Genomic DNA, 227,063 nt, shown 5'->3' with positions numbered 1-227,063 from the left:
AGCTCAGCACCCGGTTCGCAAACTACCTCCTGCACGAGCTCAAGCTCAAGAAGGGCGATCGCGTCGCCCTGATGATGCCGAATATCCTGCAGTACCCGATCGCCATCTTCGGCGTGCTGCGCGCGGGCCTGACGGTCGTCAACACCAATCCGATGTACACGGCGCGCGAACTGCGCCACCAGCTCACCGATTCGGGCGCCAGCGCCATCGTCGTGCTGGAGAACTTCGCCCACGTGGTCGAGGAAGTGGTGGCCGACACGCCCATCAAGCAGGTCATCGTGACCGGCGTCGGCGACATGCTCGCCTTCCCCAAGGGCGCCCTGGTCAACTTCGTGCTGCGCCACGTGAAGAAGCAGGTGCCGGAGTACAGCCTGCCCGGCCACGTGCGTTTCAACGACACCCTGGCCAAGGGTGCTGGCAAGACCCTGCCCGCCATCGAACTGCGCGGTGAGGACATCGCCTTCCTGCAGTACACCGGCGGCACCACCGGGGTCGCCAAGGGCGCCATGCTGACCCACCGCAACCTGGTGGCGAACATGCAGCAATCGTCGATCTGGATCGGCACCAACGCGACGATGGGCAAGGAAGTCATCGTCACCGCGCTGCCGCTTTACCATATCTTCGCGCTGACGGCGAACTGCCTGGTCTTCATGAAGTTCGGCGGACTCAACCACCTGATCACCAACCCGCGCGACATGCCGGGCTTCGTGAAGGAACTCAGCCGGATCCCGTTCACCGCCATCACCGGCGTCAACACCCTCTTCAACGGCCTGCTCAATACCCCGGGCTTCGACAAGATCGACTTCTCGCGCCTGCACCTCACCCTGGGCGGCGGCATGGCCGTGCAGCGCGCGGTGGCCGAACGCTGGAAGAAGGCCACCGGCATCACCCTGGTTGAAGCCTACGGCCTGACCGAAACGTCCCCGGCCGCCTGCATCAATCCGATGGACCTGCCGGAATACAACGGCTCGATCGGCCTGCCGATCCCGTCCACCGACGCCTGCATCAAGGACGACGAGGGCCGCATGCTGCCGGTCAACGAGGTGGGCGAACTGTGCATCCGCGGCCCGCAGGTGATGGCCGGTTATTGGCAGCGCCCCGAGGAAACCGCCAAGGTGATCGACGCCGATGGCTGGCTGCACACCGGCGACATGGCCAAGATGGATCCGCAGGGCTTCTTCTTCATCGTCGACCGCAAGAAGGACATGATCCTGGTCTCGGGTTTCAACGTTTACCCGAACGAGGTCGAGGACGTCATTGCGCTGATGCCGGGCGTGCTCGAGGTTGCGGCGGTGGGCGTGCCCGACGACAAGTCCGGCGAAGCGGTGAAGGCCGTCATCGTGCGCAAGGACCCCGCGCTGACCGCCGACCAGGTAAAGGCCTTCTGCAAGGAAAACCTGACCGGCTACAAGCTTCCGCGCTACGTCGAGTTCCGCGACGAGCTGCCCAAGTCCAACGTCGGCAAGATCCTGCGCCGCGAGCTCAGGGACTCGGCGGCCAAGGCCTGAGCCCCCTCTGGGTGGGGGGGCCGCCTACACCATTTCAGGGGCGGTTTACAACCCGGGCTGAATGAGGTCTAGAATCGGGCGAAGGAGCCCTAACGGTTCCTTAACTGCCGCCCGGTTCCACGTGCCATTCGGGCGGCTCCAGAGCCCCGAGCCCCGAGGACACGCCCATGAGCCCCGTAATCGAACTCCACAATCCCCGCCCCTTCTCCTATCGCACGCTGCGCACCCAGGAAGACCCGGGAACGCGCACCAGCTGGATGTACATGCACGCCGAGCGTGCCCATGACGGCAGCCGCCGCCGCCCCTGTTTCACCCTGGACCTGATGAAGGACATGCGCGACTACCTGGCCGGGGTCGGCCAGCGCAGCCAGCAGACCGCCATCGACGGCCGCGAACCGGGCCTGGACCACCTGGTGGTGACCTCCGATGCCAGCGCCTTCAACCTGGGCGGCGACCTCGAGCTTTTCGCCCGCCTCATCCGCGAGCGCGACCGCAGCTCGCTGCTCGCCTATGCCCGCATGTGCGTGGAGGGCGTCTACCACCTGCACACCCAGCTCGGAGGCCGGGTCGACACCGTGGCCCTGGTCCAGGGTGACGCCCTGGGCGGTGGCCTCGAACTGGCCCTGTCCTGCCAGACCATCGTCGCCGAGGAAGGCGTGGGCATGGGTTTCCCGGAGGTGCTGTTCGACCTGTTCCCGGGCATGGGCGCGTATTCCTTCCTGTGCCGCCGGGTCAGCCCGGCCCAGGCCGAAAAGCTCATGCTCGACGGCACCGTCTACACCAGCGAGCAGATGTACGACATGGGCATCGTCGACCTGGTAGTGCCCAAGGGTCAGGGCGTGCAGGCGGTCCAGGACCTGCTGCGCAGCCATCGCCGCGCCCCGCATGCTCGCCTGGCCATGCAGCACGTCCGCGAATACGCCCGGCCGGTGACCTTGGAGGAGCTGATGCGCATCACCGAGATCTGGGTCGATACCGCGCTGCAGCTCGGGGAAAAGTCCCTGCGCACGATGGAGCGACTGGTCCGGGCGCAGGAGCGGCGCGCCAGCGAAGCGGGCGCCGCCACGTCCCTCGCCGCCGCACTCTGACGCGCCCCGGGCCCGGGGCTCACCCTGAGGCGTCGTCCGAGCGCTGCCCTCCCGACCGGGAGGGCAGCCGGGCGAGGGCCTCCCGGGCCAGTTCGAACTGCTCGCGCAGCAGGCGTTCGCGCGCGCGCCAGTCCTTGGCCAACTGCCAGTTCGGCAGCTGCATGATTTCGTAACCCAGCGTCGCAACCCGTGACATGCCCAGGTTGCCCGCCACGCCCTTGAGCGCGTGGCAGTGGTCGCGGAACCCGTCCCAGTCGCCGGCCTGACCGGCCGATTCCAGTGAACCCAGGCAGCGCAGCGCGTCGCGCACGCACTGCTGCACGAAGTTGGCGACGAAGTCCTTGCCCAGGTTGAGCTCGGCCAGTTCGCCCAGCACGGTGCCGTCCAGCACCACCGCGTCCGCGGACGACGCATCGGTTTCCGACGCCGACGCCGCCGGCTCGCTGCCGCCCAGGGCGACGTCGGCCAGGGCCTCGAGCAGCCGCCCCGCGACGATCGGCTTGGGCAGGAACGCCCGCGCGCCCGCCTGTTCGCAGGACTGGATGGCCTCGGGCGTGACGTCGGCCGTGAGCACCAGGAATGGCGTGCGGTGCTTGCCACCCGCCTCCATCACCCGGACCTCGCGCATCACGTCCAGGCCGCTGACGCCGGGCATGTGCAGGTCGACCAGCACCGCATCAAAATCACGTTCGGTCAGCAGGTGCAGCACTTCGTCGCCGGTCTCGACTTCCTCGACGTGGTGCCCTGCTTTTTCCAGCAGGCGGCGCAGCACCATCCGGTTGGCGGCGTGGTCGTCGGCGATCAGCATGCGCAGCGGCTTGACCCGTGCGCGATGGCGCACGAACGGGTCGTCGAAGGCGATGACGTTGGCCGGCGACAGCGACCGGGCGGCTTCGGCCGATGCCAGCTCGTAGGGGAGCTCGACCCAGAAATGCGAACCTTGCCCTTCCTCGCTTTCAAACCCCAGGCGGCCGCCCATGGTTTCGGCAAGGCCCTTGGCGATGGTCGTGCCCAGGCCGGTGCCACCGTGACGGCGGGTCTTGGCGGAATCCACCTGTTCGAAGGCTTCGAAGAGCCGCTTCTGCGCTTCCAGCGGGATGCCGATGCCGGTGTCGCGCACCGAGAAACGCAGCATGATCTCCGCCGTTTCGACCCGGCCGGCTTCGGCCAGCTCGCGCCGGCGCGGTGGCGCCGGCCCCACGTCCAGGGTGACCCGGCCGACGTCGGTGAACTTGATCGCATTGTTGAGCAGGTTCACCAGGATCTGGCGCAGGTGGTCGACGTCACCTCGCAGCGTGTCGGGCAGGCGGTCCGATACCTGCACGGTGAAGCCCAGGCCCTTGGCGGCGGCCGCCGGCTGCAGCATCACCTGCACGCCACGCGTGAGCTCCCGCAGGCTGAAGTCCTCGACGTTCAGCCGCAGCTTGCCGGCTTCGATGGCGGAAATGTCCAGCACGTCTTCGACCAGGGCCAGCAGCGCCCGCGCCGACGTCTGGATGACCTCGGTGCACTCGCGCTGCTCCTTGCTCAGCCGCGTGGTGCTCAGCAGTTGGGACATGCCGACGATGCCGTTGAGCGGGGTCCGGAATTCGTGGCTCATGTTGGCCAGGAAGCGGCTCTTGGCCTCGTTGGCGCGCTTGGCCTCTTCGGTGGCGCGGGTCAGGGCGCGCAGCAGGGAAGTCAGGTAGGCCGGGATGGCGGTCAGGCCGAGCAGAAGGCCCCAGCCGAGCATCTGGTTCTGCTGCCAGTAGGGCGTCGTCAGCAGAACCCCGAGGAAACTGGCGCTGGCGATCAGGATGGCGGCGACCAGGTAACGCTCGCCAAAGCGCAGGCCATTGCCGATGGTGACCCACATGATCACCACGTAAACCGGCGACAGGGATTCGCCAAGCACGTGCATGGCGGCGCCCATCATTCCGTAGTCGAGCAACATGCCCAGCACGCGTCGCGGATGCGAGACGCCCGGACGCATCGCGATGCCGACCAGGATGCCCAGGCCGACCACGAATTCGATGGCGAAAAACGCAAAGACAAGCCGGAGCGGCTCGTTGCTGACGTCCGAGGAGGAAGTGACGCCCAGCAGGTAGACCAGGATCACCGCGGTGACCGCCACGCGGGTCAGGGCCTGGCCGTGCTCGCTGTCGCTCCGGTTACGGAAACGGGCGGCAATAACCTGCAGGGTGGATTTCACGGGGCGGCGCCTGCGGCCGGTCTGGTCAGGCGGCCGGCTGTGGCGCCAGCAGCGCGTGGATTTCCTGCACGCGCTCGCGTCGTGCCGTCAGGGCATCGACCACGGCCGGATCGAACAGGACGCCCGCCTGGCTGCGGACGAAGTCCATGGCCTCCTGGAAGGAATGTGCCGCACGCCAGGGGCGATCGGAGCTCATGGCATCGAGTACGTCCGCGGCGGCGACGATGCGCGCCGGCAGCGGGATGTCCTCGCCCGCCAGGCCGGACGGATAGCCGCTGCCGTCCCAGCGTTCCTGATGCCCCAGGGCGATGGTGGCGCCGGTCTGGACGAACTTGCTGGAACTGTCGCTGAGCAGGTCGAAGCCCAGCTGGGGGTGGCGGCGCACTTCGGCGAACTCGGCGTCGTCCAGCGGGCCGGGCTTGCGCAGGATGCCGTCGGAGATACCCAGCTTGCCGATGTCGTGCAGCGGCGCCGCCAGTTCGATCATGCGCACTTCGTCTTCGGACAGGCCCATGGCTTCGGCGATCACGCCGGCATATCGCGCCATGCGCTCGAAGCTGGCGACCGAGGTCGCGTCGCGGAACGCAGTGGCCTTGGCCAGGCGATGCAGGATTTCCCGCTCGCGTTCGTCGAGTTCGTGCATGCGCGCCAGCAGCTGGCGTTCGAGCTCATGCGCGCGGGACTTGAGGTTCTGCTGCTGCTGGCGCAGGGCCAGCAGGTTGCGGCAGCGCGAGCGCAATTCACGCGGACGCACCGGCTTGACCAGGAAATCGATGACGCCGGCTTCGAGCGCGGCATTGCGGATCGGCTCGTCGCCGACCACGGTGATCAGGATGATCGGCACGTCCCGGTGCGACAGCGGGCGGCGGAACCGGCGCGCGAACTCCAGGCCGTCGAGCTTGGGCATGCGGTAGTCCAGCAGCAGAAGGTCGGGCGAGCTTCGCTGCGACCACAGCAGGGCCTCGACCGGGTCGCCGAAGTCGGTGACCTTCACTTCCGGGCTGATGTCTTCCAGCAGGTGGCGGAACATGGTCCGCTGGGAAGGCTGGTCATCGACGATCAGGACATTCACGGCAAGTCTCCGGCGGCCCTTTGGCCACGTCGCCGCGGGGGCGGCACTGGGCCCACTCTACTCCCGTGTTTTCTGGTCCGGCAAGGGTTTAGCAATACTTCCTGAGCCCCGCCGCAGGTCACGCTGGCTTACGCTTCCGGCCGCATGTAGGGGAAAAGCAGCACGTCGCGGATCGACGCCGAGTCCGTGACCAGCATCACCAGCCGGTCGATGCCGATGCCCAGGCCACCGGTCGGCGCCATGCCGTACTCCAGGGCCCGGATGTAGTCGGCATCAAAATGCATGGCTTCGTCGTCGCCCCCCTCCTTGGCCTCGACCTGGGCCAGGAAGCGCGCCTTCTGGTCCTCGGGGTCGTTGAGCTCGGAGAACCCGTTGGCGATCTCCCGGCCGCCGACGAACAGCTCGAAGCGGTCGGTCAGGCCCGGATCGCTGTCGGAAGCCCGCGCCAGCGGACTCACTTCCACCGGGTGGTCGGTGATGAAGGTGGGCTGCACCAGCGTGTGCTCGACGGTCTTCTCGAATATCTCGAGCAGCAGCTTGCCCCAGCCATAGGCATCCTTGGTCCGGATGCCCAGGCGGGCGCAGTGCGCACGCATGGCCACGACGTCCCGCAGCTCCTCGCGGCGGATCTCCGGGTTGTGCTCGAGCACGGCTTCGGTCATCGACCAGCGGCGGAACGGCGGGCCCAGGTCGATTTCCATGCCTTCCCAGGTCAGGTGCGTGGTGTCGCGCACGCGCAGCGCCACCTCGCGGATCAGTTCCTCGGTGAGGTCCATCACCTCGTGGTAGGTGGCGTAGGCCTCGTACAACTCGAGCATGGTGAACTCGGGGTTGTGCCGGGTGGACACGCCCTCGTTGCGGAAGTTGCGGTTGATCTCGTACACCCGCTCCATGCCGCCGACCACCAGCCGCTTGAGGTAGAGCTCGGGCGCCACGCGCAGGTACAGATCCAGGCCCAGCGCGTTGTGGTGGGTGGCGAAGGGCTTGGCCGTGGCGCCGCCGGGGATGTAATGCATCATCGGCGTTTCCACTTCCAGGAAACGCCTGGCGTCGAGCCAGGCGCGCATCGCCGAGACGATGCGCGAGCGCTGCACGAACACCTCGCGCGCTTCCGGGTTCATGATCAGGTCGACGTAGCGCATGCGGTAGCGCTGCTCGACGTCGGCCAGGCCGTGGAACTTGTCCGGCAGCGGCCGCAGCGACTTGGTCATCAGGCGCAGCGACCTGGCCTTGACTGACAGTTCGCCGGTGCGGGTGCGGGTGAGACCGCCCTGCACCGCCACGATGTCGCCCACGTCCCAGCCCTTGAAGGCGTCGTAGGCCTCGCCCAGGTCCGCGGCCTGCAGGTAGAGCTGGATGCGGCCGGACATGTCCTGGATCTGCGCGAAGCTGGCCTTGCCCATCACGCGCTTGGCCATCAACCGGCCGGCGATCGAGACGCTGCGGTCCAGCGCTTCCAGGGTGTCGGCGGTCCACGCCTCCCCGTCGGCGAACTCGGCCTGCAGGTCGCCGGCGTAGTCGGCGCGCACGAAGTCGTTCGGGAAGGCGATGCCGCCGGCGTCGCGCAGCGCGGCGAGTTTGCCGCGGCGTTCGGCGATCAGGGCGTTTTCGTCGGCGGCGGGCACGGTCTGGCTGGGCTTGTCGGTCATGGTCTTGGTTTCTCAGGCGTCGGAGCGCTTGGCGCCGACTTCCAGGCCGGCCTTGAGGCTGGCTTCGATGAATTCATCCAGGTCGCCGTCGAGCACCTTCTGGGTGTCGGAGCGCTCGATGCCGGTGCGCAGGTCCTTGATGCGGCTCTGGTCGAGCACGTAGTTGCGGATCTGGCTGCCCCAGCCGATGTCGGACTTGGTGGCCTCCACCGCATCCTTCTCGGCGTTGCGTTTCTGGATCTCGAGCTCGTAGAGCTTGGCCGCCAGCATCTTCATCGCGGTATCGCGGTTGGCGTGCTGGCTGCGGCCGGTCTGGCAGGCAACCACGATGCCGGTGGGCTCGTGGGTGATGCGCACCGCCGACTCGGTCTTGTTGACGTGCTGGCCGCCGGCGCCGGACGAACGATAGACGTCGGTACGCAGGTCGGCGGGATTGATGGTGATGTCGATGTTGTCGTCGACTTCCGGCGACACGAACACCGAGGTGAAGCTGGTGTGCCGGCGGTTGTCGGAATCGAACGGCGACTTGCGCACCAGCCGGTGCACGCCGGTCTCGAGCTTGAGCCAGCCGTAGGCGTATTCGCCCTCGACCCTGAAGGTGGCCGACTTGATGCCGGCGACGTCGCCGCCGCTGACTTCCATCAGCTCGGTCTTCCAGCCGCGCGCTTCGCACCAGCGCAGGTACATGCGCAGCAGCATTTCGGCCCAGTCCTGGGCTTCGGTGCCGCCGGCGCCCGCCTGGATGTCCACGAAGGCGTTGGCCGAATCCATCTTGCCGGAGAACATGCGGCGGAATTCGAGTTGCTCGACCTCGCGCGCGGTTTTTTCGACGTCCTCGACGACCGAATCGACGGTGTCGGCGTCGTCTTCCATCTCGGCCAGATCGACCAGCTCGGCGCCACCCTCAAGGCTGGCGGTCAGCGTGCGGATGCCGTCGACGACCTTTTCCAGCGAAGCGCGTTCACGGCCCAGGGCCTGGGCGCGTTCGGGATCGTTCCAGACGTCGGGGCTTTCCAGCTCCCGGTTTACTTCTTCGAGACGTTCGACCTTGAGGTCGAAGTCAAAGATACCCCCTGAGCGAATCGAGCCGGCCAATGAGGTCGGCGATGCGCTGGCGGATGGGATTGAGTTCCATGGGATAGTCGCGACTTGGGGGACGAAAGGCCGCAAATAATAACACCCGCCCTAGGCGGGTGCGGGCTCGAGGTGGCGCACCAGCAGCTGCACGCCGCGCCGGCCGTTCCAGTCGTCGGGTTCAAGCTGGAAGGCAAGGCGCAGGCGCGACGGCGGCGCGGTGCCGGCCCAGCCGCCGAAGTGGATGGCCGACAGCTTCGCACCGCCGGCGTCGGGCGCCAGCTCGAGCTTGAGATGGCGCTCGCCGACGCGCCGCCAGGACTGCACGCGGAAACAGCCATCGAACACCGGCTCCGGAAAGCCCTGGCCCCAGGGGCCGGCCAGCCGCAGCTGGTCGGCCAGGTCGCGGCTGAAGTCGGCCACGTCCAGTTCGCCATCGCTGGCGAGCTCGGCGCGCAGCTGGGCCGGGTCGACCAGACCCGAGACCACGGTTTCCAGGGCCTGGCGGAAGGCCGCCAACTGCCCTGCCCCGAGGCTCAGGCCGGCGGCCATCGCGTGGCCGCCGAAACGTTCGATCAGGCCCGGGTGGCGCGCGTCGACCGCGGCCAGGGCATCGCGCAGGTGCAGGCCGGGGATCGATCGCGCCGACCCCTTCAGGCGATCGCTGCCGGGCTCTTCCGGCGCGAAGGCCAGCACGGGCCGATGCAGCCGGTCCTTGAGCCGCGAAGCCACCAGCCCGACCACGCCCGGGTGCCAGTCCGGTTCGTGCAGGCAAAGCACCGGCGGCAGGTCGCCCTCGTCCAGCGGCAGGTTCGCCACCAGCGCCTCGGCGGTATCGACCATCTGCTGCTGCAGGTCCTTGCGCTCGGCGTTGATGCCTTCGAGCACCTCGGCCAGTTCGCGGGCCCGGCCGGGGTCGTCGCAAAGCAGGCATTCGATGCCCAGCGCCATGTCCTCGAGACGGCCCGCGGCATTGAGCCGCGGCCCGATCGCGAATCCGATGTCCGAGGCCGTCAGGTTCGCTTCGTCCCGCTTGGCCAGCTCGATCAGTGCGCGCAGCCCGGGCTGGCCCTGGCCCTTGCGCAGGCGTCGCAAGCCAGCGGAAACCAGCAGGCGATTGTTGTAGTCCAGCGGCACCAGGTCGGCCACCGTGCCCACGGCCACCAGGTCCAGCAGCACCGACAGGTCGGGCTCGGGCCCGGAGAACGCACCGGCCTCGCGCAGGTGCCGGCGCAGGGCCAGCAGCAGGTAGAACACGACGCCGACGCCAGCCAGGGCCTTGCTGGGGAAACCGTCGCCGCCGAGGTTGGGGTCCACGATCACGTCGGCGTCGGGCAGGGTTTCACCCGGCAGGTGATGGTCGGTGACCAGCACGCGCCAGCCGCGGGCCTTGGCGGCGGCGATGCCGGCGTGGCAGGCGATGCCGCTGTCCACGGTCAGCAGCAAATCGGGCGCCATCGGCACCAGGTCTTCCACCAAGGCCGGGCTCAGACCGTAACCATGCCTGGCACGGTGCGGCACCTGGTAGGACACGCGCCGGGCGCCCAGCAGGCGCAGGCCACGCACGGCAACGGCCGTGCCGGTGGCGCCGTCGCAATCGAAGTCGCCCACGACCACCACGTGCGCGTCGCTGGCCATTGCCTGCGCCAGCATCGCGGCCGCCCGACCGACCTGGCCCAGGGCGTCCGGCGGCAGCAAGCGGGCCAGCCGGAGCTCGCCGTCCTCTGGCGTGAGCACGCCACGGGCGGCGTAGATGCGCTGCAGCACCGGCGGCACCGATTCGGGCCAGGGGCCAAACGGCGGCACCTTGCGCCGGACGATGCGCGTGGCCGGTGGCGTCATGCCAGGCTGGCCAACGCCGGGCGCAGCAGGCGCCAGCGCTGGCCCGGACGCAGCCACCAGGACGCGCCGTCGGCGAAATCAAGCACCAGGCCAGCGGCGTCCAGTCCGGCAAGGCGTTCGAGCAGAGTCGCTTCCACGGCGGACCAGTCGCGGCTGTCGCGCAGGTCCACCAGCTCGCCTTCGGCGCCTGCCGGCCAGGCTGCCGCCAGCGCCGCCAGCGAGGCCAGCTGCGCCTCGTCCGAATGCACCGTACGCAGCCGACCTTGCACCTGGTCGGGCAGTCGTCCGGCGCCCCAGAAACACAGGCTGTTGGCCGGGACCCGGCCGCTGGCCACGCGCGTGGCGTTGACCGGATGGTTGTGCAGGATCACCTGGGCTTCGTTGAGCAGGGCGCGCCAGCGCCGCCCCTCGGGACCGTCGGGCAGGTGCAGGAACAGGTCGTCGCCCAGTACCGCCTCGGGCGCGGCGAAAGCCGGCAGCCGCGCCTCGACCGGCAGCGCCAGGTACCAGCGCTCAGGATGCGGCGCCGAAATGGGAAAGCCGGTGTCGCCGAACAGCGGCCGCAGGGCGTCGGAGAGCGCCTTGGCTTCTTCCGTCGACAGGCCCAGTTCGCCGACGGCCAGCACGCGCGCGCCGGTCATGTCGGGGCGCACATAGGCCGGATCGGCGCGCAGCCAGCTGTGCAGCACGGCGTCGCCGGCGTCACGCTGGCGGGTGATGGCGGCCATCGGCCAGCCGCGCGGCAGCAGCTCGAACCAGCGCTGCAGCTGCGCGCGCTCGCCGGCCTCGCCGTCGGGCAGGCGGTCGGCGCGGCCCAGGACCCGGGCGACCGGTTTGGACAAGGGCTGGCCGGCGAAACGCCGGCGTTCGGGCAGCAGCAGGGCCTGGCGCGGGGCGCTCATCCTGGGCGGCTCAGGCCTCGTATCGCACGGCGACGATGTCGTAGTCGCGGGTGCCGGCGGGCGCCTGGATGGTGACGGTGTCGCCTTCGTGCTTGCCGATCAGTGCACGCGCCAGCGGCGAGGACACCGACACCAGGCCTTTCTTGATGTCGGCCTCGAGGTCGCCGACGATCTGGTAGGTCACTTCGTCGCCGCTGTCGCAGTCGGCCAGCTCGACCGTGGCGCCGAACACCACGCGGCTGCCGGCGTTGAGCGTGGACACGTCGATCAGCTGGGCATGCGAGAGCGTGTATTCGAGCTCCTGGATCCGGCCTTCGATGAAACCCTGCTGCTCGCGCGCGGCATGGTATTCGGCGTTTTCCTTCAGGTCGCCGTGCGCACGCGCTTCGGCGATCGCGCTGATGACCGCCGGGCGCTTGACCGACTTGAGGTGGTCGAGCTCCTCGCGCAGTCGCGCGGCGCCCTGGGTGGTCAGGGGGGCTCTCATCCGTGAAGCTCCTTGTGCAGTTCCTGCAGCGACCAGACCCGGGGGTTGTCACGGGTGTCGGTGCTGCGGATCAGGGCGCGTGCGCCCGGAATGGTGGTGGAATAGGTGACGCGGTGCTGCAGTGCCTCGCGCCGGATCGAGAACGAGTCGGAGATGGCCTGCTTGCCCTCGGTCGTATTGACGATGTAGCAGATCTCGCCGTTCTTGATCAGGTCGACGATGTGCGGCCGGCCCTCGATCACCTTGTTGACGCGGTCGCAGTCGATGCCCTGCCCGCGCAGGAAATGCGCGGTGCCTTCGGTGGCCACCAGGGTGTAACCACGCTCCACCAGCTCGCGGGCGACCGGCAGCAGGCGCTGCTTGTCGGGATCACGCACGGACAGGAAGGCCTTGCCCGGACGCGGCGCCTTGATGCTGGCGGCTTCCTCGGCACGGCCGAAGGCTTCGGCGAAGGTGCGGCCCACGCCCATCACTTCGCCGGTCGAACGCATTTCCGGGCCCAGGATCGGGTCGACGTTCTGGAACTTGGCGAAGGGGAAGATGGCTTCCTTCACCGAGTAGTAGTCGGGCACGACCTCGCGGGTGGCGCCCTGTTCGGCCAGCGACTTGCCGGCCATGCAGCGGGCGGCGATCTTGGCCAGCGGCACGCCGATGGCCTTGGAGACGAAGGGCACCGTGCGCGAGGCGCGCGGGTTCACTTCCAGCAGGTAGATGGTGTCCTTGCCCTGCTCGTCGAAGGTAATCGCGAACTGGGTGTTCATCAGGCCCACGACCTTGAGCGCGCGGGCCAGCTGGCCCACCTGTACGCGCAGCTTGTCCTGCACTTCGGCCGACAGTGAATACGGCGGCAGCGAGCAGGACGAATCGCCCGAATGCACGCCGGCTTCCTCGATGTGTTCCATGATGCCGCCGACCAGCACGTTGCCTTCGGCGTCGGCGATGATGTCCACGTCCACTTCGACGGCGTTGTCGAGGAAGCGGTCGAGCAGCACCGGCGAATCGTTCGACACCTGCACCGCCTCGCGGATGTAGCGCGACAGGTCGGCGTCGGTGTAGACGATCTCCATCGCCCGTCCACCGAGCACGTAGCTCGGGCGCACCACCAGCGGGTAACCGACCTGGTTGGCCAGGGCCACGGCCTCGTCCGGGTTGCGGGCCAGGCGGTTGGGCGGCTGCAGCAGCCCCAGGTCGTCGACCAGCTTCTGGAAACGCTCGCGGTCCTCGGCCAGGTCGATGCTGTCGGGGCTGGTGCCGATGATCGGCACGCCGGCGGCTTCCAGCGCACGCGACAGCTTGAGCGGGGTCTGGCCGCCGTACTGCACGATCACGCCCTTGGGTTTTTCGACCTCGACGATCTCCAGCACGTCCTCGAGCGTCAGCGGCTCGAAGTACAGCCGGTCGGAGGTGTCGTAGTCGGTGGACACCGTTTCCGGGTTGCAGTTGACCATGATGGTTTCGTAACCATCCTCGCGCAGCGCAAGCGCGGCGTGCACGCAGCAATAGTCGAACTCGATGCCCTGGCCGATGCGGTTGGGGCCGCCGCCGAGCACCATGATCTTTTCGCGGTCGCTCGGCGCGGCCTCGCACTCGTCTTCGTAGGTGGAATACAGGTAGGCGGTCTGGGTGGCGAACTCGGCGGCGCAGCTGTCCACGCGCTTGTACACCGGGCGCACGCCGAAGGCGCGGCGCAGGGCGCGCACCGCCGCTTCGCCGGTGCCGGTCAGCTGGGCCAGGCGGGCGTCGGAGAAACCCAGTCGCTTGAGCCGGCGCAGCGATGCCGCGTCGAGCCCGGCCAGGCCGGCGTCGGCGACGTCCTTCTCGGCGGCGACGATTTCTTCGATCTGGTCCAGGAACCAGGGATCGATGAAGCTCAGCTTGAACACGTCATCCACCGACAGGCCGGCACGGAAGGCTTCGGCCACCTGGAACAGGCGGTCGGGGCCGGGCTCCTTGAGCTCGCGGCGGATCTTGACCAGGCCTTCTTCGCCCCGGCCGGCATCGCCGGTGGGATCGAAACCGACCTTGCCGGTCTCCAGGCCACGCAGGGCCTTCTGCATCGACTCCTGGAAGCAGCGGCCGATCGCCATTACCTCGCCCACGGACTTCATCTGGGTGGTCAGGCGTGAATCGGCGGCCGGGAACTTCTCGAAGGCGAAACGCGGGATCTTGGTGACCACGTAATCGATCGTCGGTTCGAACGACGCCGGCGTGGCGCCGCCGGTGATCTCGTTGCGCAGTTCATCCAGGGTGTAACCCACCGCCAGCTTGGCGGCGATCTTGGCGATCGGGAAACCGGTGGCCTTCGACGCCAGGGCCGAGGAGCGCGACACGCGCGGATTCATCTCGATCACCACCACGCGACCGTTCTCGGCGTTGATGCCGAACTGCACGTTGGAACCGCCGGTGTCCACGCCGATCTTGCGCAGCACGGCGATAGAGGCGTCGCGCAGGCGCTGGTATTCCTTGTCGGTCAGGGTCTGGGCCGGCGCCACGGTGATCGAGTCGCCGGTGTGCACGCCCATCGGGTCGAGGTTCTCGATCGAGCACACGATGATGCAGTTGTCCGCGGTGTCACGGACGACTTCCATCTCGAATTCCTTCCAGCCCAGCACCGACTCTTCGACCAGCACTTCGTGGGTAGGCGACAGCTCGAGGCCGCGCGTGACGATCTCGACCAGTTCCTCGCGGTTGTAGGCGATGCCGCCGCCGCTGCCGCCCAGGGTGAAGCTGGGGCGGACGATGGTCGGGTAGCCCACGGTCGCCTGGATGCGGATGGCTTCGTCGAGCGACTTGGCCACTTCCGCCTTCGGGCAGTCCAGGCCGATCTCGCGCATGGCCACGCGGAACAATTCGCGGTCCTCGGCCATGCGGATCGCTTCGCGCTTGGCGCCGATCAGCTCGACGTTGTACTTGTCCAGCACGCCGGCGTCGGCCAGGTCCAGGGCGCAGTTGAGCGCGGTCTGGCCGCCCATGGTCGGCAGCAGCGCGTCGGGTTTTTCCTTGGCGATGATGCGCTCGACCGTGGCCGGGTTGATCGGCTCGATGTAGACGGCGTCGGCCATGTCCGGGTCGGTCATGATCGTCGCCGGATTCGAATTCACCAGCACCACCCGGTAGCCTTCGTCACGCAAGGCCTTGCAGGCCTGGGCCCCCGAGTAGTCGAACTCGCAGGCCTGGCCGATGACGATCGGTCCGGCGCCAATGATCAGGATGGTCTTGAGGTCGTTACGCTTGGGCATGGTGGGCTCAGTTGAACAGCACGGATGTGGGGATGTCGCAGCGGCCCATGCCGCCAAGGATGAGCCGGGTGGCGAGATCCTCGCCCACCTTCTCGCCGCGCGTGTTGTTTTCCTCGACGCTGCTGCCGGCGTCGAAGGCATCGCCAATGCCGATCACGCGGCGCAGGGCCGCATGCCCGGGATCGGTCATGAACTCCATGAAAGCCTGCAGCTCCTCCGGACGGCTGGCGCTCAGGATTTCGGCTTCGTCGACCTTGCGGCCGGTGATTTCCTGCTGCACGCCGGCCATCACCAGCGTGCCCATCGTCCGGGCCGCCCCCGATTCCATGAGGCGGATCGACCGGTCCATGGTCTCGTTGCCCTGCCCGGCGAACTCCTGCACCTTCTTGCGCATCACCCGGCGGTAACCGGCGGAACTGAGCTCGCCGCGCAGGCAGGCCAGCTGCCCGGCGTCGAGGACGTCGGGTTTTTCCTGCACCGGCCAGTGCGGGTCGCGGTCCGCGAAGTGTCCGAACACCAGGTGCATCGGCATCGCCTGCACCGCCAGGTCGGTGAGGCGGTCGACCCGCCCTGCCCCGGTCGCGGCGGCGAACGAGGGCAAGACGGCCAGCAGGGTGGCAAGCAGCAGGGAAGTCAGGCGCGGGGTCATGGGCGGCTCCTGTCGTTCAGGGGGCGTCGGCCGGGGCCTTGGCGCCCGGACGGGTGTGCTTGTCCAGGAAGGCCTCCATGGCGGTATAGAGCTCGACCTGGTTGTCGTAGTCGTAGAAGCCGTGGCCTTCCTTATCCTCGACGATCCTGACCTCGGGCGGCTTGCCCGCCTTTTCCAGCCGGTCGAGCAAGAAGTCGTACTGGGAGATCGGCACGCGCGGATCCTTGGCGCCGTGCACCAGCATCACCGCGGCCTTGATGCGGTCGACGTTGAAAGCGGGGGACTGGAGGGCGCGGCCCGACTCGGTTTCAGGGAACACGTCGCGCTGGTAATTGCGGCCGTACTCGCTCTCCGCCACGTCGCTGTCCTTCATCCACAGCGACATGCTGTACAGGCCCACGTAGCCGATGGCGCACTTGTACATGTCCGGTTCGCGGACGACGCTTTGCAGGGCCGCATAACCACCATAGGACGCGCCATAGGTGCACATCCGGTTCTTGTCGGCGATGCCCTGTCCTACCACCCAGTTCACGGCGTCGGTCATGTCGTCGATCATCGTGGTGCCCCAGTTGCGGTAACCGGCGCCCTGGAATTCGTCGCCGTAACCACCGGATCCACGGAAGTTGATCTGCAGGACCGCATAACCGCGATTGGCGAGGAACTGCACTTCGGGATTGAAGCCCCACTCGTCGCGCGGCCCGTGGGGACCACCATGCGGGTGCAGGATCAGCGGCAGGTCGCGGCCATCGGAATTCACGGGAATGGTCAGGTAACCATGCAGCTTGCGGCCGTCCCGCGCGGTGACGACGATGGGATCCATCGGCGACATCTGCTCGGGATCGATCCAGTCGCGCGAGGCAAGCAGGAACTGCGCCCGGCCGGTCTGGCGGTCGAACAGGTAATAGGCGCCGGGATCGACGTCGCTGTAGGTGCGGAACAGGACCAGGCGGCCATCGCGGCTGATGCCGTCGAAGCGCACCGCATGCTGCGGGAACGCGTTGATCAGGCCCGCATAAGTCTTCGACTCCGGGTGCTCGGGATTGATGAAGTTGTAACCCGGCAGTCCGTCGAGGTAGCTGACGGCCAGGATGTCGCGTTCATCGCTGCTGGGGAGCACGCCGTTCGGATCCACGTTGGGATTGCTCGAGAGCAGCGTTTCCTCGCCGCCCGACGGGTCGGCCAGGACCAGGCGGGTCGGCTCGCCCTTGTCGCTCTTGGCGAAGACGACCGCGGTGTTTTCGGCGTTGAAACCCAGGGGCCGGCGGATCGGGTCGCCCAGCCCGGCGCGGTTCCGGACTTCCCAGCCATCGTCCTTGCGGCGAAGGGTGACGCGGATGCCCTCTTCGTCCTGCCCGACGGCGTAACGCACCTCGCCCTCGTGGTCGAGGATGAAGGTGCCCATGCGCAGCGGCGCGCTGGCCACGGTGGTGATGCGCCCGGTGTTGACGTTGAGCTTGGAGAGGAACGCCGAGTCGACCGAACGGACAACGAGCACGTTGGACGGGTCTTCCCAGACCTTGTCCACGATGGTGTAGGTGCCACCGTTGGGGATGTCGATGCGCTTGGTGCCGTCGACATTGCTGGCGTACACGTCGGGATTGCCTACGCGGGCGTCAAAACGTCCCACCTTTCGCGAAACATAGAGGAAGAACCGCTCGTCGCTGACCCAGCTGACCCGGTCGATGTGCTTCTTTTCGCCGTAGTCCCACTTGCCCACCAGCTTCATGCCGTCGACCTCGAAGGCCGCCAGCACGGTGCGGTCGCCCTGGGGCACCGACACGGTGATGTACTTGCCGCTGGGCGACAGCGACACGGAGGTGAACTCCGGATCCTTGAAGAAGTCGCCGACCGGCAGCTGCGGCGGCTTCGCCAGCGCGAGCGCCGGCAAGGCAAGCATCGCGGTGAGCAGCAGTTTCCCGAAAATACGCATGGTTTCCTTCCCCGAAATTTAAGGTCAGCCCCTGGCTGACATCATGCTGGCGAATTTGTCGAACAGTCCGGCCACGTCGCGCGGGCCGGGACTGGCTTCCGGGTGACCCTGGAAGCTGAATGCCGGGGCGTCGGCCAGCTCGATGCCCTGGTTGGATCCGTCGAAAAGCGAACGATGGGTGATCCTGACGCCGGCCGGCAGGCTGGCCTCGTCGATCGCGAAACCATGGTTCTGGCTGGTGATCATCACCCGCTGGGAGTCGAGGTCGATGACCGGGTGGTTGGCGCCGTGGTGGCCGAACTTCATCTTCATGGTGCGGGCACCGGCGGCCAGACCGAGCAACTGGTGGCCCAGGCAGATGCCAAAGGTCGGCACCTTCGCCGCCAGCACTTCGCGGATGGCGGCGATGGCGTAGTCGCAGGGCTCCGGGTCACCGGGGCCATTGGACAGGAAGACGCCGTCGGGCTTCTCCGCCAGCACCTGGGCGGCCGGCGTCTGCGCCGGCACCACGGTGACCCGGCAGCCACGGTCGGCCAGCATGCGCAGGATGTTGCGCTTGACGCCGAAGTCGTAGGCCACGACGTGGAAACGCGGCTCGAAGCGCGCGAATTCATTGGCATCGAGGTCCAGCGAGCCTTCGGTCCAGCTGTAGCGCTCGCGGGTGCAGACTTCCTTGGCCAGGTCCATGCCCTTGAGGCCAGGGAACTTGCGGGCGGCCTCGATGGCGGCGTCGCGGTCGATGTCGCCGGCGACCAGGCAGCCGTTCTGGGCGCCACGGTCGCGCAGCAGGCGGGTCAGCCTGCGGGTGTCGATGCCGGCGATGGCCACCACGCCCCGGGCCGACAGCCATTCAGGCAACGAGGCCTGGCTGCGCCAGTTGCTGGGGCGGCGTGGCACGTCGCGCACGATCAGGCCGGACGCCCAGGGCTTTTCGGCCTCGTCGTCCTGGGCCGTGAAGCCGGTATTGCCGATGTGCGGGTAGGTCAGGGTGACCAGCTGCCGGGCATAGGACGGATCGGTGACGATCTCCTGGTAGCCGGTCATGGCGGTGTTGAACACCACTTCGCCAGTACGGCTGCCGGTGGCGCCTACGGAGATGCCCTCGAATACAGTGCCGTCTTCGAGCGCGAGGATTGCGGGTTGGTTCACGGGCTATCGCCTTGCTTGGGGGAACCCGTTCGCCGGGTGTGCGAACACCCGCGGACTGGGCAGGACCATGTCCGTACGGATGAGGGTTCAGGCGAGCCGGAAGTTTAGCGACACCGGCCCCAAAAGGGAAACGCCGCGTGCGCCGGCCTAGGTCCGACCGCCTGCCAGCAGCAGGTCACCGAAGTCGTAGCGGCCCGGACCCCGCCCGGACAGCCTCACCGCGGCCTCCAGGGCGCCGCGGGCGAAGATGTCGCGGTTGCTGGCGCGGTGCACCAGCTCCAGGCGCTCGCCGGGGCCGGTGAGCTGGACCAGGTGTTCGCCGACGATGTCGCCGCAGCGCAGGCTGGCGTAATGCGGCGGGCTGCCCCGGCCCTGCTCCACCGCCTGGCCCAGCGACAGCGCGGTGCCCGACGGCGCGTCCTTCTTCTGGGTGTGGTGGGACTCGACGATATCGGCGTCCCAGCCTGGCAGCGCGGCTGCCGCCTGGTGCACCAGGGCCCGCAGCACCGCCACGCCGACGCTGAAATTCGCCGACCACAGCACCGGCACGAGCTCCGAGGCCTCGTCCATGGCCGCCACCTGGGCGTCGGACAGCCCCGTGGTGCCGCTGACCAGGCCGGCGCCCTTGGCCCGGCAGGCCGCGACCAGCGGCCCGAAGCCTTCGGGCAGGCTGAAATCGATGGCCAGGTCGTAATCGGGCGCCTCGGCCAGTTTCCCGACCGGCAGCACCGGCACCCCGGCCGGCGCCTCCGCCAGCGGCTGGCCGCTGCGCGAAACGGCGGCGACCAGCTGCAGTTCGGGCCGTTCGGCGACCAGGCGCAGCAGCGCGCGGCCCATGCGCCCGCTGGCGCCGTGGATGAGGATGCGGATGGGGAGCGGTTCTTCCATGGCCGGACGCTAGCGGAAAGCGCCCGGCGCTGGCAAACGGCTACACTCGCGGCCATGCCTGAACGCGCCGCCGTCCCGTCGCGGACGACTTCCGCCCGCCATGTGCCCATCCGGCTGCCGCTGCTGGCCCTGGCCGTGCTGGCGCTGGTATTGCACCTCACAGGGGCCCTGGATCGCGTCGACGACCGGCTGGGCGACTGGCTGCTGGCCAAACATGCCCAGTCGCGTATTCCACCCGGCGACATCGTGGTGGTGGCGATCGACCAGAAGAGCCTGGATGAACTCCAGGAAATCGCCGGCAACTGGCCCTGGCCGCGCGCGATCCACGCCGAGCTGCTCGCCGGCCTGGCGCCGCATGCGCCCAAGGCCGTCGCCTTCGACATCATGTTCAACGAAGTCGACAAGCTGGGCATCGATAGTGACCTCGCCTTCCAGGAGGTCGTATCCAGCCAGGACAACCTGTTCTTCGCCTCGCTGCGCCTGGTCGATGGCAACCAGGCCCCATTGGCGCTGCTGCCGCCCAGCTTCGGTGCCGAAAGAACCGCCGGCGCGGACCCTGATGCCAGGGCCACGCTGCTGGTGCCCGCGGCCTTGCCGGAGGAAAACTGGCGCGGCGGGCTGATCAACTTCGAAGCCGACCGCGACGGCACCGGCCGGCACGCGCGCATCTACCAGGACATCGCCGGCTGGCACCTGCACTCGATGGCCGCCAACCTGGCCCGCTTTTCCGGCACCGCCCTGCCCGACCGGGAGCGCATCCGCCTGCACTGGTTCGGCCAGCCGCCGGCAACGGTCTCCTACCTGGACCTGTTCACGGACCTGGAACAGCGCGAGCCGCAAATCGCCCCGACCCTGGCCGGCAAGATCGTGCTGGTGGCGGCCACCGCGCCGGGCATGCATGAAAACCGGCCAACACCGCTGGGCCAGCACACGCCCGGTCCGCACATCATCGCCACCGCCGTCGCCAACCTGCGCGCCGGCGACTGGCTCAGCGACTGGCCCGCGCGCTGGCCCCTGCTGCTGGTCCTGGCCGGGGGCACGGCCCTGGCCTTCTACCGGCGCGCCAGCCCGCTGCAGTCGGGGCTGGGACTGGGGGCAGCCAGCCTGGCCGCCCTGGCCGCCGCCTGGTTCGCGTTCGACGCCAACCTGTACCTGCCGGTGGGCGCGGCGCTGGCGCTGGCCTGGGTCGGCTACGGCCTTCTCACGGTGGAATCGCAGTGGCTCGAGCGCCGCCAGCGCGAGGCCACGATCGGCATCTTCGGACGCTTCCTGGACCCGCGCGTGGTCGAGGGCCTGGTCGAAAGTGGTGAACTCGACCGCGGACGCAAGCCCGAGGCGCGCGAGATCACCATCCTGTTCTCCGACATCCGCGGCTTCACGACGCTGTCGGAGACACGCACGCCGGAACAGGTGGTGGACCTGCTCAACCGCTATTTCAGCCGCCAGGTCGAGGTGATCTTCCGGCACGGCGGCACCCTGGACAAATTCATCGGCGACGCGATCATGGCCTTCTGGAATGCTCCGACACAGACGCCGGGGCATGCGTCGAAGGCCGTGGAGGCGGCGCTCGACATGGCCCTGGCCCTGGACGAGTTCAAGCGCGAACTGGCCGCCAACGGCGAGGGCCTGGGCGACTTCGACGTCGGCATCGGCCTGCATACCGGCCCTGCCGTGGTGGGCTTCCTGGGCAGCGACACGCGCATGGAATACACCGCCATCGGCGACACCGTGAACCTGGGCAGCCGCATCGAGGGCACCACCAAGGGCGTTGCCCGGATCCTGGTTTCGGGCGCCACGAAGTCCGCTTGCGGCAACAATTCCCGTTTTAAATTCATCCACCGCGGACAATTCAAGGTCAAGGGCCGCGAAAAGCCGGTCGAGCTCTACGAGCCGGTACGCAACACCGATCAATCCCGAGCAGGAGGCACGCCGTGAGAACACAACGCAGGTACCCCACTCCCCGGCTGGCGCTGGCGCTGGCCGCCACCCTGGCCAGCGGGCTGGCCTTCGCCGAGTCCGCCACGACCCTGCGTGCCACCGAAATGCGCAGCGAACCCCTGGGCTCGGCCGACGTGGTGGCCAAGCTGGGCGCCAAGGCGCCCGTGGACATCACCGATCGCAACGGCGCCTGGGCCGGGGTCAAGAACGCCGAGGGCCAGGAGGGCTGGGTGCGGGTGCTGAACCTGCGCACCGGCACGTCCGACGGCAAGAAGGCCGGTGGCGGCAACCAGCTGGCGGCGGCCTTCCTCACCGGATCGAGCGGCAATACCGTCAGCACCGGCGTCAAGGGCCTGTCGCCGGAAAAACTTCGCAATGCCGGCTCGGCGCCTTCCGAGGTCCAAATGCTCGACCAGCTGGCCGTCGCGCCCGACGACGCCCGGCTGTTCGCGACGTCCGCCAGCCTCGAAGCCCACCAGGTCGACTACCCCAAGTCCGACCGCCGCAGCCGGAGGAAGCAGCGATGAAACCCAGACATTTCCTGGCCGCACTGGTCGCGTTGGCCCTGGCGTCTCCCGCCGCCGGCTTCGGTCGCCTCGGTGACGCGGAAAAGCTCTTCAAGTTCGGCAAGAAGGCCGCCGATGCCAGCGCACCGATCACCGACGAGGACGAAATCGAGCTCGGCCGGGGCATCGCCGCCCGCCTGCTGGCCGCCCGCCCGCTGGTGCGCGACGAGGCCATGCAGCAGTACGTGAACCGGGTCGGCCTGTGGCTGGCGCTGCAGACCGAGCGCCCGAACCTGCCCTGGCGCTTCGGCGTGATGGACAGCACCGACGTCAATGCCTTCGCCCTGCCCGGTGGCACCATCCTGATCACCCAGGGCCTGTACGACCGCCTGCGCGACGAGGCCGAACTGGCCGCCGTGCTTTCGCACGAAATCGCCCACGTGGTCGAACGCCACCAGGTGAAGGCCATCAAGAAGCAAATGGGCACCGCTTTTGCCACGGAACTGGCCGGTGAAGCGGCCGGCCGGAGCGACAGCCAGGCCGTGCGGATGTTCGGCCAGAAGGCCTTCCAGGCCGGCACCGAGATCTTCGTGCGTGGCCTGGACAAGGGCGACGAACACCAGGCCGACGTGCACGGCATGGTCATTTCGGCCCGCGGCGGCTACAACCCCTACGCGCTGGCGACCGTGCTGCACACCCTGGACGGCACCAAGGCCGACGATGTTGGCGTCGCGCTGATGTTCTCCACCCATCCGACCCCGGTAAGCCGCATCGAACACCTGGAAACGGTGGTGGGCGACAAGCTCGAGGCCTACGCGGTGAACGAGCCGCCGGCGCGCATGGTGCGGCCCGCGCAGTAAAACCCGTCAGTCCCTGAAACAACAAGGGCGCCCAGGGCGCCCTTGTTTTTTGGTGCGGGCTTGCGGCCTCAGGACGTCATGCGGTCCCAGAAGGACTTCACGCCGTCCAGGAACCCGCTCGAGCGCGGCGAATGCCGGGCGCCGTGTTCGCCATCGAAGGTGGAATCGAAGTCCTTGAGCAATTCGCGCTGGCGCGCCGTCAGGTTGACCGGGGTTTCCACCACCACCCGGCACAGCAGGTCGCCGGTGCCGTGGCTGCGCACCGATTTGACGCCCTTGCCGCGCAGGCGGAACAGTTTGCCGGTCTGGGTCCCGTGCGGAACCTTGATAAGTGCCTCGCCCTCGAGCGTGGGCACGACGATGTCGGCGCCCAGCGCCGCCTGCGAGAAACGCACCGGCACTTCGCAATACAGATCGTTGCCGTCGCGCTGGAAGATGGGGTGCTCGCGCACGCCCACCTCCACGTAAAGGTCGCCCGGCTGCGACCCGGGGGGGCCGGCCTCGCCTTCACCGGCCAGGCGGATGCGGTCGCCGGTGTCGACGCCCGCCGGGATCTTCACCTGCAGCACCTTTTCGTCCTGCACGCGGCCATTGCCGTGACAGGTCTTGCAGGGCTTGGCGATGGTCTGGCCGCGGCCACCGCAGGCCGGACAGGCCTGCTGGACGGCGAAGATGCCGCGCTGCATGCGGACCTGGCCACGACCGCGGCAGGTGCTGCAGGTCTCGACCTTGCCGTCTTCAGAGCCACTGCCATTGCAGGGCGTGCAGGCCACCAGGGTCGGCACCTCGATGCGCTTGTCGACGCCGAACACGGCTTCCTCGAGGTCGAGTTCGACCACGTAGCGCAGGTCGGCGCCGCGGCGCGGGCCACGCTGGCGCCCGCCACCAAAGATGTCGCCGAAGATGTCGCCGAAGATGTCGTTGACGTCGTGAAAACCGCCGCCCGGGTTGCCGCCGCCCATGCCGTTCTCGAACGCGGCGTGGCCATGCTGGTCGTAGATGCGGCGCTTGCCGCCGTCCGACAGCACTTCATAGGCCTCCTTGGCCTCCTTGAAGTTGGCTTCGGCGGCCTTGTCCCCGGGATTGCGATCCGGGTGGAACTTCTGCGCCGCGCGCCGGTAAGCCTTCTTCAGCTCATCCTCGGACACGCTGCGGGAAACCCCCAGCACTTCGTAGTAATCACGCTTGCTCATCGAATCCCCAGCCTGTCCCTAAAACGATCGGGACGAGCCACCTTCGTGACCCGCCCCCGCCGGCGTTGAGCCTCACGAACGTGAGGCTCCAACCGCGGCAATTATTCCGCCGTGCCGCAGGCACGGCAGGAATAATCACTTCTTGTCATCGTCCTTGACCTCGGTGAACTCGGCGTCCACCACGTCCTCGGCCTGCGCCTGCGGGCCCGCGTCGGCGCCGCCCTCGGGCGCGCCTTCCTGGCCACCGGCGGCCGCCGCGTAAAGCGACTGCGCCGCCTGCTGCAGCGACTGGGTCTTGGCCTCGATCTGGGCCTTGTCGTCACCCTTCATCGCGGTCTCGAGCTCGGACAGCGCGGTCTCGATGCCGGCCAGCTGCTCGCCGGGCACCTTGGAACCGTGCTCGGTGATGGCGGTGCGGGTGGCGTGGATCAGGCCGTCAGCGGCATTGCGCGCGGTCACCAGCTCGTGGAACTTCTTGTCCTCTTCGCGGTGCGCCTCGGCGTCGCGCACCATCTGCGCGATCTCTTCCTCGCTCAGGCCCGAACCGGCCTTGATCTCGACCTTCTGCTCCTTGCCGGTCTTCTTGTCCTTGGCCGACACGTGCAGGATGCCGTTGGCGTCGATGTCGAAGGACACCTCGACCTGCGGCATGCCACGCGGCGCGGCGTCGATACCCGAAAGGTCGAACTTTGCCAGCGACTTGTTGAAGCGGGCCTGTTCGCGCTCGCCCTGCAGCACGTGCACGGTGACGGCCGACTGGTTGTCCTCGGCGGTCGAGAACACCTGCGACGCCTTGGTCGGGATGGTGGTGTTCTTCTCGATGATCTTGGTCATCACGCCGCCCAGGGTCTCGATGCCCAGGCTCAGCGGGGTGACGTCGAGCAGCAGCACGTCCTTGACGGTGCCGGCGAGCACGCCGCCCTGGACCGCGGCGCCGATGGCGACGGCCTCGTCGGGATTGACGTCCTGGCGCGGGTCCTTGCCGAAGAACTCCGCAACCGCGGCCTTGACCTTGGGCATGCGGGTCTGGCCACCGACCAGGATGACGTCGCCGATGTCGCTGGCGCGCAGGCCGGCGTCATTGAGCGCCACGCGGCACGGTTCGATGGTCTTCTTGATCAGGTCGTCCACCAGCGCCTCGAGCTTGGCGCGGGTGAGCTTGATGTTCAGGTGCTTCGGGCCCGAGGCATCGGCCGTGACGTACGGCAGGTTCACTTCGGTCTGCTGGTTCGACGAGAGCTCGATCTTGGCGCGCTCGGCGGCGTCCTTCAGGCGCTGCAGGGCCAGCGGGTCCTTGCGCAGGTCGATGCCCTGCTCCTTGTTGAACTCGTCGACCAGGTAGTCGATGACGCGGGCGTCGAAGTCTTCGCCACCCAGGAAGGTGTCGCCGTTGGTGGCCAGCACTTCGAACTGCTTCTCGCCGTCGATTTCGGCGATCTCGATGATCGAGACGTCGAAGGTGCCGCCGCCCAGGTCGTAGACCGCGATCTTGCGGTCGCCGCCCTTCTTGTCCATGCCGTAGGCCAGCGCAGCCGCGGTCGGCTCGTTGATGATGCGCTTGACGTCCAGGCCGGCGATGCGGCCGGCGTCCTTGGTCGCCTGGCGCTGGCTGTCGTTGAAGTAGGCCGGCACGGTGATCACGGCTTCGCTGACCGTCTCGCCCAGGTAGGCTTCGGCGGTCTTCTTCATCTTCTCGAGCACCTTGGCCGAGATTTCCTGCGGCGCCATCTTCTTGCCGTCGGCGGTCTGCACCCAGGCATCGCCGTTTTCATGGGCGAGGATGCCGTAGGGCACCAGGTCGAGGTCCTTCTTGACTTCGGCGTCGGTGAACTTGCGGCCGATCAGGCGCTTGACGGCGTAGAAGGTGTTCTTGGGGTTGGTGACCGCCTGGCGCTTGGCCGAGGCGCCAACGATGACTTCGCCGTCCTTGGTGAAGGCGACGATGGAAGGCGTGGTGCGGTCGCCCTCGGAGTTTTCGATGACCTTGGCCACGCCGCCTTCCATCACGGAAACGCAGCTGTTGGTGGTGCCCAGGTCGATGCCGATGATCTTGCCCATGGTGTTACTCCCTGAAGGATCAGTATCTGTGTTGGCGGCGGCGGCCGCGGATGTTCGGTAGATGGGGCCCGCCGCGGGGTGTTCAAGGGGCGTGAAGCCCTCAGCCGGCGGCGACCACCACCAGGGCCGGTCGCAGCAAGCGTTCGTTCAGGGCGTAGCCCTTCTGGAAGACCTGCAGGACGCTGCCCGGCTCGGCCCCGGGGGACTCAAGCTGGCTGATGGCCTGGTGCCACTCGGGGTCGAAGGCCTCGCCTTCGGGATTGATCTGGGCCAGGCCGTTGTCCTCGCCCACCTTGAGCAGCTGGCGCAGGGTCAGCTCCAGGCCGTCCTTGAGCGGGCCGGTGGCGTCGCCGGCGGCCTTGAGCCCGGCTTCGAGGCTGTCGAGCACGGGCAGCAGCTGCGAGAGCAGCTTTTCGTTGGCGAAACGGCGGGCCTGGTCGACGTCGCGGGCCAGGCGCTTGCGCTGGTTGTCGAGCTCGGCGCGCTCGCGCAGGGCCTCTTCGCGAAGGTCGCCCAGGGCCGAACGCAGCTGCTCGAGCTCGTTGGCCAGGGAATCGGTGTCCAATTCGACGGCGTCGTCGGGCGCCTGCGCGTCCGGGTTCGGGTTCTGGTTTTGCATGGGATATCCGGTGGCTTCCCCGCGTCCGGCGGGGGTCGGATACCCCTATGGGGCCGGCGGCTCGGGATTCAAGGCGGCACCGAGCAGGTCGGCGGTGGCCTGGACCATCGGGATCACCCGCTCGTAGGCCATCCGGGTGGGCCCGATGACGCCCAGCACGCCCAGGACCTTGCCCTGGGCGTGGTAGGGCGCGGTGACCACGGTGCAGGCGTCGAGCTGGGCCAGGCCGGTTTCCTCGCCGATGAAAACCCGAACGCCCTGGGCCTTGAGCGTGCCCTCGAGCAGCTGCAGGATCTCGCGCTTTCGGGAAAAGGCCTCGAACAGGTCGCGCAGGCGCTCCATGTCGGACAGGTCCTGCACGCCCATCAGCCGGGTCTGGCCGGCCAGCAGCATGTCTTCGGGCATGGAACCCCCGCCCAGCGCCTGTTCCGAAAGTTCGACGGCGGCCGACAGGAGCTGCTCCATCTCGCTGCGGGTAGCGCGCAGGTCGCGCAGCAGCCGGGTCCGGATCTCGGCCAGCGGCTGGCCGGCGAAATGGCTGTTGAGGTAGTTCGCGGTCTGCTCGAGCTCGGACGGGGTGTAGGTCCGGCGCGGGCTGATGATGCGGTTCTGCACCTCGTTGTCGGTGAAGACCAGGATCACCAGGATGCGCTGGCCGTCGAGCGGCACGAAATCGATGTGGCGGAAGGCGAACTGGCTGCGCTGGGGCACGGTGACGACGCCGACGAACTGGCTCATCGCCGACAGCAGTTCGCTGGTGTTCGACAACAGGGCCTGGGTGCCGGCACCGGCCGGCAACAGGGCCCGAAGTTGCTGGACCTCGGCGTCATGCAGCGGCTTCATCGGCAACAGGCTGTCGACGAAGACCCGGTAGCCCTGGGCCGTCGGAATGCGCCCGGCGGACGTGTGCGGCGCCGACACCAGGCCGATTTCCTCCAGGTCGGACATGATGTTGCGGATGGTGGCCGGGCTGACGTCCAGGCCCGAGCGCTTGGCCAGCGTGCGCGAGCCCACGGGTTCGCCGTCGCGGATGTGCTGGGCGATCAGGGTACGCAGCAGGCGCCGGGCGCGTGGGTCGAGGTCGAAGTCCATGGCCCATAGATAAGGCCGCCGGCGCCCCGGCGCAAGGCATGGCGCCGACCGGGGCGAAGCCCTACCCACCACCGGGTGGGCCCGCGTCTTGTTCCCTGAGACAGGGGCAGCCGAAGCTCGGGCTTTCAGGCAGAATCGCCGCCAGCATGCTCAGCCACCTCACCCTCCAGGATTTTGCCGTCGTCAGCCGTGCGGAACTGGCCTTCGGGCCGGGCATGACCGTGGTCTCGGGCGAAACCGGCGCCGGCAAGTCGCTGCTGGTGGACGCTCTGATGTGGCTCACCGGTGCCCGCGCCGACGCCGGCGTGGTTCGCCATGGCGCCGAGCGCGCCGAGCTGGCGGCCGAATTCGACCTGGGCGACGCCCCGGCGGCGCTGGCCTGGCTGCGCGAGAACGAACTCGACGACGGCGATGCCTGCCAGCTGCGCCGGGTCATGCGCGCCGACGGCGGCTCGCGGGCCTGGATCAACGGCCGCCCGGCCACGCTGGGCCAGCTCTCGGCCCTGGGCGGCCTGCTGGTGGAAATCCACGGCCAGCACGAACACCAGGCCCTGCTCGACCGCGGCCAGCAGCTGGCCCTGCTCGACGCCTTCGGCCGGCACGGCCCGCTGCTCGAGGCCGTGCGCGAGACCGCCCGCCGCTGGGCCGGCATCGACCGCGAGCTGGCCGACCTGGCCCGCGCCGGCGACGTCGGCGAGCGCCTGGCCTGGCTCGAACACCAGGTCCAGGAACTGTCCGCCGAGACCCTGGACCCGGAATCACTGGAAGAACTGGCCGCCGCGCACCGCCGCCAGGCCAACGCCGCCGGCCTGCTGCAGGGCTGCGAAGTCGCCCTGGCCCGCCTGGCCGGCGACGAAGGCCTGTCCCTGCAGCGCCTGCTGCACCAGACCCAGGCCGAACTGGCCCGCCTGGCCGGCGACGAACCGCGGCTGGCCGAGGTGCTTTCCCTGCTCGAATCGGCCGGCATCCAGCTGGCCGAGGCCGCGGCCGGCATCGAAGGCCTTCACGACGACTTCGACCTCGACCCCGACCGCCTGCGTGCGCTGGAAGACCGCCTCACCCGCCTGCACGACCTCGCCCGCAAGCACCGCGTGCCGCTGGACGAGCTGGCCGAGCGCCGCGACCAGCTGCAGGCCGAACTCGACGGCCTGGCCGGGGCCGGCGAGCGTGCCGCGCGACTGGGCCGCGAGCGCGAGGCCGCCGCCCGCGAATGGAATGAAACCGCCGCCCGCCTGGGCCAGGCCCGGGCACGTGCGGCCAGCCAGTTGGGCGAGGCCGTGGCCAGCCTGATGGCCGAACTGGGCATGGGGGGCGGCGTGTTCACCGTTGCCCTGGAGCCACTGGACACCACCCGCCCGACGCCGCAGGGCGCCGAACGCTGCGAGTTCCTGGTTTCCGCCAATCCCGGCCAGCCGCCGCGGGCGCTGCGCAAGGTCGCCTCGGGCGGCGAACTGGCGCGCATCAGCCTGGCCATCGAAGTCGCGGCCCTGGGCTTCGACGCCGTGCCGACGATGGTCTTCGACGAAGTCGATACCGGCATCGGCGGTGCCGTCGCCGAGGTGGTGGGCCAGAAGCTGCGGGCCCTGGGCGGCGAGCGCCAGGTGCTGTGCGTCACCCACCTGCCCCAGGTGGCGGCCCAGGGCCACCAGCATTACCGGGTCAGCAAGGCGGTCGAAGGCGACAGCACCCACAGCCAGGTCGAAGCGCTTTCGGAACAGGCCCGCATCGAAGAGCTCGCCCGCATGCTGGGCGGCGTCGAGATCACCAAGGAAGTGCGCGCCAACGCCCGCCAGCTGCTGGCGCGGGCCAATCCCAGATAGCGTTATTTCTTCTTTCGGGCGCGGACGTAGAGCACCAGCGAGTGGTCCTCGATGTCGTAGCCGTGCTTGGCGGCGATGTCGTGCTGCAGGCGCTCGATTTCCGGGCTGGTGAACTCGATGACCTTGCCGGTGTCCACGTCCACCATGTGGTCGTGGTGCTGGCCGTGGTCGAGTTCGTATACCGCCTGGCCGCCCTCGAAGTTGTGCTTGAGCACCAGGCCGGCCGATTCGAACTGGGTGAGCACCCGGTACACCGTCGCCAGGCCGATGTCGTCGCCGTTGTCGAGCAACTGGCGGTAGATATCCTCGGCGGTCAGGTGCTTGCGCCCGGTTGACTCGAGCACGTCGAGGATGCGCATGCGCGGGTGGGTAACCTTGAGTCCGGCCTTGCGCAGGTCCTGGGATTCCATGTCGTCTCCTGAATGCCTGGCGTCGCGGTGCGTGGCCATGGCTGGCGTCGCCGGGCCGTAGTGTATCATCGGGCCCGGACAGTCCCGGATACCCACGCAATGCGCAAGGCTTTCACGCTCCTGCTCGCCACCACCCTGATCGCCGGCTGCGGCATCGTCTATCGACAGCCCGTCTTCCAGGGCAACCTGCTCGAGACCCGGAACGTCGAACAGCTGCAGGTCGGCCTGAGCCGCGGGCAGGTATTCAGCCTGCTCGGTTCACCGCCGCTGGCCGATCCGTTCAACCAGTCGCGCTGGGACTACGTCGCCACCGAACGCCGCCGCACCGGCGACACGGAAATCAAGAACCTCACGCTGTGGTTCGAAGGTGATTCGCTGGCGCGCTGGGAAGGCGAATATTTCCCCGAGGCCGACACCGAACTGGCCGCCGAGATGCGCCGCTTCGGCAACCTCGCCCGCGACAAGGACAAGCCGCGCCGTCCGCCCAGCGGCGGCTAAGCGTCGCGCGCCCGGCGCCGCCGGGCCTGCATCGGGTCGATCAGCAGCGGCCGCAGCACCTCGACGCGGTCGCCGTCGCGCAGCGCCTCGCCCGGCGTCACCGCCCGGCCGAAGATCGCCAGGCACTCCGGATCCACCACCAGCCCCGGCACCTTCGCGGGCAGGTCCGCGGCCGCCAGCGCATCGGCCACCGTGGCGCCCGGCGGCAGCTGTACCTGCAGCTGCCAGGCACGCCCGGGATGGGCACAGACCACTTCGATGCGCAGCGGCGCACTGGCCATGTCAGGCCCGGTCGGCCTCGCGGCAGAAATCGTCGACCATGCGGTCGGCCAGGCCCTGGAAGCCGACGGCCATCGCGGTGCCCAGCACCTTGCCGGCGACGTCGAACTCAAGGGTCAGGCTGACCTTGCAGGCGTCCTCGGCCAGGGTGTGGAAATGCCAGTGGCCGCTGAATCGCCGGAAGGGCCCCTCCACCAGCTCAAGGTGGATATGCGTGGGCGCTTCGAGCCGGTTGCGCGTGGTGAAGCTCGTGCGCAGGCCCGCCAGGCGCAGGTCGAGCCGCGCCAGCATGTGGCTTTCCGAGGCCTCGAAGACCTCGGAGGCCTCGCACCAGGAAAAGCGCGCCGCGTAGGACGCAACGTCATTGACCAGGTCGTACATGCGCCGCGCCGAATGCCGGACCAGGGCGTGCCGATGAATGCTTGTCATGGGCTCCTAACCGCGCCCTCCCCCAGCCGGCCCGCGATGGGCGACAATGACCGCCAAGGAAAGGACATGTCGAAGAAAAACAACGCCAAGAATACCGGAAGCGGCAAGCCCAGGCCCGAGGGCAACAAGACCATCGCCCTCAACCGCAGCGCCCGCCACGAGTTCCACCTCGAGGACCGCTTCGAGGCCGGCATCGCCCTGCAGGGCTGGGAGCTCAAGTCCATCCGCGCGGGCCGCATGAACATGGGGGATTCCTACGCCGTGGTCAAACGCGGCGAGATCTTCCTGTTCGGTGCCCAGATCACCCCGCTCAGCCAGGCCTCCACCCACGTGGTGGCGGATGATCGCCGCACCCGCAAGCTGCTGCTGCACCGGCACGAGATCGACAAGCTGGTCGGCAAGGTCGAGCGCGATGGCTACACCCTGATCCCCACCGCCGTGTACTGGAAGGGCAACAAGGTGAAGCTGGAGCTGGCCCTGGCCAAGGGCAAACAAAGCCACGACAAGCGCCAGGCGTCCAAGGATCGCGACTGGGAACGCGACAAGCAACGGGTGATGCGAAAGCACAACAAGGACGCGTAGTCGTCCGGCGTCCGCCGGCCGGCTAGCCCGTGATTCGCCGGGCGAACCGCAGGCCCCGGCTCTCCCTCGTATTCCCGCACCTCCGGCGCGCCGCCTTGACCAAGGCAGCTTGGCAAACCACAGATGAACGGGCAGCTTGTGGACTGCGCGCCCGACCCCCATACTTCGTGGGTCGGTTGAACGAATCGATTTCCGCGTATCCGGGGGTGACCTGGCTTCGACGGGGGTTGCGAAGTCGACTGGCGCATGCCGAGGGGGTAGCTTTCCTCGTTAATCCAGCTGCAAAATTTAGTTGCCAACGACGACAACTACGCTCTCGCCGCTTAAGGCGTAAGCCCCGAACCCACTTGTGCCCGTGCTCGTGGATGTAGGGTCATTATCACGGAACAGCTGCCGGCGGCGACCCGCCAACCGGTAGTGAACTTAGCGGGTGTGGACGACGGTGTGCCTCGCACGTTGTGTTGCCGTCGTACGAGAACTAACAACGAGCTAAGCATGTAGTGCCGGAGATGGAGTGCTCTCGGACGGGGGTTCAACTCCCCCCACCTCCACCAAACACGCCAACGCCGCCCATCCGGGCGGCGTTGTCGTTTGGGGCGCCGGGATCAGTCGGGCAGTTTCTGCAGCGAGAGCGCGTTGGTGCAATAGCGCAGGCCGGTCGGCGCCGGCCCGTCCGGGAACACGTGGCCCAGGTGGGCATCGCAGCTGTTGCACACGATCTCGACCCGCACCATGCCGTGGCTGTCGTCGGCCTTGTAGGCCACGGCCTCGTCGGTAAGCGGCGCGGTGAACGAAGGCCAGCCCGAACCGGACTCGAACTTGGTGCCGGCGTCGAACAAGGGCGTGCCGCAGCAGGCGCAGCCGTAGCGTCCCGGTTCGAACAGGCCGCACATTTCAGAACTGTAGGGGCGCTCGGTGCCGGCCAGGCGGGTCACCTGGAAGACATCGGGCGCCAGCAGCTCGCGCCACTGGGCCGGCGACTTTTCCACGCGCCGGGCGGGCGGCGGGTTGCCCCTCGCCGCGCGCTCGGTCACCAGGCGCCAGTCGTGCACGTTCAGGCGCCCGGCTCGTCGCCCAGGTAACGGGCCACGCTGGCGCTGGCGGCATCCACGGCCGACTTGGCGGCCAGCAGGCTGGCCTGGCCGTCGTTCATGGCTGACTCCAGGGCCCGGATTTCTTCACTGGCCCGGCGCACGGCCTCGATGGCCCGGTCGGCCGACTGCCGGTCCTGGTCAACCTGGCGGCGGGTCACCCGCCCCTTGGTGGCCTGCACCTCAGCGCGGGCCAGGCGATCGGCCGCCTGGTCACGGGCCTTCTCGGCCCGGGACAGGCTTTCGCGCGCCGCCTCGAGCTGGGCCTGGCGGGCCTTCACTTCCTGGCTGGCGACGTCCACCGCCGCGGCGGCTTCAGCCAACCGCGCTTCGACGGCACCGCGGTCGCTGCCATCCTGTGCCCACGCAGGCACGGCCAGGACGAGCGCCACGGCCAAACCCCAACCCCGTGCGGCATGAAGCCGCGAGTGTTTCGTATCCAAGCGTCACCTCCTGTTATCAGGCAGGCCGCCCCCTTCGGACCACGCCAACGCGCTGAGTCTAGCTTTTTTTTCCACGTCTGCGCCCCCCCGGGGGCTCAGGCGACATATACGGTCTGGATGTTCGTGAATTCGTGCATGCCGTGTTCGGCCAGCTCCCGGCCAAATCCCGAGGCCTTGGTGCCGCCGAAGGGCAGACGAACGTCGGACTTGACCAGTGAATTGACGAAACAGGCGCCGGCGTCGATCTGGCGCGCGAAACGCTCGCCGCGGGCGGCGTCGCGGGTCCAGACGCTGGCGCCCAGGCCATAGCGCGTGTCGTTGGCCACGCGCAGCGCCTCGGCCTCGTCGGCAACGCGCAGGATCGAGGCCACCGGGCCGAACAGCTCCTCGTCCCAGGCCGGCATGCCCGGCTTCACGCCGTCCAGGAGGGTGGCCGGGTAATGGGTTTCGCCCTGCCCCGGCTGGCCGCCCAGCAGGACGCGCGCCCCCTTGGCGACGCTGTCCTGCACCTGCCGGTGCAGTTCGTCGCGCAGGTCGTCGCGGGCCATGGGTGCCAGGGTCGTCGCGTCGTCATTGGGGTCGCCCACCACCAGCTGCGACGCCGCATTGGCGAAGGCCTGCACGAACCGGTCGGCGATGCCGGGCGTGACGATGAAACGTTTGGCGGCGATGCAGGTCTGCCCGGCATTACCGAAGCGCGAGCGCACGGCCACCTTCACCGTCGCATCCAGGTCGGCGTCGTCGAGCACCACGAAAGGATCCGAGCCGCCGAGTTCGAGCACGCACTTCTTGAGGTGTTTACCCGCCTGCGAAGCCACGGCGCGGCCTGCGCGCTCGCTGCCGGTGAGCGTGACCGCCTTGATCCGCGGGTCCGCGATGACGTCCGCGGCCTGCTCGTTATTGATGTGAAGCACGCCGAACACGCCCTCGGGCACGCCTGCCCCGGCCAGCACCTCGGCGATGGCATCGGCGCAGCTGGGCACGTTGGTGGCGTGCTTGAGCAGGGCCACGTTGCCCACCATCAGGCTGGGCGCCAGGAAGCGGAAGACCTGCCAGACCGGGAAGTTCCACGGCATGATCGCGAACACGCAGCCCAGCGGGACATAACGCACGTAGCTGCGCGCGGCTTCGGTCGCAATCGCCTGTTCGGCGAGGTAACCCGCCCCGTGCTGGGCATAGTACTCGCAGGCGTCGGCGCACTTGTCCACTTCGGCCAGGGCTTCGCGATGCAGCTTGCCCATCTCCGCGGTCATGGTCAGGGCGAGGTCGCGGCGGGCGGCCTTGAGGCCGGCGCCGACTCGCTGCAGCAACACGGCCCGCTCCTTGGCTTCGCGGCCCGACCAGGCCGGGAACGCGGCGTCGGCCGCCGCCAGCCGGGCCTCGATGGCGGCGTCGTCCATCTTGGGAAAGGGCCGGACTTCCCCGGTCCAGGGGTCTCGATTGGCGTGGCTCATGGTTTCAACCCTTCTGGAGCGCCAGCTGCGCGTCGCGCTGGCGTTTGCGTTCTTCGCGGTGCATCACCCACCAGCCGATGACGGCGGCGACGGAGACCGCGGCGATCATCAGCGTGGCGAGGGCGTTGATCTTGGGGCTCACGCCCAGGCGCACGGACGAAAACACCTTCATCGGCAAGGTCGTCGACGAAGGACCGGAGACGAAGCTGGCGATCACCAGGTCGTCCAGGCTCAGGGTAAACGCTAGCAGCCAGCCGGAGATGAGCGCCGGTGCAATGATCGGCAGGGTGATCACGAAAAACACCTTGAGCCGGTTCGCGCCCAGGTCCATCGCGGCCTCCTCCAGCGAGCGGTCGAGTTCGCCCAGGCGCGAGCTGATCACCACCGTGACGAAGGCCATGCAGAAGGTGACGTGGGCGATCCAGATGGTCAGCATGCCGCGCTGGCCGCCGATGCCGATGACCGGCCCGATCGACACGAACAACAGCAGGATGGACAGGCCGGTGATCACCTCGGGCATCACCAGCGGCGCCGTGATCAGGCCGCCGAAAAGCGTCTTGCCCGGGAACCGCCGGAACCGGGTCATCACCATGGCCGCCATGGTGCCGAGCACCACCGAGGCCCAGGCCGTCCAGAAGGCCACCTGGATGCTGACCCAGGCCGCATCCATCATCTGCTGGTCGTCGAAAAGCTCGCCGTACCACTTCACCGAAAAACCCGACCACACCGTCACCAGCCGGGATTCGTTGAACGAATACACCATCAGGCTGAGGATGGGCGCGTAAAGGAAGACGAAGCCCAGGGCCAGCATCGCCCGGGTGAAGACGGAGTTTCGCCCGGGCTGGCTCATGACAGCCTCGACTCCAGTTCCCTGGACTGGTAGCGGTGGAAGATGGTGATCGGAACGATCAGCAGCACCAGCATCACGATCGCCACCGCCGAGGCCACCGGCCAGTCACGGTTGTTGAAGAACTCCTGCCACAGCACCCGGCCGATCATCAGGGTGTCGGGGCCGCCCAGCATTTCGGGAATGACGAACTCGCCGACCACCGGGATCAGCACCAGCATCGAGCCGGCGATGATGCCGGCCTTCGACAGCGGCAGGGTGACGGTGAGGAAGGCCTTCCAGGGCGGCGCGCCGAGGTCGGTGGCGGCCTCGATGAGCCGGTGGTCGTGCTTGACCAGGTTGGCGTACAGCGGCAGCACCATGAACGGCAGGTAGGCATAGACGATGCCGATGTACACGGCCACCGGCGTATGCAGGATCGCCAGCGGTTCGTCGATGAGCCCCAGGCCGATCAGCGCGTTGTTGAGCAGACCGTTGTTCTTGAGGATGCCGACCCAGGCGTAGATGCGGATCAGGAAGGACGTCCAGCTGGGCAGGATGACCAGCATCAGGGCGACGTTGCGGGTGGCCGCGTCCATGCGCGATATCGCATAGGCGATCGGATAACCGATGAGCAGGCACAGCGCGGTCGAGATCACCGCGATCTCGAGCGAGCTCAGGTAGGCCTTCACGTAGAGGCTGTCGCGCACCAGGAACAGGTAGTTGGCGGTGTTGATGCTCAGCTCGAGCTTGTCACCCGACCAGTTGAGCAGGTCGGTGTACGGCGGCATCGCGATGACGGCGCTGGCGAAGCTGATCTTGAGCGCGATCGCGAACGGCACGGCGAAGAACAGCAGCATCCACAGGTAAGGCACCGCGATCACCAGCCAGCGCGGGCCCGGCAGGCGCCTGCGGATCGAGCGTGGCAGGTTCTTCACGTGGTCAGCACCACCCCGGCCTGGTCGTCCCAGCTCAGCCAGACCGGGTCGTTCCAGGTGAACTTCTCGCTGGCCCAGCGCTGGCTGTTGATCATGTTCGCCAGCAGCTTGGTGCCGCCCGGCAAGCGCACGTGGAACACCGAGTGGCTGCCGAAGTAGGCGATGTCCTCGATGATGCCCTGCACCTTGTTGTGCGGCTGGGAGGGCTCCTCCTTGTCCACCTGGACCTTCTCCGGGCGGATCGCCAGCGCCACCTCCTGACCCTCGAAGCCGGTGACGCCGTGGCCGACGTAGGCCGGGTGCTCCAGCGCCGGGCTCGCGATGGTGACGTAGTCGTTTTCATCCTCGAGGATGCGGCCCTCGATGAGGTTCACCGAGCCGATGAACTCGGCGGTGAAGCGGCAGCTTGGCTGCTCGTAGATTTCGTCCGGGCTGCCGACCTGGCGGATCCAGCCGGCATCCATCACGGCGATGCGGTGGGCCATGGTCATGGCCTCTTCCTGGTCGTGGGTGACCATCACGCAGGTGACGCCCAGGCGCTCGACGATGTTCACCAGTTCGAGTTGCATCTGCGAGCGCAGTTTCTTGTCGAGCGCACCCATGGGTTCGTCGAGCAGCAGCAGCTTCGGTCCCCTGGCCAGCGACCGCGCCAGCGCCACGCGCTGCTGCTGGCCGCCGGACAGCTGGTGCGGCTTGCGTTTGGCGAATTTCTCCATCTGCACGAGTGCCAGCATTTCCGCGACCTTGCTGGCGATGCCGGCCTTGGCCATGCCGTCCTGGCGCAAGCCGAAGCCGACGTTCTGCTCGACGCTCATGTGCGGGAACAGCGCATAGGACTGGAACATCATGTTCAGCGGCCGCTCGTAGGGCGGCAGCGCGGTGATGTCCTGGCCATCGAGCACGATGCGCCCCCGGGTGGGCTTCTCGAACCCGGCCAGGCAGCGAAGCAGCGTGGACTTGCCGCAGCCCGAGGCGCCCAGCAGGGCGAAGATCTCGCCCTGCCGGATCGACAGGCTGACGTCGTCAACGGCGACGAAGCCGTCGAACTCCTTGCGCACCGCCTCGATGCGCAGGTAGCCCTCGGCCCCCAGCATGTCGTTCTTGGGGGCGCCCGCCAGGGCGCCGCTCGCCGTGCTCGCCATCGTGGCCTATTGCCCCGTCTTGAGGGTGGTCCAGTGCCGCGTGAACAAGCGGTCGACCTCCGGCGGCAGCACGGCCAGGGTGAAGAGCTTGGCCTTGGTTTCTTCGGTCGGATAGATGCCCGGGTCTTCAAGCACGGCCGCGTCCACCAGCGGCAGCGCCGCCTGGTTGGCGCTGGCGTACATGACGTAGTTCTGGATGCCGGCCATCACCTCGGGGCGCAGCAGGTAGTCAAGGAACAGATAGGCGTTGTCGACATTGGGCGCATCCTTGGGAATGGCCATCATGTCGAACCACATCGGCGCGCCTTCCTTCGGGATCGAATAGGCGACCTCGACCCCCTTGCCTGCCTCTTCCGCGCGGTCCTTGGCCTGGATGATGTCGCCCGACCAGCCCACCGCGACGCAGATGTCGCCATTGGCCAGGTCGTTGATGAACTGCGAACTGTGGAAGTAGGTGATGTGCGGCCGCAGCTGCTTCAGTCGGTCGACGCCCTTCTGGATGACCGCCTCGTCGAAGCTGTTGGGGTCTTCGCCCAGGTAGTGCAGCACCGGCGGGATGATTTCCGACGGGGTATCGAGGATGGCGACACCGCAGCCCTTGAGCTTGGCCAGGTTCTCCGGCTCGAAGACCAGGGCCCAGCTGTCCACCGGCGCGTCCTCGCCCAGGGCTTCCTTCACCTTCTGCACGTTGTAGCCGATGCCGGTGGTACCCCACAGGTAGGGAACCGAATGGGTGTTGCCCGGGTCGTTGGTCGCCAGCAGCGCCATGAACGCCGGATCGAGGTTGCCGTAGTTGGTAAGCCTCGACTTGTCGATCTCCATGTACACGCCGGCCTGGACCTGGCGGGCCAGGAACGTGAGCGAGGGCACGACGATGTCGTAACCGGTGTTGCCGGTCATGACCTTGGTCTCGAGCACCTCGTTCGAATCCATCACGTCGTAGGTGACCCGGATGCCGGTCTCGGCCTCGAAGCCGGCGATGGTGTCCTCGCCGATGTAATCGGACCAGTTGTAGACGTTGAGCACCTTGTCGCGCGACGGCGCGTTCGCCGCGGCATCGCCGTCGGCCCCGGCGGGCGGATCCCCGCCGCAACCGGACAGGGCAAGGATAAGGAACAGGGCGGACATCCTGGCTTTCATCGGCACACTCCCCTCGGGGTGACTGAAGCGGTTGGACGACTCGAACATCATAACCACAGCTCAGCCCTGCGCCATGCCCAGCGCGTGGGCGGTCATGTCCAGGGCCTTCCAGGTCTTTTCGGCGAGTTCGTCGACCTGGGACCGGCTGATCACCAGCGGCGGCGAAAGCAGCATCGCGTCGTTGGTGGCACGCAGGATCAGGCCGTTTTGCAGGGCGAAATCGCGGCACAGCTGCCCCACCCTGCCCCGGTCCGGGAAATAGGCCCGGGACGGCTTGGACGGGACCAGCTCCAGGGCGCCGACCATGCCCAGGAACCGGGCTTCCCCGACCAGCGGATGCCCGACCAGGGCCTTCCACTTTTCGCCCAGGTAGGGCCCGATGTTGTTCCGGCAGGTTTCGACGATGTGCTCTTCCTGAAGGATGCGGATGTTTTCCAGCGCCACCGCCGCGCAGACCGGGTGGCCCGAGTAGGTGTAGCCGTGGGCCAGCTCACCGCCCCGGCCCGACAGCACGTCCGCGACCCGGTCGTTGAACATCACCGCGCCCAGGGGGATGTAGCCCGAGGTGATGCCCTTGGCCAGGGTCATGACATCGGGTCGGAAGTCGAAGGTCTGGCTGGCGAACCACTCGCCGGTGCGGCCGAAGCCGGTGATGACCTCGTCGGCCACCAGAAGCACGTCGTACTTGCGGCAGATGCGCTCGATCTCGCGCCAGTAGTTGCGCGGCGGGATATAGACGCCGATGGCGCCCATCACCGGTTCACCGATGAAGGCCGCGACACGCTCGGGCCCCAGCTCGAGGATCTTGTCCTCGAGCCGTTTCGCGCAGTGGCGGCCATAGTCCTCTTCGTCCATGTCGCCGCCGTCGCCAAACCAGTACGGCGGGTCGATGTGCACGATGTCGGGAATCGGCAGGCCGCCCTGCTTGTGCATGCCCTTCATGCCGCCGAGGCTGGCACCGGCCACCGTGGAGCCGTGGTAGCCGTCGTGGCGGCCGATGAAGATGCTCTTGCCCGGCTGGTCCTGCACCGCCCAGAAATGCCGGACCAGGCGCAGGATGGTGTCGTTGGCCTCGGAGCCCGAGTTGGTGAAGAAGGCATGGTTGAGGTCATGCGGCGTGAGTTCGGCCAGTTTGGCCGACAGCCGCACCGTGGGCTCGGTGGTGCACTGGAAGAAGCTGTTGTAGTAGGCCAGCTGGGTCATCTGCCGCGACGCCGCCTCGCCCAGTTCCCGCCGGCCATAGCCGATGTTCACGCACCACAGGCCGGCGAAGGCGTCGAGCAGCTGGTTGCCTTCGGCATCCCAGACGTAGCAGCCCTCGCCCCGGGTCAGGATGCGCGTACCGCGCTTGGCCAGGGCGGCGTTGTCGTTGAACGGGTGCAGGTGGTGGGCGGCGTCCAGGCGCTGCAGGGTGGCGGTGTCGATTCCGGGCATGGTGGATCCTTGGGTCAGACGTTGAGCAGCAGGAACTCACGCTCCCAGCTGCTGATCACGCGCAGGTAGGTCTGGTGTTCCTTGTCCTTGACGGCCGTGTAGGCGCGGACGAAACGCTCGCCCAGCAGCTCACGCAGCGGCTTGCAGGCGCGCAGCGCGGCGATGGCTTCCTCCAGCGAACGCGGCAGGTCGTAACCCTTGGCGTGGGCGCTGCCGGCCAGGGCCTCGGTGGGCTGCAGATTTTCCTGGATGCCCAGGTAGCCGCAGGCCAGGGTCGCGGCCAGGGCCAGGTAGGGATTGACGTCGGAACCGGCGAAACGGCTCTCGACGCGGGCGTTCTCCGGGGTGTCGAGCGGCACGCGCAGGCCGCAGGTGCGGTTGTCGTAGCCCCACTGCACGTTCTTGGGCGAGACCTCGCCGAAGGCCAGGCGGCGGTAGGAGTTCACGTTGGGGCCGAAGAAGGCCATGGCGGCCGGCACATACTTCTGCAGGCCCCCCATGTAATTGAGGAAGACCTCGGTATGCGCGCCCGACTTGCCGGCGGAGAAGACGTTCTTTCCGGTCTTCATGCTGTGCAGGCTCTGGTGGATGTGCATCGAGCTGCCCGGCTCGTTCTCCATCGGCTTGGCCAGGAAGGTGGCGTAGACGCCGTGGCGCATCGCCGCCTCGCGCATGGTGCGCTTGAACAGGAACACCTGGTCGGCGCGCGAGAGCGGATCAAGGTGCACGAAGTTCACTTCCAGCTGGGCGGCGCCGGACTCGTGCACCAGGGTGTCCACGTCCAGGTCCATCGCCTCGCAGTAGTCGTACATCAGGTCGAGGATGGGGTCGAATTCGTTGACCGCATCGATCGAGTACGACTGCCGCGCCGTCTCCGGGCGGCCGTTGCGTCCGGCCGGCGGCAGCAGCGGGAAGTCGGGGTCGGTATTTCGCTGGACCAGGTAGAACTCGAGTTCGGGGGCGATCACCGGCTGCAGGCCGATGGCTTCGTACAGGGCCAGCACCCGTCGCAGCACGTTGCGCGGCGCCAGTTCGTGCGGGCGCCCGTCCTTGGTGAAACAGTCGTGGATCACCTGCGCGGTCGGGTCGGTCGCCCAGGGCACCATGCGGATGGTGTCCGGGTCGGGCCGCAGCACCATGTCCGAGTCCGAGGGGCTGACCAGGTCGTCGTATTCGTCCGGGTAGTCGCCGGTGACGGTGGTCGCGAAGATGCCCTCGGGCAGCCGCGTGCCGTAGTCGTGCGAGAACTTGGCGGCGGGAATGATCTTGCCGCGGGCATTGCCGGTGATGTCCGGCACCAGGCATTCGACTTCGGTGATGCGCCGTTCCTTGAGCCAGCGCTTGATCGCGCTTTCCTGCTGCGCCTGTTCTTCCTGGGGACTGGTCTTTTTCCGGGCCATGGGGCTCAGCGCCTGTTTTGCGAACGGTGCCGGCAAGCGGCGGCGAATGCCTGGAAGATGCCCAGGTAGAACGGATTCTCGGTGACCCGCCACTCCGGATGCCACTGCACGGCCAGCAGGAAGGGGTCGGGGGCGTCGGGATTGCCGCGGTCCAGGCGCACGGCTTCGATCAGCCCGTCCGGCGCGGTGGCCTCGACCACCAGGCCGGGCGCCAGGTCGCGGATGCCCTGCCCGTGCAGCGAGTTCACCGACACCTCGCGCGCGCCCGCGATGCGCTCGAGCCAGCCACCGGGAGCCAGCTCGACGGGATGTGCCGGCGCGTACTGCACGCCCTGCGGATCTTCGGGGTTCTCCCGGTGGTCGGCGAACCCGATCAGTTCATGCACCTTCTGGTGCAGCGTGCCGCCGAGCGCGACGTTCACTTCCTGCATGCCGCGGCACAGGGCCAGCACGGGCAGGCCACGCACGATCGCCAGGCGCACGAGCGCCAGGGTGTTTTCGTCGCGCGCCGGGTCATGCACGTTGCCGGCGTAGCTGGCTTCGCGGCTGTAGTGACGGGGTTCGATGTTGCTGTGGGCGCCGGGCAGGACCAGGCCGTCGAGCTGGTCGAGCAGTTCGCCCAGCGCCAGCGGCGGCGACAGCGAGGGCAGCAGGACCGGCAGGCAGCCGGCGCCATCGACCACGGCCCGGATGTACTTTTCGCCCACCGCGTGAAAGGGATGGGGCCCGATCTGCTTGCGATCGGAAGGCAGGCCGACCAGCGGGCTCGAACGCATAAGGGCCTCGACGAGGGGAGATCCGAATTTAACCCCGGCGTTTGATTTTATCAACGCATCGGCCAAAGTGATGATTATTCTTTACAGTTCGGGCCGCGGTGATAAACTCCGGCGACCGCCGCGGATGCCCTGCCATGAACCAGCTCGCCCTGCCCACCGAAGACGCCGCCACCCTGGCCCAGCTGCAGGACTGCGAGCAGGTTGACCTGTTGCTGCCGGACATGAACGGCCTGCTGCGCGGCAAGCGCATCACCCGCCAGGCCCTGGAAAAGGTCTACCGCGACGGCGTCTGCCTGCCGATGTCGCTGATCGCCACCGACATCACCGGCAATACCGTCGAAGAAACCGGCCTGGGCTACGACATCGGCGACGAAGACCGGCTGTGCCGTCCGGTGCCCGGCAGCCTGCGCCCGGTCCCCTGGCTGGAGCGTCCGTCGGCGCAGTTGCTGCTGCAGATGGAAGACGGCCACGGCGGCCTGTTCGAGGCCAACCCGCGTGAGGTCCTGCGGCGCGTGCTGGCCGGCTTCCGCGAGCTCGGCCTGACGCCGGTGGTCGCGGTGGAGCTGGAGTTCTACCTGCTCGACGCCGCGCTCGACGCCCAGGGCCGGCCCCAGGTCGCGCGCAACCCGGCCACCGGCGAACGCAACCACAGCACGCAGGTCTATTACATCCAGGACCTGGACGATTACCGCGGCTTCACCGACGAAGTCAGCGCGGCCTGCCAGGCCCAGGGCATCCCGGCCGACACCGCCGTGGCCGAATACGCACCGGGTCAGTTCGAGATCAACCTGCACCATCGCGCCGACGCCCTGCAGGCCTGCGATGACGCGCTGATGCTCAAGCGCGCGATCAAGGCCATCGCGGCCAAACGTGGACTGATGGCCAGCTTCATGGCCAAACCGTTCGCCGAACAGGCCGGCAGCGGCATGCACATCCACGTCAGCCTGCTCGACGGGGATGGCAACAACATCTTCGCCTGCACGCCAGCCGCCCCGGCCGACGCACTGCGGCACGCCATCGCCGGCCTGCAGCAGGCCAGCGCCGATTGCATGCTGATGTTCGCGCCGCACGCCAACAGCTACCGGCGGTTCGTGCTCAATGCCTTCGTGCCGCTCAACGACGCCTGGGGCTTCAACAACCGCACCGTCGCCATGCGCGTGCCGCACTCGGATCCGGCCAACCTGCGCATCGAGCACCGCATCGCCGGCGCCGACGCCAACCCCTACCTGGTCACGGCCGCGGTGCTGGCCGGCATGCTGCAGGGCCTGCGCGACAAGGCGGACCCGGGCCCGCCGACGGTGGGCAACGCCTACGAACAGGGCGAACATCGCGAGTTGTTCTGGCGCGACACCCTGCGTGATTTCCTGGCCAGCGACTTCGTCGCCCGCCACTTCGGCGAAAGCTTCCGGCACATCTACGGCCAGCAGAAGCTCAAGGAGCTGCGCAGCTTCCACCGCGAAGTGACCACGCTGGAAGTGGACTGGTACCTGCGCCAGGTCTGACATGAGCCTGCGCGAACCCTCCGCGCACGCCCGCTCCTGGTACGCGCACAGCGCGGGGCCGGGTCCGGCGCACCCGTCCCTGTCGGGGCGCGAGACCGCCGACGTGGTGGTGCTGGGCGCCGGCCTGACCGGCCTGTCCGCCGCGCTGGAACTGGCCCAGGCCGGACTGGACGTCATCGTGCTCGAGGCCCGCGAGGTCGGCTGGGGTGCCAGCGGCCGCAACGGCGGCCAAGTGATCTTCGGCTACGGCTGCGACCAGGCGAAGATCGCCGGCCTGCTGGGCCTGGAGGCGTCGCGGGAGCTGTTCAAGTGGTCGGTGGAGGCGGTCGACCAGGTCCGCCGGCGCATCATTGAACACGGCATCGACGCACACTGGCGCGATGGCCACGCGCATGTCGCGATCAAGCCGCGGCACGTCGCCGAACTCAAGGCCTGGCAGGCCGACCTTGCAGAGAACTACGGCTACCCCCTGCAGTGGTGGGAGCGCGAGCCGCTGCAGGCGGTGGTGGCGAGCCCGCGCTACATCGGCGCACTTTACGACCCCTGCTCCGGCCACCTGCACCCGCTCAACTACACGCGCGGCCTGGCACGCGCGGCCACGCAGGCCGGCGTGCGCATCTTCGGACAATCACGGGTGACGTCGCTGCAGCGCGGGCCCCGTCCGCAGCTGCGCACCGACGGCGGCGAGGTGCAGGCGGACTTCGTTGTGCTCGCCGGCAATGCGCTGGTGCATGGCATCGCGCCCGAACTGGACGCGCGGGTGATGCCGGTGGGCACCTACATCGGCGCCACCGAACCGCTGGGCGCCGAACGCGCCCGTGAGCTGATCCGCAACGACATGGCCGTGGCCGACATCAACTGGGCCCTGGACTATTTCCGGCTCAGCAGCGACCACCGACTGCTGTTCGGTGGCCGCGCCAGTTATTCCACCCTGCCCCCGCCGGGCCTGGCCGGGGTGATGACCCGGCGCATGCGCCGCGTGTTCCCGCAGCTGGCCGACGTGCACTTCGAGCAGGTCTGGGGTGGGCTGATCGACATCAGCCTCAACCGCGCCCCGCACTGGGGCCGGCTGGGCGACAACGTCTATTTCGCGCAGGGGTTCAGCGGCCATGGCGTGGCCGCCACCGGGCTGGCCGGCCAGGTGATCGCCGAGGCGATCCGCGGCCAGGCCGGGCGCCTGGACGTATTCGCCCGCATCCCGCACCGCCCCTTCCCCGGCGGTCGCGCCCTGCGCACGCCGCTGCTGGTGGCGGCGATGGCCTGGTACAAGCTGCGCGACGCGCTGTGGTGAGCGCGCCGCGCCTGGCGGCCCCGGCCTTGGTCAGGTGCTTGGCAGGATGTTGGCGTTGAGCCGGAACAGGTTGCCCGGGTCGTAGCGATTCTTCACCTGGACCAGGCGGGCGTGGTTGCCCTGGTAGTTGCTGTTGACCACCTGGGCGGACTCCTTGTCCACTTCGTTCGAATACCAGCCGTCGGTGAAGGGCTCGAACTGCGTCCATTGATCCCGGATGTAGGCGACGTGCTGGTCCGGCGATTCCGCCAGCGGCCACTCGACGAAGAACAGCATGTTGGCCATGGACTTGCGCTGCGCGAACGCCGTGGCATCCGCCGGCACGCGACCGATGGCGCCGCCGGAATGCTGGAACAACAGCATGGTGCCGCGCTCGACGAAACCTTCGAAATTCTCGGCGATGACGTCGACCAGGGCCTCGGGGAATTCATTGATGAATCCCGATTTCAGGTACTCGGCGTTGTTGCGCGGGTCGGCGTTGTCGTGCGAGCGCTGGATGGCGACGTAGTCGCGCCGCGCAATGCCGTCCTGGATCGGCGTGCCGGCCTTGTACAGCGGCGCCAGCACCGCCTCGGCTTTCTCCTCCGGGCCCGAATAGCATGCATGCATCGCCACCATGCCGTCCGGGCTGCCGACCGGCGAGCGTGCGATGAGGTCCAGGTAGAGCTCGTCCGGCGCCTGCCGTGAATAGTCGGCGTAGAAGCGCACGACGTCGCGCAGCTGCGACAGCGGGAACACCAGGTCGCCGCCGACGATGGTGCGCGCCATGGGATGCAGCTGGAATTCGAAACGGGTGACGACGCCGAAATTGCCGCCGCCGCCGCGCACGCCCCAGTACAGGTCCGGGTTCTGCTCCGCATTGGCGTGCACCAGCCGGCCATCGGCGGTGACGACGTCGACCGCGGTCACGTTGTCGAGCGCCAGGCCAAATCGCCGCGCCAGGCGACCAAAGCCGCCGCCCAGGGTCAGGCCGCCCACGCCGGTATGCGACACGGTGCCGGCGGTGGTGACCAGGCCCTGCGCCATCGCCTCGCGGTCGAGGGACGCCAGCAAGCTGCCCCCGTCGACCTGGGCCCGACGGGCGTCGGCATCAACATGGGTGCCACGCAGCGTCGAGAGGTCGATCTGAAGACCCCCTTCGCAGGTGGACTTGCCCCCGTAGCTGTGTCCGCCGCACTTCACCGCCACCAGCAGTTCGCGCTCGCGGGCGAAATCCACGGCGCGCATGACGTCGGCGGCGCCGGTCGGTTGCACCACCAGCGCCGGGTGCTTGTTGATACTCGGATTGAGGACGCGCCGCGCCTCTTCGTAGCCCTCGTGGCCTGGCAGCAGCAATCGTCCCTGGAGGCTGTCGCGCAGTTCCTCCAGCTCGGCCTGTTGCAGGGTGAGCTGGCGGCCGCTGTTGCTGACGGCGTCGACGGATCCATCAACTTTCGCAAGCGACTGCACGGCCTGCGCCAGCGCGGCGGACGATGGCAGCGCGGCAACCGCCGCGGCACCCAATGCGGTCTGCATGAAACGGCGTCTTTGCATGGCGTGTTCCCCCGGGTTGGCGGGCCTGCCCGACCGCGCAGGCCAATTGATTAGCAGGATTGAAGGGCCTAATGGCCGGTGGCGCGTGGTGTCCAGGCGGGTGGCTTCTTGCCCATTTTCAGCACGTGCTTCCTGAAGACGATGGCGCTGCTGATCAGTGCGTTCGTCCTTACGAAGGCAATGGGAAGGCCAGGTTCGGCGCCCAGGATGACCTCGGCCTGGAAGCCCGCCTGCTCGAGCTGGCGAGCCGACTCGCGGGCCGATTCGTCCGGATCATCCACCACAAAGCCAAGAGCACCGCCGGGATTCCCCAAGACGCCGGCGATCCGCGGGCGCGGGCAATTGATGATCGTGCCGTTGCTGAAGACGGTACGGTCAACTTCTTCCGAATCGATGCGAAACCGTGGTCGGTGCCCATGGTTCTGCATGAGCCGTTCGAGCGCCGCGAGCGCCGAGGGCGAACTCGCCGAAAACACGTGGTAGTCCCGGTCCGGGAACGGCAGCGGGTTGCGGTCGGTGACCAGGGCCGCGAGATACGGGATCAGCACCAGGGCGCCAATTGCAACCAGGAGAATGACGACGTTCGGGACGAGCGTTGCTCCACTGAACATGGTTCCCCCTAGTCACGAATTCTCCGGATGACGACATCCGGAAACGGCCCGCCCCGGCCTTCGGCGCCCGGACAACCGGGTTCATCCCGGCCATCTCTAGTGGTGTAACGCGCGCAGGGCCCAGTCCCGGCCGCGGCCGGTGTTTGTCCCAGCCCCAGCGGCGGATCGGGCGCGTACTACCCGGTCTTGAGCAGCCTGCTTGACGCTTGCCGTCGCCGGCTATATATAACCACTTGGTTATTTACAGGGACTGCCCGCTTGGCCGACCAGCTCAGCGCCACCTTCGCCGCCCTCGCCGATCCGACCCGGCGCGCCATCCTCGCGCGGCTGATCGAAGGCGACTGCTCGGTCACCGCACTGGCGGAGCCTTTCGCCATGAGCCAGCCGGCAGTGTCCAAGCACCTGAAGGTGCTCGAACGCGCGGGCCTGGTGAGCCGCGGCCGCGAGGCACAGTGGCGCCCCTGCCGGATCGACGCCGGCCCGTTGAAGGACGCCACCGACTGGCTCGAACCCTACCGCCGGCTTTGGGAGGCCCGCTTCGACCGCCTCGACGCCTACCTGGCGGAACTGCAGGCCGAGCCCGCCCCGCCGACCAGGCCCAGATCCCGCAAGCCCCGCTGACCCCCACCCACACCAACCGGACAGGAGCCCCCGATGGCCATCACCGCGATCCACCCCTACCTCAACTTCCAGGGCAACTGCGAAGAAGCCTTCGCCCACTACGCCAAGGTGCTGGGCGCGAAGAACACCGGCATCTTCCGCTACGGCGACGCGCCGCCGGAACCGAACGAAAATTCCAAGTCGTCGCCGGAAGGCTGCAACCCCGAACTGCCACCCGGCTTCGAAGACAAGGTGATGAACACCTGCCTGGTGCTGGGTGAAATGATGCTGATGGGCAGCGACTGCCCGCCGGGCATGGCAGAGGGCGGCAGCAACTACACCGTGTCGGTCCAGGTGACCGACGATGCCGAAGCCGAGCGTCTTTTCGCCGGCCTGATGGAAGGCGACAGCACGATCCAGATGCCCATGGGCGAAACCTTCTGGGCCTCGCGCTTCGGCATGGGCGTGGACCGGTTCGGCACGCCCTGGATGGTCAACTGCAGCCGGGAGGGCTGAACGATGGCACGCACGACGCTGCAGGCCGACCTGGCCGACCGCAAGGTCATCCTGACCCGTGACTTCAACGCGCCGCGCGCGCTGGTGTGGCAGGCCTTCACCGACTCCGCGGCCCTCGCACGCTGGTGGGGACCGCACGGCTTCCAGACCGAGATCGTCGAAAACCGCGCACAGGCCGGCGGCCAGTACCACTTCGTGATGCGCGACGCCGAAGGCAATGCCTACCCGGTGCGTGGCCACTACGTCGAAGTGACGCCGCCCGAACGCCTGGTGATGACCGACGACTGCAGCTGCATGCCGCCCGAGTGGCTGCAGGAACATGCGGCCGAGGAGATGGCCCGCGGCGAGCCGGTGCTGAACACCAGCGTGACCACGTTCGAAGAGCTGGACGACGGCCGCACCCGCATGCGCATGGAAATCACCTGCCCGAACAACCGCCTGCGCGATGGCCTGGTCAAGGCCGGCATGAACGAAGGCTGGGGCGAGAGCTTCGAGAAGCTCGACGCCGTTCTGGAAAACGCCTGAGCCAACCTGGGAGCAGAGCCGATGAGCGCCACCGCCGCACCCGCCGCCCTCGAGGGAAAGGACGAACTGATCATCGTCCGGGACTTCCGCGCTCCGCGCGACCTGGTCTTCCGGGCCTGGACCGACGCGGCCATGCTGCCGCGCTGGTTCTGCCCGGAAGGCTGCGACCTGCCCTTCCAGCGTTTCGAGCCGCGGGTGGGCGGCAGTTATCGTGTCTGCCTGCGTGGCAAGGAAAGCGGCACCGAATGGTGGATGCAGGGCGAGTTCCTGGCGATCGAGCCGCACGAGCGCATCGTCTTCACCCACGTCTGGGACGACGTGGCGCGCCGCCCCGACCAGGACTCGGTGGTCACCGTCACCTTCTCCGACACCGAAGCCGGCACCCGCATGCACTTCCACCAGCAGCGCTTCGTGTCAGAGTCCGAGCGCGACGACCACCGCGGAGGATGGAACAGCTGCTTCAACCGCCTCGAAGCACTGGTCCAGCACTGAGCCGACGCCCACCCCACCTGGAACCGCCCATGCCCCACGACAGCCGCCATGACACCTCGGATGCCGTCGACGCCCTGATGGCCGGGCTCAAGCACCCTCACCACGACGGCATCCAGACCCTTCGCCGCATCGTGATGGCCGCACACCCGGCCATCAGGGAAGGCGTGAAGTGGAAGGCACCCAGCTGGCGCACGCACGAGTATTTCGCCACCACGCACCTGCGCAGCAAACAGGGCTTGGGGGTGATCCTGCACCGGGGGGCGAAGGTGAAGGCGGCGCCGGCGGGCGGGCTGGCGGTGGCCGATCCGGAGGGTTTGCTGACCTGGCTGGCGCCGGACCGGGCGCTGGTGGAATTCCGCGACCGGCAGGACCTGGAGGCCAAGGGCCCTGCCCTCCAGGGTCTGCTGCGGGCCTGGATCAGACTGCTCTAGGCGAGATGCAGATGCTCGGCCAGGTGAGAGTACACAGTCGCCACGCGCCGGAGATGGCGTGCCTGCGGGTGAGTCAGAAGCCAGAGATCACTTTGCGCCTCCTCCAGGACATCACCGATCTGAGCGACTCCCGGCATGCCGCGCGCCAGGAAAAGCGGCAGGACGCCGACACCAAGACCCAGCTGAACGAGATGCGCCACGGTGAGGATGCTGGACACCCTGTATTGAGGGGTTACACGCGGGAGCACGCGCCGACGCCACACCACGGACGGATGCTCGGGCAAGGCATTGTCCGGGGCGATCCACGACGGACCCTCGCGGGCTACGTCGTCCATGTCGCGCAAATTGAGCCCTGGACTTGCAAACAGGGCCACGCGAATAGGTCCGACTTTGCGGCCCACCAGATGGGCAGGCGGGTTCTTGGTGGCGCGCACAGCGATGTCCGCGTCGCGGCGGGTCAGGCTGGCGAGCTCGTTGCCGGTGTGAAGGTCGAATTCGAGCAGCGGATGGGCCGCGCGCAGCGCCGGTAGCGCCGGCGCGACCAGTCCGTGCAGGATCGTATCGGTAGTGGTGATGCGCACCATGCCCGACACGGCGCCCGGTTGGTGACGGGCGGCGGCGCGCGAAGCCTCCATGGCGGCCTCAATCTGCTCCCCCTGCTCGGCCAGAAGCAGTGCCAGCTCCGAAGGCGCATAGCCGGTTCGGGACCTATCAAAAAGGGGCGTCGCGAGCCCGCCTTCGATGCGCCGCAGGCTGCGGAACACCGTGGACGCATTCAGGCCCAAACGCTCACCTGCACCGGCGAGGGTGCCGGCGCGCACGAGCGCCAGGACAACGTCGAGGTCGGCCGGTGTCAGGGTATATTGCGTCCGCGCAATCCCTTTTTGCATCAATGCGTATTCCCAATGCGCCTGCGCAATCCTAGTCTTGCGCCTCCTTCACTGCAAGAGACCGCCATGACGCCTCCAATCCCCGCCTCCATCAATCACGCTGCGACCCTGCTGCGCCTGTCCCTGGGCGTCATGTACATCGCGCACGCCCTCTTGAAGCTGGTCGTTTTCACCTTGCCTGGAACCGCCCAGTTCTTTGCATCGGCCGGCTTGCCCAGCGTGTTGGCCTACCCCGTGTTCGCCGCGGAGATCGCTGGCGGGATCGCCCTGGTGCTGGGCATCTATGCCCGCCAGGCTGCCCTCGCACTGGTGCCGGTGCTGCTTGGGGCGGCCTGGGTGCATTGGCCGAACGGCTGGGTATTCAGCGCCACCGGCGGCGGCTGGGAATACCCGGCATTCCTCGCCGCCGCCTCGGTCGTGCTCTGGCTGATGGGCGACGGCAGCTGGGCCCTTCGCCGAAGCGACCGGTTCGTCCCCACGACGTAACGCCCTTCCATTCGCAAGCCGTCGCCGGGTGGCTACACCGTCATCGCCGCGCCAAACCGAGCGGCGGCGGCCCTGCGATCAGGCTGGGGACCTGACTAGCTCCCCAGGTTGATCCAGGTCGCCTTCACCTCGGTGTATTTGTCGAAGGCGTGCAGGGACTTGTCCCGGCCGTTGCCGCTTTGTTTGTAGCCGCCGAAGGGCGCGGTCATGTCGCCGCCGTCCCAGTAGTTCACCCAGACGCTGCCGGCGCGCAGCTTGCGGGCCACCCGGTGGGCGCGGCCCAGGTCGGCCGTGAACACGCCCGCGGCCAGGCCGTACTCGCTGTCGTTGGCGATCGCCAGGGCTTCTGCTTCGTCGTCGAAGGCGATGACGCTGAGCACGGGGCCGAAGATTTCCTCGCGGGCGATGGTGTGGCTGGCGGCTACGTCGTCGAAGATGGTCGGCGCCACGTAGCAGCCGCCGTCGACGGTGGCCAGGCGCTCGCCGCCGATCACGACGCGGCCGCCCTCTTCCCGGCCCTTGGCGATGTAGTCCAGCACGCGGCGGGTCTGGCCTTCGTCCACCAGCGCACCCATCGGGGCACCAGGCTCCAGCGGATGGCGGGGCTGCATGGTTTCGCCATGCCGGGCGACGCGCGCGACGAACTCGTCCTTGATGCGGCGCTCCACCAGCAGGCGCGAAGCCGCCGTGCACACCTCGCCCTGGTTGTAGAAGATGCCGCTGGCCGCGGCCTTGGCGGCCATGTCCAGGTCCGGGGCGTCGGCAAAGACCAGGTTCGGGCTCTTGCCGCCGCATTCGAGGTAAACACGTTTCATGTTCGATTCGCCGGCGCAGACCAGCAGGTGCTTGCCCACGGCGGTTGAGCCGGTGAACACCAGGCCGTCGACGCCCATGTGCCGGGCCAGCGGCTCGCCGGTGTCCTTGCCGAAGCCAGGCAGCACGTTCAGCACGCCCGGCGGCAGGCCGGCCTCCATCGCCAGTTCGGCGAAGCGGATCGCGGTCAGCGGCGATTTCTCGGAAGGCTTGAGCACCACCGAATTGCCCATCGCCAGCGCCGGCGCCAGCTTCCAGGCGGCCATCAGCAGCGGGAAGTTCCAGGGCACGATGGCGGCCACCACGCCCAGCGGTTCTCGGGTCACCAGGCCCAGTTCGTCGGGGCCGGTGCTGGCGATCTCGCCGTAGACCTTGTCGATGGCCTCGCCGGTCCAGGCCAGGCAGCGCGCGGTGGCGGCCATGTCCACGTTCAGCGCGTCGTCGATGGGCTTGCCCATGTCCAGGGTTTCCAGCAGGGCCAGTTCGTCGGCGTTCGCCCGCACCAGCTCGGCCAGGCGCACCAGCACCTTCTTGCGCCAGGCGGGCTTGGCCTGCGACCAGTCGCCGGCGTCGAAGGCCCGGCGCGCGGCGCGCACGGCACGGTCCACGTCTTCCGACGTGCAGGAAGCCACCCGGGTCAGCACGCGCCCGTCGATCGGGCTCAGGCAGTCGAAACTTTCGCCGCCGGCAGCGTCCACGTAGCGGCCGTCGATGAAGGCCTGGTTCCGGGGGGACAGGCGCTGCGCAAGCGCTTCCCAGTCGGCGCGGGTTTTGGGGTCGGTCATGGCGGGTCTCAGAAAGTGGGGGGCGTGCTGGCGCTGATGATCACGACCTCATCCTTGCCAACGTTGCGGAAGCGGTGTGGCTGGCGGCATTCGAAATAATAGGCCTCGCCCGGGCCAAGCACGCGGCGCTGCGCGCCGACGGTGATCTCCACCTGGCCCTGCACGACCACGCCGCCCTCTTCGCCTTCGTGGCTGATCATCGATTCGCCGGTGTCGCTGCCCGGCGGCATGACCTCGCGCAGCACGCACATCTGGCGGTTGCGCCGGCGATGGCCGACCAGGAAATAGTGGATGTCGTTGTTGCCGACGTCGGGCAGTTCGGCGCTGGCGTAGAAGGGGCCGTCGCCGGCGTCTTCCAGGTCCTGGGTGAAGAAGTCGGCCAGCGAGATCGGAATGCCGTCGAGCACCTTCTTGAGCGAGCTGATCGACGGGCTGACCTTGTTCTGTTCGATCAGCGAGATGGTGGAGTTGGTCACCCCCACCCGCTTGGCCAGCTCGCGCTGGCTCAGTCCCTTGCCCTTGCGCACGGCCTGGAGCCGGATACCGATATCCAATGGGTCACCTCGCCGCTGGGTTTGCTGAATATTTGACACCCTTTGTAAAGTTTATTCAACGCTGATAGCGTGGCCGGCAGCCATTCCACCTTGCCCGAGCCCTGCCATGTCCGCCTCCGAAACACCCGCTTTCGCCGACCCCCTGGCCCAGGCGACCGCGACGCCGGAACACACCGACGCGTTCTGGATGCCCTTCACCGCCAACCGCCAGTTCAAGAAGACCCCGCGCCTGCTGGCCAGCGCCGAAGGCATGTATTACCGCAGCACCGACGGCCGCGAAATCCTCGACGGCACCGCCGGCCTCTGGTGCGTCAACGCCGGCCACGGGCACCCGCACATCGTGCAGGCGATCCAGAAGCAGGCGGCGACCCTGGACTTCGCGCCCACGTTCCAGATGGGCCACCCCCTGCCCTTCGTGCTGGCCGAACGCCTGGCGGCGATCGCGCCCGACCCGCTGCGCCACGTCTTCTACACCAACTCCGGCTCGGAATCGGTGGACACCGCGCTCAAGATCGCCCTGGCCTACCACCGCGTGCGCGGCGAGGGCCAGCGCACCCGCCTGATTGGCCGTGAAAAGGGCTACCACGGCGTCGGTTTCGGCGGCATTTCGGTCGGTGGCATGGTCAACAACCGCAAGTTCTTCGGGGCCATGCTGCCGGGCGTCGACCACCTGCCGCATACGCTGGACATCGCCCGCAACGGCTTCAGCCGCGGCCTGCCGGCGCATGGCGCCGAACTGGCGGACGATCTCGAACGCATCGTCGCCCTGCACGATGCCAGCACGATCGCCGCGGTGATCATCGAACCGGTCTCGGGCAGCGCCGGCGTGGTGCTGCCGCCGGAGGGGTATCTACGGCGCATCCGCGACATCTGCAGCAAACACGGCATCCTGCTGATCTTCGACGAAGTCATCACCGGCTTCGGCCGCGTCGGCGACGCCTTTGCCGCCCAGCGTTTCGGCGTGGTGCCGGACATGATCACCACGGCCAAGGGCCTGACCAACGGCTCGGTGCCGATGGGCGCGGTCTTCGCCACGTCGGCCATCCACGACGCCTTCATGCACGGCCCGGAGGGCGCGATCGAGCTGTTCCACGGTTACACCTATTCGGGCCATCCGCTGGCCTGCGCCGCGGCGCTGGCGACCCTCGACGTGTACCAGAACGAGGGCCTGTTCCAGCGGGCGATCGAAATGGCGCCGTACTGGGAACAGGCCATCCACGCCCTCAAGGGCCTGCCCAACGTCATCGACATCCGCAATGTCGGCCTGGTCGGCGCCGTGGAGCTGGCGGCGCGGCCCGAGGGCCCCGGCCTGCGGGGCTACGAGGTCTTCAACCGGGCCTTCTTCGAGCAGAACCTGATGGTGCGCTGCACCGGGGACGTGATCGCCCTGTCCCCGCCCCTGATCCTGAACAGGGAGCACATAGACCGGATTTTCGACCGGTTGGCGGCTACCATACGCGCCACCGCCTGACCGGCGGATCGTTTCCCCACCAGATCAGACCCGCCCCGGGAGGGCAGTTTCATGCTTATCGGCGTCCCCAAGGAAATCAAGAACCACGAATACCGCATCGGCCTGACCCCGGCCGGCGTACGCGAACTGTGCTCCCACGGCCACCAGGTGATGGTGCAGCGCGACGGCGGCAAGGCCATCGGCCTCACCGACGAGATGTACGAAGCCGCCGGCGCCAGCATCGTCGACAGCGCGGCGGCGATCTTCGCCAAGGCCGAGATGATCATCAAGGTGAAGGAACCCCAGCCCGTCGAGTGCGCCATGCTGCGCCCGGGCCAGATCCTCTACACCTACCTGCACCTTGCCCCGGACCCGGACCAGACCGCGGCCCTGGTGAAGTCGGGCTGCACCGCGATCGCCTACGAAACCGTCACCGACCGCAAGGGTGGCCTGCCGCTGCTGGCGCCGATGTCGGAAGTCGCCGGCCGCATGTCCATCCAGGCCGGCGCGCATGCGCTCGAGAAGGCCCAGGGTGGCGCCGGCGTGCTGCTGGGCGGCGTGCCGGGCGTGAAGCCGGCGAACGTGGTGGTGCTGGGCGGCGGCGTCGTCGGCCTCAACGCCGCGCGCATGGCCATGGGCATGAACGCCCGGGTGACCATCCTCGACCGCTCGCTCGACCGCCTCAAGTACATCGACGAACTCTACGGCGACCGCATGACCACGCTGTATTCCACCGTCGACACCGTGGAATACCTGCTGCCCTTCACCGACCTGGTGGTCGGCGCCGTGCTGATCCCGGGCGCCGCCGCGCCCAAGCTGATCACCCGCAAGCAGCTGGCGCTGATGCGGCCCGGCTCGGTGCTGGTGGACGTGGCGATCGACCAGGGCGGCTGCTTCGAAACCTCCAAGGCCACCACCCACCAGAACCCGACCTACGAAGTGGACGGCATCATCCACTACTGCGTCGCCAACATGCCCGGCGGCGTCGCCCGCACCTCGACCTTCGCGCTGACCAACGCCACCCTGCCCTATGCGGTGAAGCTGGCGAACAAGGGCGTGCAGGCGATGCTCGACGACGAGCACCTGCTCAACGGCCTGAACGTGCACGCCGGCAAGATCACCTACGAAGCCGTCGCCCGCGACCTGGGCTACGAGTACGTGCCGGCCGCCACGGCCCTGAAGGGCTGAGCCATGGCCGACCCCCGCCGCATCCCGCACTTCATCCACGGCCAGCCGCGGGATGGAACGTCGGGGCGGTGGGGCGAGGTCTTCGACCCGGCCACCGGTGCCGTGCAGGCGCAGGTGGCCCTGGCTTCGGCCGACGAGGTGTCGGCAGCGGTGGCCGCCGCGCAGGCGGCCTTCCCGGCCTGGGCAGCCACGCCGCCGCTGGCCCGGGCCCGGGTGCTGTTCCGCTACAAGGCCCTGCTCGAGCAGCACGCCGACGAACTGGCCGCCGCCATCACCGCCGAACACGGCAAGGTGCTGGCCGACGCCCGCGGCGAAGTGACCCGCGGCATCGAAGTGGTCGAGTTCGCCTGCGGCGCGCCGCAGCTGCTCAAGGGCGAACACTCCATGGACGTCGGCCGCGACGTCGATTCCTGGTCCGAATTCGCGCCGCTGGGCGTGGTCGCCGGCATCACGCCGTTCAACTTCCCGTGCATGGTGCCGATGTGGATGTTCCCGGTGGCCCTGGCCTGCGGCAACAGCTTCGTGCTCAAGCCCAGCGAACGCGACCCGACGCCGTCGATGATCCTGGCCAGGCTGTTGAAGGAAGCCGGCCTGCCCGACGGCGTTTTCAACGTGGTGCACGGCGACAAGGCCGCGGTGGACGCCCTGCTCGATGACCCGCGGGTGCAGGCGATCAGCTTCGTCGGCTCGACGCCGATCGCCCAGTACATCTATTCGCGCGGTTCGGCGAACGGAAAACGCGTGCAGGCCCTGGGCGGCGCCAAGAACCACATGGTGCTGCTGCCCGACGCCGACCTCGACCAGGCCGCGGCGGCCCTGCTGGGCGCGGCCTACGGCTCGGCCGGCGAACGCTGCATGGCGATCTCGGTGGCGGTCTGCGTCGGTGACGCCACCGCCGATGCCTTGGTTTCCCGCCTCGGGCCCATGGTCGAAAGCCTGCGCATCGGCCCCGGGAACCAGGGCGAACCGGACATGGGTCCGCTGATCACCGCGGCCCACCGCGACAAGGTGCGCGATTACGTGGACACCGGCGTCGCCGAAGGCGCCACGCTGGTGGTGGACGGCCGCGACCTGGTGGTCGCGGGCGCGCCGGACGGCTTTTTCCTCGGTGGCTGCCTGTTCGACCGGGTCAGGCCGGCCATGCGCATCTATCGCGAGGAAATCTTCGGGCCGGTGCTTTGCGTGCTGCGGGTAGCGGACTTCGAGGCCGCGCTGGCCCTGGTCAACGAGCACGAATACGGCAACGGCACCGCGGTCTTCACCCGCGACGGCGACGCCGCCCGCCAGTTCGCGCACCGCGTGCAGGCGGGCATGGTCGGCATCAACGTGCCGATCCCGGTACCGATGGCCTTCCACAGCTTCGGCGGCTGGAAACGCAGCCTGTTCGGCCCGCTGCACGTGCACGGCCCCGATGGCGTGCGCTTCTACACGCGCCTGAAAACCATCACCGCCCGCTGGCCCACCGGTGTGCGCGACCCCGAGTTCGTGATGCCGACGATGAAGTGAAGCGACGCCCCGACGTCAGCTGGCGTCGAGAATGCCCTGCACGATGCCGACGCCCATCAGGATCGCCAGGATACCGACCACCGTGAAAAAACCCCCGACCAGCGCGGCGAGCAGCGCCCGTGCCAGGCGTGCCCAGGCGTTGCCCGGGAAATAGCCGATGCAGGTGGCGGCGTACAGGACCAGGGGCAGCAGCAGCGCGACCGGCGCCATGCCGGGGACATGCAACCACTCATCGAGCACCAGCACCACCGCTTCGATCACGAGCACGTGACCGAGCAAGTACAGGCACAGCACCCACATCTCCGCGAACCCGGGCCGATGTTTCCGGAAAGCCACGCACAGTGCACCGGCAAGGGCAGGCATGACGACCAACAGGAACAGCCACTCGATCCGTTCGAGCACTCCCCACATCGCCACCAGCGCTTCTTCATTGGCTTGCCCGGCGCCGGCGCCACGCATGAAACCGTCATGGGCGCTTTCGGCCGCACCGAAACCCTGGAACACCAGCGCCGCCAGGGCGAAGCAGACAAGGAAATAGCGCAGCGGCCTGACGATGCGCTGGTCGCGATCGACAATGTAGCCGCGGATCAGGGCGCCCGGGGCGAGGCACAGGCGGGCGAAGGTCCAGGGCAGCCCCCGCTCGAGATTGAAAACCTCGTCGCCGAAGTCGCGCCAGAAGGCTCTCATCGTCAGGCGCGGGGGCGTGGAAGGTGGCTGCAAGGGCGTCGCCATTCGGGGATGGGCAGGCCAACATAGGGCATGGCCTTCCGGCGCACCAGCCCGCGGGAGAATTCCGCATCCCATGAACGGTCTGAGCGCCTGGCCTGAGGCTCGCCCGCGCCGTCCGACGCCGCGCAGGCGCGGCTCCAGCCGCGATGCCCTTAGCCGATTTTTCCCGGGAAATAGCGCACCAGCTTCTCTACTTTCGGCATCGACACGTACTGGATGTAGGGCTGCCCGGGATTGCGCGCCGCGTAGTCGTGGTGGTGGCTTTCCGCCACGAAGAACGTGTCCATGTCCTCGATGGTGGTCGCGATCGGCGCGGCGTACACGCCCGCCTGCTCCAGCTGTGCGAGGTAGGCGCCGGCGACGTAGCGCTGGTCGGCGTCGAGCGGGAAGATCGCCGAGCGGTACTGCGGGCCGACATCGTTGCCCTGGCGGTCCTTCTGGGTCGGGTCGTGCGCCACCGCCATGAACACCTTCAGCAACTGGCCAAAACTGATGCGGGCCGGGTCGTAGCGGATGCGGATGGCTTCGGCGTGCCGGGTGCGGCCGCTGCACACGGCCTCGTAGTTGGCGGTGTCGGCGCTGCCACCGGCATAACCGGGCAGGACTTCGGTGACGCCCGCCAGCTGGCGATACACCGCCTCGGTGCACCAGAAACAACCGCCGGCCAGCACCAGCTCGCCGCGGTCGTCGGCGGCCGCGATGTCCTGGGCCGGGTCGGGCACGTCCGAGGGCGGCACGCGCAGGCCCTGGCCGGGGAGTTCGCAGGACTCATTCGCCATGCGGGGTTTCCTGCATCAGGGCTTCGGCGGCCTCGGCGCAGAACTCGCCTTCCCAGCGCGCCATCAGCGCCAGGTAGAGCAGCTTCTCGAATTCCGGGCGGAAACGACGGATCACCGAGTCCGGGTCGGGCATCAGCTTGGCGTCGGCGATGAGGCCGAAATGCACGGCACCGTTGTAGCTCAGGATGGAGATGCCCAGCCCGATCGAGCCGTTCTGCGGCACCCAGAACATCAGGTCGCGGATCTTGCTGCCACCCAGGTAAAGCGGCATCTGCGGCCCGGGCACGTTGGTGGCCACCGCCGAGGCCTTGCGGCTGAACATCTCCAGCGCGAAGGACTGGACCGCCGGCGGCGCCATGCCCACCGCCGCCAGGGCGCCGAACGTGGCCACGGCCTGCCGCGACTTGCGCAGCAGTTTCATGGACTCGGCCACGCGCTCGAGCCGGCGCATCGGGTTGGGTTCGCCCACGGGCAGCTCCAGGAACACCAGCCCGAAGTGGTTGCCCAGCTGCTTGGCGTGCTCCAGCGGCCGCAGGTTCACCGGCACGGTGGCACGGATGGTGATGCCGTCGAGCTGCTCGCCGCGTTCGATCATGTAGCTGCGCAGGGCACCCGTGGCCGAAGCCAGCAGGATGTCGTTGACCGTGCAGCGCAGGGCCCGGCTGACCGACTTGACCTCGTCGAGCGCCAGCGGCTCGGCCCAGGCCACGCGTTTGCTGACACCCAGGCGGCCCTTGAGCACGGTGTCGGGATCGTCGGAAAGCGCCAGGGCGAGGCCGATTTCCCGGGCGATGTCCACGCCCTCGCTGGCCAGCACGGCGGCCAGCGTCGGGTCGCGGTAAAAATCCATGCCCTTCTCGAGCATCTTGTTGCCCAGCTGCACGTAGCGGTCGATCGCGCCCACGCGCTTGGCCACGGGGGCGTGTTCTTCCTTTTTCAGCCAGCGCTTGGCCAGCGACTGCTTGCGTTTGTCGTCCTCGCCCATCTCGGTCAGCGACAGCAGCACCTGCACCAGGGCGATGCCGTCGGCATAACAGTGGTGGATGCGCGAGATCAGGGCCGAGCCACCGTCGTAGCGTTCGACCAGGTGGAATTGCCAGAGTGGCTTGGACTTGTCGAGCGGCGTCGAGGCCAACTGGCTGGTCAGGCGCTCGAGCTCGCGCTTGCCGCCCTTGCCCGGCAATGCGGTCAGGCGGATGTGCCAGTCGAGGTCGAAATCCGGGTCGTCCTGCCAGAACGCGCCCGTCGGCCCGTCCACGGCCTTTTGCCGGAAACGCGGATAGGCCAGGAACTTCTGCTCGATCACCTTGCGCAGGGTGCGGATGTCGAGGGGGGTCTCGAACATCATCACGCCGGTGATCATCATCAGGTTGGTGGCGCGCTCCATGCGCAGCCAGGCGGTGTCCACCCGGGACATCGGCGTCTTCTTACCCTTGCTGCGCGCCACGGCCATGTTTCCTCCCCGGTTCCGGGCAGGATGCCGGCCGCGGCGCCAGGGCGTCAACGCCGGGCGGGACCGTCGGCACGCACCGACGCGTAGGCGGCCAGCGCGGCCTCGCGGCTGGTACGCAGGTCCACCAGCGGCTGGCGCGGGTAGTCGGGTGCCTTTTCGCGCAGCAACCCGGGCTGTTCCCAGGGCGCCGCCAGCGCCGAATCGGGCAGTTTCGCCAGCTCCGGCAGCCAGCGCCGGAGATAGGCGCCGTCCGGGTCGAAGCGCTGGGTCTGCGAGATCGGGCTGAAAATGCGGAAATACGGCGCGGCATCGGCGCCGGTGCCGGCGGTCCACTGCCAGCCCTGGGTGTTGTTGGCCAGGTCGGCGTCGACCAGGGTGTCCCAGAACCAGTCGGCGCCGTGGCGCCAGTGCATGCGCAGGTTCTTGGTCAGGAAACTCGCCGCCACCATGCGCACGCGGTTGTGCATCCAGCCGGTGGACCAGAGTTCGCGCATACCCGCGTCCACCATCGGCACGCCCGTGCGACCCTGCTGCCAGGCTTCGAGCAGCGCCTGGTCGGGATCGGCCCAGGGGAACTCCCCGAATTTCGGATTGAGGTTGTCGGTGGGCGTGTCCGGGAAATGGAACAGCAGGTGGTGGCTGAATTCACGCCAGCCCAGCTCGGAAAGATAGTGGTCCAGGTCGGGCCGGATCGCCGCCGGCCAGTCGCCTGCCTGCAGCGCGGCGACGATCGTTCGAGGCGAAATCTCGCCGAAGTGCAGGTGCGGCGACAGGCGCGAGGTGCCAACCCGGCCCGGCATGTCGCGCTGGCGCTTGTAACCGTTCAGGGCGCCGTCCAGGAAGATTTCCAGCAACTCCTGCGCCCCGGCCTCGCCTGGGCTCCAGTGCTCCCAGAAGACGCTGTCCCAGGCCGGCTCGTGGGCCGGCGGCGACAGGCGCAGGTCCTCCGTGTCCAGGCCGGCCAGCGTCGCCGGCGGCTCGGGCAGGCGTTCGGGCGCGGACGCGGCGCGCACCGTTTCAAGCACCTGGCGGGCGTTTTTCCAGAATGGAGTGAATACGCGGTAGGGACCGCCCTGCCCGGTCTGCACCGCCCAGGGTTCGACCAGCAGCGCGCCGTTGTGGCTTTCGACCTCCAGGCCACGCGACTTCAGGCCCTGCTTGATGCGGGTGTCGCGGGCGATGCAGGCCGGCTCATACAGACGGTTCCAATGCAGGGCCTCGGCGCGGGTTTCCGCGATCAGCTTCTCCAGTTCGGCCAGGCTCTCGCCCCGGCGGATCACCAGGCGCGAACCCCGTGCGCGCAGGTCGGCGTCGAGCGCCCGCAGCGACCGGTGCAGCCAGGCGCGGCTGGCGGCACCGGGGGCCCAGGGCGCTTCTTCGTCGGGCGCGTGGATGTAAACGGGTACCGGCACGTGGCCGGCGTCCAGCGCCGCCTGCAGGGCCGGGTTGTCGGCCAGGCGCAGGTCGCGGCGGAACCAGACGATGGCGTGGGACATGCGTCTTCAGCCCGCCCGCACCATCGGCCGCACGGCCTGGAAACCGCCGTCCAGGGCGATCACCTGGCCGGTGATCCAGCCGGCCTCGTCCGACAGCACGAATGCAGCCAGCGCCGCAGCGTCTTCGGCTTCGCCATGCCGGCCCAGCGGGTACTGGGAGCGGATGGCCTTGGTCGACGCCTCGCTGGACAGGAGGCGGGCAGTGGCCGGCGTACGCAGCAGGCCGGGGGCGATGGCGTTGATACGCAGGCCGGCCGCGGAGTAATCCGCCGCCAGCGCCCGTACCAGGCCTTCGACGCCGCCCTTGGCGGCCGCGATCGCGGCGTGGTTGGCCACGCCCATGCCCGCGGCCACCGAACTGAAGAACAGCAGGCTGCCGCCCTGCCCTGCCTTCTGCACGCGCGGTGCGTAGGCCTGGGCAATGAAGAAAGCGCTGTCGAGGTTGGCGGCCAGGCAGTCGCGGTACATCGCTTCGGTAGTGCGCGGCAGCGAGCCCAGCACCACCGCGCCGGCACAGTGCGCCAGGGCGTTTGGCGGCGCGCCGAAGGCGCCTTCGGCGGCCGCCAGCGCATGGTCGGCGCCGGCGGCGGTGGACACGTCGGCTTCGATGACCAGGTCGGCCGGGTCGGACGACAGCTTGTCGGGCTGGCGGGTCACCAGGGCCAGGCGCCAGCCGGCGTCGCGCAGGCGGCTGGCCAGGGTGGTGGCGACGCCGCCGGAGGCGCCGGTGATCAGGCAGGTGGGCATGGTTGTTTCCGCGTCAGGAGATGCTGCACAGCCTAGCCGTCGTCCCCGTGTTCCGGCCGTGAACCGTCGGCAAGGCGGGCGCGGATCATGGCCGCCTGCGCCTGCACCGCCTCGAGTTCGGCAGCCGGCCGGCGCCCCAGGTGCGACCACTGCAGGGCGGTGCGCGGATGCCGTTCAAAACGCTCGCGGTGGCGGACCAGGAAGTCCCAGTAAAGCGTGGTGAACGGGCAGGCCGACTCGCCCGTGGATTCGTCCGGCCGGAAGCGACAGCCGCTGCAGTGGTTGGACATGCGCTGGATGTACTTGCCCGAGGCGGCGTAGGGCTTGCTGACCATGCGCCCGCCGTCGGCGTACAGGGCCATGCCCAGCACGTTGGGCAGTTCCACCCACTCCACGGCGTCCACGTACACGGCCAGGAACCAGGCGTGCACCTCCTTGGGCCGCACGCCCAGCAGCAGGGCGAACAGGCCAAGCACCATCAGGCGTTCGATATGGTGGCCGTAGCCGAGGTCGAGCGTGTGCCGCAGCGCGTCGCGCAGGCAGGCCATGCGGGTGTCGCCGGTCCAGTAGAAGGCCGGCAGCGGCTGGTCGGCGCCCAGTACGTTCTGCTCGAGGAACCCGGGCATGCGAAGCCAGTACACCCCGCGCACGAATTCGCGCCAGCCCAGCACCTGCCGGATGAAACCTTCGGCGGCTTCGATCGGCACCTGGCCGTCCCGCCAGGCGCGCTCCACCGCCGCGACGACCTCGCGCGGCCCGATCAGCTTGAGATTCATCGCCGCCGACAGCCGCGAATGGTAGAGCCAGGGTTCGCCGGCCCACATCGCGTCCTGGTAGCGCCCGAACAGCGGCAGCCGGTGCACGATGAAATCGTCCAGGGCCTCGCGGGCCTGGCCCGGGTCCAGCGGCCAGTCGAAGCCGTCGAGCTTGCCCGGATGTCCCGCGAAGCGGGTTTCGACCAGGGCCAGCACCTCGCGGGTTCGCGGATCGGGCGCGAAGGAGCGTGGCGCCGGCAGCCAACCCGGTCCGCGGCGGTCGAAGCGGCCGCGGTTGGCGGCGTCGAAGTTCCAGCGGCCGCCGGCCGGTTCGCCGTCGTCGAGCAGCACGCCTTCGCGCCGGCGCAGCCAGCGGTAGAAGTGCTCCATGCGGTATTCGCGCCGGCCCCTGGCCCAGGCGCTGAAGTCATCGCCGTCGCAGTAGAAGTGGCGGTCCGGGACCTCGACCCAGGTGATGCCGGCGGCCTTGCACACCGCCGGCAGCGACTGCGCCAGGCGCCATTCGCCGGGCCGCACGGCGACTACCTTGCGCGGACGCAGGCTGGCCAGGTCGGCCGCCAGGGCGTCGTCGAGGCCGGTGGCGTCGTGTTCGCCCAGGGCGCGGTAGTGCACGGTCCAGCCCCGCGCCCGCAGTTGATCGCGGAAGCGCCGCATCGCGGCCAGGAACAGCGCGATGCGCGGTTTGCCCGACCAGACCTGGGTCGCTTCGTGCTCGACCTCGGCCATCCACACCGCGTCCGTGGCCGGGTCGAAGTCATCAAAAACCGCGGAATCGCGGTCGAGCTGGTCACCCAGGACCAGCACCAGGTGGCGCAGGGGATCTGACATCGCCGCAGTGTCGCGCCGGCGCCGTGCAGGCGGCGGCAAGGCGGCTCAGCCGCCGCTGTATTCGCGCGGGATGCGGCCGTTGAGGCCGACCAGGATTTCGTAGGGAATGGTGCCGGCAGCCAGGGCCACGTCTTCGCAGCGGATGACCTGGTCGCCCTGGCGGCCGATCAGCACCACTTCGTCTTCGTTGTAGGCGGTGCCGGTCGGGCCGATGTCGACCATGAACTGGTCCATGCAGATGCGCCCGACGATGGGATGGCGCTGGCCACGCACCAGCACGTGGCCGCGCGAGGACAGCGCCCGCGGGAAGCCATCGCCGTAGCCGATCGGCACCGTCACCACCCGGGTGTCGGCCGCGGGTGCCCAGGTGGCGCCATAACTGACCGGATCGCCGGCCGGCACGACCTTGAAGTACACGACCTGGGATACCAGCGACAGCGCCGGCCGCAGGTCCACCGCGGGCCGGGACGCGCGGTCTGGCAGCACGCCGAACAGCGCGATGCCGGGCCGGACCATGTCCAGGTGGGTTTCCGGGAAATGCAGCACGCCGCCGGAGTTGGCCAGGTGGCGCAGGGGCATCGGCGCCCCGACCCGTTCGAAGTGGGCGCAGGCGCCGAGGAAGCGTTCGAGCTGGCGCGCCGTCACCGGCGATTCCGGGTCGTCGGCGCAGGCCAGGTGCGAATAGATGCCCTTGATGTCGCACCACGGCGAGGCCAGCGCCGCCTCGATGAAGGGCCCGGCGTGGTAGCTGTGCACGCCGATGCGTTCCATGCCGGTGTCGATCTTCAGGTGCACGGTGGCACGCCGGCCCAGGGACTCGGCCGCGGCCTCGACCTGGCGCAGCTTGTCGATCGAGGACACGGTGACTTCCAGGTCGTTGGCGATCACCGTGGCCGCCTGCGGGCCGAAGATGCCGCCCATCACCAGGATCGGCAGCCGCACCCCGGCGCGCCGCAGCGCGATGCCCTCCTCCAGAAAGGCCACGCCCAGCTGGCCCGCGCCCAAGGCCTGCAGGTGCAGGCCCACGCGCGCCAGGCCGTGGCCATAGGCGTTGGCCTTGATGATCGGCATCACCGGCACGCCGGCGTGGGCGGCCAGGGCGTGCAGGTTGTGCGAGATCGCGTCCAGGTCCACGCGGATGCGCGTGGGCCGCTGGCCGAAGATGTCGTCGCGGTGGGCGGCGGGGTCCATGTCCGGATTCTAGCCTGGGCTACTCCCGGCCCGGCACCGGCTTATTCGAAGCTGCCGACGCTGTCGCGGGCCAGGTTGTCGAAGCGGGTGTACTCGCCGAAGAACTTGAGCTTGATGGTGCCGGTGGGACCGGAACGCTGCTTGGCGATGATGACCTCGGCCAGGCCCTTGTCGCCCGAGTCCTTGTGGTAGTACTCGTCGCGGTAGATGAACATGATGATGTCGGCGTCCTGCTCGATGGCGCCCGACTCACGCAGGTCGGCCATGACCGGGCGCTTGTCGGTGCGCGATTCCAGGCCGCGGTTGAGCTGCGACAGGGCCACCACCGGCACGTTGAGCTCCTTGGCCAGGGCCTTGAGCGAACGCGAGATCTCGGAGATTTCGTTGGTGCGGTTCTCGCCGGTGCCCGGTACCTGCATCAGCTGCAGGTAGTCGACGACGATCAGGCCCAGGTCGTGTTCGCGCTTGATGCGCCGCGCCTTCGATCGAAGCACGTCGGGCGACAGCGCCGGGGTGTCGTCGATGAAGACCTTCACCTCCGAAAGCATCTTGATGGCCATGTTCACCCGCGACCAGTCCTCGTCCTCGAGCTGGCCCGTGCGCAGGCGGGTGGCGTTGATGCGGCCGATCGAGGAGATGAGGCGGAACGCCAGCTGCGAGGACGACATTTCCATCGAGTACACCGCCACCGCCTTCTTGGTCTTGAGCGCGGCGAATTCGGCGATGTTCAGGGCCAGCGTGGTCTTACCCATGGCCGGCCTGGCGGCGAGGATGATCAGGTCGGACGGCTGCAGGCCGGCGGTGAGCTCGTCCAGGTCGGCGAACCCGGTGGGCAACCCGGTGACGTTGCCCTGGTTTTCGTAGCGCTCCTGCAGGACCTGGAAGGCGTCCTTCATGGCGTCGCGCAGGGAGACGAAATCGGCGCGGCCGCGGCGGCCCTGCTCGGCGATCTTGAAGACCCGCATTTCGGCGGCCGAGAGTACTTCCTGGCTGTCGCGGCCCTCGGGCTGGAAACCGTCGTTGACGATCTCGGTGCCGGCCTCGATGAGCTGGCGCAGCACGGCCTTCTCGCGCACGATCTCGGCATAGGCCCGGATGTTGGCGGCCGACGGGGTGGTGCTGGCCAGTTCGATCAGGTAGCCGGTGCCGCCGATCTGTTCGCTGAGCGAGTTGGACTCGAACCACTCGCCCAGGGTGACGGCGTCGAAGGGTTTGTTCTTTTCGCTCAGGTCGCGGATGGCGCGGTAGATCAGCCGGTGGTCGCGCCGGTAGAAATCGTGTTCGGTAAGGAAGTCGCCGACGCGGTCGAGGGAATCGGGGGCGAGCATGAGCCCGCCCAGCACGGCCTGCTCGGCCTCGACCGACTGGGGCGGGAGGCGCAAGGCGTCGATCTTGGCGTCGGTGCGAAAGGATTCGGGACGTGCGGACATGTTCGCCTTGTTCTTGGATGCGACGTGGCGGGGCCGGCGTGGGCCGGGTCGGTCATCCTAAGGCCCCGGCCACGGGAGCGTTAGGCATAACCCTGTGCATAACCGGTGGGCATCTCTCTACACCGCCCCTGTCTCACGGGCTGCGACGGCGCGGGGGCGCTAAAAAACAACGGGCGCCCTGGGGCGCCCGTCGTGAATCGCCTGCGGCCTGGACTCAGGCTTCGGCTTCGACGACCACCTTGATGGTGGTGCCGACGTCGGCGTGCATGCGCACTTCGATGTCGAACTCGCCGGTGCGGCGCAGCGGGCCTTCGCCCAGCACCACTTCGTTCTTTTCCAGCGGGAAGCCGGCGGCGGTGAAGGCCTCGGCGATCTCGCGCGGGCCGACCGAGCCGAACAGCTTGCCCTCGGTCGAGGCATTGGCGGCGATGGTCACCGTCGCGCCCTCGAGCTTGGCCTTGCGGGCTTCGGCATCAGCCAGCTGGGCATTGGCCTTGGCTTCGTACTCGGCGCGCTTGGCTTCGAACTGGGCCACGTTGTCGGCGGTCGCCGGCACGGCCTTGCCGTAGGGGATCAGGTAGTTGCGGCCGAAACCCGGCTTGACCTTGACCTTGTCGCCCAGGCCGCCGAGGTTGACGACCTTCTGCAGGAGGATCAGTTCCATTTTTTTAACTCCGTAACGTTAGCGGGGCGCGGGGCCCCGCAACTAAGGCTGTCCGTCAGGATCAGTTCTGGTGGTTGTCGGTGTACGGGATCAGGGCCAGCTCGCGGGCGCGCTTGATCGCGGTCTGCAGCTGGCGCTGGTACTTGGCCTTGGTGCCGGTGATGCGGCTGGGAACGATCTTGCCGTTCTCGGTCAGGTACTGGCGCAGGGTGTTGAGATCCTTGTAATCGATCTCCTTGACACCTTCGGCGGTGAACTTGCAGAACTTGCGGCGGCGGAAGAACTTGCTCATGACTTTCTCCTGGCTCAGGCCGCGTCGGCGTTGGAATTGCGGTTGTCGTTGTCGCTGCTGCCGATGCCGGACTCTTCGTCCTCACGGCGCGGGCGGCGCTCGGTCTTCTCGTCCTTGCTCTTCATGATCAGGGACTGCTCGGTGACGGCTTCGTCGCGGGCGATGATCATGTGGCGCAGCACCGCGTCGTTGAAGCGGAAACCGTCGACCAGCTCGGTCAGCTCGTTCTTGCCGACTTCGATGTTCATCAGCACGTAGTGGGCCTTGACCAGGTTGTCGATGGCGTAGGCGAGCTGGCGGCGACCCCAGTCTTCAAGACGGTGGATCTTGCCCTCACCGCCCTCGATCAGCGACTTGTAGCGCTCGATCATGGCCGGCACCTGCTCGCTCTGGTCCGGATGGACCATGAAGACGACTTCGTAATGGCGCATTGTTGTTTCCTTGTGGATGCGGCCGAGGATTCGGCCTGGCAGCCCCCGGCCGGGATGGATGGCCATCCGCCGTGGAGCAAGGTCTCCCCGGAATGGGGAGCCGCGCATTATGCCAGAACCTGAGTCTCGGCCGCAAGATGCTGACCCACATAGGTTTTTGACGGCTTAGTGGTGCCTGGAAGCCACCAGCAGGGCCTTGTCACGGATCGCCTCGGCCTCTGATTCACCAGCGGCCAGCATGGCGTCGGCTTCGTCCTTGCAGGCATCGCGGCCGTCGCCGGCTGCCATACCCTCGCAAACCTGCACGGCGACCTCATGCTTGCCCTTGGCGGCCGTGTGCATCACGTCGTAGCGGGCATGGGCGACGGCCACCATCGCATCAGCCTCGGCCTCGTCCAGTTCCTGGTGGGCCTCGCCTTCGGTCTCGCTGTAGTCGATACGGGCCGCGTCGGTCTCGTAACGGGCGTCAGAGATGTCCTCGCTGGCGTCTTCGCGCGCCTCGGCGTCGGCGTCTGAGGCCTCGGCCCGGGCTTGAGCCACATCGCGATTGGTTTCGCTCGCGGTTTCCTGGCAGCCGGCGAGCAGCGCCAATGAAATGGCCAGGGCAAGTGGGATCGTGTGGCGGGTCATGGGGATTGCTCCTCGGTCTGCGGGAGGCAGCCGACCGGCAGGGGGCCGGGCTGCGTGGGAAGCGGGTTGATTGGCGCAAACCGGGCCGGTCCGGCCTCGGCGGTGGGGCCGGATGCTGCCGGCACGCCGAGCCGTATGGCGCGCTCAGCCTGGCTTTCCACCCAGTCGACTTGGCATAGCGTGGTCATGGTCAGCAACTCCTCCAAGGGGAATCCCAGCTTGGGGTCGCAACGCCAAGCCGGTCGGTGCGCTATCGAACGTTGGTACGCGTCCTTGTTCGCCCGGTATTCGTCATGCCCCGGCGTCATGCGGGCCGAGGAACTCGCGCACCTGTCGCTCGGCGGCCTCGTGGCTGATGCCATAACGCAGTTCGACCAGCGCGACGAGTTTGTGCAGATGCCCGTCGGTCGCGATCAGTTCGTCCACCCCGGCCAGGGGCCAGGTTTGCCGGGCTTCGCCCAGGCGGTTCCTCCAGCGACCGGCGGAGCCGGCGACGCGACGAAGTGAATGGGTCCCTGGTGAATCTGCCTTCGGCGCGGTCCCGGTGCTGGCCGCACGGGGCATGCCGGGCAGCGTCCGGTAACGACCTCCCTCGGCTTCGGGCAAGACCCGGGGCGGAACCACGGGCAGGCCCATTTCAGGCCAGAACAGGGACTTGAGGGACCCCAGGAATCCAGCGATCCGGCTGGGCGAATTGAAGCCGCCGCGGGAGTGCCCGCCACGACGCGATGGATATGACGTCTTGCCCATATGGATTACCCCCTGTCGCGCTCGCTCGTCAGCCAAGGGCAATCCCGCCGGGTACTCGTCCCTGGACCCGGCGGGATCTCTTGGGGGCGGCGGAGAGAGTCACCGTCCCTTGCCGAATACGGTCAGATCCTGCCCAGCAACCAGAGCACCAGCACGATTACGAGAATCACGCCGATCACGCCGCTGGGCCCGTAGCCCCAGTTGCGGCTGTGGGGCCAGGTGGGGATGGCACCAAGCAGGAACAGCACAAGCAGGATCAGGAGAATCAGGGATACGCTCATGGCGGGTGGCCTCCGGGATGGGCTGATGCAACGGCTCGAAGCGAGCCGGGCGTTGGCGCAGGTAGCCGCCGACGTTCAATCTAGCCGGCCCGCCCGCACGGCTCCGTGCGCTCGCGTACATAGCGCCGCCAAGCGTTAGAGCGCACCAACCCGGCCGTCCCCGCGGCTTGGACTGGCCCATGCCAGCCACTCGAAGAAGAGAATCCCGGACAACAACCCTGCTGCGTGACCTGCCGCGCGCGGCCAGGCAGAGGCTGCTCGCCGGCTGCGTGCAGCGGGCGGCGCTATTGATCGCGGCGAGCCAGCTCCGGGACCGCGGCGCCATCCACGACAGCCGAGGTGACGCGCACATGGACCGCCGCGAGCGCCGGGAACGGGCCGCCTTCAGGTGTCAAGGGGAGTACCGCAGCGAGGGGCGAGGGCCGCCGCGCTGAAAGGCAGTTGGCCAGCCGGCGTGGTTCAGGCGGCGCGGTCGGCCTTGGTGCTGAAGGATTCGCCGCAGCCGCAGGCGTCCTCGACGTTGGGGTTGCGGAAGACGAACTGCTGGTTCAGGCCCTGGCTGACGAAGTCGATCTCGGTGCCGTCCACCTGGGGCAGGCTGTGGGCATCGACATAAACCGCCACGCCGCCGGTTTCGAAGACCGTGTCGTCGGGGCCGGCGGCCTGGGCCATGTCCACCACGTAGGCGAAGCCGGTGCAGCCGGACTTGCGGACCCCGAAGCGCAGCCCCAGCGTGCCCGGCGTCTGGGCCTGGTAGGTGCGGATGCGTTCGACGGCGGCGGGGGTCAGCGTGATGGCCATGGCGGGGTCCGTGATTAGTCGGGGGCAAGGCAGCGTGGAGTATACCGCCGCTGCGCCGGGGCGCGCCTGCGGGTATCCTTGCGCACTTAACCAGATGGGCCCTTCGGGGCAGGGAATCAAGGCATGGCAGTGGTCAGCGTCCAGCAGGCGCTCGGCGGGGAAGTCACCCCGGGCGGGGAAGTCACGGTCCGCGGCTGGGTTCGCACCCGGCGCGACTCCAAGGCAGGACTGAGTTTCGTCAACGTCAGCGACGGTTCCTGCTTCGCACCGATCCAGGTGGTCGCGCCGGCCACGCTGGCCAACTACGAGGACGAGGTCCGCCGGCTCAGCGCGGGCTGTTCCGTGGTCGCCACCGGCACCCTGGTGCCGTCCCAGGGCCAGGGCCAGGGTTTCGAGATCCAGGCCAGCGCGATCGAGGTGCTGGGCTGGGTCGAAGACCCGGAAACCTACCCCATCCAGCCCAAGGCGCACTCGCTGGAATTCCTGCGCGAGGTCGCGCACCTGCGCCCGCGCACCAACCTGTTCGGCGCCGTCACCCGCATCCGGCACTGCCTGGCCCAGGCCGTGCACCGCTTCTTCCACGAGCAGGGTTTCTACTGGATCAGCACGCCGATCATCACCACCTCCGACGCCGAAGGCGCCGGCCAGATGTTCCGCGTCTCGACCCTGGACATGGCCAACCTGCCGCGCGACGGCAAGGGCAACGTGGACTTCACCAAGGACTTCTTCGGCAAGGAGACTTTCCTCACCGTCTCCGGCCAGCTCAACGTCGAGGCCTACTGCCTGGCGCTGAGCAAGGTCTACACCTTCGGCCCGACCTTCCGCGCCGAGAACAGCCACACCACCCGGCACCTGGCCGAGTTCTGGATGATCGAGCCGGAAATCGCCTTCGCCGACCTCACCGCCAATGCCGACCTCGCCGAGGCCTTCCTCAAGTACCTGTTCGAGGCCGTGCTGGCCGAGCGTGCCGACGACATGGCGTTCATCGCCGAACGCGTACAGAAGGACGCGGTGACCCGCCTGGAGAACTTCATCGACTCGCCCTTCGAGCGCATCGACTACACCGAGGCGGTCAAGCTGCTTCAGGATTCGGGCCACAAGTTCGACTACCCGGTCGAATGGGGCCTGGACCTGCAGACCGAACACGAACGCTGGCTCACCGAGGTGCACGTCGGCCGGCCGGTGGTGGTGATGAACTACCCCGAGCAGATCAAGGCCTTCTACATGCGCCTGAACGACGACGGCAAGACCGTCGCAGCCATGGACGTGCTGGCGCCGGGCATCGGCGAGATCATCGGCGGCAGCCAGCGCGAAGAGCGCCTGGACGTGCTGGACAAGCGCATGGCGCAGTTCGGCCTCGATGGCGAGCATTACGGCTGGTACCGCGATTTCCGCCGCTACGGCAGCGTGCCGCACGCCGGCTTCGGCCTGGGCTTCGAGCGCCTGGTGGTCTATACCTGCGGCCTGGCCAACATCCGCGACGCCATTCCCTACCCGCGCGCGCCGGGCCTGGCGACGTTCTGACGATGCAGACGGGCGCCGGCTCACTGCTGATCTTCCTGATGCTGGGCCTTGCCGGCTCGGCGGCGCCGGCGCATTTCGGCTTCCGCGTGCTGGCCTTCCGGCAGCAGCTGGACAAGGCCTACCCCTTCACGCCCGACACCAGGGACGGCGGCTGGGGCTACAGTTGGTGGCTGATGCGCTGGAAACACCGCGTGCACGCCGACCCGTCCCTGAACTTCTTCGGCGGCATCGCCGCCGGCAGCGGCTGGCTGGCCCTGGTCGGCAGCGCCGGCGTGCTGCTGCTGATCGCACTGCAATAAAAGGAATCCCCGATGAGCGATCAAACCAACCCCGACAACGACCAATGGTGGCTGGCCGCCCTACCCCGCATGCTTGTCTGGTCGCGCCTGCGCGTGCTTGAAAGCGGGGTCGCCGAGGTCTTCGACTGCGATGGCCGCATCAACATCTATGAAAGCGAAGACGTCGCCCGCTCCATGCTGATGGACGCCGAGTTCCGCGAATTCGCCGGCATGGACGAGGAAGACGCCGAAGCCTGGGGCCTGGACCTGGAAGAAATCGAACCGCCGCGGGCCGACAGCGACGACGAGCTGCGCGAGCGCATGATGCAGCCGATAAAGACCCCGCTGTCGGGACAGGATTGGTAGGGACCACGAGGAGCACCGATGCACAAGGACCTGGCCGGGCGACACGCCCTGGTATGTGGAGGCTCGGAAGGAATCGGCCTGGCGGCCGCCACCGCGCTGGCCGAACGCGGCGCCGACGTGACCGTGCTGGCCCGGCGTCCGGGCCGGCTGTCCGAAGTCGCTGCCAACCTGCCCCGCGTGCATGACTCGCAGCGCCACGGTTTCGTGGCGGCTGATGCCGGCGACACCGCGGCCCTGGCCGCGCAGGTCGCCGCGCTGTGCGAAAGCCGCCCGGTACACATCCTGCTCAACAATACCGCCGGCCCGCCTGGTGGCCCCGCGCACGCCGCCGATCCCCAGGCTTACCTCGACGTCTTCCGCCAGCACCTGGTCGCCGGCCAGGTGCTGGTGCAGGCCGTGCTGCCGGGCATGAAGGCCGCCGGCTGGGGTCGCGTCGTCAACGTCATCTCGACGTCGGTGAAGGAACCCATCGCCAACCTCGGCGTGTCCAATACCGTGCGTGGCGCGGTGGCCAGCTGGGCCAAGACCCTGGCGACCGAACTGGGCCCCTTCGGCATCACGGTCAACAATGTGCTGCCCGGATACACGCGCACCCAGCGCCTGGACCAGATCCTGGCCGAGCGGGCCAGCGCCACCGGCAAGCCCGAGGAGGACATCGCCAGGGGCATGCTCGCCACGGTGCCGGCCGGCCGGTTCGGGGAACCCGCCGAAGTCGCCGCCGCCATCGCCTTCCTCGCCTCGCCGGCCGCGGCTTACGTCAACGGCATCAACCTGCCGGTGGATGGCGGGCGCACGAAGTCGCTATGAGGTCGCGCCGGTGAACGACCATCGCTTCAACCAGCGTGTGCCCTACGCCGCCCGGGTCATGGTGGTGCGCGGCGACGATGCCTGGCTTGGCGAGGTCGTCGACCTCTCCGAAGGCGGCTGCGGCCTGTTCCGGCCCGAGGGTTGCACCCTCCAGGTGGCCGAGGTCGTGCAGCTGGTGTTTTTCGACCAGCCCGGGCCCGCCGTGCTGGTTGGTGCCCGCGTCGCCCGCGTCCAGGACAGCTTGCTGGGATTCGAGTACCACGACCCGCAGCAGGTGCCGCCGGTGTGCACCCGGGCCGCGACACAGCCTGCACGCGCCTGAGCCCAGACTCGCGGCATGCCTGAAGGTCCCGAGATCCGCCGCGCAGCCGACCGCCTCGCCGAAGCCGTGGTCGGCCGCCCCCTGGCCGCCGCCTGGTTCCACTTCCCCGAGCTCAAACGCCACCACAAGACCCTGGTGGGACGGACGATCACGGCGATCGAACCACACGGCAAGGCCCTGCTGACACATTTCGACCACGGGCTGAGCCTGTACTCGCACAACCAGCTCTATGGGGTATGGAAGGTCGCGCCCGCCGGCGAACGACCAGCCGAAGGGGCGCGGTCGCTGCGGGTGGCCCTGGAAACACACGAGCGCGCGATCCTGCTCTACTCCGCCTCCGACGTGGCAATGTGGAAAACCGCCGAGCTGCCCCGCCACCCCTTCCTGGCCAAGCTCGGTCCGGACGTGCTCGATGGTTCCCTGACCGCAGCCACCGTCGGCAAGCGCCTGCAGGACCCACGTTTTTCCGGACGCTCGCTGGTGGCGCTGCTGCTCGACCAGGGGTTCCTGGCCGGCATGGGCAACTACCTGCGCTCGGAAGTGCTGTTCACGGCCGGCATCGCGCCCGAGCGGCGGCCGTCCGGGCTCAGCGCGACCGAGCGCCGGCGCCTGGCCAAGGCCCTGCTGGACGTGCCGCGGGCCAGCTATCGCACCCGCGGCATCGAAGCAGCCTCGGGCATGAAGAGTGACTACCTCACCGACACCCCCGCGGGATTCCGCTTCCAGGTCTTCGACCGCGAGGACGAACCCTGCCCACGCTGTGGCGACGTGGTCGTTCGCCAGGAGCTGGGCAGCCGCCGCCTCTACTGGTGCAGGAACTGCCAGACCTGATCGCGGCGTTTCCCGACCTGTCCGTACGGCGGCGGGGCCGGGTAAGCTTGCCGGCATGAGCCTGCGACTGAGCCACCTGATCGGCGGTGACGCCCGGTCCGCCTCCGACGGCGGCTGGCTGGAGGTGTTCGATCCCGCCACCGGCACCCCCTATGCCCAATGTCCTGCCGGCACCGCGGCCGACGTGCAGGCCGCCGTGGCGGCCGCCCGCGAGGCCTTCCCGGGCTGGTCGGCGCTGCCGGCGGCCGAACGCGCCGCCTGGCTCAATCGCCTGGCCGACGCGCTCGAGGCCCGCCTCGACGAGTTCGCCCTCGCCGAGTCACGTGACGTCGGCAAGCCGCTTGCCCTGGCGCGTTCGCTCGACATACCGCGCGCCGCCAGCAACCTGCGCTTCTTCGCCGCCGCCGCCACCCAGTTCGCCAGCGAATCCCACGCCGGCCCCGGGGTGGTCAACTACACCCTGCGCCAGCCGCTGGGCGTGGTCGCCTGCATCAGCCCCTGGAACCTGCCGCTTTACCTGTTCACCTGGAAATTCGCCCCGGCCCTGGCCGCCGGCAACTGCGTGGTCGGCAAGCCGTCCGAGGTGACGCCGGTGACGGCCTGGATGCTCGGCGAACTGGCGCGGGAAACCGGTTTTCCGGCCGGCGTGTTCAACATCGTGCAGGGCCGCGGCGCCGAGGTCGGCCAGGCCCTTGTGGACCACCCGGACGTCAAGGCCGTCAGCTTCACCGGCAGCACCGCGGTCGGCACGCGCATCGCCCGGAGCTGCGCGGACTCGCTCAAGAAGGTATCGCTGGAACTGGGCGGCAAGAACCCGACCCTGGTCTTCGCCGACGCGCCGCGGGAAAAGCTGCTTGACACCGTGCAGCGCTCGGCCTTCCTCAATTCCGGGCAGATCTGCCTGTGCGGCTCGCGCCTGCTGGTCGAACGCAGCGTCTACGACGACGTCCGCGACGAACTGGTGGCGCGGGCGAAGGCCATGGTGGTCGGCGACCCCGCCGAGGCCGACACCCAGGTCGGACCGGTGGTGTCGAAAGCGCACTTCGACAAGGTGATGGCCTGCATCGAACTGGCCCGCGCCGAGGGCGGCCGCGTGCTCTGCGGCGGCGAGGCGGTGACACCGACCGGTCGCTGCGCCGGGGGCTGGTTCATCGCGCCGACCATCATCGAAGGCCTGGGACCGGCCTGCCGCACCAACACCGAGGAAATCTTCGGGCCGGTAATCACCCTGCAGGCTTTCGACAGCGACGAAGAAGCCTTGGCCCTGGCCAACGCGGCGCCCTATGGGCTTTCCGCCAGCCTCTGGACCTCCGACCTGCGCCGCGCCCACCGCCTGGCCGCCGCCATCGAAGCCGGCGTGGTCTGGGTGAACACCTGGATGAACCGCGACCTGCGCACGCCCTTCGGTGGCGTCAAGCAGTCGGGCATCGGCCGCGAGGGAGGCTGGGAAGCCATGCGCTTCTTCACCGAAGCCAAGAACGTCACCATCGACCTGGGATGAAGCAATGCCGCTGAAGGAACTACTGGACAAGAACAAGGAGTGGGCCGAGAAGGTGCGGGCCGAAGACCCGCAGTTCTTCAAGCGGCTTTCCGGACTGCAGGCGCCCAAGTACCTGTGGATCGGCTGTTCGGACTCGCGCGTGCCGGCCAACCAGATCACCGGCCTGATGCCCGGCGAGGTGTTCGTGCACCGCAATATCGCCAACGTGGTGGTGCATACCGACCTCAACTGCCTGAGCACCATCCAGTTCGCGGTCGACGTGCTCAAGGTCGAACACATCCTCGTGGTCGGCCACTATGGCTGCGGCGGCGTGCACGCCGCGCTGACCGGCACCCGCGTCGGTCTGGCCGACAACTGGCTGCGCCATGTCGGCGACGTCGCCCGCAAGCACGAGGCGCTGCTGGCCGAGGTCGACCTCGAGTCCCTGCGCCACGCCCGCCTGTGCGAACTGAACGTGGTCGAACAGGTGGTCAACGTCTGCGAAACCACCATCGTCATGGATGCCTGGGCCCGCGGCCAGAAAGTGAGCGTGCATGGCTGGGTCTATTCGCTGCTCGATGGCCGCGTGCGCGAACTGGGCATGGGCGTGGACGACCCGCAGGAACTGCCCGAAGCCTATGCCCTGGCCATGAAGCACATCCGCGGCCGACTCAAGGACGAAGCATGAGTGAATTCTTCCGCACCGACTCCGCGCCAAACCCGGTAGGCGCCTATCCGCACGCGCGCCGGGTCGGCCAGTTGCTGTTCCTTTCGGGCATCGGCCCGCGCACGCCCGGCAGCAACGCCATTCCCGGCAACGTCTACAACGCCGCCGGCCGGCTGATCGACTACGACATCGTCACCCAGTGCCATTCGGTCTTCGGCAATGTGCGAGCCGTCCTGGAAGCAAGCCACTGCCGCTGGGAATGGCTGGTGGACGTGACCGTCTACCTGACCGACATGAGCCGGGACTTCCAGGCCTACAACGGCGTCTGGGCCGAGTATTTTCCCGACATCAACAAGGCGCCCTGCCGAACCACGCTGGGCATCAGCGCCCTGCCCACTCCGATAGCCATCGAGCTCAAGTGCGTGGCGGCCTACCCGGAGTCGCACCGATGATCGCCAACGCCTTCAACCTGCAGCAATGGATCGACGAGCACCGGCACCTGCTCAAGCCGCCGGTGGGCAACAAGTGCATCGTGGACGGCGACTTCATCATCATGATCGTCGGCGGGCCCAACCAGCGCACCGACTACCACATCGAGGAAGGCCCGGAGTTCTTCCACCAGATCGAGGGCGAAATGGTGCTCAAGATCCAGGAGGACGGGAAGGTCCGCGACATCCCGATCAAGGCCGGCGAGGTCTTCTACCTGCCGCCGAGGGTGCCGCACTCGCCGCAGCGAATGGCCGGCGGCGTCGGCCTGGTGATCGAACGCAAGCGCCGTGCCGGCGAGAAGGACGGCCTGCTGTGGTATTGCGAACGCTGCAACCACCCGCTGTTCTCTGAATACTTCGAGCTCCAGGACATCGAGACGCAGTTCCAGGCCATCTTCGACCGCTTCTACGGTTCGGTCGAAAAGCGCACCTGCCGCGGCTGCAAGCACGTCAACCCGGCCCCCGCCAAGTACAGCGCCGGCTGACCCATGCCCTTCGACCTGGATCTTTTCACGGCCAACCTGCTTTCACCGGTCGTGCTGGCCTTCGCGCTGGGGCTGGTGGCGCGCAGCGTGCGCAGCGACCTGGACATCCCGCCGGCCATCCAGGCCTACCTGTCGATCTTCCTGCTGCTGGCCATCGGCCTCAAAGGCGGCGTGGCCCTGCGCCAGGACCCGCCCGAGGACCTGTGGCTGTTGCTGGGCGTGACCATCCTGGCCGGCCTGGCCACCGCCACCTCGGCCTATTTCCTGGCCCGCGCCTGGCTGCGGGACGTGCCGCTGCAGGCCGGTGCGATTGCCGCCCATTACGGCTCGGTGTCGGCCGTCACCTTCATCGCCGCCCAGCAGTTCGTCGAACGCACCGGCGGCCAGCCGGTCGAAGTCTTGGTGGCCCTGGTGGTGGCGCTGGAGATCCCGGCCATCCTGGTCGGCATCGGCCTGGCGCGCGGCGGCGGACGACCGAACTGGGAGCAGGTCCGCGAAGTGCTGACCGGACGGACCTCGATGCTCCTGCTGGGCGGCCTGGCCATCGGCGCCATCGCCGGCAAGGCCGGCGTGCAGGCCGTGGACGCCATGTACTTCGAGCTGTTCCAGGGCATGCTGATGCTGTTCATGCTCGACATGGGCCTGGTGGCCGCCGGCCAGCTGCGCCAGCTCGGACGTGGCTTCGGGCGCCTGCTGGTGTATGCCACCGTGCTGCCGGTCGTGCACGGCCTGGCGGGTGCGGCGATCGGGCACGCGGTCGGCCTGGGGCCGGACGGCGCCACGGTTTTCGGCGCCATGCTCGCCAGCGCCTCCTACATTGCCGCACCGGCCTCGGTGCGCGCCTCGCTGCCGGAAGCCGACGCCGGCCGCTGCATCACCGCCGCCCTGGGCCTCACCTTCCCGTTCAACCTCGCCCTGGGCATTCCGCTGTATGCGGCCTTTTCCGGCTGGCTGGCCAGCTGAGCCCGGCGCCGGGCCGGGCCGGGGCCGGCAGCAAAGCGGCTAGAATCGCGACCATGCTAAAGATCGACAGCCACGCCCATTACCTGCCCAGAACCTGGCCGAACCTGGCCGAGAAGTACGGCGACATCCGCTTCCCGGTGATCCACCACGAGGACGGCCGCGCCCGCATCTACAAGGACGGCAAGTTCTTCCGGGAAATCTGGTCCAAGACCTGGGACCCGGGCGAGCGCATCGCCGACTACGCGCGCTTCGGCGTGCAGGTGCAGGTCCTGAGCACGGTGCCGGTGATGTTCAGCTACTGGGCCAAGGCCCAGCACGCGCTGGAGCTGCACCAGGCCCTGAACGACCACATGGCCGAGGCCTGCCGCGACCATCGCCGCCACTGCGCCGGCATCGGCACGGTGCCCCTGCAGTCGCCGCGCCTGGCCGTGCAGGAACTCGAGCGCTGCATGGACCAGCTGGACCTGCAGGGCGTGCAGATCGGGTCGCACATCAACGAATGGAACCTCGACGCCGCCGAGCTGCAGCCGTTCTTCGAGGCGGCCCAGGACCTGGGTGCGGCGATCCTGGTGCATCCCTGGGACATGATGGGCACCGAGTCCATGCCCAAGTACTGGATGCCCTGGCTGGTGGGCATGCCGGCCGAACAGAGCCGCGCCGCCTGCGCGCTGATCTTCGGCGGCGTGCTCGAGCGTTTCCCGCGCCTGAAGATCTGCCTGGCCCACGGCGGCGGCAGTTTCCCCTACACCATCGGCCGCATCGAACATGGCTTCAACATGCGCCCCGACCTGGTCGCCACCGACAACCCGCACAACCCGCGCAGCTACCTGCCCAAGCTCTACTTCGACTCCTGGGTCGCCGACGACCGCGCGCTGCGTTACCTGCTCGACACCGTCGGCGTGCCGCGGGTGATGCTGGGCACCGACTATCCCTTCCCGCTGGGCGAACAGGTGCCCGGTGCCGGCATCGCCAACCTTGGCCTGAATGAAACGGACCAGGCGCGGCTTTACCACGGCACGGCGCTGGAATGGCTGGGCCTGCCGCGCACGAGGTTCGCATGAACGACCTGCACACGATCCCGGCCGAGCGCCTGGATGCCGACGATGCGCTGGCACCGTTCCGCGACCAGTTCCTGATCCCCCGCCACGGCGACGGCGAGCAGGCCTACTTCTGCGGCAATTCGCTGGGCCTGCAGCCGCGCGGCGTGCGCGAGGCCCTGCTCCAGGAGCTCGACGACTGGGCGGCGCTGGGCGTCGAGGCGCATTTCCACGGCAAGCACCCGTGGATGCCCTACCACAACGAGGTACGCGCGGGCCTGGCGCACATCGCCGGCGCCGAACCCTCGGAAGTGGTGGCGATGAATTCGCTCACCGCCAACCTGCACCTGCTGATGGTGAGTTTCTACCGGCCCACCGCGCAGCGCCCGGCCATCCTGGTCGAGGCCGGCGCGTTTCCTTCCGACCAGTACGCCGTGGCGTCGCAGGTGCGTTTCCACGGCTTCGACCCGGCCACCGACGTCATCGAAGTGCAGCCCGACGAGGCCAACGGCACGATTTCGATGGCGGCCATCGAAGCCGCGCTGGACCAGCACGGCCATCGCATCGCCCTGGTGATGTGGCCCGGCGTGCAGTACCGCACCGGCCAGGCCTTCGACCTGAAGGAAATCACCCGCCTGGCGCATGCCAAGGGCTGCATCGTCGGCTTCGACCTGGCCCATGCCGCCGGCAACCTGCCGCTGTCACTGCATGACAGTGGCGCCGACTTCGCCGCCTGGTGCAGCTACAAGTACCTCAACTCCGGTCCGGGTGCGGTCTCCGGTGCCTTCGTGCACGCGCGCCACGCCCGATCCGACCGGCCGCGCTTCGCCGGCTGGTGGGGCCACGACCAGGCCAGCCGCTTCCAGATGGGACCGCAGTTCCAGCCCACGCCCGGTGCCGACGGCTGGCAGCTGAGCAACCCGCCGATCCTGGCGCTGGCGCCGCTGCGGGTGTCCCTGGAGCTGTTCTCCCGGGCCGGCCTGCCGGCGCTGCGCGCGAAGTCGGAAAAGCTCACCGCCTACCTGGAAGCCCAGGTATTGGCGCGGCTGCCGAACGTGCTGGAAATCGTCACCCCGGCCCAACCGGAGCGCCGCGGCTGCCAGCTCTCGCTGCGCGTACGCGGCGGCCGCGACCAGGGCCGCGCGCTGTTCGATTGCCTCGTCGCCCAGGGCATCGTCGGCGACTGGCGTGAGCCCGATGTGATCCGTATCTCGCCCGTCCCCCTGTACAACCGCTTCAGCGACATCCGCCGCTTCATCGCCGCGGTGGAAACCTGGAGCACCGACCCCGGGCAGGTGGCATGAGGTTCCGGCCGCTGCGCAATGATGGTTTCGCGCAGCTCCGCGACCTGCTGCGTTGGCGCGTCGCGCTGGTTCTTTGCATCCTGATCGCCGTGCTGATGGTGGTGCTCGGCACGCTCAACACCCGACTGGGCCTGCAGGACACGGCCAACCTGGCTTGGGTCGTGCTCGGGCTGTGCCTGGTGTTCCTGACCGCGCTCCTTATGCTGCCCCGGCCGCTGGCAGGCCAGATGTTCTATTCGTTCGGCCTGTGCCTGCTGGTGGGGGTGATGGCCTTCGGCCTCTACCACGAGCGGCCCATGCACCACTGGGCCTACGTGTTCCCGCCACTGGTTGTCTTCCTGCTGGGATCGGGCTGGGGCCTGGTGGCGATGCTGGCTTTCGGCGTCTATGTCTGCTTCACGATCACTCCGCTGATCCCGGGCATCGACGTGGTTCGTTTCGCCAGCGGCTACGGGATGCTGGTGTGTTTCATGACCACCTACACGCTGTTGCACGAGCGCGCCTCGGCGATGCTGCGCTACCACTCCGACCACGACGCCCTCAGCCAGTGTTACAACCGGCGCGCCTTCAACGAGGCGCTCGAGCAGCTCGAACGGGACCCGCGCCTGCCCGGGGACTGCGCGATCCTGATGATCGACATCGACCGGTTCAAGGCCATCAACGACACCCGTGGCCACCTGGTGGGCGACCGGGTGATCGCCGGCGTGGCCCAGGCCCTCGGCGGGCCACTGCCGCCGACGCTGGCGCTGTTCCGCTTCGGCGGCGAGGAGTTCAGCGTGATGCTGCCCGGCGTCGACGGGACAGGCCCGCGCGAGCTGGCGGAGTCCCTGCGCGCCGCCGTGGCCGCCAACCCGGTCGAAGGCGAACGCGTGACGGTGAGCATTGGCATCGCCCATTGGCGGCGGGGCGAGGAGCCGGTGGCCCGCGCCCTGGACCGCGCCGACCGGGCCCTTTACGAGGCCAAGCGCGCTGGCCGGAACACCGTGCAGGAGGCCCTTTCCGCCACTGCTACCGCCTCCCTACCCCTAGGAACCGCCCCCGAGTGAACGCCTCCGTCCGCGCCCCCCTTACGATCGTCGGCGCCGGCCTGGCCGGTGCCCTGCTGGCCACCCTGCTTGCCCGTCGCGGCGTGCCGGTGGAGGTCTTCGAGAAACGACCCGACCCGCGCCGGCGCGGCTACGAGGGCGGCCGCTCCATCAACCTGGCGCTGGCCGAACGCGGCCTGCACGCCCTGCGCCAGGGCGGGCTGCAGAAGGCGGTGATGGCGCAGGCGGTAATGATGCGCGGGCGCATGGTGCACCCGCTGGGCGGCGAGACGATGCTGCAGCGTTATGGCCGCGACGACAGCGAAGTGATCTGGTCGGTGCACCGGGGCCGGCTGAACATCGCAATGCTCGAAGCCGCCGAAGCGGCCGGTGCCCGCTTCCATTTTTCGCAGCGGCTGGATGGGGTCGACTTCGACGCCCGGCGCACGCACTTCGTCGACGACCACGACAGACAGCGTCGAGACCATGACTTCAGCGTACTGCTGGGCTGCGATGGCGCCGGCTCCGGCCTGCGTGCGGCGATGGCGCCGCTCGTGGAACTGGGCGAACGCTTCGAGCCACTGGGCCACGGCTACAAGGAGCTTGAAATACCGCCCGCGGCCGACGGCGGTTTCCGCATCGAGCCCAATGCCCTGCATATCTGGCCGCGCGGTGGCTACATGTGCATCGCCCTGCCAAACACCGAAAAAACCTTCACGGTGACGCTGTTCCTGCCCAACGAAGGTGAGCCCAGCTTCGCCACCCTGCCCGACCTGGCCAGCGCCCGGGCCTTCTTCGCCCGCGACTTTGGCGATGCCTTGCCGCTGGTGCCGGCGTTCGACGCCGACTGGACCAACAACCCGGTCGGAGGCCTGGGCACCTTGCGTCTGGACAACTGGCGCCTGGATGGCCGCGCGGTGCTCCTGGGCGACGCCGCGCACGCGATGGTGCCCTTCCACGGCCAGGGCATGAACTGCGCCTTCGAGGACTGCGTGGCACTGGACGCCCACCTGGCGGCGGAGCCGGATTTCGAGGCGGCATTCGCTGCCTTCGAAGCCGAACGCCGGCCCAATGCCGAGGCCATCCAGGCGATGGCGCTGGAAAACTACGTCGAAATGCGCGACCGCGTCGACGACGCCGACTACCTGCTGCAACGACAGCTGGAAGTAACCCTGGCCGATCGCCACCCGGGACGTTTCGTGCCGCGTTATTCGATGGTCAGCTTCGGCTTGGTGCCGTATGCCGTCGCGCTGGAGCGCGGCAAGGTCCAGCGCGCGATCCTGGTCGCGGCCACGCAGGGCCTGGAACGCCTGGACCAGGTGGACCTGGCCGCCGCCGACGCGGCCGTGGAGGCCCGCCTGGCCCCGCTGGCATGACCGCCAGCTTCCTCTGGTACGACCTGGAAACCTTCGGCCGCGATCCGCGGCGCACCCGCATCGCCCAGTTCGCCGCCCAGCGCACGGACGCGGAACTCAATCCGGTCGGCGAGCCGATCAGCCTGTTCTGCCAGCCGGCGGACGACCTGCTGCCGTCGCCCGAAGCCACGATGATCACCGGCATCACGCCGCAGCAGGCCCTGGCCGAAGGCCTGCGGGAAGCCGAATTCATGGCCCGCCTGCACGAGGAGTTCGCCCAGCCGGGCACCTGCGCGGTGGGCTACAACTCGATCCGCTTCGACGACGAATTCGTGCGCTTCGGCCTGTACCGCAACTTCCACGACCCCTACGAACGCGAGTGGCGCAACGGCAATTCGCGCTGGGACCTGCTGGACGTATTGCGCCTGGCCGAAGCCCTGCGCCCGGAGGGCCTGGAGTGGCCACTGCGCGAGGACGGCGCGCCCAGCTTCAAGCTCGAACACCTGGCGTTGGCCAACGGCGTGCGCGAGGGCGACGCCCACGAGGCCCTGAGCGACGTGCGCGCGCTGATCGGCCTGGCCCGCCGCTTCAAGGCCGCGCAGCCACGGCTGTGGGACTACGCGTTTCCACTGCGCAACAAACGCCAGGTCGGCGGCCTGCTGGACGTGGCCACCATGACGCCGCTGCTGCACATTTCCTCACGCTACCCGGCCAGCCGGCACTGTGCGGCGCTGGTGGTGCCGATCGCCCGGCACCCGCGCATCGAGTCGCGGGTGATCGTGGCCAGCCTCGAGCAGGACCCTGCCCGCTGGCTGGCGATGTCGCCCGAGGACATCGCCGAGCGCCTGTTCGTGCGCGAGGCCGACCTGCCCGAGGGCGAACACCGCATCCCGCTCAAGGAAGTGCACACCAACAAGTGTCCGGTGCTGCTGCCGCTGGCGCACCTGCGCGAGGCCGACTTCGAACGCCTGGGCATCGACCGGGCCGCCAGCCTGGCCCACGCCGACACCCTGCGCGCCACGCCGGGCCTGGGCGAACGCGTACGCCGGGCATTCGCGGTGGAAGCCGCGCGTGAACCCGCCGATGCCGATGCGGCGCTTTACGACGGCTTCCCGGCCGAGGGCGACAAACGCCTGTTCCCCCGGGTGCGCAGCACGCCACCGGCGGGCCTGGCCGCGCTTGCCGGGAGTTTCACCGACCCGCGCTACGGCGAACTGCTGTTCCGGTACCGCGCACGCAACTGGCCCGACAGCCTCGATGCCGGGGAGCGCGAGCGCTGGAACCTCTACCGACGGACGCGGCTCGGCGGCGGCGACGCGCTGAGCGAATACGATTTCACTTCCTATTACGCCGCCATCGCGAAACTCAGGGCGGACAACCCGCCCGGCCCGAAGCAGGCCTGGCTCGACGCCCTGGAAACCTGGGGCCACGACATCCAGCGATCCCTGGCATGAGCACTTATTTCAGCGACAAGACCTTCAAGTTCCTGCGGTCCCTGGCGCGCAACAACAGCCGACCCTGGTTCGAGGACCACCGCAAGGACTACGAGGCCCACCTCAAGGGCCCGTTCCAGCAGCTTATCGGCGACCTCGAACCCGACCTGCTGGCGATCAGCCCGCACTACCGCGCCGACCCGCGCGGCAACGGCGGCTCGCTGTTCCGGATCCATCGCGACACCCGCTTTTCCAACGACAAGACGCCGTACAAGACCTGGGGCGGCGCGCGTTTCTTCCATGCCCGCAGCAAGCAGGTGCCGGCGCCTTCGTTCTACCTGCACGTCCAGCCCGGCAACAGCTTCCTGGGCGGCGGCATCTGGCACCCGGAGCCGGACGTACAGCGCAGGATCCGCGAGTTCATCGTGGACAACCCCGCCGGCTGGACCCAGGCCGTGCGCAGCCCGGCCTTCCGCCGCCGCTATGACATGTGGGGCGACTCCCTGGTGCGGCCACCGCGCGGCTTCCCGGCCGACCACCCGCTGGTCGACGACCTCAAGCGCAAGGACTTCACCGCCGGATATGCCCTGGACGACGAGGTCGTGCTGGGCCCGCGCCTGCGCCAGGCGGTGGTTTCGGGCTTCAAGGGCGTCGTGCCGCTGGTCGATTACCTTTGCGCGGCGCTCGAACTGGAGTTCTGACAGCGCAAAGCTACCGGTTTCCATACGGGGTAAGCGGTGCTGTACGTGGGGCGCCCCCAAGCGCCATACGCTGCCGCACTGCAGCATCGAAATGTGTTGACCGTCACGGATATGACCGTAGGGTGGGCCTCCATACGCCGGCGCAGGGGAGCACCGGAATCCACCGGACGCGGTTACGCAAGGACGGGGACACCACGTTTCGCATCGAATTCCTGGGGAGGGATCGTGCGCTATCTAATCTTCGCCGCCTTGGCGGCACTTTCGAGCGTGTGCAACGCAAATACCGGCGTCGCCTTCGTGCATGGCACGGGCAAACAAACCAACGCCACCGCCGATTACTGGACCTCCACCTTCGTCAACAACGTGCGCGGCGGCCTGCCCAACTCCGCCAACTACGTGGTGATCAACTGCGATTTCACCAAGTACATGTGGGACAGCGCGGCCGCCGGCTGCCTGGCGGGCCAGCTCGACAGTTTCATCAAGAACCGCGGCATCACCCGGCTGATCGTCATCACCCACAGCAACGGCGGCAACGTCATGCGCTGGATCCTGTCCAACCCGACCTGGGACAGCCGCTACCCGAACATCATCAGCAAGACCGTGCGCGTGAACGCCCTGGCACCGTCCTCGGCCGGTACGCCGCTGGCCAATGCGGTGATCAACGGCAACATCTTCGAAGGGGCACTGGGCTGGCTGCTTGGCTTCCAGAACGATGCCGTGCGCATGCAGCAGACCAGCTGGATGGCCAGCTACAACAGCAGCTGGCTGTACGGCACCAGCGGCCGCCCGGCCCTGCCCAAGACCTTCCGCAGCGTGGTGGGCACCGACGTGGACTCGGCCATCTGGGACCCGGACAGCTATTGCGGTGGCTACACCGAGAACGTCGGCCTGGAAACCACGCAGAACTGGCTTAGCTCGTGTTCCGACGGCTTCCTGGAGTGTTCGAGCCAGTCGGCCGCCGGCAGCGTCTGGTTCCAGGACAAGGCGCGCATGCGCGGCAGCGAACCGCTTTCGCACAATCAAAGCCGCCGGGCCTGTTTCGGGCTCGATTCCATCCTGCGTTCGGACATGGGGGCCTGAGCCATGAAAAAGACCCTTATCGCCTGCCTTGCCAGCCTTGCCTTTTCCTCGGCCCAGGCCGGCACCCTGCTGCCGCCCGGCGCCGCCGACCAGCAGCCGTCCCGCCTCGTCGCCGCGCCGCTGCCCAAGGGCGACTTCGAACGCCAGCCGGTGGCCGTGGCCTGGGCCATGGACCCGGCCGCCAGCCTCGCCAACAACCCGCCCCACCTGGCGCAAAGCCGGGAGTACTGGGCGGCGGTGGACGCCAGCCAGCTCCGGTCCGGTTTTGCGCTGACCACCACGGCACCCGGCGCGCTGGTGCGCATCAGCCCGCAGCTGGGCGCCAAGTCCGCGGCCGTGGACCCGGGTGAAGTGCGCCTGCTGCGCAATGGCCGGCCGCTGCCGGCCACGGCCTTCAAGCGCCTGGCCACCACGGACCAGCTGAGGAAGGCGGGCATGGACGTGTCCGACGGCACCGCGATCGTGCAGCTCGACCCGTCGACGGGCCAGGGCCGTTTCGATCTGCAGTTGGGCAAGGCCTCCGGCCGCTACCTCGTGCACGTCTTCGAACCCAACAGCGACCTCGTCCTGGTGGCCCAGTCCGAACGCAGCCGCCTGCTCGCGGGCGACAGCGTCGAGGTGGCGGCCACCCTGCAGCGCGGCAAGTCGGCCCTGGCCGGCAGCGTCGTGCAGGCCCAGCTGGTATCGCCCTCCGGCCAGTCCTGGCCGCTGAAGGTGAGCAACGGCAAGGCCACGGGGCAACTGCCCCTGGACGCCGATCCGACGCCGGGGCTCTGGGAAGTGCAGCTGTTCGCCGGTGCGGCCAGCAAGGACGGCCCGCTGCAGCGCGACGTCCGCACCGCGATCGAGGTCAGCCGTCCCACGGCCAGGCTGGGCGGCGGCTACGCCTTCGATCCGGGCGCGGTGACCTTCAGCCTGCCGGTGCAGGTGGCGGCCGAAGGGCGCTACGAGCTTCGCGGCGTGCTGTATGCGACCGGACCCCGGGGCGTGATGCAGCCCGTGGCGCAGGCCCACTCGGCCAACTGGCTCCAGGCCGGCCAGCGCAAGCTGGACCTGGCGTTCGGCCCGGGCAACGTGCCGATGGGCTACGGCGCGCCGTTTGAACTGCGCTTCCTCGAGCTCAAGGACCAGACCCGCCTGGGCACGCTGGAAACCCGCGAACTGGCCCTGCGCGAAGGCGTGCGTCGGCCGCGCCCGGTGATCGCCGGGCCGCGCGAGCGGTAGTTCTGGGAAGTAGTTCCGCGGCTGCGCGGAAACAGCGATGATGTTGCGGCCGGGCCTTCGGGCCCGGCCTTTCTTTTTACTGCCCGTCCAACATGCCCCGCTCACTCTGGCGATTCGCCGCCTTCTATTTCTGGTACTACGCCGCACTGGGCGCCTACACGCCCTACGTGGGCCGCTGGGTTGACGCGCTGGGCCACGGGGGCTTCGTGATCGGCGCGATGCTGGGGCTGTGGTACGGCACGCGCATCTTCGCGCCGCCGGCCTGGGCGGCACTGGCCGGACGCAGCGCACGGCCAGGCGAATGGTTCGTCGCCGGCTGCGTGGTGACGGCGCTGTGTTTCGCCGGTTTCCTGGTCACACGCGAGGCCTGGGCCCTGCTGGGCGTGATGGCGGTCTTCGGTTTGTTCTACAACGCCGTGATGCCCCAGTTCGAGGCCATGACCCTGACCGCACTCGGTCCCAGCCCGGATCTTTATGGCCGCCTTCGGGTCTGGGGCTCGATCGGGTTCCTGCTGGTGGCGTCGAGTTATGGCGCGCTGATGGACCGCTTCGGTGCCGAAAACTTCCCCTGGCTCACCCTGCCCCTGTTCGTGGCCATGGCGGTGTCGGCCTGGCCGCACCGGCACGACCGTCCGCCCGAAGCCGCCGGCCCGGAGATCGTCGAAGCCGGGCACCTGTTCAAGCGTCCGGGCGTGCGCCGCTTCCTGCTGGTGGCGATGCTGATGCAGCTGGGTTTCGGGCCGTTCTACGTGTTCTACACCCTGCACCTGCAGGCGGCCGGCCACTCCGGGGCCGCGATCGGCGCGCTCTGGGCCATCGGGGTGCTGATCGAGATCGCCATGTTCTGGCAGGCCCCTCGTCTGATCGCGCGCTTCGGCGCCGGGCGGCTGCTCAGTGTCTGCCTGGCCGTGACGGTGTTGCGCTGGTCGCTGGTGGCGGCCTTCGCCGACCTGTTCTGGGTCATGGCGCTGGCGCAGACCACGCACGCCCTGAGCTTCGCCACGTTCCACGCCTGCTGCATGCGGCTGATCACCGACTACTTTCCCGGCCGGCGCGCGGTGGCGGGGCAAAGCCTGCTCTACGGATTCAGCTCGGGCGTGGGCGGCGTGCTGGGCGCCGGCCTGGCCGCCCTGATGTGGGAGCGCGTGGGCGCCGGACCTGCGGCATTCGCGGCCGGTGCCGTGGTGGCGACGATCGCCTGGGGCATCCACGCGCTGCGCCGGTCCACGCCCACGACGGCATCCGCCTAGGACTCGTTGGTGACCCCGTAGGGCACGTGGCCGGTGGCGACGTGCCGGCGCGCGTTGTCGACGTTGTGCTGGGAGTCGTCGAAAAAGATGTCCGCGCCGAAGGTTTCCAGGAACGGGCCCTTGTCGCGCCCGCCCAGGAACATGGCCTCGTCTAGGCGAACGCCCCACTCCCGCAGCGTGAGGATGACGCGCTCGTGCGCCGGCGCCGAACGCGCCGTCACCAGGGCCGTTCGGATGGGCGAGGCCTCCCCGGCCGGGAAGGCTTCCTGCAGCCTGTGCAGCGCCGCCAGGAACCCCTTGAACGGCCCGCCCGACAGGGCTTCGCCGACGCGGTTGGTCTCGTTGTCGTGGAAAGCCGCCAACCCGGACTGGCGCGAGACCCGTTCGGACTCGTCGCCGAAGATGACGGCGTCGCCGTCGAAGGCGATGCGCAATTGGTCGTGGGTGCGTTCGGGCGGCTTGGACGGCAGGATGGTGGCCGCGGCGACGCCGTGCTCAAGCGCGCTGCGGACCGAATCCGGATTGGCCGACAGGAACAGCTGGGCACCGAATGGCCGGATGTAGGGCCAGACCTCGGCGCCGCTGGTGAAGACCGCGCGCACGATGCCCAGGCCGTAATGGCGGATCGAGTTGAAGATGCGCAGGCCGGTGTCGGAGGAGTTGCGCGACAGCAGCACCACCTCGACCCGCGGGGTCTCGGGCGGGCAGCCTTCGTTGAGCGCCAGCAGCTTCTGCACCAGCGTGAAGGCGATGCCCGGCGGCAGGACCTCCTTTTCCCGGCTTCGCTGGAACCGGGCGTAGGCCTCCAGGCCGCTGGCCTGGAACAGGGCGTGGCTGTCCTCGAGGTCGAACAGGGCCCGCGCCGTGATGGCGACGACCAGGCGGTCGGAGGCTTGTTCTGGAGGGAGGGAATTCGGGGCCATGGGGCATTGTCGCCGGGGGCTGTCTCAGCAGCCGCGACGACTCAGGTGATGAACTGCTCGTTGAGGATACGTTCCTCGAGGTTGTGCTCGGGGTCGAAGAGCAGCGTCACCGTGCGTTCGAGCGATTCGCGCACGGTCACCTCGGTGACGTCGCGCACCTCGTGGGAATCGGCGGTGGCGCTGACCGGGCGCTTGTGGCCGTCGAGCACCTCGATGTGCAGGACGGTGTCCGAACGCAGCAGCGCCCCGCGCCAGCGCCGGGGCCGGAAGGCCGCGATGGGCGTCAGCGCTATCACCTGCGAACCCAGCGGCAGGATCGGCCCATGCGCCGAGAAGTTGTAGGCCGTGCTGCCGGCCGGGGTCGCCACCAGGGCGCCGTCGCAGACCAGTTCGTCCAGCCGCACCTGGCCGTTGAGCGAAATGCGCAGGTGCGCGGTCTGGCGGGTCTGCCGAAGCATGGACACTTCGTTGTAGGCCAGCAGCGACACTGTGGCCCCGGACTCGGAGGTCGCCGTCATTTCCAGCGGTCGCAGCACCGTGGCGTGCGCGGCCTGCAGGCGCTCGAGCAGGTGCTCGGGCCGGTACTGGTTCATCAGGAACCCGACGGTACCGAGCTTCATGCCGTACACCGGCTTTGCCAGCGCGCCGTGTCGGTGCAGGGTGTGCAACATGAAACCGTCGCCGCCCAGCACGCACAGCACGTCGGCCTCTTCCGGCGCCACCTGGCCGAAGCGCTCGGTGAAATGCTCGCGAGCCGCCTGGGCCTCGGGCGTGGAACTGGCGAGGAAGGCGATCCGGGGCTGGGCGGGCAGGCTCGTCATGGGCCCGAGGATACCGTAGCCCGGGCGCCCCGGGTTCAGGCCGCGCCGGAAGCGACGACCTGGGCCAGGCGCCGCACCGCCACCGACAAGGTCGGATAGTCGAGGTCGCGCAGGTCGCGCATGTCCGCGAACATCGCCATCGTGTAGCGCAGTGCCGTGTCGTCTCGATCAAGCCAGCGCTCGACGCGCTGCCCGGCCGGCAGGCCGGCGCCGGTCATCAGCACCTGGCCAACCAGGGCCCGCTGCTGGGCCTGCAGTTCGTCGCGCAGCACGCCGCGGGCCTGGGCATGCCAGCGGCCGCCCACCGGCAGCGCCTCGACCGCGTCCATGAGCCACTTGGTGTGCAGGGCGTCGGAAAGACAGAAGTAGCTTGCCGCCACCTCGGCGACGGGCAGCGAGCGCTCGATCGCCACTTCGACGATGTCCAGCGCATAGGCCAGGAACGGCAGGCTGGCGAAGGCGCGGGCCATGTCCTCCGGGAAGCCATGGCCCTGCCAGCGGGCAAGGTCCTCGGCCAGTTCCTCGCGCGCGGCCTCGGGCAGGACCCGATCGAGCGAAGCGCGCAGCTCGGCCACGCCGCCAGCGTAACGGTCCACCTTCTCGGCGATGTTGAGCACTTCGCCCGGGCGGTTGAGCAGCCAGCGGGTGAGGTTGCGCTGCAGCTGCCAGATGCTGGTCAGGGCCTCGAGCTGGGCGGCCTCGCTGACCTTCAGGTCCAGGGCGTCGATGCCGGCCCAGAGTTCGCGGGCCTCGAGCACTTCACGGCTGATGGTGAAGGCCTTGGCGATCTGCGCCGGCGACTGGCCGGTGTCCTCCTGCATGCGCAGCAGGAAGGTCGCGCCCATGCGGTTGACGGTGGAGTTGGTGACCGCCGTGGCGATGATCTCGCGGCGCAGGCGGTGGTTCTCCATGTCCTGCGCGAAACGTTCCTGCAGGGCGTTGGGGAAATAGCGCACCAGCTCCTTGGACAGGTAGGGGTCCTCGGGCACGTCGGAGTCGAGCATCTGGTTGAACACGACGATCTTGTCGTAGCTCAGCAGCACGCTCAGCTCGGGCCGGGTCAGGCCCTGGCCACGCGCCTTGCGGTCGCCCAGCTCGGCTTCGGACGGCAGGAACTCGATGGCGCGGTCGAGCAGGCCCTGGCCTTCGAGCACGCGGATGAAGTGGCCGAACGAACCCAGCCGGGCCGCGCTCATGCGCTCCATCAGGCTGATCGCCTGGTTCTGCCGGTAGTTGTCGTTGAGCACCAGCTCGGCGACTTCGTCGGTCATGCTGGCCAGCAGTTCATTGCGCTGCGGCAGGCTCAGCTCCTCGCGCTGCACCGGCGCCGCCAGCAGGATCTTGATGTTGACCTCGTGGTCGGAGGTGTCGACGCCGGCGGAGTTGTCGATGAAGTCGGTGTTCACCAGCACGCCGTTCATGGCGGCCTCGATGCGGCCGCGCTGGGTCAGGCCCAGGTTGCCGCCCTCGCCCACCGCCCGGCAGCGCAGCTCGTTGCCGTTCACGCGCAGGCCGTTGTTGGCGCGGTCGCCGGCGTCGGCATGGCTTTCGCTGCTGGCCTTGACGTAGGTACCGATGCCGCCATTCCACAGCAGGTCCACCGGCGCCTTGAGGATGGCGTTCATCAGCGCCATCGGGCTGAGCTGTTCGACGTCGTCGGCCAGGTCCAGGGCCTTGCGCACCTGCGGGCTGACCGGAATGGACTTGAGCGAACGCGGATAGATGCCGCCGCCCTCGGAAATCAGCGCGGTGTCGTAGTCTTCCCAGCTCGAGCGCGGCAGCGCGAACATGCGCTCGCGTTCGGCATAACTGTGCGCCGAATCCGGATCGGGGTCGAGGAAGATGTGCCGGTGGTCGAAGGCCGCCACCAGGCGGATGTGCCGCGAAAGCAGCATGCCGTTGCCGAACACGTCGCCCGACATGTCGCCGATGCCGACGCAGGTGAAGTCCTGGGACTGGCTGTCGATGCCGAGCGCGCGGAAGTGGCGCTTGACCGACTCCCAGGCGCCGCGGGCGGTGATGCCCATGCCCTTGTGGTCGTAGCCGACCGATCCGCCGGAAGCAAACGCATCGCCCAGCCAGTAGCCGTGCTCGGCCGAAATGCCGTTGGCGATGTCCGAGAACGTGGCCGTGCCCTTGTCGGCCGCGACCACCAGGTAGGGATCGTCGCCGTCGTGGCGCACCACGTCCTGCGGGTGCACCAGCTCGCCGTCCACCAGGTTGTCGGTGATGTCGAGCAGGCCGTTGATGAAACGTTTGTAGCAGGCGATGCCCTCGGCCAGCTGGGCGTCGCGGTCGCCGCCGACCGGCGGCCGTTTGACCACGAAGCCGCCCTTGGAACCGACCGGCACGATGACCGTGTTCTTGACCATCTGCGCCTTCACCAGGCCCAGAACCTCGGTGCGGAAATCCTCGCGGCGGTCGGACCAGCGCAGGCCACCGCGCGCAACCGGACCGAAGCGCAGGTGCACGCCCTCGACCCAGGGCGAGTACACGAAGATCTCGCGGTAGGGCCGCGGCTTGGGCAGGTCGGGGACCAGCGCCGGATCGAACTTGAAGGCGATGTAGTCGCGGAAGGCGCCGTCCCTGCGCTGGTAGAAGTTGGTGCGAAGGGTGGCGTTTATCAGGGACTGGTAGCCGCGCAGGATGCGGTCGTCGTCGATGCTCTGCACCGCGCTGTCGAGCAGTATCTCCAGCGCGTCGGTGACCGCGTCGATCTGTGCGGCGCGGTCGAGGACGCGGGCCGCGGCGATTTCCTGCGGAATGGTGTCCAGCGCCTTGCGCCGGTCACCGGGCAGCAGCCAGGCGATCTGGTCGTGCAGGGCCTGGCGGCCGGCGGCGTCGAGCGCCACCTCGCGGCCCGGCTCGAAGCGCGCCGCGAACAGCTCCCACAGCAGGCGGGCAATGACCGGGTAGCGCTGCAGGGTTTCTTCCATGTACGGCTGCGAGAAAGGCACCCCGGTCTGCAGCGCGTACTTGGTGTAGGCGCGCAACATGGCGATGTCACGCCATTCCAGCCGGGCGCTGGGCAGCAACTGGTTGAATCCGTCGTTTTCGGCCTCGCCGCTCCAGACGGCGGTGAAGGCCTCCTCGAAAGGCTGTCGGGCAGCGTCCACGTCGATCTCGCCGTGGCGGGCCTGCACCTCGAAGTCCTGGATCGAGATGCGTTCGCCCTCGACCGCCATTTCGTAGGGGTGTTCAGTGAGCACGCGCAGGCCGAGGTTTTCCATCACCGGCAACACGTCCGACAGCGCGATGTCGCCGCTGCGACGCACCAGCTTCAGGCGCAGGTCGTCGCCGTGGCGATAGAAGGAAATACGCTGGTCGCCGGGGCCGGCCAGGCGCGAGGCCTGCAGCACGTCGGCGGCGGCCACCTGCGGCGACACGGCTTCGACGTAACCGGCCGGAAGCGCGCGGCCGTAGGTCTGCGCGAGCTTGAGGCCCTGCTCCTCGCCCGCCTCGCGCACGAGGATCTCGCGCAGCTCGTCGTGCCAGTCGCGCACGATGCGCGCCAGTTCGGCTTCCAGCTGGTCCTGGTCGAAGTCGACCCGGCAACCGGCCTTGGGCCGGATGACCAGGTGCAGCTGGGCCAGCGGCGACTCGCCGATCTGCACGCTGTGGTCGAGGCGCTCGCCGCCAAGTTCGCGCATCAGCACCGCTTCGATGCGATGTCGGATGCTGGTGTTGAAGCGGTCACGCGGGATGTAGACCAGCGCCGAGAAGAAGCGGCCGTAGCGGTCACGACGCAGGAACAACCGGGTGCGGGCGCGTTCCTGCAGGCCCAGGATGCCCATCGCCGTGCGCTGCAGCTCGTCGGCGTTGGACTGGAACAGTTCTTCGCGCGGCAGGGTTTCCAGGATGTGGCGCAGGGCCTTGCCACTGTGGCTGGTCGGGGCCAGCCCCGAAGCCGCCATGACGTGTTCGTGGCGCAGGCGCACCATCGGGATTTCCCAGGGCCGGCGGTTGTAGGCGCTGGAGGTGTAGAGGCCCAGGAAGCGCTGCTCGCGGACGGCGCGGCCGTCCTTGTCGAAGGCCAGCACGCCGATGTAGTCCATGTAACCGGGCCGGTGCACGGTGGCGCGGGCATTTGTCTTGGTCAGGATGAGCACGTCGAGCGAGGTGCCCGGCGGCAGGTCCGCCGCGGCCAGGCCGGTGATCGGGCGCGACTGCGCCTGCTGGTCCTTGCCGCGCAGCAGTCCCAGGCCCGTGCCCGGCACGGCGCGCAGCTCGCGGTCCACGACTTCGTATTCGCGGTAGCCCAGGAAAGTGAAGTGGTTGTCGGCGGCCCAGCGCAGGAAGGCTTCGGTTTCGGCGCGGCAGGCAGGTTCCACCGGCATCGGGCGGGTTTCGATCTCGCCGGCGATCTGCAGCATCTTCTCGCGCATCTGCGACCAGTCGGCGACCGCCGAACGCACGTCGCCCAGCGCCTCGCGGATCGCTTCCTCGATGGCAGCCAGCGCCTCGGCGTCGGCCTGGCGGTCGATCTCCAGGTACATCAGCGATTCGGCGTCGCCCTCGCCCACCGCCTGCAACCGGCCCGCGGCATCACGGCGCACCGTCATCACCGGATGGGCGATCTGGTGCAGGGTGATGTCGAACTTCGACAGCGCCATGCGCACCGAGTCGACCAGGAAGGGCATGTCGTCGTTGACGATGCGCACGACCGTGTGGGTGCTTTCATACCCATCGCTGGCCAGGGACGGGCTGCCGATGGATACCGACACGGTGCCCGGCGCCCGCTCGCGCGCGAAGGCCAGGAAGCTGCGCGCGATCGAGGCCCACTCGCCAGCCGCCCGGCTGCGCAGCTCGTCGTCGGGCACCCGCACGTAGAAGCTTCGGGTGAAGGCCTCAAGCAGGTCCCCGTCGGGCTGGGACGCCGGGCCGGCCAGGGCGGCGGCAATGGCGTCAAGGGACTCGGCGGAGGCCAGGGCGTGGGCGTTCATCAGCTGCTTTCTCGCAGGGGCGTGGTTAAAGCGTGAATTGTAGTCGCGGGGGGCAACGCCCGGCCAGCGCAATCGGCCTAAAAAAAGCCCCGCTTCAGCGGGGCTTCGGATACGCCGGGGTATGGGCTGGTGGTCAGCGCAGGCCGGTTTCGTTGCGGGCGATGACCAGGCGCTGGATTTCGCTGGTGCCCTCGTAGATCTCGGTGATCTTGGCGTCCCGGAAATAACGCTCGAGCGCCATCTCCTTGGAGTAGCCCATGCCGCCATGGATCTGCACGGCCTGGTGGGTGATCCACATGGCCGCTTCCGAGGCCGTGAGCTTGGCCACGGAGGCCTCGGTGGTGAATCGCTGGTCCTGGCCCTTGAGCCAGGCGGCCCGCAGGGTCAGCAGCAGCGACGCATCAAGCTTGCACTTCATGTCGGCGATCTTGGCCTGGGTCATCTGGAACGCGCCGATCGGCTGGCCGAAGGCCTTGCGCTCACGCACGTATTCCAGCGTCGCCTCGTAGGCGGCACGGGCCAGGCCGATGGCCTGGGACGCGATGCCGATCCGGCCGGCGTCGAGAACGCCCATGGCGATCTTGAAGCCCTGGCCTTCGTCGCCCAGCACTTCGTCCGGGGCCACGACGTAATCCTGGAACTCGATCTCGCAGGTGGCCGAGGCGCGGATGCCGAGCTTGGGTTCGGTCTTGCCGCGGTGGAAACCCGGCTTGCTGGTGTCGACCAGGAAGGCCGTGATGCCCTTGGCGCCCTTGTCCGGGTCGGTCATGGCGAACAGCACGATGTACTTGGCGACCGGGCCCGAGGTGATCCAGCTCTTCTTGCCGTTGACGACGTAGCTGCCGTCGTCCTGGCGCACGGCCTTGCAGCGCATGGCGGTGGCGTCGGAGCCCGACTGCGGCTCGGTCAGCGCGAAAGCGCCGATTTCCTTGCCTTCGGCGATGGCGCGCACGTACTTCTGCTTCTGCTCTTCGCTGCCGAACTTGAGGATGCCGTTGCAGAACAGCGAGTTGTTCACCGACACGATGGTGGAATGGGCGCAGTCGGCGGCCGCGATCTCGACCATGGCCAGCACGTAGCTGATCGGGTCCATGCCGGCGCCGCCGTATTCGGCCGGCACCTCGATGCCCATCAGGCCGTTTTCGCCGAGGGTGCGGATGTTTTCCAGCGGGAACTCGCCGGTATGGTCGTGGTGTTCGGCGCTGGGGGCGATCTTCTCCCGGGAGATGCGCCGGGCGACGTCCTGGATCATCAGCTGTTCTTCGGTGAATCGGAAATCCACGGGGCACCCTCGGTTCAAGTTCGGACAAGACCGCGATTGTAGCGGCTGCCGCCGTCGTCGGCAGGTCCACACCGCGTGAAGCGCGCGCGGATGCGGCTTGACGCCCCCCGGGGGGCCGGCCTAACCTCCCAATATCTTTGAATCCGGATGAAAGGATAAACCATGGACCTGGACGCCTGGTCGGCCTGCCTGAAGGTCCTTTCCGACCCTACCCGGGTCCGCCTGCTGGCCCTGCTCGAAGGCGAGGAACTGACGGTGGCCGAACTCGCCGCCATCACGCGCCTGGCCCAGCCGCGCGTGTCCACCCACCTGGCCCGGCTCAAGGAGGCCGACCTGGTGCGCGACCGCCGCGCCGGCGTGTCGGCCTACTACCGCTTCAACGGCGACACCCTCGACCCCGGCGAAGCGCGCCTTTGGGAGGCCCTTCGCGACAGCACCGACGACCCGCTGCTGCGCCAGGACGCCGAGCGCCTGCCCGCGGTCCTGGCGAACCGCGCCGCCGACCAGAACTGGGCCGACTCGGTGGCCGGCGACATGGAGCGCCATTATTCCCCGGGCCGCACCTGGGAAGCCCTGGCCCGCTCCACCCTGCCCCTGCTCGAACCCGGCGACGTGCTCGACGTCGCTTCGGGCGACGGCGTGCTGGGCGAGCTGCTGGCGCCGCACGCGCGCCGCTACGTCTGCGTGGATTCGAGCATCCGCGTCGTCAACGCGGCGCGCGAACGCCTGCGCAAGTACCCGCACGTGGACGTGCTCGAAGGCGACATGCAGGCGCTGGACTTCCCGGCCGCGCAGTTCGACCTGGTGCTGCTGATGCATGCGCTCACCTACGCCGACCGCCCGGCCCAGGCCATCGCCGAAGCCGGCCGGGTCCTGCGCAGGGGCGGCCGCCTGGTCGCGACCTGCCTGGGCAAGCACGAACACCGCGCCGCGGTCACGCCCTACGGCCACGTCAACCTGGGTTTCACCGTGAAGGAACTGCGCCGGCACGCGGAAAAGGCCGGCCTTGAAGTGACCGTCTGCGAGGCGGTCACCCGCGAAAAGCGCCCGCCCCACTTCGAAGTGCTGACCCTGCTGGCCCGCAAGCCATGAGCAGCCTGCCCTGGCACGACCCCAGCCGCACCGGGCAACTGCTGCAGGCACTGGGCGAACGCATCCTGGTGCTCGACGGCGCCATGGGCACGCTGATCCAGCGCCACGAACTGGGCGAAGCCGACTACCGCGGGCAACGGTTCGCGGACTCGCCGCGCGACCTCAAGGGCAACAACGACCTGCTGACGCTGGTTCGCCCGGACATCATCGCCGGCATCCACCAGGCCTACCTGGACGCCGGCGCCGACATCATCGAGACCAATACCTTCAATTCGACGGCGGTGTCGCAGTCGGACTACGGCCTCGAGCCGCTGGTGCCCGAACTCAACCGCGAGGCCGCGCGCCTGGGCCGCGAATGCGCCGCCCGGGCCGAAGCCGCCGACCCCACCCGGCCGCGCTGGGTGGCCGGCGTGCTGGGCCCGACCAGCCGCACCGCATCGATCAGCCCCAAGGTCGAGGACGCCGGTTACCGCAACACCAGCTTCGACGCGCTGGTGGCCGACTACACCGTCGCCGCGCGCGGCCTGGTCGAGGGCGGCGCCGACATCCTGATGGTCGAGACGGTGTTCGACACGCTCAACGCCAAGGCGGCGCTGTATGCGATCGACGTGCTGTTCGAATCCCTGGGCGCCCGCCTGCCGGTGATGGTCTCGGGCACCATCACCGACCGCAGTGGCCGCACGCTGTCGGGACAGACCGCGGAAGCCTTCTGGTATTCGCTGCGCCACGCCCGGCCGCTCTCCGTGGGCCTGAACTGCGCGCTCGGCGCCCGCGACCTGCGCCCGCACGTGGACGTGCTGTCCCAGATTGCCGATACCCACGTCAGCTGCCATCCCAACGCCGGCCTGCCCAATGCCTTCGGCGGCTACGACGAAGGCCCTGAGGAAACCGCCGGAATCCTGCGCGAGTTCGCCGAATCAGGCCTGCTCAACCTGGTCGGCGGCTGCTGCGGCACCACGCCGGAACACATTGCCGCGATTGCCGGCGCGGTGCAGGGACTGCCACCGCGCAAGCTCCCCACCCTGCCCGCATTCACGCGGCTGGCCGGGCTGGAGCCTTTCGTCATCACGCCCGAGACGAACTTCGTCAACGTCGGCGAGCGCACCAACGTCACCGGCTCGATCCAGTTCAAGAAGCTGATCCTGGAAAACCGCTACGACGACGCCCTGGCCGTCGCCCGCCAGCAGGTCGAGAACGGCGCCCAGGTGATCGACGTCAACATGGACGAGGGCATGCTCGACGCCGAGGCGGCGATGACCCGGTTCCTGAACCTGGTCGCCGCCGAACCCGACATCGCCAGGGTGCCGGTGATGATCGACAGCTCCAAGTGGAGCGTGATCGAAGCCGGCCTCAAGTGCGTGCAGGGCAAGGCCATCGTCAACTCGATCTCGATGAAGGAAGGCGAAGCGGCCTTCCTGGCGCAGGCACGCGAGGCCCGACGGCACGGCGCCGCGGTGGTGGTGATGGCCTTCGACGAACAGGGCCAGGCCGATACCTTCGAGCGCAAGGTCGCCATCTGCAGCCGCGCGTTCGCCCTGCTGGTCGGCGAAGCCGGGCTGGCGCCCGAGGACATCATCTTCGACCCCAACATCTTCGCCATCGCCACCGGCATCGAGGAACACGACGACTATGCCGTGGCCTTCATCGAGGCGACGCGGGAGCTGAAGCGGCGCTTCCCGGACAGCCACGTATCGGGCGGCGTCTCGAATGTCTCGTTCTCCTTCCGCGGCAACAACGCCGTGCGCGAGGCGATCCACAGTGTTTTCCTCTACCACGCGATCGGCGCGGGCATGGACATGGGCATCGTCAACGCCGGCGCCCTGGCCCTTTACGACGACCTGGACCCGGCGCTGCGCGAAGCGGTCGAGGACGTGGTGCTCAACCGCCGCAGCGATGGCACCGAACGCCTGCTGACCGAAGCAGAGAAACACAAGTCCAGGAAGGGCGAGGTCCGCACCGAGGACCTGGCCTGGCGGGACTGGCCGGTGGACCGCCGCATCAGCCACGCCCTGGTGCATGGCATCGACCGGTTCATCGAAGAGGATGCCGAGCTGGCCAGGCAACAATCCACGCGCCCGCTGGACGTCATCGAAGGCCCGCTGATGGCGGGCATGAACGTGGTCGGCGACCTGTTCGGCGCCGGCAAGATGTTCCTGCCGCAGGTGGTGAAGTCGGCCCGCGTGATGAAACGCGCCGTCGCCCACCTGATCCCCTACATCGAAGCCGAGAAAGCCCGCAGCGGCGACGCCGGCAAGCCGCGCGGCAAGGTGCTGATGGCCACGGTGAAGGGCGATGTGCACGACATCGGCAAGAATATCGTCGGCGTGGTCCTGGCCTGCAACAACTTCGAGGTCGTGGACCTGGGCGTGATGGTGCCGGCCCAGGTCATCCTGGACCGCGCCCGCGAGGAGAAGGTCGATGCGATCGGCCTGTCGGGCCTGATCACGCCTTCGCTGGAGGAAATGAGCCACGTCGCCCGCGAAATGAAGCGACAGGGGTTCAGCGTGCCGCTGCTGATCGGCGGCGCCACCACGTCGCGCGCGCACACGGCGCTCAAGATCGACCCGCACTACGATTCGCCGGTGGTCTGGGTGAAGGACGCCTCGCGCGCGGTCGGCGTCACCCAGTCCCTGCTCAGCGCCGAACTGCGCGAGCCCTTCGTCGCCGCCAACGCGGCGGACTACGCCGAAGTGCGCAAGCGCCACGCCAACCGCGGCGACGCCAAGCCGCTGGCTTCGCTCACCCGCGCCCGCGCCAACCGTTTCGACGGCGGCTGGGCCGACTACGTTCCGCCGGTGCCGCGCCAGCCCGGGCTGACGGTGTTCGACGACTTCCCGCTCGGGGACCTGCGCGACTTCATCGACTGGACGCCCTTTTTCCAGACCTGGGAATTGTCCGGCCGCTACCCGGCGATCCTGAAGGACCCGGTGGTGGGGGCGCAGGCCACCGAGCTGTTTGCCGACGCCCGGGCCATGCTCGACCGGATCATTGGCGAAAAATGGCTGCGGGCGAAGGCCGTCGCCGGCCTGTGGCCGGCCCGTTCGGTCGGCGACGACATCCAGGTGCTCGACGAAACCGGCCACCTGCGCGCCAGCCTCCACTGCCTGCGCCAGCAGGCGGAGAAGCCCGATGACCGGCCGAACCTCTGCCTGGCCGACTTCGTGGCGCCGCGCGACAGCGGCCGCCAGGACTGGGTGGGCGCCTTCGCCGTCACTGCGGGCCTGGGCATCGAACCGCACCTGGCGCGCTTCGAGGCCCAACACGACGACTACAACGCGATCTTGCTCAAGTCTCTGGCCGATCGCCTGGCGGAGGCCCTGGCCGAGGCCCTGCACCAGCGCGTGCGCACGCAGCTATGGGCTTACGCGCCGGACGAATCACTGGACAACGAGGCCCTGGTGCGCGAGCAGTACCGCGGCATCCGCCCGGCCCCGGGTTACCCGGCCTGCCCGGAACACAGTGAAAAGACCACGATCTTCGCGCTGCTCGAAGCCGAGAAGCACACCGGCATGAGGCTGACCGAAAGTTTCGCGATGACGCCGGCAGCCGCCGTCAGCGGCCTGTATTTCTCGCACCCGGGCAGCCAGTATTTCGTGGTCGGACGGCTTTCGCGCGAACAGGTCGCCGACTACGCACGCCGCAAGGGCGTGTCGCTGCAGCAGGCGGAACGCTGGCTGGCACCCAACCTCGACTACGACCCCGAGTAGGCGCTACCAGACCAGGTCGTCGGGCACCTGGTAACGCGGGTCGGCGTAGGGGTCGTCCGTGGCCGGGGCGTTCGGGTCCACCTTCAGCGCCAGCAGGCTCGGCAGCAGGGCGGCGACCTCGTCGGCCAGCGCGGCGGGCACCAGCTGGTAGCGGCCGTCGAGCTGCACCACGGCGAGCTCGCCGGCGTTGAGCGACTTGAGCTGCTCCGGCGTCACGTAGATGCGCTTGATCTTGCCGCCGTATTCGAAATGGCGCACCAGCTCGGCGTCGGCGACGTTGAGCGCCTTGTCCTTGAGCAGGTCGGCCACCTGCGCCTTGGCGGCGCGGCGACGCGCGGCTTCTTCCTGCTTCAGGCGTTCGGCTTCGATGCGTTCCTGCTTTTCCTTCTGCGCGCGGATCGCATAGGCCTTGGCCAGGTCGATCTCTTCCTGGCTGCGTGGCGGCCGGCCGCCCGCGCGGGCTTTGCCGGGGCGTGCCGCAGGCTTGCCCTCGGACGGACGCCCGCCCATGCCCGGCGCACGATCACCCCGGTTGCCGGGTGCGCGCTCGGCGCGCTTGCCGGGACCTCGCTCACCGCCCTTGCCCGCAGGCTTGCCGCTACGGTCGGGGCGCTCGCGCCGGGGCTCTGGTTCCGGGGCCTTGAAGCCCAGGCCCAGCAGTTTTTCACGCAGGGAATTGCTCATCGGGGGGATTGCTTCAGTAATGCGGCGGCGGGGGTTCGCTGCCGGGGTCGGCGTACAGGAGGGTACGCAGCTGCTTGAGTTCGTCCATGACCCGCACCAGGGTCTGGGCGTTGCGGGCCGACTCCAGGCGGGTTTCCGCCAGGGCGTCGCTGAGCTCGGTAAGTGTGTGTTCCTGGAAAGCCAGCCGCGTTTCGAGTTCGGCCAGGCGCTGCTCGACGTCAGTGGCCATGCCTGCCTCCCGACCCGGCCTGCAGGCTGCGCCCGCGGCCAATGCCGTAATACGCCAGTCCGGCGGCTTCCACCTGCGACGGCTCCCAGACGTTGCGGCCGTCGAACACCACGCGCGCGCGCAAGGTGGCGGCCAGGGCCGGGAAATCCGGGCTCCAGAACGCCTTCCACTCGGTGACCAGCACCAGCGCGTCGGCGCCTTCGAGCGATTCGGCCGGATCCTGGCAGAGCACGAGGTCGTCGCGATCGCCGAAGATGCGCCTGGTTTCGGCCATCGCCTCCGGATCGTAGGCACGCACCCTGGCACCGGCCTGCCAGAGGTCGGCCAGCAGGCTGCGGCTGGCGGCTTCGCGCATGTCGTCGGTGTTGGGCTTGAACGCCAGGCCCCACACCGCGAAGGTCTTGCCGGCGATGTCGCCACCGAAGTGTCGCAGGACCAGCTCCGCAAGCTTGTGCTTCTGCCTGTTGTTCACGGCTTCCACCGCCTGCAGAAGGCCGGCATCGAAGCCGTGCTGGCGCGCGGTGCGCTCCAGCGCCTGCACGTCCTTGGGAAAGCACGAGCCCCCGTAGCCCGCGCCCGGGTAGATGAAGTGGTAGCCGATGCGCGGGTCCGAGCCGATGCCCTGCCGGACCTGTTCGATGTCGGCGCCCACGCGCTCGGCGATGTTCGCCATCTCGTTCATGAAGCTGATCTTGGTCGCGAGCATGGCGTTCGCGGCGTATTTGGTCAGCTCGGCGGAACGTTCGTCCATGACCACGAAACGCTCGTGGCTGCGGGTGAACGGCGCATACAGGCGCTTCATGGTTTCGACCGCGGTGGCGCTGCGCGCGCCCAGCACGATGCGGTCCGGGCGCATGCAGTCGTTGACCGCGGCGCCTTCCTTCAGGAACTCGGGGTTGGACACCACGTCGAAGCGCACGTCAACGCCGCGCGCGGACAGTTCGGCCGCGATCGCGTCACGCACCTTGTCGGCGGTGCCCACCGGCACGGTGGACTTGTTCACCACCACCGCGGGTTCCGCCAGGTTGCGGCCGATGGTGCGGGCCACCGCCAGCACGTACTGCAGGTCGGCGCTGCCGTCCTCGTCCGGGGGCGTGCCGACGGCGATGAAGATCACCTCGGCGGCGTTGATGGCGGCCGCCGCGTCGGTGGTGAAATCCAGCCGGCCGGCGCCGTGGTTGGCCAGCACCATGGGTTCCAGGCCGGGTTCGAAGATCGGCACGACGCCGTTCCGAAGCCCGGCCACCTTGGCCTCGTCCACGTCCACGCAGGTCACCTGGTGGCCGACCTCGGCCAGGCAGGTGCCCGTGACGAGGCCGACGTAACCGGTGCCGAAGACCGTCGCGCGCATCGCTTACTCGACGATTTCGAGCAGTTCGACTTCGAAGGTCAGCATGGTGTGCGGCGGGATCACGCCGCCGCCGCCGGTTTCACCGTAGGCCAGGTCGGACGGGATCCAGAAGGTGTACTTGCTGCCGACCTTCATCAGCTGCACGCCTTCGGACCAGCCCGGGATGACCTGGCCCAGGCCGAACTCGGCCGGCTGGCCGCGATCGTAGGAGCTGTCGAACACGTCGCCGTTGGGCAGCGTGCCCTTGTAGTGCACGCGCACCACATCCTCCACCTTCGGAGTGGCGCCGTTGCCGGCGCGCTCGACGCGGTACTGCAGGCCACTTTCAGTGACCTCGACGCCGGGCTTGTCCTTGTTGGCGGCCAGGAACGCCGCGCCTTCGGCCTTGGCGGCGACGGCAGCGGCCTCCATTTCGGCCTGCTTGCGCGCCTGCAGGCGCACGGTGAAGGCCTCCTGGATTTCCTTCATCTGCTCGTCGGTGATCTTGGGCTCGCGCTCTTCGAACGCGTCCTCCATGGCCTGGCGAACGACTTCCAGATCAAGGTCCTGCTTGACCACCGACATCGAGCGACCGATGTCCAGGCCGATCATGTAGCTCACCTGGGCGCGCTCGGTTTCCAGGCCTTCGATGCCTTCGATGATCGGCGCGCCCGGCTCGGCGGCCGGTTCGGCGGTTGCGGCGGCATCGGCGGAAGCCTCGGCTTCACCGTCGGGGGTTTCGGACTTGCAGGCACCAAGGCTGAGCACCAGGCTGGCAAGCACCAGCGGCGCGGCGAAACGCAGGGCGGGATTCATTGGGACAAAACTCCTGAGGGGGGCGGACCGGAAAGGCACGTCGCCCGCTATTGTCGCGATGCACCGCCGCCACGGCAATCACATCCGTGGCGGCGGTTCAGGCACAGGGCCGGGTCAACCGGCCTTGGCTGCCTTGGCCGCAGGCGCCGGCCGGGCAATCTGCTTCTCGATTTCCGCCACCAGCTTGGGGTCGTCCGGGGTCGTCCGGCTGCCGAAACTGGCCACCACCCGGCCCTCGCGATCAATCAGGTACTTGTGGAAGTTCCAGCCCGGTGCTTCGCCCGTGGCCGCGGCCAGGTCCTGGTAGAGCGGGGTCGCGTCGGCACCGCGCACCTGCACCTTCTCGAACATCGGGAACTTGACGCCATAGGTAAGCGTGCAGAACTCCGCGATATCTTCCTCGCTGCCCGGCTCCTGGCCCATGAAGTCATTTGACGGGAAACCCAGCACCGCGAAACCCTGGTCCTTGTACTTGGCGTACATGGCTTCCAGGCCTTCGTACTGCGGCGTGAAACCACACTTGCTGGCGGTGTTCACCACCAGCAGCACCTGGCCGCCGTAGGCCTGCTCCAGGTTCACCGTCTCCTCGCCGGCCAGTTTCCGGAATTCCCGGTCCAGCAGCTTTTCCCCGGCAAATGCCGGCGCCATGGCCATCACGCCAGCCAGTAAAACAAGCCATTTCCTGCCCATCGTCCGTCCTCCGGCGCGGAACATCCGCGCCTATGCCATCAGTTTGGCCCCCCAAGTGTGCAAAAGGTGTTGACAGCCGGTTTTTGGGTGTTATAGTTCGCTACAACACCTGTCCAATACCTCACCAACGAGGGAGGCCGCACATGACCCCCAAGATCAAGACCAACCTGATGGCCCTGGCCGTTTCGCTCAGCGTCCTGGTTGCCGGCTACGGCCTCGGCGAGCCGCCGAGCCAGCCTGTCTCACTGTCGTCTGCGACGGACTTCGTCGCGGTCGAGACGGAAGAGCAGGACGCCCCGGACGCCGAAGCCCTGATCCGGGCGCACCAGATCAGCCGCGGCGCCCTCAAGCGCCAGATCGCCATGCCCTATGTGTCCATGGCCGCCCTCATGCCCCGCCGGGAGTCCTGAAATGACCATCGCATGGAATGACAGCGCGCCGATCTACCGGCAGCTCAAGGACAAGGTAGTGGCGATGATGCTCGACGGCATCCTCCTGCCCGGCGAGGCCCTGCCCTCGGTCCGGCAGATCGCCGCCGAATACCAGCTCAATCCGATCACCGTCTCCCGCGCCTACCAGGAGCTGGCGGACGAAGGACTTGTGGAAAAACGAAGGGGACTTGGCATGTACGTGACTGAAGGGGCCCGCGAAAACCTGCTGGCATCCGAGCGGGACCGCTTCCTGAAGGAAGAATGGCCGCTGGTGGTCGAGCGCATCCAGCGCCTCGGCCTGGACATCGGGAAACTCATGGCCCAGGCGAAGGAGACCAACTGATGAGCGCCGTTATTTCCGCCCGCAATCTCTCCAAGAGCTACGGCAAGGGCGTGCGCGCCGTTGATTCGATCAGCTTCGACATCCCTGCCGGCCGCATCGTCGGTCTGATCGGCCCCAACGGGTCGGGCAAGACCACCACCCTCAAGGCCGCCCTGGGCCTGGTGCCCTTCGAGGGCGAACTCAAGGTGCTGGGCAAGAACCCGCGTACCCAGCGCGACGACGTCATGCAGGACGTGTGCTTCATCGCCGACGTGGCCGTGCTGCCGCGCTGGCTCAAGGTGAAGGACGCCGTGGACTTCGTGGCCGGCGTGCACCCGCGCTTCGACCGCAAGAAGGCCGAGGCCTACCTGGCGCACACCAAGCTGCACCCGGACATGAAGGTCAAGCAGATGTCCAAGGGCATGATCGTTCAGTTGCACCTCGCGATCGTGATGGCCATCGACGCCAAACTCCTGGTGCTCGACGAGCCGACGCTCGGCCTGGACATCCTCTACCGCAAGCAGTTCTACCAGAACCTGCTCGAGGACTACTTCGACGAGAACAAGACCATCGTGGTCACCACCCACCAGGTCGAGGAGATCGAACACATCCTCACCGACCTGATGTTCATCCGCGAGGGCAAGATCGTGCTCTCGGCGACGATGGACGAAGTGGGCGAACGTTTCACCGAGGTGATGGTGCCCGCCGACAAGGCCGAGGCCGCCCGCGCCCTCAAGCCCATCGATGAACGCACCGTTTTCGGCAAGTCCGTGATGCTGTTCGACGGCGTACCCCGGTCTCAGGTCGCCACCCTTGGCGAGGTCCGCAACCCCGGCATCGCCGACCTGTTCGTCGCCACCATGAAAGGAACCTACGCATGAACACCTTCAAATGGCTTCTCAAGCGCGAATACTGGGAACACCGTGGCGGGTTCCTGTGGGCGCCGCTGATCGCCGGCGGCGTGTTCCTGGTGATCAGTGCCCTGGCCGTGATCGCCGGCGAGAGCATGCGCCGCAGCGCCGAGCAGGGCGAGCTGGAAATGAACGGCGTCGAGCTGCGCCGGCTCACCGAAACCCTTAGCCCCAAGGAGATGGCGGAACTGGGCGGCGGCCTCGACCTGGGCACGCTGATGGCCGGCTCCTGGCCCCTGGTCGTGCTCGCCTTCGTGGTGTTCTTCTACTGCCTGAGCGCGCTGTACGACGAGCGCAAGGACCGCAGCATCCTGTTCTGGAAGTCGCTGCCGCTGTCCGATGGCCAGACCGTGCTTTCGAAGGTCACCAGTGCACTGGTCGTGGCCCCGCTGTTCGCGATGGTCGCGGCGATCATCACGTCGATCGGATTCCTCGTGCTGCTCAGTGCCTACGTGCTGCTGCATGGCGGCAACCCCGTCTCGCTGATCTGGGGTCCGGCCAGCCCGCTCACGATTTCCTTCCACATGCTGGCCTCCCTGCCCGTCTACGCGGCCTGGGCCCTGCCGACCGTCGGCTGGCTGATGCTGGTCTCGGCCTGGGCGCGCACCAAGCCCTTCCTCTGGGCGCTGCTGGTACCTGTGTTCTCCGGCATCCTGGTGACCTGGTTCGACGTGATGGAAATGTTCGGCTCCAGCGCCGCCTGGTTCTGGCAGCACGTGGTCGGGCGCCTGCTGCTGGGCACCGTCCCGGGCATGGACATGGTCTACCGCGGCGCGAGTGACCCGCAGCTGGTCAACTTCAACCCGGACGGCCCGCAGGACATCGTCGCCCTGTTCTCGGCCCAGAACGCCTGGGGTGCCTTTGCCACCCTCGACCTCTGGATCGGCGTGGCCGTCGGCGCCGCCCTGATCTTCGGTGCCATGCACTACCGCCGCAGCCGCGACGAAGGCTGAATCCCCCGGCGGGGCGGGCCTGGATGGCCGCCCCGCTGTTTTTTTTCGCACCCCATCCAAACGATCGAGGTTTCCCATGTCCCGACTTCCCCTGCTCCTGTTCGTCCCGGTACTGGCCCTGGCGGGCTGCGGCGGCAACGACGACGGCAGCGATCTTTCGCTGGCGGAAACGGTGGCCCGGGAAGTGCGCGAGGAAATGGCCCGGGAAAACCTGGACCTGGGCCGCAGCGACGGCCTGCCCCGCGCCGAGCTGACCCCGGAAGGCGAGATGCTGATCGACGGCAAGCCCGTGGGCCTGGACCCGGCCCAGCGTGAACTGGCCCTGGCATACCGCGGCAACGTCGCCGCCATCGCCGAAGCCGGCGCCGGCATCGGCATGCAGAGCGCCGAGCTGGCCAAGGAAAGCATCGGCATCGCCATCAACGGCCTGCTCAGCGGAGAGGGAACCGCCGCCGTCGAGGAAAACGCCAAGAAAAAGGCCAAGGAGATCGAAACGGTCGCCATGGCCCTCTGCGATCGCCTGCCGGCACTCTACGAGAGCCAGCAGGCCCTGGCCGAGGCCGTGCCCGAATTCGAACCCTATGCCGACATGGATCCGTCCGACATCGACGACTGCCAGGTCAACGTCAACTGAGCCCGGAGAACCGACGCATGAAATCCCCTGCCCTAGCGCTGCCCCTGCTCCTGTTGCCCGGCCTTGCCGCGGCCGGCGACTGCAAGCACGAAGAAAGCCGCCAGCTGGCGCTCGACCTGGACGGCATCAGCCAGGTGCGTTTCGAAGTCCACGCGCACGACCTGCGCGTGGAAGGCGTCGCAGCCGACGCCGTCGTCCCGCTGCGCATCCGCGCCTGCGCTTCCGATCCGGACTACCTGCCGCAGCTGGTGGTCGAGTCCAGCCGCAGCGGTGACACCCTGGTGGTCCGCATCGAGCGCAAGGGCCGCAGTTCCGGCATCTTCTTCAGCGCCACCTACGCCTATCTCGACGTCGAGGCACGCTTGCCGGCGGGCCTGGCGTACGAGATTGACCTCGGTTCGGGCGATGCCGAAGTAAATAACGTCGCCAGCCTTTCCGCCGACGTCGGCTCCGGCGACCTGGATGCCCGCGCCATCGCCGGCGCGGTTACCGCCAAGGTCGGGTCGGGCGACATCGAGCTCGACGACATCGGCAGCCTCGACCTGCGCTCGGTCGGCTCCGGCGACCTCGACGCCAGCCGCATCCGCGGCGACGTGGAAGTCGGCTCCCTGGGCTCGGGCGACATCACGCTCGACGGCGTCGCGGGCAGCGTGCGCGTCGGCCGCATCGGCTCGGGCGACCTCGACGTCGACGACGTCGCCGGCGACCTGGTGGTCGACCAGTTGGGCAGCGGCGACGTTGACCACGGCCGCGTCCGCGGCAAGATCAGCGTCCCGAAGGACTGAACCCGCGCGGGGCGGTCAGCCGCCGCCCCCGCCCGGCGCTCCGTGGATGCCACCTTCGGCCAGCGCGGCCGGGTCGAGCAGCTTGCGCAGCACCTTTTCCTCCAGCCCGGTGCGTTCCATCGCCACCGCCAGGACCGGCCTGCCCTCGCGGTAGGCCTGTTTGGCAATGGCGGCGGCGTTTTCATAGCCGATCACCGGGTTGAGCGCCGTCACCAGGATCGGGTTGCGCGCCAGCGCCTGCTCCAGGCGATCGTGGCGCACGCTGAAGCCGGCGATGGCGCCGTCGGCCAGCACCCGCATCGCGTTCGCAAGCAGGTCGACCGACTGCAGCAGGTTATGCGCGATGACCGGAAGCATCACGTTCAGCTGGAAGTTGCCGCTGGCGCCGGCCACGGTGACGGTGACGTGGTTGCCCATGACCTGGGCGCAGACCATGCACAGCGCCTCGGGCAGCACCGGGTTGACCTTGCCCGGCATGATCGAACTGCCTGGCTGCAGCGCCGGCAGCTCGATTTCACCCAGGCCGGCCAGGGGACCGGAGTTCATCCAGCGCAGGTCGTTGCCGATCTTCATCAGCGCCGTCGCCAGGGTATTGAGCTGGCCGGACAGCTCGACCGCACCGTCCTGGGCGGCGATGCCTTCGAACAGGTTGTCGGCCTGGGCAAAACGCTGGCCGGAGAGTTTGGCCAGATCCTTGGCCACCCTTCGGCCAAAGCGCGGGTCGGCGTTGATGCCGGTACCCACTGCGGTGCCCCCGATGGGCAGGCGGACCAGGCGGCCCAGGCTGTCGTCGATCCTCGCCGCTGCCGAGGCCAACTGCGCCGACCAGGCGCCCATTTCCTGGCCCAGGGTCAGCGGCATCGCGTCCATCAGGTGGGTGCGGCCGGTCTTGACGGCCTTGCCGACCCGGCGTGCCTTGCGGTCGATGGCCAGGCGCAGGTACTTGGTGGCCGGCAGCAGGCGCTCCCGGCAGGCCAGCACCGCGGCGACCTGGATGGCCGTGGGCACGACGTCGTTCGAACTCTGGCCCATGTTGACGTGGTCGTTGGCATGCACCGGCGCCTTGCGGCCCTTGGACGCCAGCCGGGCAATCACCTCGTTGGCGTTCATGTTGCTCGACGTGCCCGAGCCGGTCTGGAACACGTCCACCGGGAACTGGCCGTCCAGGTCGCCCGCGGCCACCTGCAGGGCGGCATCGCGAATGCTTTCGGCCACGTCCTCGGGCAGGTGGCCCAGCGAGGCATTGGCCCCGGCCGCCGCGGCCTTGACCAGGCCCAGGGCCCGGATGAAGTCACGCGGCATGCGCAGGCCGGAAATCGGGAAGTTCTGCACGGCGCGCTGGGTCTGGGCGCCATAAAGCGCCTCGGCGGGGACCTGCAGCTCGCCCAGGCTGTCTGATTCGGTGCGGGTCTTGCTGGCCATGGTCGGACTCCGGTGGGGCGTGCGATCAGCATAACGCCCCGCGCCGGCGCACCTTGGGGCGTGAATCCCTCGCCTTTGGCCCTGGCGGGAAGGCGATTCGGGCTTCATGGGGGCTCCCACGGGGATGGGGCCCGGCGGCGAATGGGTAGAATATGGCCCTTCCCCGCCTTTCCCGAGCCCGACCGATGTCCGACGCCGCCCTCACCGCCCTGTCCCCCATCGACGGCCGCTATGCCGGCAAGGCCGAGGCGCTGAGGCCGATCTTTTCCGAGTACGGGCTGGTCCGGGCCCGCGTGCGGGTAGAGGTGGAGTGGCTGCTGGCCCTGGCCGCCGAACCCGGCATCGTCGAGCTGGCGCCGTTCACCGACGCCGGCGCATCGCGCCTGCGCGCCCTGGCCGACGGCTTCAGCGTCGCCGACGCGGCCCGGGTGAAGGAGATCGAGCGCACTACCAACCACGACGTCAAGGCCGTCGAATATTTCATCAAGGAACGCCTCAAGGACGACGCCGAACTCGGCCCGGCCCTGGAGTTCGTGCATTTCGCCTGCACCAGCGAGGACATCAACAACCTCAGCTACGCCCTGATGCTGCAGGAGGCCTACACCCGGGTCATCGCTCCCAGGACCGCCGAGGTGATGGACACGCTGCGTTCGATGGCGCACGAGCACGCGGCCCTGCCGATGCTCTCGCGCACCCACGGCCAGACGGCCTCGCCCACCACCGTCGGCAAGGAAATCGCCAACGTCGTCGCGCGCCTGCAGCGCCAGGTCGCGGTGATGCACGGCGTCGAGTTCCCCGGCAAGATCAACGGTGCCGTCGGCAACTACAACGCCCACGTCATCGCCTACCCGGACGTCGACTGGCCGGCGCTGGCCCAGCGTTTCGTCGAATCACTGGGCCTGGACTTCAATCCCTACACCACCCAGATCGAACCGCACGACGGCATCGCCGAACTCTGCGATGCCCAGCGCCGCATCAACACCGTGCTGGTGGACCTGTGCCGCGACGTCTGGGGCTACATCTCGCTGGGTTATTTCAAGCAGGCCGTGAAGGCCGGCGAAGTCGGCAGTTCGACCATGCCGCACAAGGTCAACCCGATCGATTTCGAGAACGCCGAGGGCAATTTCGGCGTCGCCAACGCCCTGCTGGGCCATTTCTCCGAAAAGTTGCCGATCAGCCGCTGGCAGCGCGACCTCACCGACTCCACCGTACTTCGCGCGCTGGGCACGGCCTTCGGCCACTCGCTGGTCGCGCTCGATGCGTTGCAGCGTGGCCTGGGCAAGCTGAGCGTCAACCCCGAACGACTGGCCGCCGACCTCGACGCCGCCTGGGAAGTGTTGGCCGAGCCCGTGCAGACGGTGATGCGCCGCCACGGCCTGGCCAACCCCTACGAACAGCTCAAGGCCCTGACCCGCGGCCAGGGCATCACCGAAGCCTCGATGCGCGACTTCATCAACGGCCTCGACCTGCCCGCCGACGCCAAGGCCCGCCTGCTCGCCCTCAGCCCCGCCACCTACGTCGGCCACGCCGCCGCCCTGGCGCGCTCGGTCTGAGCCCGCCCCGCATGAAGAGGCCGCCCATCGAGGTCACCGGTTCGCACAGGCAGCCGCTGGGCATGCCGGCGGCGGCCTTCCTGCGGGACTACTGGCAGAAGCGGCCGCTGCTCATACGACAGGCGTTTCCGGGCTTCGAGTCGCCGATTTCACCCGAGGACCTCGCCGGCCTGGCCTGCGAAGAAGCGGCGCTGTCGCGCATCGTGCTGCACGATCGTGGGCGCGACCGCTGGGAACTGCGTACCGGCCCCTTCGACGAAGCCATGTTCCCGGACATGCCCCGCCGGGACTGGACCCTGCTGGTGCAGGACGTGGACAAGTGGGACATGGACATCCGTGCCCTGCTCGACGCGTTCCGTTTCCTGCCGGCCTGGCGACTCGACGACATCATGGTCAGCTTCGCCGCGCCCGGGGGCTCGGTGGGCGCGCACGTGGACCAGTACGACGTTTTCCTGCTGCAGGCGCAGGGTCATCGCCGCTGGCAGGTCGACAGCCGCCCCGGTGCCCCGCAGGACTTCCGCGACGACGTCGAACTGAAACTGCTCGCGCGTTTTGATCCCGACCATGACTGGGTGCTGGCGCCCGGCGACATGCTGTACCTGCCGCCCGGCGTGCCGCACCACGGTGTCGCCGAGGACGCCTGCCTGACCTTTTCGGTGGGGATGCGTGCACCGTCGCAGGCCGAACTGATGGTGGACCTGGCCGAGGAACTGGCCGCGGCGCTGCCCGACGAGGCCCGCTATGCCGACCCCGACCTGACGCCGCCGCGCGACGCCTGGGAAATCGACGGCGCTGCCTTCGGACGCCTGCGGGAGGCGTTGGCCGACCTGCAGTCGCTGGACGAAGACCGCCTGCGCGCCTGGTTCGGCCGCTTCATCACCCAATACCGCGCCGGCGGTGAAATCGAGGCGCCGGCCCGCGCACCGGATGCCAACGCCGTGGCCAGGGCCCTGGACCAGGGCGGTATCCTGTTGAGGCACCCGCATTCCCGGGTCGCCTGGGCGCGGCATGGCCGCGGCGCCAGGCTGTTCGCCAACGGCCTGGGCCTGTCACTGGGCATCGCCGACGCGCGCCGCCTCGCCGCCGCCGAACGCGTGGATGCCGCCGGACTGGCCGCGCTCGGCGCCGGGGGCCGTGAAATACTGCAAACCCTGGTGGCCGCCGGCCACTACCAGCTGGTCAAGCCAAGACGCCGACGGTGACGCCATGATCCCGACTGATTTCCGCATCGAACCCGCCGACTACGCCACCGACCTGGCCGACCTGCGCAAGGTCCGGGAAACGGTGTTCATCCTCGAACAGAAGGTTCCCGAGGAAGAAGAATGGGACGACCTGGACCCGCGCAGCCAGCACGTGCTGGCCCGCGACGCCGGGGGCCAGCCGATCGGCACCGGGCGGCTGACGCCCGAGCACAAGATCGGCCGCATGGCCGTGCTGCGCGAATGGCGTGGCCGAGGCGTCGGCGACGGCCTGCTGGTGGCGCTGATGGACCGCGCCCGGACCCTGGGCTGGACCGAAGTCAAGCTCAATGCCCAGGTGTCGGCGCTGGCGTTCTACGCGCGCCACGGGTTCGAGCCCTATGGCGAGCGTTTCATGGAGGCCGGCATCGAACACCAGGCCATGCGCCGCGCGATCGAGCCCCTCGCCGGCCCCGAACGTCCGCCTGCGCAGCCCCGCGGCCCCTCGGAGGCGGCCAGGGAATTCGACAGCCTGTCCGCCGCCACCGAGGCGAGCATCCGCCTGGTGGACGACGCGCGGCGCGAACTGTTCGTCTTCAGCCGCGACCTTGATCCGGTGATGTATTCACAGCCGGCCGTCATGGACGCCTTCCGGCGCTTCGCGACCGCCGGCCGCGGCGGCGTGGTGCAACTGATCGTGCTCGACCCGGCCGCCGTGCAGGGCCAGGGTCATCCGCTGCTGGGGCTGGCCCAGCGGCTGACGTCGGTCTTCCAGTTCCGCACGCCGATCGAGGACGTGGACCTGCAATACCCTTCGGCCTTCCTGGCCAACGACCGCGACGGCTACCTGTTCCGGCAGCTGGGAAGCCGCTGGGACGGCGACTGGAGCCCGGCCCACCCGGCGCGCACCCGCCAGCTGGTGGAACACTTCGGCCGGGTCTGGGAGCGTTCACGCGCCTGCACCGAATTCCGGGCCCTGGGCATTTGAGCATCCCGGCCCCGGGCCGCCGGCCGGCGGCCTGCAAGCGCTTTCCGGGACCCGCTTCGGGTTCTAAAGCCTGGCCGTGCGGGCTATAATCCCGGGCCTTGTCGTCGCCATCGCGCGATGCCCCGACATCCCATTCCATCAATCACTTACCCGTCGTCGAGACGGGCCAGGCCAGGGTCGTGGACAGTCTGATCAAGAAGTTTAAACAGACCTCTCAGCTCGCCGGCGGCAATGCCGCCTATATCGAAGACCTGTACGAACAGTACCTGGTCGATCCCGATGCGGTCCCCGCCGCCTGGAAAACCTACTTCGATGGTTTCAAGGGCCGCGAGGCGGGCGACGTGCCCCACTCCGTGGTCATGGCCCAGGTGCAGGCCGCCGCGCGCGCCCCGCGTTCGGGTGGCGTCGACGACGAGACCGCCCGCAAGCAGGCCGCCGTCGGCAAGCTGGTCACCGCCTACCGCTCGCGTGGCCACCTGGGCGCCCAGCTCGACCCGCTGGGCATGATGGCGCGCCCCGAGGCCCCGGACCTGGGCCTGGCCCACCACGGCCTGGCCGAGTCCGACCTCGACCGCGAATTCACCGTCGATACCTGGTTTGGTGCCCCCAAGTACAAGCTGCGCGACCTGCTGGCCAAGCTGCGTGCGTCCTACTCGGGCAGCATCGGCGCCGAATTCATGCACATCTCCGACGTGCAGCAGCGCCGCTGGATGCAGCAGCGCCTGGAAGGCGCCACCGCCGGCTACGGCCTGGACAAGGACGGCCGCCTGCGCCTGCTCGAACGCCTGACCGCGGCCGAAGGCCTGGAGCGCTACCTGCACACCGCCTTCGTGGGTCAGAAGCGTTTTTCGCTCGAGGGCGGCGATTCGCTGATCCCGCTGATGGACACGCTGGTCCGCCACGGCGGCAGCGCCGGCATCAAGGACGTGGTCATCGGCATGGCCCATCGCGGCCGCCTGAACACGCTCATCAATACGATGGGCAAGCCGCCGCACAAGCTCTTCGACGAGTTCCGCGGCCAGTTCGAGCACAACGACGACCCGGCCTATTCGGGCGACGTGAAGTACCACATGGGTTATTCCTCCGACGTCGCCACCCCCGGCGGCCCGGTGCACCTGGCCCTGGCCTTCAACCCCTCGCATCTTGAAATCGTCGATCCGGTCGTCGCCGGCTCGGTGCGTGCGCGCCAGATGCGCCGCGGCGACAGCGAGCGCGAACAGGTGCTGCCGATCCTGATCCACGGCGACGCCGCCTTCGCCGGCCAGGGCGTGGTGATGGAGCTGTTCCAGATGTCGCAGGCCCGCGGTTTCGCGGTCGGCGGCACCATCCACGTGGTCATCAACAACCAGGTCGGCTTCACCATCAGCCGCCCGGACGACTCGCGATCCACGCTCTACAGCACCGACCCGGCCAAGATCATCGGCGCGCCCGTGCTGCACGTGAACGGCGACGACCCGGAGGCCGTGGCCTTCTGCGCCCGCATGGCCTTCGACTTCCGCCGCGAATTCGGCCGCGACGTCGTCATCGACCTGGTCTGCTACCGCAAGCACGGCCACAACGAGGCCGACGAGCCGGCGGCCACGCAGCCGCTGATGTACAAGAACATCCGCGCCCGCAAGTCCACCCGCGAGCTCTACGCCGACAAGCTGGCCGCCGAGGGCGTCATCGACGCCGACGGCGCCAAGGCCCTGGTCGACGGCTACCGCGAAAAGCTCGACAAGGGCGAGGTCACCACCGAACTGGTCAAGGTCGAGGCCGATCCGTTCGCGGTGGACTGGTCGCCCTGGCTGGACGGCACCCTGGCCGACGAGGTCAAGACCGCGGTCAAGCGCTCCGACCTCGACAAGCTGGCCACGCAGATCAACGCCCCACGCGAAGGCCTGAAGCTGCACGCCCGCGTTGCCAAGATCTACGACGACCGCCGGAAGATGGCTGCCGGCGAGCTGCCCATGGACTGGGGTTTCGCCGAAAACCTGGCCTACGCGACCCTGCTGTCGGAAGGTTACAAGCTGCGCATCGTTGGCCAGGATTCCGGCCGCGGCACCTTCTTCCACCGCCACGCCGTGCTGCACGACCAGGCCACGGGCGAAGCGGTGATGCCGCTGCGCGAGCTGGTGGACAACCCCGAACACGCCATGATCATCGACTCGCTGCTCAGCGAAGAAGCGGTGATGGCCTTCGAGTACGGCTATTCCACCGCCGAGCCGAGCACGCTCAACATCTGGGAAGGCCAGTTCGGCGATTTCGCCAACGGCGCCCAGGTGGTGATCGACCAGTTCATCACCTCGGGTGAGTCCAAGTGGGACCGCCTGTGCGGCCTGGTGCTGTTCCTGCCGCACGGTTACGAAGGCCAGGGCCCCGAGCACAGCTCGGCCCGCCTGGAGCGTTTCCTGCAGCTGTGCGCCCTGGACAACATCCAGGTCTGCACGCCGACCACGCCCGCGCAGATGTTCCACATGCTGCGCCGGCAAATGCTGCGCGCCACCCGCAAGCCGCTGGTGGTGATGACCCCGAAGTCCATGCTGCGCCACAAGCTGTCGGTGTCGGGCCTGGACGATCTGGCCAAGGGCGGGTTCCAGAACCTCATTCCCGACAGCACCTGCAAGGACCCGAAGAAGGCGCGCCGGGTCGTGGTCTGCGGCGGCAAGGTCTATTACGACCTGGTCGAAGCCGCGGCCGCGAAGAAGGTCAAGGACGTCGCCATCGTGCGCGTCGAGCAGCTGTATCCGTTCCCGCGGGCGCTGCTTGCCGCCGAGCTCAAGCGCTTCGGTGCCGCCAAGGAAGTGGTGTGGTGCCAGGAAGAGCCCCTCAACCAGGGCGCCTGGTACCAGATCCGCCACCACCTGGATTTCTGCCTCGCCAAGGGCCAGTCGCTGAGCTACGCCGGGCGTTCGCGCTCGGCCTCGCCGGCCGCCGGCCACCTGAACACGCACAACGCCGAACAGGCGCAGCTGATCGAAGACGCCCTGGTCAGCGCGCCCAACACCCATACCGCCGAATAAGCCCCCACTCCACGCCAGCAGGACCTTGTCCATGAGCATCGAAGTCAAAGTCCCGGTCCTTCCGGAATCCGTGTCCGACGCCACCATCGCCACCTGGCACAAGAAGGCCGGTGATTCCGTCCGTCGCGACGAGAACCTGCTCGACCTCGAGACCGACAAGGTCGTGCTCGAAGTGCCCTCGCCGGTCGACGGCGTGCTCAAGGAGCTCAAGTTCAAGGAAGGCGACACGGTGAACAGCCAGCAGGTCGTGGCGATCATCGAGGAAGGCGCCGTTGCCGACGCGCCCAAGGAAGAAAAGAAAGCCGACGCGCCCAAGTCCGACGGCAAGCCGGCTGCGAAGGCCGAGGCCGCCAAGGCACCCGCCAGGTCTTCCGGCGGCGCCGAGCTGCCCCCGGGTGCCGCGGCCCACGCCGCCCGCAACGACGTCAACCCGGCCGATGTCGCCGGCACCGGCCGCGGCGGTCGCGTGACCAAGGAAGACGTGGTCAACCACATCAAGGTCGGCGGCGGCGCCCGCCCCGAGCAGCGCGTGCCGATGACCCGCATCCGCCAGCGCATCGCCGAGCGCATGATGGAGTCCAAGAACTCCATCGCCATGCTCACCTCCTTCAACGAGGTGAACCTGGGCAAGGTGATGGCCATGCGCAAGGAGCTGGGCGAAGGCTTCGAGAAGACCCACGGCATCAAGCTGGGCTTCATGGGCTTCTTCGCCAAGGCCGCGGCCAACGCGCTGCAGAAGTTCCCGGCGGTCAACGCGTCCGTGGACGGCACCGAGATCATCTACCACGGCTACGCCGACATCTCGATCGCGGTGGCCACCGAAAAGGGCCTGGTCACGCCGGTGCTGCGCAACGTCGAGAACATGAGCTTCGCCGACGTCGAATCCTCGATCGCCGGTTACGCCAAGGCGGCCCGCGAGGGTGGCCTGAAGCTCGAGGACCTGCAGGGCGGCACTTTCACCATCACCAACGGCGGCACCTTCGGTTCGCTGATGTCCACGCCGATCGTCAACCCGCCGCAGTCGGCGATCCTGGGCATGCATGCCATCAAGGAGCGCCCGATCGCCGAGAACGGCCAGGTCGTGGTGGCGCCGATGATGTACATCGCACTCAGCTACGACCACCGCATCATCGACGGCAAGGACGCGGTGCTGTTCCTGGTGGATATCAAGAACCAGCTCGAGAATCCCCACCGGATGCTGCTGGGTCTGTAATTTGAGAGGGCGCTGCCCCTACCTTGCCCTCCCCCGCGCTGCGCGGGAGGGAAAATCGAAGAGGTTTATCCATGTCTGAGCAATACGACGTCGTCGTCATCGGTGCCGGCCCCGCCGGTTACCACGCCGCCATCCGCGCGGCCCAGCTAGGCCTGAAGACCGCCTGCATCGACGCGGCCCTGGGCAAGGACGGCAAGCCGGCGCTGGGGGGCACCTGCCTGCGCGTGGGCTGCATCCCGTCGAAGGCGCTGCTCGACAGCTCGCGGCAGTTCCACAACCTGCAGCACCTGTTCGGCGAGCACGGCATCAGCGCCAAGGACCCGAAGATCGACGTCAAGACGATGGTTGGCCGCAAGGACAAGATCGTCAAGCAGTTCACCGGCGGCATCGCCCAGTTGTTCAAGGCCAACAAGATCACCACCTACTACGGCTTCGGCACCCTGCACGCCGGCAAGAAGGTCGTGGTGAAGCAGCACGACGGCAAGGACGTCGAGCTGGTCGGCAAGCATGTCGTCATCGCCGCGGGCTCGGATTCGATCGAACTGCCCTTCGCGAAGTTCGACGGCAAGCACATCGTCGACAACGTCGGCGCGCTCGACTTCGAAACCGTGCCCAAGCGGCTCGGCGTCATCGGCGCCGGCGTCATCGGCCTGGAGCTGGGCAGCGTCTGGAAGCGCCTGGGCGCCGAGGTCACCGTGCTCGAGGCCCTGCCCGACTTCCTCGCCGCGGCCGACGCCGAGGCCGCCCGGGTCGCGCTCAAGGAGTTCAAGAAGCAGGGCCTGGACATCAAGCTCGGCGCCAAGGTCAGCAAGGCGGAAATCAAGAAGAACGAAGTCCACCTGACCTACAACGACGGCAAGGCCGACCACGCCCTGGTCGTGGACAAGCTGCTGGTCGCCGTGGGCCGCAAGGCCGCCACCAAGGGCCTGCTGGCCGACGACAGCGGCGTGAAGCTCAACGAGCGCGGCCAGGTCGAGGTCGACGAACACTGCAAGACCAGCGTCGACGGCGTCTGGGCCGTGGGCGACTGCGTGCGCGGCCCGATGCTGGCGCACAAGGGCTTCGAGGAAGGCATCGCGGTGGCCGAACTCATTGCCGGCCTGCCCGGCCACGTCAACCTCGACACCATTCCCTGGGTCATCTACACCGAGCCGGAAATCGCCTGGGTCGGCAAGACCGAAAAGCAGCTCAAGGACGAGGGCATCCCGTTCAAGACCGGCAGCTTCCCGTTCGCGGCCGTCGGCCGCGCGGTGGCCATGGGCGAACCGGCTGGTTTCGTGAAGGTGATCGCGCACGAGGAAACCGACCGCATCCTGGGCATGCACCTGGTCGGCGTGAACGTTTCCGAGCTGGTGCATGAAGGCGTGCTGGCCATGGAGTTCCACGGCTCGGCCGAGGACCTGGCGCGCATCTGCCACGCCCACCCGACGCTGTCGGAAGCCATCCACGACGCCGCCATGGCGGTCGACAAGCGCGCCATCCACAAGGCCAACTGAGCCATGGCCGTGCCCGCCAGCTTCCGCGCCTTCCGAATCCACGGCGACGGCGGCCATCGTGCCGGCATCGAGCAGATCGGGCTCGACGACCTGTCGCCGGGCGAGGTGGTGGTGCGGGCCGAGTGGTCCAGCGTCAACTACAAGGACGCCCTGGCCGGCACCGGCGAGGGCAAGATCCTGCGGCGGTTCCCGCTGGTCGGCGGCATCGATGTCGCCGGCCACGTGGTGGCTTCCAGCGACCCGCGTTTCCGCGAGGGCGATCCGGTGCTGTGCACGGGCTCGGGCCTGTCCGAGACCCGCGACGGTGGATATTCCGAATACGTGCGGCTGCCGGCGGAGTGGACGATCCCGCTGCCGGCGGGCCTGGGCCTGCGCGAGGCGATGGTCCTGGGCACGGCGGGTTTCACCGCCGGCCTGTCGCTGCTCCGCATGGAGGCCAACGGCCAGACCCCGGCCATGGGCCCGGTGGTGGTCACCGGCGCCACCGGCGGCGTCAGCATGCTGGCCATCGACATCCTCACCCGCGCCGGCTACGAAGCACACGCGATCACCGGCAAGTTCGACCAGCTCGACTTCCTCACCCGCCTCGGCGCCAGGCAGGTCATTGACCGCAAGGACATGCACTGGGGCCAGCGGCCGATGGAAACCGCGATCTGGGCCGGCGCCATCGACAGCGTCGGTGGCGACACCCTGGCGGGCCTGAGCCGCGTCATCCACCCCTACGGAAACATCGCCGCCTGCGGCCTGGCCGGTGGCCATACGCTCAATACGACGGTGATGCCCTTCATCATCCGGGGCGTCTCGATCCTCGGTATCGCCTCGGCCGGCACGCCCCGGCCACAGCGCGAGCAGGTCTGGGAACGGCTGGCCGGCGCCTGGAAACCCGCGCATCTGGATGCGATCTGCACGCGGGAAGCCACGCTGGACACGCTTTCCGACGTTTTCCCGACCATGCTGGCCGGTGGCTCCTTCGGACGAACGGTCGTCCGGATCTGACCCGGGTTGCACCCTGACCGCCGCCCCGGCATACAATCCCCCTACTTGTTGGAGGCCCATTCATGGCACGCATCCTGATCGTCGATGATTCCCCGTCCCAGCTGATGGGCATGAAGCGCATTGTTGAAAAGCTGGGCCACGAAGCCCTCACCGCCGAGGACGGCGCGGCTGGCGTCGAAGCCGCCAAGGCCAACGTCCCCGACCTGATCCTGATGGACGTGGTCATGCCGAACCTCAACGGTTTCCAGGCGACCCGCGCGATTTCCAAGGAATCGAGCACCGCGCACATCCCGATCGTGCTGGTCACCACCAAGGACCAGGAGACCGACAAGGTCTGGGGCATGCGCCAGGGCGCGAAGGCTTACATCACCAAGCCCTTCAACGAAGCCCAGCTGATCGAAGTCATCAACAGCCTGCTCGCGGGCGGCTGATCCCGCCACGCGGGAACGAAAAAGGGCCCCAGCGGGGCCCTTTTTTTTCAGGCTCGCCGCGGGTCGAAGTCGAAGGCTTCGGCCATTTTTTCGTACAGGGCCTTCTGCGCGTCGGTGGTGGCCCTGGGCGCGCGCACCTCGATTTCGACGATCTGGTCGCCGGCCGCCGGCTTGCCCGGCAGGCCGCGGCCACGCAGGCGCAGCTTGCGGCCGGTGTCGGAGTCGGCGGGCACGCGCAGTTCGACCGTTCCACCCAGGGTAGGCACGCTCACCATCGTGCCCAGGGCCGCCTGCCAGGGCGCCAGCGCCAGGGTGTAGAGCACGTTGCGGCCGTCCACCTCGAATTCGGCGTGCGGGCGGTAATCCACCTCGAGCTTGAGGTCGGCGCCATGGCGGCCCTGCCCGGCCAGCCGAATCACCTGGCCGGGCCTGATGCCGGCCGGAATGCCGACCTCGAGCTTGCGCCCATCCACTTCGATGCGCTGCTTGCCCCCGGTATAGGCCAGCTCCAGCGGGATCGCCAGCTTGGCCCGGGTATCGCCCGGCGGCTCGGGCCGGCCGCGCGGACGCGCACCGCCCCCGAACAGGGACTCGAAGAAATCGCTGAAACCGCCGCTGCCGAAGTCCTGCTCGAAGCGGAAGCCCTGGCCGCCAAACCCGCCCGCGCCAAAGTCCGGCGGCGGCCGGAACTCCTCGCCCGGGCGATAACCCTGCGACTTGAGCTGGTCGTAGGCCGCGCGCTTTTCCTTGTCGCGCAGCACTTCATAGGCCTCGTTGATGGCCTTGAAACGCTCCTCGGCACCGGCTTCCTTGCTGACATCCGGGTGGTACTTGCGCGCCAGCCGGCGGTAGGCGGTCTTGATCTCCGCCTCGCCCGCCGTCGACTCGACGCCGAGGGTGTCGTAGTAGTCCTTGAACTGCATGCTCTGGCCTTGGAAAAGAAGGGACCCGCGGGGGCCGCGGGTCCAGTTTACTCAGGCTGGGGCGCCGGAACCCACGCCCTTCGACGGGCGCGGCGATCAGGACACCTGGATGCGCCGCGGGGTGGTCTCGGGACGCTTGGGAATCGCGATCTCGAGCACGCCGTGTTTGCCCGTGGCGGTGACACCCTCGGGGTTGGCGCTGTCGGGCAGCGCGAAACGCCGGTAGAACACGCCGTGGGCGCGCTCGACGCGCGAATAACGCTCGGATTCGGCAACCGCCTCGGTCTTGCGCTCGCCCTTGATCGACAGGATGCCCTTGTCCATCTGCACCTCGATCTCACCCGGGTCCACGCCCGGCAGGTCGGCCAGAATCACGAAGCGGTCGGATTCTTCCTTGATGTCCACGCGTGGCATCCACTGGCTGGTCACAACGCTCGAGGCATCATCGGCCTCGCCGTTGAAGAACTTGTCGAACACCTGCTTGATCTCGTCCTGCAGGGCCCGCGGCTGGTTGGCGGAATAGCGGATCAGGCTCATGGTTTGTCTCCGTGTTGGCAGCGGCACGGGGCCGCCATGCCCCCGAAATAGGGCCGGCCAAGCCGGCTTCAAGTCCCCCTTGCACCCGGGGGTTAACCACCCATTTGCTTTCAGCCGCCCATCCGATATAACCGAACGTTGAGCGACTTTCCGCCCCACCCCACTCCGGAGCCCCCCCTATGACCATCCAGGTCGGCGACAAGATTCCCCAGGCCACCCTCAACGTGCTTCGCGACGGCGTCCAGGCCGTCGACACCCGCGAACTGTTCGGCGGCAAGAAGCTGGTTCTGTTCGCCGTGCCGGGCGCGTTCACCCCGACCTGTTCGGCCAAACACATGCCCGGCTACGTCGAGAACATGGCCGCCTTCCGCGACCGCGGCGTTGAAGTGGCCTGCCTGTCGGTGAACGACGCCTTCGTGATGGGGGCATGGGCCAAGGACCAGGACGTGCCCGCGGACCTGCACATGCTGGCCGACGGCAATGGCGCCTTCACCCAGGCCCTGGGCCTGGAGCTCGACGCCACCGCCTTCGGCATGGGCCTGCGCGCGAAACGTTTCGCCCTGTACGCCGAGGACGGCGTGGTGAAGCAGCTGCACGTGGAGGCACCCGGCGAGTTCAAGGTGTCGGCGGCCGACTACGTGCTCTCGCAGCTGCCCGCCGCCTAGTCCAGCACGCGAAGCCGCAGTTCGGCCCAGGCCCCGGTGTCCGCCAGCGCGGTGACGTGCTGGGGGCCCGGCTGGTCGAAGCGCACCGTCCAGTTGCCCTGGCCGCGGGTTTCCCCGGCCAGCCGCCCGTTCACCAGCCACTGCACGCGCGTCGCGGTGCCCAACGCACGCAGGCGCAGTGTCGGCGGCCGCTTGCTTCCCGGCGGCGCGGCCAGCGCGCTGCCCTCGGCCGGACCCTCGATGCGCAGGTTCTCCAGCCCGGCCAGCGCGTCGGCCGCGCAGTCGGGCGAAAGCGGCGGGATGGCGGCGGCCTTGCGTTCGCTCGCCGGCAGCCAGGGCATGGCCAGGCTGGGCCAGCGCGCGATTTCACGCCGGCTTCGTCTTGGGTTTCCCCGGCAGCTGGCCGATAGCCGCTGGCCACTGCGCGCATCCACGTCGATCACCAGGCGACCGGCGCCCCAGGTGCGCGCGTCGCGCTCGGGCAGGGTCGGCGGCATCTGGCCGGCCAGCACCCAGGCCTCGCGCCGGCGGTGGCAAAGCCCGGGCGCCTGCGGGTCCGGCGGCAGGCCCAGCGGCCAGCAGATCTCGCGTTTTTCCACGCTGGCCGGCATCGGCGGGCGCTGGCCGTCGCGCGGATCGCGCGGCAGGCCGTCGATCACCTCGAACAGCAGGGGCAAGGCGGTGATCGCCCCGTACTGACCCGGGAGCGGCGTGCCGTCGGGCCGGCCCACCCAGACCCCGACTGTATAACGCACCGTGCTGCCGATCGCCCAGGCATCGCGGAAGCCATAGCTGGTGCCGGTCTTCCAGGCCACGCGCTGGCGCCGCGAGGCATCCACCACCCCGTCGCGGAGACCGGGGCGGCCATGCTGTTCCAGGATTTCGCGCACGATCCAGGCCGAACCTTCGGACAGCAGGCGGCGCTCACGCAGCGGTGCGTCCGGGGTGTAACGCACCTCGCCCGCCAGGCCGGCTCGGTTGAAGGCGGCATAGGCACCGACCAGTTCCTCCAGGCGGGTGCCGGTGCCACCCAGGATGATCGACAGGTTCGGCTGGGCGCCGCGCGGCAGGCGCAGACCGACACCGCCGTGCGCCAGGCGCGCGGTGAAACGCGCCGGCCCGACCCGGTCGAGCAGGTCCACCGCCGGCACGTTCAGGGAAAGCCGCAGTGCCTCGGCGACCGACACCGGGCCATTGAAGGTCGGGTCGAAGTTGTCCGGGCGGTAGTTGCCGAAGGATTGCGGCGCATCGATCAGCAGGCTTTCCGAATGGACCAGTCCGTCGTCCATGGCCAGGCCATACAGGAATGGCTTGAGCGTCGAACCGGGCGAGCGAACGGCCCGCACCATGTCGACGTGGCCCAGGCGATCGGCGTCGCCGAAATCGAGTGAACCGACGTATGCGCGGGCTTCCAGGGTGGCGTTGTCCACGACCAGCAGGGCCGCCGAACTGCGCTCGGGCAGCGGCGCGAAGTAGGCGGCAAGCCGCGCTTCCAGACTGCGCTGCAGGTCGGCGTCGAGCGTGCTGCGGATGCGGCCTTCGCCGGGAAAGGCGGCGTGCAGGCGCCGGGCCAGCAGCGCGGCGTGCATCGGCGGCCGCAGCCGGCGCGACACCACCGCTTCGATGCGGGCGGCGTCCACGTCGGCCGGGGCCCAGTCGCCCTGCCGGGCCAGGCGGTCGAGCACCTTGTCGCGCGCCAGCCGCGCCCGTTCCGGGTGACGGTCGGGCCGCAGCCGGCTGGGTGCCTGCGGCAACACGGCCAACAACGCCGCTTCGGCGCGGGAGAGGTCACGGGACGACTTGCCCAGGTAGGCCCAGCTGGCGGCCTCCACGCCTTCCACGGTGCCGCCGAACGGTGCGTGGTTGAGGTAGAGCGCCAGGATCTGTTCCTTGTCCAGCCGCCACTCCAGCTGCAGCGCGCGCAGCGCCTGTCGCAGCTTGCCGCCGAAGGTACGCGGATGCGGTTCGAGGATGCGTGCGACCTGCATGCTCAGGGTCGAACCACCGGACACCACGCGGCCATGCCGGAGCCGCTGCCAGGTCGCGCGAGCCAGGGCCAGCGGATTGACGCCGCTGTGCTGGTGGAACCAGCGGTCCTCGTAGCCCAGCAGCGCCTGCAGGTAATACGGTGACACCTCGTCGGGCGCCACCGGGTACCGCCAGGTGCCCTCGCGGTCGGGAAAGGCGCGCAGCGGCGTGCCGTCCGCCGCCAGCACCACGGTGGCGCCGCCGGCGGCAGGCAGCGGCGGCGGGAACAGCCGGTCCAGCCCCCACCAGCCGCCGAGCCACAGGACCAGCGCCGGCAAGATCCAGCGTCGGCCCCGCGCCCCGCTGGTCCGCCGGGAGCCGGGAGCGCCCATTCAGGGCGTTCCGACGGTCACCGTGGCCGGGCTGGCGCGGCCGGTGCCACGAAGCGCCGGCCGGTACATGTCCTCTGCCTGCGGCGGTGGCACCGCGTAGGTGCCCGGGGTCACCGCCCGCACCAGGTAGAACAGGTGCGCGGCCTGGCCGGGATAGAGCTTGAGCGCCGCCACGTAGCGGTCGTCGCGGTATTCCTCGTGCGCCAGGTCGGCGGCGAAGTTGCGCTCGGACAGCGTGATGCCGTTGATCGTCACCCCACTCCACTGCTCCGGGTCGCTGAGGTTGAGGTTTTCGATCTCCAACCCGGCGGCCAGGCGGTCGACCACCAGTGCGTCGGGCATGGCCTCGCGCGCCTCGATGCGCAGGGCAGCCACCAGCACCTGGCCTTCGCGCAGCGGTCCCGGTTTCCAGGGGCTGCCGTCGGGGTTGTGCCAGCTGCGCACGACGCTGATCGCGCTGTCGTCGAATTCGGGCGCACGCCGCGGGATGCCGGCGACGTCGAGGATGCTGAACACCGGCGCCTCCGACGCCGCCGTGAAGCGCACGCCCGCGGCAAGTTCGCCGTGGCCGAAGCTGCGCACGTGCATGCGGTCGGGCGTGAGCTCGCTGCTTTCACCGCCGGCCACCAGGGTGCCTGCGAAGGTGCGCCCGCCATCCAGCGCCAGCTGGCGCCCCAGGCGTGCCAGGGCGATCTGCTCACGCGTGCTGTACCAGGTGCCACGCGCCTGCAGGTCGCGTGACAGGGCCAGCAAGCGCTCATCCTGGCCAGCGGTATCGCGCCCGTGTTCGCGCAGCAGGGCCAGGACGAGGGCCTGGTCGCTCAGGTCGCTGCCATAGTCGCCCAGCCAGCGCGGCCGTTTCGAGGCCTTGGCCAGGCCTTCGGCGATCGCCGCCTCGCCGCGGGCGGTGTCGCCCTGGAGCGCCAGCGCCAGGCCCAGTTGCACCAGCGGCAAGCCGGTCAGCGCGTTTTCCCGCTGGTTGTCGTGCAGTGCACGCAGCGTGCCCAGCGGCGCCCGGTTCAGGCTGGCCAGCACCAGGCCGGCCTGGGCCTGGTAGGCAAATCGCAGGTGGTCGGACTGGTCGTAGGCGTAGAACGGCAGGCCACCCGAGAGCAGGTCCTCGTTGAGCCGCTCGAGGGTCTTTTGCAGCATCGCTTCGGGCACCGCGAAGCCGGCGTCGCGCGCGGCCAGCAGGAACTCGGCGATCGCCGGCGTCAGGATCGGCGAGGTGTCGCTGCCGCCCCACATCGAGAAATGCCCGCTGTCGGCCTGCAGCGCCGCCAGGCGGCTGATGCTGGTCTCGAGCCGGCGCCGGCGTTCGTCCCCGGCCAGGCCCGCCAGGTCGAGGCTGGCGGCCGTCTCCTGGTCGAGCAGCAGCGCGGCATGGCCGCGACTGAGCGTCTGCTCGGCGCAGCCGTAGGGGTAGTCGAGCAGGTTGCGCAGGGCCTGCGCGAACGGCACCGGCGGCTGCGCGGCCAGCGTGAGCCGCGCCGAAACGGTGGCCGGCATCAGGCCCTCCGTCAGGCGCGCATCCAGGGCCAGCGTGTCGCCCGGCGCCACCGCCTGCGCCTGTGAACGTGCCAGCGAACCCCAGGCCGGGCGCACCGGCAGGTCGAACTCGCGGTTGACCGAATGCCCGCCGCCTTCGACCTGCAGTTTCAGCAATCCCAGGCCCACGCCTTCGGTGGCCGTGAGCGCGAAACTGAGGGTTTCGCGCGCCTCCGGCGCCAGTGTCACCCTGCGGGCGCCACCGGTGACCGCCAGGGGCCCGTCGGTCGCCAGGCGCAGCTTGAATTCCCCGGCCTTGCCGGTGAAGTTCTGCAGGTCCACCGTGACCGTGCTGCGGTCACCCGGCGCCAGCACGCGCGGCGCGCTGAGTTCGGCCAGCACCGGCGCGCGCAGCACGCTTTCCGTGCTGGCCTGGCCATATCGCTCGTCGCCGAAGACGAGGGCCGACACCCGCAGCGTGCCGTTGAAGTCCGGTACCGGCAGGGCCACCGTCGCGCGGCCCTTGGCGTCGAGCTTTACCGGCCCGGAGAAAAGGTCGACGGTCTTGACCCGCGCCGTCGGACGCCGCGCCTGCGGCAGCGCCGCCAGCGCCATGTCACCGCCAAACCGCAGGCGGGCCGCTTCGCCGTCGAAACTTTCGATCACGCGCCCGTAGATGTCGTGCGCTTCGACGCCCAGGCGGCGCTGCGCGAAAAAATGCGCAGCGGCATCGGGCACCGGGAAGCGGGTGATGTTGATGATGCCCAGGTCCACCGCCGATACCGTCGCCCAGGCAGTCTGCCCCGCCAGTGCCGGCGCCGACACGGTCACCGGCAGATCGGCTTCGGGTTCGGCCAGCTTGGGCACCTCGATGCCGACCTCGATGCGGCGGTCGCCGCGGTCCATGGGCACGTGGGCCACGCCGACCGCACGCGCGGGCGTGACCTTTTCCAGCGCCGACCCGCCGCGCAACACCAGCGCGGTGATGTAGACGTCATGGCGTTCCCAGTCCTCGGTGACCTCGAGTTCGTAGCTGGCGCCAGGCTTGGCCTCCAGCGGCTGCACGTGCAGCAAGTGGTCGGACTCGACCAGCAGCAGGCCCGGTCCGGGCTGCGGCGGCGTCACCGTCACCACCAGGCGGTCGCCGGCGCGGTAGTGGGTCTTGTCCAGCGCCAGTTTCACCTTGTCGGGGCGGGCGTCCAGGCCACGATTCTGGTTGTCCCAGCTCCAGCCGGCCACGAAGGGCAGGCGCGTCACCAGGCCGGTGGCCGGGTCGCGGACCTCGAGCCGGTACTCGCCCCACTGCACCGGGAAATCGATGCGGGTGCCGCCGCTTCCGCGCGCCGCCAGCTCGCGGGTTTCCACGATTTCGTGGCGGGCGGTGTAGTCAAAGGCCCAGCCGCTGTCGTCGCGGCGCCAGTGGTAATCACGGTGTTCACGCACGAGGCTCACCTCCAGCGAGCCCTCGGCCAGTTCGCCGGCGGCATTGCTTCGCAGCACCTCGAAACCAGCGTTGCCGTTCGCCGGCGCACCCTCTTCGACGTCGAACAGCGGCCGCACGCCTACCAGCACCGGTGCCGGCCACAGGCCGCGGGAGAGCGTGCGGGTCACCGGACGACCGCCACTTTCGTACACGCTGCCCGCCACCAGAACCGACACCGGGCCGCCCGGCCCGGCGACCTCCTCGGGCAGCGCAATGTCCTGGGTGAGCTTGCCGCTGGCGTCGAGCTTGGCGTCAACCACGTCGCGCGGCTCGCGTGGCATCGGCAGGCCGGGATCGCCGAAGTGGTGGTCAGGCAAGGATTCGACCGGATGCAGCGCTGGCGACAGCGAAAGCCGTGCCGTGAACCGGTTGCCCGCCGCCGGCGCGCCGTAGAGATAGGCCGCGTCGACGGCCAGGGCCAGGGGCTGGCCGGGCGCCAGGGTTTCCGGGGCATCGAGCTCGAGCCGCATGCGCTCGGGCAGGAATTCCTCGATGCGCAGCGACAGCCCCTGCACGACTTCCTTGGCGCCGGGTGCGGTGCGGAATTCAACCCGCCAGCGCCCGGTCGGCGCCTCCGGCGGCAGGGCTTGCTGCCAGTCGTAATAGCCGCCCTCGCCCGGCACCAGCCGGGTTTCGAGATACAGCTTGCCGTCGGGCTGGCGCAGCGCCAGGAACAACGGCTGTGGCTTGACCGCCTTGCCGTCGTGGTCGCGCATCAGCGCTGAAATGTGCAGGGTTTCACCCGGCCGATACAGGTCGCGGCCCGACCAGGCGAACACGTCGAACCAGGCCTGGGCACGCCCGGCCACCGCGAACTCGGAGAGGTCCAGCGCCGGCTGGTTGAACGGCAGGACCGACACGTCGTTGCCGCTGCGGGCGACCAGCACGTGGCCGGCATCGAGTGCATAGGCCACGCGGGCGTTGCCGGCGGCGTTGGTCCGTGCGGCGACCACCACGCTGCCGTCGCGGCCCAGCACTTCGAGCGTCACGTCGCCGGCCGGGTCACCGGACCTGAGCGAGGCCGTATGCACGAACACTTCCTCGCCGTAGGCGCGCAGGTGCAGTCCGAGGTCGCTGACGAAGAAGATCGCGGTCTCGTACTCCTCGTCGTAGGCACCCACCCGGCGCATCAACGCGAAGTACACGCCGGGCTTCTGCAGCTCGGCGATGTTCTGCACCGGCAGGTAGGACACGCGGCGTTCGTTCTGCGCGCCGCCGAGCACGAAACGGTTGAGGTAAACCGGTTCGGCGACCCGGGTTATGGCAACGCGGTCCTGCCACTGGCTTTCGGACAGGTCCCAGCCACCACGCCGCCCGCCGCGCTGGTAGCTGACGAAGAAGTTGGCGACCTCGGACTCGCGCACGCGCAGGAATTCAACGTCGACCTCGGGGACGTTCACCGACACCACCGGCAGGCCGCGGGTATCGCGGGCCGGCAGCACGTTGCCCTGCGAAGCAAACCCCACCGCAGGATCCACCGGCGCGGTATCGAGCTCGCGCTCGACATCGCTGCCCAGGGTGCTGCCGTCGGCGGCGGCCAGGGCGGCACGCAGGCGCACGCGATACTTGCGGCTGGCTTCGACGTAGGGAAAACGCAGGACCATGGCGCTGTCGTCGAGCACCCAGCTGCCCTTCACCACCTCGCCGTCGGGGCCGGTGACCGCGATGCGTTCGTCGAAAGCCTGGCCGGCGGCCAGCGGCCGCGTGAAACGCAGTTCGATGGCGGTGGCGCCGTCGTGCCGACCGTGGCCGGCACCCTCGAGCCCGAATCCATCCGGTGTGGCGCGGGTATCCACCGGGGCGCCGCCCTGGAGTTCCGGCACCTGGCCGGGATCGCGTTGGCAACCCGAGGCCAGCAGCAAGGCACTGGCGACGAGGACGATCGCCGCGGCGCGGCGAAGCACGAATTCAACGGGCATGGCCTGGCTCCCCGGGGGACCCAATCAGTATAGGCCGCCACGCAGACGACAAAAGCCGCCCTGGCTTATTCGCCGGCGATCGGCAGGATCGCGGCCTGCGCGGTGGCGGCGGCGACCTTCTCCACCGGGATCATGCGCAGCACCATGTCGGCCATGTCCATGCCGATGCCGGTGTTGCGCGAACGCATCAGCTGGGCCAGATCCACGTCCACGTAGCCCATGGGCAGGCCATCGTGCGAAAAGGCCAGGCCAGGCACGCCGTCCACCAGCAGGCGGAAGGTCGGCGTCTGGGTTTCCCCCAGCACCAGGCCGGGGCGGAACACGGCGACGCCGCCGTATTCGTCCGAGGTGCGCAGCACGGAGAAGAACGCCATGCCCGGCCGGGCCGGCGCGCCGCGCGAAAGGTCGATGAAGGGCAGTTCACCCTGCGGGTCGCGCAGGCGCAGCCAGGCCAGCCCCAGGGCACTGTCGCGCGTCACCAGGTCGGCCGGGCGCCACTCGTCGCTGCCGGCCAGGCGTACCCGGAAGTCGCTGGACTTGGCCACGGGCGCGCCCTGCGAGCCGTCCTGGAAGCTGGAGAAATCCAGGCTGATCGTGCGCTCGGGCACCAGCAGCAGGCCGTCGGCACTGACCAGCACGGCCTGGGTCCGGTCCTCGACGCGCTGTTCGTTGCCGGAGTTGGTCACCGACATCACGAACTTCACCGTCACCACGGCATCGGCATGGCGTTCGCCGAGCAGGGTGAATATCTCGCGATAGTCGTCGAATTCCTTGTCCGCGGTCGCGGCCTGGAGTGGCATCGCGCCCAGCAGCAGGGCCAGGGTAAGCAGGCGGACGAGGGTCATGGGGTCTCCGTGAGCCAGTAGCGTTCAAGGTAGAGGATGCGGGTTTCCGCGCCGCGCAGCACCTGCACGGGGATGACGCGGCCGTTGCCGTTCTCCAGGGCCGCGTCGAGCGCCGTGCGCAGGCCGGCCAGGTCGTTCACCGCCTGGTTGCCCAGGCGCACGATGATGTCGCCGCGCTGCAGGTGGGCCAGGCCGGCCGGGCCACCACCCTCGACGCCATCCACCATCACGCCCTGCTGGCTGGCCGGCAGGTCGCGGGCGGCGCGGTCGAAGAAGCCCAGTTCGCGGGTCTGCGCGCGCAGCCGGGTCAGGGCCAGGGTCCGCAGTGACGCGGTATTGGCCGGCGCGGCGCGCAGCGCGACCTCCAGCGCCAGGTCCCGGCTGCCGCGGCTGGCCTGCATGGTGACCTGCTGGCCGACCGCCAGGTCGCGCACGCGCTGGTGGAAAGGCAGGTCCGAGGTTTCGTTGGCCGCGCGCAGCGCAACGCCGTCTATCGCGGTCAGCAGGTCGCCGATCTTTGCGCCCGCCTCGCCCAGCGGGCTGCCCGGGTAGACGCGGGTGATGCGGAAGCCCGGGCCAGGCAGCCCGAGTTCACGCGCCAGGGACGTGGTGATCGGCTGCACTTCGACGCCAGACCAGGCCTTGTCCAGCTCCGGCAGCGGCACCCGTACCTGGTCGCCATGCTTGGGCACCAGCAGCGCGATGCGTCGCTCCGGACCGCGCCGGTATTCAAGCACCAGTGCGCGGCCTTCCGGCGGCGGCGCGCCGGCGACGGCTTCCAGCGCCGCCAGGTCCGGCACCGGCTTGCCGTCCACCTTGAGCAGCAGATCGCCGGCCTCCAGTGCCGGCCGCGCGATGGCCGCCGGGCCCCCGGGGCGCAGGCCGGTGACCAGCAGGCCACGTTCGCCTTCGAGGTTGCGGCGACGGCCCATGGCCGCGGTCAGTTCGGCCAGCGATGCTCCGAACGGTGCGAAGGCACGCTCTTCGCCGCTGTCCTCGGGCTGGGCGCGGGTGGTGAGCGTGAGTTCGCGGCGCTTGTCGCCCTGGGCGATGCCCAGCCGGACCTCGGCGCCGATCGGCAGCTCGGCGATGCGACGCTGCAGCGCGGGTACGTCCACGGGCTGCAGCGCGGTCACGGCCGCCCCGTTGACCGCCACGATGCGGTCGCCGGCACGCAGCCCCGCCTTTTCGGCCGCCGAGCTGCGCTCGACCGAATTGACCAGCACGCCCTGTGATTCGCCGGTGCCCTTGAGCGAGCGCAGGCGGAAACCCAGGTGCGAGCGCTTGATCTCCCCGCGTTCGATCAGTGCATCCACGACGTCACTGGCATCGGGGCCGGGGATCGCGAACGCCAGGTCGCCACCGAAGATCATGCCGCGGGTATTGACCCCCACGATGCGGCCGGAGAGATCCACCAGCGGGCCACCGGAGTTGCCGGGCGCGATCGCGGCATCGTGCTGGATCCAGGCGTAGTAGCGGCCAGTGGGTTCGTCGGCCCCGAGGCGGTCTTCGTAGTCGGCTTCGTCGTCAAACAGGGAAACCAGCAGGCGGCGCGGATTGTTGACCACGCCGGCGCTCATAGAATTGGAGAGTCCCCAGGGTGCGCCCATCGCCAGCACCGTGTCGCCGGGCGACAGGTCCAGGGTGTCGGCGAACCGGGCGTGGGCAAAGGTTTCCGGCTTTGGCGGCTGCACCTGCAGCACGGCCAGGTCCGACAGCGTGTCGGTGCCCACCAGGCGCGCGGGCAGCTCACGGCCATCGGCGAACACAACGCGGAAGCTGCGGCCCTTCTGGGTGACGTGGGCATTGGTGGCGACGTGGCCCTGGGGCGTGACCACCGTGCCGCTGCCCGAGGACACGGTCAGCACCGGCTCGCCCTGCTTGAAGTCCTCGCGCACCGTCAGGATGCTCACCACCATCGGCAGCACCGTGTCGCGGGCCGCGGCGATGGTCCGGGCGTTGGGTGCCACCACGGACGGGGACGATGCGGGATCGGCCGCTCCCACGCTCGGGGCGACGGCCAGGCAGGCGGCCAGCAGGGCCGCGGCGGGACGGGTCAGGATCATCGGGCGCTCCATGGGATTCCGGGCTTAGGGTACAGGTCGCGCGGAGAGTTCCGCGCGACCCGCCCCTTCACGGGCCCCTGCCCGGCTCAGGCGCCGGGCTGGTCACCCTCGGCGGCGGTTTCGCCGGCCGGGCCGGCGTCGAGGCCACCTTCGTCGCCATCGACGTCGGCGTCGACTTCAAGCACGTCCACGCGCTCGACCGCGATCAGCTTCTCGTCCTTGCCCACCCGCATCAGGGTGACGCCCTGGGTGTTCCGGCCGACCTGGCTGACTTCGGCGGCACGCGTGCGGACCAGGGTGCCCTGGTCGGAGATGAGCAGGATCTCGTGCTTTTCGGTCAGCTGGATCGCGCCCACCAGGGTGCCGTTTCGATCGGAAACCTGCATGGCGATCACGCCCTGGGTGCCGCGGCCCTTGCGCGGGAACTCCGACACCGGCGTGCGCTTGCCGTAACCGTTGGCGCTGGCGGTGAGGATGTCGCCCTCGCCGTCCACGACGATCATGCTGACCACCTTGGCGGCATGGCCCTCGCTGTCGTCCTTCAGGCGCATGCCGCGCACGCCGGTGGCGGTGCGGCCCATCGGCCGGACCTCGCCTTCGTCGAAGCGAACGACCTTGCCGTTGCTGGCGAAAAGCATGACGTTGCATTCGCCGTCGGTGAGCTGCACGTCCACCAGGCCGTCGCCGTCGTCGAGGTTGATGGCCCAGATGCCGGTAGAGCGCGGGCGCGAATAGTCGGACAGCGGCGTTTTCTTGACCGTGCCGTCGCGGGTGGCGAAGAACACGTAGCGCTGTTCGTCGAACTCACGCACCGGCAGGACTGCCTGCACCTTTTCGCCTTCCTGCAGCGGGATCCAGTTGATGATCGGCCGGCCGCGGGCGTTCGGACCAGCGTCGGGCAGTTGGTAGACCTTGAGCCAGAACACCCGGCCGGTGCTGGTGAAGGTGAGCAGCGTGTCGTGCGTATTGACCACCCACAGGCGGTCGATGAAGTCTTCTTCCTTCATCGCCGTGGCCGAACGGCCCTTGCCGCCGCGCTTCTGCGCGCGGTAGGTGGTGAGCGGCTGGCGCTTCGCGTAACCGGCGTGCGAAAGCGTGACCACCACGTCCTCGGACGCGATCAGGTCGAGCACGTCCAGGTCTTCTTCGCTGGGGCGGATTTCGGTGCGGCGATCGTCGGCGTATTCCGCGCGCAGCGACTGCAGTTCGTCGCGGATGACCTGGAGCAGGCGCTCCGGGTTCTCGAGGATCTCGATCAGCGCGCGGATGGCCTCGAGCAGCTGCTTGTATTCCTCGGTGAGCTTTTCCTGCTCCAGCCCGGTGAGGCGGTGCAGGCGCATCTCGAGGATCTGCTGGGCCTGGGTTTCGGTGAGCTGGTAGCCCGAGGCCTGCATGCCGACACCCTCGGGCAGGTCTTCGGGACGCGAGGCATCGGCGCCGGCGGCGGCCAGCAGCGCGCCGACCAGGCCGGGCGGCCAGGTGCGCGCCAGCATGCGCTCCTTGGCCACGGCCGGGTTCTCCGAGGTCTTGATCAGTTCGATCATCTCGTCGATGTTGGCCAGCGCGACCGTCAGGCCCTCGAGGATGTGGGCGCGGGCACGCGCCTTGCGCAGTTCGAAGATGGTGCGACGGGTGACCACTTCGCGGCGGTGGCGCACGAAGGCCTCGAGCATCTGCTTGAGGTTGAGGATCTGCGGCCGGCCGTCCACCAGCGCCACCATGTTGATGCCGAACACCGATTCCATCGGCGTCTGCAGGTACAGGTTGTTAAGCACGACCTCGGCCGACTCGCCGCGCTTGACCTCGATGTAGATGCGCATGCCGTCCTTGTCGGACTCGTCGCGCAGCTCCGAGATGCCTTCGATCTTCTTTTCCTTCACCAGCTCGGCGATCTTTTCGATCAGGCGGGCCTTGTTGACCTGGTACGGAATCTCGGTGACGACGATGGCCTCGCGGCCGTTGTCCTCGTTGACCTCGATGTCGGCCTTGGCGCGGATGCGCACGCGGCCGCGTCCCGTGTGGTAGGCGGCATGGATGCCGGCCGCGCCGTTGATGATGCCGGCGGTCGGGAAATCGGGCCCCGGCACGTACTGCATCAGGTCGGAGATGCTCGCTTCCGGGTCTTCGATCAGGGCGATGACCGCGTCGATCACCTCGCCCAGGTTGTGCGGCGGGATGTTGGTGGCCATGCCGACCGCGATGCCGGCCGAGCCGTTGACCAGCAGGTTCGGGAACCGTGCCGGCATGACCGTCGGCTCGAGTTCCTTCTCATCGTAGTTGGGCTGGAAATCGACGGTTTCCTTGTCGATGTCGGCCATCAGCTCGTGGGTGAGCCGGGACATGCGCGCCTCGGTGTAACGCATGGCGGCGGCGGAGTCGCCGTCCACGGAGCCGAAGTTGCCCTGGCCATCCACCAGCAGGTAACGCAGCGAGAATGGCTGCGCCATGCGCACCAGGGTGTCGTACACCGACTGGTCGCCGTGCGGGTGGTATTTACCGATGACGTCACCGACGATTCGCGCCGATTTGTAATAAGGCTTGTTGCTGTGCGCGCCGAGTTCGTTCATCGCGAACAGGACGCGGCGGTGGACCGGCTTGAGGCCGTCGCGGACATCCGGGAGGGCGCGGCCGACGATCACGCTCATGGCGTAATCGAGGTAACTCCTGCGCATCTCGTCTTCGAGGTTGACCGGGATGATTTCCTTCGCGAGGTCTGCCATTCGTGATTCCGTTCCAGAGCCTGTGGGCAAGCGTTTCAGTAGCCCGGAATCATACCAGAAACCGCCCTTTGGCGGGGCGGTTTAGGCCGGCAAAAACAAGCACTTAGGCGGCGGATTGCGCACCGAAGAGGGCCGCCATGCGGTTCGCGTCCGGCTGGTGCACCACGCCACGCTCGGTGACGATGGCATCCACCAGCGCGGCGGGGGTGACGTCGAACACCGGGTTCCAGGCCTGCACGCCCTCGGCGACCATGCGCACGCCGCCCACGGACAGCAGTTCGGCGGGGTCGCGCATCTCGATTTCGATGTCCTCGCCCGAGGCCGTGGCCATGTCCACGGTGGACGAGGGCGCCACCACCATCAGGCGGGCGCCGTGATGGCGGGCGACGATGGCGTGCGAATAGGTACCAATCTTGTTGGCCACGTCGCCGTTGGCGCAGATGCGGTCGGCGCCGACGACCACCCACTGCACCTGCCCGCCCTTGATCAGGTGGGCGACGGCCCCGTCGGCCACCAGGGTGGCCGGGATGCCGTCCTGCAGCAGCTCCCAGACGGTGAGGCGGGCGCCCTGCAGCCAGGGCCGGGTTTCGCTGGCGAACACCCGGGCGATGCGGCCCTCGGCCACGCCGGCACGGATGACGCCCAGCGCCGTACCGAAACCCGCCGTGGCCAGCGAGCCGGTGTTGCAGTGGGTCAGCACGCCGCTGCCCGGTTCGATCAGGGCCGCGCCCAGGGCGCCCATGTAACGGTTGGCGGCCAGGTCCTCGGACTCGATGGCGCGGGCTTCGCACTCGAGCACCTCGCGCCAGTTCCCGCCGGCCACCCGCAGCGCCTGGCGCACGCGTGCCAGGGCCCACATCAGGTTTACCGCGGTCGGGCGGGCGGCCTGCAGCCGGTCCAGGGCCGGCGCCAGCTTCGCCAGCGCCCCGGCGCCGTCGCCGGCCTGGATGCTCCGGCCGGCCAGCACTGCGCCCCAGGCCGCGGAAATGCCGATCGCCGGGGCACCGCGCACCACCAGGTCGCGGATGGCGGCCGCCACCGCGTCGCTGTCGGCGCAGGCCACGTCCTCGACCACGAAGGGCAGCTTGCGCTGGTCCAGCAGCGCCAGGTGGTCGCCCATCCAGCGGATCGGGCGGATGCGGTCGTAGCGGTCGAAGTCCATGGCGGCTGCCGTAACGGGTGTGAACACGCAGTTTACCAAGCCACGCCGGCCGGCCATCGCGTTATCCTGCGGCCATGGCAAGCCGTCCCAGCCGCCGGACCGCCGGCACCGCCCTCCCCGACTCGGGCATCGAGACCCTGTTGCATGGCGCCTGCGTGCGCGCCGGCGCCGGCGCCGCCATGCAGGTGGTGCTCGATCGCCTGCCGCTGCTGCGGCCGCTGCTACCGTCGGGCCTTCGTTTCGTCGGCAGCCGCGAATCGGCGCAGGCCACCCAGCGCGCGGTCGTCGAGGAAATTTATCGCCGTTACCGGCTCAAACCGGCCGCCTGGGAAGTCGAAGGCGTGCTGGCCGTGGCCCAGACCCAGGCCGTGCTGAGCCCGCTGGCCACGCGCGAAAGCCTGCGCGGCCTGCTGCGCGGCTGGCTGCCCGATGCGCTGAGCGCGCCGCTGATGCGCTACACCCCGCTTGAACCCCTGGTGACGGCCACCGTGCACGCCGTCGCCGAAACCTGGGCCGCCGGGCGATACGCCGACAGCGTCTGTCGCCTGCGCAAGGCCGGCGCCGACTGGTTGCCCAAACCCCTGGCCAGCGCCCTGAACATGGCGCCATCAACGCTCAAGTCCTGGAGCGCGGAAGCCCTGTCGCTGGCGATGCCCCCGCTCAAGCTGGCGACCACGCTGGGCCGGCAGCTCACCGGCCTTGCCATGCCGAGCACGGCGGTCAGCGCCGGCACCCGGAAGACAGCCAGCAAAAAGGCGCCCGCCAGGAAGCGGGCGCCTTCGAAAACCGCCGCGAAGCCTCAGAAGACGACGAAGTCGGCGCGACAGCCGCGGTCGACCCAGACACCGTCCCGGCGGAAGCCCCAGGAATAGCCGTAGTTGCAGCCCGCCTTGCTGAGGCGGCGCTCGATATTGGCTTCGCGCAGGCCGCCGGGCACGCGGCAGAAGTTGGGACGGTTGTCGTGCGACTCGCAGCGCAGCACGCGCGCCGGGGCCTGGCCATAACCGTAGCCGTAACCTCGGTCGTCGCGCCCCCGGTACCGCGGGTCGTAACGGCCATCGTGGGGACCGCGCGCATAGGCGCGGCCACCGACCTCGAAGCGTGCACGGCAGCCGCGGGTCACCCAGACGCCACCGCGGTCGTAACCCCAGGTGCGGCCAAGCACGCAGTCGGCGCGCGATTCCTGGCGCACGATGCGCACGCCGCCGCGCGTGTCGACCGGACAATAACGGTCGCGCTGCTTGATCGATTCGCAGCGGATCACCTGCGGGCCGTGACGGTAGTCGTCGTAGCGGTGGTCGTCGTAGCGGTCGCGCGCCTGGGCCGCGCCTGGCAGCGCCACGGCGGCCAGCAGCAGGGATACGAGAAGTCGGGTCATGGGCTTCCTCCGTCACGCCGGACCGGGCGCCGACGTGGCCCAATTTAGGTTCGCTGGACTGAATACCGGGTCAATCCGGGGTAATTCACCGAGCCGCGCTCAGAAAACGTTCATGCTCGCTCGAACGGGAAGGCCAGCACGTCGGCGATCTTCTCGGTGCCCAGCAAGGCCATCAGCAGGCGATCGACGCCAAGCGCCACGCCGGCGCAGTCGGGCAGCTTGGGCAGCGCGGCGAGCAGGCGTTCGTCGATGGCCGTCTCGGCCGCATTGCGGGCGCGCCGGCGGGCCAGGTCCAGTTCGAACCGCGCACGCTGCTCGTCCGCGTCGGTCAGCTCGTGGTAGCCATTGGCCAGCTCGAGCGGACCCAGGTAGGCCTCGAACCGTTCCGCGACCGCCGGCTTGCCCGGGCGGATCCGGGCCAGGGCGCACTGGCTGACCGGGTAGTCGTAGACCAGCAGGATGCGGCTGGCCGGGATCGACGGCTGGATCAGATGGGTCATCAGCAGGTCCAGCCAATCGTCGCGGGTCAGGCCGGTCGGGTCGATGTCGTAAACCCCCAGCGGCGAGCGCAGCTCGTCCTCGGGTGCGGACAGCGGGTCGAAGCCGAACTTGTCCAGGTACAGCTGGCGGAAACTGGTGTCGCGCACCGTCGCCCGGCGACCGGCCAGGGCCAGCGCGGCCTTGAGCAGTTCGGCGGTCTCGTCCATCAGCCGGTGGTGGTCCCAGCCCACCCGGTACCACTCGAGCATGGTGAATTCGGGATTGTGGCGTACGCCGGCTTCGCCGTTGCGGAAGACCCGGCCCAGTTCGTAGCAGTCGCCTACGCCCGCGGCCAGCAGGCGCTTGAGCGGAAACTCGGGCGAGGTGCGCAGCCAGCGGGTGCTGGCACCGGCGGAACGTGGACCGGTGAATTCAAGCTGGAAGCTTTCGATGTTCGGGTCGGTGTTGCCGGCCATCGAAAGCATCGGGGTCTCGACCTCGAGCACGCCGCGTTCCGCGAAAAACCGCCGGATCAGCGCGTACAGGTCGGCCCGCAGGCGCAGGGCCCGGGCATGGGCGGTGGGCTTGCTGTTTTTCATGCCCCTTACTTTACGCCGCGGCCGTGACCCGGGACGTGATGGCAGTCATCGCGCTTCGTGCTCGTTCAGGAAGGCCTGCAGGCGCGCCTCGTCCCAGACGTCCACGCCCAGGGCGGTGGCCTTCTCAAGCTTGGAGCCGGCCGCTTCGCCCGCGACCAGGAAGCTGGTCTTCTTCGACACGCTCGACGCCACCTTCGCGCCCAGGGCCTGCAGGCGGTTCCCGGCCTCGTCGCGGCTCATCGCCGACAGGGCGCCGGTCAGCACCACCGTCTGCCCGGCCAGCGGACCCTGTGCGGCCCGCTGGGGCTGCGTTTCGGGCCAGCTGACGCCGGCGGTGCGCAAGGCGGCGATGACCTCGCGGTTATGGGGTTCGGCGAAGAAGCCGACGATGCGCTCGGCCACCACCGGCCCGATGTCCGGAATCTCGACCAGCACGTCCAGGCCGGCGGCCATCACCGGCTCGAGCGCGCCGAACCAGCGCGCCAGCGTACGCGCGGTGGACTCGCCGACGTCGCGGATGCCCAGGGCGAACAACAGGCGTTCAAGCGTGGTGGTCTTGCTGGCGGCGATCGCCGCCACCAGGTTTTCCGCCCAGCGCGTTGCGACCTTGCCGGCCTTGACGGTTTCAGGAATGGTGCCGTCGCGCTCGTCGGCGCGGCGCTTCATTTCCAGGAAATCCTTCAGGCCCAGCGCGTACAGGTCGGCGACCGTCCTGACGTAGCCAAAATCCACCAGCGCCTCGATGAAACGTTCGCCCAGGCCGTCGATGTCCATGGCCTTGCGCGAGGCGAAGTGCACCAGCGCCTGCTTGCGCTGCGCCGGGCAGACCAGGCCACCGGTGCAGATCAGCGTGGCGCCTTCGGCGTATTCGACGCCGGCCTTGGTTTGGCGCAGGACCTTGCGGACGGCCTCGATGTGCGAGCCGCAGGCCGGGCATTGGGAGGGGAACGGCCAGGGCGCATGCAGCGGCCGGCCCAGATCGTCCACCGGGCGTCGGTCTTCGACCACGCGCACGACTTCCGGGATGACGTCGCCGGCGCGGCGCACGATGACCGTATCGCCCTCGCGTACATCCAGGCGGGCGATCTGGTCTGCGTTGTGCAAGGTGGCGTTGGTGACCGTGACGCCGGCCACCTGCACCGGCGCCAGCCGCGCCACCGGCGTCAGCGCGCCGGTGCGGCCCACCTGCACCTCGATCGCTTCGACCGTGGTGGTCTGTTCCTGGGCCGGGAACTTGTGCGCGATGGCCCAGCGCGGCGCGCGCGAGACGAAGCCCATGGCTTTCTGCTGGTCCTGGCGGTCGAGCTTGTAGACGACGCCGTCGATGTCGTACGGCAGGCTGTCGCGCAGGGCGCCGATGCCCTCGTAGTAGGCCAGCAGCCCATCGGCGCCGCGCGCCACCGAGACTTCCGGCGACACCGGGAACCCGAAGGACCGGAGCGCACGCAGCAATTCCGAGTGGCACGGCGGCGGCGGCCAGTCGCCCGTGGCACCCAGGCCGTAGGCGTAGAACGCCAGCGGCCGTGCCGCCGCCAGTTTCGGATCGAGCTGGCGCAGCGAACCGGCCGCGCCGTTGCGCGGGTTGGCCAGCACCTTGCCGCCGGTTTCGCGCATCCGGGCGTTGTAGGCCTCGAAGCCGGCACGCGGCATGTAGACCTCGCCGCGCACCTCGAGCACGTCGGGCAGGTCGTGGCCACGCAGCTTCAGCGGGATGGCGCGGATGGTGCGCAGGTTCTGGGTGACATCCTCGCCGGTGGCGCCGTCGCCGCGGGTGGCGCCGCGCACGAAATGGCCATTTTCGTAGCGCAGGCTGATCGCCAGGCCGTCGAGCTTTGGCTCGACCGAAAATGCCGGCTCCGGCTCGCCCAGTTCCTTGGTGATGCGCGCCACGAACTCGCGCACCTCCTCTTCGCTGAAGGCGTTGTTGAGCGAGAGCATGGGCACCTCGTGCTCCACGGTCTCGAAGCCCGGCAGGACGCCCGCGCCGACCCGCTGGGTCGGGGAGTCGGGCGTGCGCAGCGCCGGATTGGCTTCTTCCAGCGCCTGCAGCTCACGCAGCATCGTGTCGTACTCGGCATCCGGGATCGCCGGGTCGTCGAGCACGTGATAGCGGTGGTTGGCGTCCTCGAGCGCGAGGCGCAGGGCGGCGATGCGCTTGGCCGCGTCGGTCATGGTGCCGTTCTCAGCGAGTGGTGCGCAGGTCCCACTTGGTCTGCTTGCGGTCGTAGTTGCGCAGGTCTTCGCGGATGTGCGCGATGCGCTGGCGGCCCAGGGCATTACGCTCCTCGTCGAGCAACACGCCGTCGAGCAGTTCGGCCATGCGCTGCGCCGTGGGCAGCATCGCGTCCCAGGCATCCAGCGCCGGCAGCGGGCCCGGCAGCGCCATGAAGAAGCTGATGCCCGGCGTGCGCAGGTCCTGGATGCCGGCCATTTCGAACGAGCCGGGCTTGACCAGGTTGGCCACCGAAAAAACCGGCCCCTGTTCGGGATGGTTGTCGACCAGGCGGTGGAAGATGTTCATGTGGCCATAGACCAGGCCGGCCTTTTCCGCGGCCACGACCAGGTCCGGGCCATGGAAGGCCTGGCCGGCACGGGCAGCCAGGTACAGGCTGACGACCTTGTCGAAATTTTCGTCCGGGCGCGCACCCGGCGCCGGCGGGCCAGCCGGCGTGCGGTCGGGCACCGGCTCGCCGGCCAGGGTTTTCTCCAGCAGGTCGAGTTCGGACTGCTCCACCCCGGCGGCGTCGCCACCGGTCTGGGCGTCGGCTTCCATGATTTCGCGCAGCGTCGGTTCCTGGCGGCCGGCCTTGCCCGGCTCACGCGCCGGTGGCGCCGCACGGCGGCCCTGCCCCGGCCTGCGGCGGCTGCTGAAGATGATCACGGCAAACAGGAGCAGGGCCGCGACGCCAATGGCGATGCGCAGCAGCGCGGTGTCGCTGAGTCCTTCGAACATGGTCCCCTCCCTGTTTCCTTGTCCGTGGGCGGCAAGCGCCGCCCTGCGGAATGATGCCCGAATTCCCGGCGGCGGTCAGGCCGCGCCGACCAGGCGCGCCGCTTCGGCCAGGTCCACCGACACCAGGCGACTGACGCCGGGCTCGCGCATGGTGACGCCCGAGAGCTGTTTCGCGGCTTCCATCGTCGCCTTGTTGTGGGTGACGAACAGGAACTGCACCTTTTCGCTCATCTCGGTGACCATGGACGAGAAGCGACCGACGTTGGCCTCGTCCAGCGGCGCATCCACCTCGTCGAGCAGGCAGAACGGCGCCGGGTTGAGCCGGAAGATCGCGAACACCAGGGCCACGGCGGTGAGTGCCTTCTCGCCGCCGGAAAGCAGCGAGATGTTCGACACGCGCTTGCCCGGCGGGCGCGCCATGATCGAGACGCCGGTGTCGAGCAGGTCTTCGCCGGTCAGCTCGAGGTAGGCGTGGCCACCGCCGAACAGGCGCGGGTAGAGCTCCTGCACGCCGGTGTTGACCCGGTCGAAGGTTTCCTTGAAACGGCCGCGGGTCTCGCGGTCGATCTTGCGGATGGCTTCTTCCAGGGTTTCCAGCGCCGACGTGAGGTCGGCGTCCTGGGCATCGAGGTAGGTCTTGCGCTCGCTCTGCTCGCCGTATTCCTGGATGGCGGCGAGGTTGACCGGCTCGAGCCGGCGCATCTTGGCGTCGATGTCGGCCAGCGCCTTGCGCCAGGCCTCGACCTCGGCCTCTTCGGGAAGCGCAGCCACCACTTCATCCAGCGACAGGCCGGCTTCGGCCACGGCCTCCGAAAGTTGGCTGGCGCGCAGCTGCAGGGCCTGGTGCTCGAGCTTCTTCTGCGAAATGGCTTCGCGCTGGGCCAGTGACTGCTGGTCGCGCTGCTGGCGCACCTGCTCGTACTTGCGCATCTCGGCTTCGATACCGTCCAGGGCCGAGCGCGCCGCACCCAGGGCCTTGTCGGCCACCACGCGCTGGTCCAAGGCGGCCTGGCGCTGGCCTTCAAGCGCCACGACCGGGGCGTCGCCCTCGGCAAGCTGGGACTGCAATTCGTTCAGGCGCACCTCGAGCTGCGCCTTCTGGCTACCCATACGCGCCAGCGACTGGCTGAGCGCGACCACGCGGGCACGCTGGGATTCCAGGGTCAGGGCCAGCTGGTGCGCGGCCTCGCGGGCTTCGCGGGCACTGTTGCGGGCCAGGTCGCGCTGCTCGCCCAGGCTGCGGCGCTGGCCGTCGAGCGCCTGGCGTTCGGTTTCCAGGTCGCCCATCTTGGCCACGGCCTGTTCCAGGCGCGCACGCGCTTCGCGGGCATTGGCCTGGGATTCTTCAAGCGTGGTCGCCAGGGTCGCCAGTTCGGCGTCGATGCGGGCCACGCGGGCCTGGGCCGATTCAAGGCGGCCCTGCTGGCCCTGCAGCTGGCCCGCGAGTTCGGACACACCGCGGTGCGCCATGTACAGCGCGCGCTGGGCGTCCTCGCGGTGCTGTTCGGCTTCCAGCAGCTTGTCGCGCAGGGAGGTCAGGCCGTCGTTGAGCGCCTGCTCCTTTTTCCCCAGCGCGTCGATGTCGGCGCGCAACGTCTGGATCTCGCGTTCGCGGGCCAGTGCACCCTGCTGGGCTTCGCCGCTGCGCAGCACGCGCAGCCAGCCCTGGCCCAGCCATTCGCCGGCGCGGGTGATCGCGGAGTTGCTCATGCCCAGCTCAAGCCCGGCCGCGGCCTGTGCATCGTCCACGGCCAGCACGTCGGCCAGCAGGCGGCGCACGGTGTCGGGGCCCTGCACCTTCGCGGCCAGCGAACCCGCCGGTGCCTGGAAGCTGCCGGACTCGCCGGAAACCAGCGCCACGCGGCCCTGGGATAGCTGGGTGATGGCGTCGAGCCACTCGCGCGGCGCGTCCACGGTGACCGCCTCGAGCAGGCTGCCGAGCACGGTTTCGACGGCGGTTTCCCAGCCCGGTTCAACCTGCAGGGATTCGCCAAGGCGCGCCTGGCCGTCGAGGCCCTGGGCCTTGAGCCAGTCGAGCGCGACGTTCTTTTCCTGGCCGAGCGCCGCGTGCTGCAGCGCTTCGAGCGAGGACAGGCGACCGCGCGCGGCCTGCGCCTGCTTGCGCACGTCGGCCAGTTCGGATTGCTGCTGGCGCTGCTGGTCCTGCAGGCCGGACAGGGCCGCCTTGCGCTGCTCGAGCTGCTCGCCCAGGCCGTCGAGGCCCGCCTTCTGCTGGTCGTGGTCGGCGCTCAGCTGGGCCAGGCTGGAGGAAATGGCGCTGGTGTCCAGGCCGCTGCGCTCGCCGGACAGGGTTTCGCGGCGGCGGCCGGCGTCCAGGGCCTGCTTTTCCAGGTATTCGATCTTGGTGCGCTCGACCTCGGCCCAGCGCGCGGCTTCCGACTGCGCCTTGGCGTAGGTGTCCCAGCGCTGCTGCCAATCGTGCAGGGCGGCTTCGGCGGCCTTGAGCGCGTCCTGCCGTCCCTCGTCGTCGGCGCGCAGCGTGGCGAGCCGGGGTTCCGCGGCGGCGATGGCGTTGTGCAGTTCGGCCAGCTGGCGTTCGTCGCCGCTGATGTGTTCGCCGACCTGCGCAAAGGCGGCGTCGGCCTCGGTGCGGGCGGTTTCCAGGCGCTGGCGCAGTTCCTTCTGGTGCTGGATCTGCTGTTCGATGCGGGCCAGTTCGCCGCCGATGCGGTAGACCTCGGCCTGGGCCTTGCCCAGGGCGTCGCTGGCTTCACTCTGCTGGCTGCGGCAGGCCTCGATCTGCGCTTCGGCCTGGCGCAGGTCGGCCAGCAAGGCCTGCAGCTTGATCTCGTCCTGGGTCAGCGCTTCGTTGAGCGCCTTGAGGTCGCCGTCGAAACGGCGGAATTCGAGCGCCTTGAGCTGGGCGTCCTTGTTCAGGCGTTCCGCCTGAAGGGCCTGGTACTGCTCGGCGGCGCGGGCCTGGCGCTTGAGGTGCTCGAGCTGCTTGTCCACTTCCTCGCGCAGGTCGCTCAGGCGGTCGAGGTTTTCCCGGGTGCCCTTGATGCGCGATTCGGTTTCCTTGCGGCGCTCCTTGTACTTGGAGATGCCGGCGGCTTCCTCCAGGTACACGCGCAGGTCCTCGGGCTTGGCCTCGATGATCTGGCTGATCATGCCCTGCTCGATGATCGAGTAGCTGCGTGGTCCCAGGCCGGTGCCCAGGAACAGGTCGGTGATGTCGCGGCGACGGCAGCGCGCGCCGTTGAGGTAGTAGTTGGACTGGCCGTCGCGGCTGACCAGTCGCTTGACCGAGATTTCGGCGTAGCGCGCGAATTCACCGCCGATGGTGCCTTCGGTGTTGTCGAAGATCAGTTCGACCTGCGCCTGGCTCACCGGCTTGCGCGATGACGAGCCCGAGAAGATGACGTCGGTGAGCGAATCACCGCGCAGGCGGCTGGCCGAGCTTTCGCCCATGACCCAGCGCACGGCGTCGATGATGTTGGACTTGCCGCAACCGTTGGGACCGACCACGCCGGTCATGTTGGTCGGCAGGTGCAGCACCGTGGGGTCAACGAAGGACTTGAAGCCGGACAGCTTTATCGTGGAAAGGCGCATTGATCGGGGTTCTCAGTCGACCGGACGAACCGGCCGGCCGCGGGGCTGGCAAGCCGCCCCGCCGCAGGGTCCAGGGGAAGTCCACGAACCGGTCCGCCGCCCACGCCAAGATGTTGATTTCATTGGCAGAGCGCGGTCCCCGGTGCGCGGCCGAGGGGCAGTATAACAGCGGCCCGGCAGGGCCCGGCGATCTCCGGGCCTCAGGCTTCGTCGGGCGTGCGGGCCTGGATGGACAGGGCGTGGATGTCGCTGTGCATCAGGGGCCCCAGCGCGGCGTAGACCTTGCGGTGCCGCGCCAGCGGGGCCAGTCCGGCAAAGGCGCGGCTGACGATGCTGACCTTGAAGTGGCCACGGCCGTCGCGGGCGCCGGCGTGGCCGGCGTGGCGGTGGCTGTCGTCAACCACTTCCAGCGATTCCGGGGCCAGCGCCGACTCGAGCATGGCGCGGATGGCGGCCGGGCGTTCCTCGCGGGGCAGGCTCATGGCAGCACCGGGCGGAAGGGCCAGACGTCGACCTGGCTGTAGACGCCCGCTTCAAGGTAGGGGTCGGCGTCGGCCCAGGCGCGGGCGGCGGCAAGATCGGCGAATTCGGCCACCACCAGGCTGCCGGTGAAACCGGCGGGACCGGGGTCTTCCGCGTCGATGGCCGGCAGCGGCCCGGCCAGCTTGAGCCGGCCTTCGGCCGCCAGGGCCTGCAGCCTGGCAAGATGTGCGGGCCGCGCCTGCTGGCGCGCCGCAAGGGCGTTGGCCCGGTCAGTGCCTTTGATGGCGTACCACATCGGACCCCCCGGTTCCGACCCTGTTGGCCGGCATTATGTCCGAATTGCGTTGCGCGGCGCGAACTGCCGCCGAAGAGGCGACAATGACCGCAGCCTCCGACCGGACCCGGCCCTTCGTGCTTGAAGACTTCCTCCTGCTGGACGAGATCGACGACCCCGCGCCGATCGCCCCGCTCTACCGCCGCGTCTGGGGCGGGGAGCCGCCGGATTTCGAGTTCCACGCCCTGGCCTGGCACCGGCGCGCCGACGGCAGCCTGCACCCGCTTTCCTATCTGCACCTGTGGCTGCGCGAGGACACCTGCCTGCTTGGCGGCGCCTGCACCGACGGCCCGGCGATCGCCGCGATGCCCGCCGACCAGCGCGAACGCCTGCGCGCCGCCGGCGGCGCGATGCTGCAGGTCACCCGATTCGCGATCGCCCGCTATGGCGACCGCTGCGACGGGTTTTTCGGTCACTGCGGCGACAACCGGTCCTGGGCGGTGCTCGCACGCGCCGGATTCGAACCCACCGCGTTCCCCAACCGCATCGTGCACTGGCACCGGCCGCTGCCGCCGTCGCGCAAGCAGGAACTGGTGCAACGGGTGCTCGGTTTCGGGACCTTCTGAGCCCTCAGGCCAGGCCGGCCAGCAGGGCTTCGAACTGCGCGGGCGACGACCAGTGCAGGCCGCAGACATAACGGGGAAGGTGCCAGGGGTCGCTGTCCGGCCGCACCGCCCCGCCCTGCGTGCCGAAGGCCGCCTGCAGGCCCAGCGCGCTGCCCTGGCGCGGGAACCAGTCGCGCACCAGGAAGTCGGGCGCGTGGCCGTAGGGATACGCGAACAGCGGGCAGGCGCCCTGCCCCAGCCGCGCGGAAAGATAGTCGGCGGCCTGGCTGATCTCGAAGCCGGCGCGTTGATCGCTGTCGACGACGTGGAAGTCGCCGCGTGGCATTCCGCCCGGGCCGGCCTCATGCATCACGACGTGGTTATGGTCCCAGCTATGGTTGCCGATGCCGACCCGGCCACCGGCCAACGCCGGGGCCCACCACTCTTCGCCCATCCAGTCCAGGCCGTGCAGGCAGTCGCGGTCCATGCGCGCCCGCGCCTCGGGCGAGGCGATCACGAAGCAGGTGAGGTGCCGGTCGGGCTGCCCGCCCTCGGCCTCGAGCAGGCTGAGGAAAGACGGCTGCAGTCCCTGGCCGGGATAGTCCACGTCGCGAACGTCCAGCACCGTGCCGTCGTCGCAGCTCAGGGCCAGGCAGCGGCGCAGGTCGCGACGGGCCAGTCCCAGGCGCTGCTCGACCACCCACTGCAAGGGCACGATGCGCCAGCCAAGGCGCGTGGCGGTGGCCAGGTCGCTGGCGAAGGCGACGTGGTCGTTGCCGGCGTAGTCGGGCCCGCCGACGGTGCTGGCGTGGTAGGTCAGCACCGGCACCTGCCAGTCGCGCCCCGTCATGGCAGGTGCATGCCCTTGTAGCGGGTGTTGTGTGGCTCCCGGCGCTCGGATTCCGGGCGCGTCGTCGTGTAGTAGTACATCGCGATCGACCGGCGCCAGACACCCTCGGGCGTGGCCAGCGGGGCCGGGTGGCCATGGAAGGTGTCGCTGCGCGTGTTGAAGATGACCGCGCGGTTGAACAGCGGTGCGATTGTCTTTTCGCATCGCGCCGCATCGGTCGACCACAGTTCGAGATCCCCGCCCCAGGCCGGATTCCAGTCGTCGTTCAAGTACAGCAGCAGGTTGATGCGCCGGTGCGCCTGCAGGCCGGGGTGCCAGTTGAAGTCGGCGTGCACGCCAAGGTGGCCGCCGCGCCCGACCAGGTGCACGCCGCCGCCGAGCAGGTGGGGATCGGGCAAAAGGTGTTCGATGCCCGTCAGCGCCTCGAGGAAACGCAGCATCGGTCCGGCATTGAGTTCATGCAGGGCGCGGCAGACGGTTTCTGGCAACACGTCCTCGCGCGAACTGGCCAGCTTCATTTCGAAGCCCTCGGCCGCGTAACGGTCCCAGGGCAGGCCGCTGTCGGCGGCCGGGATGGCGTCGGCAAGCGCGCGCGCCGCCTCCGGCCTCAGGAAACCGTCAACGACAAGGTGCGGGAACGGTCGCGCGTCCTGGTAGGCCGCCTGCTCACGGTCCGCGAGCGCCTGCAGGCGCTGGCTGTCGAAGATGAACTGCATGGTCGGGTGACGGGCTGTCGTTCTTGGCGGAGGCGGCAGTATCGCCGATGTGCAGCTCCAGGAAAGCCAGGAGCCGCTGGGCCCAGTCGAGGCGGTTTTCCGTGAGGAAGTTGCCGTGCTCCTCGCGCAGGTAGATCTTTTCCTCCACCGGCACGCCGGCTTCGCGCAGCGCCTTGGCCATCCAGCGGGTTTGCTCCGGCGGTGCCACCCGGTCGCGGTCGCCGGCGCCGAGCAGCACGGGGACTCGGATGTCGCCGGCAAGTTTCACCGGCGATATCGAATCCGGCTCCACGCCCTCCATCACTTCGGCGTAAAAAGCCTTGCCGCTGCGGCTACCGAGACTGTCATAGGCGATCATGCGGCGGATGTCGTAAACGCCGACATTGCCGACGCCGCAGGCGAACAGATCGGGATTGCCGGCCAGCAACATCATCGCGGCGTAAGCGCCATAGCTGGCGCCATAGGCGCAGATCCGGCCTTGCTCGGTCACGCCCTGGGCAAGAGCCCAGCGGGTGGCGTCCTCGAGGTCGTTGATCATGCCGCGGCCGTATTCACCATTGCCGCGCTCACGGAAGGATTTGCCCCGGTTGCCCGAGCCGCGGAAGTTCACCTGCAGAACGGCGAATCCGCGGCTGGCCAGCATTTGCACTTCCGGGTCGAAGCCCCAGGCGTCGTGAACGCCGATCGGCCCGCCATGCGGAAGCACCACCAGCGGCGCGGGCCTGCCCTTGGCCGAGACCGGCCGCGTCAGCAGGCCATCGAGTTCCAGCCCGTCGCGGGCCGTAAGTCGGATCGGCTCGGTCGGCGACATCAGGGCCGGCGGCAGCTGCCGCGACAGCGCCACCACAAAACGTGCCTGCCCGCTGGCATGGTCGACGTGGAAATACTGGCCGGGGTCGGTGTCGGAGCTGACCAGGTAGATGCCCTGTTTGCCGTCGCGTGTGTAGGACGTCGGCAGCACCAGCGAGTCTGGAAATGCCCTCTGGATGCTGCGCAGTTGCACGAGCGGTGCCGCGTCGGGCTGCAGTTCCCACAGCTTCGGACGGCCGTCGAGGAAGCGGACGGCCAGCAGCGATCCATCGATCGCCGATACCAGGCTTCCCGCGGGATCCACGCGGGGATCGCGATGCGCGAGCCTGAGTTCGCCGCTGGACAGGTCCAGCGAGTAGATGCCATCAGGCCCCTCGTTTTCCTCGACAACGACGTAGGCGGTGCCGCCGTCGGCGCTGAAACCCAGCACGCCGACGCCTCGGCGGGTTTCATTGGCCGAATGCACGAGCAGCCATTCACCTTCGTCGCTGCGGCGGTACAGGCCCGGGAACATCTCGTTGTTGCGGTAGCCCACGGCCAGTCGCAGCCGTCCGGCCGGGTCGGTGTAGTAGTCGGGGCCCGCGATGGGCGGCCCGCCGACCTTGTTGATCTCGACCCGCCCGTTGCGCAGGTCCATGCGCGATACGCCGGGAGCGCCGGCGACGCCGAAGTGGCCCACCAGCACGTGGTCGTCCGAATCGCGAAGGGTGTCGTGCAGCCAGACCATCTGCTTGGTCGCCGCGCGGACCTTGCCGCCTTCCGCTTCGGTCAGGTAGAGCGTGTTGTTCACCCGGGGCTGGGCCAGCCGGCCTCTTTGGGTCGCCACGACGAACACCAGCTGCTGGTCGTTGACCCAGCGATGCCCGGTGACGTGCGCCTCCTCGTCGAATTTCACGTGGCCGGCCCGCTGCAGGTCGGCCGCGTGCAGCATCAGCAGCACGGTCTCCTTTTCCTGAGGCACCGACACCGCGTAATAGCTGCCTCCCGGCGAGATGCGCAGGTTGTTGAACTCAGCGCCCGCGACGAAAGCCGAGAGCGGAATGTCGGCGGGGCGCGCCGGCGGCTGCGCCTGGGCTGCCGTGGCGACCAGGGCGCAAACCAGCATGGCGGCGCGGCAGCAGCGAATCGGGAACACGCTCATCGTCATTGGAAATCCGGACCCTTGTGTTGAAATCAGTTCGGCTCAGGCTGGCCCTGGCCACGGCCCCGCCCGATGGTCCGGTCCAGCATGTTCAGCACCCGGTTGGCCCAGTCGAGCTGGTTGGCCTTGTCGAAGTAGCCATGGCCTTCTTCACCATAGATTTTCATTTCGACCGGCACGCCGGCACTGTGCAGGGCCCGGCGCATGCTGCGGGTGTGGTGTGGCGGCGCGGTGCGGTCGTCGCCGCCGGCGCCGAGCAGCACCGGCACGCGAATCGCGCGCGCCAGGCTGGGCGGCGAGATGCTGGCGAGGTCGCTGCTGCCCAGGACCTCATCCATGTAGCTGCGTGAGAATCGGCTGCCGACGGATTCTTCCCGGTAGAGCTGGGGCATGTCGTAGACCCCGACGTTGCCAATCCCGCAGGCGTAGAGCTCAGGTTCGCGGATCAGGCCCATCATCGACGCATAGGCGCCATAGCTGGAGCCGTAGAGGCAGATCCGGCCCGGGGCAGCGATTCCTTCGGCGATGGTCCATCGCGTGGCATCGGTGAGGTCGTCCTGCATCTTGCCGCCCCACTGGCGGTGGCCCGCTTCGCGGAATGCCTTTCCGTAATTGCCCGAGCCCCGGAAGTTGACCTTGAGCACGGCATAACCGCGACTGGCCAGCAGCTGCACCTCGGAATCGAAGCCCCAGCGGTCGAAAACGCCGATCGGGCCGCCATGGGGCATCACCACCAGGGCGCCGGGCGTGCCGGCCGGCCGGTCCTTGGGCACGGTGAGGAAACCTTCGATCTCCATGCCGTCCCGCGCCTTGAAGCGCACGACCTGCGTCGGCGACATCTGCCGGGGGTCCAGGCGCTCGCTGCGCGCGGCCAGGAAGTGCGCCTTGCCGTTGGCGTGGTCGACGAGGTAGTACTCACCCGGATCGAGGTCGGAGGACACCTGGTAAACACCCAGCTCGCCGTCGAGGGCGTAGGACGTGGGGTAGACGTAGGCGTTCGGGAAAGCCCTGGCCAGCTTCTTCAGTTCGACGGCATGACGATCCTCGGGCGCCACGTATTCCAGCCTGGGCTTTCCGTCCAGGTACACCACGGCGATGATGCCGCCATGCACCGGCGAGCTGAGCGTATTGAAGGCGTCGACCCGCGGGTTGCGCAGCAGCGGCCGCGTCTTGAGCGTCGCCAGGTCCATCTCCAGGAACTCATCGGTGCCGGTGCGGCGTTCGGCCATCAGGTAGGCACGGGAATTGTCGGCGGAGAAGCCGACGATGTACTGGGCATCGTCACCGGCGTTTTCGTTGTTGGTCTCCTGCCACTCGCCGGCGCCGTCCATCACCCACAGCCGCGGATACATCTCGTTGTTCATGTAACCGCGCACGCCCCGCACCTGCGCAGCGTTGTCGAGGTAGTAGGTCGAATTGGCGTGCGCCGGCCAACTGACCTTCTGGGCCTTGATCTTGCCCGTGCGCAGGTCGACCCGACCCACGCCGTAGCGGCGCGAAGATCCGAGCGACACCAGGACATGGTGTTCGTCGTCCTTGAGCCGGTCGACGAGCCACATCGGCTCGTTCTTGTTGACGGGGCGCGGGTTGCCGTCGACGTCGACCATATAGAGGTAGGGATTGGACACCGGGTGGTCGAGCGGGCCGTGGCGGGTGGCGACCTTGTAAAGCAGCTGCCGGTCATTGGCCCACCAGAACCCGCTGACGATGCCGTTCTTCTCGATGTTCACCGCCGCGGTCTGCTTCATGTCCTCCCGCCGCAGCACCACCAGCACCACGCGGTCGTCGTGGGGCACCGTCGCCGCGATATGCCTGCCATCCGGCGATATCTTCAGGGTGCCAAAGGCTTCGAGGTCGAGGAAATGCTCAACCGGGATGCTGGAAGCGGGGCCAGGCGTCGCGTCCGCCGGCGGACTCGTGGAAAGCAGGGCTGAAAGGCAGGCGAACAGAAGCAGGAATCGGTACATCGGCGGGGACCCCGGCGGGAATTCCCGCAGACTTTAGCCGGCCGCGGCCTTGCGCGGGAGGAGAAACATTCGCGCAATCGCCCGCAACCCGGGCACAATCGGGCATGGCAGAAAGATTGATGGTGCACCCGGTCAACCCGCAGCAGCGGCTCGTGGACAAGGCCGTGGCCGTGATCCGCGACGGCGGGCTGGCCCTGGTGCCGACCGATGCCGGTTATTCGCTGGCCTGGGGCCTGGAGGCCCGGGACGCCGAGGAAAGGGTCCAGCGCCTGCGCGAACTGGACAGCCGGCACCCTTTCACCTTACTCTGTCGGCAATTGAGTGAGGCTGGCCGCCTGGCCCGGCTCGACGATCCAGCCTTCAGGCTGCTCAGATCGCTGACCCCGGGGCCATGCACGTTCATCCTGCCAGCCTCCCCGGACCTGCCCAAGCGCATCAAGAACGCCGGCCGCAGCAAGCGCCGCGACATCGGCATCCGCCTGCCCGACCATGGCGTGATCCGGATGCTGCTGGAGTCCGTAGGTGAACCCCTGCTGTCCACCAGCCTGGTGCTGCCGGACGAAGAACATCCGAACAGCCACGAGGCCGAGCAGGTCGCAGAACGTTGGTTGCGCTGGGTCGATGTAATGCTGGATGCCGAGGACTGCGAACCCGGCCCCACCAGCATCGTCGACTGCACGGGCGATCAGCCCGAAGTCATCCGCCAGGGTTTCCATCCCGTGGCGCTGTAACACCCGAACACCCGGGCCGGAGGGGCCCCCGCTCGATGAGAGCCCACGAACATTGCATGAGCCGCCGATGAGCGAACCGATCGCGCAGGACGCCGCGCGCGCCCCGCACCCCCAGCAGCAGGAAATGCCGCTGGCGTTGGTGAAGGGCCAGCCGGTGCTGCAGATGCCGCAGGACCTGTACATCCCGCCGGATGCACTCGAGGTGTTCCTCGAGGCCTTCGAAGGGCCGCTGGACCTGCTTCTGTACCTGATCCGCCGCCAGAACCTGGACATCCTGGACATCCCCGTCGCCGAAATCACCCGGCAGTACGTGGACTACATCGGGGTGATGCAGGACATGCGCTTCGAACTGGCCGCCGAATACCTGGTGATGGCCGCGATCCTGGCCGAGATCAAGTCGCGCATGCTGCTGCCGCGCCCGCCGGCCGAGGAAGGCCACGAGGCCGACCCGCGCGCCGAGCTGGTGCGACGCCTGCAGGAATACGAGCGCTACAAGAAGGCCGCCGAGGACATCGACCAGCTCGACCGGCTCGATCGCGACACCGCCCTGGCCTCGGTGCACGTGCCCGACCGCAGCGCGGTGAAGGCGCCGCCGCCGGTGGACCTGACCGAAATGCTGCTGGCCCTGCGCGACGTATTGAAGCGCGCCGACCTGTACACCCACCACGCGATCCGCCGCGAGGCGCTGAGCGTTCGCCAGCGCATGGGCGAGGTGCTCAGCCGGCTCGCGGACCACCAGTTCCACGCTTTCCAGACCCTGTTCACCGTCGAGGAAGGCCGGCTGGGCGTGGTGGTGACCTTCCTGTCCATCCTGGAACTGGCCAAGGAGCAACTGCTCGAAATCGTGCAGGAAGCCCCGCTGGCGCCGATCTACGTGAAATCCCTGGCCGCCAGCGACGACGACGTCGAAGCCGCCCTGCCCGACCCGACCTCCGACGACACCGGCGCCGACGCGCCGAACGACTGACCCGAGACAGCCGAACCCCATGGACCAGACCCTGATCCGACAGATCGTCGAGGCCGCCCTGCTGGCGGCCCCGCAACCGCTCACCCTGGCCCAGCTGGCCGGCCTGTTCCCAGAGGACGAGCCCGCGCCCAACGGCAGCCTGCAGCAGGCGCTGGACGAATTGCGCGAGGCCTGCGCCGACCGCGGCGTCGAACTGGTCGAGGTGGCCTCGGGCTTCCGCTTCCAGGTGAAGGCCCAGGTGCACCCCTGGGTCGCGCGCCTCTGGACCGAACGCCAGGCCAAGTACACCCGCGCCACGCTCGAAACCCTGGCCCTGATCGCCTACCGCCAGCCGATCACCCGCGGCGAGATCGAACAGATCCGCGGCGTGGCCGTCAGCACCAACACCGTCAAGCTGCTCGAGGAGCGTGAGTGGGTGCGCGTGGTCGGCCACCGCGACGTACCGGGCAAGCCGGCGTTGTTCGGCACCACCAAGGCCTTCCTCGACTACTTCGGGCTCAAGAGCCTCGACGAGCTGCCGCCGCTGGCGGAGCTCAAGGACATTTCCGAACTCGAGCCGCAGCTGCCCTTCGACATGCCCGCCGGCGTTGCCGCCGCGGCCGTGGCCCAGGACATCTCGGCCACTCCCCCACCTTCTGAAGAGGCCGGCGAAGACGCCGCGCCGGAGCAATCGTCATGAGCAACACCCCGAAGAAAGTCCTATCCCTCAAGGAGAAGGGCAGCCAGCCCGCCGCCGCCAAGGCCGAGGAGCGCCTGCACAAGGTGCTGGCCCAGGCCGGCCTGGGCTCCCGCCGCGCCCTCGAAGACCGCATCGCCCAGGGCCTGGTGAAGGTCAACGGCGAAGTCGCCCGCACCGGCCAGTCGGTCTGCAGCGGCGACCGCGTCGAACTCGATGGCAAGGTTTTCGTGGCCACCGCCCTGACCGAACCGGCGCGCGTGATGCTGTACAACAAGCCCGAAGGCGAAGTGACCACGCGCGACGACCCCGAGGGCCGTCCGACCGTCTTTGAATCCCTGCCGCGCCTGAAGGGCTCGCGCTGGATCGCGGTTGGCCGACTGGATATCAACACCACCGGCCTGCTGCTGCTCACCACCGATGGCGAGCTTGCCAATGCGCTGATGCATCCCTCGTCCAACATCCAGCGCGAGTATGTCTGCCGCATCCACGGCGAGGTCGCCGAAGAGGTCGTGCAGCGCCTGGCCAAGGGCGTCGAGCTCGAGGACGGGCTGGCCAAGTTCGATTCGATCGAACGCATCGGCAGCTCCGATTCGCATGCCTGGTTCAACGTGGTGCTCAGCGAAGGTCGCAACCGCGAAGTGCGCCGCCTGTGGGAATCGCAGGGCTTCCAGGTCAGCCGCCTCAAGCGCGTGCGTTATGGCTCGACCCCGCTGCCGCGGCCGCTCAAGCGCGGCCACAGCGAAGAGCTGGCGCCGGAGCAGGTGGAAAAGCTGCGTGCCCAGTTCAAGCTCGAGGACAAGCCGGCGGTGCTGACGCTGCAGCCGGTCATTGGCCAGCGCAAGTCGCGCCCCACCGAAATCCAGGTCGGCAAGGACCGCAAGCAGACGTCCTACGTCAACGGCGCCATCGACGAAGAATCGCGCGAGCTGCGCCGCTTCGACCATGTTCGCGAGGAACCGCGTGGACGCGGCCGGGGTCGCCCCGGCGGCGGCGCCGGTGCCGGCAAGGGCAAGCGTGGTCCCGGCCGCGGTGGCGCCCGTGACGACAACTTCGGCAACCGCATCGGCGGTCCCGGCCAGGGCCCGGCCGGCGCCAAGCGCGGCAAGCCACGCGGCCCGCGCGGCGATGCGCAGCCGACCCACCACGGTGGCCACGACGCCAACCCGGCGGCCTTCCGCAGCTGGTACGTGCCCGAAGGCGTGGAAACCGGCTCCAAGGTCGCGCCGCCGCGCAGCGCGCGGCCCGGCAAGCCGGCCAGCCCCTACGGCGCCCGTCCGGCCGCTGGCCGGCCTGGCCCGGGCAAACCCGCCGGCGCTGGCCGGCCGGGCGGTGGCGGCCGTCCCGGCGGAAACGCCGGCGCCAGCCCCTATGGCGGCCCGAAGAAGCCCGGTGGCCCGCGTCGCCCCGGTGGCGGCGGCGGCGGTGGCCAGAAAGCCGGCGGTGGTCCGCGTGGCTTCAAGCCCAAGCGCCCTGAAGGCCTGCCCTCGGACGACTGACCGATGACCGACATCGAGGCCCGCTGCCTGGCCCGCGAGTGGTTCTATCCGTTCCGCCTGGCATCCGGCCAGGTGGTACCGACCTACCCGCCGCCCGACGTGGCGCCGGTGCACACGACGCGGGCGGCGATGCTGGGCGAGGCCGTGCAGTCGCACTTCGGCGAGCAGCCGCGGGAAACGCTGGACGCGATCGACCTCGCCTGCCACGAGGGCTGGTTCGCCCACCAGCTGCTGGACCTGGGCTTCGGCAGGGTGCGCGGCTTCGACGCCCGTGCCGACCATGTCGAACACGCGCGCCTGGCAGCCGCCGGCTGCGGGCGGGACCTGCAGTTCGACCAGGCCGACGTGCATTCACTGGATGCCGCCGCCACCGGTCGCGCCGACCTGGTGCTGTGCCTGGGCCTGATCTACCACCTGGAAAATCCGGTCGGCGCCCTGCGCACCGCGTTCGATCTGACCGCCGATGGCGGCCTGTGCCTGGTTGAAACCCAGGTGGCGCCGAACCTGTCGGGTCCGCTTGATTACGGCCACCACACCTTCGTCAAGCCAATGATGGGCAACTTCGCCATCGTGGATGAAACCGAGGAAACCCACGGCCCCGAAACCTCGACCACCGGCATCTGCCTGGTGCCCAGCCTCGAAGCCCTGCTTTGGGTGCTGCGCAAGGTCGGTTTCCGCGACGTCCGCCTGCTGCCGGTGCCGGCCGACGGCTACGAACAGCTGCGTTACGGCAAACGCGTGATGGTCGCCGCCAGCCGCTGAATCAGTCGAGCAGGCTGAACCGGTCGGCGTCGAGCTGGGCCGGGAACCGTTCGCGATGTTCCGCCAGTCGCGCTGCCGACAGCACGGCGGTTGCCACCTGCGGCTGGTCGCCCAGCTCCACCTGGGGCATGCCAAGGAAGTCGTGCACGGCGCTGTCGCCGGCATAGGCGATTCCATTGCCGTCGCTGCCGACGCGATTGACCGCCGCCACGCAGGCCAGGTTCTCGATCGCCCGCGCCATCAGCAGCGTGCGCCAGGCGTGGCGGCGCGGCGCCGGCCAGTTGGCCACGAACAGCAGCAGGTCGTAGTCGAAGCGCCCGGGCGCCTCGACGTCGAAACGATTGCGAATGAACACCGGGAAACGCAGGTCGTAACAGACCAGCGGCCGCACCCGCCAGCCCTTGAGCTCCACCGTGACCGGCCGGCGACCGGCGGCATAACGCTCGTGTTCGCGGGCCATGCGGAACAGGTGGCGCTTGTCGTAATGCTGCAGGTCGCCGTCCGGCGTGGCCCACAGCATGCGGTTGTAGACACCCTCGCCGTCACGCACCTGCACGCTGCCGGTGACCACCGCATCGAGCACCCGCGCCTGGTCGCGCAGCCAGGCCACGGTGGGGCCGTCCATGGTTTCGGCGTCCGCCAACGCCTCGTTGCTGAAGCCGGACGTGAAGGTTTCCGGCAGCAGCACCAGGTCGGTCTGGCCCGCCAGCGGCGCCATCATGTCGGCGTACATGGCCCGGTTGCCGGCCGGGTCGTGCCAGAGCGTATCGCCCTGGACCAGCGATATCCGCAGGTCCTGCATGCTCAGAGCGCCTCGAGTCTTTCGATGGCGGCATTCAGTGTCGCCGCTTCCTTGGCGAAGCACAGTCGCGCCAGGCGCTGGCCGTCGGGCGGCCGGGCGTAGAACGGTGAGAGCGGGATCGCCGCCACGCCCTTCTCGATGGTCAGCCAGCGGCAGAACTCGGCGTCGGGCAGGTCGCTGACCGCCGAATAGTCCACCAGCTGGAAATACCCGCCCGGCACCGGCAAGGGCCGCAGCTTCGTCGCCTGCAGCTGTTCGCGGAAGCGGTCACGCTTGGTTTCGTAGAACGCGCCCAGCTCCTCGTAGTGCGAGGGCTCGAGTTCGAGCATCTCGGCAAAGGCGAACTGGGCCGGGGCGAAGGTGCAGAAGGTGTTGTACTGGTGCACCTTGCGGAATTCCGCGGTCAGCGCCGGCGGCGCCACCGCGTAGCCGACCTTCCAGCCGGTGCAGTGGTAGGTCTTGCCGAAGCTCGACACCACGAAGGCACGCCCGGCCAGTTCGGGATGGCGCAATACGCTTTCGTGGCGGGCGCCGTCGAAGACGATGTGCTCATACACCTCGTCCGACAGCAGCACGATGGACGTGTCGCGCAAGACGCTGGCCAACTCGCGCATGTCACCCTCGGTGAGCATCGCGCCAGACGGATTGTGCGGGCTGTTGATCATCAGCATGCGCGTGCGCGGCGTGATCGCCTCGCGCACCCGCTGCCAGTCAACGGTGAAGTCCTGGGGGTCCAGCGGCACGTGCACCGCCACGCCACCGGCCAGCTCGATCGCTGGCTCGTAGCAGTCGTAACAGGGGTCGAGCACCACGACTTCCTCGCCCGGCCGCACCACCGCCAGCACCGCGTCGAAGATGGCCTCGCTGGCGCCGCTGGTGACCGTGACCTCGGCGTCCGGGTCGACCTCGCGGCCATAACAGCGCGCCGTCTTGGCGGCGATCGCCTGGCGAAGCGCCGGGATGCCGTGCATCGGCGCGTACTGGTTGCGGCCTTCGGCCATCGCCCGCGACAGTGCGTCCACCAGCCGCTGCGGCACGGCGAAGTCCGGGAAGCCCTGCCCCAGGTTCACCGCCTTGTGTTCCAGCGCCAGCTGGGACATGACGGTGAAGATGGTCGTTCCGACCTTGGGCAGCTTGGTTTCCAGTCGCATCGTTGCTTCCAATTCGGGGGACAGGACGATCATACGAAAGAAGCGGCCCGAAGGCCGCTTCCCGTGTTGCCAGCCTGGCGGCCGCTGATCAGGGCGCGCAGCCCTGCGTATCGCCCAGCGACACCACCGCATCGTTGACGTTCCAGCCACCCGACACGCCGTTACCGAAGGTGGCGGCCACGTTGATGCCGGACAGGGCATTGGCGGTGAACTGCCGGCTGAGCGTACCGACCGGCGAACGCACCGGCGCCGAATGGGCCCCGAGCGGCGCGAAACCCTGCAGCTGGTCGAGCTGGATGGCGCCGGCGCCGGCGTTGAAGGCGCCGCCACGTTCGGCCGCCAGGAAGCGCGGCACGCCGATGTCGTCGTAGATGAACGCGGCGAAGAACTCATAGTTGGTCGCCAGCTGCACGCTGTAGCCGCTGCCCGCGCGCGCCGGGTCGAACCAGTTGCCGCTGGCGTCCACCGGCTGCCCGCTGATCGTCGGGCAGCCCGTGAGGAAGGCGTCCATCGACTCGACGCCGGTGAATCCGTCGAGGTTGTAGGCGAAGCTGAACTGGCTGTCCGTGGTGGCCGTCATGACCGCCTCGCCGACTTCCACCAGATGGTTGCTTGAACCATTCCAGGCCGCGCGGTAGATCGGCGTGGTCCAGCTGCCGTTGTTGCCCGGCTGAGGTGCCTGCATGTAGTACCAGGTCGGCGTGCCGTCCTGGAAGTAGGTGTACCAGAGCACTGCCTGCTCGGTGCCCGCGGGATACATGAAGATACCGTGGCCACCGCGGCCCGGCGGGTAATAGGAGCCGCCCTTGACCTTCAGCGTGCCGGTGCTGGCGGTGATCGTCGCGCTGACGTTCACCGACGTGGTGCTGGCACCGGTGTTGACCGGCGTCACGTACCAGCGGCCCGGCTTGAGGTTGGCGCCGGTGACCGTGATGGTCTGGTTGGCGCCTGCGGCAGTGGCGGAGAGCACCCCGGCGGCGCCGCGCGCGGGTGCCGGCGCGATGACCGGCCCGGTCGGGCTGGGCACGTGCGCGGCGTACAGCGAAACCGACCCGGTGCCCTGGGTCTGGAAGCTCACGGTCGTGGCGTTGGCCGGCACGTCGAAGACCAGGGTCTCATGCGCGGCGCCCGCGGCCAGCCGCACCTCGCGCGCCTGGCCGGTGGACAGGGCGAAGGGCGACGGCGTGCTGCCGGTACGCTTGATGCGCACCGGGACTTCCAGGATCGTCGCACCCGGCTGGTTCTGGATGGCGATGAGGCCGACACGTTCCGCGCCCTGGCCCATGCCCGGATCGTCGTAACCCACGCGCACCGTGAAGGGCTGGTTGACCTCGGTGTTGCCCGGCCCGGTCGCCACCAGTTGCTCGCCGGAACCCGCGGAGGTGGGCACGACGGCCCGGCTGATGCTCACGTTCTGCCCGGCACCATCCCAGTTCTGGACCATGAACCAGAAGGTTTGCGGGTCGCCTACGCCAGCGATATCGAAGCTGCACAGTTCGTTGGATTCGGACGTCGTCGAACTGCAAAGCTGCTCGCTTTCATCCGGCAGGCCGTTGGCATTGGTGTCGCGGCCGACGAACAGGTCGATGTCGGGCTGCGCTGCCTCGGTGGAGACACGGATGCGGAAGGTTTCGCCCGAGCCGGCCGGCACCTGGAAGGTTTCGCTGTAGTTCTGCGAAACATCGTCGAACGCGTCGTTGCGGGTCGGGTCGACGGGAATGTTGCGCACCTGCACGCTGGCTTCGCCCAGCTCGGTGGCGACGAAGCGCGCGTCCGGAAGCTCAAGCAGCGAGTGCAGGTCGACGTCGACGAACCCACGTTCGTGGTCGGTCTCGATGAGGATTTCGGCCGGCACGCCCGATTCGTCCGACAGCGGCGTGAAGTACACGGCCAGCGGCAGTCGCAGGTCGGGACGACCGTTGCCGCTGGTATTGGTCAGCACGACCTCGCCATAGAGCCACTGGCCTACCAGCGAGGCGTCCTGCGCGGAAATGGTGAAATTCACCGAGGTGCCGCCCGTGCTGGCGGCGAAGCTGGTCACGCTGGGCGTGATGGTGGCCCCGGCGCCCAGGCTGGCCTGCACGCTGTAGGTGGTGCCGCCAGCGCCCGGCATCGCCTTGAAGCTGCGCGTCAGCGTGCAGCTCTGGAAGCAGGCCGCGTGCGCCATGGTGGGCAGGTTCAGGTTTTCGGCGCCGCCGGTGAATACGCTCGATCGCGCGGCGCGGAAGGCACCGGCGGGCACTTCAAGGTACAGACCGGCCCGCGCGGCCTTGGCCACGTCGACCATGCCCGAGCCCTGTTCATGCGGCGTGGCCGGCGGCAGCGGCGCGGCACGGCGCACCGACGGCCGGGCAGTAAGGTGCAGGGCCGACATCACCTGGTCGGCGCTGAGCGCGAGGTTGGTGGACTTCACCAATGCGGCCGCACCGGCGACGTGTGGCGCCGCCATCGAGGTACCGCTCAGCTGGGCGATCGAGGTCGAGCCGGAAATGCCCGCCGAAATGATGGAAACGCCGGGCGCGGTGATGTCGGGCTTGATTACGCTCAGGGGCACCACCGGACCCCGGCCGCTGAAGGCGGCCAGCAGGTCGGCGTTCTGGACGCCATTGCGGTCGTGCGTGGCCGCGGCCACGCCGAAGGTCCACGGCGAAGCGGCAGGGCTGCCCACGGTGCCGGCATCCGGGCCGTCGTTGCCCGCCGCCACGGAGGCGATGATGCCGGCTTCGCGTACCGCCAGGAACGCCTCGGAGGCGTTGTTGGTGGGCACGTCGAAAAACAGCCAGGGGTCCGAAGGGTCGCTGCCCAGCGAGTAGTTGATGACGTCGACGCCGTCGGCAACCGCCTGGTCGATCGCCCGGATGGTGGCGCTGGAAAGGCAGCCGTCCTCGCAGGCGCGGTAGGCGATGAGGTTCGCGCGGGGGGCGACGCCGGTGAAGTCGGCGGCTCCGAACGGATTGCCCACGGCCGTGGCCGCGACGTGGGTGCCGTGGCCGTCGGCATCGACAGGGTCGGCGTTGCCGGTGTTGTTGACGGTGAAGTCGTAAAGGCCGATCAGCTTGTTGTTGCAGGCCGACGGGGTGCTGATGCAATAGCCGCGGAAGCTGCCCAGGGGGTTGGTGTGGCCGGCGCCGCTGAAGGCGACATGGGTGCGGTTGATGCCCGAGTCGATGACGCCGACCACCACGCCCTCGCCGCGTCGCGGCGTACCGGTGACGGCGCCGCTCCAGATCTCGTCGGCATTGATCCATTCCGGGCCGTTCGAGGTGTTCAGGGGAATCTTGTAGTCGCGGGTGACGCTGGCAACGCCGGACAGGCCGCGCAGCTGTTGCGCCTCGGCGTCCGTCAGCTTCAGGGCCACGCCGTTGGTGGCGTGCGCGTAGGTATAGGTCGGTTCCAGCTGGCGGCCCAGGCGCGCCGAGAAGTCGGACAGGCGCAAGTCCCGCAGTTCGCCCAGGTAATCCACGTAGTCGCGGGCAGCGGCACTGCGCGAATCGTACTTGATCGCGCCGGTGGCCGCGGGGCTGGTGGCGGCCAGCTTCGGCCGCTGGCTGTCGCCGGGCTTGAAGCCGCGGAAGCTGGCCGCGGGCGCTTCTTCGAACACCACGATCCAGGTGTCCTGGGTGCCGGCCTTCGCCTTCACCGGGGCCGTCGAGCGCGCACCGGCGTCCTGGGCGGCCAGGGGAAGACCAAGGCTCAGGGCGATGGCAAGCATGAGGGGGCTGGCACGCATGAAGACGATCCTGCAAGTGGACGAACGTCCGATTCTCCCGCACGAGGGCCGTAATATCAAAAGGAGACACGGACAGCGTTTTTCACCTGCCTGAACCAGGCCTTGCGCGCAGGCCTGCATTGCATCGCCGACTGGCATTGATCCCCGTCATGGCGCGGCCGCGGGCGAGCCGGTAGCATGCCGCCGCGATGACTCCTTCCCCGGCCGCCGACGTCCCGCTGCTGCAAGCCCGCGGGCTGTGTTTCGCACGCAACGACGAACCGGTGTTCGGCCCGCTCGATTTCGTGCTGCCGGCCGGCGAAGCGCTGCTGGTGCTGGGCGGCAATGGCGCGGGCAAGACCACCCTGCTGCGCGTGCTGGCCGGTCTGCTGCCGGCCGACGCCGGCGAAGTGCGGCTGGCGGGCCGCATCGTCGACCGCGACCACCTCGCCCGCGGCAGCGCCTACCTGGGCCACCTCCCCGGCCACAAGGCCGAGCTGGCGACCCTGGAGAACCTCGAGTTCGCCCGCGCGCTGGCCGGCGCTCCCGGCCACCTGGACCTGGAGCAGGCCCTGGCCGACGTCGGCCTGGCCGGTTACGAGGACAGCCCGGCGCGGCGCCTGTCGGCCGGCCAGAACAAACGCCTGGGCCTGGCCCGCCTGCGCCTGCAGTCGGCACCGCTGTGGCTGCTCGACGAGCCCTACGCCAATCTCGACCTGGACGGCATCGCCCTCGTGAACCGACTCATCCAGGCCCACCTGGCCACGGGCGGCGCCGTGCTGCTGACCACCCACGGCGCCTATGCGGCACCCCCGGTCCCGGTGCGCACGCTTGAACTCGCCGCGCCGCGGAGCCCGGCATGAACGCGATGCCGTCCCTGCTGGCCGTGGCGCGCGCCCAGGCCCGGCGCGACCTGCGCCTGGTCTGGCGCCGGCGCGGCGACGCCGCCCAGCCCGTGTTGTTCGCGGTGATGGTGGTGGCGCTGTTCCCGCTGGCGCTGGGCGCCGATCCGCAGCAGCTGGCGCGTATCGCGCCCGGCGTGCTGTGGGTGGCGGTGCTGCTGGCCGGCCTGCTGGCGCTCGATTCGCTCTACCGCGGCGACCTCGAGGACGGCAGCCTTGAACAGATGCTGCTGGCGCCGGTGCCTCTGGCCTGGCTGATCGCCGTGCGGGTGGCCGTGCACTGGGTCACCACGGCCCTGCCCCTGGTACTGCTGACGCCCGTGCTGGCCGAGCTGCTCTACCTGCCCGGGGAACTCCTGCCGGTGCTGCTGGTCTCGCTGTTGCTGGGCACGCCGCTGTTGAGTTTGCTGGGTGCGGTGGTGGCGGCGTTGACCGTCGGGATCAGGCGCTCTGGTATGCTTCTGGCCCTGCTGGCGCTGCCTCTTTTCCTGCCTGTGCTGGTCTTCGGGGCAGGCAGCGTGATGGCCGCCGCGCAAGGCCTGCCCTGGGCTGGCGCCCTGCTGCTGATGGCCGCCGGCCTGGTCCTTGCCATCGTGCTCGCCCCGCTCGTCGCCGCCGCGGCGATCCGTATCGCCCTGACCTGAAAACACCGCCGTGAATCCCGTCCTGCTCTGGTTCCACCAACTTGGTTCGCCCCCGACCTTCGACCGCTTCGCCGCGCGCTGGACGCCGTGGGGATTCGGCCTGGGCCTGGTCGGCATGGCCATCGGTCTTTACGGCGCCCTGCTCGTGGTGCCGGCCGACTACCAGCAAGGCGACAGCTTCCGCATCCTCTACATCCACGTACCGGCGGCGTGGATGAGCCTGTTCGTGTACGGGCTGATGGCCGTGTACGCAGGCATCGCGCTCATCTGGCGCATCAAGCTGGCCGAGATCCTGGCCATGGCCTGCGCCCCGGTCGGCGCGCTGTTCACCGCGGTGACGCTGGCCACCGGTTCGATCTGGGGCAAGCCCATGTGGGGCACCTGGTGGGACTGGGACCCGCGCCTGACCTCCGAGCTGGTGCTGCTCTTCATGTACCTGGGCGTCATCGGCCTGTACTCGGCCATCGAGGATCGCCGCGCGGCGGCGCGCGCCGCCAGTTTCCTGGCCCTCGTCGGCGTGGCCCTGCTGCCGGTCATCCGCTATTCGGTGGAGTGGTGGAACTCCCTGCACCAGGGCGCGACGATCAAACTTTTCGGCGAGTCGACGATGGATGCGTCCATGGCCTGGCCGCTCTGGGTGATGGTGTTCGCCACCAAGTTCTGGTTCGTCGGTTCGCTGCTGCAGCGCGCGCGCGCCGACAACCTCGAGCGCGAGGCCGGCAAGGACTGGGCCCGCGCCAGCCTGGAGAAGGGCCCGTGAGCTACCTCGAGTACGTGGTCGGCGCCTACGCCGTCTTCGCCCTTTACCTGGCCTGGGACTTCGTGGTGCCGCGCTGGCGCATCAACCGGACCCGCCGCGCCATCGCCACGCGCGCCCGCCGCGAATCGGCGCGCCAAGGAAGCCCCAGCCCATGATGCATCCCACCCGCAAGCGCCGCCTCTGGCTGGTCCTGGGCCTGGTTGCCGCCTCGGCGGTCGCCGCCGGCCTGGTCACCCTGGCCCTGCGCGAAAACATCACCTACCTGTACACGCCCAGCCAGGTCTATGCCGGCGAAGCCGCCGACCAGGCCGTGTTCCGCCTCGGCGGCATGGTCGCCAAGGACAGCCTCAAGCGCGAGGACGGCACGCTCAAGGTCAGCTTCGGTGTCACCGACGGCGACGCGGTGATGACCGCCCGCTTCGAAGGCATCCTTCCCGACCTGTTCCGCGAGAACCAGGCAGTCATCGCCACCGGCCGCCGGGTCGGCGACGAATTCCACGCCACCCAGGTGCTGGCCAAGCACGACGAGCAATACATGCCGCGCGAAGTCGCCGAAGCCATGGGCAAGGCGCACGAAAAGCACAAAGTGGAAGACGACAAGGGCGAACAAGCCGCGCCGGGAGGCTACTGAGTGTTGCCCGAACTCGGCCTGGTCAGCCTGGCGCTGGCCTTGATGCTGTCGCTGGCGCTGTCGGTGCTGCCGCTGCTGGGGGCCCACCGCGGCCACGCGGCCTGGATGGCTAGCGCACGCCCCCTGGCCTATGCCCTGCTGGCGGCCGTTGCCGTGTCCTACGGGCTGCTGACCTGGGCCTTCCTGGTGCACGACTTCTCGGTGGCCTACGTCGCCCAGAACTCCAATTCGCTGCTGCCGCGCGCCTACCAGTACACGGCCGTGTGGAGCGCGCACGAAGGTTCGCTGCTGCTTTGGCTTCTGTTCCTGGTGTTCTGGACCGCGCTGGTCGCGCGTTTTTCGCGCCGGCTGCCGGCGCCGGTGGTAGCGCGCGTGCTGGCGGTGATGGGCATGGTGGCGCTGGGTTTCCTGGCCTTCACCCTGTTCACGTCCAATCCGTTCGAACGCCTGCTGCCGGGCGCGATGGAAGGCCGCGACATGAACCCGCTGCTGCAGGACCCGGGCATGATCTTCCACCCGCCCCTGCTCTACATGGGTTACGTCGGGTTCGCGGTGGCCTTCGCCTTCGCAGTGGCGGCGCTTATCGACGGCAAGGTGGACGCGCAGTGGGTGCGCTGGAGCCGGCCCTGGACCAACGTCGCCTGGGCTTTCCTGACCCTGGGCATCGCCCTGGGCAGCTTCTGGGCCTATTACGAACTCGGCTGGGGCGGCTGGTGGTTCTGGGATCCGGTTGAGAACGCCAGCTTCATGCCCTGGCTGGTCGGCGCCGCGCTGCTGCATTCGCAGGCGGTCACGGAAAAGCGCGGCAGTTTCCGCGGCTGGACCCTGCTGCTGGCGATCGCGGCGTTCTCGCTGTCGCTGCTGGGCACCTTCCTGGTGCGCTCGGGCGTGCTGACCAGCGTGCATGCCTTCGCCTCGGACCCGGAACGCGGCATGTTCATCCTGGCTTTCCTGGTCATCGTGATCGGCGGTTCGCTGCTGCTGTACGCACTGCGCGCGCCGAAACTGGAGACCGGCAAACCTTTCGCCGCGTCCTCGCGCGAAACCTTCCTGCTGGCCAACAACCTGCTGCTGACCGCCGCCGCGGCCATGATCCTGCTCGGCACGCTGTATCCGCTGCTGGCCGAGGCGCTGGACCTGGGCAAGATTTCGGTCGGCCCGCCCTACTTCGGCCTGCTGTTCATCCTGCTGATGGCGCCGCTGGTGGCGCTGGTGCCCTTCGGCCCGCTGGTGCGCTGGCAGCGCGAAGACCTGTCGCAGCCCGTGCGCTGGCTGGCGCCCTGGGCGGCGCTGGCGGTGCTGGTCGGCATCGTCGTGTTTTTCGCCTGGCCCAACGGCACCGCCAAGACCGCCGTCGGCCTGCTCGGCGCGGCGTGGATCCTGGCCGGCACCGCGCGTTTCGCCTGGCAGCGCCTGCGCTCGACCAGCCAGGGCGCGCGCTTCACCGCCGAGATGACCGGCATGTTGCTGGCGCACGCCGGCATCGGCATCTTCGTGGCCGGCGTCTTCATCACCGAATCGACCAGCATCGAACGCGACGTTGCCGCGCGCCCGGGCCAGGTCTTTGAACTGCGCGGCTACGACTTCGCGTTCGAAGGCGTGGAGAAGGTGAACGGACCGAACTACCTCGCCGACCGCGGCACCGTCGTGGTGTCGCGCGACGGCCGCGAGATCGCGGTGATGCACCCGGAAAAGCGCGCCTACGCCGCCGGTGGCCAGGTGATGACCGAAGCCGCGCTCGACGGTGGCCTGCGCCGCGACCTTTACGTCGCACTGGGCGAGCCACTGGACCAGAGCGGTGGCTGGGCCCTTCGCCTGTACGTCAAACCCTGGATCCGGCTGATCTGGCTGGGTTCGCTGTTCATGGCCGCGGGTGGTTTCGTGGTGGTGCTTGACCGGCGCTTCCGCCGCCCGGCCACGCCGGGAGCGCCCGCATGATGAAGCGACTGCTGCCCCTGCTGGCCTTTGCCGCGCTCGCCCTGCTGCTGGGGGTGGGCGTGATGATGAACTCGGGCAAGGACACCAGCGCGATCCCCTCGCCGCTGATCGGCAAGCCGGCGCCGGCGTTCGCACTGCCGGTGCTCGACGAGCCCGACCGCATCGTCACCCGCGACGACCTGCTCGGCGAGCCCTACCTGCTCAACGTCTGGGGGAGCTGGTGCCCCGCCTGTCGCGACGAACACCCGGTGATCACCGAGCTCGCCGAGTCCGGCCGCCTGCGCGTCATCGGCTACGACTACAAGGACGAGGCCGACGACGCGCGCCGCTGGCTGCAGCAGTTCGGAAACCCGTACGCGCTGGTGATCGCCGACGTCGAAGGCCGCGCCGCGCTCGACTGGGGCATCTACGGTGCGCCCGAATCCTTCCTGGTTGATGCCGACGGCATCATCCGCTGGAAGTTCGTCGGCCCGCTGACCCCCGAGGTGGTGGAGACGCAGCTGCTTCCGCTCCTGGAGTCCTTCCAGTGAGGCGCTGGCTGCTCGGCCTGCTGCTGGCGCTGTCGTTCGGCGCCGTCGCATTCGAACCGATAGAGTTCCGCGACGCCGCGGAAGAAGCCCGCTTCCGCGACCTGTCGGCCGAGCTGCGCTGCGTGATGTGCCAGAACCAGTCGCTGGCCGATTCCAACGCACAGATCGCCCACGACCTGCGCCTGCAGGTGCTGGAACTGATGCGCGAGGGCAAGTCCGACGATCAGATCAAGGACTACCTGGTCGCGCGCTACAGCGAGTTCGTGCTCTACGACCCGCCGGTGCGCCCGGCCACCTGGCTGCTCTGGTTCGGTCCCGCCGCGCTGCTGCTGGGCGGCGCCATCGTGGTGGTCGTGGTGGTGAAGCGCCGCTCGCGCCAGGCGCCCGCGGACACATCCCCCGACGACGGGCAGGAGTGGTGACGATGACGGCTTTCGTGCTGGCCTCGCTGGCCATCGTAGGGGTGCTGACGGCCTTCGCCCTGCGTCCGCTCTGGCGCGGCGCCCACCGCAGCGCCCTGGCGCTCGCCCTGGCCCTGGGCGTGGGCACCGCCGGGCTGTACCTGCTGCTGGGCACGCCCGATGCGCTGGATCCGACCCAGGTGAAGGCACCCGAAACCCTGGAAGAAGCCATCGCGCAGCTCGAGCGCCGCCTGGCCGATGAACCGGGCAGTGTCGAAGGCTGGGTGCTGCTGGGCCGCAGCCACGCCGCGCAGGGTAACTGGGCCGGCGCCGCCGACGCGTTCGGCAAGGCCCAGGCCCTGCTTCCGGAAGAACCCGACCTGATGGTCGAGCTGGCCGATGCCCGCATGCGCGCCGCGCCCGACGGCCGCTTTCCGGCCGATGCCGTGGCCTTGCTCGAACGCGCGGTAGCGCTGCGGCCGGACCACCAGCGCGCCCTGTTCTACCTGGGTGCCCAGCAGTTGCAGGCCGGCCGCCCCGCCGATGCCGCGGCCACCTGGGGCATCCTGCTGCCGCTGGTGGACGCAAACACCGCCAAGGCCCTGCGCCCGCAGCTGGACATGGCGCGCGAACAGGCGGGCCTGCCGCCGCTCGAGCCGGCACCGGAAGCCACGGCCGGACCGAGCCTGGCGGTCACCGTCGATATCGACCCGGCCCTGGGCGACCGGCTGGCGCCGGGCGACACCCTGTACGTGTTCGCGCGCACGCTCGAAGGTGGCCTGCCGGTGGCGGTGAAACGCCTGCCGGCCGAATCGTTCCCGGTCACGGTGTCGCTTTCCGACGCCGACGGCCTGATGCCGGCGCAAAAACTCTCCGGCCAGGCCCGGGTGCTGCTGATGGCGCGGATCTCGCGCTCCGGCGACGCCGGGGCCAGCCCGGGCGACCTGGAAGCCATGGCCGTGGAGCTGGACGTGGCCGACGGCGCCAACGCGACGCTGGTGATTGCTAAAGTGGTGCAATGAGCGAATCGATCCCGCCGGCCACCCGTTTTGTCGAACTACCCGGACCCTTCCCCTTCAAACGCGGCGGCGCGCTTGAAGGCGCGAAGTTGGCCTACGAAACCTGGGGCGAGCTTTCCCCTTCCCGCGACAACGCCATCCTGATCCTGCCCGGCCTGTCGCCCAACGCGCACGCGGCTGCGCACGCGGGCAATCCGGAACCCGGCTGGTGGGAAGCCATGCTTGGCCCGGGCAAGCCGATCGACACGAACCGCTGGTACGTCATCTGCGTCAACCCGCTGGGCAGTTGCAAGGGCAGCACCGGTGCGGCCTCGATCAACCCCGGCACCGGCCAGCCCTATCGCCTGGATTTCCCCGACCTGTCGATCGAAGACGGCGCGCGCGCCGCCCGGCACCTGCTGCAGGCGCTGGGCATTCACTGCCTGGCCAGCGTCATCGGCAATTCCATGGGTGGCATGAGCGCGCTGGCGCTGCTTCTGCAGTTCCCCGGCATCGCGCGTTCGCACATCAACGTGTCCGGCAGTGCCCGCGCACTGCCCTTTTCGATCGCCATCCGTTCGCTGCAGCGCGAAGCCATCCGCCTGGACCCGAACTGGAACCAGGGCCACTACGATGACCACGCCTACCCCGAAAACGGCATGCGCATCGCGCGCAAGCTGGGCGTGGTCACCTACCGGTCGGCGATGGAATGGGACGGCCGCTTCGGCCGCGTGCGCCTGGACAGCGAGTGCCGGGAGGACGATCCCTTCGGCCTGGAATTCGAGGTCGAGCGTTACCTCGAAGGCCACGCGCTCCGGTTCGTGCGCACCTTCGACCCGAACTGCTACCTGTACCTGAGCCGCTCGATGGACTGGTTCGACGCGGCCGAATACGGCGGCGGCGACGTCATGAAGGCGTTGGCCGGCATCCGGCTTGAGCGCGCGCTGGCGATCGGCGTGCACACCGACATCCTGTTCCCGCTGCAGCAGCAGGAGCAGGTCGCCGACGGCCTGCGCGCCGGCGGCGCCGACGCGGAGTTCCTGGCCCTGGAATCCCCGCAGGGCCACGATGCTTTCCTGGTCGACATCGACCGGTTCGGCCCCGCCATCAGCGGGTTCCTCGCGAAACTCTAGAAAAGAAAAAAGGCGTGGAGGACTCCACGCCTTCGGTCTGAGCAGCGCCGGACCATGCCACGCCTGCGCCTGCTCCTGGTACCGGTGATAGGACTCGAACCTACACGCCATCGCTGGCAAGGGATTTTGAGTCCCCCGCGTCTACCATTCCGCCACACCGGCACGTGGGCGGCGCGATTATAGCCCAGCGCAGGCGCGCTAGGCGGCTTCGTCCAGGCCCAGGGGCCGCGGCGCCTTGCGGTACCAGCCATCACCTTCGGGCTGGAACATCGAACAACAGGTCAGCGCCTGCTTGTAGATGTGCAGCGAGATCGCCACTGCGTCGGCGCTGGGGTTGCGGATGGCGTGGTACTCGTGCGGCGGGATCAGGCTGCCAGCCGAACCCACGCCCGCGATCTGGGTGCCCACGGCTTCGAAGCGCACGCGGTCGCCATCCTGGTCGCGCAGGGCGTACTGGGTGATCTCGAGTTGCCCCTGCCAGACGCCTTCCACGCACCACACGCCGGAATGATCGTGAACGGGCGTGCCCTGCCCCGGTCCCCAGGTCATGGCGACGACGCTGTAGCCGGACTTTTCGCAGCGGTAGAGTTCGCGGCGGGCGTAGTGGTCGGTCACCGGCTCCTGCACGCAGGCCGGCAGCGTCACCGCGCGGGTGCGGATCAGTTCGGCCAGGCCGTTGCGGATGCAGTCGGTGGTCTGGTGCTGGCAATCGCTGGACACCGCGCGATCGATCATCGCGATCAGTTGGTCGCAGCCGGGAAAATCGAGGGCCTGCATGGCGGCACCGGGTGATGTGGACGTGAAACCAGTTTAACAGCGCCCGCCGCGGTGGGTTTGCGCCCGGTCAAACCACCGCCGGCCGGGGCCAGGGCCACCAGCCGCGGCCCGTGAGCGCATAGCGGTCGGCGGCCAGTTCGAAGCGGTTACGGTGGCTGATGCCCCCACACGCCAGGTACAGCGGCAGGAACAGCGGCCCCAGCACCATGGCCTGGTAGACATGGGCCCGTTCATGGTCGCCCAGCCGGACCCGGGGGCCGGCCTGGCCGGCCGCGACGGCGGCATAGGTGCGTACCTCCGTATCCAGGCTCTGGCCGGTGTGCAGCACCACGTTGCCCAGGGCCAGGGCCCCGCCGGGCCCCCAGGGAAACCGCTCGAACACCAGCGCCCCGTCCGATACCCGCGGCCGGGCGCCGAACGGCAGCGCCAGCAGGCCAGCGACCAGCGCCAGCAGGCTCATCGGACTGGCCCAGGCCGCTCCGGCCAGCCACACCAGCACGTTGCCGACCGCGCGCACCGCTTCAGCCCTCCCCACCCCAGATCAGGCGCGAAAGCACTTCGCGGCTTTCAGGGTCGAGCTGGGTGGAGGTGTGGGTCAGCGAATTGACCGCCCAGCATGCGTCTTCGTCGCTGGCCCGCGACGGATTACTGAGCACGCCCTGCAGCCGCTGTCCGAACGTGCCGGGATAAGCGTCACCCAGGTGGCCCAGGGCCCGCCGACGGGCCTCGGGGTCGACGGGCAGGCGCGGGAGGCCGTGGGCTTCCGCCTTCAGTGCCTGCAGGTAGAACTCCAGGAACTCACGGTGCCGGCGTGGCGGCAGGCGCTCGAAAGCGGCGCGCACGTCCCGGCCCAGGGCCTCGTCGAAATCGTTCCTCGGTCGCATCAGCTTCGCGCAGCTCTGCTCGGGAAGGCGCGGGATCACCGCGGCCATCGCGCGGGTGGCGCCGACCACGGTGGCCGCATCCAGCGATTGCGCACCACGCGCCATCGCCAGCTGCAGCTCCGCGTACAGGCCCCTGCTGTCCAGCGTCCGGGCAAACCGTTCGCGCAGTTTCGGGTCGGCGTTGGCGCGGTCCACGAACGACTGGTGCTGGTCGTACAGGGCCGAACCCGGGGGATAGGGATTGCTGAACTCCCGCGCCCCCAGCGGCAACCAGGCCCGTTCGGCGAAAAACGCCTTGTGGGCGCCCACGCCCAAGGCCAACAGCAGCAAGATCCAAACCAACCTCGACACGCGCAATTCTCCTCGGCCCCCTGGCCGGCGCCGCGATGCTAGCACTGTCAGCTTGTCGCCCTGCGGGGCGTCTGACAGGCTAACAAGTCCTTTTTCGCAGCCCAGCCCATGTCGACCCCCGATACCGATCCCAGCGCCCGCCTCACCCTGCCCCGCCGCACCACGCCCACCTGGGAGGTCGAGCTGCTGCTTTCGGGCGCCACGGTGTTCACGCTGGTGCAGCTGGCGACCTGGCTGCCGGGTTGGGTCAGCCACATCTCGCCGCGCCTGTCCGACTTCTGGCGGGGGGTCGCGGACATGACGCTGGTGTACCTGATGTGCGGCGTCGTCGTGCTTTCGGTCGCCTTCGTGCTGCACCTGTTGCTGCGCGCCTACTGGGTGGCGCTGGTGGGCATGGACTCGGTGTTCCCGGGCGGTCTGAAGCCGGAAAAGCTGCGCGACGGCCCGATCACCCGCGACTGGATCATGGGCCGCTGGAAGCCCATGCCCACCCAGATCGAGCAGGCCGACAACCAGGCGACGATCGTGTTCGGCCTGGGCATCGGCCTGGCGCGCATGATGGGAACCATCACCGTGGTGGCGTCGCTGCTGATGCTGGTGGTGCTCTTGCTGGCCGCGGCGACCGGAACCGCCGAACACGCCGAGCGCTGGGTGCTGGCCGCGCTCGGCGTGCTGATGCTGCCCTGGCTGGTGGTGGTTTGGGTGGACCGGCAATTTGGCGACCGCCTGCCGCGCGGGCACTGGTTGCGACGCGTCATGGAATCGATCCTGGCCCTGTATTCGCGCGGCGGTGTCGGCCGGGAGTCGGCGACGCTGGTGACGCTCTACACCACCAGCGTCGGCGACCGGCGCGGCAACTGGATCGTCGGATGCATCACCACCGCCGCCATCCTCGCCAGCATGGCCGCCCTGGCCATGCTCAAGGACGACCTCGGCTGGGGGCAGTACGGGCGGTTCCCCCTGCTCGAAGCCAACCAGGCCCAAAGCGTGAGCCACGTGCATTACGCCAGCCTGCACGAGCCCGCACAGTCACCGCGCCTGCCCTACATCCCGGACCCGCAGGCGCAGGGGCGATACCTGCCGCTGGTGCTGCCCTTCGTACCGCAGCTGCACGAACAGATGCTCGACGCCTGCCCCGAATCCAAGGACCTGCCGCGCGGCTACGCCGGCCGGCAGCAACGCAGCCAGGCCACGCTGGCCTGCCTCGCGACGGGTTTCGCGGTGACGCTCGACGGCCAGCCGCTGGCGCTGGCGCCCGAACTCTACAGCGACGCCACGCGGGACCTGCGCGGACTGGTCTACATGATCCCCCTGGCAGGCCAATCCCGCGGCCGGCATGAACTGGTGGTGGCGCTGGAAGCGCAGCCGGACCCGACGCCGGACGACCGCAAGCCGCCGCCGGTCTGGCGCATTCCCTACTGGTACTGATCAGGCCTCGCGTGCCGGATCGGCCAGCGCCAGGCTGCCCAGCAGCACGCCGGCCTGGGTGCGGTTGCGCACCCCGAGTTTTTCGAAGATGGCACTCATGTGCGCCTTCACCGTGCGTTCCTGGATACCCAGCTCGTCGGCGATCTGTTTGTTGAGCCGGCCCTCGGCGACACGCGTGAGCACCCGGAATTGCTGCGGGCTCAGGGTGGCGAGCCTGGCGGCGGTTTCGCGGTCGCCGGGTTCGGACGGCGCCTTGGCCACCGCGTCGCGCAGCGCCGGCGGCAGCCATTGTTCGCAATTGAGCACCGCGCGCAGGCCCGCCTGCAATTCGGCCAGGTCGGCGCGTTTGGTCAGGTAACCGGCGGCGCCGTAGGCCAGCGCGCGGCGAATGGTCGCGGGGTCTTCGTGCGCCGAGATCATCGCCACCGCCACGCCCGGGTGTTCGGCGCGCAGCGAGGCCAGGCCGACCAGCCCATGGCTGCCGGGCATGTGCAGGTCGAGCATCACCAGGTCGATGTCGGGGAACGCGGCAAGCGCTGCCTGCACGCCCGGCAAATCCTCGGCCTCGTGGATGGTCGCATCGGGAAGCACGCCGCGCACCGCCTGGGTCAGCGCCAGGCGGTAGAGCGGATGGTCGTCGGCGACTAGGAGGCGGGTCACTGCGCCGATTCTATCGCCAGCGCCCGGCCAATTACTGCGAAGTCCAGCCACCATCCACCGGGATGGCGGTGCCGGTGATGTTGTGCGCTTCGCGGCGGCACAGGAACAGCACCGTCGCGGCGATGTCCCCGGGCAGGGACATGCGGCCGCTGGGCTGCTTCTCGCTGAGCAGGGCGCGGATGCCGGCATCGCGATCGCCCGCACCGGCGCGCGCGGCGATCTGCGGTTCGATCAAGGGCGTTTCCACCCATCCCGGGCAGACGCAATTGACGGTGACGCCGCCACTGTCGCGACTGCCGGCACCGGCCACCTCCAGCGCGGCGACCTTGCTCAGGCCGACCAGGCCGAACTTGCTGGCGACATACGGCGACTTGTTCACCGACGCCACCAGGCCGTGCACCGAGGCAATGTTGACGACGCGGCCGAAACCACGCCCGACCATGCCCGGCAGCGCCAGCCGCATCGTGTGGAAGGCGGCGCTGAGGTTGATCGCGATCAGCTTGTCCCAGGTCGCGGCCGGCATTTCGCCTATCGGCGCGGTGTGCTGCACGCCGGCGCAGTTGACCACGACGTCGGCCGGGCCCCAGTCACCAAGCGCCTGCATCATCGTTTCGACCGCCGCGGCATCGGCGAGATCGGCGCCAAGGAAGGTCGCGTCGGGTGCACCGGCCTGGCAAACCGAGGCAACCGCGGCTTCGATCTGCTCGTGGCTGCCCAGGCCGTTCACGGCCACGCGCGCACCGGCCGCGGCAAGCGCCTGGGCGATGGCCAGGCCGATCCCGGAAGTGGCGCCGGTGACCAGGGCGGTTCGGCCCTGAAGAAAACGTTCGCCCATGGAGATCCCTTGCCGGTTGAGCCTTGGTCAACCCTAGCAGCGCCTCCCGCGCCGGCGCGTCGTACCAAGGTACGATGCCGGCACACGACCCCCTTGCTAAGGTCTGGCCATGAAGAGCCCCCGCCTGCTGCGTTTCCTTCCGCTGGCCGGCCTCGCGCTGGCCCTGTCCGCCTGCACCAGCCTCGGCGGCGGTCCGTCACCGATGGACCTAGACGCCGGCATCGACCTGCGCACCTACCGTGACGGCGACGACCTGCTGACGGCGGGGCTGGGCGCGGCGGGGCTGCGCAATCCGACGCCGCCGGCCTTCGCCGACCCGGCCGCGCCGACGCCCGGCGAACTTCGCCGGCGTGCGGTCTGGACCAACTGGCGTGGCATCGCCGATCTCGCGCCTGGCGGCGGTTACGGCGAATTCTATGGCTCGCTGGCACCGGTCACGGGCCGCGAATACCAGGCACTGGTGACCCTGCCCGGCCGCAGGCAGCCACACCGCGTGCTGGTTCAGCTGCCCGACGATTTTGATGCCGATGCGCGCTGCATCGTGGTCACCGCGTCCTCGGGTTCGCGGGGCATCTACGGCGCCATCGCCCTGGCCGGTGCCTGGGGCCTGCCGCGCGGCTGCGCGGTGGCCTACACCGACAAGGGCGCGGGAACTGGGTACGTGGACACCGCCGACGGCTACGGCTTCGCGCTCGATGGCCAGCTCGCGGACGCGGGCGAAGCCGTGGAGTTCGCGGTCCCGGCGCGCGCCGGCGGCGATGGCGTCGCGCCCATCGCGGTCAAACACGCGCACTCGGGCGACAATCCCGAAGCCGACTGGGGCCGCCACGTGGCCCAGGCCGCGCGCTTCTCGCTGCAGGTACTGTCGCTGGCGCATCCCGAGGATGGCCCGTGGACGTTCGCGAACACGCGCATGATCGCCGTCGGTGTTTCCAACGGCGGCGCCGCCGTGCTGCGCGCCGCGGAACTGCCCGACACCGGCATCGACGCGGTCGTGGCGATATCGCCCAACGTGCTGCCGGGTGACGGTGGTCGCGCGCTTTACGACTATTCGACCGACGCTGCGCTGTGGATGCCGTGCGCGCTCAATGCCACGACCTTCGACGACGTGGCGCTGGCCCGCGCCAAGGGTGAAAAATCCGCGGCCGGCATGACGCGCTGCGGCATGCTCAAGGCCCGCGGCCTGATCGACGCCAGCGACCCGCAGGACCAGGCCGAACAGGCTCGCCGTCACCTGCTCGACGGCGGCTGGACCGACGCCGGCATCGCCGCCGGCGTGCTCAGCAGCAATTTCGACCTGTGGCGCGCGGCGAACGCGACCTATGCCTCTGCCTATGCGCGCACGGGTCCGCATGACATGCCCTGCGGCTTTTCCTTCGCCGCGCTGGGCGCCGATGGCCTGCCACGCGCCCCGACGGCGGCCGAACGCGCGGCCTGGTGGTCCGACACCAGCGGCATTCCGCCGGGCGCGGGCGTGCACCTGGTCGGCGGGCTGACGGCCACCGCCGACCCCACGCTGGAAGGCAACCAATGCCTGCGTGAACTTTGGAACGACGCGGCCGGCCCGGTGCGCGCCGGCATCGAACAGACCCGCGCTGCTGCCCCGCGCAAGGACCTGCCGATCATCCTGCTGCACGGCGCCGACGACGGCCTGATTCCCGAGCCCTTCAGCGGCGGCGCCTATGCGCGCTGGGCCCGGGCCCAGGGCGCCGACCTGCGTTTCTGGCGCATTGGCAACGCGCAGCACTTCGACGCCTTCCTCGGCCTGCCGGTGCTGGGCAGTCGCTACGTACCCTTGATGCCCTATGGCTACCGCGCGCTGGACGCCGCCTGGCTGCACCTGGCCGCCGGCAAGCCGCTGCCGGGGGATGCCGATATCCGGACGACGCCGCGTAGGTCGAGCGACGGCAAGCTGGCGCCGCTGACCCGGGAAAACCTGGGCGCTATCCCCTGACCTGCGCCTTCAGGAGCGCCTGAAGGCGCGCCTACAAATTCGCCGGGCCCAGCAGGCGCGACATCATCGATTTCAAGGCCAATGGCTTGAGCGGCTTGTGCAGCAGCTGGCAGCCAGCGGCGGCGACGGCGTCGCGCACATCGGGGCCGTGGTCGGCAGTGATCACCACGCAGGGACGTTCCGGCATCAGGCCGGCCAGGCGCTCGCGCAGCATCAGGCCGGTCTGGCCACCGTCGAGGTGGAAATCGAGCAACAGCAGGTCGGGCACGCCTGCTTCGGCCAGGCGTGTCATCGCTTCGTCGCCGTCGCGTGCCGCCAGCACCTCGCAGCCCCAGCCGCCAAGAAGCGCCTGCATGCCACGCAGCACGTCCGCGTCGTTGTCCACGACCAGCACGCGGCTGCGCGGTGGCTCCGGCGTGGCTTCGGGAATCGCGACGGCATCGGCCGGTTCCGGCGTCGCGCGCGGCACCTCGATGGAAAACACCGTGCCCTGCCCGGGCCAGGAGCGCAGCTTCAGCGGCAGCCCCAGCAGGCGAGCCACGCGTTCGGCAATCGCCAGGCCGATGCCGAGGCCCTGCCCGCCTTTGTCCAGGCGACGGAACTCTTCGAAGATCACCTTCTGGTCGGCTTCGGCAATGCCCGGGCCGGTGTCCCATACCTCGATGGCCAGGGTGTCGCCGCGACGCCGGCAGCCGATCAGGATGCGGCCACGCACCGTGTAGCGCACGGCATTGCCCAGGAAGTTCTGCAGCACGCGGCGCAGAAGCTGCGGGTCGGTGGAGACCCAGGCGCCGGTCGGCACCCGTTCCAGCACCAGTCCCTTCTGCGCGGCCAGCACGCCGAATTCGGCGGCCAGGTGGCCCAGCAGGTCGTCGAGCGCAAACGCCTGCGGTTTGGGCTCCATGCCGCCGGCGTCGAGCCGCGAGATGTCCAGCAGACCCGCCAGCAGGCCTTCGGCGGACGCCAGCGCGCCGTCGATATTCGCCAGCGCTTCGCGGTGCGGGCCATGTTCGAGCCGCGGTGCCAGCGCATGCACGAACAGGTGCGCCGCGTTCAGCGGCTGGGCCAGGTCGTGGCTGACCGCGGCCAGGAAACGTGACTTCCCGCGGTTGGCGCGCTCGGCCTCGGCCTTGGCGCCGGCCAGCTGCGCGGTGCGTTCGACCACGCGCTGCTCCAGGGTTTCGGCGACCGACTTGAGTTCGGCTTCGTTGCGCCGGAAATCGGTCACGTCGGTGAAGGTCGCCACGAAACCACCCCCCGGCATCGGGTTGCCGCGGATTTCCACGACCATGTCGCCGATACGGCGTTCGGCGACGTAGGGTGTGCCCACGCGCATGTGCCGCAGGCGCTTGGCGACCTCGCGTTCGGGCGGGCCGTCGCCGGCCAGGCCGCGGCCGACGTTGTGCGCCACCAGGTCGGCCACCGGCACGCCGACCTGCAGCAGCGGCGCCGGGTAGTCGAACAGTTCGGCGTAGCGCCGGTTCCAGGCGACCAGGCGCAGCTCGGAGTCCACCACCGAAATGCCCTGGCTCATGTTCTCCAGGGCGGCTTCCAGCACGCGCTGGTTGAAGCGCAGCGCCTGCGAGGCCTCACCGACGATGGTGGCCACGGTGTCGAGGTCGGTGCCCTGGGCGCGCCGCGCTGCATCGAGCAGCAGCCGCGCCGAGGCCGCGCCCAGCACCGCCGCCAGTTCGCGCTCGATGCGTTGCTGCAGTTCGCCCGGCACCGCCTGCCCGGCCGCCGCGCCGGCCAGCACTGCGTCCACGCGCGTCACCGGCAGGAAGCGAACGGCCACTTCGCGCAGCGCCTCGCGCGACAGGGCGCCGCCGCGGTCGGGCCTGGCGACGTCCAGACGTGATGCCAGCATCCAGGGCACCAGCGCGCCGGCCGCGAGGCTCAGCAGGGTGGCGCGGCCGATGCCACTCCAGTCGCCCAGGCCGAACATGCGTTCCGGCGCCAGCCAGGTCCAGCCCCATGGCCCTTGCTGCAGCCAGGCCGGCGCCTGCCCGCTGGCTTCCGCCAGCGCCGGCACCAGCAGCACCCAGCACCAAAGCGCCACCGCCACGCCCAGGCCCGCCAGCACCGCGCGCGCCGGCGTCTGCGGCCGCCAGACGGCGAAGGCAACGGCGGGTGCAAGCGTCGCCAGCGCCGAAAACGACAGCGCGCCGATATCGGCCAGCGCATCCGATCCGGCGATCAGCCGGCTATAGCCCCAGGCCAGCAAGACCACCGCCAGGATGCCGACGCGGCGCTGGGTGAGCACCGCCCCGCGCAGGTCGGCGCCCTCCCCGCCGCCGCCCGACCACCGGCCGCGCACGAGCAGCGGTGCCAGCCAGTGGTTGCCGATCATCACGCTCAGCGCCAGCGTCGCCAGGATCACCATGCCGGTGGCGGCGCTGAGTCCGCCCAGGAAGGCCAGCAGCGCCAGCGCCTCGTGGCCCTGCGCCAATGGCAAGGCGAGCACGTACAGGTCCGACGGCACGCCGATCGGGGCCAGCAGGGCATCGCCGGCGCGCGCCAGCGGCAGGATCGGCAGTGCGATCAGCAGCATGTAAAGCGGGAACAGCCAGCGCGCCGTTCGCAGCTCGTTTTCCTGCCGGCATTCGACGATGCCGACGTGGAACTGGTGAGGCAGGGTGAACATGGCCAATGCGCCCAGCAGCACGAGGGCCGGGAAGCCGCTGGCACCGTCGGCCGGCGGCGGCGGCACGTCCACGTCGGGCAGGTCCAGCCCGAAGACCACGAACGCGCCCAGCGCCAGCATCGCGCCCAGCTTGAGCAGGGACTCCACCGCCATGGCCAGCACCAGGCCGCGGTTGTGTTCGGCGGCGGACACGCGCCGCGTGCCGAACAGCATCGCGAACAGGCCCATTGCCAGCGCCACGTACAGCGCGCTGTCCTGCCAGGGTGGCGGCGCCAGTTCCGAGGCACGCGTGAGCAGGCCGTAGCTCATCGCCACCGCTTTGAGCTGCAGCGCGATGTAGGGAACGATGCCCAGCACCGCCACGAAGGTGACTGCCGCCGCCAACCAGGAGCTGCGGCCCAGGCGCGTGGCGATCAGGTCGGCCAACGAGGTCGAGTTGTGCTCGCGCGCGAGACGAAGCAGTTTGAGCAGGAAGCCAAAGCCCAGCAGGTACAGCAGGATCGTGCCCAGGAAGGTCGGCGGGATCGCCCAGCCCGAACGCTGGGCCTGGGTCACCGTGCCGTAGAAGGTCCAGGACGTGCAGTACACCGCCAGGGACAGGCTGTAGACCGCGGGCCATCGTTTGGCCAGCAGGCCCGGGCGGCGTTCGGCCAGGAGCGCCGTACCAAAGAGCAGGCCCAGCCAGAGCAGGCCGGCACCAATGACCAGCGAATCGGTCAGCACGGCCGAGTCCGTATCACGGCATCGGGACGCCCAGCGCCGTCAGGGCCGCAGCCAGCCAGCGCAGCTGCGCGCCGTCGCGGGTGTCGTAGGCCTCGCCCGTGTAACCCCACCAGTCCCAGCATGCCTTTGGATTCAACGGCAGGTAGCTTGATCGCACCTGAGGATACAGCACGACCACGCCATGCACGTCGGCCCAGCGGTTGAAGCCGGCGTCGCGCACGAAGGCCTCGCCGATCTTTTCCGCGTTCTGCTGGCAGCCGTGGAAAGCCACCAGGACGCCGCAGGCGGCACCCGCCGCGCAGTCCGGGGGCAGGTAGAGATACCCACTTTCGGCCATGCCCGGGTCGGCGCCGGCCGGCGCGAACGGCGCCTGGTCGAAGCGGCGCAGTTCCCCCGCGGCCTGCGCGGCAGCCGCGCCGACGGGCTCGCCAAACAGCCTGGCCATCATCGTGCCGGCGGCATCGAAGCCGCAGCGCCCGAGCCACGGCTTGCCGCCCAGGGTGCAATCCACGCCACGATCAAGGGTCGGCAGCAGGTGCGGGAAGGCGCGACCGGTGTCTTTCTCCACGTGCAGCCCGCCGGCTTCATCGGACAGGGCCTCGTAAAGGCCGGCCACCGAATTCGCCAGCGCCGGCGCCACGATGGTGTCGTCGCGCCCGTGCAGGACGTAGACCACGTCGCCGGCCAGGCCGGACAGCGGCGCCAGCTGGCCGGCCGCGGCCCGCTCACGCACGCGCGCGGCCAGGCGTGCCGGGTCCGGCAGGTAAGGCCTGGCTTCGATACACGGCCCCAACGCCGTTTCCAGAGACCCCCCGGCGCAGCCGTAAGGCGGTCCGGCGAGCAGCGCGGCGCCGCGCAGCCGGTCGGACCAGGCGAAGTGCGCCTGCCCCGCCATGATCGCGCCCGAGGACATGCCGGCGACCGCGACCCGGTCCGGGGCGACCGTGATCGCCGGCAGCGGCGGCGGCAGTTCGGCGCTGCAGGCGGCCAGGCCGGCCAGCAGCGCCATCGCAATAAAAACGCGGGCCGCTTGCGCGGCCCGTTGGGAAAATTCCCGGGGAAACAGTGCCATCAGAACGCGTAGCGCGCCGACAGGCTGAACTGGCGCGGCGGACCGTAGAAGCCGGTCAGGACACCCAGCGCAGCGTTGATGTTGTAACCGGTGGTGCGGTATTCCTTGTCCGTGAGGTTGCTGCCCTGCAGCGAGAACGACCAGGGGCCACCGGTGTCCCAGATCACGCCGGCGTTGAGCAGGCCGTAGCCGTCCTGGGTGATCGGCACGGCGCCGGTCCGCACGATTTCGGTGGTCGCCACCACGTCGTCCTGGTAGCTGTAGCCCACGCGGGCGGACAGGTTGCCGCCCCGGGCCAGCTCGGTGCGGTACTCGACGTTGATCGCGCCGGAGAACTCCGGGGCATTGGTGAATTCCTGCTCGTCGGCGATGTTCAGGCCGGCGTAGATGAACTCGTCGTACTTGGCGTCCAGGAAGGCCAGGTTGCCGCTGATCAGCCAGTTGCGGGTCGGCAGCCACTGGTACTCGACCTCGACGCCGTTCACGGTGCCGGAGCCGGCGTTGGTGAAGTCGCCGAAGAAGGCGTCGTTGGTGCCGTCGTTGTTGCTGTCGTAGCTGGTGAACACCGACAGCTGGATGTCCTCGTACTTGTTGTGGAAGGCCGAGAGATTCAGGAACAGGCGCTGGTCGAGGAAGGCCATCTTGGCGCCGACCTCGAAGCTGTCGACCACTTCGTCGTCGAAGGGTTCCGCCGAACGCGGCACCGCCGTTGCCTGGGCGCGGATGTTGTAACCGCCGGACTTGAAGCCACGGGTGGCCAGGCCATAGACCAGGATATCGTCGGTGACCTGGTAACCCAGCGAGACCTTCGGCGAGAGGTTGGTGAAATTGATGGTCTTGTCGAAGTCGGCGACCACTGAGACCGGCGTGGTGTAGGTGCCGTCGCTGTAGCCGCGGTTGAGCACGTCGGCGCGCTTGTCCTCGTCGGTCCAGCGGGCACCCAGGTCCAGGTGCAGGCGTTCGTTGATGTCGAAGGTCCAGTCCGCGTAGACGGCCACGGACTCGGTGTAGACCTTGCCCTGGGTATCGCCGAAGAGCAGGCCGAAGAAGTTGTTGAGCACCTGGCCACCGGCTTCGCCGTCGAACAGGTACAGGCCCATGACGCCGCGCGACCGGCCGCCGGCATCGTAGTTGAGCTGCAACTCGTGGCTGACCTGCTCGTCGCTGTAGAAAGCCTTGACGTCGGCGATGGGCACCTGGGTGGTGTCGAAGTCAATATTGGTCTCGGTATCCGACTCGCGCTTGGCGGTGACGTACTTGAAGCCCCAGTCGTCGTTGATGCGCCAGTTGGCGGTGGCCGAAATGCCCTGCAGCGACGTGTCGTTGATGTTCGGCATGCCGTTGCGCACGTCGTAGCGGTCGGACATCGGCGGCGCCGTAGGCACGAAGCGGTTGGGAGCCAGCATCTGGGCGCCGCGCACGCCGGACTGGTCATCAAGCCAGTCGAAGGCGAACTGCAGGTTGAAGTCCTCGGTGACGTAGGCGCCGAGCTGGCCGCGCAGTGCCAAGATCTCCTTGTCGCTGACGTCCTGGTTGGTGACGGTGTTCTCGCCGAATCCATCGCGGCTCAGGCTGGCAACGGACAGGCGGCCGCGAAGCGCGTCGTTGCCGCCGAAGGAACCACCAATGGCCGCCTTCACGTCCATCTGGTTGAAGCTGCCCACGGTGATCGAGGCGGTGCCTTCGGTTTCCGCCGACAGCCCGCGGGAGATGTACTTGATGGCGCCACCGATGGTGTTCTTGCCGTACAGCGTGCCTTGCGGACCGCGCAGCACTTCCACGCGGTCGACGTCGAAGACGTCCAGCAGCGCGCCCTGCGGGCGGGCGATGTAAACGTCGTCGAGATAGATGCCAACGCCCGGATCGACGCCCCAGAGGGGATCGGACTGGCCAACGCCGCGGATATAGGCAGTGACCGTGCTGCTGGAGCCACGCGCGGCGTAGATGGTCAGGTTCGGCACCTGCGCATCGAGGTCGCCGATGTCGCGGATGTTGAGCTTGTCGATGGTCTCCGGCGTGAAGGCGGTGACCGCGACCGGCACTTCCTGCAGCGTTTCCTCGCGCTTGCGGGCGGTCACCTGGATGGCGTCGAGCGTGACCGCCTCGTCTTCGGTCGGGACAGCCGACGGGGCTTGCTGGGCCTGCGCCTGCAGCGCGGCCAGAGAAAGGGTGAGGCCGATGGCCAGGCTCAGTTGCTTGCGCTTCATGGGTTCCCCTTGAACTTCCGTGGCGGACGGCCGATCGGCCGGTTGCACGGGAGACTACGGCCGCGCCACCTCAGCGACACCTGTACCTTGGTACAAGTGGCCCCCGACGCCCTCCCTGCGGACACTCGAGCCCTGTGTTTTGGCGGGGGTTTCGGGGCATGTCCTTCCTGATCGTGCTGGCGGCGCTGTGTTTCCTGATGTTCGTGGCCTACCGTGGCTACAGCGTCATCCTGTTCGCGCCGGTGGCGGCCCTGGGCGCGGTGCTGCTGACCGACCCGAGCCTGGTGGCGCCGATGTTCACCGGGCTGTTCATGGACAAGATGGTGGGCTTCCTGAAGCTGTATTTCCCGGTGTTCCTGCTGGGCGCCATCTTCGGAAAGCTGATCGAGATCTCGGGCTTCTCCAAGTCCATCGTGGCGGCGACGATCCGGCTGTTCGGCCCCGAACGGGCCATGCTTTCGATCGTCGCGGTCTGCGCCATCCTGACCTATGGCGGCGTATCGCTGTTCGTGGTCGTGTTCGCGGTGTATCCGTTCGCCGCCGAACTGTTCCGCCAGGCCGACATTCCCAAGCGCCTGATACCGGGCACGATCGCCCTGGGCGCCTTCACCTTCACCATGGACGCCCTGCCCGGCACGCCGCAGATCCAGAACATCATCCCCACCGGCTTCTTCGGCACCGACACCTGGGCGGCGCCGGTGCTGGGCACGCTCGGCGGCCTGTTCATCCTGGCCCTGGGCATGAGTTACCTGGAGTGGCGCCGGCGCGTGGCGCGGCGCGCCGGCGAGGGATACGGCACCGACCTCAAGAACGAGCCGGCTCCGTATGCCGGCGACAAGCTCGCCAACCCATGGATCGCCCTGCTGCCGCTGGTGCTGGTGGGCGTGGGCAACAAGATCTACACGATGCTGATCCCGCGGTACTACGGCGATAGCCACAGCTTCGAACCCTCGGTGATAGGCAATGCCGCGCCGGTGGTGCAGGAGGTGTCCCGGGTGGCCGCCATCTGGGCGGTCGAGGCCGCCCTGCTGACCGGCATCATCGCGGTGGTGGTGCTTGCCTGGAAAGCCGTGAGCACGCACTTCGCCGAGAGCACCCAGCCGGCGATCGGCGGCGCCCTGCTGGCGTCGATGAATACGGCGTCCGAATATGGGTTTGGCGCGGTCATCGCCGCCCTGCCCGGCTTCCTGATGGTCGCCGGTGCACTGGGCTCGATCCCCAACCCGCTGATCAACGAGGCGATCACCGTCACCGCGCTGGCCGGCATCACCGGTTCCGCCTCGGGTGGCATGTCGATCGCGCTGGCGGCGATGTCGGAAACCTTCATCGCCAACGCCAATGCCGCCAACATCCCGATGGACGTGCTGCACCGCGTGGCCTCGATGGCCAGCGGCGGCATGGACACCCTGCCCCACAACGGCGCGGTGATCACCCTGCTGGCAGTCACCGGCCTCACACACCGGCAGGCCTACAAGGACATCTTCGCGATCACGATCATCAAGACGCTGGCGGTGTTCTTCATCATCGGCGTGTTCTACGCCACCGGCTGGGTGTGACACCGGGCGGCATCAGCGCGGCGACGCCAGGCTCAGCCGCACCCGTTCCAAGGCTTCCGTCCGCGAAAGCGTCCAGCCAAAGCGTGCCAGCAGCCGCTTCGACAGCAACAGGCCAAGACCGAAGCCGGACGGGCCGGAATCGGGCGCCCGCGGGTTCTCCATCGACAGCCCGGTCGTCGTAGCTTCAATCCTGATCAGCCCGGGGCCACCATGCTGGATGGCGTTGAGCAAACCGTTGGCGACTACGGTCTCGGCGACTTCCTCGGGCAGGGCCCACTGCAGTCCTTCCGGGACGACCACGGACAGTGTTTGCCCGCGTGCCTGCGCGAGCGTCGTGAACTCGTCGACCAGGCCAGCCAGCAGCGGACCGGCGGCGCAACATGCATCCGCAGGCGGCTCCGCGTCGCTGCCGAGCCAAAGCACGCTGTGGCTCGCCCGCAGCAGCCGGTTCTGGGCGCGCTGCAGCCTTCTCCAGGCTTCTTCGTTGTCGCGGTCGTCCTGGAGCAGTGCCAGGCTGGTGCGGGCAGATTGCAGTGGCGTGCGCAGTTCATGCCCGAGGAAGGCCAGGGTTTCCCGCTCGATGGCGAGTGAATGCAGGCGCGCCCTCCAGGAGTCGGCCGCCCAAAGGGCCAACTGACTGAACTCAGAAATCTTCTCGCTTTCGGCAAAAGCCTGCAGGGACTCCGGATCCGGACTGCCACCGATACGTTCGATCAGGCCTCGCGCGCGCCGCGCGATGCGCGCAACAAACCAGCGGGAAAGCAGCCAGGCCAGAAAGGCAAGTGCCAACGCCATGGCCAGCAGCCAGGGCCATGCATCCGCCAGGGCCTGGTTCACCCGCAGCTGGTCGCTGACGTCGTAGACCAGCAGGAAGTCCTCGCCACCCGGACTGCGGCCGACCAGCACATGCACATACCGACCATCGGCGAGCCGGAACTCGGCAATGGCGCCGGGCTCCCGGTCCTGCATGGGTTGCGCCAGCCCGGTCGGGGCCTGCCGCAGCGCATGCAATTCGAAGCGTTCCGGCAGGCGCGCGGACTCCAGGCTCACGATGCCACTGGCGACGCTACCGAGCCGCTCGTCGATGAATTCGTCCTCAAGGATAAAAAGAAGCAGCAACGCCATCACTGCGAAGGCCGTCTCCAGCGCAAGCGCGAAGGCGATCCACTGCCGCGCCAGCACCTGCTGCAGGCTGCGCTTGCCGTTCACGGATCCACCCCGAAGCGATAGCCGATGCCGCGCACGGTACTGATGGGCGCTTCGCCAAAGCGCTCAAGCATCGACTGGCGCAACTGGTAGACGTGGGCGCGCAATGGATCACTCTCCGGCGCTTCGTCGCCCCACAGCCCCTCCCGCAGCGCCTGTTTGCCGACACTGCGCGGATACGCCTGCATCAACCTGCGCAGGATGGCCAGGCCGGCAGCGTGCAGCTGCATGTTCCGGCCCGCATTGCTCAGCAGCCCGCTGTGTAGGTCCAGCACGTAGCCATCGGCCTCCAGCGACAGCCCGGACGGGCTTGCGACGTACGCACAGATCGCATGTATCCGCGCGAGCAGTTCGGCTGGCGCGAACGGCTTGACCATATAGTCCACCGCACCCGCGGCGAATCCATCCAGTTTGTCCTGAAGCCCACCTCGGGCGGTGAGGAAGATGGCCGGGGTCGCCAGCCCTTGCGCCTGTTTCAGTTCACGGCACAAGGTGATGCCATCCTGTCCCGGCAGATTGACGTCGAGCACCAGGATGTCGAAGAGCGTCCGGGTGACCTGCGTGCGGGCCTCGGAGGCGTTGCCGGCGTAATCCACGAGCAGCCCCTTGGCCTCCAGGTAGTCGCCGATGCCGGCGGCCACGTCCAGGTCGTCTTCAACCAGCAACACCCGAATTGGCCCCGACGACACCATGGTGGGCTCCTCTGTCCGCACCGCAATGATCTCCTAAATCCTGGCCAGACGCTGAAGTTCCCAGGCCTCGTGCAGGTGCCCTTGCATTGCCGCGACGAGGGCGTGCATCAACAACAGCAGTTTGTCGGCCCGGGGACCGGCGCGCTTCATGGCCAGGGCCGTTTCCAGCCCCGCCGCATGGTAGGTCGCCAGCAGCTCCACGCTCACCTCTTCGGCCGTGATGTCGCGGGCCACCGGCTCATGGCCCAGGGCGCGCACCATCGCCTCGGCCACCGACCAGGTGGACCAGGGATTCTGGCCGGTGACCAGGCGGCCATCGACCACCGTGTTGTCCAGGTACATCGGCCCTTCCACGAAGGCGGCAGACTGCCGCGCCAGGGACTCCTGGAGGAGGAAGGGAAAAACGGTGCGGGCTTCCTTGATCAGGAACTCTTCCTCGGCCGTGGTGAAGCCGGTAACGCGCCGACCCCGCAGCAGCGGGCGGCCGTCGGCGAGCGTGATGTCCAGCAGCGCCGCGGGCCCGTGGCAGACGGCGCCGACAACGCCACGCGGTGCAATGTCGCGCACGATCCGGGCGATATCGGCATTGCCGGGGAAATCGAACATCGCTCCCTTGCCGCCGACGAAATAGACCGCGTCATAGTCCGAGGGGTCCACCTCGGCCAGCGGGATCGTATCGGCCAGCTTGGCCTGGGCGGCCGGATCGTTGAGGAAGGCGTAGTCGGCATCGACCAGGCCATCATCCAGTGTTTGCGGCGGCGTTCCACCCCGTGGGCTGGCCAGGTCCACCTCATAGCCGTTGGCCGTGAATACCCAATAGGCGCGCGAAATTTCCGTGAGCTCGTAGCCGCCCTTGCGCCGGTCCTGGTCATAGCGCGCCGTGCTGCTGAGCACGGCCAGCACGCGGCCGCGTTGTTGGCGGACACCGTCGCGAACGAAGGCCAGGTCCGTCGCGGTGGCGGCCAGGTTGCCCCGCGGCTCCGCCTCCAGGTCGAGGCTTTCGACGTAAGCCCAGCCCGAGAGACCCACCGCCAGTAAAAGGCCGAACACTATGCCGGCCGTCCAGCCAATGATTTTCCACATGGTCCCACTCCTGTTTCATGCCACCGGGGTGGCTGACGGAATGCACCATGCCGCTCATTGGTAAAACCAGGGTCAAACCATGGCCCGGGCCGTCCGGCTGGCGCCGGCTGGCCCGGACCTGTGGCACGCGGCGGCGAGCGGGCCGACCTATTGCGTCTGCACGCAGGGCCCCTGCCACCCGCGTTTGGATGCGCGGTGCGTCCCCGTGGCCTCGGCCACGGGGACGGCTCTCGTCAGTCGCTTATCTCGGTACCCTGCGAATTCCACACCTGCCAGCGCCCGCCGCGCTTGATCCAGTTGTCGATGTAGCGCACCTTGCGGTTGAAAGCCTTGCCCTTGTCGTCCGTGCCGGCGTAGTGGTAGATGCCGCTGACGCGCGCCACGTCGCCCTCGACCTGCACCATGACGTCGGTGCTGTCGGCCTGCGTCACCTTGTACTTGCCGACGTCGGCCACGGCCTCTTTTTTGCCCTGCATGGCGCCGTTGCGGCTGCCGATGCCGATGTAGTCCAAGGCCAGGTTGCGCTCGAACCAGGCCTTGTCGCCGGCCACGTCAGCCAGGTTCCACTCCAGGTCCAGGTAGGTCACGACGCCCGCTTCGTCCAGCGGGTGGCCGGCATTGGCCAGCACGCGCCACTTGCCACCTTCGCGCACCAGGTGGTGGATGCTGCGGGCGTACCAGGTGCCTGATTCGCCGTCGCCTTCCCAGGTCCCGGAGTTGCGATGGCTGATGATCGCGGTGTCGCCCTCGCAGTGGATGGCGTAGAAATCGTGCTTGACCGGCGGCTGGTCGGGACGTGCCGCGGACGTCGACGCGATGGCGGCCTGCTTGTCCTGCGGGGCACCCGGCGTGAGATCGTGGTAGTGATCGCTGTAGATGTCGGCGAGCGCCTTCTTGTCGCCCTTGCGCGCGACTTCGCTCCAGTTCCTGTCCAGGGCCTCGAGCTCGGCCTTTTGCGCCGCCGTGCAGGCGGCCTGTGCTTGCCCTGCGAAGGCCAGTGCAAGGCTGGCCATGATGATGCGCTTGTTCATGAATCCCCCTCCCTGCGGGAACGGAATGCCCCGCTGGGAGTCACGCTACGCTCGCACTGCAGCAGCCACAACGCCACTGTCCGCGCCCCCGGATGAAACGCGGAAACCGCTTACAATCGGACTTTCATCGGCAACCCCGGTGTGTTCAACGTGAAATCCGGATTCAAAGGCAACAAAAAATCGCTGCCCAGCAAACCCTGCGCGCGCTGCGGACGCCCGATGACGTGGCGCAAGGCATGGGAAAAGAACTGGGAAGCCGTGCGCTACTGTTCCGATGCCTGCCGCTCCAGGAGAGGCGAACGGCCGGCATCGCGCAGCCCGGCTGGCGGGGCCGGCTAGTCTTTTGTACGTGTGCGCGACACCGCAGACATGATGCCGATGCCCAGCACGATAAGGCAGATGATAACCACGTACACCATGGCAACGCCCAGGGTGATGAGCCCCCAGGCGATGCCGGCGACGACCAGGGCCAGGCCCAACAGGAAAAGCGCAAATGACATGGTTCGTTCCTTCAATTGGGGCGGACTGCGGCGCGAGATCGCGCCCACTCGAATCAACGTTGCAGAGAAGACGCTTGCCGCGACGGCCCCGCCAGCAGCGGATAAGGGTTGATCGCCTCCCCTTGCCACCAGCGCTTTTCCGGACCGAGCACGAAGATGGCGAAATGCAGGTGCGGTGCGGCCGGATCGGCGTTCCCGGTATGGCCCACGTAGCCGAGCACGTCGCCCTGGCTAAGCGCTTTCCCCTCTTGCACGCCATCGGCGTAACGCTGCATGTGCGCGTAATAGAAGGCGACCTGTCCGGTTTGGTCGAACTGGTAGAGCGTGATGCCGCCCGGCACCGAGTCGAACAGCTTAACGACCGGCCCGTCGGCGACCGCAAGCACCGGCGTACCCTCCGCGGCCATGATGTCCAGGGCATCGTGCACGCGGTCCTGCCCGCGGGCGTCGGCGAAACTGTCGACCAGGTCCTTGGCCGCGATGCCTTCGACCGGGATGCGCAGCGGCGGCAACAGGGACGTGGGCAAGGCCGTAGCCGCAGGCGCTGGCGCGGCATCGGCGACCGCCACAGGCGCCGGCGTGCTGGCGATGGCTTCGTCGGCAGCGACCTCGGCCGCCGCGGCAATGCCGTCTCCAAAGTCCGCCTGCAGCCCGGCCTCATTTACGTCGGGCATCCGCGGCGGGGCGAGCACCGCAGGCGACGAAGCCGTTGCCGCCGGCATGGCCGGCGCGTCGGCGACGACGACGGCCTGCGGCGACTCCGCCGGCACTTCGGCCACCAGCCAGGCCACGGCCAGGCCACCCACCAGCAATCCCGCCAGGAATTCCAGACCGGCACGCATCACCATCTACTCCTGCAGCCGCACGGCCGTGCCGGGCGAAACGGCCCCGGCGACGCGCACGACATCCCAGTTGGTCAGGCGGATGCAGCCGTTGGACTGCGTCTTGCTGATGTTCGAAGGCTCCGGGGTGCCGTGGATGCCGTAGTGCGGCTTGCTCAGGTCGATCCAGGCCACGCCAACCGGGTTATTGGGACCCGCCTGGAGCGTAACCTTCGAATGCGCCGGGTCGGCGGCATGGAACAGGCTGGGGTCGTAGTTGAACACGGGATTGCTGGCCACGCCGTTGATGGTCCAGTCGCCGATCGGCAGCGGATCATTTTCGCTGCCCGAGGTGGCCGGGAACCAGGCAATCACTTTCTCGTCGGCATCGAGCAGCCACAGGGCGCCGTCGGATTCGTCGACCACAACGGTGGTCGCCGCCGGCAGCTCGAGCTCACGCTCGATGTTCGGCACCTTGATGGTTTCGCCGGCTTCGAACCGGGCCTGCGGGTTCAGCTCGCGAAGTAGTGCCGGGCTGGCGTGGAAGATTTCACCCAGCTTCTCGACCGCGTCCGTGAAACCCATGGTCTCGAGTTCCGCCTTGGCCATCATGTCGGCGGGGATTTCCGCGAAGGGACCGGCGACGTCCTCCGCGGTCAGGACCACCTCCACGACGGAGGGTGCCGCGCTGGCATCGAGCGACATCCAGGTGACTTCGTCCAGGGCGCCGCTGGCCTCCAGGCCCTTCTGGCGCTGGAATGCCCGCAGCGCCCCGGCCTGGTTCGAGCCCGCCACGCCGTCGATTTCGCCTGGCGAAAAGCCGGCCCGGTCCAGCAGGACCTGGACGCGAAGGTCATTGCGCCCGTCGGTTGCGGCCACTTGCAGCTCGGTCGAAACAGGCGCGGTCTCCGACGACTGGTTCGGCGGTTCGTCTTGCGTCGTGCGTGTTGAATGGGCCCACGCGGCTGTGCTCGTCGCAAGCATGGCGGCAGCGGCCAGGGACATCCGGGAATAAGCACGTGGCATGGAGGACTCCTCGATAGGGTCCCGAGTGTCCCCCGCCACGCATTAATCCCACCTAAGCCCGGTCCCCACGCCGTTGCCGGCCTCCCGGGTCAGGGCTTCGGGATGCGCACCGTCTTGCTGATCATCAGCGAACCCGACACCGCGAACAGCAGCACCAGCGGATGCAACTGCCAGCCCAGCAGGTCGATGCGGCCGAACCACAGGCGTTCGCCGATGCTGCCTTGCCAGGCAGCCACGGCCAGCAGCCCGACCAGCACGACGCTGGTGGGAATGGGCGTGCCCTCGAAGAAGCGCACCTTGGCAGCACCTTCCGACAGGGCTTCAGCGGTGACGTTGAAGCGCGCCAGCCGGCTGACGCCGCAGCCGACGAAATACGACAGCACCAGCCAGTCCCAACCACCCTGCATGCCGCAGGCATAGGCCAGCGCCGCCGGCGCCACGCCGAAGGAAATCACGTCCGACAGCGAATCGAGCTCGCGGCCCAGCAGCGAAGCGCCGTGCCGCTGGCGCGCCACCCAGCCGTCAAGCGCATCGAACACGAAGGCCAGGGGCACCAGCGCCATGCCCCACAGCAGGTCGCCGACGCGGCCGTCCTGCAGGAAGCGCATGGCCGCGAAGATCGCGCCGGTGCCGCAAAAGGCGTTGGCCAGCGTGAACCAGTCGGCCAGGTGGAAGTCGCGGATCATGGAGAAGTGGCGTTTCATTCTTCCGGGTCCTTCCCGACGCGCTGTTCGAAACAATGCCGTCCCGCGCCGTGCCACCAGGGCGCGGCCATCCGGAAGGTTTCCTCGGCAGTGTCGTGTGCGAAGCTGGCGCAGACGCGGTAGCGTCGCGCGCCCACGATTTCATAATCGTAGGCCGTGCCGGTAACCGGATCGCTGGTGGACAGGCGGCTTCCCGGAGCCGCCGCCAGGGCGTCCAGGTCGGGCGGAAGAGCCCGATGGAGCTCGTAGTGACGGCCGATGGCGGCCACGATGCCCTGCAGGTCGGTCACGCGTCGCTCGTCCAGGCGAAACTCGCGCTGCGTGCCCGGCGAACCCGAGGCCCACAGCCCCATGGCCAGCGCCGCGACCACCACCACGATGGCGGCCAGAGCCAGCCCCCTGCCGGCGCTCACGATTCCCTCTCCTCGTTGCGCAGGTCCCACAGGTACCAGCCGAAGATGCCGCCGGTGATCATCGCCACCACACCCACCTTGAGCGCAAAGCGCAGCGTGAGTTCACCCGACAGCAGGGCATGCACCAGGGTGATCAGGTCGCCCACCAGCACGCAGGCGGCGATGAAAAGCGTCAGGTAAGTCAGCCAGCGCCGCACCGCCGACAGGCGCTTTTCGGGGCTGCGCGCCATCGCCTGCGACAGGTGGTTGGCGAGGAACAGGTAGACCGGGAACGCCACCAGGATCGAAGCCATCGCCCACCGCATCGACGTTGCCTGGCGCGCGACCTGCCAGGCCTGGTCGGCCGGATCAGGCCAGGCGCGGTTGATCAGGTCGAACAGCAGGCTGCCTAGCTGGAAGGCGGAAATGTAGAGCGTGGCGAACAGCGTCAGGTAAAGGAACGCCTCGCGCGCCGACAGGTAGGGCCGCGGCCGGGGCACGGGCACCGGGAACGGCACGTCGGCATAGGCCGCCAGCGCATCCGCCACCAGGGCATCCGGCCAGCCTGCCGCGGCCAGCGCCCTGGCGATCGACTCGCGGTCCTGGCCGCTGGCCAGGGCATCGCGCACGAACTGCGCCAGCTCTTGTGTACCTGTATTGGCCATGGTCATTCCGTGACGGGGGATGAGGCAATCTAGCAACCGCGGCCCGCATGTCAAAGCCGTCTGCCCCCACAACGAAAAAGCGGGCCGAAGCCCGCTTTTCCGTTCAGCTTTCGATGGCTGGCGGGGCTTAGCCCTCGCCCTCCTCGATGGCCTTGATGGACAGGCGGATACGGCCCTGCTTGTCCACTTCCAGCACCTTCACCTTGACCAGGTCGCCTTCCTTGAGCTTGTCGGAAACCTTCTCGACGCGCTCGTTGGAGATCTGCGACACGTGCACCAGGCCGTCCTTGCCCGGGGCGATGGTGACGAACGCACCGAAGTCCATGATCTTGGCGACCTTGCCTTCGTAGATGCGGCCCGGCTCGACGTCCGAGGTGATCTGCTCGATGCGCGCCTTCGCGGCCTGGGCGGCGGCGGCGTTGACCGAAGCGATGACGATGGTACCGTCGTCCTGGATGTCGATCTGGGTGCCGGTTTCCTTGGTGATGCCCTGGATGGTGGCACCGCCCTTGCCGATCACTTCGCGGATCTTGTCCGGGTGGATCTTGATGGTCAGCAGGCGCGGCGCGTACTCGGACAGCTCCGAACGCGGCGAGGTGATGGACTTGGCCATCTCGCCCAGGATGTGCAGGCGACCCTGCTTGGCCTGGCCCAGCGCGACCTTCATGATCTCTTCGGTGATACCGTCGATCTTGATGTCCATCTGCAGCGCAGAGATACCGCCTTCGGTGCCGGCGACCTTGAAGTCCATGTCGCCCAGGTGGTCTTCGTCACCCAGGATGTCCGACAGCACGACGTAGTCGCTGCCTTCCTTGACCAGGCCCATGGCGATACCAGCCACCGGCGCCTTGATCGGCACGCCGGCGTCCATGAGGGCCAGCGAGGAACCGCAGACCGAGGCCATCGACGAGGAGCCGTTGGACTCGGTGATCTCGGACACCACGCGGATGGTGTACGGGAACGATTCCATGGACGGCATCACGGCCTGGACGCCGCGGCGGGCAAGGCGGCCGTGGCCGATCTCGCGACGCTTCGGGCCCATCATGCGGCCGGCTTCACCGACCGAGTACGGCGGGAAGTTGTAGTGGAACAGGAAGTGGTCCTTGGACTCGCCTTCGACCGCGTCGATGATCTGGCCGTCGCGGGCGGTGCCCAGGGTGGCGACCACGATGGCCTGGGTCTCGCCGCGGGTGAACAGCGCCGAACCATGGGTGCGCGGCAGCACGCCGGTGCGCACCGAGATCGGGCGCACGGTGTCGAGCTGGCGGCCGTCGATGCGGACCTTGGTCTTGAGCACCGACTCACGCATGGTGCTGTATTCGAACTCGCCGAATTCCTTGGCCAGGTCGGCCATGTTCCAGCCATTGGCTTCGGCCTGCGGCTTCAGCGATTCCAGCACGTCCTTCTTGACGGCCGAGATGGCTTCCTTGCGCTCGAGCTTGTCGCGCACCTGGAAAGCGGCCTCGAGGCGGTTGCCGATGGCGGCCTTGATGGCGTCGATCGGGGCCTGCGCCTTTTCCGGCGCCTTCCAGTCCCAATGCTTGACGCCGACTTCGGCGACCAGCTCGTTGATGGCGTTGATGGCGACCTGCATCTGCTGGTGGCCGAACATCACGGCGCCCAGCATCACGTCTTCGCTCAGTTCCTTGGCTTCGGACTCGACCATCAGCACGGCGTTGGCGGTACCGGCGACCACGAGTTCCAGGTCCGAGGTCTTGAGCTCGGTGATGGTCGGGTTCAGCAGGTACTTGCCGTCGGCGTAACCAACCTTGGCGGCACCGATCGGGCCAGCGAACGGGATGCCCGACAGCGCCAGCGCGGCGGACGCGCCGATCAGGGCCGGGATGTCACCGTGCACTTCGGGGTTCATCGACATCACGGTGGCGATGACCTGCACTTCGTTGCGGAAGTGTTCCGGGAACAGCGGGCGGATCGGACGGTCGATCAGGCGGGAGACCAGGGTCTCACGCTCGGTCTGGCGGCCTTCACGCTTGAAGAAACCACCCGGGATGCGGCCGCCGGCGTAGAACTTCTCGATGTAGTCGACGGTGAGCGGGAAGAAGTCCATGCCTTCGCGCGCATTCTTGTTGCCAACCGCCGTCACCAGCACGACCGTGTCGCCGAACTTGACGATGACCGAACCACCCGCCTGGCGGGCGACTTCGCCCGTCTCGAGGGTGACTTCGTGCTGACCGTACTGGAACGTCTTGGTTACTTTCGCCACGTTTATCGCTTCCTTTGTCTCTGGATTCATCCCCACGAGGCACCCTGCCCCGCGGTTGTTGCATTTCCGACCCCGGATTTTTCCGTTCCCCGAAAATGCACACGGCGCATTTCTGCGCCGTGTGTTTTGAAACTGGGTTTAGCGGCGCAGGCCCAAGCGCTCGATCAGCGTCTGGTAGCGAGCGACGTCCTTCTTCTTGAGGTAGCCGAGCAGGCTGCGGCGCTGGTTGACCATCTTGAGCAGGCCGCGGCGGGAGTGGTGGTCCTGCTTGTGGGCCTTGAAGTGGTCCGACAGCATGTCGATGCGGGCGGAGAGCAGCGCGACCTGGACTTCCGGCGAACCGGTGTCGTTCGGGGTGCGCTTGAACTCTTCGATGACCTTGGCGGAATCAATGGACATTGTCTTTTCTCTTTGTGATGCGCAGCCTGCAGGAACGTCGCCACTGGCGACGCACCGCGATGGCCCGCCGGTTGGGGGAATTGCTTCGGTAAAAGCCGCAAAAGTTTAACGGACAAGGGCTTGCCGGACAAGGCGGAATTTGTGAAGACGGCCACGGGGCGGCCGCCCGGCGCCTCGATTCAGCAGGCGCTGGCCCAGCGGAACAGGCGTTTTGGCCAGACCTGCCCGTCTTCGTCGCGACGGCCCAGGCCCAGCGTCCGGCCATCGGGGCCCACCAGGTTCAGGTTTGTCGCAACCTCGCCTGCGACGGGCACCGGCTGGCCGTGGCCCAGGCGCCGGGCCTGGTCGGCGTCGAAATGGACCGCTTCGAAATGCACCAGGCCCGCCTCCACCGGCAGCAACAGGGCATCCAGCGCCGCCTCGCCTCCCTGCGCGGCCACCGCTTCCAGGGCTTCGATGGTGAACATGCGCGGCTGCAGGAAGGGTTCGACCCAGGTGCGGCGCAGCGCGGTGACATGGGCCCCGCAGCCAAGGGCTTCGCCCAGGTCGCGGGCCAGGCTGCGGATGTAGGTGCCGGACCCGCAGGTCACGGCCAGGCGCAGGGTGGCCCCGTCGAGCTCCAGCAGCTCGATCGTGTCCACCTCGACCTCGCGCTCGGGCACCTCGATGACCTCGCCGCGCCGGGCCTTGGCGTACAGGGGCTCGCCGCCCTGCTTGAGCGCGGAGAAGATCGGCGGGCGCTGGCGGATGCGCCCGGTCAGCGGCACCAGCGCCGCTTCGACCCGGGCACGGTCGAGCGCCGGCACCGGACGCTCGCGCAGGACCTCGCCATCGGCGTCGTCGGTATCGGTGGTGCGACCCAGCACCACGCCGGCCTCGTAGGCCTTTCGGCCACCCAGCAGCAGGCCGGCGATCTTGGTCGCTTCGCCAAAACACAGGGGCAGCAGGCCGGTGGCCAGGGGGTCGAGCGCGCCGGTATGGCCGCCCTTCTCGGCGCGGAACAGCAGGCGGGCCCGCTGCAGGGCCTGGTTCGAGCTCAGGCCGGCCGGCTTGTCGAGCAGCAGCAGGCCGTCGAGCGGCCGGAATACGGTGCGGCCCATCCGGCGGGCCGTCAGTCTTCGGCAGGCGGAACGGGGTTCTCGCGCAGCAACTGCTCGATGCGCTCGCCCTTGTCCACCGAATCGTCGTAATGGAAGTGCAGCTCAGGCACGTGGCGCATGCGAACGGCCTGGGCCAGGCGATGGCGCAGCTCGGGCGCCAGCTCCTTGAGGGCCGACACGGCCGTCGGGCCCTGGTCGGCCAGCAGCGCGGTCACGAACACCTTGGCGTGGGCCAGGTCGCGGGTCACCTCGACGTCGGAAACCGACACCGAGGGCAGCCCGAATTCGCGGACCGCCTGGTGGACTATCTGGCCCAGGTCCCGGCGCAGCTGCGCCGAAACCCGGTCGGTACGATGGAAGCTCTTGGTCGCCATGGCAGGTGCCTCCCTTACAGGGTGCGCTGTACCTCGATGCGTTCGAAGCACTCGATCTGGTCACCCGGCTTGACGTCGTTGTAGGCCTTGACCGCGATGCCGCACTCGACGCCCGACTTGACCTCTTCGACGTTGTCCTTGAAGCGGCGCAGCGACTCGAGCTCGCCTTCGAAGACCACCACGCTGTCTCGCAGCACGCGGATCGGCTTGCTCTTCTTGACCACGCCCTCGACCACCAGCGAACCGGCGACCGCGCCGAACTTGGAGCTGCGGAACACGTCGCGGACCTCGGCGATACCGATGATTTCCTCGCGGATCTCCATGCCCAGCAGGCCGGAAGCCACCTGCTTCACCTGGTCGATGACGTCGTAGATGATCGAGAAGTAGCGCAGGTCCAGGCCGCTGGTCTCGATGACCTTGCGGGCGCTGGCGTCGGCGCGGACGTTGAAGCCGATGATCACGGCCTTGGACGTCGCGGCCAGCGTGGCGTCGGACTCGGTGATGCCGCCGACGCCCGAGCTGATCACGTTGATCTTGATCATGTCGTTCGACAGCGCCACCAGTGCCTGGCGCAGTGCTTCCACGGAACCCTGCACGTCGGCCTTGACCAGGAGGTTCAGGGTGGCCTGGTCCTTGTCCTGGCCCATCTGGGCCATGATGTCTTCCATTCGGCTGCCGGCGGCGGCCACCAGGCGCGATTCACGGCGCTTGGCGTCACGTTCCTGGGCCACTTCCTTGGCCAGGCGCTCGTCGGCCACGACCACGAAGTCGTCGCCGGCGTCGGGCACGCCCGACAGGCCAAGCACCTGCACCGGGATCGAGGGCTGGGCCGAATCGACCTGCTTGCCGGCCTCGTCGAACAGCGCGCGCACGCGGCCGTAATGGGTACCGCACACCAGGTAGTCGCCCTTCTTCAGGGTGCCCTGCTGCACCAGCACCGTCGCCACCGGGCCGCGGCCCTTGTCGAGCGCCGATTCGATGACCACGCCGGTGGCGCGGGCGTCGTAGACGGCCGTCAGTTCCATCACCTCGGCCTGCAGCGAGATCGCCTCGAGCAGCGCGTCCACGCCTTCGCCGGTCTTGGCCGAGACGTTGACGAACTGCACGTCGCCACCCCACTCCTCGGGCACGACTTCAAGCTTGACCAGGCCCTGCTTGACGTTGTCCGGGTTGGCTTCGGGCTTGTCGATCTTGTTGACCGCGATGAGCAGCGGCACGTTGGCGGCGCGGGCATGCTGCACGGCCTCGACGGTCTGCGGCATCACGCCGTCGTCCGCCGCGACCACCAGCACCACGATGTCAGTGAGCTTGGCGCCGCGGGCGCGCATCGACGTGAACGCCGAGTGGCCCGGGGTATCGAGGAAGCTGATGACGCCCTTGTCGGTTTCCACGTGGTAGGCGCCGATATGCTGGGTGATGCCGCCGGCTTCGCCGGTGGCCACCTTGGTACGGCGGATGTAATCGAGCAGCGAAGTCTTGCCGTGGTCGACATGACCCATGATCGTGACCACCGGCGGGCGCGTCTGCTTCTCGCCCTGGACCTCTTCCTGCAGCGCCGCGACCAGCGTGGTCTCGGCGTTGTCCTCTTCGGACTTGCTGGCGCGGTGGCCAAGCTCTTCGACCACCAGCACCGCGGTGTCGTGGTCGAGCACCTGGTTGATGGTGGCCATCACGCCCATCTTGAACAGCGCGCGCACCACTTCGCCGCCCTTCATGGCCAGCTTCTGGGCCAGCTCGGTAACGGCAATGGAGTCACCGATGAACACCTCGCGCACGATCGGCGCGGTCGGGCGGGAGAAGCCATGCTGGCCACCGCCGCTGCGCGACGGCTCGGGACCGCGGGCGCGGGACTTCTTGCGGTTGCCGGCGGCACCACGACGGGCGCGTTCGGACTCGGAAAGGTGCAGCTGGCCGGCGGCGAAACGCGTGGCCTGGCCACCGTCGCCTTCGTTGTCGACCATGGCGTGCGAACCACGCACGGGCTTGTTCTTGCCGGCGGCCTTGCCCGCGGGCGTGGCGGCCTTGGGGCTGGGCGGCGGCGGCGCGGCCGGCTTCGGGCGCGGCTTGCGCTCGTGGATGACGATGGCGCCGGGCGCCAGCGGCGCGACTTCGGGCGCGGCCGGGGCTGCGGGTTCGTCGTCCTCGATCGCCGGCGGTGCCTTGGCCGCTTCGGCGGCCGCGGCCTTGGCGGCCTCCTCGTTGCGGCGCGCGGCCTCGTCGGCCTCGCGCTCGAGCTGGCGCTTGCGGTCGGACTCGGCGATCGCGGCCAGTTCGGCCTCGTTGCGGACCTTGGACTCCTCGAGCTTGCGCAGGGCGTCCGTGCGCTCGTCGGTGACGGGTGCCGCATCCACTTCGTCGCGCTTGACGTAGGTGCGCTTCTGGCGCACCTCGACGGTGACGGTGGACTTGGACTTGCCGGCGCTGACGGTCAGCTCTTCCTGCTTTCGCCGCTGCAGCGTGATCTTGCGCGGTGCGGCGCCTTCGGCCGGCTTGTCGTCCTTGCCGTGCGTGCGGCGCAGGAAGCCAAGCAGCTTCATCTTCTCGGTGCTGCTGACCACCTGATCCGGCCCGCTGAAAGACATGCCTGCGCCGGCCAGCTGCTCGAGCAGCTTCTCGACGGGCATTCCCAGCACTTTGGCCAGTGAACCAACGGTGACTTCAGACATTTGGTGGCGATTCCTTCGTTTCCTGCGCGCGAGGCGCGCAATGGTGACTCTCGGGGCTAGCGGGGCGGAGCGGTCTTATTCGAACCAGTGCGCGCGGGCGGCCATGATCAGCTTGCCGGCGCGTTCCTCGTCCATGTCCTCGATGTCGGTGATCTCGTCCGTGGCCAGTTCGGCCAGGTCGTCGCGGCTGACCACGCCGCGCGCGGCCAGGGCGTAGGCCGTGGCCTCGTCCATGCCGTCGAGCGAAAGCAGGTCGTCGGCCGGCTTGTGCTCCTCGATGTCCTCTTCGACCAGCAGGGCCTCGGTGAGCAGGGCGTCACGGGCGCGGGCGCGCAGTTCCTCGACGATGTCCTCGTCGAAGCCTTCCACCGCCAGCAGCTCGGCGGCCGGCACGTAGGCGATTTCCTCGACCGTGCTGAAGCCTTCGGTGACCAGGATGCCGGCGATTTCCTCGTCGACCTCCAGCTTGTCCATGAACAGCTGGCGCGCGGCCGCCTGTTCGGACTCTGACTTGGCGGTCACCTGGTCCTGGGTCATGACGTTGAGCTGCCAGCCACTGAGGCGGCTGGCCAGGCGCACGTTCTGGCCGCCCTTGCCGATCGCCTGGGCCAGCTTGTCCTCGGCCACGGCCAGGTCCATCGAACGCTTTTCCTCGTCGACGATGATCGACTGCACCTCGGCCGGGGCCATGGCGTTGATGACGAACTGGGCCGGGTTATCCGACCACAGCACGATGTCGATGCGTTCGCCGTTGAGTTCGTTGCTGACGGCCTGCACGCGCGAGCCGCGCATGCCGATGCAGGCGCCGATGGGATCGGTGCGGTGGTCGTGGGCAAGCACGGCGATCTTGGCGCGGTCGCCCGGGTCGCGGGCGGCGGCCTTGATCTCGACCAGGCCCTGGCCGACTTCCGGCACCTCGAGCTTGAACAGCTCGATCATGAACTCCGGCGCCGTGCGGCTGATGAACAGCTGCGGGCCGCGGGCCTCGGAGCGCACGTCCAGCAGGTAACCGCGAACGCGGTCGCCCGGGCGCAGCACGTCGCGCGGGATGGCCTTGTCCTTCGGGATCAGGGCTTCGGCATTGCCGCCGAGGTCGACGTAGACATTGCCGCGCTCGACGCGCTTGACGATGCCGTTGATCAGTTCGCCGACGCGATCCTTCCAGGCATCCACCACCTGCGCACGCTCGGCCTCGCGCACGCGCTGCACGATGACCTGCTTCGCGGCCTGGGCGGCGATGCGGCCGAATTCGGCGTTCTCGACCTGTTCCTCGACGTAGTCGCCGACCTGGGCGCCTTCCTTCTCGTCGACGGCGTCCATCAGGCGGATCTGGCGATCCGGCGATTCCATGACCACGTCGTCAGCGACCACTTCCCAGCGACGGAAGGTTTCGTAGCTGCCGTCGACCGGATTGATGGCGACACGCATGGCGACGTCCTGCTCGTGGTAGCGCTTCTTGGCGGCGGACGCCAGCGCGGCCTCCATGGCCTCGATGATCACGCCACGCGGCACGCCCTTTTCATTGGCTACCGCTTCCATCACCAGCAACAGTTCCTTGCTCATCTCTTCCAGCTCCGTGAAAGGCGTCGAACGCCTCAGGGGTTATCAGATTCATTACCGGTCTTGCGCTTGCCGCGCGGACCAGTGGGTTTGGGCTGGGCCGCCAGACCCAGGGCGACCAGGTCGGGGACCAGGCGCGCCTTTTCGATGTTCTGGTGGGCGACCGCCATTTCGCGGCCGTCGAAAACCAGCACGATGGTGTCGCCGTCCACGCGCTCGATGCGCGCCTGGAAGCGGCGCCGGCCGTCGACGGGCAGCCGCAGGTTCACCTTGGCCTGCTCGCCGATGAAACGGGCGAACTGCGCCGGCGTGAACAGCGGGCGGTCGATGCCGGGCGAGGACACTTCCAGCGTGTACTGCGAAGTGATCGGATCCTCGAGGTCGAGCACCGCCGAGATCTCGCGGCTTACCGCCTCGCAGTCCTCGATGGCGACATGGCGACCCGGGGCGTCGATGAACAGGCGCAACAGCGCGCTGTTGCCGGTCGGCGCGAATTCAACGCCCAGCAGTTCAAGGCCCAGTCCTTCGACGGTGGGCGCAAGCAGTTCGCTGATTTCGGTCGCCTTTCCGGTCATTCGTCGGTCCCGCGCCTCGTTCGCGTTTGTCAAATTTCGAAAACAAAAAAGGGCCGTGAGGCCCTTTTCCGGTACATCCAGGTTCCGGCTTCCCCGGGATCGGCTGGCAGCCAACCCGGGGAAAAAGCCTGTGCGATGAAACCCTTTCGGAGTCCAACGCCAGAAACTGGTAGCGGGGGCAGGATTTGAACCTGCGACCTTCGGGTTATGAGCCCGACGAGCTGCCAGACTGCTCCACCCCGCAGCAGTGAGCGCGCATTATAGGGGGCTAGGCTTTCGCGACGCAAGCCCGGCGTTTCGCCGCGACCCGCCGGGGCGTCAGACCGGGAACGCCAGCCCCACCCAGTGCAGGATGGTGTCGGCGAACAGGCCAAGCGCCAGCAGGGCTACGGCGTTCACCGCGAACAGCACGCGCAGGTGGCTGTCGTGATGCAGCCTGGGGCCCTCGCCTTCGGGTTCGTCGAAGAACATCGCCTTCATCACCCGCAGGTAGTAGAAGGCACCGATCACCGCGCACACCACGCCGACCACGGCCAGCCACAGCAGGCCGGCATCCAGGGCCGCGCGCAGGACTTCGAGCTTGGCCCAGAAGCCCAGGAACGGCGGCACGCCGGCCAGCGAGGCCATGACGAACATCACCAGCAGTGCCTGGAACGGATTGCGCGACCACAGCCCGCGGAAGTCGGCGATTTCCTCGGCTTCGTGCCCCTTGCGCGAGAGCAGGATGATGGCGCCGAAGGCCGCCGCCGACATCAGCGAATAGGAAATGGCGTAGAACATCGCCGCGCCGTGGCCCAGCGGACCACCGTGGGCCAGGCCCATGAACAGGAAGCCCACGTGCGAAATGGTCGAGTAGGCCAGCATGCGCTTGATGTTGGACTGCGCCAGCGCCACCAGGTTGCCCACGACCAGCGACAGCGCGGCCAACCAGGCGACCATGTCCTGCCACTGGGCGTCGAGCGGGCCAACACCGTCCTCGAGCAAGCGGTAGGCCATGCCGAAAGCGGCCAGCTTGGGTGCCGAGCCAATGAACAGCGTGATCGCGGTCGGGGCACCGTGGTAGGTGTCGGGCAGCCACATGTGGAAGGGCACGGCACCGAACTTGAATGCGATGCCGACCAGCATGAACACCACGCCGAACAGCAGCAGCGTGCGGTCGCCTGTGGAGGCTGCCACGGCGTGGATCTCGCCCAGCTGCAGGCTGCCGGTGGCGCCGTAGACCATGGACATGCCATACAGCAGCAGGCCCGAGGCAAGCGAACCGAGCACGAAATACTTCATCGCCGCTTCGGAGCTGCGCGGGTTGTCGCGGTCCATCGCGACCAGGCCGTAGGAGCTCAGCGCCAGCAGCTCCAGGCCGAGGTAGAGAACCAGCATGCTGCCGGCCGAAACCATCAGCATCATGCCCAGCACCGAGAACAGGCCCAGCACGTAGAACTCGCCCTTGAACAGGCCACGGTCCTGCAGGTAGGGCTTGGCGTAGACGAAGGATCCGGCGGCCACCAGGTAGATGGTGATCTTGAGCACGTCGCCGATGGTGTCGCGCACGAACAGGTTGGCGAAGCCCCAGGTGGTCTCGGCGCCGATTTCGCGCGCGGTCAGCACGGCGGCGGCGGCCAGGATGAACAGGGCCAGGAAATGCGTCAGGCCGCGACGCGCGTCCGAGAGGAACAGGTCGACCATCAGCAGGGCGAAGGCTGCGCCGCAGACGAAGATCTCCGGCCCCAGGGGCTGGAGGTCGGCAAGTGTGGGCATCGGCAGGGCCATCGGGGCTTCCTTACAGCTTGGTGGCGGCGAGCTGGGTCAGCAGCTGCGCGATCGGTGCTTCCATGAGGTCGGTCAGCGGCTTGGGGTACACGCCCAGCGCCAGGGTGCCCAGGGCGAACACGCCCAGCACCAGGACTTCGCGGCCGTTGATGTCGGTCAGTTCGGCGACATGGTGGTTGGTGACATCGCCGAAGACCACGCGCTTGACCATCCACAGGGTGTAGGCCGCGCCGAGGATGAGCGTGAAGCCGGCGCCGAACGCGACCCAGGCGTTGTACTGGAACGCGGCCAGGATGACCATGAATTCGCCGACGAAGCCCGAGGTGCCCGGCAGGCCGGCATTGGCCATCGCGAAGAACACGAAGAAGGCGGCGAACCAGGGCATGGTGTTCACCACGCCGCCGTAGTCGCGGATCATGCGGCTGTGCATGCGGTCATAAACGACGCCAACGCAGGAGAACATGGCGCCGGAAATGAAGCCGTGCGAAATCATCTGCACCATCGCGCCCTGCACGCCCAGCTGGGCCGCGTCGGTATTGCCAAGCTCGCGCACCAGCGCGAAGGCGATGAAGGTGCCCAGCGTGACGAAGCCCATGTGCGCGATCGACGAATACGCGATCAGCTTCTTCATGTCCTCCTGCACCAGCGCCACCAGGCCGATGTAGATCACCGCCGCCAGCGACAGCGCGATGACCAGCCAGGCCCACTCCTGCCCCGCGTCGGGCACGATCGGCAAGGTGAAACGCAGGAAACCGTAGCCGCCGATCTTGAGCATGATCGCCGCCAGGATGACCGAACCTCCCGTGGGCGCCTCGACGTGGGCGTCGGGCAACCAGGTGTGCACCGGGAACATCGGCACCTTCACCGCGAACGCGGCCAGGAAGGCGAAGAACAGCCACATCTGCTCCTGCGCGGTCAGCTTGAGCTGGTAGAGGTCGGCCAGCTGGAAGCTGGCGCCGCCCTCCAGGCGTTCGCCGGAGACGATGTACAGGTACACCAGGCCGACCAGCATGAACACCGAGCCCAGGAAGGTGTACAGGAAGAACTTGATCGAGGCATATACGCGCCGCGGCCCGCCCCAGACACCGATGATGATGAACATCGGGATCAGCATCGCCTCGAAGAACACGTAGAACAGGATCGCGTCGAGTGCGCAGAAGACGCCGATCATCATGCCTTCGAGGATCAGGAAAGCGGCGAAATACTGGTGTGCCCGGCGCTCGACCGAACCCCAGGCGCCCACCAGCACCAAGGCGGTGGTGAGCGTGGTCAGCGCGATCAGCGCGATCGAAAGTCCGTCCACGCCCAGGTGGTAGCGGATGTCGAAGCTGGGGATCCAGCTGCGATCCTCGACGAAACGCATGGCGGCCGAACCGGCGTCGTGCCCCGCGAAGAGGAACACGCTCAGGACCAGGGTGGCGACCGCGACCAGCAGCGCGAACCACTTGGCCTGGGTCTGGCGGGCATCGCCGAAAGCCAGCGTCAGGATGCCGCCGAGGATGGGCAGCCAGACCAGGACGCTCAGCAGGGGCCAGGAGGATTGCATCGGGTCTTCCTTGTCAGTCTCAGGCGCCGGTCATCTTGACCAGCACCGCCAGCAGGACGATGAGGCCAATGATCATGGCGAAGGCGTAGTTGTAGAGGCGACCGGTCTGCACGTGGCGCACCAGGCCGGCAACGCGGTCGACCAGCGTGGCCGTGCCGTTGACCAGCAGCCCGTCGATCAGGCCGGCGTCACCGCGCTTCCAGGAGAACTTGCCAAGCTTGATGCCACCGCCGGCGAAGCCCTTGATCCACAGGTCGTCGAAGCCGTACTTGTTCTCGAGCAGTCGCACGACCGGCGCGAACAGCTTCGCGAAACGGTCGGCCAGGGCCGTGTTGAACAGGTAGATGTAGGTGGCCAGGGCGAAACCCGCGAAAGCCAGCCAGAACACGATGCTGGCGTAGAAGTGGGTGCCGAAACCGACCGCGGCCCAGAACCAGCCGTGCTGGTCGTGCCAGAGCACCTTGCCGGCCATGGCGACGGTGTCGTGCGCCGGCATCACCTCGATCGCGCCACGGAAGTAGTCGCCGAACAGCATCGGACCGACGGTGAAGAAGCCGATCAGGATCGACGGGATCGCCAGCAGGACCAGCGGCACGGTGACCACCCACGGCGACTCGTGCGGCTCGACCGGGCCATGGTGGCCATGGTGGTCGTCGGCATGTTCGTCGTGGTGCGCGTCGGCGTGCACCTCCGCGTCCGGCTCGTGGTGGGCCACGTCGCGGAAACGCTCCTTGCCGTGGAAGGTCATGTACAGCAGGCGGAAGCTGTAGAAGGCGGTGACGAACACGCCCAGCAGCACCGCGTAATAACCGTACTGCTGCACCCAACCACCCTGCTCCGCCGCCTTCTGCGCGGCGACGATGATGGTGTCCTTGGAGAAATAACCCGACAGGAACGGCGTGCCGACCAGCGCCAGCGTGCCGATCAGGCTGGTCCAGTAGGTGATGGGCATGTACTTCTTCAGGCCGCCCATCTTCCGCATGTCCTGCTCGTGGTGCATGCCGATGATTACCGAGCCGGCCGCCAGGAACAGCAGCGCCTTGAAGAAGGCGTGGGTCATCAGGTGGAACACCGCGGCCGAGTAGGCCGAGACGCCCAGCGCGACGGTCATGTAACCGAGCTGCGAGAGCGTGGAATACGCGACGACCCGCTTGATGTCGTTCTGCACGATGCCGATCAGGCCGGTGAAGAAGGCCGTGGTGGCGCCGATGAACAGCACGAAGGCCAGCGCCGTTTCACTCTGCTCGAACAGCGGCGACATGCGCGCCACCATGAAGATGCCGGCGGTGACCATGGTCGCGGCGTGGATGAGCGCCGAGATCGGGGTCGGGCCTTCCATCGAGTCCGGCAGCCAGACGTGCAGCGGCACCTGGGCCGACTTGCCCATGGCGCCGATGAACAGGCAGATGCAGATGAAGGTCATGATCTCGACCTGCACCGGACCGGACAGCACGTCCATGCTCCAGCCGCCCATGCCGATCTTGCCCGACCACAGGGTGAAGGTGCCCTGCAGTTCGCTGTTGTAGGCATGCGCGAAAACGGTGGCGTAGTCGAGCGTTCCCACCCAGGCCAGCACGCCGGCGATGCCGAGCAGGAAGCCGAAGTCACCGACGCGGTTGACCAGGAAGGCCTTGAGGTTGGCGAAGATGGCGGTCGGGCGCTTGTACCAGAAGCCGATCAGCAGGTAGGACACCAGGCCCACCGCTTCCCAGCCGAAGAACAGCTGCAGGAAGTTGTTGCTCATCACCAGCATCAGCATGCTGAAGGTGAACAGGGAGATGTAGCTGAAGAACCGCTGGTAGCCCGGGTCTTCCTCCATGTAGCCGATGGTGTAGATGTGCACCAGCAGCGACACGAAGGTGACCACCACCATCATCATGGCGGTCAGGGTGTCGACCATGAAGCCGACGTGGGCCGAATAACCGCCCACCTGGAAGAAGGTGTAGACGTTCTGGTTGAACGGCGCCGCCTCCATGCCCAGGAACTGCCAGAGCACGTGCAGTGAAAGCGCGCAGCTGACCGCCACGCCCAGGATGGTGACCCAGTGCGCGCCGGCGCGACCCACCTGCTTGCCGAAAAGGCCGGCGATGACCGAACCGAGCAGGGGCGCGAGCGCGATGACCAGCAGGATGTTCATTGAAATCATCGCGCGATCAACCCTTCAGCGAATCGAGTTCGGCGACATTGATGGTCCGCCGGTTGCGGAACAGCGTCACCAGGATGGCCAGGCCGATGGCGGCCTCGGAAGCCGCCACGGTAAGAATGAAGAACACGAAGATCTGGCCGTCGACGTCGCCCAGGAAGCGCGAGAAGGCCACGAAGTTGATGTTCACCGCCAGCAGCATCAGCTCGATGCACATCAACAGCACGATGACGTTCTTGCGGTTGATGAAGATGCCGGCGACCGAGATGCAGAACAGCACCGCGGCGAGCGCGAGGTAATGGCCGAGGCTGATCACGGGTTGCCCTCCTGGCGGGGTTCGGACGCCACCTTGACCAGGCGCACGCGGTCTTCGCGGCGCACGGCGACCTGGCGGGCCGGATCCTGGTGCTTGGTGCCGGGACGGCGGCGCAGGGTCAGCATCACCGCGACCACCAGGGCCACGGTGAGGATCACGGCCGCGGTTTCGAACGGCAGGATGTACTTGCTGAACAGGGTTTCACCGATCCACTGCAGGTTGGTCTTGCCGGCGGCGGCGGCGGGATCGGTGGCCGACAGCCCCACCTCGAATCGCTGCAGGCCGATCAGCATCACCATCTCGGCGGCCATCACCACCACCACCGCGCCGGTCAGCGGCAGGTAGCGCACGAAACCCTCGCGCAACGGCGTGGTGTTGATGTCGAGCATCATCACCACGAACAGGAACAGCACCATCACCGCGCCGATGTAGACCAGCACCAGCACGACGCCGAGGAACTCGGCCTGCAGCAGCAGCCACAGGCAGGCGACCGAGAAGAAGGTCAGCACCAGGCTGAGCACCGCGTGCACCGGATTGCGGGCCAGGATGACGCCCAGCGCGGCCAATACGGCGACCGTGGCGAAGACGAAGAAGGCGGCGAGTTCGTATGTCATGTCTGTCCTTTGTCCCCTGCCCTCACCGGAAGGCCGAGTCGGCGGCGCGACGCTCGGCGATCTCGTCCTCGAGGCGGTCGCCCAGGGCCAGGAGCTGGGCCTTGTTGACGATGTTCTCGCCGCGCTTCTCGAAGTGGTATTCGTGCACGTGGGTTTCGACGATCGAATCCACCGGGCAGCTTTCTTCGCAGAAGCCGCAGTAGATGCACTTGAACAGGTCGATGTCGTAACGGGTGGTCCGGCGCGAGCCGTCGGCGCGGCGCTCGGAATCGATGGTGATGGCCAGCGCCGGGCACACGGCCTCGCACAGCTTGCAGGCGATGCAGCGCTCTTCGCCGTTCGGGTAGCGGCGCAGCGCGTGCAGGCCGCGGAAGCGCACCGACTGCGGCGTCTTCTCGAACGGGTAGTTGAGCGTGTACTTGGGCTTGAACATGTAGCCCAGGGTCAGCTTCATGCCGGAAAGCAGCTCCAGCAGCATGAGGCTCTTGAGGTAGTTTGCGATGCGGTTCATGGCTTCCTCAGGCGCCCAGGGTGAACCATTCGTTGTAGGCCATGATGGCCGTCACGAAGATCCACACGATGGTGATCGGGATGAAAACCTTCCAGCCCAGGCGCATGATCTGGTCGTAGCGATAGCGCGGGAAGGTGGCGCGGAACCACAGGAAGCAGAAGGCGAAGAACAGGAACTTCAGGATCAGCCACCACCAGCCGGCTTCGCCCAGCAAGCCCCAGGACGCCGGGAACGGCGACAGCCAGCCACCCAGGAACAGCACGGCGGTCAGGAAGGCCACCAGCATCATGTTGGCGTATTCGGCCAGGAAGAAGATGGCGAAGGCCGACCCGGAGTATTCGACGTGGAAACCGGCGACGATCTCCGACTCGCCCTCGGCGACGTCGAAGGGCGCGCGGTTGGTTTCGGCCACGCCGGAGATGAAGTAGATGACGAACAGCGGGAACAGCGGGAACCAGAACCACTCGAACAGGCCGGCATTGCCGGCCTGGGCCATGACGATCTCGCTGAGGTTCATCGTGCCGGCGGCGACCAGCACGCCGACCAGGGCGAAACCCATGGCGATTTCATAGCTGATGACCTGCGCCGCCGAACGCAGCGCGCCCAGCACGGCGTACTTCGAGTTCGAGGCCCAGCCGCCGATGATGATGCCGTAAACGCCCATGGACGTGAGCGCCAGCAGCACCAGCAGGCCGGCGTTGACATTGGCCAGCACCACGCCGTCGTCGAAGGGAATGACCGCCCAGGCCGCCAGTGCCGGCGCCAGCGCCAGCAGCGGCGCCAGCCGGTACAGCAGGCCGCTGGCATTGGTCGGGACCACCAGCTCCTTGAACAGCATCTTGAACACGTCGGCGAAGGCCTGGATGAAGCCAATGCCCAGGAAGCCGCCGATGAACTGCGGCCCGTGGCGCACGTGCATCCAGCCGATGACCTTGCGCTCGGCCAGGGTGTAGAAGGCCACGCCCACGACCACCGGCAGCGTGATCGCCAGGATCTTCACCAGCGTCCAGACCACGAGGCCCAGGTCGCCGAAGGAAAGGAAGAACTCACGCATCGGATCGAACATGCTCAGGCCCCCACCACGGCGAGCCGCGCCGCCGGCGCGAGCGGCGCGGTGGCCTCGTAGTCGGATTCGATCCAGGCGGCGCCCCTGGCAACACGCTTGTTCACCTGCACCGGCAGCACGGCGTTGCCGTTGCCGTCGCCGAGCTTGGCCATGGCGCCATCGGAGAGACCGCGCGCCAGCGCGTCTTCCGGGTTGAGCACGACGCGCGCCCCCACCGTCAGCGGGTGCGCATTGAGCGCGACCGCGCGGCGAAGCACCGCGTCACCGCGGTAGATCGGGGTGCTGGTGATGCGCTCGAGACCGTTGTCGCCCTGGGCCGGCGCTTCGGCCAGCCCCTCGCCGGCAGCCGGCGCCTGCGGCGACAGGCCGGCGCGCAGGCCGTTGAGATCGGTGTAGTCGAAGCCCGGCAGGCCAAGCTGGCCACCCAGGGCGCGCAGCACGCGCCAGCCCGGTCGGGCCTCGCCCGGCAGCTTGCCTCCGGCCAGGCTCAGCTGGTCGGTGCCGTCGAGATTGGTGAGGCTGCCGTCGATTTCAGGCAGCAGGCCGATCGGCAGGATCACCTGTGCGAGTTTCTTCAGGTCATCGCTGGCATAAGCCGAGAAGGCGACCACCTTGGCGCCGGCCAGCGCCTTGAGCGCCTGGGTAGCGTGGGCGAAATCGTATTGCGGCTCGACGCCGTACAGCAGGTAGGCCGGCAGCGGCTTGGCCAGCATGGCAGCGGCGTCATGGCCGCCCTGCCCCGGACGCAGGCCGTGGCGGGCCAGGCCGATGGCGTTGGCGCCCTGCGGGATGCGATTGAGGCTGGCGCCCGAAGCCGAAGCCAGGGCGCGTGCGGCGGCGCGCAGCCAGGACGCCCGGGCGTGGTTCTCGGCCATTTCACCGAGCACGATGACGGCCTTGCCAGCCTTGGAGAGGGCTTCGGCGATGGCCTTGGCGCCTTCGTGCCCGTCGCCCTGGATTCCCGCGGGCAGCGATGCCCCGGCGGCCTTGGCGACCGCGGCCAGCGCGGCCGGCAGCGCCGACGGCGCGACGATGCGCTTGCCTGCCACCGGGAAGGTGAATTCGAAGTCCACCGGGTTGATGCAGAAGACCTTGGCGCCGAGCTTGCCGGCCTTGTGCAGGCGCTGGTGCAGCAACGGCAGTTCGTGGCGCAGGTTGCAGCCGACCAGCAGCACGGTGTCGGCCAGCTCGAGTTCGGCGGCCGGCAACTGGAAGGGTTCGGCGAAGGCGGCGTCGGCGAAGTCCAGCGCCTTCAGGCGATGGTCGGCGTGGACGGTGCCCAGGCCCTGGGCCAGGGTCGCCAGCTGGGCGCCCTCTTCGTTGCTGGTGGCCGGGTGCGCCAGCACGCCCAGCGAGGGGCCGGCTTCCTTGAGCAGCTTGGCCGCCTGGGCGAGGGCTTCGTCCCAGGATGCTTCGCGCCAGCCGTCACCTTCGCGCAGCAGCGGACGGGTGGCGCGGTCGGCGGAATACAGGCCTTCGTGCGAATAGCGGTCGCGGTCGGACAGCCAGCACTCGTTCACGGCTTCGTTGTCGCGCGGCACGGTGCGCAGCACTTCGCCGCGACGGGTGTGCAGGAACAGGTTCGAGCCAAGCGCGTCGTGGTAACCCAGCGATTCACGCGCGATCAGCTCCCAGGCGCGGGCCCGGAAGCGGAACACCTTGTTGGTGAGCGCGCCGACCGGGCAGACGTCGATGACGTTGCCCGAGAGTTCGGTCATCAACGGCTTGCCGTCGTAGGTGCCGATCTGCAGGCGCTCGCCGCGGTACATGCCGCCCAGCTCGAAGGTGCCGGCGACGTCCGCGGTGAAGCGGATGCAGCGGGTGCACTGGATGCAGCGGGTCATGTCGGTGGCGACCAGCGAGCCCATGTCCTCGTCCGGCACAACGCGCTTGCGCTCGACGAAACGCGAGACCGAACGGCCGTAACCCATGGCCAGGTCCTGCAGCTCGCACTCGCCGCCCTGGTCGCAGATCGGGCAGTCCAGCGGGTGGTTGATGAGCAGGAATTCCATGACGTTGCGCTGCGCATCGAGCGCGCGCTTGGTCTGGGTGGTGACCTTCATGCCCTCCATCACCGGCGTGGCGCAGGCCGGGGCGGGCTTGGGCATCTTCTCCACGTCCACCAGGCACATGCGGCAGTTGGCGGCGATCGGCAGCTTCTCGTGGTAGCAGAAACGCGGGATCGCGACGCCGGCCTTGTCGGCGGCGTGGATGATCATCGACCCCTTCGGCGCCTGCATCGGCTTGCCGTCGATCTCGATGTTCACCAGGTCCGGCGCGGTGGTGTTGGTCGGCTGGGCGCTCATGCGGCCTGCTCCGTGGTGGCGAGCTGGCCCTTGGCCAGGTCGTCGACATAAAAACGCTTGTTGACGATGGCGTATTCGAACTCGTGCCAGTAGTGGCGCAGGAAACCCTGCACCGGCCAGGCAGCGGCCTCGCCGAATGCGCAGATGGTGTGGCCTTCGATCTGGCCGGCGGCGGCCTTGAGCATGTCCAGGTCTTCGAGCGCCGCCTTGCCTTCGGCGATGCGGGTCAGCATGCGGTACATCCAGCCGGTGCCTTCGCGGCACGGCGTGCACTGGCCGCAGGACTCGGCGTAGTAGAAACGCGCGATGCGCTGGCAGGCGCGGACCATGCAGGTGGTTTCGTCCATGACGATCACCGCACCCGAACCCAGGCCTGAACCGGCCTTCTGGATCGAGTCGTAGTCCATCGTGCAGCCCATCATGATCTCCGCCGGCAGCACCGGCATCGAGCTGCCGCCCGGAATGACGGCCTTGAGCTTGCGGCCACCCTTCACGCCACCGGCCATTTCAAGCAGTTCGCTGAACGGCGTGCCCAGGCGGACCTCGAAGTTGCCGGGGTTGTTGACGTGGCCCGACACCGAAAACACCTTCGGGCCGCCGTTGTTGGGCTTGCCGAGGTTGAGGAACCACTCGGCGCCGTTGCGGATGATCGCCGGCACCGACGCGTAGGTTTCGGTGTTGTTGATCGTGGTGGGCTTGCCGAACAGGCCGAAGTTGGCCGGGAACGGCGGCTTGTAGCGCGGCTGGCCCTTCTTGCCTTCCAGCGATTCCATCATCGCGGTCTCTTCGCCGCAGATGTAGGCGCCAGCGCCGAGCGCGCCGTGGATGTCCACGTCCACACCCGATCCCTGGATGTCCTTGCCCAGCCAGCCGTTGGCGTAGGCTTCCTTGAGCGCCGATTCGAAGTGTTCGAAGGGCTCGTGGTGGAATTCGCCGCGCAGGTAGTTGTAGCCCACGGTGCAGCCGGTCGCGTAGCAGGCGATGGCCATGCCCTCGATCACCGAATGCGGGTTGTAGCGCAGGATGTCGCGGTCCTTGCAGGTACCCGGCTCGGACTCGTCCGAATTGCAGAGGATGTACTTCTGGCCCGGCGCCTGGCGCGGCATGAAGCTCCACTTCAGGCCGGTCGGGAAACCCGCGCCGCCGCGGCCGCGCAGGCCCGACTGCTTGACCATTTCGATGACGGCTGCCGGATCCATCTTTTCAGCCAGGATCTTGCGCCAGGCGGAATACCCGCCGGTCTTGAGGTAGTTCTCGTAGGACCAGGGCTTGTCGAAGTGCAGCGTCGTGTAGACGACGTTGTGCTCCTGCGGGGCCGGGCCAACCGGGCCGTAGCCCTCGGAATAGTGGGAATGGTGTGCCATGTCCTCAGATCACTCCAGTCCGTCGAGCAGCGTGTCCACCTGCTCGGTGGTCAGCTTCTCGTGGTAGTGGCCGTCCACGACCATCATCGGCGCGCCGGCGCAGGCGGCCAGGCACTCCTCCTCGATCTTCAGGAAGATGCGGCCGTCCGGGGTCGACTCGCCGTGCTTGATGCCCAACTTGCCTTCGCAGTGGCGCACGATGTCCTCAGCGCCGTTGAGCCAGCAGCTGATGTTGGTGCAGATCGCGACCTTGTGCCGGCCGACCGGCTGCAGGTCGAACATCGAGTAGAAACTCGCGACCTCGTAGGCCCAGACCGGCGGGATGTCCAGGTACTTGGCGGTGGCGGCGATCAGCTCGTCGCTGAGCCAGCCGCCGTTCTGTTCCTGCGTGGCCATCAGGCCCTGGATCACGGCCGAGCGCTTGCGGTCGGGCGGGAACTTGGCGACCCAGTGGTCGATGTGCGCGCGCGTGGCGTCGGACAGGGCGACCATGGGGTCGACATCCTGGCAGGCGGCGAAATTTCCGGTGGCTTTCATCGGTCAGGCAGTCCTTAGCGATCGATCTCGCCGAACACGACGTCGTAGGTGCCGATCATGGCGACCACGTCGGGCAGCATGTGGCCGCGCACGATCGCGTCCATGGACGAGAGATGGGCGAATCCCGGCGCGCGCAGCTTCAGGCGGAAAGGTTTGTTGGCGCCGTCGGAGACGATGTAGGCGCCAAACTCGCCCTTCGGGGCTTCCACCGCGGCGTAGGCTTCGCCGGCCGGCACGGAATAGCCTTCCGTGAAGAGCTTGAAGTGGTGGATCAGCGCTTCCATGTCGTCCTTCATCTCGGCGCGGCGCGGTGGCGCGACCTTGAAGTTGCGCACCATCACCGGGCCCGGGTTGGCCCGCAGCCACTGCACGCACTGCTTGATGATGCGGTTGGACTGGCGCATTTCTTCCATGCGCACCAGGTAGCGGTCGTAGCAGTCGCCCTGCACGCCGACCGGGATGTCGAAATCAACCTTGTCGTAGGCCGCGTAGGGCTGCTTCTTGCGCAGGTCCCAGGCCAGGCCGGAGCCACGCAGCATCGGACCGGTCATGCCCCAGGCCAGGGCCTTCTCGACCGGCACCACGCCGATGCCGACGGTGCGCTGCTTCCAGATGCGGTTGTCGGTGAGCAGGGTTTCGTACTCATCCACCCGGCGCGGGAAGTCGTCGGTGAACGCGTCGAGGAAATCGAGCATCGACCCCTCGCGCCACTCGTTGACGCGCTTGAGCTCGCTGCCCTTGCGCCACGGCGATTCGCGGTACTTGGGCATGGCGTCGGGCAGGTCGCGGGCGACGCCGCCAGGGCGGTAGTAGGTGGCGTGCATGCGCGCGCCCGACACCGCCTCGTAGCAGTCCATCAGCTCTTCGCGCTCGCGGAAGGCGTACAGGAACACCGCCATCGCGCCCAGGTCGAGGCCGTTGGAGCCGACCCACATCAGGTGGTTCAGGATGCGGGTGATCTCGTCGAACATGGTGCGGATGTATTCCGCGCGCTGCGGCACCTCGATGCCCATCAGCTTTTCGATGGCGCGCACGTAGGCGTGCTCGTTGCACATCATCGAAACGTAATCGAGCCGGTCCATGTAACCAATGGACTGGTTGTAGGGTTTGGACTCAGCCAGCTTCTCGGTGCCGCGATGCAGCAGGCCCACGTGCGGGTCGGCGCGCTGCACGACTTCGCCGTCCATCTCGAGCACCAGGCGCAGCACGCCGTGCGCGGCCGGATGCTGGGGACCGAAGTTGAGGGTGTAGTTGCGGATTTCCTGGGTCATGGCCGGTCAGTCCTTGCTCGGCTGCTCGGAAGCGGCCTGCTGCCAGCGCGAGTCCTCGCGCACCACGCGCGGCACGAGCACGCGCGGCTCGATCGAAACGGGTTCGTAGACCACGCGCTTGCGCTCGGCGTCGTAGCGGACCTCGACGTTGCCGATCAGCGGGAAGTCCTTCCGGAACGGATGGCCGACGAAACCGTAGTCGGTGAGGATGCGGCGCAGGTCCGGGTGACCTTCGAAGATGATTCCGAACAGGTCGAAGCACTCACGCTCGAACCAGTTCGCGACCGGCCAGACCTCGACCAGCGAGGGCACCACCGGCAGGCTGTTGTCGGCGGCGAAGCAGCGCATGCGCAGGCGGCGGTTGTGGCGCACCGACTGCAGGTGCACGACCGTCGCGAAGCGGCGTTCGGGACCGTTGCCGCGCGGGCGGTGCTCCCAGTCGAAACGGCCCGGGCCGGCGGCGCCTTCGACGCCACGCGAGAACCCTTCGGAGGACACGTCGTCGGTGTCCCACTCATCGTCGCCGTAACCCAGGTAGTCGACGCCGCACAGGTCGATCAGCTGTTCGAAGCCCATGTCCGGGTCGTCGCGCAGGATGCGCGCGGCGGTGTCCCAGGCTTCGGGCACGATTTCGACCGTCGTTTCGCCCAGCGCCTCGTGCACGGACACAAGCTTGTCCTGCAGGCGCGCCTTGAGGCGCTCGATGAAGCTCGTGTTCGGTTCGACCATGGCGTCGGCTGGGTCCTTAGCGGGCGATGGTGTTGGTTCGGCGGATCTTCTTCTGCAGCTGCAGGATGCCGTAGATCAGCGCTTCCGCAGTCGGCGGGCAGCCCGGCACGTAGATGTCCACCGGCACCACGCGGTCGCAGCCGCGCACCACCGAATACGAATAGTGGTAGTAGCCGCCGCCGTTGGCGCAGCTGCCCATGGAGATGACCCACTTGGGCTCGGGCATCTGGTCGTAGACCTTGCGCAGCGCCGGGGCCATCTTGTTGACCAGGGTGCCGGCGACGATCATGACGTCGGACTGGCGCGGCGACGGGCGGAAGATGACGCCGTAGCGGTCGAGGTCCAGGCGGGAGGCACCGGCGTGCATCATCTCGACCGCGCAGCAGGCCAGGCCAAAGGTCATCGGCCACATCGAGCCGGTGCGCGCCCAGTTGACCAACGTGTCCACGGACGTGGTGACGAAACCACGCTCGAGCAGAGGATTGTCGCCTTCGGGGCGCAGGATGTCGTCCACCCGCCCTTCCGGGATCGGGTTGTGCATCACGTTCGAAACGGACTGGATCACTCCCATTCGAGCGCTCCCTTCTTCCAGACGTAAACGAAGCCAAGCACCAGCAGGCCGATGAAGATGCCCATCTCGGTGAGGCCGACGATGCCGAGGTTGCGGAAGTTGACCGCCCACGGGAATACGAACGCGATTTCCAGGTCGAAGATGATGAACTGGATGGCGATCAGGTAATAACGCACGTCGAACTGCATGCGTGCGTCTTCGAAGGCTTCGAAGCCGCACTCGTACGGCGACAGCTTTTCGGCGTCCGGGCGCTTGGGGCCCAGGGCCCAGCCCGCGATCAGCAGGACGATGCCCAGGCCGGTCGAGACGAAGAGGAACAGAAGGATCGGCAGATATTCGCCCAACACGCGCGCTTCCTCACCTTGGCGCCCTTGGGCGCGTCAGGGCCGCCGCTCCAGTCATGTGCCGGGCGGCAGCCCGTTGATTCATTTGGTGCCCAAGAGGGGACTCGAACCCCTACGACTCTCGTCGCTACCACCTCAAGGTAGTGCGTCTACCAATTCCGCCACCTGGGCAGGTGTGCCTTCGCTCCGGTGACCGGATCGAAGGCCGAAGATTGTACCAGCGGATCAGTCGCCGCGGGTGTTTTCCGCGTCATCGCCGGCCGCCGGCGCGGCGTCGGCGGCGGTCGGAACGTCGGCGGCCGCCGGGGCGGCGTCGCTGGCCGCCGGCACCGAGCCGTCGGACGGCAGGTCGCTGGCCGGCACGTCGCTGGCCGGCAGCTCACCCGCGGGGGCCGGCGCGGCCGGAACCTCGGACATGGCACCGATGTCTTCCATCGGTTCCGCCGTCGGGCGACCACCGTGGGTGGCGTACCACGCCATGCCCAGGCTCATGCCGAAAAAGACCACGGCCAGCCATTTGGTGGCGGTGGACAGGAAATTGGCCGATCCGCGCGCACCGAAGACGGTGGCCGAAGCGCCCGCGCCGAAGCCCGAGCCTGCGGCGGCGCCGGAGCCGCGCTGCATGAGGATGAGCACGATCATGGCGATCGCGACCAGCACGTAAATGACACTGACGATGGTGAGCAGCATGTTCTTCCGTTACCTCGCCGCCGCGGCGGCGATTGCCAGGAAATCCTGGGCCACGAGGGACGCGCCCCCGATCAGGCCACCATCGACGTCGGGCTGCGAGAACAGCTCGGCGGCGTTGGCGGGCTTTACGCTGCCGCCATACAGGATGGGCAGCGAGCCCGCGATTCTAGCATCGTGGGCGGCCAGTTCGCCACGGATGAAGGCGTGGACCTCCTGGGCCTGTTCCTTGGAGGCCGTGCGGCCGGTGCCGATGGCCCAGACGGGCTCGTAGGCCAGCACGGCGCCCTCGAAGGCGGCGATGCCGGCCAGTTCGACCACCGGTCCCAGCTGCTTTTCCAGCGCGTATTCAGTGTGCCCGGCCTCGCGCTGGCTCAGGGTTTCCCCCACGCACAGCACCGGCACCAGACCAGCCTTGAGGGCGGCGACGAACTTTTCGGCCACGTCGTGCGGGTCTTCGCCGTGGTACTGGCGGCGCTCGGAGTGGCCGACCAGCACGTAGCGGGCGCCGACGTCGCGCAGCATGGCGCCGGAGATCTCGCCCGTGTAGGCGCCCTGCTCGTTCACGCCCAGGTCCTGGGCGCCGAAAACCAGGCCGGTGCCGGCGTATTGCCTTGCCAGCTCGCCCAGATAGGGCACGGGCGGCATCACCACCAGCTCGACGCCGGGGGCCCGCGGCGCGGCCACCACCGCGTCCAGCAGCTCCGTGGCGAAGCTGCGGCTGCCGTTTAACTTCCAGTTGCCGGCGACGATCCTGGGGCGCATGCGCTCTCTCCTGCGGACAAGACCGCAAGTTTAGCGCGCCCGGTCAGGGGCTGACGATGTCCGCATGCATGGGCGCCAGCCTGGCCAGCAGCCGGTTCTGGGCGGAACGCGGGATACCGCGGGCCTCCATCGCCTCCACCAGGTCCTCGACCAGGGCATTGAAGTCCGCCTCGGTGATGCCCAGCCCGGCATGGGATTGCGCCATGTCGCGGCCGGTGTAGGTGCAGGGACCGCCAAGTTCGACGCAGAACTGCTCGACCAGGCGATCGTTGAGGTTCACCAGGTCCGTGTCGGCGAACTGGGCGTTGATGCGCTCGTCCTCGAGCAGGCGCACCAGGAACTCCTCGACCAGGGCCTCGACCCCTGCCTGGCCGCCGAACTGCGCGTACAGCCCGGCCCGCGGCGGGCTCGTGGCGCAGGCCGCCAGCAGCGCGGCAAGGGCCAGGGCGGTCAACAGCTTCGGTCGCAGGGCCATCGTTCGCACCTCAGTAGCTCAGCTGCAGGGAGAGATAGGCGCCGCGCTGGTCGTCCAGCGTGGCGATGCCGCCCAGGTCGGCCCAGGCGGCGACCACGGCAACGCGCTTGTTCGGGAACCAGGCCACGAACGCATCCATCCAGGCGTCCTCGCCGGCGAATCCCAGGTTGTCGGGCTTGTGCCGGTACTCCAGGCCCACGACCCAGCTCGGGTCGAGCACCAGCGCCGCACTGCCTTCGAAAACCAGCGAACGGCCGGCGTCGCGGTCTCCGCCGTGGCCCAGCAGGCCCATCTGGTTGGCGCGGGTCGAGCGCAGCGTGCCGTTGAGCAGGAGCTGGCGCCCGCCCGGCCCGGCCAGGAAAAGCTTGCTGGCGCTCAGGTAGACGTCGGTGCCGCGGTCGTCTCGGGCGCCGACGGCCAGCGGCAGGGCGCCGTCGCGCAGCCGCTTGTGCTGCACGCCCAGGCTGAGCTGCGGCCAGGCCGTATAGACCAGGTCGCCGCCCAGGCGCAGCTTGGCGCCGAAGATGTCCTGCTCAAGCGTGTCCCAGGGCAGCGAGAGCCGGCGCTGCAGCTCGCCCAGGTCCAGGCGCTGGCGGGCCAGCGACAGTTCCAGGCGATTGCCGAAGGTGTACGCCACGCCGAAGGCGTCGAGCGCGTAATCACCGGTATCGACGCGGGTGTAGAACGCCGTGCCGCCGTCCTGGTCCCGGGTGCCATAACCGGCCAGAACGGCCCAGGGCACGATGCCTCCGCCGGCCGCGCCCTCGACCTGGCTGGCGCCGCCGGTGGCCAGCAGGCGGCCGTCGCCGGCCAGGACGGCACCCGGCGCGGCCAGGGCCAGGACAAGCGCCAGTCCGGCCAGGCGCCAGCTCATGCGTGGGCCTGCGAATAATGCCGGCACCACGCCAGCAGGGCTTCCGCGTCCAGCGGCGCGCTGAAGAAGTAGCCCTGCACCATGTCGCAGCGATAGCGCTGGAGCAGGTCCAGGCTGACGCCCGTTTCCACGCCCTCGGCGATCACCTTCAGGCCCATGTTGTGGCCCAGTTCGATGGTCGAACGAACGATCACCGCGTCGTCGCTCTCCTCGGTCATCTGCATCACGAAACTCTTGTCGATCTTGAGTTCGTCCACCGGCATGCGCTTGAGCTGCGCCAGCGAGGAATAACCGGTGCCGAAATCGTCGATCGACAGCCGCACCCCACTCGCCCGCAGGCGATGCAGCATGCGGACCGCGTATTCGACGTCGCGCATCAGCGCGCCCTCGGTGACTTCCAGGATCAGCCGCGGCGGCGGCACTTGGTGCTGGCGCAGGCAGCTGTGCACGAAATCCGGCAGGTCGGCGTCCATCAGGTCCATGGCCGAAAGGTTCACCGCCACGCCGAGGTCCACGCCCTGGGCGCGCCAGCGGGCGTTCTGCGCCAGGGCCGTGTCGAGCACGAACCGGGTGATCTCGTGCACGAAGCCCGAGCGTTCGGCCAGCGGGATGAACTCCTCGGGCGACACCTGGCCCAGGCTGTGGTGCTGCCAGCGCAACAGGGCCTCGACGTGCGCGACCTGGCGCGTGGCCAGGTCCACCTTGGGCTGGAAGCGCAGGCTCAGCTGCTCGCGGGCGATCGACTGCCGCAGGTCGCCCACCAGCGCCAGCTGGCGCAGGTGCACCTCGTCCCTGCCCTCGCGATAGACGGCCACGCCGCTGCGGGTCTGCTTGGCGTCGTAGAGCGCGATGTCGGCCCGGCGGAGCAAGGTCTGGGAGTCGTCGCCGTGCTCGGGATGCAGGGCCAGGCCCAGGCTGGCGTCGAGGTTGATGCGGGTGCTGGGCAGGTCCAGCGGCTTGCGCAACTGCTCGAGCAGCAGGCGCGCGCGCGACTCCGCCAGCTCCGCGTCGACGTCGTGCATCAGCACCATGAATTCGTCACCGCCCAGGCGCGCCACCATGTCGCTGGCACGCACGGCCTGGCGCAGGCGCTTGCCCACCTCTTCCAGCACCTGGTCGCCGAAGCCATGGCCCAGGGTGTCGTTGATCTCCTTGAACCGGTCCAGGTCGAGCATCAGCACCGCGGCCCGGCCCGAACCCAAGGCCTCGTCCAGCCGCTCGCGGGCGAGGCTCCGGTTGGGCAGGCCCGTCAGCCCGTCGTGGTGGGCCTGGTGCAGGATGCGCTGCTCGCGCGCGGCGATGCCCTGCTGCATGTGGCCGAAGGCCGAGGCCAGCCGGCCGATTTCATCCTGGCCGTGCACCATGATCGGCTGGCTGTAGTCACCATCCTGGACACGCTGGGCGGCTTCGGCCAGCTCTACCACCGGCCGGCTGATGCCGCGGCCCAGGAAACCCGCGACGACCAGTGCCAGCGCGGCGGCAAGGCCCGACAGCCAGAGGATGCGGGTCTTGAGCGTCGCATACGGAGCCATCGCCTGGTCCAGCGAACCCTGCAGCAGCACGCGCACGGGAGGTTCGCCACTGCCCGCCATCGACAGCGGCAGCACGAACCAGTGTTCGTCGCCCAGGGCCACGTCGCGCACCGCTTCGCCGGTAGGAAGCTGGCCGGCCGGCAATCCGGCCAGGGCCGCCAGCGCCGGCCCGGGCAGGCTGCTGGCGTAGACGTCCAGCCCCCCTGCGGCGGCGCGCGCGAAGCTGGCGTCCAGGCCGGTCAGGGCCCGGAAGTCGCTGGCGTAGTTCGAATCAACGGCCGTGCCGATGCCGACCCAACCGATCCGGTTCGGTGCCATCACCGGGATCAGGGCCAGTTGGTACAGGCGACCGTCCACGGGCAGCACCGACAAGGAAAAACCTTCCACCTCGGCGCGTGCAACGGCGGCCGCAAGCGACTGGCCGCGCCAGCCCGGCGAGTCGCCCTGCAGGCCGGCGAGCCAGCGGCCATCGGGTCCCAGCATCACCGCCGCGTCGGCGCCGACGCGGCTGGCGTGGTTGCGCAGGGCCGACTCAACCGTGGCCGGGTCGCCGCTGGCCACGGCGGCCTTCAAGCCGAAATCGTCGGCCAGCACCAGCGCCGTTTCCAGCAGCTGTTCGCCGCGGGCTTCGTGGAAGCGGCGCCAGACGCGTTCGCCCACCGCCAGTTCGTCGGAAAGCTGGACGCGCACGCTGCGGTCGGTGGCCAGGTGCACGACGGCGAACGTCGCCAGCTGCGCGGCCAGGACCAGGCCAATCAGCAGGGCGACGATGCGGCCATGCAGGCGCTGCTTCATCAGTCGTCCTTGCGCAGGCTGCGCAGGCGGTCCTGGAGCGCGCGCAGGCGGTCGCTGCCCCGGCGTTCGGGCGGCGGCGGGCCCAGCTCAAGGCTCAGCGAAAGCGCCGCGCCGGGCACGGCCACCGGCTGCGGCACCGGTTCGCCCGCCAGTCGCGGGTGCCAGGCCTGCAGCCGGTAGTCGCCGTCGGGAACCTGCAGGCGCGCCAGGCCGTCGGCCCCGCTGCGGGCGTGGTGCGGCGTGTCGAGAACGACGATCCAGCCGATCATCCAGTCGTGGATGTTGCAGCCGACCACCACGACGCCCGGCCGGGCGAACACGACCGGATCGGGCGGCGTGCCCGAATAGAGCGGCAACTCGAAGGGCCTGGCCGGCGAAAAGGAATACACCTGGTGGCGCACCACGTCGCTGTTCGGGAAGCTGACCGCGGTGCCGGCCTCGATGACCAGCACTCCCGGCTCGAAGACGCTGTTGCGCTGGTCCATCACGGCCTGGCCCGCCACGGGAGCGGCGTTGCCATGCAGGCTCACCACGGCGCCTTCCAGCGGCTTGCCGCCGGCCAGCACGCGCACCTGCAACTCGCCCGCAGGCGCCTGCCCCGCCGCCACCATGGCTGCGGCGCACACGGCGGCGGCCAGACGTACGCGCCCCGGCTTGCCAATGATCATGCGGCCCCCTGTGGCCTGTCGCCTCTGGCGTATGCCGGCGATTAGCGCGCAGGCGGGGTGATAATGATGCGAAGCCATCCGGAGCCAGCCCCATGCCAACGTCCCTGCCTCACGCCCTGGTCACGGGCGCCTCCAGCGGCATCGGTGCCGACATCGCACGCGAATACGCCCGCCGCGGCAAGCCGCTGGTGCTGACGGCACGGCGGGTGGAGCGGCTGGAGGCCCTGGCGGCGGAGCTGTCGGCGCAGGTGCCCTGCGTGGTGCTGGCCGCCGACCTGGCCGAACCGGGCGCGCCCGAAGCGCTGTTCGCCCAGACCCAGGCCCGCGGGATCTTCGTGGACACGCTGGTCAACAACGCGGGCTTTGGCGTGCCGGGACGGTTCCTGAGCGTGGACTGGAAAACCCACGCCGATTCGATCCAGGTGCTGATGACGGCGGTGGCGCACCTGACCCACCTGTACCTGCCGGCGATGGAAGCCGCCGGGCGTGGCCGGATCCTCAACGTGGCGTCACTGGCCGGCCTGGTGCCATCGTCGGCCGGGCATACGCTCTACGGTGCCAGCAAGGCCTGGCTGATCCGCTTCTCGGAAACGCTGGACCAGGAATCGCGCAGCCGCGGGGTGTACGTGACCGCACTGTGCCCGGGCATGACCTACACCGAGTTCCACGACGTCAACGGCATGCGCGAGAAGGTTTCCAAGCTACCCAAGGGTATCTGGCTGGCCAGCGCCGAAGTCGCCCGTCTGGGCGTGGACGCGGTGGAATCCGGCCGCACCCGGCTGGTGACCGGCCGATCCAACAAGCTCATCGCCGGCCTTTCCAAATACCTGCCCGACCGCCTTGCCCGTGCCCTGCTCGCCGCCAAGGCCAAGGATTTCCGCGACGCGGACTGAGTTCCACTCAGACCAGACTGACTTCCACTCAGAGACGCTGACTGAGGCAGGAGCCCCCTTGGTAAGGGGGCGCGCCGAAGGCGCGGGGATCGGAAGAACACTCACGGGGCCCGCGATTTGCGAAGCAAAACGTGGGAGTTGGTCTGAGTTTCACTCAGACCAACTTGATCTCGCGCAGCCGCTCCATCAGGTAGTCGTGGCCGGTGATCGGCTCCGGGTAGCGGTCCGGGTTGTCGGCGCTGATGCACTGGGGCAGCGTCTTGATCAGGAAGTCCGGATTCGGATGCAGGAAGTACGGCGTCGAATACCGCGGCTTGCGCGCCTCGTCACCCGGCGGGTTCACCACCCGGTGGGTCGTGGACGGGTAAACATGATTGGTCAGGCGCTGCAGCATGTCGCCGATGTTCACGACGATGGTGTCCTGGTCGGCCGTGAACGGCACCCATTCGC

Annotated in this window: 203 protein-coding genes, 3 tRNA genes, 1 other RNA gene and 2 pseudogenes (2 of these 209 cut by a window edge); 79 read left to right on the top strand and 130 right to left on the bottom strand. The window is 68.5% G+C overall.

Annotated features, from left to right (window positions below):
• Window positions 1-1,508: the 3' portion of a long-chain fatty acid--CoA ligase gene (locus tag ACYVJH_RS02655; RefSeq protein ID WP_460453107.1), read on the top strand. The gene continues 172 nt to the left of window position 1, outside the view; the window shows 1,508 of its 1,680 coding nt (coding positions 173-1,680); the start codon falls outside the window, past its left edge; the stop codon is at window positions 1,506-1,508.
• 167 nt (window positions 1,509-1,675) lie between these two features.
• Complete coding sequence (locus ACYVJH_RS02650; protein WP_460453106.1) at window positions 1,676-2,596, top strand: crotonase/enoyl-CoA hydratase family protein; 921 nt, start codon at window positions 1,676-1,678, stop codon at window positions 2,594-2,596.
• Window positions 2,597-2,615: 19 nt separating this feature from the next.
• Here ACYVJH_RS02650 and ACYVJH_RS02645 read toward each other — a convergent pair whose 3' ends face one another.
• From ACYVJH_RS02645 to dapB, 12 genes are all read right to left on the bottom strand, one after another.
• On the bottom strand, window positions 2,616-4,787 hold the full coding sequence (locus ACYVJH_RS02645; protein WP_460453105.1) for an ATP-binding protein: 2,172 nt from the start codon (window positions 4,785-4,787) through the stop codon (window positions 2,616-2,618).
• Window positions 4,788-4,812: 25 nt separating this feature from the next.
• The gene (locus ACYVJH_RS02640) at window positions 4,813-5,859 is read right to left on the bottom strand and encodes an HD domain-containing phosphohydrolase (RefSeq protein ID WP_460453104.1); all 1,047 of its coding nucleotides are present in this window, start codon (window positions 5,857-5,859) and stop codon (window positions 4,813-4,815) included.
• A gap of 128 nt (window positions 5,860-5,987) precedes the next feature.
• Window positions 5,988-7,508, bottom strand: a complete 1,521-nt coding sequence (gene lysS, locus ACYVJH_RS02635) for a lysine--tRNA ligase (RefSeq protein ID WP_460453103.1) — start codon at window positions 7,506-7,508, stop codon at window positions 5,988-5,990.
• Between the two features lie 12 nt (window positions 7,509-7,520).
• Window positions 7,521-8,643 (bottom strand): peptide chain release factor 2 gene (prfB, locus tag ACYVJH_RS02630; protein ID WP_460453102.1). Its coding sequence is split into 2 segments (ribosomal slippage): window positions 7,521-8,570 and window positions 8,572-8,643, totalling 1,122 coding nucleotides; the frame shifts between segments, so codons are not numbered across the junction.
• 50 nt (window positions 8,644-8,693) lie between these two features.
• Window positions 8,694-10,424: a single-stranded-DNA-specific exonuclease RecJ gene (recJ, locus tag ACYVJH_RS02625; RefSeq protein WP_460453101.1), complete on the bottom strand. Its 1,731-nt coding sequence runs from the start codon at window positions 10,422-10,424 to the stop codon at window positions 8,694-8,696.
• On the bottom strand, window positions 10,421-11,326 hold the full coding sequence (locus ACYVJH_RS02620; protein WP_460453100.1) for a phosphoglycerate mutase: 906 nt from the start codon (window positions 11,324-11,326) through the stop codon (window positions 10,421-10,423). Before ACYVJH_RS02620 ends, recJ begins: the two co-directional genes overlap by 4 nt.
• A gap of 10 nt (window positions 11,327-11,336) precedes the next feature.
• Window positions 11,337-11,813, bottom strand: coding sequence for a transcription elongation factor GreA (greA, locus tag ACYVJH_RS02615; RefSeq protein ID WP_460453099.1), 477 nt, complete (start codon window positions 11,811-11,813; stop codon window positions 11,337-11,339).
• A complete protein-coding gene (gene carB / locus ACYVJH_RS02610; RefSeq protein ID WP_460453098.1) occupies window positions 11,810-15,052 on the bottom strand; it encodes a carbamoyl-phosphate synthase large subunit in 3,243 nt (1,080 codons plus the stop codon). The genes greA and carB overlap by 4 nt, the downstream gene beginning before the upstream one ends.
• Window positions 15,053-15,059: 7 nt before the next feature.
• On the bottom strand, window positions 15,060-15,701 hold the full coding sequence (locus ACYVJH_RS02605; RefSeq protein ID WP_460453097.1) for a hypothetical protein: 642 nt from the start codon (window positions 15,699-15,701) through the stop codon (window positions 15,060-15,062).
• A 16-nt stretch (window positions 15,702-15,717) separates the two neighbouring features.
• Window positions 15,718-17,631, bottom strand: coding sequence for a S9 family peptidase (locus ACYVJH_RS02600; protein WP_460453096.1), 1,914 nt, complete (start codon window positions 17,629-17,631; stop codon window positions 15,718-15,720).
• Window positions 17,632-17,655: 24 nt separating this feature from the next.
• Window positions 17,656-18,780, bottom strand: a complete 1,125-nt coding sequence (carA, locus tag ACYVJH_RS02595) for a glutamine-hydrolyzing carbamoyl-phosphate synthase small subunit (RefSeq protein ID WP_460453095.1) — start codon at window positions 18,778-18,780, stop codon at window positions 17,656-17,658.
• Window positions 18,781-18,927: 147 nt separating this feature from the next.
• A complete protein-coding gene (dapB, locus tag ACYVJH_RS02590; protein ID WP_460453094.1) occupies window positions 18,928-19,668 on the bottom strand; it encodes a 4-hydroxy-tetrahydrodipicolinate reductase in 741 nt (246 codons plus the stop codon).
• A gap of 54 nt (window positions 19,669-19,722) precedes the next feature.
• On the opposite strand from dapB, the gene ACYVJH_RS02585 reads away from it, so the two are divergent.
• The 3 genes from ACYVJH_RS02585 to ACYVJH_RS02575 are packed head-to-tail and all read left to right on the top strand — an operon-like array spanning window position 19,723 to window position 22,972.
• Complete coding sequence (locus tag ACYVJH_RS02585; protein WP_460453093.1) at window positions 19,723-21,603, top strand: CHASE2 domain-containing protein; 1,881 nt, start codon at window positions 19,723-19,725, stop codon at window positions 21,601-21,603.
• Window positions 21,600-22,133, top strand: coding sequence for an SH3 domain-containing protein (locus ACYVJH_RS02580; RefSeq protein WP_460453092.1), 534 nt, complete (start codon window positions 21,600-21,602; stop codon window positions 22,131-22,133). The genes ACYVJH_RS02585 and ACYVJH_RS02580 overlap by 4 nt, the downstream gene beginning before the upstream one ends.
• Window positions 22,130-22,972 carry a M48 family metalloprotease gene (locus ACYVJH_RS02575; RefSeq protein ID WP_460453091.1) on the top strand — a complete coding sequence of 281 codons (843 nt, stop codon included), beginning with the start codon at window positions 22,130-22,132 and terminating at the stop codon, window positions 22,970-22,972. Before ACYVJH_RS02580 ends, ACYVJH_RS02575 begins: the two co-directional genes overlap by 4 nt.
• 68 nt (window positions 22,973-23,040) lie before the next feature.
• On the opposite strand, the gene dnaJ is transcribed toward ACYVJH_RS02575, so the two are convergent.
• The 4 genes from dnaJ to hrcA form a co-directional block, all read right to left on the bottom strand.
• Window positions 23,041-24,165 carry a molecular chaperone DnaJ gene (dnaJ, locus tag ACYVJH_RS02570; RefSeq protein ID WP_460453090.1) on the bottom strand — a complete coding sequence of 375 codons (1,125 nt, stop codon included), beginning with the start codon at window positions 24,163-24,165 and terminating at the stop codon, window positions 23,041-23,043.
• Between the two features lie 135 nt (window positions 24,166-24,300).
• Entirely contained in the window at window positions 24,301-26,223 is a 1,923-nt protein-coding gene (gene dnaK, locus ACYVJH_RS02565) for a molecular chaperone DnaK (protein WP_460453089.1), read from the bottom strand.
• Between the two features lie 100 nt (window positions 26,224-26,323).
• On the bottom strand, window positions 26,324-26,842 hold the full coding sequence (gene grpE, locus ACYVJH_RS02560) for a nucleotide exchange factor GrpE (RefSeq protein WP_460453088.1): 519 nt from the start codon (window positions 26,840-26,842) through the stop codon (window positions 26,324-26,326).
• Window positions 26,843-26,887: 45 nt separating this feature from the next.
• Window positions 26,888-27,934: a heat-inducible transcriptional repressor HrcA gene (gene hrcA, locus ACYVJH_RS02555; protein ID WP_460453087.1), complete on the bottom strand. Its 1,047-nt coding sequence runs from the start codon at window positions 27,932-27,934 to the stop codon at window positions 26,888-26,890.
• Window positions 27,935-28,080: 146 nt separating this feature from the next.
• Here hrcA and recN point away from each other — a divergent pair, with 146 nt between their 5' ends.
• Window positions 28,081-29,754, top strand: a complete 1,674-nt coding sequence (recN, locus tag ACYVJH_RS02550; protein WP_460453086.1) for a DNA repair protein RecN — start codon at window positions 28,081-28,083, stop codon at window positions 29,752-29,754.
• Window positions 29,755-29,756: 2 nt separating this feature from the next.
• On the opposite strand, the gene fur is transcribed toward recN, so the two are convergent.
• Window positions 29,757-30,164 (bottom strand): ferric iron uptake transcriptional regulator, encoded by a 408-nt coding sequence (gene fur, locus ACYVJH_RS02545; protein WP_460453085.1) that lies wholly within the window; start codon window positions 30,162-30,164, stop codon window positions 29,757-29,759.
• 99 nt (window positions 30,165-30,263) lie between these two features.
• Between fur and ACYVJH_RS02540 the strand changes: the two genes are divergently transcribed.
• The gene (locus tag ACYVJH_RS02540) at window positions 30,264-30,662 is read left to right on the top strand and encodes an outer membrane protein assembly factor BamE (protein WP_460453084.1); all 399 of its coding nucleotides are present in this window, start codon (window positions 30,264-30,266) and stop codon (window positions 30,660-30,662) included.
• Here ACYVJH_RS02540 and ACYVJH_RS02535 read toward each other — a convergent pair.
• The gene (locus ACYVJH_RS02535) at window positions 30,659-30,943 is read right to left on the bottom strand and encodes an RnfH family protein (RefSeq protein WP_460453083.1); all 285 of its coding nucleotides are present in this window, start codon (window positions 30,941-30,943) and stop codon (window positions 30,659-30,661) included. The genes ACYVJH_RS02540 and ACYVJH_RS02535 overlap by 4 nt on opposite strands.
• Before the next feature lies 1 nt (window position 30,944).
• Entirely contained in the window at window positions 30,945-31,370 is a 426-nt protein-coding gene (locus ACYVJH_RS02530) for a type II toxin-antitoxin system RatA family toxin (protein ID WP_460453082.1), read from the bottom strand.
• A gap of 66 nt (window positions 31,371-31,436) precedes the next feature.
• On the opposite strand from ACYVJH_RS02530, the gene smpB reads away from it, so the two are divergent.
• Complete coding sequence (smpB, locus tag ACYVJH_RS02525; protein WP_460453081.1) at window positions 31,437-31,952, top strand: SsrA-binding protein SmpB; 516 nt, start codon at window positions 31,437-31,439, stop codon at window positions 31,950-31,952.
• Window positions 31,953-32,154: 202 nt separating this feature from the next.
• Window positions 32,155-32,506, top strand: a transfer-messenger RNA (tmRNA) gene (gene ssrA, locus ACYVJH_RS02520).
• Window positions 32,507-32,557: 51 nt separating this feature from the next.
• Here ssrA and msrB read toward each other — a convergent pair.
• From msrB to ACYVJH_RS02470, 10 genes are all read right to left on the bottom strand, one after another.
• Window positions 32,558-33,004 (bottom strand): peptide-methionine (R)-S-oxide reductase MsrB, encoded by a 447-nt coding sequence (gene msrB / locus ACYVJH_RS02515; RefSeq protein WP_460453080.1) that lies wholly within the window; start codon window positions 33,002-33,004, stop codon window positions 32,558-32,560.
• Window positions 33,005-33,006: 2 nt separating this feature from the next.
• Entirely contained in the window at window positions 33,007-33,435 is a 429-nt protein-coding gene (locus ACYVJH_RS02510; protein WP_460453079.1) for a hypothetical protein, read from the bottom strand.
• 146 nt (window positions 33,436-33,581) lie between these two features.
• Window positions 33,582-34,940 carry an NAD-dependent succinate-semialdehyde dehydrogenase gene (locus tag ACYVJH_RS02505; RefSeq protein ID WP_460453078.1) on the bottom strand — a complete coding sequence of 453 codons (1,359 nt, stop codon included), beginning with the start codon at window positions 34,938-34,940 and terminating at the stop codon, window positions 33,582-33,584.
• 4 nt (window positions 34,941-34,944) lie between these two features.
• Window positions 34,945-35,790, bottom strand: coding sequence for an ABC transporter permease subunit (locus ACYVJH_RS02500; RefSeq protein ID WP_460453077.1), 846 nt, complete (start codon window positions 35,788-35,790; stop codon window positions 34,945-34,947).
• A complete protein-coding gene (locus tag ACYVJH_RS02495) occupies window positions 35,787-36,695 on the bottom strand; it encodes an ABC transporter permease subunit (RefSeq protein ID WP_460454256.1) in 909 nt (302 codons plus the stop codon). Before ACYVJH_RS02495 ends, ACYVJH_RS02500 begins: the two co-directional genes overlap by 4 nt.
• 5 nt (window positions 36,696-36,700) lie before the next feature.
• The gene (locus ACYVJH_RS02490) at window positions 36,701-37,798 is read right to left on the bottom strand and encodes an ABC transporter ATP-binding protein (RefSeq protein WP_460454255.1); all 1,098 of its coding nucleotides are present in this window, start codon (window positions 37,796-37,798) and stop codon (window positions 36,701-36,703) included.
• A gap of 54 nt (window positions 37,799-37,852) precedes the next feature.
• The gene (locus ACYVJH_RS02485) at window positions 37,853-38,986 is read right to left on the bottom strand and encodes an extracellular solute-binding protein (protein WP_460453076.1); all 1,134 of its coding nucleotides are present in this window, start codon (window positions 38,984-38,986) and stop codon (window positions 37,853-37,855) included.
• A 60-nt stretch (window positions 38,987-39,046) separates the two neighbouring features.
• Window positions 39,047-40,420: an aspartate aminotransferase family protein gene (locus tag ACYVJH_RS02480; RefSeq protein ID WP_460453075.1), complete on the bottom strand. Its 1,374-nt coding sequence runs from the start codon at window positions 40,418-40,420 to the stop codon at window positions 39,047-39,049.
• A 14-nt stretch (window positions 40,421-40,434) separates the two neighbouring features.
• Window positions 40,435-41,820, bottom strand: a complete 1,386-nt coding sequence (locus ACYVJH_RS02475) for a glutamine synthetase family protein (RefSeq protein ID WP_460453074.1) — start codon at window positions 41,818-41,820, stop codon at window positions 40,435-40,437.
• A 5-nt stretch (window positions 41,821-41,825) separates the two neighbouring features.
• Window positions 41,826-42,596 carry a gamma-glutamyl-gamma-aminobutyrate hydrolase family protein gene (locus tag ACYVJH_RS02470; protein WP_460453073.1) on the bottom strand — a complete coding sequence of 257 codons (771 nt, stop codon included), beginning with the start codon at window positions 42,594-42,596 and terminating at the stop codon, window positions 41,826-41,828.
• Window positions 42,597-42,730: 134 nt separating this feature from the next.
• Between ACYVJH_RS02470 and ACYVJH_RS02465 the strand changes: the two genes are divergently transcribed.
• Complete coding sequence (locus ACYVJH_RS02465) at window positions 42,731-44,098, top strand: glutamine synthetase family protein (protein WP_460453072.1); 1,368 nt, start codon at window positions 42,731-42,733, stop codon at window positions 44,096-44,098.
• Between the two features lies 1 nt (window position 44,099).
• Window positions 44,100-45,389, top strand: a complete 1,290-nt coding sequence (locus ACYVJH_RS02460; protein WP_460453071.1) for an NAD(P)/FAD-dependent oxidoreductase — start codon at window positions 44,100-44,102, stop codon at window positions 45,387-45,389.
• Between the two features lie 30 nt (window positions 45,390-45,419).
• Here ACYVJH_RS02460 and ACYVJH_RS02455 read toward each other — a convergent pair whose 3' ends face one another.
• Complete coding sequence (locus tag ACYVJH_RS02455) at window positions 45,420-46,922, bottom strand: FAD-dependent oxidoreductase (RefSeq protein ID WP_460453070.1); 1,503 nt, start codon at window positions 46,920-46,922, stop codon at window positions 45,420-45,422.
• Between the two features lie 68 nt (window positions 46,923-46,990).
• Window positions 46,991-47,533 carry a hypothetical protein gene (locus tag ACYVJH_RS02450; RefSeq protein WP_460453069.1) on the bottom strand — a complete coding sequence of 181 codons (543 nt, stop codon included), beginning with the start codon at window positions 47,531-47,533 and terminating at the stop codon, window positions 46,991-46,993.
• A 258-nt stretch (window positions 47,534-47,791) separates the two neighbouring features.
• Here ACYVJH_RS02450 and ACYVJH_RS02445 point away from each other — a divergent pair, with 258 nt between their 5' ends.
• The 5 genes from ACYVJH_RS02445 to ACYVJH_RS02425 are packed head-to-tail and all read left to right on the top strand — an operon-like array spanning window position 47,792 to window position 50,097.
• Entirely contained in the window at window positions 47,792-48,154 is a 363-nt protein-coding gene (locus ACYVJH_RS02445; protein ID WP_460453068.1) for an ArsR/SmtB family transcription factor, read from the top strand.
• A 33-nt stretch (window positions 48,155-48,187) separates the two neighbouring features.
• Complete coding sequence (locus ACYVJH_RS02440; protein WP_460453067.1) at window positions 48,188-48,649, top strand: VOC family protein; 462 nt, start codon at window positions 48,188-48,190, stop codon at window positions 48,647-48,649.
• A 3-nt stretch (window positions 48,650-48,652) separates the two neighbouring features.
• The gene (locus ACYVJH_RS02435) at window positions 48,653-49,174 is read left to right on the top strand and encodes an SRPBCC domain-containing protein (protein WP_460453066.1); all 522 of its coding nucleotides are present in this window, start codon (window positions 48,653-48,655) and stop codon (window positions 49,172-49,174) included.
• A 21-nt stretch (window positions 49,175-49,195) separates the two neighbouring features.
• The gene (locus tag ACYVJH_RS02430) at window positions 49,196-49,666 is read left to right on the top strand and encodes an SRPBCC family protein (RefSeq protein ID WP_460453065.1); all 471 of its coding nucleotides are present in this window, start codon (window positions 49,196-49,198) and stop codon (window positions 49,664-49,666) included.
• Between the two features lie 29 nt (window positions 49,667-49,695).
• Window positions 49,696-50,097, top strand: a complete 402-nt coding sequence (locus ACYVJH_RS02425; RefSeq protein WP_460453064.1) for a DUF1801 domain-containing protein — start codon at window positions 49,696-49,698, stop codon at window positions 50,095-50,097.
• On the opposite strand, the gene ACYVJH_RS02420 is transcribed toward ACYVJH_RS02425, so the two are convergent.
• Complete coding sequence (locus ACYVJH_RS02420; protein ID WP_460453063.1) at window positions 50,094-50,987, bottom strand: LysR family transcriptional regulator; 894 nt, start codon at window positions 50,985-50,987, stop codon at window positions 50,094-50,096. The two genes, ACYVJH_RS02425 and ACYVJH_RS02420, sit on opposite strands and share 4 nt — an antisense overlap.
• Window positions 50,988-51,053: 66 nt before the next feature.
• Between ACYVJH_RS02420 and ACYVJH_RS02415 the strand changes: the two genes are divergently transcribed.
• Entirely contained in the window at window positions 51,054-51,473 is a 420-nt protein-coding gene (locus ACYVJH_RS02415) for a DoxX family protein (protein WP_460453062.1), read from the top strand.
• A 95-nt stretch (window positions 51,474-51,568) separates the two neighbouring features.
• On the opposite strand, the gene ACYVJH_RS02410 is transcribed toward ACYVJH_RS02415, so the two are convergent.
• Together ACYVJH_RS02410 and ACYVJH_RS02405 are read right to left on the bottom strand one after the other, a co-directional pair.
• Window positions 51,569-53,071, bottom strand: coding sequence for an aldehyde dehydrogenase (locus tag ACYVJH_RS02410; protein ID WP_460453061.1), 1,503 nt, complete (start codon window positions 53,069-53,071; stop codon window positions 51,569-51,571).
• A gap of 8 nt (window positions 53,072-53,079) precedes the next feature.
• Window positions 53,080-53,625: a cupin domain-containing protein gene (locus tag ACYVJH_RS02405; protein WP_460453060.1), complete on the bottom strand. Its 546-nt coding sequence runs from the start codon at window positions 53,623-53,625 to the stop codon at window positions 53,080-53,082.
• 106 nt (window positions 53,626-53,731) lie between these two features.
• Here ACYVJH_RS02405 and aptA point away from each other — a divergent pair, with 106 nt between their 5' ends.
• The 3 genes from aptA to ACYVJH_RS02390 are packed head-to-tail and all read left to right on the top strand — an operon-like array spanning window position 53,732 to window position 57,769.
• The gene (aptA, locus tag ACYVJH_RS02400) at window positions 53,732-55,096 is read left to right on the top strand and encodes an omega-aminotransferase AptA (RefSeq protein ID WP_460453059.1); all 1,365 of its coding nucleotides are present in this window, start codon (window positions 53,732-53,734) and stop codon (window positions 55,094-55,096) included.
• Between the two features lie 51 nt (window positions 55,097-55,147).
• Window positions 55,148-56,263 carry an alanine dehydrogenase gene (ald, locus tag ACYVJH_RS02395; RefSeq protein WP_460453058.1) on the top strand — a complete coding sequence of 372 codons (1,116 nt, stop codon included), beginning with the start codon at window positions 55,148-55,150 and terminating at the stop codon, window positions 56,261-56,263.
• 3 nt (window positions 56,264-56,266) lie between these two features.
• Window positions 56,267-57,769: a CoA-acylating methylmalonate-semialdehyde dehydrogenase gene (locus ACYVJH_RS02390; RefSeq protein ID WP_460453057.1), complete on the top strand. Its 1,503-nt coding sequence runs from the start codon at window positions 56,267-56,269 to the stop codon at window positions 57,767-57,769.
• A 15-nt stretch (window positions 57,770-57,784) separates the two neighbouring features.
• On the opposite strand, the gene ACYVJH_RS02385 is transcribed toward ACYVJH_RS02390, so the two are convergent.
• The 15 genes from ACYVJH_RS02385 to ACYVJH_RS02315 form a co-directional block, all read right to left on the bottom strand.
• Window positions 57,785-58,456: a DUF3667 domain-containing protein gene (locus ACYVJH_RS02385; RefSeq protein WP_460453056.1), complete on the bottom strand. Its 672-nt coding sequence runs from the start codon at window positions 58,454-58,456 to the stop codon at window positions 57,785-57,787.
• Between the two features lie 194 nt (window positions 58,457-58,650).
• The gene (gene msrA / locus ACYVJH_RS02380; RefSeq protein ID WP_460453055.1) at window positions 58,651-59,277 is read right to left on the bottom strand and encodes a peptide-methionine (S)-S-oxide reductase MsrA; all 627 of its coding nucleotides are present in this window, start codon (window positions 59,275-59,277) and stop codon (window positions 58,651-58,653) included.
• Window positions 59,267-60,730 carry a WS/DGAT/MGAT family O-acyltransferase gene (locus ACYVJH_RS02375; RefSeq protein ID WP_460453054.1) on the bottom strand — a complete coding sequence of 488 codons (1,464 nt, stop codon included), beginning with the start codon at window positions 60,728-60,730 and terminating at the stop codon, window positions 59,267-59,269. Before ACYVJH_RS02375 ends, msrA begins: the two co-directional genes overlap by 11 nt.
• A gap of 47 nt (window positions 60,731-60,777) precedes the next feature.
• The gene (locus ACYVJH_RS02370) at window positions 60,778-62,226 is read right to left on the bottom strand and encodes a cryptochrome/photolyase family protein (RefSeq protein ID WP_460453053.1); all 1,449 of its coding nucleotides are present in this window, start codon (window positions 62,224-62,226) and stop codon (window positions 60,778-60,780) included.
• 6 nt (window positions 62,227-62,232) lie between these two features.
• Window positions 62,233-62,973 carry an SDR family NAD(P)-dependent oxidoreductase gene (locus ACYVJH_RS02365; RefSeq protein ID WP_460453052.1) on the bottom strand — a complete coding sequence of 247 codons (741 nt, stop codon included), beginning with the start codon at window positions 62,971-62,973 and terminating at the stop codon, window positions 62,233-62,235.
• A 32-nt stretch (window positions 62,974-63,005) separates the two neighbouring features.
• Window positions 63,006-64,577 carry a cryptochrome/photolyase family protein gene (locus tag ACYVJH_RS02360; RefSeq protein WP_460453051.1) on the bottom strand — a complete coding sequence of 524 codons (1,572 nt, stop codon included), beginning with the start codon at window positions 64,575-64,577 and terminating at the stop codon, window positions 63,006-63,008.
• Window positions 64,578-64,622: 45 nt separating this feature from the next.
• Window positions 64,623-65,768 (bottom strand): alanine racemase, encoded by a 1,146-nt coding sequence (alr, locus tag ACYVJH_RS02355; protein ID WP_460453050.1) that lies wholly within the window; start codon window positions 65,766-65,768, stop codon window positions 64,623-64,625.
• A gap of 41 nt (window positions 65,769-65,809) precedes the next feature.
• The gene (locus ACYVJH_RS02350) at window positions 65,810-67,198 is read right to left on the bottom strand and encodes a replicative DNA helicase (protein WP_460453049.1); all 1,389 of its coding nucleotides are present in this window, start codon (window positions 67,196-67,198) and stop codon (window positions 65,810-65,812) included.
• Window positions 67,199-67,412: 214 nt separating this feature from the next.
• Window positions 67,413-67,862: a 50S ribosomal protein L9 gene (gene rplI, locus ACYVJH_RS02345; RefSeq protein WP_460453048.1), complete on the bottom strand. Its 450-nt coding sequence runs from the start codon at window positions 67,860-67,862 to the stop codon at window positions 67,413-67,415.
• A gap of 61 nt (window positions 67,863-67,923) precedes the next feature.
• On the bottom strand, window positions 67,924-68,154 hold the full coding sequence (gene rpsR / locus ACYVJH_RS02340) for a 30S ribosomal protein S18 (RefSeq protein WP_034220475.1): 231 nt from the start codon (window positions 68,152-68,154) through the stop codon (window positions 67,924-67,926).
• Between the two features lie 14 nt (window positions 68,155-68,168).
• The gene (gene rpsF / locus ACYVJH_RS02335) at window positions 68,169-68,585 is read right to left on the bottom strand and encodes a 30S ribosomal protein S6 (protein ID WP_188662379.1); all 417 of its coding nucleotides are present in this window, start codon (window positions 68,583-68,585) and stop codon (window positions 68,169-68,171) included.
• A gap of 165 nt (window positions 68,586-68,750) precedes the next feature.
• Window positions 68,751-69,215: a hypothetical protein gene (locus ACYVJH_RS02330; RefSeq protein WP_460453047.1), complete on the bottom strand. Its 465-nt coding sequence runs from the start codon at window positions 69,213-69,215 to the stop codon at window positions 68,751-68,753.
• Between the two features lie 291 nt (window positions 69,216-69,506).
• Window positions 69,507-69,965, bottom strand: coding sequence for a CsbD family protein (locus tag ACYVJH_RS02325; protein ID WP_460453046.1), 459 nt, complete (start codon window positions 69,963-69,965; stop codon window positions 69,507-69,509).
• A 122-nt stretch (window positions 69,966-70,087) separates the two neighbouring features.
• The gene (locus ACYVJH_RS02320) at window positions 70,088-70,246 is read right to left on the bottom strand and encodes a DUF3309 family protein (RefSeq protein ID WP_460453045.1); all 159 of its coding nucleotides are present in this window, start codon (window positions 70,244-70,246) and stop codon (window positions 70,088-70,090) included.
• Between the two features lie 459 nt (window positions 70,247-70,705).
• A complete protein-coding gene (locus ACYVJH_RS02315; protein WP_460453044.1) occupies window positions 70,706-71,047 on the bottom strand; it encodes a HesB/IscA family protein in 342 nt (113 codons plus the stop codon).
• 123 nt (window positions 71,048-71,170) lie between these two features.
• Between ACYVJH_RS02315 and asnS the strand changes: the two genes are divergently transcribed.
• The 20 genes from asnS (at window position 71,171) to ACYVJH_RS02215 (ending at window position 89,667) form a co-directional block, all read left to right on the top strand.
• Complete coding sequence (gene asnS / locus ACYVJH_RS02310) at window positions 71,171-72,571, top strand: asparagine--tRNA ligase (protein ID WP_460453043.1); 1,401 nt, start codon at window positions 71,171-71,173, stop codon at window positions 72,569-72,571.
• Between the two features lie 2 nt (window positions 72,572-72,573).
• The gene (locus tag ACYVJH_RS02305) at window positions 72,574-72,870 is read left to right on the top strand and encodes a hypothetical protein (RefSeq protein WP_460453042.1); all 297 of its coding nucleotides are present in this window, start codon (window positions 72,574-72,576) and stop codon (window positions 72,868-72,870) included.
• 12 nt (window positions 72,871-72,882) lie between these two features.
• Window positions 72,883-73,215 carry a hypothetical protein gene (locus tag ACYVJH_RS02300; RefSeq protein WP_460453041.1) on the top strand — a complete coding sequence of 111 codons (333 nt, stop codon included), beginning with the start codon at window positions 72,883-72,885 and terminating at the stop codon, window positions 73,213-73,215.
• 18 nt (window positions 73,216-73,233) lie between these two features.
• Window positions 73,234-74,022: an SDR family oxidoreductase gene (locus ACYVJH_RS02295; protein WP_460453040.1), complete on the top strand. Its 789-nt coding sequence runs from the start codon at window positions 73,234-73,236 to the stop codon at window positions 74,020-74,022.
• Window positions 74,023-74,032: 10 nt separating this feature from the next.
• Window positions 74,033-74,344 carry a PilZ domain-containing protein gene (locus tag ACYVJH_RS02290; protein WP_460453039.1) on the top strand — a complete coding sequence of 104 codons (312 nt, stop codon included), beginning with the start codon at window positions 74,033-74,035 and terminating at the stop codon, window positions 74,342-74,344.
• 15 nt (window positions 74,345-74,359) lie between these two features.
• Window positions 74,360-75,175, top strand: coding sequence for an endonuclease VIII (nei, locus tag ACYVJH_RS02285; protein ID WP_460453038.1), 816 nt, complete (start codon window positions 74,360-74,362; stop codon window positions 75,173-75,175).
• A 55-nt stretch (window positions 75,176-75,230) separates the two neighbouring features.
• The gene (locus ACYVJH_RS02280; protein ID WP_460453037.1) at window positions 75,231-76,676 is read left to right on the top strand and encodes an aldehyde dehydrogenase; all 1,446 of its coding nucleotides are present in this window, start codon (window positions 75,231-75,233) and stop codon (window positions 76,674-76,676) included.
• Window positions 76,677-76,680: 4 nt separating this feature from the next.
• On the top strand, window positions 76,681-77,343 hold the full coding sequence (gene can, locus ACYVJH_RS02275) for a carbonate dehydratase (protein WP_460453036.1): 663 nt from the start codon (window positions 76,681-76,683) through the stop codon (window positions 77,341-77,343).
• Entirely contained in the window at window positions 77,340-77,774 is a 435-nt protein-coding gene (locus tag ACYVJH_RS02270; RefSeq protein ID WP_460453035.1) for a RidA family protein, read from the top strand. The genes can and ACYVJH_RS02270 overlap by 4 nt, the downstream gene beginning before the upstream one ends.
• Window positions 77,771-78,295, top strand: coding sequence for a 3-hydroxyanthranilate 3,4-dioxygenase (locus ACYVJH_RS02265; RefSeq protein WP_460453034.1), 525 nt, complete (start codon window positions 77,771-77,773; stop codon window positions 78,293-78,295). Before ACYVJH_RS02270 ends, ACYVJH_RS02265 begins: the two co-directional genes overlap by 4 nt.
• A 3-nt stretch (window positions 78,296-78,298) precedes the next feature.
• Window positions 78,299-79,258: a sodium-dependent bicarbonate transport family permease gene (locus ACYVJH_RS02260; RefSeq protein ID WP_460453033.1), complete on the top strand. Its 960-nt coding sequence runs from the start codon at window positions 78,299-78,301 to the stop codon at window positions 79,256-79,258.
• Window positions 79,259-79,311: 53 nt separating this feature from the next.
• Window positions 79,312-80,319, top strand: a complete 1,008-nt coding sequence (locus tag ACYVJH_RS02255) for an amidohydrolase family protein (protein WP_460453032.1) — start codon at window positions 79,312-79,314, stop codon at window positions 80,317-80,319.
• Complete coding sequence (kynU, locus tag ACYVJH_RS02250) at window positions 80,316-81,599, top strand: kynureninase (protein WP_460453031.1); 1,284 nt, start codon at window positions 80,316-80,318, stop codon at window positions 81,597-81,599. The genes ACYVJH_RS02255 and kynU overlap by 4 nt, the downstream gene beginning before the upstream one ends.
• Window positions 81,596-82,645 carry a GGDEF domain-containing protein gene (locus ACYVJH_RS02245; protein WP_460453030.1) on the top strand — a complete coding sequence of 350 codons (1,050 nt, stop codon included), beginning with the start codon at window positions 81,596-81,598 and terminating at the stop codon, window positions 82,643-82,645. Before kynU ends, ACYVJH_RS02245 begins: the two co-directional genes overlap by 4 nt.
• On the top strand, window positions 82,642-84,000 hold the full coding sequence (locus ACYVJH_RS02240; RefSeq protein WP_460453029.1) for an FAD-dependent oxidoreductase: 1,359 nt from the start codon (window positions 82,642-82,644) through the stop codon (window positions 83,998-84,000). Before ACYVJH_RS02245 ends, ACYVJH_RS02240 begins: the two co-directional genes overlap by 4 nt.
• Window positions 83,997-85,433, top strand: a complete 1,437-nt coding sequence (gene sbcB / locus ACYVJH_RS02235; RefSeq protein ID WP_460453028.1) for an exodeoxyribonuclease I — start codon at window positions 83,997-83,999, stop codon at window positions 85,431-85,433. Before ACYVJH_RS02240 ends, sbcB begins: the two co-directional genes overlap by 4 nt.
• Entirely contained in the window at window positions 85,430-86,113 is a 684-nt protein-coding gene (locus tag ACYVJH_RS02230; protein ID WP_460453027.1) for a DUF2461 domain-containing protein, read from the top strand. The genes sbcB and ACYVJH_RS02230 overlap by 4 nt, the downstream gene beginning before the upstream one ends.
• A gap of 225 nt (window positions 86,114-86,338) precedes the next feature.
• A complete protein-coding gene (locus ACYVJH_RS02225; protein ID WP_460453026.1) occupies window positions 86,339-87,193 on the top strand; it encodes a hypothetical protein in 855 nt (284 codons plus the stop codon).
• Between the two features lie 3 nt (window positions 87,194-87,196).
• Window positions 87,197-88,417, top strand: coding sequence for a DUF4785 domain-containing protein (locus ACYVJH_RS02220; RefSeq protein ID WP_460453025.1), 1,221 nt, complete (start codon window positions 87,197-87,199; stop codon window positions 88,415-88,417).
• A 92-nt stretch (window positions 88,418-88,509) separates the two neighbouring features.
• Window positions 88,510-89,667, top strand: a complete 1,158-nt coding sequence (locus ACYVJH_RS02215; RefSeq protein WP_460453024.1) for an MFS transporter — start codon at window positions 88,510-88,512, stop codon at window positions 89,665-89,667.
• Here ACYVJH_RS02215 and ACYVJH_RS02210 read toward each other — a convergent pair.
• The 4 genes from ACYVJH_RS02210 to ACYVJH_RS02195 all read right to left on the bottom strand — a co-directional run bounded on the left by ACYVJH_RS02210 (window position 89,664) and on the right by ACYVJH_RS02195 (window position 97,654).
• Window positions 89,664-90,590 (bottom strand): 5'-nucleotidase, encoded by a 927-nt coding sequence (locus tag ACYVJH_RS02210; RefSeq protein WP_460453023.1) that lies wholly within the window; start codon window positions 90,588-90,590, stop codon window positions 89,664-89,666. The genes ACYVJH_RS02215 and ACYVJH_RS02210 overlap by 4 nt on opposite strands.
• 41 nt (window positions 90,591-90,631) lie before the next feature.
• Window positions 90,632-91,402 (bottom strand): NAD kinase, encoded by a 771-nt coding sequence (locus ACYVJH_RS02205; RefSeq protein WP_460454254.1) that lies wholly within the window; start codon window positions 91,400-91,402, stop codon window positions 90,632-90,634.
• 44 nt (window positions 91,403-91,446) lie between these two features.
• On the bottom strand, window positions 91,447-96,354 hold the full coding sequence (locus ACYVJH_RS02200; protein ID WP_460453022.1) for an NAD-glutamate dehydrogenase: 4,908 nt from the start codon (window positions 96,352-96,354) through the stop codon (window positions 91,447-91,449).
• A 133-nt stretch (window positions 96,355-96,487) separates the two neighbouring features.
• Window positions 96,488-97,654, bottom strand: a complete 1,167-nt coding sequence (locus tag ACYVJH_RS02195) for an acyl-CoA dehydrogenase family protein (RefSeq protein WP_460453021.1) — start codon at window positions 97,652-97,654, stop codon at window positions 96,488-96,490.
• A gap of 144 nt (window positions 97,655-97,798) precedes the next feature.
• Here ACYVJH_RS02195 and ACYVJH_RS02190 point away from each other — a divergent pair.
• A pseudogene (locus ACYVJH_RS02190) lies at window positions 97,799-98,725 on the top strand (ArsR/SmtB family transcription factor); the annotation flags it as partial.
• On the top strand, window positions 98,725-102,435 hold the full coding sequence (metH, locus tag ACYVJH_RS02185; RefSeq protein WP_460453020.1) for a methionine synthase: 3,711 nt from the start codon (window positions 98,725-98,727) through the stop codon (window positions 102,433-102,435). The pseudogene ACYVJH_RS02190 and the gene metH, both read left to right, overlap by 1 nt.
• A gap of 3 nt (window positions 102,436-102,438) precedes the next feature.
• Here the strand turns inward: metH and ACYVJH_RS02180 are convergent, their stop codons facing one another.
• The 5 genes from ACYVJH_RS02180 to ACYVJH_RS02160 all read right to left on the bottom strand — a co-directional run bounded on the left by ACYVJH_RS02180 (window position 102,439) and on the right by ACYVJH_RS02160 (window position 106,184).
• The gene (locus tag ACYVJH_RS02180) at window positions 102,439-103,119 is read right to left on the bottom strand and encodes a DUF2058 domain-containing protein (protein WP_460453019.1); all 681 of its coding nucleotides are present in this window, start codon (window positions 103,117-103,119) and stop codon (window positions 102,439-102,441) included.
• Window positions 103,120-103,132: 13 nt separating this feature from the next.
• Window positions 103,133-103,348 carry a SlyX family protein gene (locus ACYVJH_RS02175; RefSeq protein ID WP_460453018.1) on the bottom strand — a complete coding sequence of 72 codons (216 nt, stop codon included), beginning with the start codon at window positions 103,346-103,348 and terminating at the stop codon, window positions 103,133-103,135.
• Window positions 103,338-104,699: a UDP-glucose dehydrogenase family protein gene (locus ACYVJH_RS02170; protein WP_460453017.1), complete on the bottom strand. Its 1,362-nt coding sequence runs from the start codon at window positions 104,697-104,699 to the stop codon at window positions 103,338-103,340. Before ACYVJH_RS02170 ends, ACYVJH_RS02175 begins: the two co-directional genes overlap by 11 nt.
• Window positions 104,700-104,702: 3 nt before the next feature.
• Window positions 104,703-105,494, bottom strand: a complete 792-nt coding sequence (locus tag ACYVJH_RS02165) for an FKBP-type peptidyl-prolyl cis-trans isomerase (RefSeq protein WP_460453016.1) — start codon at window positions 105,492-105,494, stop codon at window positions 104,703-104,705.
• A gap of 114 nt (window positions 105,495-105,608) precedes the next feature.
• A complete protein-coding gene (locus ACYVJH_RS02160) occupies window positions 105,609-106,184 on the bottom strand; it encodes a glutathione peroxidase (RefSeq protein ID WP_460453015.1) in 576 nt (191 codons plus the stop codon).
• 143 nt (window positions 106,185-106,327) lie between these two features.
• Between ACYVJH_RS02160 and ACYVJH_RS02155 the strand changes: the two genes are divergently transcribed.
• The 6 genes from ACYVJH_RS02155 to ACYVJH_RS02130 all read left to right on the top strand — a co-directional run bounded on the left by ACYVJH_RS02155 (window position 106,328) and on the right by ACYVJH_RS02130 (window position 110,220).
• On the top strand, window positions 106,328-106,594 hold the full coding sequence (locus tag ACYVJH_RS02155; protein ID WP_460453014.1) for a hypothetical protein: 267 nt from the start codon (window positions 106,328-106,330) through the stop codon (window positions 106,592-106,594).
• Between the two features lies 1 nt (window position 106,595).
• Entirely contained in the window at window positions 106,596-106,958 is a 363-nt protein-coding gene (locus tag ACYVJH_RS02150; protein WP_460453013.1) for a GntR family transcriptional regulator, read from the top strand.
• Complete coding sequence (locus ACYVJH_RS02145) at window positions 106,958-107,818, top strand: ABC transporter ATP-binding protein (RefSeq protein WP_460453012.1); 861 nt, start codon at window positions 106,958-106,960, stop codon at window positions 107,816-107,818. Before ACYVJH_RS02150 ends, ACYVJH_RS02145 begins: the two co-directional genes overlap by 1 nt.
• Window positions 107,815-108,801 carry a hypothetical protein gene (locus tag ACYVJH_RS02140; RefSeq protein WP_460453011.1) on the top strand — a complete coding sequence of 329 codons (987 nt, stop codon included), beginning with the start codon at window positions 107,815-107,817 and terminating at the stop codon, window positions 108,799-108,801. Before ACYVJH_RS02145 ends, ACYVJH_RS02140 begins: the two co-directional genes overlap by 4 nt.
• A gap of 76 nt (window positions 108,802-108,877) precedes the next feature.
• On the top strand, window positions 108,878-109,435 hold the full coding sequence (locus ACYVJH_RS02135) for a hypothetical protein (RefSeq protein WP_460453010.1): 558 nt from the start codon (window positions 108,878-108,880) through the stop codon (window positions 109,433-109,435).
• A gap of 17 nt (window positions 109,436-109,452) precedes the next feature.
• The gene (locus ACYVJH_RS02130; RefSeq protein WP_460453009.1) at window positions 109,453-110,220 is read left to right on the top strand and encodes a GIN domain-containing protein; all 768 of its coding nucleotides are present in this window, start codon (window positions 109,453-109,455) and stop codon (window positions 110,218-110,220) included.
• Window positions 110,221-110,235: 15 nt separating this feature from the next.
• On the opposite strand, the gene ACYVJH_RS02125 is transcribed toward ACYVJH_RS02130, so the two are convergent.
• Window positions 110,236-111,642, bottom strand: a complete 1,407-nt coding sequence (locus ACYVJH_RS02125) for a class II fumarate hydratase (RefSeq protein ID WP_460453008.1) — start codon at window positions 111,640-111,642, stop codon at window positions 110,236-110,238.
• Window positions 111,643-111,827: 185 nt separating this feature from the next.
• Between ACYVJH_RS02125 and purB the strand changes: the two genes are divergently transcribed.
• The 8 genes from purB to ACYVJH_RS02085 all read left to right on the top strand — a co-directional run bounded on the left by purB (window position 111,828) and on the right by ACYVJH_RS02085 (window position 122,499).
• On the top strand, window positions 111,828-113,195 hold the full coding sequence (purB, locus tag ACYVJH_RS02120; protein ID WP_460453007.1) for an adenylosuccinate lyase: 1,368 nt from the start codon (window positions 111,828-111,830) through the stop codon (window positions 113,193-113,195).
• Window positions 113,196-113,206: 11 nt separating this feature from the next.
• Window positions 113,207-114,397, top strand: a complete 1,191-nt coding sequence (locus tag ACYVJH_RS02115; protein WP_460453006.1) for a ribosomal protein uL16 3-hydroxylase — start codon at window positions 113,207-113,209, stop codon at window positions 114,395-114,397.
• 4 nt (window positions 114,398-114,401) lie between these two features.
• Window positions 114,402-115,361, top strand: a complete 960-nt coding sequence (locus tag ACYVJH_RS02110) for a GNAT family N-acetyltransferase (protein WP_460453005.1) — start codon at window positions 114,402-114,404, stop codon at window positions 115,359-115,361.
• A 179-nt stretch (window positions 115,362-115,540) separates the two neighbouring features.
• Complete coding sequence (locus ACYVJH_RS02105; protein WP_460453004.1) at window positions 115,541-118,363, top strand: 2-oxoglutarate dehydrogenase E1 component; 2,823 nt, start codon at window positions 115,541-115,543, stop codon at window positions 118,361-118,363.
• Between the two features lie 31 nt (window positions 118,364-118,394).
• Complete coding sequence (gene odhB, locus ACYVJH_RS02100; RefSeq protein WP_460453003.1) at window positions 118,395-119,576, top strand: 2-oxoglutarate dehydrogenase complex dihydrolipoyllysine-residue succinyltransferase; 1,182 nt, start codon at window positions 118,395-118,397, stop codon at window positions 119,574-119,576.
• Between the two features lie 71 nt (window positions 119,577-119,647).
• Entirely contained in the window at window positions 119,648-121,072 is a 1,425-nt protein-coding gene (gene lpdA, locus ACYVJH_RS02095) for a dihydrolipoyl dehydrogenase (protein WP_460453002.1), read from the top strand.
• A 3-nt stretch (window positions 121,073-121,075) separates the two neighbouring features.
• Window positions 121,076-122,068 (top strand): oxidoreductase, encoded by a 993-nt coding sequence (locus ACYVJH_RS02090; protein ID WP_460453001.1) that lies wholly within the window; start codon window positions 121,076-121,078, stop codon window positions 122,066-122,068.
• A gap of 62 nt (window positions 122,069-122,130) precedes the next feature.
• Complete coding sequence (locus ACYVJH_RS02085; RefSeq protein WP_460453000.1) at window positions 122,131-122,499, top strand: response regulator; 369 nt, start codon at window positions 122,131-122,133, stop codon at window positions 122,497-122,499.
• Between the two features lie 47 nt (window positions 122,500-122,546).
• Here ACYVJH_RS02085 and ACYVJH_RS02080 read toward each other — a convergent pair whose 3' ends face one another.
• Both ACYVJH_RS02080 and ACYVJH_RS02075 read right to left on the bottom strand, forming a co-directional pair.
• Window positions 122,547-123,422: a DnaJ C-terminal domain-containing protein gene (locus tag ACYVJH_RS02080; protein ID WP_460452999.1), complete on the bottom strand. Its 876-nt coding sequence runs from the start codon at window positions 123,420-123,422 to the stop codon at window positions 122,547-122,549.
• A gap of 96 nt (window positions 123,423-123,518) precedes the next feature.
• Entirely contained in the window at window positions 123,519-123,959 is a 441-nt protein-coding gene (locus tag ACYVJH_RS02075; protein WP_460452998.1) for an Hsp20/alpha crystallin family protein, read from the bottom strand.
• A gap of 179 nt (window positions 123,960-124,138) precedes the next feature.
• Here ACYVJH_RS02075 and ACYVJH_RS02070 point away from each other — a divergent pair, with 179 nt between their 5' ends.
• On the top strand, window positions 124,139-124,624 hold the full coding sequence (locus ACYVJH_RS02070) for a redoxin family protein (protein ID WP_460452997.1): 486 nt from the start codon (window positions 124,139-124,141) through the stop codon (window positions 124,622-124,624).
• Here the strand turns inward: ACYVJH_RS02070 and pbpC are convergent.
• From pbpC to mtnA, 6 genes are all read right to left on the bottom strand, one after another.
• Window positions 124,621-126,984, bottom strand: a complete 2,364-nt coding sequence (gene pbpC, locus ACYVJH_RS02065; RefSeq protein WP_460452996.1) for a penicillin-binding protein 1C — start codon at window positions 126,982-126,984, stop codon at window positions 124,621-124,623. The two genes, ACYVJH_RS02070 and pbpC, sit on opposite strands and share 4 nt — an antisense overlap.
• The gene (locus ACYVJH_RS02060) at window positions 126,985-131,874 is read right to left on the bottom strand and encodes an alpha-2-macroglobulin family protein (protein WP_460452995.1); all 4,890 of its coding nucleotides are present in this window, start codon (window positions 131,872-131,874) and stop codon (window positions 126,985-126,987) included.
• Between the two features lie 65 nt (window positions 131,875-131,939).
• Window positions 131,940-132,719 carry a hypothetical protein gene (locus ACYVJH_RS02055; RefSeq protein WP_460452994.1) on the bottom strand — a complete coding sequence of 260 codons (780 nt, stop codon included), beginning with the start codon at window positions 132,717-132,719 and terminating at the stop codon, window positions 131,940-131,942.
• Entirely contained in the window at window positions 132,716-134,785 is a 2,070-nt protein-coding gene (locus ACYVJH_RS02050; protein ID WP_460452993.1) for a PDZ domain-containing protein, read from the bottom strand. Before ACYVJH_RS02050 ends, ACYVJH_RS02055 begins: the two co-directional genes overlap by 4 nt.
• Before the next feature lie 86 nt (window positions 134,786-134,871).
• A complete protein-coding gene (gene gyrA / locus ACYVJH_RS02045) occupies window positions 134,872-137,505 on the bottom strand; it encodes a DNA gyrase subunit A (protein WP_460452992.1) in 2,634 nt (877 codons plus the stop codon).
• 103 nt (window positions 137,506-137,608) lie between these two features.
• Window positions 137,609-138,667, bottom strand: a complete 1,059-nt coding sequence (mtnA, locus tag ACYVJH_RS02040; RefSeq protein ID WP_460454253.1) for an S-methyl-5-thioribose-1-phosphate isomerase — start codon at window positions 138,665-138,667, stop codon at window positions 137,609-137,611.
• A gap of 74 nt (window positions 138,668-138,741) precedes the next feature.
• Here mtnA and ACYVJH_RS02035 point away from each other — a divergent pair, with 74 nt between their 5' ends.
• A complete protein-coding gene (locus ACYVJH_RS02035) occupies window positions 138,742-139,539 on the top strand; it encodes a hypothetical protein (protein WP_460452991.1) in 798 nt (265 codons plus the stop codon).
• On the opposite strand, the gene ACYVJH_RS02030 is transcribed toward ACYVJH_RS02035, so the two are convergent.
• From ACYVJH_RS02030 to ACYVJH_RS02000, 7 genes are all read right to left on the bottom strand, one after another.
• Window positions 139,467-140,045, bottom strand: coding sequence for a DUF3011 domain-containing protein (locus ACYVJH_RS02030; RefSeq protein ID WP_460452990.1), 579 nt, complete (start codon window positions 140,043-140,045; stop codon window positions 139,467-139,469). The genes ACYVJH_RS02035 and ACYVJH_RS02030 overlap by 73 nt on opposite strands.
• Window positions 140,046-140,155: 110 nt before the next feature.
• The gene (epmA, locus tag ACYVJH_RS02025) at window positions 140,156-141,124 is read right to left on the bottom strand and encodes an EF-P lysine aminoacylase EpmA (RefSeq protein ID WP_460452989.1); all 969 of its coding nucleotides are present in this window, start codon (window positions 141,122-141,124) and stop codon (window positions 140,156-140,158) included.
• Between the two features lie 45 nt (window positions 141,125-141,169).
• Window positions 141,170-143,296: an NAD-dependent DNA ligase LigA gene (ligA, locus tag ACYVJH_RS02020; RefSeq protein WP_460452988.1), complete on the bottom strand. Its 2,127-nt coding sequence runs from the start codon at window positions 143,294-143,296 to the stop codon at window positions 141,170-141,172.
• Window positions 143,297-143,306: 10 nt separating this feature from the next.
• On the bottom strand, window positions 143,307-144,077 hold the full coding sequence (zipA, locus tag ACYVJH_RS02015; protein ID WP_460452987.1) for a cell division protein ZipA: 771 nt from the start codon (window positions 144,075-144,077) through the stop codon (window positions 143,307-143,309).
• Between the two features lie 75 nt (window positions 144,078-144,152).
• Window positions 144,153-147,650 carry a chromosome segregation protein SMC gene (gene smc, locus ACYVJH_RS02010; RefSeq protein ID WP_460452986.1) on the bottom strand — a complete coding sequence of 1,166 codons (3,498 nt, stop codon included), beginning with the start codon at window positions 147,648-147,650 and terminating at the stop codon, window positions 144,153-144,155.
• A gap of 200 nt (window positions 147,651-147,850) precedes the next feature.
• A complete protein-coding gene (locus ACYVJH_RS02005) occupies window positions 147,851-148,132 on the bottom strand; it encodes a BolA family protein (protein ID WP_460452985.1) in 282 nt (93 codons plus the stop codon).
• A complete protein-coding gene (locus tag ACYVJH_RS02000; RefSeq protein WP_460452984.1) occupies window positions 148,129-148,428 on the bottom strand; it encodes a YciI family protein in 300 nt (99 codons plus the stop codon). The genes ACYVJH_RS02005 and ACYVJH_RS02000 overlap by 4 nt, the downstream gene beginning before the upstream one ends.
• Before the next feature lie 83 nt (window positions 148,429-148,511).
• Between ACYVJH_RS02000 and ACYVJH_RS01995 the strand changes: the two genes are divergently transcribed.
• A complete protein-coding gene (locus ACYVJH_RS01995; RefSeq protein ID WP_460452983.1) occupies window positions 148,512-149,033 on the top strand; it encodes a hypothetical protein in 522 nt (173 codons plus the stop codon).
• A gap of 4 nt (window positions 149,034-149,037) precedes the next feature.
• On the opposite strand, the gene ACYVJH_RS01990 is transcribed toward ACYVJH_RS01995, so the two are convergent.
• Genes ACYVJH_RS01990 through ACYVJH_RS01975 form a run of 4 tightly spaced genes read right to left on the bottom strand, consistent with a single transcriptional unit; the run spans window position 149,038 to window position 154,496 of the window.
• Window positions 149,038-149,862, bottom strand: coding sequence for a polysaccharide deacetylase family protein (locus ACYVJH_RS01990; protein ID WP_460452982.1), 825 nt, complete (start codon window positions 149,860-149,862; stop codon window positions 149,038-149,040).
• Window positions 149,859-150,578 (bottom strand): 2OG-Fe(II) oxygenase, encoded by a 720-nt coding sequence (locus ACYVJH_RS01985; RefSeq protein ID WP_460452981.1) that lies wholly within the window; start codon window positions 150,576-150,578, stop codon window positions 149,859-149,861. Before ACYVJH_RS01985 ends, ACYVJH_RS01990 begins: the two co-directional genes overlap by 4 nt.
• Window positions 150,529-152,529, bottom strand: coding sequence for a S9 family peptidase (locus ACYVJH_RS01980; protein ID WP_460452980.1), 2,001 nt, complete (start codon window positions 152,527-152,529; stop codon window positions 150,529-150,531). Before ACYVJH_RS01980 ends, ACYVJH_RS01985 begins: the two co-directional genes overlap by 50 nt.
• A gap of 32 nt (window positions 152,530-152,561) precedes the next feature.
• The gene (locus ACYVJH_RS01975; RefSeq protein WP_460452979.1) at window positions 152,562-154,496 is read right to left on the bottom strand and encodes a S9 family peptidase; all 1,935 of its coding nucleotides are present in this window, start codon (window positions 154,494-154,496) and stop codon (window positions 152,562-152,564) included.
• 104 nt (window positions 154,497-154,600) lie between these two features.
• On the opposite strand from ACYVJH_RS01975, the gene ACYVJH_RS01970 reads away from it, so the two are divergent.
• From ACYVJH_RS01970 to ACYVJH_RS01950, 5 genes and pseudogenes are all read left to right on the top strand, one after another.
• On the top strand, window positions 154,601-155,227 hold the full coding sequence (locus tag ACYVJH_RS01970; RefSeq protein WP_460452978.1) for an L-threonylcarbamoyladenylate synthase: 627 nt from the start codon (window positions 154,601-154,603) through the stop codon (window positions 155,225-155,227).
• A gap of 67 nt (window positions 155,228-155,294) precedes the next feature.
• Window positions 155,295-156,194 carry a segregation and condensation protein A gene (locus ACYVJH_RS01965; protein ID WP_460452977.1) on the top strand — a complete coding sequence of 300 codons (900 nt, stop codon included), beginning with the start codon at window positions 155,295-155,297 and terminating at the stop codon, window positions 156,192-156,194.
• Window positions 156,195-156,213: 19 nt separating this feature from the next.
• Window positions 156,214-156,769 (top strand): annotated as a pseudogene (scpB, locus tag ACYVJH_RS01960) (SMC-Scp complex subunit ScpB); the annotation flags it as partial.
• 100 nt (window positions 156,770-156,869) lie between these two features.
• Window positions 156,870-158,369, top strand: a complete 1,500-nt coding sequence (gene rluB / locus ACYVJH_RS01955) for a 23S rRNA pseudouridine(2605) synthase RluB (protein WP_460452976.1) — start codon at window positions 156,870-156,872, stop codon at window positions 158,367-158,369.
• A gap of 3 nt (window positions 158,370-158,372) precedes the next feature.
• A complete protein-coding gene (locus ACYVJH_RS01950) occupies window positions 158,373-159,131 on the top strand; it encodes a class I SAM-dependent methyltransferase (RefSeq protein ID WP_460452975.1) in 759 nt (252 codons plus the stop codon).
• Between the two features lies 1 nt (window position 159,132).
• Here the strand turns inward: ACYVJH_RS01950 and ACYVJH_RS01945 are convergent, their stop codons facing one another.
• The 3 genes from ACYVJH_RS01945 to ACYVJH_RS01935 form a co-directional block, all read right to left on the bottom strand.
• Complete coding sequence (locus ACYVJH_RS01945; protein ID WP_460452974.1) at window positions 159,133-159,933, bottom strand: amidohydrolase; 801 nt, start codon at window positions 159,931-159,933, stop codon at window positions 159,133-159,135.
• A 2-nt stretch (window positions 159,934-159,935) separates the two neighbouring features.
• Window positions 159,936-161,084, bottom strand: coding sequence for a pyridoxal phosphate-dependent aminotransferase (locus tag ACYVJH_RS01940; protein ID WP_460452973.1), 1,149 nt, complete (start codon window positions 161,082-161,084; stop codon window positions 159,936-159,938).
• Between the two features lie 88 nt (window positions 161,085-161,172).
• Window positions 161,173-164,814: a S8 family serine peptidase gene (locus tag ACYVJH_RS01935; RefSeq protein ID WP_460452972.1), complete on the bottom strand. Its 3,642-nt coding sequence runs from the start codon at window positions 164,812-164,814 to the stop codon at window positions 161,173-161,175.
• 188 nt (window positions 164,815-165,002) lie between these two features.
• On the opposite strand from ACYVJH_RS01935, the gene ccmA reads away from it, so the two are divergent.
• From ccmA to metX, 10 genes are read left to right on the top strand one after another with little or no spacing between them, the layout of a single operon-like run.
• On the top strand, window positions 165,003-165,656 hold the full coding sequence (gene ccmA, locus ACYVJH_RS01930) for a heme ABC exporter ATP-binding protein CcmA (protein WP_460452971.1): 654 nt from the start codon (window positions 165,003-165,005) through the stop codon (window positions 165,654-165,656).
• Window positions 165,653-166,339: a heme exporter protein CcmB gene (gene ccmB / locus ACYVJH_RS01925; protein ID WP_460452970.1), complete on the top strand. Its 687-nt coding sequence runs from the start codon at window positions 165,653-165,655 to the stop codon at window positions 166,337-166,339. The genes ccmA and ccmB overlap by 4 nt, the downstream gene beginning before the upstream one ends.
• A gap of 10 nt (window positions 166,340-166,349) precedes the next feature.
• A complete protein-coding gene (locus ACYVJH_RS01920) occupies window positions 166,350-167,099 on the top strand; it encodes a heme ABC transporter permease (protein WP_460452969.1) in 750 nt (249 codons plus the stop codon).
• The gene (gene ccmD, locus ACYVJH_RS01915; RefSeq protein WP_460452968.1) at window positions 167,096-167,254 is read left to right on the top strand and encodes a heme exporter protein CcmD; all 159 of its coding nucleotides are present in this window, start codon (window positions 167,096-167,098) and stop codon (window positions 167,252-167,254) included. Before ACYVJH_RS01920 ends, ccmD begins: the two co-directional genes overlap by 4 nt.
• Window positions 167,254-167,730 carry a cytochrome c maturation protein CcmE gene (gene ccmE, locus ACYVJH_RS01910; RefSeq protein ID WP_460454252.1) on the top strand — a complete coding sequence of 159 codons (477 nt, stop codon included), beginning with the start codon at window positions 167,254-167,256 and terminating at the stop codon, window positions 167,728-167,730. Before ccmD ends, ccmE begins: the two co-directional genes overlap by 1 nt.
• Complete coding sequence (locus ACYVJH_RS01905; RefSeq protein WP_460452967.1) at window positions 167,731-169,668, top strand: heme lyase CcmF/NrfE family subunit; 1,938 nt, start codon at window positions 167,731-167,733, stop codon at window positions 169,666-169,668.
• The gene (locus ACYVJH_RS01900; RefSeq protein WP_460454251.1) at window positions 169,668-170,198 is read left to right on the top strand and encodes a DsbE family thiol:disulfide interchange protein; all 531 of its coding nucleotides are present in this window, start codon (window positions 169,668-169,670) and stop codon (window positions 170,196-170,198) included. Before ACYVJH_RS01905 ends, ACYVJH_RS01900 begins: the two co-directional genes overlap by 1 nt.
• Window positions 170,195-170,620: a cytochrome c-type biogenesis protein gene (locus ACYVJH_RS01895; RefSeq protein ID WP_460452966.1), complete on the top strand. Its 426-nt coding sequence runs from the start codon at window positions 170,195-170,197 to the stop codon at window positions 170,618-170,620. Before ACYVJH_RS01900 ends, ACYVJH_RS01895 begins: the two co-directional genes overlap by 4 nt.
• A 2-nt stretch (window positions 170,621-170,622) precedes the next feature.
• Entirely contained in the window at window positions 170,623-171,621 is a 999-nt protein-coding gene (locus tag ACYVJH_RS01890; protein WP_460452965.1) for a tetratricopeptide repeat protein, read from the top strand.
• Window positions 171,618-172,730: a homoserine O-acetyltransferase MetX gene (metX, locus tag ACYVJH_RS01885; RefSeq protein ID WP_460452964.1), complete on the top strand. Its 1,113-nt coding sequence runs from the start codon at window positions 171,618-171,620 to the stop codon at window positions 172,728-172,730. The genes ACYVJH_RS01890 and metX overlap by 4 nt, the downstream gene beginning before the upstream one ends.
• A gap of 76 nt (window positions 172,731-172,806) precedes the next feature.
• Here the strand turns inward: metX and ACYVJH_RS01880 are convergent.
• From ACYVJH_RS01880 to ACYVJH_RS01865, 4 genes are all read right to left on the bottom strand, one after another.
• Window positions 172,807-172,892 (bottom strand) — tRNA-Leu (locus tag ACYVJH_RS01880).
• Window positions 172,893-172,928: 36 nt separating this feature from the next.
• Complete coding sequence (locus ACYVJH_RS01875; RefSeq protein WP_460452963.1) at window positions 172,929-173,507, bottom strand: cysteine dioxygenase family protein; 579 nt, start codon at window positions 173,505-173,507, stop codon at window positions 172,929-172,931.
• A gap of 67 nt (window positions 173,508-173,574) precedes the next feature.
• Entirely contained in the window at window positions 173,575-173,967 is a 393-nt protein-coding gene (locus ACYVJH_RS01870) for a hypothetical protein (protein WP_460454250.1), read from the bottom strand.
• Between the two features lie 61 nt (window positions 173,968-174,028).
• Window positions 174,029-174,742 carry a hypothetical protein gene (locus ACYVJH_RS01865; protein ID WP_460452962.1) on the bottom strand — a complete coding sequence of 238 codons (714 nt, stop codon included), beginning with the start codon at window positions 174,740-174,742 and terminating at the stop codon, window positions 174,029-174,031.
• 108 nt (window positions 174,743-174,850) lie between these two features.
• Here ACYVJH_RS01865 and ACYVJH_RS01860 point away from each other — a divergent pair, with 108 nt between their 5' ends.
• Window positions 174,851-176,170 (top strand): hypothetical protein, encoded by a 1,320-nt coding sequence (locus ACYVJH_RS01860; protein ID WP_460452961.1) that lies wholly within the window; start codon window positions 174,851-174,853, stop codon window positions 176,168-176,170.
• On the opposite strand, the gene ACYVJH_RS01855 is transcribed toward ACYVJH_RS01860, so the two are convergent.
• Both ACYVJH_RS01855 and ACYVJH_RS01850 read right to left on the bottom strand, forming a co-directional pair.
• Window positions 176,171-176,830 carry a response regulator gene (locus ACYVJH_RS01855; protein ID WP_460452960.1) on the bottom strand — a complete coding sequence of 220 codons (660 nt, stop codon included), beginning with the start codon at window positions 176,828-176,830 and terminating at the stop codon, window positions 176,171-176,173.
• 31 nt (window positions 176,831-176,861) lie between these two features.
• Window positions 176,862-177,665 (bottom strand): 3-hydroxybutyrate dehydrogenase, encoded by an 804-nt coding sequence (locus ACYVJH_RS01850; protein WP_460452959.1) that lies wholly within the window; start codon window positions 177,663-177,665, stop codon window positions 176,862-176,864.
• Window positions 177,666-177,774: 109 nt separating this feature from the next.
• Here ACYVJH_RS01850 and ACYVJH_RS01845 point away from each other — a divergent pair, with 109 nt between their 5' ends.
• Entirely contained in the window at window positions 177,775-179,619 is a 1,845-nt protein-coding gene (locus ACYVJH_RS01845) for a 3-hydroxybutyrate oligomer hydrolase family protein (protein ID WP_460452958.1), read from the top strand.
• Between the two features lie 31 nt (window positions 179,620-179,650).
• Here ACYVJH_RS01845 and ACYVJH_RS01840 read toward each other — a convergent pair whose 3' ends face one another.
• From ACYVJH_RS01840 to ACYVJH_RS01830, 3 genes are read right to left on the bottom strand one after another with little or no spacing between them, the layout of a single operon-like run.
• Complete coding sequence (locus ACYVJH_RS01840; protein ID WP_460452957.1) at window positions 179,651-182,986, bottom strand: hybrid sensor histidine kinase/response regulator; 3,336 nt, start codon at window positions 182,984-182,986, stop codon at window positions 179,651-179,653.
• Between the two features lie 13 nt (window positions 182,987-182,999).
• The gene (locus tag ACYVJH_RS01835; RefSeq protein ID WP_460452956.1) at window positions 183,000-184,058 is read right to left on the bottom strand and encodes an extracellular catalytic domain type 2 short-chain-length polyhydroxyalkanoate depolymerase; all 1,059 of its coding nucleotides are present in this window, start codon (window positions 184,056-184,058) and stop codon (window positions 183,000-183,002) included.
• Complete coding sequence (locus ACYVJH_RS01830) at window positions 184,058-186,265, bottom strand: TonB-dependent receptor (RefSeq protein WP_460452955.1); 2,208 nt, start codon at window positions 186,263-186,265, stop codon at window positions 184,058-184,060. Before ACYVJH_RS01830 ends, ACYVJH_RS01835 begins: the two co-directional genes overlap by 1 nt.
• A gap of 158 nt (window positions 186,266-186,423) precedes the next feature.
• On the opposite strand from ACYVJH_RS01830, the gene ACYVJH_RS01825 reads away from it, so the two are divergent.
• The gene (locus ACYVJH_RS01825; RefSeq protein ID WP_460452954.1) at window positions 186,424-187,821 is read left to right on the top strand and encodes a GntP family permease; all 1,398 of its coding nucleotides are present in this window, start codon (window positions 186,424-186,426) and stop codon (window positions 187,819-187,821) included.
• A 12-nt stretch (window positions 187,822-187,833) separates the two neighbouring features.
• Here the strand turns inward: ACYVJH_RS01825 and ACYVJH_RS01820 are convergent, their stop codons facing one another.
• The 4 genes from ACYVJH_RS01820 to ACYVJH_RS01805 form a co-directional block, all read right to left on the bottom strand.
• The gene (locus ACYVJH_RS01820; RefSeq protein ID WP_460452953.1) at window positions 187,834-189,030 is read right to left on the bottom strand and encodes a sensor histidine kinase; all 1,197 of its coding nucleotides are present in this window, start codon (window positions 189,028-189,030) and stop codon (window positions 187,834-187,836) included.
• Window positions 189,027-189,719, bottom strand: coding sequence for a response regulator transcription factor (locus ACYVJH_RS01815; RefSeq protein ID WP_460452952.1), 693 nt, complete (start codon window positions 189,717-189,719; stop codon window positions 189,027-189,029). Before ACYVJH_RS01815 ends, ACYVJH_RS01820 begins: the two co-directional genes overlap by 4 nt.
• A 33-nt stretch (window positions 189,720-189,752) precedes the next feature.
• Window positions 189,753-190,802, bottom strand: coding sequence for a type 1 glutamine amidotransferase domain-containing protein (locus ACYVJH_RS01810; RefSeq protein WP_460452951.1), 1,050 nt, complete (start codon window positions 190,800-190,802; stop codon window positions 189,753-189,755).
• 233 nt (window positions 190,803-191,035) lie between these two features.
• Window positions 191,036-191,833 (bottom strand): nuclear transport factor 2 family protein, encoded by a 798-nt coding sequence (locus ACYVJH_RS01805; RefSeq protein WP_460452950.1) that lies wholly within the window; start codon window positions 191,831-191,833, stop codon window positions 191,036-191,038.
• A 141-nt stretch (window positions 191,834-191,974) separates the two neighbouring features.
• Here ACYVJH_RS01805 and ACYVJH_RS01800 point away from each other — a divergent pair, with 141 nt between their 5' ends.
• Window positions 191,975-192,172 (top strand): DUF2256 domain-containing protein, encoded by a 198-nt coding sequence (locus ACYVJH_RS01800; RefSeq protein WP_460452949.1) that lies wholly within the window; start codon window positions 191,975-191,977, stop codon window positions 192,170-192,172.
• On the opposite strand, the gene ACYVJH_RS01795 is transcribed toward ACYVJH_RS01800, so the two are convergent.
• From ACYVJH_RS01795 to ACYVJH_RS01625, 35 genes are all read right to left on the bottom strand, one after another.
• Complete coding sequence (locus tag ACYVJH_RS01795; protein ID WP_460452948.1) at window positions 192,169-192,333, bottom strand: hypothetical protein; 165 nt, start codon at window positions 192,331-192,333, stop codon at window positions 192,169-192,171. The genes ACYVJH_RS01800 and ACYVJH_RS01795 overlap by 4 nt on opposite strands.
• Before the next feature lie 53 nt (window positions 192,334-192,386).
• Entirely contained in the window at window positions 192,387-193,175 is a 789-nt protein-coding gene (locus ACYVJH_RS01790) for a M23 family metallopeptidase (protein ID WP_460452947.1), read from the bottom strand.
• A gap of 6 nt (window positions 193,176-193,181) precedes the next feature.
• Window positions 193,182-194,180 carry a L,D-transpeptidase family protein gene (locus tag ACYVJH_RS01785; RefSeq protein ID WP_460452946.1) on the bottom strand — a complete coding sequence of 333 codons (999 nt, stop codon included), beginning with the start codon at window positions 194,178-194,180 and terminating at the stop codon, window positions 193,182-193,184.
• Between the two features lie 89 nt (window positions 194,181-194,269).
• On the bottom strand, window positions 194,270-194,884 hold the full coding sequence (locus ACYVJH_RS01780) for a CDP-alcohol phosphatidyltransferase family protein (protein WP_460452945.1): 615 nt from the start codon (window positions 194,882-194,884) through the stop codon (window positions 194,270-194,272).
• A complete protein-coding gene (locus ACYVJH_RS01775) occupies window positions 194,881-195,297 on the bottom strand; it encodes a hypothetical protein (protein ID WP_460452944.1) in 417 nt (138 codons plus the stop codon). The genes ACYVJH_RS01780 and ACYVJH_RS01775 overlap by 4 nt, the downstream gene beginning before the upstream one ends.
• Complete coding sequence (locus ACYVJH_RS01770) at window positions 195,294-195,941, bottom strand: DUF5671 domain-containing protein (RefSeq protein WP_460452943.1); 648 nt, start codon at window positions 195,939-195,941, stop codon at window positions 195,294-195,296. The genes ACYVJH_RS01775 and ACYVJH_RS01770 overlap by 4 nt, the downstream gene beginning before the upstream one ends.
• A 127-nt stretch (window positions 195,942-196,068) precedes the next feature.
• Window positions 196,069-198,165, bottom strand: a complete 2,097-nt coding sequence (gene pnp, locus ACYVJH_RS01765) for a polyribonucleotide nucleotidyltransferase (protein WP_460452942.1) — start codon at window positions 198,163-198,165, stop codon at window positions 196,069-196,071.
• Window positions 198,166-198,303: 138 nt separating this feature from the next.
• Complete coding sequence (gene rpsO / locus ACYVJH_RS01760) at window positions 198,304-198,564, bottom strand: 30S ribosomal protein S15 (protein ID WP_188662567.1); 261 nt, start codon at window positions 198,562-198,564, stop codon at window positions 198,304-198,306.
• 179 nt (window positions 198,565-198,743) lie between these two features.
• Complete coding sequence (truB, locus tag ACYVJH_RS01755) at window positions 198,744-199,664, bottom strand: tRNA pseudouridine(55) synthase TruB (protein ID WP_460452941.1); 921 nt, start codon at window positions 199,662-199,664, stop codon at window positions 198,744-198,746.
• 11 nt (window positions 199,665-199,675) lie between these two features.
• Window positions 199,676-200,038: a 30S ribosome-binding factor RbfA gene (gene rbfA, locus ACYVJH_RS01750; protein ID WP_460452940.1), complete on the bottom strand. Its 363-nt coding sequence runs from the start codon at window positions 200,036-200,038 to the stop codon at window positions 199,676-199,678.
• A 14-nt stretch (window positions 200,039-200,052) separates the two neighbouring features.
• Window positions 200,053-202,704, bottom strand: a complete 2,652-nt coding sequence (infB, locus tag ACYVJH_RS01745; RefSeq protein ID WP_460452939.1) for a translation initiation factor IF-2 — start codon at window positions 202,702-202,704, stop codon at window positions 200,053-200,055.
• A gap of 75 nt (window positions 202,705-202,779) precedes the next feature.
• Window positions 202,780-204,267 carry a transcription termination factor NusA gene (gene nusA / locus ACYVJH_RS01740; protein ID WP_460452938.1) on the bottom strand — a complete coding sequence of 496 codons (1,488 nt, stop codon included), beginning with the start codon at window positions 204,265-204,267 and terminating at the stop codon, window positions 202,780-202,782.
• A 32-nt stretch (window positions 204,268-204,299) separates the two neighbouring features.
• Window positions 204,300-204,839 (bottom strand): ribosome maturation factor RimP, encoded by a 540-nt coding sequence (gene rimP / locus ACYVJH_RS01735; RefSeq protein ID WP_460452937.1) that lies wholly within the window; start codon window positions 204,837-204,839, stop codon window positions 204,300-204,302.
• Window positions 204,840-205,006: 167 nt separating this feature from the next.
• A tRNA-Met gene (locus ACYVJH_RS01730) sits at window positions 205,007-205,083 on the bottom strand.
• A 74-nt stretch (window positions 205,084-205,157) separates the two neighbouring features.
• A complete protein-coding gene (nuoN, locus tag ACYVJH_RS01725; protein ID WP_460452936.1) occupies window positions 205,158-206,606 on the bottom strand; it encodes an NADH-quinone oxidoreductase subunit NuoN in 1,449 nt (482 codons plus the stop codon).
• Window positions 206,607-206,616: 10 nt separating this feature from the next.
• Window positions 206,617-208,152, bottom strand: coding sequence for an NADH-quinone oxidoreductase subunit M (locus ACYVJH_RS01720; protein WP_460452935.1), 1,536 nt, complete (start codon window positions 208,150-208,152; stop codon window positions 206,617-206,619).
• A gap of 19 nt (window positions 208,153-208,171) precedes the next feature.
• Window positions 208,172-210,298 carry an NADH-quinone oxidoreductase subunit L gene (nuoL, locus tag ACYVJH_RS01715; protein ID WP_460452934.1) on the bottom strand — a complete coding sequence of 709 codons (2,127 nt, stop codon included), beginning with the start codon at window positions 210,296-210,298 and terminating at the stop codon, window positions 208,172-208,174.
• Between the two features lie 7 nt (window positions 210,299-210,305).
• Window positions 210,306-210,611 (bottom strand): NADH-quinone oxidoreductase subunit NuoK, encoded by a 306-nt coding sequence (gene nuoK, locus ACYVJH_RS01710; protein WP_188662585.1) that lies wholly within the window; start codon window positions 210,609-210,611, stop codon window positions 210,306-210,308.
• Window positions 210,608-211,225 carry an NADH-quinone oxidoreductase subunit J gene (locus tag ACYVJH_RS01705; protein ID WP_460452933.1) on the bottom strand — a complete coding sequence of 206 codons (618 nt, stop codon included), beginning with the start codon at window positions 211,223-211,225 and terminating at the stop codon, window positions 210,608-210,610. Before ACYVJH_RS01705 ends, nuoK begins: the two co-directional genes overlap by 4 nt.
• Window positions 211,226-211,247: 22 nt before the next feature.
• Window positions 211,248-211,736 carry an NADH-quinone oxidoreductase subunit NuoI gene (gene nuoI / locus ACYVJH_RS01700; protein WP_460452932.1) on the bottom strand — a complete coding sequence of 163 codons (489 nt, stop codon included), beginning with the start codon at window positions 211,734-211,736 and terminating at the stop codon, window positions 211,248-211,250.
• 7 nt (window positions 211,737-211,743) lie between these two features.
• A complete protein-coding gene (nuoH, locus tag ACYVJH_RS01695; protein WP_460452931.1) occupies window positions 211,744-212,802 on the bottom strand; it encodes an NADH-quinone oxidoreductase subunit NuoH in 1,059 nt (352 codons plus the stop codon).
• A gap of 2 nt (window positions 212,803-212,804) precedes the next feature.
• On the bottom strand, window positions 212,805-215,108 hold the full coding sequence (nuoG, locus tag ACYVJH_RS01690; RefSeq protein WP_460452930.1) for an NADH-quinone oxidoreductase subunit NuoG: 2,304 nt from the start codon (window positions 215,106-215,108) through the stop codon (window positions 212,805-212,807).
• Window positions 215,105-216,472, bottom strand: coding sequence for an NADH-quinone oxidoreductase subunit NuoF (gene nuoF, locus ACYVJH_RS01685; RefSeq protein ID WP_460452929.1), 1,368 nt, complete (start codon window positions 216,470-216,472; stop codon window positions 215,105-215,107). The genes nuoG and nuoF overlap by 4 nt, the downstream gene beginning before the upstream one ends.
• A 9-nt stretch (window positions 216,473-216,481) precedes the next feature.
• Window positions 216,482-217,009: an NADH-quinone oxidoreductase subunit NuoE gene (nuoE, locus tag ACYVJH_RS01680; protein ID WP_460452928.1), complete on the bottom strand. Its 528-nt coding sequence runs from the start codon at window positions 217,007-217,009 to the stop codon at window positions 216,482-216,484.
• A 14-nt stretch (window positions 217,010-217,023) separates the two neighbouring features.
• Window positions 217,024-218,280, bottom strand: coding sequence for an NADH-quinone oxidoreductase subunit D (locus ACYVJH_RS01675; RefSeq protein WP_460452927.1), 1,257 nt, complete (start codon window positions 218,278-218,280; stop codon window positions 217,024-217,026).
• A gap of 6 nt (window positions 218,281-218,286) precedes the next feature.
• Window positions 218,287-219,009, bottom strand: coding sequence for an NADH-quinone oxidoreductase subunit C (locus ACYVJH_RS01670; RefSeq protein WP_460452926.1), 723 nt, complete (start codon window positions 219,007-219,009; stop codon window positions 218,287-218,289).
• Window positions 219,010-219,025: 16 nt separating this feature from the next.
• Window positions 219,026-219,580, bottom strand: coding sequence for a NuoB/complex I 20 kDa subunit family protein (locus ACYVJH_RS01665; protein ID WP_460452925.1), 555 nt, complete (start codon window positions 219,578-219,580; stop codon window positions 219,026-219,028).
• Complete coding sequence (locus tag ACYVJH_RS01660; RefSeq protein WP_339828318.1) at window positions 219,571-219,927, bottom strand: NADH-quinone oxidoreductase subunit A; 357 nt, start codon at window positions 219,925-219,927, stop codon at window positions 219,571-219,573. Before ACYVJH_RS01660 ends, ACYVJH_RS01665 begins: the two co-directional genes overlap by 10 nt.
• Before the next feature lie 83 nt (window positions 219,928-220,010).
• Window positions 220,011-220,095: transfer RNA gene (locus tag ACYVJH_RS01655), tRNA-Leu, on the bottom strand.
• A gap of 54 nt (window positions 220,096-220,149) precedes the next feature.
• Window positions 220,150-220,614 (bottom strand): preprotein translocase subunit SecG, encoded by a 465-nt coding sequence (secG, locus tag ACYVJH_RS01650; RefSeq protein WP_460452924.1) that lies wholly within the window; start codon window positions 220,612-220,614, stop codon window positions 220,150-220,152.
• Between the two features lie 9 nt (window positions 220,615-220,623).
• A complete protein-coding gene (tpiA, locus tag ACYVJH_RS01645) occupies window positions 220,624-221,376 on the bottom strand; it encodes a triose-phosphate isomerase (RefSeq protein WP_460452923.1) in 753 nt (250 codons plus the stop codon).
• A 43-nt stretch (window positions 221,377-221,419) separates the two neighbouring features.
• Window positions 221,420-221,851, bottom strand: coding sequence for a group I truncated hemoglobin (locus ACYVJH_RS01640; protein WP_460452922.1), 432 nt, complete (start codon window positions 221,849-221,851; stop codon window positions 221,420-221,422).
• Window positions 221,852-221,861: 10 nt separating this feature from the next.
• Complete coding sequence (locus ACYVJH_RS01635) at window positions 221,862-222,725, bottom strand: DUF3034 family protein (RefSeq protein ID WP_460452921.1); 864 nt, start codon at window positions 222,723-222,725, stop codon at window positions 221,862-221,864.
• The gene (locus ACYVJH_RS01630; protein ID WP_460454249.1) at window positions 222,722-225,055 is read right to left on the bottom strand and encodes a putative bifunctional diguanylate cyclase/phosphodiesterase; all 2,334 of its coding nucleotides are present in this window, start codon (window positions 225,053-225,055) and stop codon (window positions 222,722-222,724) included. Before ACYVJH_RS01630 ends, ACYVJH_RS01635 begins: the two co-directional genes overlap by 4 nt.
• A complete protein-coding gene (locus ACYVJH_RS01625; protein WP_460452920.1) occupies window positions 225,052-225,720 on the bottom strand; it encodes a methylamine utilization protein in 669 nt (222 codons plus the stop codon). The genes ACYVJH_RS01630 and ACYVJH_RS01625 overlap by 4 nt, the downstream gene beginning before the upstream one ends.
• A gap of 92 nt (window positions 225,721-225,812) precedes the next feature.
• On the opposite strand from ACYVJH_RS01625, the gene ACYVJH_RS01620 reads away from it, so the two are divergent.
• Window positions 225,813-226,613 (top strand): SDR family NAD(P)-dependent oxidoreductase, encoded by an 801-nt coding sequence (locus ACYVJH_RS01620; RefSeq protein WP_460452919.1) that lies wholly within the window; start codon window positions 225,813-225,815, stop codon window positions 226,611-226,613.
• 154 nt (window positions 226,614-226,767) lie between these two features.
• Here ACYVJH_RS01620 and ACYVJH_RS01615 read toward each other — a convergent pair whose 3' ends face one another.
• On the bottom strand, window positions 226,768-227,063 hold the 3' end of the coding sequence (locus tag ACYVJH_RS01615; RefSeq protein ID WP_460452918.1) for an isopenicillin N synthase family dioxygenase. It continues 643 nt past the right edge of the window; only the last 296 of its 939 coding nucleotides appear in the window; its start codon lies beyond the right edge, outside the window — the gene reads right to left on this strand; the stop codon is at window positions 226,768-226,770.

This window comes from Arenimonas aestuarii (genome assembly GCF_054781715.1).
Note: the sequence above shows the minus strand (reverse complement) of the source record. Positions and strands in the feature narration are given on the sequence as shown.

Bases quoted from the DNA above. Each gene is read 5' to 3' on its own strand.
- ACYVJH_RS02460 (WP_460453071.1), top strand. From the start codon at position 44,100: ATGAGCCTGCGCGAACCCTCCGCGCACGCCCGCTCCTGGTACGCGCAC.
- pbpC (WP_460452996.1), bottom strand. From the start codon at position 126,984: ATGGGCGCTCCCGGCTCCCGGCGGACCAGCGGGGCGCGGGGCCGACGC.
- ACYVJH_RS02350 (WP_460453049.1), bottom strand. From the start codon at position 67,198: ATGTCCGCACGTCCCGAATCCTTTCGCACCGACGCCAAGATCGACGCC.
- ACYVJH_RS02050 (WP_460452993.1), bottom strand. From the start codon at position 134,785: ATGATCCTGACCCGTCCCGCCGCGGCCCTGCTGGCCGCCTGCCTGGCC.
- kynU (WP_460453031.1), top strand. From the start codon at position 80,316: ATGAACGACCTGCACACGATCCCGGCCGAGCGCCTGGATGCCGACGAT.
- ACYVJH_RS01620 (WP_460452919.1), top strand. From the start codon at position 225,813: ATGCCAACGTCCCTGCCTCACGCCCTGGTCACGGGCGCCTCCAGCGGC.
- ACYVJH_RS02620 (WP_460453100.1), bottom strand. From the start codon at position 11,326: ATGAGCGCCCCGCGCCAGGCCCTGCTGCTGCCCGAACGCCGGCGTTTC.
- ACYVJH_RS01900 (WP_460454251.1), top strand. From the start codon at position 169,668: ATGAAGCGACTGCTGCCCCTGCTGGCCTTTGCCGCGCTCGCCCTGCTG.
- ACYVJH_RS02165 (WP_460453016.1), bottom strand. From the start codon at position 105,494: ATGAATCCCGCCCTGCGTTTCGCCGCGCCGCTGGTGCTTGCCAGCCTG.
- ACYVJH_RS02260 (WP_460453033.1), top strand. From the start codon at position 78,299: ATGCCCTTCGACCTGGATCTTTTCACGGCCAACCTGCTTTCACCGGTC.
- ACYVJH_RS02540 (WP_460453084.1), top strand. From the start codon at position 30,264: ATGCGCAAGGCTTTCACGCTCCTGCTCGCCACCACCCTGATCGCCGGC.
- ACYVJH_RS01790 (WP_460452947.1), bottom strand. From the start codon at position 193,175: ATGCGTGCCGGTCTGGAATTCCTGGCGGGATTGCTGGTGGGTGGCCTG.
- ACYVJH_RS02085 (WP_460453000.1), top strand. From the start codon at position 122,131: ATGGCACGCATCCTGATCGTCGATGATTCCCCGTCCCAGCTGATGGGC.
- ACYVJH_RS01795 (WP_460452948.1), bottom strand. From the start codon at position 192,333: ATGTCATTTGCGCTTTTCCTGTTGGGCCTGGCCCTGGTCGTCGCCGGC.
- metX (WP_460452964.1), top strand. From the start codon at position 171,618: ATGAGCGAATCGATCCCGCCGGCCACCCGTTTTGTCGAACTACCCGGA.
- ACYVJH_RS02155 (WP_460453014.1), top strand. From the start codon at position 106,328: ATGACCCCCAAGATCAAGACCAACCTGATGGCCCTGGCCGTTTCGCTC.
- ACYVJH_RS01670 (WP_460452926.1), bottom strand. From the start codon at position 219,009: ATGGTCGAACCGAACACGAGCTTCATCGAGCGCCTCAAGGCGCGCCTG.
- dnaK (WP_460453089.1), bottom strand. From the start codon at position 26,223: ATGGGCAAGATCATCGGCATCGACCTGGGCACCACCAACAGCTGCGTT.
- ACYVJH_RS02485 (WP_460453076.1), bottom strand. From the start codon at position 38,986: ATGAAAGCCAGGATGTCCGCCCTGTTCCTTATCCTTGCCCTGTCCGGT.
- rpsF (WP_188662379.1), bottom strand. From the start codon at position 68,585: ATGCGCCATTACGAAGTCGTCTTCATGGTCCATCCGGACCAGAGCGAG.
- fur (WP_460453085.1), bottom strand. From the start codon at position 30,164: ATGGAATCCCAGGACCTGCGCAAGGCCGGACTCAAGGTTACCCACCCG.
- ACYVJH_RS01845 (WP_460452958.1), top strand. From the start codon at position 177,775: ATGAAGAGCCCCCGCCTGCTGCGTTTCCTTCCGCTGGCCGGCCTCGCG.
- ACYVJH_RS02480 (WP_460453075.1), bottom strand. From the start codon at position 40,420: ATGCCCGGAATCGACACCGCCACCCTGCAGCGCCTGGACGCCGCCCAC.
- ccmB (WP_460452970.1), top strand. From the start codon at position 165,653: ATGAACGCGATGCCGTCCCTGCTGGCCGTGGCGCGCGCCCAGGCCCGG.
- ACYVJH_RS01995 (WP_460452983.1), top strand. From the start codon at position 148,512: ATGACCGCAGCCTCCGACCGGACCCGGCCCTTCGTGCTTGAAGACTTC.
- ACYVJH_RS02110 (WP_460453005.1), top strand. From the start codon at position 114,402: ATGATCCCGACTGATTTCCGCATCGAACCCGCCGACTACGCCACCGAC.
- ACYVJH_RS02385 (WP_460453056.1), bottom strand. From the start codon at position 58,456: ATGAGAGCCTTCTGGCGCGACTTCGGCGACGAGGTTTTCAATCTCGAG.
- ACYVJH_RS02535 (WP_460453083.1), bottom strand. From the start codon at position 30,943: ATGGCCAGTGCGCCGCTGCGCATCGAAGTGGTCTGTGCCCATCCCGGG.
- ACYVJH_RS02265 (WP_460453034.1), top strand. From the start codon at position 77,771: ATGATCGCCAACGCCTTCAACCTGCAGCAATGGATCGACGAGCACCGG.
- rluB (WP_460452976.1), top strand. From the start codon at position 156,870: ATGAGCAACACCCCGAAGAAAGTCCTATCCCTCAAGGAGAAGGGCAGC.
- ACYVJH_RS02605 (WP_460453097.1), bottom strand. From the start codon at position 15,701: ATGACCCCGCGCCTGACTTCCCTGCTGCTTGCCACCCTGCTGGCCGTC.
- dapB (WP_460453094.1), bottom strand. From the start codon at position 19,668: ATGGAAGAACCGCTCCCCATCCGCATCCTCATCCACGGCGCCAGCGGG.
- asnS (WP_460453043.1), top strand. From the start codon at position 71,171: ATGGCAGTGGTCAGCGTCCAGCAGGCGCTCGGCGGGGAAGTCACCCCG.
- ACYVJH_RS02365 (WP_460453052.1), bottom strand. From the start codon at position 62,973: ATGCCCACCTGCCTGATCACCGGCGCCTCCGGCGGCGTCGCCACCACC.
- ACYVJH_RS02200 (WP_460453022.1), bottom strand. From the start codon at position 96,354: ATGAACGCCCACGCCCTGGCCTCCGCCGAGTCCCTTGACGCCATTGCC.
- ACYVJH_RS01640 (WP_460452922.1), bottom strand. From the start codon at position 221,851: ATGGCCCTGCGACCGAAGCTGTTGACCGCCCTGGCCCTTGCCGCGCTG.
- ACYVJH_RS02140 (WP_460453011.1), top strand. From the start codon at position 107,815: ATGAACACCTTCAAATGGCTTCTCAAGCGCGAATACTGGGAACACCGT.
- ccmA (WP_460452971.1), top strand. From the start codon at position 165,003: ATGACTCCTTCCCCGGCCGCCGACGTCCCGCTGCTGCAAGCCCGCGGG.
- ACYVJH_RS02325 (WP_460453046.1), bottom strand. From the start codon at position 69,965: ATGGGCAAGACGTCATATCCATCGCGTCGTGGCGGGCACTCCCGCGGC.
- nuoF (WP_460452929.1), bottom strand. From the start codon at position 216,472: ATGGCACACCATTCCCACTATTCCGAGGGCTACGGCCCGGTTGGCCCG.
- ACYVJH_RS01950 (WP_460452975.1), top strand. From the start codon at position 158,373: ATGACCGACATCGAGGCCCGCTGCCTGGCCCGCGAGTGGTTCTATCCG.
- rbfA (WP_460452940.1), bottom strand. From the start codon at position 200,038: ATGGCGACCAAGAGCTTCCATCGTACCGACCGGGTTTCGGCGCAGCTG.
- ACYVJH_RS02600 (WP_460453096.1), bottom strand. From the start codon at position 17,631: ATGCGTATTTTCGGGAAACTGCTGCTCACCGCGATGCTTGCCTTGCCG.
- nuoG (WP_460452930.1), bottom strand. From the start codon at position 215,108: ATGAGCGCCCAGCCGACCAACACCACCGCGCCGGACCTGGTGAACATC.
- ACYVJH_RS02440 (WP_460453067.1), top strand. From the start codon at position 48,188: ATGGCCATCACCGCGATCCACCCCTACCTCAACTTCCAGGGCAACTGC.
- ACYVJH_RS02130 (WP_460453009.1), top strand. From the start codon at position 109,453: ATGAAATCCCCTGCCCTAGCGCTGCCCCTGCTCCTGTTGCCCGGCCTT.
- ACYVJH_RS02180 (WP_460453019.1), bottom strand. From the start codon at position 103,119: ATGAGCAATTCCCTGCGTGAAAAACTGCTGGGCCTGGGCTTCAAGGCC.
- zipA (WP_460452987.1), bottom strand. From the start codon at position 144,077: ATGTTCGAAGGACTCAGCGACACCGCGCTGCTGCGCATCGCCATTGGC.
- ACYVJH_RS02170 (WP_460453017.1), bottom strand. From the start codon at position 104,699: ATGCGCGCGACGGTCTTCGGCACCGGTTACGTCGGCCTCGTCACGGGC.
- ACYVJH_RS01835 (WP_460452956.1), bottom strand. From the start codon at position 184,058: ATGGCACTGTTTCCCCGGGAATTTTCCCAACGGGCCGCGCAAGCGGCC.
- ccmE (WP_460454252.1), top strand. From the start codon at position 167,254: ATGCATCCCACCCGCAAGCGCCGCCTCTGGCTGGTCCTGGGCCTGGTT.
- ACYVJH_RS02650 (WP_460453106.1), top strand. From the start codon at position 1,676: ATGAGCCCCGTAATCGAACTCCACAATCCCCGCCCCTTCTCCTATCGC.
- ACYVJH_RS02320 (WP_460453045.1), bottom strand. From the start codon at position 70,246: ATGAGCGTATCCCTGATTCTCCTGATCCTGCTTGTGCTGTTCCTGCTT.
- ACYVJH_RS02080 (WP_460452999.1), bottom strand. From the start codon at position 123,422: ATGCAGTTCAAGGACTACTACGACACCCTCGGCGTCGAGTCGACGGCG.
- ACYVJH_RS02435 (WP_460453066.1), top strand. From the start codon at position 48,653: ATGGCACGCACGACGCTGCAGGCCGACCTGGCCGACCGCAAGGTCATC.
- ACYVJH_RS02500 (WP_460453077.1), bottom strand. From the start codon at position 35,790: ATGAGCCAGCCCGGGCGAAACTCCGTCTTCACCCGGGCGATGCTGGCC.
- ACYVJH_RS01815 (WP_460452952.1), bottom strand. From the start codon at position 189,719: ATGGTGTCGTCGGGGCCAATTCGGGTGTTGCTGGTTGAAGACGACCTG.
- ACYVJH_RS01980 (WP_460452980.1), bottom strand. From the start codon at position 152,529: ATGAGCGTGTTCCCGATTCGCTGCTGCCGCGCCGCCATGCTGGTTTGC.
- lpdA (WP_460453002.1), top strand. From the start codon at position 119,648: ATGTCTGAGCAATACGACGTCGTCGTCATCGGTGCCGGCCCCGCCGGT.
- ligA (WP_460452988.1), bottom strand. From the start codon at position 143,296: ATGACCGACGCGGCCAAGCGCATCGCCGCCCTGCGCCTCGCGCTCGAG.
- ACYVJH_RS02135 (WP_460453010.1), top strand. From the start codon at position 108,878: ATGTCCCGACTTCCCCTGCTCCTGTTCGTCCCGGTACTGGCCCTGGCG.
- ald (WP_460453058.1), top strand. From the start codon at position 55,148: ATGCTTATCGGCGTCCCCAAGGAAATCAAGAACCACGAATACCGCATC.
- ACYVJH_RS01870 (WP_460454250.1), bottom strand. From the start codon at position 173,967: ATGAGCCTGCTGGCGCTGGTCGCTGGCCTGCTGGCGCTGCCGTTCGGC.
- dnaJ (WP_460453090.1), bottom strand. From the start codon at position 24,165: ATGAGCAAGCGTGATTACTACGAAGTGCTGGGGGTTTCCCGCAGCGTG.
- can (WP_460453036.1), top strand. From the start codon at position 76,681: ATGCCGCTGAAGGAACTACTGGACAAGAACAAGGAGTGGGCCGAGAAG.
- ACYVJH_RS02455 (WP_460453070.1), bottom strand. From the start codon at position 46,922: ATGCAAAGACGCCGTTTCATGCAGACCGCATTGGGTGCCGCGGCGGTT.
- purB (WP_460453007.1), top strand. From the start codon at position 111,828: ATGTCCGACGCCGCCCTCACCGCCCTGTCCCCCATCGACGGCCGCTAT.
- ACYVJH_RS01780 (WP_460452945.1), bottom strand. From the start codon at position 194,884: ATGAAACGCCACTTCTCCATGATCCGCGACTTCCACCTGGCCGACTGG.
- ACYVJH_RS02470 (WP_460453073.1), bottom strand. From the start codon at position 42,596: ATGCGTTCGAGCCCGCTGGTCGGCCTGCCTTCCGATCGCAAGCAGATC.
- ACYVJH_RS01675 (WP_460452927.1), bottom strand. From the start codon at position 218,280: ATGACCCAGGAAATCCGCAACTACACCCTCAACTTCGGTCCCCAGCAT.
- ACYVJH_RS01785 (WP_460452946.1), bottom strand. From the start codon at position 194,180: ATGCCACGTGCTTATTCCCGGATGTCCCTGGCCGCTGCCGCCATGCTT.
- ACYVJH_RS01635 (WP_460452921.1), bottom strand. From the start codon at position 222,725: ATGAGCTGGCGCCTGGCCGGACTGGCGCTTGTCCTGGCCCTGGCCGCG.
- mtnA (WP_460454253.1), bottom strand. From the start codon at position 138,667: ATGGACTTCGACCGCTACGACCGCATCCGCCCGATCCGCTGGATGGGC.
- rplI (WP_460453048.1), bottom strand. From the start codon at position 67,862: ATGGAACTGATCCTCCTGCAGAAGGTCGTCAACCTCGGCGGCCTGGGC.
- ACYVJH_RS02420 (WP_460453063.1), bottom strand. From the start codon at position 50,987: ATGCAAAAAGGGATTGCGCGGACGCAATATACCCTGACACCGGCCGAC.
- tpiA (WP_460452923.1), bottom strand. From the start codon at position 221,376: ATGCGCCCCAGGATCGTCGCCGGCAACTGGAAGTTAAACGGCAGCCGC.
- ACYVJH_RS02000 (WP_460452984.1), bottom strand. From the start codon at position 148,428: ATGTGGTACGCCATCAAAGGCACTGACCGGGCCAACGCCCTTGCGGCG.
- ACYVJH_RS02030 (WP_460452990.1), bottom strand. From the start codon at position 140,045: ATGACCCGACTTCTCGTATCCCTGCTGCTGGCCGCCGTGGCGCTGCCA.
- ACYVJH_RS02270 (WP_460453035.1), top strand. From the start codon at position 77,340: ATGAGTGAATTCTTCCGCACCGACTCCGCGCCAAACCCGGTAGGCGCC.
- ACYVJH_RS01805 (WP_460452950.1), bottom strand. From the start codon at position 191,833: ATGAACAAGCGCATCATCATGGCCAGCCTTGCACTGGCCTTCGCAGGG.
- ACYVJH_RS02245 (WP_460453030.1), top strand. From the start codon at position 81,596: ATGAGGTTCCGGCCGCTGCGCAATGATGGTTTCGCGCAGCTCCGCGAC.
- nuoE (WP_460452928.1), bottom strand. From the start codon at position 217,009: ATGAAAGCCACCGGAAATTTCGCCGCCTGCCAGGATGTCGACCCCATG.
- carB (WP_460453098.1), bottom strand. From the start codon at position 15,052: ATGCCCAAGCGTAACGACCTCAAGACCATCCTGATCATTGGCGCCGGA.
- lysS (WP_460453103.1), bottom strand. From the start codon at position 7,508: ATGACCGACAAGCCCAGCCAGACCGTGCCCGCCGCCGACGAAAACGCC.
- hrcA (WP_460453087.1), bottom strand. From the start codon at position 27,934: ATGGACTTCGACCTCGACCCACGCGCCCGGCGCCTGCTGCGTACCCTG.
- ACYVJH_RS02315 (WP_460453044.1), bottom strand. From the start codon at position 71,047: ATGGCCATCACGCTGACCCCCGCCGCCGTCGAACGCATCCGCACCTAC.
- smc (WP_460452986.1), bottom strand. From the start codon at position 147,650: ATGCGCCTTTCCACGATAAAGCTGTCCGGCTTCAAGTCCTTCGTTGAC.
- nuoN (WP_460452936.1), bottom strand. From the start codon at position 206,606: ATGGCCCTGCCGATGCCCACACTTGCCGACCTCCAGCCCCTGGGGCCG.
- nei (WP_460453038.1), top strand. From the start codon at position 74,360: ATGCCTGAAGGTCCCGAGATCCGCCGCGCAGCCGACCGCCTCGCCGAA.
- ACYVJH_RS01830 (WP_460452955.1), bottom strand. From the start codon at position 186,265: ATGAAGCGCAAGCAACTGAGCCTGGCCATCGGCCTCACCCTTTCTCTG.
- ACYVJH_RS02070 (WP_460452997.1), top strand. From the start codon at position 124,139: ATGACCATCCAGGTCGGCGACAAGATTCCCCAGGCCACCCTCAACGTG.
- ACYVJH_RS01945 (WP_460452974.1), bottom strand. From the start codon at position 159,933: ATGCAGGACCTGCGGATATCGCTGGTCCAGGGCGATACGCTCTGGCAC.
- ACYVJH_RS02115 (WP_460453006.1), top strand. From the start codon at position 113,207: ATGAAGAGGCCGCCCATCGAGGTCACCGGTTCGCACAGGCAGCCGCTG.
- ACYVJH_RS02375 (WP_460453054.1), bottom strand. From the start codon at position 60,730: ATGGCCGTGGCGCGCAGCAAGGGTAAGAAGACGCCGATGTCCCGGGTG.
- ACYVJH_RS02330 (WP_460453047.1), bottom strand. From the start codon at position 69,215: ATGACCCGCCACACGATCCCACTTGCCCTGGCCATTTCATTGGCGCTG.
- rpsO (WP_188662567.1), bottom strand. From the start codon at position 198,564: ATGTCCATTGATTCCGCCAAGGTCATCGAAGAGTTCAAGCGCACCCCG.
- ACYVJH_RS02255 (WP_460453032.1), top strand. From the start codon at position 79,312: ATGCTAAAGATCGACAGCCACGCCCATTACCTGCCCAGAACCTGGCCG.
- ACYVJH_RS02370 (WP_460453053.1), bottom strand. From the start codon at position 62,226: ATGTCCCACGCCATCGTCTGGTTCCGCCGCGACCTGCGCCTGGCCGAC.
- ACYVJH_RS01665 (WP_460452925.1), bottom strand. From the start codon at position 219,580: ATGGGAGTGATCCAGTCCGTTTCGAACGTGATGCACAACCCGATCCCG.
- ACYVJH_RS02060 (WP_460452995.1), bottom strand. From the start codon at position 131,874: ATGCCCGTTGAATTCGTGCTTCGCCGCGCCGCGGCGATCGTCCTCGTC.
- rpsR (WP_034220475.1), bottom strand. From the start codon at position 68,154: ATGAGCAAGTTCTTCCGCCGCCGCAAGTTCTGCAAGTTCACCGCCGAA.
- ACYVJH_RS02490 (WP_460454255.1), bottom strand. From the start codon at position 37,798: ATGCTGGGGGCCGAGGGCTACCTGCGCATCGAGGCGGTGCGCAAGGAG.
- nusA (WP_460452938.1), bottom strand. From the start codon at position 204,267: ATGAGCAAGGAACTGTTGCTGGTGATGGAAGCGGTAGCCAATGAAAAG.
- ACYVJH_RS01810 (WP_460452951.1), bottom strand. From the start codon at position 190,802: ATGTGGAAAATCATTGGCTGGACGGCCGGCATAGTGTTCGGCCTTTTA.
- ACYVJH_RS02125 (WP_460453008.1), bottom strand. From the start codon at position 111,642: ATGGCCAGCAAGACCCGCACCGAATCAGACAGCCTGGGCGAGCTGCAG.
- nuoL (WP_460452934.1), bottom strand. From the start codon at position 210,298: ATGATTTCAATGAACATCCTGCTGGTCATCGCGCTCGCGCCCCTGCTC.
- truB (WP_460452941.1), bottom strand. From the start codon at position 199,664: ATGGGCCGCACCGTATTCCGGCCGCTCGACGGCCTGCTGCTGCTCGAC.
- alr (WP_460453050.1), bottom strand. From the start codon at position 65,768: ATGGACCCCGCCGCCCACCGCGACGACATCTTCGGCCAGCGGCCCACG.
- nuoH (WP_460452931.1), bottom strand. From the start codon at position 212,802: ATGTTCGATCCGATGCGTGAGTTCTTCCTTTCCTTCGGCGACCTGGGC.
- ACYVJH_RS02090 (WP_460453001.1), top strand. From the start codon at position 121,076: ATGGCCGTGCCCGCCAGCTTCCGCGCCTTCCGAATCCACGGCGACGGC.
- ACYVJH_RS02035 (WP_460452991.1), top strand. From the start codon at position 138,742: ATGGCAAGCCGTCCCAGCCGCCGGACCGCCGGCACCGCCCTCCCCGAC.
- ACYVJH_RS02430 (WP_460453065.1), top strand. From the start codon at position 49,196: ATGAGCGCCACCGCCGCACCCGCCGCCCTCGAGGGAAAGGACGAACTG.
- ACYVJH_RS02305 (WP_460453042.1), top strand. From the start codon at position 72,574: ATGCAGACGGGCGCCGGCTCACTGCTGATCTTCCTGATGCTGGGCCTT.
- greA (WP_460453099.1), bottom strand. From the start codon at position 11,813: ATGAGAGCCCCCCTGACCACCCAGGGCGCCGCGCGACTGCGCGAGGAG.
- ACYVJH_RS02585 (WP_460453093.1), top strand. From the start codon at position 19,723: ATGCCTGAACGCGCCGCCGTCCCGTCGCGGACGACTTCCGCCCGCCAT.
- epmA (WP_460452989.1), bottom strand. From the start codon at position 141,124: ATGAAAAACAGCAAGCCCACCGCCCATGCCCGGGCCCTGCGCCTGCGG.
- ACYVJH_RS02220 (WP_460453025.1), top strand. From the start codon at position 87,197: ATGAAAAAGACCCTTATCGCCTGCCTTGCCAGCCTTGCCTTTTCCTCG.
- recN (WP_460453086.1), top strand. From the start codon at position 28,081: ATGCTCAGCCACCTCACCCTCCAGGATTTTGCCGTCGTCAGCCGTGCG.
- ACYVJH_RS02575 (WP_460453091.1), top strand. From the start codon at position 22,130: ATGAAACCCAGACATTTCCTGGCCGCACTGGTCGCGTTGGCCCTGGCG.
- ACYVJH_RS02465 (WP_460453072.1), top strand. From the start codon at position 42,731: ATGAACCAGCTCGCCCTGCCCACCGAAGACGCCGCCACCCTGGCCCAG.
- ACYVJH_RS02410 (WP_460453061.1), bottom strand. From the start codon at position 53,071: ATGACCGACCCCAAAACCCGCGCCGACTGGGAAGCGCTTGCGCAGCGC.
- ACYVJH_RS02295 (WP_460453040.1), top strand. From the start codon at position 73,234: ATGCACAAGGACCTGGCCGGGCGACACGCCCTGGTATGTGGAGGCTCG.
- grpE (WP_460453088.1), bottom strand. From the start codon at position 26,842: ATGCAAAACCAGAACCCGAACCCGGACGCGCAGGCGCCCGACGACGCC.
- ACYVJH_RS02475 (WP_460453074.1), bottom strand. From the start codon at position 41,820: ATGGCCCGGAAAAAGACCAGTCCCCAGGAAGAACAGGCGCAGCAGGAA.
- ACYVJH_RS02150 (WP_460453013.1), top strand. From the start codon at position 106,596: ATGACCATCGCATGGAATGACAGCGCGCCGATCTACCGGCAGCTCAAG.
- ACYVJH_RS02415 (WP_460453062.1), top strand. From the start codon at position 51,054: ATGACGCCTCCAATCCCCGCCTCCATCAATCACGCTGCGACCCTGCTG.
- secG (WP_460452924.1), bottom strand. From the start codon at position 220,614: ATGCTGCTCACCATCGTCAGTGTCATTTACGTGCTGGTCGCGATCGCC.
- ACYVJH_RS01990 (WP_460452982.1), bottom strand. From the start codon at position 149,862: ATGACGGGGCGCGACTGGCAGGTGCCGGTGCTGACCTACCACGCCAGC.
- ACYVJH_RS01625 (WP_460452920.1), bottom strand. From the start codon at position 225,720: ATGATCATTGGCAAGCCGGGGCGCGTACGTCTGGCCGCCGCCGTGTGC.
- ACYVJH_RS02280 (WP_460453037.1), top strand. From the start codon at position 75,231: ATGAGCCTGCGACTGAGCCACCTGATCGGCGGTGACGCCCGGTCCGCC.
- ACYVJH_RS02425 (WP_460453064.1), top strand. From the start codon at position 49,696: ATGCCCCACGACAGCCGCCATGACACCTCGGATGCCGTCGACGCCCTG.
- ACYVJH_RS02075 (WP_460452998.1), bottom strand. From the start codon at position 123,959: ATGAGCCTGATCCGCTATTCCGCCAACCAGCCGCGGGCCCTGCAGGAC.
- smpB (WP_460453081.1), top strand. From the start codon at position 31,437: ATGTCGAAGAAAAACAACGCCAAGAATACCGGAAGCGGCAAGCCCAGG.
- infB (WP_460452939.1), bottom strand. From the start codon at position 202,704: ATGTCTGAAGTCACCGTTGGTTCACTGGCCAAAGTGCTGGGAATGCCC.
- ACYVJH_RS01860 (WP_460452961.1), top strand. From the start codon at position 174,851: ATGTCGACCCCCGATACCGATCCCAGCGCCCGCCTCACCCTGCCCCGC.
- ACYVJH_RS02005 (WP_460452985.1), bottom strand. From the start codon at position 148,132: ATGAGCCTGCCCCGCGAGGAACGCCCGGCCGCCATCCGCGCCATGCTC.
- ACYVJH_RS02160 (WP_460453015.1), bottom strand. From the start codon at position 106,184: ATGGGCAGGAAATGGCTTGTTTTACTGGCTGGCGTGATGGCCATGGCG.
- nuoI (WP_460452932.1), bottom strand. From the start codon at position 211,736: ATGAACCGCATCGCAAACTACCTCAAGAGCCTCATGCTGCTGGAGCTG.
- ACYVJH_RS01970 (WP_460452978.1), top strand. From the start codon at position 154,601: ATGGCAGAAAGATTGATGGTGCACCCGGTCAACCCGCAGCAGCGGCTC.
- ACYVJH_RS01825 (WP_460452954.1), top strand. From the start codon at position 186,424: ATGTCCTTCCTGATCGTGCTGGCGGCGCTGTGTTTCCTGATGTTCGTG.
- ACYVJH_RS01770 (WP_460452943.1), bottom strand. From the start codon at position 195,941: ATGGCCAATACAGGTACACAAGAGCTGGCGCAGTTCGTGCGCGATGCC.
- ACYVJH_RS02390 (WP_460453057.1), top strand. From the start codon at position 56,267: ATGGCCGACCCCCGCCGCATCCCGCACTTCATCCACGGCCAGCCGCGG.
- ACYVJH_RS02145 (WP_460453012.1), top strand. From the start codon at position 106,958: ATGAGCGCCGTTATTTCCGCCCGCAATCTCTCCAAGAGCTACGGCAAG.
- ACYVJH_RS01875 (WP_460452963.1), bottom strand. From the start codon at position 173,507: ATGCAGGCCCTCGATTTTCCCGGCTGCGACCAACTGATCGCGATGATC.
- ACYVJH_RS01985 (WP_460452981.1), bottom strand. From the start codon at position 150,578: ATGCAGTTCATCTTCGACAGCCAGCGCCTGCAGGCGCTCGCGGACCGT.
- sbcB (WP_460453028.1), top strand. From the start codon at position 83,997: ATGACCGCCAGCTTCCTCTGGTACGACCTGGAAACCTTCGGCCGCGAT.
- odhB (WP_460453003.1), top strand. From the start codon at position 118,395: ATGAGCATCGAAGTCAAAGTCCCGGTCCTTCCGGAATCCGTGTCCGAC.
- ACYVJH_RS02300 (WP_460453041.1), top strand. From the start codon at position 72,883: ATGAGCGATCAAACCAACCCCGACAACGACCAATGGTGGCTGGCCGCC.
- ACYVJH_RS02360 (WP_460453051.1), bottom strand. From the start codon at position 64,577: ATGTCAGATCCCCTGCGCCACCTGGTGCTGGTCCTGGGTGACCAGCTC.
- ACYVJH_RS02505 (WP_460453078.1), bottom strand. From the start codon at position 34,940: ATGAGCCACGCCAATCGAGACCCCTGGACCGGGGAAGTCCGGCCCTTT.
- ACYVJH_RS02215 (WP_460453024.1), top strand. From the start codon at position 88,510: ATGCCCCGCTCACTCTGGCGATTCGCCGCCTTCTATTTCTGGTACTAC.
- metH (WP_460453020.1), top strand. From the start codon at position 98,725: ATGAGCAGCCTGCCCTGGCACGACCCCAGCCGCACCGGGCAACTGCTG.
- ACYVJH_RS01850 (WP_460452959.1), bottom strand. From the start codon at position 177,665: ATGGGCGAACGTTTTCTTCAGGGCCGAACCGCCCTGGTCACCGGCGCC.
- ACYVJH_RS02210 (WP_460453023.1), bottom strand. From the start codon at position 90,590: ATGGCCCCGAATTCCCTCCCTCCAGAACAAGCCTCCGACCGCCTGGTC.
- ACYVJH_RS02055 (WP_460452994.1), bottom strand. From the start codon at position 132,719: ATGACCCTCGTCCGCCTGCTTACCCTGGCCCTGCTGCTGGGCGCGATG.
- ACYVJH_RS01975 (WP_460452979.1), bottom strand. From the start codon at position 154,496: ATGTACCGATTCCTGCTTCTGTTCGCCTGCCTTTCAGCCCTGCTTTCC.
- ACYVJH_RS01890 (WP_460452965.1), top strand. From the start codon at position 170,623: ATGACGGCTTTCGTGCTGGCCTCGCTGGCCATCGTAGGGGTGCTGACG.
- ACYVJH_RS01965 (WP_460452977.1), top strand. From the start codon at position 155,295: ATGAGCGAACCGATCGCGCAGGACGCCGCGCGCGCCCCGCACCCCCAG.
- gyrA (WP_460452992.1), bottom strand. From the start codon at position 137,505: ATGGCAGACCTCGCGAAGGAAATCATCCCGGTCAACCTCGAAGACGAG.
- ACYVJH_RS01720 (WP_460452935.1), bottom strand. From the start codon at position 208,152: ATGCAATCCTCCTGGCCCCTGCTGAGCGTCCTGGTCTGGCTGCCCATC.
- ACYVJH_RS01705 (WP_460452933.1), bottom strand. From the start codon at position 211,225: ATGACATACGAACTCGCCGCCTTCTTCGTCTTCGCCACGGTCGCCGTA.
- ACYVJH_RS02530 (WP_460453082.1), bottom strand. From the start codon at position 31,370: ATGACAAGCATTCATCGGCACGCCCTGGTCCGGCATTCGGCGCGGCGC.
- msrA (WP_460453055.1), bottom strand. From the start codon at position 59,277: ATGGCGAATGAGTCCTGCGAACTCCCCGGCCAGGGCCTGCGCGTGCCG.
- rimP (WP_460452937.1), bottom strand. From the start codon at position 204,839: ATGACCGGAAAGGCGACCGAAATCAGCGAACTGCTTGCGCCCACCGTC.
- ACYVJH_RS01935 (WP_460452972.1), bottom strand. From the start codon at position 164,814: ATGCGTGCCAGCCCCCTCATGCTTGCCATCGCCCTGAGCCTTGGTCTT.
- ACYVJH_RS02450 (WP_460453069.1), bottom strand. From the start codon at position 47,533: ATGTTCAGTGGAGCAACGCTCGTCCCGAACGTCGTCATTCTCCTGGTT.
- ACYVJH_RS01940 (WP_460452973.1), bottom strand. From the start codon at position 161,084: ATGCGACTGGAAACCAAGCTGCCCAAGGTCGGAACGACCATCTTCACC.
- ACYVJH_RS02175 (WP_460453018.1), bottom strand. From the start codon at position 103,348: ATGGCCACTGACGTCGAGCAGCGCCTGGCCGAACTCGAAACGCGGCTG.
- aptA (WP_460453059.1), top strand. From the start codon at position 53,732: ATGTCCGCCTCCGAAACACCCGCTTTCGCCGACCCCCTGGCCCAGGCG.
- recJ (WP_460453101.1), bottom strand. From the start codon at position 10,424: ATGACGCCACCGGCCACGCGCATCGTCCGGCGCAAGGTGCCGCCGTTT.
- ACYVJH_RS02230 (WP_460453027.1), top strand. From the start codon at position 85,430: ATGAGCACTTATTTCAGCGACAAGACCTTCAAGTTCCTGCGGTCCCTG.